Genomic DNA, 230,686 nt, shown 5'->3' on the forward strand with positions numbered 1-230,686 from the left:
ACTGCGTCGGTAAAGACCTTGGGCGATGCGAGTTGCATCTCGCGGCTGTCCATGTCGACGGCGACTTGAATGGACACGGCGCGGGTCAGGCGTTCGCCGGTGTCCAGGTCGCTGATCAGGTAGTTGATCTTCAGGCGGTTTTCCCATTCCACCAGATTGGCCCGCACGTTCAGCTTCTGGCCGAACACGGCACCACGTACGTAACGCAGTTGCAGGTCGATCACCGGCCAGGCATAGCCCGACTCGACCATGGCGGTGTAGTTGTGGCCGATCTTGTCCAGCAACGCGCAACGGGCGACTTCGAGGTATTTGACGTAATGGCCGTGCCAGACGACGTGCATGGTGTCGACGTCGAAAAATGGCACCTGGATTTCCGTATCGGTGTGAAGCACGCCCTTGCTACGCATGAAGCCTCCAGTGTTGTTCGGCAATTTGCTTGAGGCACAGACGCAATTCGCCTTCCAGAGCCCGGTCTTCGATGACCGGCGGGAAGTCTTTGCCCAGGGCTTCGTGCATGGCCGCCAGGGCCGGTGGCAGAGGACGCGCGTCCTCGGCTTTGCTGCGCAACCAGACGCCTTGGTTGGCGGCCAATAGCGTAGCGGCAGCGACCTGTTCGGTCAGTTCAAGCACGCGAATGGCGTCGCGCGCCGCGATGGTGCCCATGCTCACCTTGTCCTGGTTGTGACACTCGGTGGAGCGCGAAAACACGCTGGCGGGCATGGTGTTTTTCAGCGCTTCGGCGGTCCAGGCGCTGGTGCCGATCTGCACAGCCTTGAAGCCGTGGTTGAGCATCGCGCGATCAGCGCTGGCGCCGGACAGATTGCTCGGCAGGCCGTGGTTGTAACGCTCGTCCACCAGAAGTGCCAGTTGGCGATCCAGCAGATCGGCGACGTTGGCGACCAGGTTCTTCAGGCTGTCCATCGCGAAGGCAATGTGACCGCCGTAAAAGTGCCCGCCGTGCAGTACACGCTCAGCTTCGGCGTCGATGATCGGGTTGTCATTGGCGCTGTTGAGCTCGATCTCGATGAACGAGCGCAGCCAGTTCAGGCTGTCGGCCAGCACGCCGAGAACGTGCGGCGCACAACGCAGGGAATAGCGGTCCTGAAGGCGATGCAACGGTGCAGTCGGCGCGTCGATTGCCAGGTCCTTGCGCAGCCAGGCGGCCACTTGCATCTGGCCGGGATGAGGCTTGGCGGCGAACAGGCGCTCGTCGAAGTGCTCCGGATTGCCTTGCAGCGCAACCACGTTCAGCGCCGTGATGCGCGTGGCGAGTTGCAACAGGTAATCGGCGCGAGCATAGGCCAGGCAAGCGAGGCCGGTCATGACGGCGGTGCCGTTCATCAACGCCAGCGCTTCCTTGGGACGCAGCACCAACGGCGCCCAGCCGAGTTCGTTATGCACATCAGCGGCCTGTCGACGTTCGCCACGGAACATCACTTCGCGCTCACCCGACAACGTCGCGGCAACATACGACAACGGCGTCAGATCCCCGCTGGCGCCCACCGAACCTTCCTCGGGAATCAGCGGCAGGATGTCGTGTTCGATGAACGCCTGGAGGCGTTCGAGCAGTTCCACGCGAACCCCGGACACTCCTTGGCACAGCGACTGCAAACGCGCCGCGAGTACCGCCCGAGTCGCCTGGGCGTCGAGCAATTTGCCCAGGCCGCAGCCGTGGAACGTGTACAGATGACGGGGCAGCGCCTCGACGTGATGCAGCGGCACCGCCACCACGCAAGAGTCGCCATAACCGGTGGTGACACCGTAGATCACGCCTTCCTTGTCCAGCAGGGAATCCAGGAACTGCGCGCCCTTGGCGATACGCCGACGGAACTCGGGGTCGCCTTGCAATTGCGTCGGCGCCTGACGGTTGGCGAGGGCCAGCACGTCTTCGATGGACAAAGGGAGTTCGCCGAAAGTTACCGGCTCAAGCGTTGGCGTCGTCATCGGTCTTCCAGAAAGGGTAAAAGTTGAACCACTGTTGAGGGGCTTCGAGGCAATAGTGACCCAAGCGTTCGGCGTAGCGGGTCGCCCACTGATGAATGACCTGCTCGCGCTCGCTTCGTTTCCATACCACGGCGTCGGTGAACGGTTCGAGGGTCAGTCGATAGTCGCCTGTGGGTTTCTTGAGGCACAGCAACAGATTGACCGGGCACTTGAGCAGTCCGGCCAGCAGCCACGGTCCTTGCGGGAACGCCGCTTGATGCCCGAGAAAGTCCACCGTGACGCTTCGCCCGCCGTGCAGCGGCACGCGGTCGCCGGCAATCGCCAGCCATTCGCCGCGCTCCAGGCGCTCATGCAGTTGCAGCATGATCACCGGGTTCAGCTCGCTGACCTGGATCAGGCGCAGGTTGGTCGCCCCGGCTTCGCCCAGCAAACGGTTGAATTGTTCGGCGTGCTTGGTGTGTACCAGCACGTTCATGGTGACCTTTTCGCCGATCTCGGCAAGCGCACGGCAGACTTCGAGGTTGCCCAAATGTGCGCCCACCAGCATCTGCCCGCGAGTACCGCGCAGCTGATTGCGCAGCAGCGCCGGGTCGATTATTTCGATCTGCTCGATGCTCAGTTTGCCGTTCCATACGTCGAGCTTGTCGAGCATGGAATCGGCAAACGCCATGAACTGACCGAACACCCGCCAATGGGTCGGGCGCAGTTCGCTGCGGCCACTCCAGTCGGCGAGGCGCTGCTGGTATTGCCAGGCGCTTTTACGAGCGCTGCGGCCGAACAGGAAAAAGTACAGGACGATGCCGTACAGCAGCGGGCTGAGCAGCCGCCGGCCCAGCACTTTTGCACAGACGGCGGTGAATTTCATCAGCCAGAAACTGCCGCGTTCCTCGCGGTCGGCCCAGTGTTCGTTGTCGACGCTCATGCTCGCCACCGCCGCCAGAGAATCACCGGCGCCCGCAGCAACATGCCGAAGAACAGTCGTGTGTGCATGCTCGAAATCAGCACGTTGTCGTGGAACAGGCGGAAATGCGAAACGCCGTCCAGCGGGTAATGAACCTTGGTGGGCAGCCAGTGCATGGGCTGGTTGCGCCAGGCCAGTCGCACCAGAATGTCCGAGTCGAAATCCATGCGTTTGCCAATTTTTGCCGAATTGATCAGCGCCAGGGTCGGTGGCACGGGATACACGCGAAAGCCGCACATGGAGTCGCGTATCTGCAACGACAGCGTGTTGATCCAGACCATGACGTGAGTCAGGTAGCGGGCATACAAGCGACCCTTTGGCACGCTGGCGTCGTATTGCGGATAACCGCAGATGACTGCCTCGGGATGCGCACGCGATTGCTCGATGAATAGGCTCACGTCCAGCAGGTCGTGTTGACCATCGGCGTCCACTTGCAAGGCGTGACTGAAACCCAGGCGTGAAGCCTCGCGCAGACCGGTCATGACCGCGCCGCCCTTGCCCTGGTTAGCGGTGAGGCGGATCAGGTAGACGTTCTCGCGCTGGGCCAGTTGGTCGAGTACTTTTGCACAGGCTGGATCGCTGGCATCGTCAACCAGAATGCATGGCAGGCGACTGCCGAGCACCGCATCGACCACGGTGGTGATGGCGGTTTCGTGGTTGTACACGGGGATGATGGCGCAGGGGTTATGCATGAAGATTCACACCTCGCCCCTGTAGCAGCTGGCGAAGCCTGCGTCCGGCCGCGAAGCGGTCGTTGAGGGTTTTTTGGAGTGAATGGGCAGGCCAAGGCGAGTGCTTCGCACTCGGACGCAGCCTTCGGCAGCTGCTACAGAGGATCGCAATTTACCCACCATTGGCCTCCAGCAAAATCCGCCCGCTTGAACAGGTCGCGGTCTCATTGCGATAGGCGAAATACAACTTGCTGCGTATTGGGTCGAAGCGCAGATGCAGTTGCACTTCATCCCCAGGACGCACCAGTTGCTGAAATTTCAGAACTTCCATGCCGGCAAATGTGTTCGGCAGGTTCATCAGTCGCTGGCCAAGGCTTAACGCCCAATCCACCTGCACCACGCCTGGCAGCACCGGCGTCTGCGGGAAATGACCACTGAAGAAGGCGAGGTCCGGTGGCACCGCCAATTGCAGGCTCCACTCACCCTCGACCTCAACCTGTTCGAGCACCTCCGGTGTTTTTGGACGCGGTGCCAACAGCAATGCTTCGACCTGTGCTTGCGGCAGTTTGCCCTGCGCGTTCATCGGCAGTTGTCGCAAAAGACGCCAGCGTCGCGGCAGCGCCAGGGTTTCGCAGTGCTGGCTCAGGTGCTGGCGCAGTGCTTCGGTGAGTGTGCGCCGGCCTTGATTGCGCAAGGCATGCATGCCGGACTCGCTTAGCACCAGCAGCGCGCCCAATGAGGCGCGGTTTTCCTGCACCACGCCGAGGCGCGCTTCAGCCACCCAGTCGTGGGCTATCAGGGCGTGTTCGAGCATCGGTAGCGAGATACGTTTTTCTTCGAGTTTGACGATTCGGTCCAGCCGTCCCAGCAATTCGAATCGGCCGTCGGCAGCGATTCGCGCAGCATCCGCAGTGTGCTCGGTATGACCGGGTGGCAGATAAGGTGAAGCGATAAGCAGTGCGCCGTCGCTGTCCTGGCTCAACTTGACGCCGGTAAAGGGTTGCCACAGATCGTCTGCCTGACGCCAGGCAATACCCCCCGTTTCCGAGCTGCCGAGGATTTCGGTCGGCCATTGTTGCAAGCGCTGCTGCAAACGTTGCGCGGCCTCGGCCGGCAAGGCGCCGCCGGATGAGAAAACCCGACGCACCGCGCTCAAGGCTGGCCAGTCGAGGTTGTCGCCCATGCGCTTGAGCAGCGCCGGGCTGGCGACCCAGGCGAAGGTATCCTGTTCGCGGCTGGCGCGCTGCAGGTCCTCCGGGAAGGCCAGTTGCTTGCGTACGAACGGGCGTCCGGCGCACAGCGGCCACAGCACCCTGAACAGCAATCCATAAATATGCTGGGTGGCGACGCTTGAGATGATGCAAGCCTCGCCCAGGTCCGCGCCCCAGAGCGCTTCCAGTGCTTGGACTTCATTGGCCAGTTGACGAAGGGTTTTCTCGATCCGCTTGGGTTCACCGCTGGAACCGGACGTGCACACGCTCAACCGACAAAGGTCCAGATCCAGCTCGGCAGGGGGCATTGGCGGATGTTGATAATCGGCCAGGTGCCCATCGTCTGCCAGATCGGTCAGCCACAGGTCGACGTCGCTCGACCAGCGCTGGCGCGTCTGGAGTTGCAGATCGGCAGGCAGCAGCACGCTGACACCGGCGCGCCAGGCACCGAGCAGGGCAATGGCCAGATCCGCTGCGTCGTCGAAATGCACAGCGACACGCTGCACGCCTTGCTCTTTCAGGCCGGCGGCCAGACGCAATGCCTGTTCGCACAGGTGCGCGTGATTCAGTACCGGCTCGGCCGTCACGGCGCGCTCCGGCTGAGCCTTGAGCAGCAGGTGCTCAAGTTTTATCCAATTCATGGGTGGCCTCGTACCCGTTGGCGTATCAGCCATTCAATGGCAAACAGCAGCCCCATCAACCCGTAGGAGATCAGGCCGGTGTACAACATCCACCAACTCAGCGGAGCCCAGAGGGTCAGGGCTGCGGCCAGCAAACCGTTACACAGAAAAAAAACGCTCCAGGCGATGGTCACCTGGCGGGTATAAACAATGGCCTTGGCCGGCAGATGCGGCTCACGCAGGCGAGCCAGGCGTTCGACCATCGGCGGACCGAATTTCAGGCTCAGACCAAACAGGCCGAGCATGAATGCGCTGATCAGCACCGGGTACCAGCGCAGCAAGAGCGGGCTGTCGAACACGGCCAGTAACAGGCAAAACGTTATCGCGGTGATCGCCATCCACATGCTGCCTGGCTTGCGTGACCCCAATAGCGCCCGCGCCAGCCACAAGCTGCCCAGTAGCAAACCAAATTGCCACGGGGCGAAATGCTCCATGCCGAAATACACCGCGAAAGGGTACAGCAGGCCCGCCAGCAGCAGGCCCAGGCCGATCAATCGGCTCATGCGGCGGGTTCAACCAGACGGTAAACCGCCTCTACCACGTCGCTGACGGTACGCACCGATTTGAATTCCTCGGCGGCGATTTTCTTGCCGGTTTGACGCTTGATGTGATCGATCAGGTCGACGGCATCGATACTGTCGATTTCCAGGTCCTGGTACAGATTGGATTCCAGGCTTACGCGCTCGGGGTCCAGCTCGAAGAGTTCGACCAAGGCATCGCGCAAGGTGTTGAATATGTCGTCACGAGTTTGCATGGTCCGGTCTCAAGCTGCCTGTTTTGCGGTGACGAACGCCGCAAGGCTCGCCACGTTACTGAAGTGATTGCGCGTGTCCTTCGCATCGGCATCGATTTTGATGCCGTACTTTTTCTGGATCGCCAGGCCGAGTTCAAGCGCATCTACCGAGTCCAGGCCCAGGCCTTCGCCGAACAGCGTCTGGTCGTCGCCGATGTCCTGTGCGCTGATGTCTTCGAGGCCCAGGGCGTCAATGATCAGTTGTTTGATTTCACGGTGTAGATCGCTCATCTTCGGCGAGCTCCTTAATGTAGTAAGAATGCAAAAAATCGTTGAGCTTGCGTGAGGCCTGGGGCGCCGGGCCACACGCGGCGAAGGCTTGTGGGTCTATATCGGCCCCGACGTGGAAACTGAAGTGCACGCGACGTTTCGGGATCCGATACCAGGGCTCTGCCTTGGTGAGCGTCGTGGGGCTGACTTTAATGGTCACCGGGGTGAGGATTTTCGCACCGCGCAGCGCGATTGCCGCTGCCCCCCGATGAAAGGCCGGTGGTTCACCGGGCTGGGTGCGAGTGCCTTCGGGAAAGATGATCAGGGTCTGGCCGCTTTTCAGTGCATCGGCGGCGGCATCGAGCATGTCCATGCTGCCGTCGTTACTGATGTAGTCGGTGCTGCGCAGGGGGCCACGGGTGAAGGGATTTTCCCACAGGCTTTTTTTGACCACGCAGTTAGCATGGGGCACAAGGCCAATCAGAAACACTACGTCGATCAGCGACGGGTGATTGGCCACGATCATCTGCCCTGGCCGGCCGAGCTTTTCGGCGCCCTGAATGTCGTAGGTCAGCACGCCGGAGCGGGCCATGAACCGCACAAAAAACCAGAAGCAGCGACTAACGGTTTTCCTTGCCCGCAGCCTGTGGGTCCGGGTATCACCAGGCAGGCAGTTCAGGATCGGGAAAACCAACAGGCGCAGGCACAGCCCGCCCAACCCGAAGAGGGTGAAACTCGCGGCAGTCGCCAGCAAACGCCAGTAATAGGCGTCGCGGGCTTTTCCGGTTACAGGTTGCGTTGCCAGGTCCATACACGATTTTTCCAGGCATGTTGGCAGGTGGTCTGCTGGCCGAGCAGGGTACGCAAGAGATTCAATGCGTGAGGCCAGTGGGGTTTGGACAATGCTTGTGAAGTGCTGTTCAGGGACAGCTGCCAATCTTTACCGGGTGTGAGCATCAGACCCAGCGCATAGGGGAACGGCACATCGTCAATCCAGGTCGAGTAGGCTTCGGGCGGTTGCTCTTCGGTGACCACCACCAGCACCGCAGGCGCGCCTTCTTCAAGCAGTGCCGCAGCCTCTAGCATGCCGTGTTCCAGACCGTCGCCGGCCGCCGCGAGCGCAGTCATTTCACTGGTTTCGCCCCGCATGATCGACCAGAGACCGATGATTGCGTTGTGAACCGAGAGGCTGAACTGAGTGGGTGAAAGTGGCTGATCAGCAGCCAGTTCACTAAGGATATCGAAGGTACGCGGTGTTTCACCGTGTCGGGATATAAAGACCAGCGGTAAGTCCTTCAGACCATCGGCCAACGGCCAGCCAACACTGAAGGCCATCCGCGCCAGACGGCTGAGCCGGCGACGCTGCATCGCGGGCAGAAAAGAGACGTCGGGGGCTGCATCGCTGCTCGGCAGTACGACCGGATCGCGGCTCCAGGCCTGCCAATCGTCCACACTTTCGAGCCCAGGGGCCCAAGCGCGCCATTGGGCGATGTTGAAATTGATCACAGACATTCATCCCGCCCCTGGGGCTTTTTTGACGCAGTGAGTCACAAACCAGCGACATGCCTTGCGTGGCGCCAGGCGCCGAGTGGCGCGCATTATCCCGGTGCGGCGGGCGTGTAGCAAATGCTGGTTACATTTTGCACAACGAAATGTACCGGTTGGTCCGTGGAAAGATGTCGCTTGGCCAGCATTCATATTGCAACGGAGGAGGTAGCTAAGCGGCGTGGTAGACCACTACACTCGGTCATTCTTTGATACACGGAGGTTTTGACATGCGTCGCGTGGTGTTTAATCAAAAAGGTGGCGTAGGCAAATCCAGCATTGCCTGCAATCTGGCAGCGGTCAGCGCCAGCGAAGGCTATCGCACCCTATTGGTGGATCTCGATGCCCAGGCAAACTCCACCCAGTACCTGACGGGCCTTACCGGTAATGACATACCGATGGGCATTGCCGATTTCTTCAAGCAGACACTGTCTTCCGGGCCGTTCTCGAAGAAAAACAGGGTCGATATCTACGAAACCCCTTTCGACAACCTCCATGTCATCACCGCCACTGCCGAGCTGGCCGATTTGCAGCCCAAGCTTGAGGCGAAACACAAAATCAACAAGCTGCGTAAGCTGCTCGACGAATTGTCCGAAGATTACGACCGAATTTATCTCGATACGCCGCCAGCATTGAATTTCTATGCGGTTTCGGCATTGATCGCAGCAGATCGCGTGTTAATACCGTTCGATTGCGACAGTTTTTCGCGCCAGGCACTGTACGGTTTGCTGGCTGAAATCGAAGAACTGAAGGAAGACCATAACGAAGGCCTGGAAGTAGAAGGCATCGTCGTTAACCAGTTTCAGGCCCGGGCCAGCCTGCCTCAGCAAATTCTCGACGAGTTGATTGCGGAAGGATTGCCGGTGCTGCCTGTTTACCTGAGTACGTCGGTGCGCATGCGCGAATCCCATCAGGCCAATACGCCGCTGATCCATCTCGATCCTCGACACAAGCTGACGCAGCAATTCGTGGAGCTGCATAGCCTTCTCGAAAACGCCTGATTTTCCGACAACACAGAACCCATGTGGGAGCGAGCCTGCTCGCGATTGAGGTGTAACAGTCAACAACGATGTTGGTTGTTACGGCCCTATCGCGAGCAGGCTCGCTCCCACATTTGGATCTGCCGTGACTTTAAATCCCCTGGCTACGTAACCAGCTCATCAACTGTGGCAGCGGAAACGCTCCGCTCTGGCGGGCCACTTCCCGGCCGTTCTTGAACAAAATCAGGCTCGGAATCGAGCGAACCCCCAACTGCGCCGACAACGCCTGGTTAGCTTCGCTGTCCAGCTTGGCCAGTCGACATTTGCCCGCCAGTTGCACAGCCGCCTGCTCGAACACCGGCGCAAATGACTTGCACGGCCCGCACCAGTCCGCCCACACGTCCACCAGCAGCGGCAGATCGCCTTTGATCTGACTGGCGTAAGCGCTTTGTTTCAATTCGAAGGGCTTGTTCAACAGCACCTCGGCTTTGCAGCGGCCGCATTTAGGGTGGTCGTTGATGCGTTCGGCAGGGATGCGGTTCAGTCCGTCGCAGTGGGGGCAGGGGATGAGGAGTGGGTCGGTCATTTCGGGCTCCAAAATATCGGGCAATCAATGACGGTGAGTTGGAGTCGACAGCTGGGTTTATCAAGTGTAGCCGTCTCATCACAGGCTCGAAGGCAGTTGCAACTGCTCACAGTTTCCAGGCATTCAGTTCTGAAACGGCAACTACGCTGGGGAGCAATTCAGGCCTTCAATCGTTTTCGAGGTGTTCGCTTTGCCATCAATCACGTGCTACTTTTGTTGCACTTATCGACCAATCGATATCTCACTTTCTTCGGATAGGAGTTACCCCATGTCCGTGACTTCCAAAATACGCCGTCAAGGCGGCGCTGCGGTGATTACGCTCCCGCCTACTTTACTCAAGCTCTTGCACCTGGAAGTGGGAGCCCAATTGGAGCTGAATGTAGTCGATGGCGAGTTGATAGCCCGCCCGGTTTCTCCGACGACTCGCAAGCGCTTCAGCCTCGCAGAACTGCTCGAGGGCTCTGAAGAAATGTCTGAGCTGAACGCATTGACCGCGTCTGCACGCGAAGGTGATCCAGTCGGCCGGGAGCTGGGTTGATGGTTCGCCGGCAAGCTCCCCAGCGGGGCGATGTCTACTGGATTGACCCTAATCCCGTGGCGGGGCGCGAGATGATGAACCGACATCGCTTCGTCGTCATAACACCAAGAGAAATAAATGCACTGGGTGTCAGCATGACCGTGCCAGTGACCAGCGTCGGAAGTTTCAGTCGAAACAGCGGGTTGGCAGTCATCATCTCCGGTCATGAAACAAACGGTGTGGCCGTATGTAATCAGGTGCGCAGTTTCGATATTGAGCAGCGTGTCCGAGATGGGTCTGCCAAATTCATCGAGCGTCTCGACGAGGTGACGATGGCGGATATCGTTAGCCGAGTCGTCAGCGCCATCGATCCATTAGATTGAGCACGATTAAGACGAACAACTGATCTCCAGATGCTTGCCCCACTCCGGCGGCCGTTCGGCGTAACGTTCCATCCCCGGTTGTTCCTCGAACGGCTTGCTCAGCACCGCATGCAAACGGCGAACCTCTGAGTAATCGCCGCCCTCTGCCGCATCGATGGCTTTTTGCGCCAGGTAGTTGCGCAGGATGTAGAGCGGGTTCACAGCGTGCATCCGTTCGCGGCGCTGCGGCTGGTCAATCTCTCCTTCACGCGCCACCCGGGCGATGTAGTGTTCGGCCCAGACATCGAAACCTTTGATGTCGACGAAGTCATCGCGCAGTCGGGCGACGGCCAGTTGCGGTGCTTCGTCGCCCAGGCGACGGAAGAACAGGCTGTAGTCGACGCCGCTGTTCTGCATCAGCTGCAGCAGCTGTTCGAGCAGTTTCTGGTCATCGTCTTCGGCGGTGGTGAGGCCGAGGCGGTGGCGCATCAGGTCCAGGTAATGGGCCTGATACAGCGGCAGGTATAACCCCAATGTTTCGCGCAGGGCCTCGACGCTGATGAAAGGCGTCAGCGCCTGGGCGAGGGCGCTGAGGTTCCACTGGCCGATTGGCACCTGGTTGCTGAAGGAATAGCGGCCCTGATCATCAGAATGGTTGCAGATGAAGTTGGCGTCGAAGTCATCGAGGAATGCGAACGGACCGAAGTCGAAGGTGATGCCCAGTATCGACATGTTGTCGGTGTTCATCACGCCGTGGCAGAAACCATAGGCTTGCCATTTGGCGATCAGCTCGGCATTGCGCTCGACGATTTCCCGGAACATCGCCAGATAAGGCTCCGGTTGTTCGAGACACTCCGCAAAGTGCATGGCCAGGACGTGCTGGCCCAGTTCGTTCTGCTGCTCGGGGCGTTTGGTGTAGTAGAAATACTCGAAATGCCCGAAACGGATATGGCTCGGCGCCAGGCGCAGGACCATGGCCGCGCGTTCCTGTTTCTCGCGCCAGACCGGGGTATCTGAACCGATCACGCACAGCGCCCGGGTGGTCGGAATGTTCAGGGCGTTCAGCGCTTCAGACGCCAGAAACTCGCGGATCGACGAGCGCAATACCGCCCGTCCATCGCCCATGCGCGAGAAGGGCGTCTGACCGGCGCCTTTCAGGTGCAAATCCCAGTGTTCCCCGGCTTCGTTGTAGACCTCACCCAGCAGCAACCCGCGACCATCGCCCAATTGGGGGTTGTAGGAGCCAAACTGGTGACCGGAATAGACCATCGCCCTCGGCACCGCGTCCGCCCAGAGCTTGTGGCCACTGAACAGCTCGGCGAACTCCGGGGTGTCGGCCACGGCCGGATCCAGATCAAGCAGCGCCATGGCGGCGGGGCTGGCCACCACCAGTCGAGGGTTGTCGATGGGTTCAGGCAGCACATGGGCGCTAAAGGCATCGCCCAGGCGGGCGAAGCGGTTATCGAAGGTCAGTTCGTCGAGGGCTTTCACCGGCCATCTCCAGCAGAATGTCCGAGCATTCTGCTAGGGATAAGCGGGTTAGTCGAGCTTGGCGGCAGGAGGCTCTTGCGGCGGTTTGCCATCGACCAGCGGCACGATGGTTTTGGTTTCCGGCTCGATCGGCACCATTTTGTATTCCTGGCCATGAAGGTTCTTGAGGTAAACCTCCATCTGCCGGAACGAGATGTTGATGTGCTGCTTCTTGAACTCGCGATTGATGAAGCGGTTGACCTCGTCGAGTACCGGGTTTCGGTCACCGAGGTCGCGCACGTGCATGCGCAGCTCGTGGTCGAGCGTGCTTTCGCCGAAGTTCAGGAAATACACGTGGGGCTCCGGATCTTTCAGGACGCGCGGGTTTTCTCTGGCGGCCTTGAGCAACAGCTCTTTGACCAGGTCCAGGTCCGAGCCGTAGTCGACGCCGAGCTTGAGCGTTACACGGGTGATGGTGTCGGTCAGGGACCAGTTGATCAATTGCCCGGTGATGAACGTCTTGTTCGGGACAATGATGTCCTTGCGGTCGAAGTCGGTAATGGTCGTGGCGCGAATACGTATCTTGCTCACGGTGCCCGACAGGTTGCCGATGGTGATCGTGTCGCCGATCCGTACCGGGCGTTCGAACAGGATCATGATCCCGGAGATGAAGTTCGCAAAGATCTCCTGCATCCCGAAACCAAGCCCCACCGACAGCGCCGCCACCAGCCATTGCAGCTTGTCCCAGCTCACGCCGAGGGTCGACAGGGTGGAAACGAAGCCTATGCCGGCGATCACATAGGACAGCAAGGTGGTCGTGGCGTAAGCACTGCCCTGAGCCAGGTTCAGCTTGGACAGCACCAGGACTTCCAGCAGCCCCGGCAAGTTGCGCGCGAGGGCGAAGGTGATGCCAATGATGATCAGCGCGCCGAGCATGTCGCCGATGCTGATCGGCACCATGCTCATGTTGGCGCCGGTGCCGCTGGTGTATTCGTAGAGGGTGATGTTGTCCAGGTACGAGAACACCGAGATCAGGTCCGACCAGACCCAATACAGCGCGGCCATGAACCCACCGAGCAGCGCCAGGCGGATCAGGCGCAAGGACTGTTCGTTGACCTTTTCGATGTCCAGCGTTGGCTCTTCGATCACCGCTTCGCCGTCGCCAGCCTCTTTGGCGGCCTGGCGTTTGGCCAGGGCACGCTGATAGGCCAGGCGTCGGGCTGCAACGCTGAGGCCGCGGACGAAGGTGGCTTCGATCACCAGCCAGAACATCAGCAGGTAAAGGGTGTTGATCAGCCGATCGCTGAGTTTCAGCGCGGTGTAGTAGTAGCCGAAGCACACGGCCACAAACAACGCGATCGGTAGCGCCGTGAACATGATCCCCACGGCCTTGCGGAACAGTGAGGCGTTCTGGTGAGTCGGGCTGCTGATCAGCAGGCGGCTGAGCAGCCAGGCCATTAATGCATAACAGGTAAGTACCACCGGCATGCCGAGTACGTCATCTGCCAGCGCCGCCGGTTGCAGCTCGGCAACTGCCACCACGGCAACCAGCGCCATCACTACCAGCCCGAGTCGGCGGACCCAGCCTTGCAGGAATTCGACCTGGGGTTTTTCCCAGCGGAAGTGCAGCTCTGCCACGCCACCCGGCGCGAGAATGCGGTAGGCGGTGTAGAACACCAGCCAGGCCTGCGCCATTTGCAACAGTGCCGCGCCCATGTTGGCGTTTTGCCCGCGAGCATCGATCTGCAAGGCCAGGCCACATAAGGCGAGGGCGAGGGAAACCGGCATCGCCAGCAGGATATTGATCAGGATCGCCTGCGGCGTGTGCAACTGACTGTCACGCTTGAAGTGACCGATGTCCTGGTGAACCTTGTTCAGGCGGGCATACAGGCTCTTGCGACGCCACAGCAGCGCGCCGATCAACAACGCCAGCGGCAGGAACAGCAGCGGTCGCTGGGTCAGACCGTCGTACAGCTCGCTCACGCTGGAGGCCCAGGGCAGGGTCGTGACCTGACGCTGCAGGCGCTCCGGCACGCCGTGCATCCACTCGAAATCCAGCGGTTTGTTGCTGGGGATCCAGAACATCTGCTCGTCGAGGGTCGCGCGCAAGCTCTGCGCGGTACTCAGCAGTTGTTTCTGATTGAGTTGCAGGGTGATGGATTCATTGAGCACTGCGCTCAATTCGCGGTTCAAACGCTCCAGCAAATCGGCGCGGGTGTTGGCCAGTTCCAGCAGGCTCTTGCGCAGTTGCGGGGTGACTTGCTCCGGCGGTTGGGTCGCCAGCAAATTGTCGACGTAAGTGGCCGGATTACTCAGCAGTTCGCGTTGCTGGCTGACATCGAACTGATACAGGCGAATGTCGGCGATCTGGTCGGCGAGGTCGCGGTCGAGTTTGAGGCGCGGCAGGGCCTGCTTCTGTTTGTAGAGAATCTTGGAGAGCAGCAAGCTGCCTTTGAGCACATTGATCTGCTCGTCCAGTGCCGAATCGCTCTGGGTGACGCTGTCCAGTTGCTGCTTGGTTTGCAGGTTTTGCTGGGTGACGATGTTGAGGCGGTCGGTACTTTTGAGCAGGTAGTCGGACAGCTTCAGGTTGATCGAGCTTTCAGTGGCCAGCAAGCTACTGCCACCGGATTTCTGGGCTTCGATGGACTGCTGGGTGACGGTCTCCTGGGACTGGGCCAGGCGCTTCTGGTTGATCAGGTTTTGCAGTTCCTGGATCTCTTGGTCCAGACGATCGGATTTCTCCGTGAGCAAGTCATGCTGGCTGTTACCCAAGTCTTGCAACTGGCTGTTACCGGCCAGTTCCTGGCGTCGCAGCGGGATCAGCGCATTGAGGGCGGCAAGCTCGGCATTAAGCTGGTCGCGCTGCTCACCGCTCAGGGCCTTACCATTGTCCCTGCCGGCCTTGAGGATGTTGTTGATCTGCTGGATGCGCGTCTGGCTGGCGGAGATTTCCGCCTGGGCGCGCTCGGGACGGGTTTGGGCAGTGATGACCAGGCTGTTGGCATCGGCCAATGCCTTTTGCAGATCGCTTTGCTGGGTTGAGCGCTCGGTGAGCATCTGCTCAAGTTGCTGAATCGACAGGTTGGCGAAGCGTTGCTCCACCGGCAGCACCTTGGTGCCCTTCAACCGCGTCAGTTCACGCTGATTCTCGATGTTCTGCTTGGGGGCGGTCGCCAGCTGCTGCTTGAGATCGATCAGCTTCTGCTCGTAATCACGCTTGTTGTTGAGCTGTGTCAGCGTGTTTTGCAGGATGCTTTGCAGGGCTTTCTGATCGGCTTCCGGCAGTTTGCGATCGGCGATCTTGTCCAGGCTTGCTTGCACGGCTTCGCTGGAAGGTGGTTCGGCGGCTTGCAATGTACCGACCGTGAGGCTCAAGCCCAGCAGGGCCATGAAGAAATAGGTGCGCAGGGTTGACATAGAGACCGATCGAAAGCTGGCGAAGTAGGGAGTTTAGAGGAAGAGTCCCGGACCCGGGCGACTTCCTTCGGGGAATCTGACGCCCACTTTACCAATCTTGTTCCCGTCCATGACCGCGACTGTCCAGATGGTGCTGTTCCACTCAACCTGGTCGCCCACTACTGGTGCACCACCCACTTTCTGCGCGATGAAGCGGCCGAGTGACATGTCCGGATCGATGCCTTCGACCTTCAGCCCGTACAGGGCAGCAACCGCGGCCAGCTGGGCATCTCCTTCGAGCACGAAGTCGCCGAAGAAGCGCAAATCCAGACCCCGTTGCGGCGCCTGGCTGAAGAGCTTTCCGAGGGCCGAAAGGTTGTGTTCATGGCCGATAACACACAGCAAATCATCGACTTCGAGCACGGTACTACCCGACGGATGGAGCAGTTGCTGACCACGAAACAGGGCTGCGATACGTGTGCCTTCGGGCATTTTCAAGTCGCGAAGGGGCGAACCTATGCACCATTTTTCGGCGCCGAGGCGATAAACGAACAGCTCCCACTCGCTGGTCACGTGGACTTCCAGAGCGGCGCGAGAGATAGGCGCAGGTTCTGGCGGCACGGTGACCTTCAGCAGCTTCGCCACCCATGGCAGGCTCGTGCCCTGGACCAGCAGCGACACCAGCACGATAAAGAACGCGAGGTTGAAGTAGAGCTGGGCATTGGGCAGCCCGGCCATCAGCGGGAACACCGCCAGAATGATCGGGACTGCGCCGCGCAGGCCCACCCAGGAAATAAAGGCTTTCTCGCGGCCATGGAACGCTTTGAACGGGAGCAACCCGACGACCACCGACAGCGGCCGCGCAAACAGAATCATCCACAGCGCCAACCCGAGGGCGGGCAGGGCGATGGGCAGCAAATCGTGGGGTGTGACCAACAGGCCGAGTACGAGGAACATCCCGATCTGCGCCAGCCAGGCCATGCCGTCGAGCATGTGCAAAATCCCGTGGCGACTGCGCACCGGGCGATTGCCGATCACCAGACCGCACAGGTACACCGCAAGGAAACCGCTGCCGTGCAGGGCGTTGGTCAGGGCGAAGACCACCAGGCCGCCGGCTATCACCAGAATCGGGTAGAGCCCGTTGGCCAGATTGATCCGGTTGACCAGTTGCAGCATGACCCAGCCGCCGCCAAGGCCGATGACGCCACCGATGCCGAACTCGCGCAGCAGGTGCGTCAGCAAGCTCCAATGCAAACCGGTCTGGCCGCTGGCGAGCATGTCGATCAGGGTCACGGTGAGGAACACCGCCATCGGGTCGTTGCTGCCTGACTCGATCTCGAGGCTGGCGGTGACCCGTTCGTTCAGGCCTTTACCGCCCAGTAGCGAGAAGACCGCTGCGGCATCGGTGGAACCGACGATGGCGCCGATCAGCAGCCCCTGAATCATGTTCAGGTTGAACAGCCAGGCGGCGGCCATGCCGGTCAGTCCGGTGGTAATCAACACCCCGACCGTGGCCAGCGAGAGCGCCGGCCATAACGCCACGCGGAAACTGGACACCCGGGTGCGCAACCCGCCATCGAGCAAAATGACCGCCAGTGCGAGGTTGCCGACCAGATAGGCCGTCGGGTAGTTATCGAAAATAATGCCGCCACCATCGACACCGGCGGCCATGCCGACGGCAAGAATGATGACCAGAATAGGGATGCCGAGGCGGGACGAAAGTGAGCTCACCAGAATGCTCGCACCTACCAGCAACGCGCCGATCAAGAACAGGCTGTTGATGGTCGTCGCATTCAAAGGCAGTACTCCAGAAAAGCTGAAAGGCGGGCACAAACTGACCATGCAGTCTGCGTGCCAGCGATTCTAACCTGTTGAAATGTGATGCTGTCAAAAAGGTTTTGGCCGCAACGACAACGTCACCGGTTTGAGCTCGATCCCTGTGGCGAGGGAGCTTGCTCCCGCTGGGTGGCGAAGCGACCCCAAACAGTCAGTGCGTTGAGCCAGATTCAGCGGGGGACGGATTTGCGACTGCTTCGCAGTCGAGCGGGAGCAAGCTCCCTCGCCACAGTAATCAATCGGTCCAAAAAAGTAGTGTTAGCGGTTAGAGGCTAAACCGCCCAACCATGTTGTTGAGGTCCAGCGCCAATCGCGACAGTTCGTTGCTCGCCGCGCTCGTCTGGTTCGCGCCCGTTGCCGACTGCACCGACAAATCCCGGATGTTCACCAGATTGCGATCCACTTCTCGTGCCACCTGCGCCTGTTCTTCTGCTGCGCTGGCGATCACCAGGTTGCGCTCGTTGATCTCTACGATGGCGGTGTTGATCGTGTCCAGCGACAGGCCGGCGCCCCGCGCGATGTTCAAGGTCGACTCTGCACGCTCGGTGCTGTTACGCATCGAATTCACCGCATGCTCGGTGCCACCCTGAATGCTGCCGATCATGCGTTCAATTTCGCTGGTCGACTGCTGGGTACGATGGGCCAACGCACGTACCTCATCCGCCACCACCGCAAAACCACGGCCGGCTTCACCGGCACGAGCGGCTTCAATCGCTGCGTTCAAGGCCAGGAGGTTGGTCTGGTCGGCCAGGCCACGAATAACATCGAGCACCTTGCCGATGTCCCGGGACTCGTTAGCCAGGTCGCCAATCAACGTGGCGGTGCTCTGTACGTCGGCACTCATGCGTTCGATGGCGCTGACGGTTTCCTGCACCAGGTCACGGCCATCGCCGGCGGAGGTGGTGGCGTTCTTCGAGGCTTCGGACGTGCTGACGGCGTTGCGGGCGACTTCTTCCACGGCGCTGGTCATTTCGTTGACCGCCGTAGCGGCCTGTTCGATTTCATTGTTTTGCTGAGTCAGGCCACGGGCGCTTTCGTCGGTGACGCTGTTGAGCTCTTCGGCGGCGGAGGCCAGTTGCGTGGCAGAACCGGAAATCCGCTGCAGCGTGTCGCGCAGCTTGTCCTGCATTTTCGACATGGCCAGCAGCAAGCGGCCAGCTTCATCCTCGCCATCAACGGTGATCGGGCGAGTCAGGTTGCCCTCGGCAATGGCTTCGGCGGCGCTCAAGGCATTGGCGATGGGCTTGGTAATGCTGTTGGTCAGCAACCAGGCGAACAGCAAGGTCAGGCCTGTGGCGAGGATCAGCAGCGCGACGACCAGGTTGAAGGCCGATGAATACTGGTCGGCGGCCTCTTGATTGGTTTCTTCGATTTGCTGAGTGTTGATCTCAAGCAACTTCGCGAGTGAGGCGTTAACGGCTTCAGAGTTGGTGAGCAATTCGGTATTCAGCATCTTGCGCAAGTCTTCGACCTGATTGTTGCGCGACAGGCTCTTCATCTGGTCTTCAAGCTGGCGATATTGCGCCAGCAATTGCAGGTATTGATCATAGGCTGCACGTTCGCGCGGACCATCGATCAGCGGCTCGTAGACTTTTTGTGCGTCGCGAATCTGTTGATTGCGCATTTCGAACAGCTCAAAGGTCTTTTGCTGTACGTCGGGTTCGCGGTTGATCAGCAGGCGATAGGACAGCACCCGCAGGCGCAGGGTCAGTTGAGTGAATTCGTCGAGGCTTTTCACGCTCGGCACGCTTGCAGACGCAATGTCTTCAGTTGCCGCGCGGATCTTGCCCATCTGGTTCAAGGCAAATACCCCCAAAACCAGCATCAATCCGCCAATCAAGGCAAAGCCGAGGAAGGCCCTCGGAGCGATATTCATATTACGAAGGGACATGGTATTCACCGGAAGAAGCGCATCCGAGAGGCGCTGTTATTAACGTATGAAAGACTTATCGGTCATACGACTAATGTCTTGAGTGCCTGCGAGGTTTTGTTACACAACATGCTCGGCGACGAAGTGCAGGAACCAGATTGGTCAATCACAGTCTTTAAAACTCGCGAGGAAGGCCGCCCGCCAGGAAAATCAAGGCTTTGCGCCTGAATAACCCTGGCATCCGTGGTGACTTTTCTTTATCGTACGCGCCCCTTGAAATGCTTGGAAAATCAAAATGTTGGAAGCATCCCTTAGCCAATTGGAACAGCTGGTCAGCGATCTGGTGCAACAGAACCAGGCCCTGCTCGCCACCAACCAGTCCCTGAGCGCCGAATTGGCCCAGACCAAGGACGAAAACGAAAGCCTGCAATTGAGCCTGATGGAACAGGAAGAAAAACAAGGCGCCACCGCTGCCCGCATCCAGGCCCTGGTTGAGCGCGTCAGCGCCGGCCCAGTCAGCGCATGAATCAGGGCGCCGCAGGGGTAAAAGTCGTCTCGATCCTGGGGGAGGACTATTCGATCAGGGCGCCGGCCGGGGAAGAGCAAACCCTGCTGGACGCCGCGTTAATGTTGAAGGCTGCACTGGCCGACACCAAAAAGAAGTACCCGACGCTGATCGGTGACCGGCTGCTCGTACTGGCCGCGATGAATCTGTGCTCCCAGCAGATCGACATGAAAAAACAACACAAGCTCGAACTCGACCGTTACCAAGAGCAAGTCAGCGCCACGGTTGAAGTGATCTCCAAGACCATCAATCAGGCCTGATAGGCTTTGCGCACAACCAAAGAATAAATTGTCGATTTTGTTGTATACAATCGGCACGGCTGTTGCAGTGTTTCAGCCTCTTATTCTTTGGGGGTGTTCCATGCAGTTCTGGCGACGCAGTATTCAATGGCAACTGATCCTGAGCATGGGCACCGCCCTGCTGGTCAGTGTGCTGATCGTGGTTGGCATTTATACCCTGGTGGTCAATCGCCTCGCCCAGAGCTATCTGGTTGAACAGGCGCTGCCGTCGAGCATCGAAGCGATGCGCAACGACATCGAGCGCATCCTCGTTCAACCCCTCACCGCCGCCAAGGATATTGCCAGCAACAGCATGGTGCGAGACTGGCTGGCCGAAGGTGAAAACAGCGCCCAGGCGGCAAGCTTCGTCACCTATCTGGAAGGGATCCGCGCCGAACACGACGCTTTCACCGCATTGATAGTCGGCACAGCGTCCAGTCATTACTACAATGAAAAGGGCCTTGATCGGACCCTCAGTCGTTCGAACCCCAAGGACGCCTGGTTCTACGCGTTCCTCGACAGCCCTCAGTCACGCACCCTCAATATCGACAATGACGCCGCGACCGGTGAGTTGGCGCTGTTTATCGACCTCAAGGTCGAACAGGCCGGCAAAGTCGTGGGCGTTGCCGGGCTTGGCCTGAGCATGAAAGAGCTGTCTGGGTTGATCCACAATTTCAGCTTTGGCCAGCGGGGCAAGGTCTATCTCGTGCGCTCCGACGGGTTGATCCAGGTCCATCCTGACGCGCAATTGAGCGGAAAACGCACGTTAGTGGAGCAAATTGGCGCGGCAGGCGCCCAAGCGGTGATGGGGCAGCGTGCTTCCTCCAATGCGTCCGCCAGGCACAGCAGCTTTGTGCGCGACGGTGAAGATTATCTGGCGCTGAGCCTGCCGTTGCGGGATCTGGGTTGGACGTTGGTGGCCGAAGTGCCGCAGGCGCAGATCTATGCCGAAGCCCGTCAAGCCATGTGGATGAGTGCCGGCATCGGTCTCGCCGTGGCGCTGGTGTGCTTGCTGTTGGTCGTGTTGCTGGCCCGTGGGCTGGTGCGGCCTATCCGACAGGTAACAGCGGCGCTGGTAGCCATCGGTAGCGGTGGTGGAGATTTGACTCACCGACTCGATTCCGGCCGTGCCGATGAGCTGGGTGATCTGGCGCGCGGCTTCAATCGGTTCCTGGACAGTCAGCGCGAGATGATCGGCGACGTGCTGACCACCAGCGAGCGTTTGCGCACAGCGGTTAACCAGGTGGCGCGCGTGGTGGACAACACGGCCGAACGCTCCGGGCGTCAGCAGGAAATGACCGACATGGTCGCGACTGCCGTTCACGAAATGGGCCTGACGGTGCAGGACATTGCCCAGAGCGCCGGCAACGCTGCCGTGGCTTCACAACATGCCCGGGATGAGGCGATGCAAGCCCGGGAAGTGGTCGGTGGCTCGATTCGCCACATCGAAAGCATGTCCGAGGAAATCGGTCTCGCGGCCAGTGCGGTGGGGGCATTGGCCCATCAGGTCGCGTCTATCGATCAAGTGCTGGCGGTGATCCGCGGGATTTCCGAACAGACCAATCTGCTGGCGCTCAATGCCGCCATCGAGGCCGCTCGAGCGGGTGAAATGGGCCGAGGATTTGCCGTGGTAGCGGATGAGGTACGGACACTGGCACGGCGTACGCAATCGTCTACGGATGAGATTCAGCAGATGATCGGCAGCCTCAAGCAAGGTGCACAGAATGCTGTTTCGTCGATGCATTCCGGGCAGGCGGCGACTGGTACGGGGGTCGAGTCCAGTCAGCGTACCGGGGCGTCGTTGACCGCGATCACCGGGCAGGTCGAACGTATCAGCGACATGAACCATCAAGTCGCGACGGCGACGGAAGAGCAGTCGGCGGTGACGGAAGAGATCAACCGGAACGTGCAGGGGATTTCGGATCTGGCCCGAGCGACAGCGGGGGAGGTCAGGGCTTGTCGTGAAGACTGTCAGACGCTGCAGCGCCTGGCAGATGATCTGGCGCGGCAGATGGGTGGTTTTCGGTTGAGTTAAAAGATCAAAAGATCGCAGCCTGCGGCAGCTCCTACAGTGGAGTGCGTTCCCCTGTAGGAGCTGCCGCAGGCTGCGATCTTTTATGTGGCCGTTACACCAATCTACATCTGATCAAAACCACTCATCCTGCATCGTCAGGCAAACATCATCCCGAGCCTCAAGAATGGCCAGCTCATGGTGGCAACCCGGCACTTCCCACGTCAGGAAGTACCGCGCCGCCTGCAGCTTGCCTCTATAGAAGCTCACATCCGCTGCATTGCCCTTGACCAGTCCTTCCTCGGCACGTATCGCCTGTTCCAGCCAGCGCCAGCCAATGACTATGTGGCCGAACACCTTCAGGTACAGCGCCGAGTTCGCCAGGCTGCTGTTGACTTTGCCCTGGCCAAGATCGGTCAGCAGGCCAATGGTCACGGCTTGCAGGCGCGCCACCAGTTTCTCCAGCGGCTCGCGCAGGGTAGTCAGCGATTCGTAGGCTTGTGCGCGCTCCGCTGTGTTGGCGATCAGGCGGATCAGTTGCTTGAGTCCGGCCCCCCCGTTCTGCGCCAGCTTGCGCCCCAACAAGTCCAGCGACTGTATGCCATGAGTCCCTTCATGAATCGGGTTCAGTCGGTTGTCGCGGTAGTACTGCTCCACCGGGTACTCACGGGTGTAACCGTGGCCGCCAAGAATCTGGATCGCCAGCTCATTGGCCTTCAGGCAAAACTCGGACGGCCAGGATTTGACAATTGGGGTCAGCAAATCGAGCAGTTCATGTGCTTGTTTACGCTGGGATTCGGTTTCCAGCGTGGTGGTGTCATCGAACAGTCGCGCGGCGTACAACCCAAGGTCAAACGAGCCTTCGACGTAGGCTTTTTGCGTCAGCAGCATGCGTTTGACGTCCGCGTGCTGGATGATCGCCACCGGCGCCGTGTTCGGGTCTTTACTGTCCGGCACCCGACCCTGTGGTCGCTCGCGGGCGTATTCCAGCGAGTACAGATAACCGGCGTAACCCAGCATGACCGCGCCCATACCGACGCCGATCCGTGCTTCGTTCATCATCTGGAACATGTAGCTCAAACCGTGGTGCGGCTTGCCCACGAGGTAGCCGACACACTCACCGTTATCACCAAAGTTCAGCGCGGTGGAGGTGGTGCCGCGCCAGCCCATCTTGTGAAACAGCCCAGCCAGCAGCACGTCATTGCGCTTGCCCAGGCTGCCATCGTCGTTGACCAGAAATTTCGGCACGATAAACAGCGAGATGCCCTTAACACCGGCCGGCGCATCCGGCAGTTTTGCCAGCACCATGTGCACGATATTTTCCGACAGCGAGTGATCGCCACCGGAAATGAAGATTTTGTTGCCCTTGAGTCGATAGGTGCCGTCGGACGCCGGTTCTGCGCGCGTACGAATATCCGACAGCGACGAGCCCGCGTGAGGTTCGGTCAGGGCCATGGTGCCGAAGAAGCGACCGTCGATCATGGGTTGCAGGAAGCGCTGCTTTTGCTCGTCGGTGCCAAAGCTTTCGATCAGGTTCGCCGCACCCATGGTCAGGAACGGGTACGAGGTCGATGCCGCGTTGGCCGACTGAAAGTGAGCGAAGCAGGCTTGGGACAACAACGTTGGCAATTGCATGCCGCCCGCGTCGAAACTGCGCGCGGCGTTGAGGAATCCGGCTTCGAGGAAGGCATCCACCGCCGGTTTGACCTCTGGAATCAGAATCGCCTGACCGTCCTCATAGCGCGGCTCGTTCTCGTCGCCCTTGCGGTTGTGCGGCGCGAAGAATTTTTCAGCGATGTTGCGAGCGGTACCCAGGGCGGCGTCGAACGTTTCGCGATTGTGCTCGGCGAACCGCTCACGCTGGGTCAGGCCCTCGGCATCGAGGACTTCGTACAGCTCGAAAGCCAGATTGCGGGAACTGAGCAACGTCTCGGACATGGCGGCCTACCTTTTTTTGGGATGGGCCGAGTCTAGGCGTGGGAGTTAAGGCTGAACAGGATGATTGATGAGCGTGATGGTGGAGTCCGGGCACCGCTAATCAAATGTGGGAGTGAGCCTGCTCGCGATGACGGCAGCACATCCAATACAGATGTGACTGACAGACCGCTATCGCGAGCAGGCTCACTCCTACAGGGATATTGCGGACCGGGCGTCCATTGCGGGCGCCCGGCCTTGTTGCGGTTTAGCCGATAGTCATCAAGCTCGCATTACCACCCGCCGCAGCGGTGTTAACGCTCAACGCGCGCTCGATCACCAGACGTTCCAGCGCAATGTTGGTTTCGCCCTGGGACAGGCCATGGACCCCGACAATTGCCCCGGCACGCTTGGCCACTTGCTGGCAGACCGCACGCAGCTGATCGGAGTGGCCGTGATGTAGAACGGCGTCAAACACCACTTCATCCTTGTTCCAGTCGGAAACCAGTTTGATACGTGCCTGAACGTCCTTCGGCAAGCGTGCGAACAATGCCTTGGTCAATTCCGCTTCCGGCCAGACTGCCGAACCGCCGACCGCCAATACCGCCGCCAGTTGAGTCAGCAGATCGCCCTCGACTTCCGCCAGGCACAGCACGTGTTCACGTGGCAGGATCGCGTAGCTGTTGCGCTCGCCGGTCGGGCCGGCCAGCAAACGTGTAATCCCGCTTTGCGATTGCGCGGCGAACTGCACGCACAGGGTGCTCAGGTCAGCGAACGAGTTGCTGTCGGCCCAGGCTTTCAGCGCGGTCAGCGGTTTGCTCATGGCTTCACGCAGACGCACATCCGGCGCAGCGATTGCGTCACCGCGAGCGAAGGATTGTTCGATAGCGTCGGTAGGACGTGTCGACAGCAGGCGGTACAGGTACAACGGACCACCGGCTTTCGGGCCGGTGCCCGACAGGCCTTCGCCGCCGAAAGGTTGCACACCGACTACAGCGCCCACGATGTTGCGGTTCACGTAGACGTTACCGGCGTTGACGTTGTCGATCACCTTGGCAATGGTCTCGTCGATGCGCGTGTGCACGCCCAGCGTCAGGCCGTAACCGGAAGCATTGATCTGACCGATCAGTTGATCGATGTCTTTGCGCTTGTAGCGAACCACGTGCAGTACCGGACCGAAGATTTCCCGCTGAAGCTCGTCAAAGCTCTCCAGTTCAATCAGGGTCGGCATCACGAAGGTGCCGCGTTTGATTTCTTCGCTGTTGGCAATTGCCACCTGGTACACGTTGCGACCTTTGTCGCGCATTCCCTGGATGTGCTTCTCGATGCCAGCCTTGGCCTCGGCGTCGATCACTGGGCCGATGTCCACGGACAGGCGCTCCGGGTTGCCGAGACGGCATTCAGCCATCGCGCCTTTGAGCATTTCGATGACACGGTCTGCGGAATCTTCCTGCAAGCACAGGACGCGCAGAGCGGAGCAACGCTGACCGGCGCTGTCGAAAGCCGACGACACCACGTCGATCACGACTTGTTCGGTCAGTGCCGAGGAGTCGACGATCATCGCGTTCTGGCCGCCGGTTTCGGCGATCAGCGGAATCGGACGACCCTGTGCATCCAGGCGACCGGCAATGTTGCGTTGCAGCAAGCGAGCGACTTCGGTTGAACCGGTGAACATCACGCCTTTGACGCGATCATCGCCGACCAGGCCAGCACCGACGGTTTCACCACGGCCCGGCAGCAGTTGCAGCACGCCTTCCGGGATACCGGCTTCGAGCAGCAGGCGCACGGCTTGAGCGGCCACCAGCGGGGTTTGTTCCGCAGGTTTGGCCAATACCGGGTTGCCGGCAGCCAATGCCGCAGCGACCTGGCCGCTGAAGATTGCCAGCGGGAAGTTCCACGGGCTGATGCAGACCACGGGGCCCAACGGGCGGTGGGCGTCGTTGGTGAAATCGTTGCGAGCCTGCACCGCGTAATAACGCAGGAAGTCCACGGCTTCACGCACTTCAGCGATGGCGTTGGCAAAGGTCTTGCCGGCTTCGCGAGCCAGCAGGCCCATCAGCGGCTGAATCTCGCCTTCCATCAAATCGGCGGCACGCTCCAGAATCGCAGCACGCTCGGCTGGCGGGGTGGCCTGCCAGATCGGTGCCGCGTTCAGGGCGCACTGGATAGCGTTGTCGACGTCTTCGACGGTCGCTTCTTGCACATGGCCTACCACGTCTCGCAGGTCGGACGGGTTCAGCACAGGTGCCGGGGTTTCAGTGCTGGACGCGCAACCGAGCATCGGCGCGGCTTTCCAGTCGTTGTGAGCGGTAGCCAGCAGGGCGCAGGACAGGGAAGCCAGACGATGTTCGTTGGCCATGTCGATGCCGCTGGAGTTGGCGCGCTCGGCACCATAAAGATCACGCGGCAGCGGGATACGCGGGTGCGGCAGGCCGAAGCCGCCTTCCAGCGTCGCCATCTGCTCGATGCTGGCCACTGGATCCGCTACCAACGCCTGAATCGAGATCGACTGATCGGCAATCTGGTTGACGAACGAGGTGTTCGCGCCGTTTTCCAGCAGACGACGTACCAGGTACGCCAACAGTGTCTCGTGGGTGCCAACCGGTGCGTACACGCGGCACGGACGGTTCAGCTTGCCCTCGGAAACTTTGCCTACAACCTGTTCGTACAGTGGTTCGCCCATGCCGTGCAGGCACTGGAACTCGTACTGGCCGGGGTAATAGTTCTGACCGGCAATATGGTAAATGGCCGACAGGGTGTGGGCGTTGTGCGTGGCGAACTGCGGGTAGATGACTTCCGGTACCGACAGCAGTTTGCGTGCGCAAGCGATGTAGGAAACGTCGGTGTACACCTTGCGGGTGTAGACCGGATAGCCTTCCAGGCCTTCGACCTGGGCGCGCTTGATCTCGCTGTCCCAGTACGCGCCTTTTACCAGACGGATCATCAGGCGATGACGGCTGCGGCGTGCCAGGTCGATCACGTAGTCGATCACGTACGGGCAACGCTTCTGGTAAGCCTGGATCACGAAGCCGATGCCGTTCCAGCCTGTCAGTTGCGGCTCGAAGCACAGGCGTTCCAGCAGATCCAGCGACAGCTCGAGGCGGTCGGCTTCTTCGGCATCGATGTTCAGACCGATGTCGTATTGCTTGGCCAGCAGGGTCAACGACAGCAGGCGCGGGTACAGCTCGTCCATCACACGCTCGTACTGGGCGCGGCTGTAGCGCGGGTGAAGTGCCGACAGCTTGATGGAGATGCCCGGGCCTTCATAAATCCCACGACCGTGGGACGCTTTGCCGATCGAGTGGATGGCTTGTTCGTACGAGGCCAGGTACTTCTGGGCGTCGTGTTCGGTGAGTGCAGCTTCACCGAGCATGTCGTAGGAATAGCGGAAGCCTTTGGATTCGAACTTGCTGGCGTTCGCCAAGGCTTCGGCGATGGTTTCGCCGGTGACGAACTGTTCGCCCATCAGGCGCATGGCCATGTCGACGCCCTTGCGGATCATCGGCTCGCCGCTCTTGCCGATGATGCGGCTCAGGGACGAAGTCAGGCCGGCTTCATTGTGGGTGGCGACCAGTTTGCCGGTCAGCAGCAGACCCCAAGTAGCGGCGTTGACGAACAGCGACGGGCTGTTGCCCAAATGCGGGTGCCAGTTGCCGGTGCTGATCTTGTCGCGAATCAGCGCATCACGGGTGCCTTTGTCCGGAATGCGCAGCAGCGCCTCGGCCAGGCACATCAGTGCAACGCCTTCCTGGGAGGACAGGGAGAATTCCTGCAGCAGGCCCTGAACAATGCCTGCACGGCCGCCAGCGCTTTTTTGATTGCGCAATTTTTCGGCAATCGAGGCGGCGAGCTTGTTGGTGGCTTCTGCCATGGCAACCGGCAGGCGAGCCTGCTCGATCAGCATCGGCACGACTTCCGGCTCCGGGCGACGGTAAGCGGCCGTGATCGAAGCGCGCAGTACCGATTGCGGCAGGATGCTTTCGGCGAATTCGAGGAAGCACTGATGGGCGTGATCCAGCGGCGCGTCGACGGTGTCGTCGGAATCCTTGGTCAAACCGTTCAGCTCGGTCAGGGTTGCACCACCCTCGAGTTTTTCCAGGTAATTGAAAATCGCCTGTTTGATCAGCCAGTGCGGCGTGCGATCAATCGAGGTCGCGGCAGCCTTGAGGCGCTCGCGGGTAGGGTCGTCAAGTTTGACCCCAAGGGTGGTGGTAGCCATATTTTTATCCTCATGTTTGCCACGACTGCGTGGCATCAGCTGGCGGCAAGATTAGCCGCGCACTGATCGAGGTGCAACCGGGTGCAACCCTTTTTTTGTAGGAAAAATAGGCAGCTCGTCAGGAAATGGATTCTGGAAGCCTTTCCTGCCTTTGCTTGGTGCTTTTACTTCTAGCAACATCAAGTTACTGCCCTAAAAGGGAGCAAAAACATATCTTTGCCGCTTATTTCCGACTAGGTGCAACTTATTCTCCAGAAACAGGTTGCACCTTATTTACTTTGTTGAATAGCATTCGCGCCCAAGGTGCAACCGACTAGAAAGCTCGGTGCTCCGGCTGATGGCTTTCCTGGGGAAACATCAGTCATAAATGCGCGGTATCCGGAATCGTCTGTCAAACGTCGTCGTTTGCGAGCGGTTAACCAAGACCGCCGCTACATAAAAACAAAGCCAGGGCGTAACTCAATGAGCGTAAGCAATCCAACCCTGATCACGTTCGTGATCTACATCGCAGCAATGGTGCTGATAGGCTTCATGGCCTATCGCTCCACCAATAACCTTTCTGACTACATTCTGGGCGGTCGTAGCCTGGGTAGCGTCGTGACCGCACTGTCCGCCGGTGCTTCCGACATGAGCGGCTGGTTGTTGATGGGCCTGCCGGGCGCCATCTATATGTCTGGGCTTTCCGAAAGCTGGATCGCCATCGGCCTGATCGTGGGTGCCTACCTGAACTGGCTGTTCGTCGCTGGCCGTCTGCGTGTGCAGACTGAGCACAACGGTGATGCGCTGACCCTCCCGGATTACTTCTCCAGCCGTTTCGAAGACAAAAGCGGCCTGCTGCGGATCATCTCTGCGGTCGTGATTCTGGTGTTCTTCACCATCTACTGCGCTTCCGGCATTGTGGCCGGTGCCCGTCTGTTCGAAAGCACCTTCGGCATGTCCTACGAGACCGCGCTGTGGGCCGGTGCTGCGGCAACAATTGCCTACACCTTCGTCGGTGGCTTCCTGGCCGTGAGCTGGACTGACACCGTACAAGCCACGCTGATGATCTTCGCGTTGATCCTGACGCCAATCATCGTGCTGCTGGCCACCGGCGGCGTCGACACCACGTTCCTGGCCATCGAAGCGCAAGACCCAAGCAACTTCGACATGCTGAAAAACACCACGTTCATCGGCATCATCTCGCTGATGGGCTGGGGCCTGGGCTACTTCGGCCAGCCGCACATCCTGGCGCGTTTCATGGCGGCGGATTCGGTGAAGTCGATTGCCAAGGCGCGTCGCATCTCCATGGCCTGGATGATCCTGTGCCTGGGCGGCACCGTAGCGGTCGGTTTCTTCGGTATCGCCTACTTCTCGGCGCACCCGGATCTGGCCGGTCCTGTGACTGAAAACCCTGAGCGTGTGTTCATCGAGCTGGCAAAAATCCTGTTCAACCCTTGGATCGCCGGTGTTCTGTTGTCGGCCATTCTGGCGGCGGTGATGAGTACGTTGAGCTGCCAGTTGCTGGTCTGCTCGAGCGCCCTGACCGAAGACTTCTACAAGACTTTCCTGCGCAAGAGCGCTTCCCAGGTTGAACTGGTCTGGGTCGGTCGCGCCATGGTCCTGCTGGTTGCCCTGATCGCCATCGCGATGGCCGCTAACCCGGAAAACCGTGTACTGGGTCTGGTCAGCTACGCCTGGGCCGGTTTCGGTGCTGCGTTCGGTCCCGTTGTCCTGATCTCCGTGATCTGGAAAGACATGACCCGTAATGGCGCACTGGCCGGTATCCTGGTCGGCGCGATCACTGTGATTGTCTGGAAACACTTCGAGTTGCTGGGTCTGTACGAAATCATCCCTGGTTTCATCTTCGCCAGCCTGGCGATCTACATCGTCAGCAAGCTGGGCGCACCGACTCAAGGCATGCTTCAGCGTTTCGAAGCTGCCGAGGCAGATTTCCGCCTGAACAAGTAATGGGGATGAGCTGAAGCTCCGACCTGTTGCCTAACACTAAAACGGCCCGCTTCTTTTTGGAGGCGGGCCGTTTTTTATTGCCTGTAGCACTCGCTCTATTCAAGATGGGTGTCTGTAGCCCAAAGCCTGTTTTCGGTCGGCAAAAGCGCCAGGCGCGGTAAGAAAAGTCTGTTTTTCCTGTCCCCCCGTCAGTACCCGTTGTCGCTCATACAGAATCGCCCACCTTCGTTCTGCAGAGACACATCGGATGTTCGCTCCTGCCAATCAGCCGCGTTTCACGTTGACCCTCGATGGCGATTCAAAAAGTGACTTCAAGGTGCTTGAGTTCACCGGTAAGGAGGCCATCAGCCAACCCTATCGTTTTGATGTAGAACTGGTCAGCGACCGGCCGGACATGGACCTTGAAACGCTCCTGCACCGCGAGGCGTTTCTAAGCTTTGATTCGGGCGATGGCGGCATTCACGGCCAGATCTTTCGGGTAGGCCAGGGACACTCCGATCATCGGCGAACGCACTATCAGATCAGCCTTGTGCCGCGCCTGGCGTCACTCGGCCAGCGCATCAATCAACGTATTTTCCAGCATCAAAGCGTGCAGGCCATCATCACCCTGCTCCTCAAGGAGCATGGCATCCTGGGTGATGCCTTCAGCTTCCAGCTCGACCATCAATACCCGGAACGCGAGTACTGCGTGCAATACGCGGAAAGCGATTTAGCGTTCATTCAGCGCCTGTGTGCGGAGATCGGCTTTCACTACCATTTTCGGCACAGCCTGGACGGGCATTTGCTGGTGTTCGCCGATCACCAGACGGGTTTTACGCTGCTGCCCGAACCGACTGTTTACCGACCTCGCAGCACTACAGTGGCGGATCAACCCGTTATCAAGCGCTTCGACGTACGCTTTGAAACCCGCACGACAAAAGTCTCTCGTCGCGATTACGACTTCCTGAAGCCGCATCTGGCGCTTGAAAGCCGCGTCGGCCAGAAGCAGTCGGTGCATGAGGACTATCACTTTCCGGGGCAATTCGCCGAGCCGGAGCATGGCAAGCGTCTGGCGCAGCGGGTGCTGGAGCGACATGGCGCCGACTATCAACAGGCCGAAGGGCTCAGCGATCAGCCTGCGTTAATCAGCGGGACATTCCTGCGGTTAGCCGAACACCCGCAAGAGAAATGGAACGACCTGTGGCTGATTACCCAAACCGAGCATCGCGGTCGGCAGCCGCAGGTGCTCGAAGAGTCAACGCCTGACGACAGCCCGAATGATTTTAAAGGCTATCAAAACTCCTTTTTGGCGACGCCGTGGGACGTGCTGTTTCGCCCGCCATTGGGGCCAGAGAAGCCGCGCATGCTTGGTTACCAGTCCGCCGTGGTGACAGGTCCGAAAGACAGCGAAATCCACTGTGATGCGTTTGGCCGGGTCAAGGTGCAGCTCGCCTGGGACCGTGAAGGTGAACTGGATGAACATTCCAGCTGCTGGCTGCGCGTGGCCTCAGGCTGGGCGCACGACCGATATGGCAGCGTGATGATCCCGCGGGTAGGCATGGAAGTGCTGGTGGGGTTCATTGATGCCGACGCCGACAAACCACTGGTAATGGGCTGCGTGCCGAATGCGGCCAATCCGATGCCGTTGAATCTGCCGGCAGACAAGACCCGCAGTGTTTTTCGTAGCCAGACCAGTCCGGGCGGCGGTGGCTACAACGAAGTGCGGATCGAGGACCGCAAGGGCGCTGAGGAGATCTATCTGCGGGCCCAGCGAAACTGGAATCAACACGTGCTCAACGATCAGCATGTGCAGGTGGGCAATCAGCGCCACGTCGTGATTGGTGGCGCTGAGTCGCAGGGCGCGAGTGACCATCTAAAGGTTCACGGTGACCAGTCGGTTCATGCCAGTAACCAGAACATGGAGGCGAGCGGGCACTTCCATGTCCGGGCCGGTCAGCAGGTTGTGATCGACGGCGGTGCCAGCTTGTCGATCCAGGCGGGCGGGCATTGGATCAATATTGGTCCTGACGGGATCTTCTGTAGTACGGACATTGAGGAGGGTGGTGGGCTGATGCCGGTAATGGGCGCTGCTGTCCCTGAAGTGATGCCCGCAGCACTCAGTGCCGCCCAAATACGCAGCCTGAAAAGCCCCGCGCCGTTTTGCGAAGAATGTGAGCGTTGCAAGGATGGCCTCTGCTTTTCTCCGAACTCGTTACTGGACACTTCCAGCGCCGCCGTCCGCGTGGCTGCTGAATTCTTCTGATGGATAAATTAATGACCGGCGAACATCCAGGCATCTGGCTCAACAACAACCCACTCAAGGGCACCGAACAAGCTTTTGCCATTTTCAGCAGCGCGAGCGCTGCAGAACCGTTCAAGATCTGGCGGGTTTCAAGGGGTGGTAAGGCCCCCAGCCCTGTTTGGGCCGAAACTATTTACGCCGAGTGGAAAGAGGTGATGCCTTATGTAGGAATTGTCGCAGCTGACAGCGAGTTTTTGCAGTGGGTTGCTTCGACTGACTCGAAAGATTGGGGGTGGTTGGCGATTTCGGCGGCGCCGCTAAAGGTCGTGGTCGAGCACATGCGCAGCCTTACTCAGGTGATGTTGCCCAACGGTAAAGCGGTGTTTTTCCGGTTTTGGGATGGACGATATCTGCTGCCGATTTTGCAATCCGGGCAAGTGAACGCGGCTGAGTTGATGCCGGTTTTTGACCGTTGTCTGATCAATGGGCGACCGGTTGATATTGGCGGTAATGCGTTGAAGTCGGAGAAGGTTTTTCCATGGTGGGTGGTGCCGGATTCTCTGCTTCAGCAGTTGGGTGCCGAGGATGTTTCGACCCAGCTCAACAATTTGATGCAGTGGTTGAGTGAGGAGCATCAGTCGTTGTTCGAGGCCTGTTCGGAAAGCGTGTTGCGCAGGAAGGTTGAGACGTTTCTTGCGCAGCCTGGGCTGCCTTCTGTTCCGAAAGTCGAGTTGCTCGAACACTTGATGATGGAGCTGGGTTGATTTGATGGGTAAGTCCGAGGAAATTTCTGGGCAAAGTCTTCGCAGGTTTCCTTCGGGTTTTGGCGGTTTGCGTGAACTCCCTCGCCACAAATCCTGTTGATGGAGTGGATTTTTTTGTGCGATTGCCCGCTCGGCTGCGAAGCCCTGACGTTCGGCTCGGTACAAGGTAAACTTCCCGGCCTTCGCAGGAGCAATCATGAATTATCGTCACGCCTTCCATGCCGGCAATCACGCCGATGTGTTCAAACACCTGACCTTGACCCGCCTCATCGCCCTGATGTCGCGCAAGGAGCAGCCGTTTGCCTATCTCGACACTCACGCCGGCATTGGTCTGTATGACCTGCAGGGTGATCAGGCCAACCGTACCGGTGAGTACCTGGAAGGGATTGCTCGGTTGTGGGATCAGCCGGATTTGCCGGCGTTGACCGCCGATTACATGAAGGTGCTACACGACATGAACCCGGATGGCCAATTGCGCTATTACCCGGGCTCGCCGGAGCTGGCGCGTCGTCTGACACGACCACAGGATCGGTTGATGCTGAACGAGAAACACCCCGAAGACGGCGTGTTGCTCAAGGACAACATGGCAGGTGATCGCCGGGTCAAGGTGCATCTGGGCGAGGGCTGGCACGTGCCGCGTGCCATGTTGCCGGTGCAGGAGAAGCGGGCGGTGATGTTGATTGATCCGCCGTTCGAGCAACTGGATGAGATGCAGCGTTGTGCGGCGTCGCTGAAAGAGGCTATTGGGCGGATGCGTCAAACCGTGGCCGCGATCTGGTACCCGGTGAAGGACCAGCGCATGTTGCGTCGTTTCTATCAAGACCTGGCCGGCACGGGCGCGCCGAAGTTGTTGCGGGTGGAGTTGCTGGTGCATCCGCTGGACACGCCGAACACCCTGAACGGTTCCGGGCTGGCGATTGCCAATCCGCCGTGGGGGCTGGAGGAAGAATTGCGTGAGCTGCTGCCGTGGTTGTCCAAGAAGCTCGGACAGACCCAGGGCGGGTGGCAGATGGATTGGTTGATTGCCGAATAGGTTTAATCGACAAGCAAGATCAAAAGATCGCAGCCTCGTTTCACTCGACAGCTCCTACAGGGGGAACGCGGAAGGCGTAATCCCTGTAGGAGCTGTCGAGTGAAACGAGGCTGCGATCTTTTGCTTTACGGCATCAGATCGGGCAAGTCACGCCCGTACCGCCAATCCCGCAATACCCTTCCGGGTTTTTCGCCAGGTATTGCTGGTGATAGGCCTCGGCAAAGTAGACCGTCGGGGCTTCATCGATTTCGGTCGTGATAGTGCCTTTGCCAGCCTTGGTCAGTTCAGCCTGGAAGATCTTCGCGCTGGCCTTGGCCGCGTCCAGCTGTGTCGGGTTGGTGGCATAGATGACCGAGCGATACTGCGTGCCGATGTCGTTGCCCTGGCGCATGCCTTGAGTCGGGTTGTGCAGCTCCCAGAACATCTTCAGCAGTTCGTCGTAGCTGACTTTCGCCGGCTCGTAGACCACCAGTACCACTTCAGTGTGGCCGGTCAGGCCCGAGCACACTTCTTCATAGGTCGGGTTTGGCGTGAAACCGCCGGCGTAACCGACCACGGTACTGACCACGCCCTCACGTTGCCAGAAGCGACGTTCCGCACCCCAGAAACAACCCAGACCGAAGATGGCGAAATCCACATCCGTGACGAACGGGCCCAGCAGCGGCGAGTCGTGCACGAAGTGTTTTTCCGGCAAGTTCATTGGGGTTTCGCGGCCAGGCAGGGCTTGTTCTTTAGTTGGAAGCACGTTTTTGTTCACCAGAATTTCCGAGCGCAGAACCATCATCAGTCCTCTCAGTCAGGTTGAATGTATAGAGACAGACCACCAGTGTGCCGAATTATTCCTGTGGGAGCGAGCTTGCTCGCGATAGCGGTGTGTCAGTCGGAATTCGCGTTGCTGATACATCGCCATCGCGAGCAAGCTCGCTCCCACAGTGGGCTGCGGTTCGCTTTCAGGCAATTGGGCCGCGCGGATAGCGCTTGAGCTTTTCAATCAGCTCGGTGCCCGGAATCGGCCGGTCGAACAGGTAGCCCTGGCCGACGTCACAACGGTGGCGCCGCAAAAACGCGAGCTGTTCTGCCGTCTCGATGCCTTCAGCCACCACCTTGAGTTTCAGGTTGTGGGCCATGGCGATCACGGCGGAGGTGATCTCCATGTCGTCCTGGTTATCCGGGATTTCGTGAATGAAGCTTCGATCGATCTTGATGATATCGATCGGGAATTTTTTCAGGTAACTGAGCGACGAATAACCCGTACCGAAATCGTCCATGGCCAGGGTCAGGCCCAGGCGCTTGAGCTGGTCGAGCTGCAAGTGAGTGTCTTCGGTGGCCTCCAGCAGCAGGCCTTCCGTTAACTCAAGTTCGAGCAAATTGGCGGGCAGCGCTTCTTCCTTGAGGATATTGGCGATGGACGCCACCAGGTCCGGGTCGGAGAACTGCTTGGGCGACAGGTTGATCGCCACCTGAAGATTGCCCAGGCCGGCCGCCGTCAGGTCTTTGCTCATGCGGCAGGCCTGGCGTGCTATCCATTTGCCAATGGGAATGATCAGGCCGGTCTCTTCCGCCACGCTGATGAATTGATCCGGGCGGATCATGCCTTTTTCCGGATGGTTCCAGCGCAGCAGCGCTTCCATGCCCAGCAGGCGACCGCTACGCAGGCAAAGCTTGGGCTGGTAGAACACGTCCAGCTCATTCTGGGTCAAGGCGCGGCGCAGGTTGTTCTCGACGAACAGCTTGTAGCTGGCCTCGGCGTTCAGCGCTTCGGTGAACACCTGAACCTGATGTTTGCCGTTGGCCTTGGCCTTGTGCAGCGCGAGGCCGGCGTTACGCATCAGGGTTTGCGGGTCGCGTCCATGCAGGGGCGCGCAGGCCAGGCCGACGGAGCCCGTGACGCTGATCAACTGGTTGTCGACGAACATGGGCTTGTCGAGGGTCGCCAGCAATTGATTGGCGACCTTCTGGCCGCTGCAGAGGTCGGTGTTGTCCAGCAACACCGCGAACTCGTTACTGGCAAAGCGCGCCAGGCTGCCGCTCGGGCTCAGGCTGTTGCGCAGGCGTCGGGCCAGGCTGATCAGTAGCTTGTCGCCGGTCTGGTGGCCGAGGCTGTCGTTGATGCGTTTGAAGTTATCAATGTCCACCAGCAGCAGGCTGATGGGCGTATCGGTGTCGCGAGCGAAGCGTTCATCGAGGTTACGGATGAACGCCGGACGATTACCCAGATTGGTCAGGTTGTCGGTGTAAGCCAGGCGCTCGATGCGCTGCTGGGCGAGTTTGGTCTGGGTGATGTCTTCGTAAATGCCGATGTAATGCGTCAGCTCGCGGTTGTCGCCGTACACCTTGGAGATCGACAACTGCCCCCAATAGGGTTCGAGGTTTTTACGGCGGCTTTTGAACTCGCCTTGCCAGCTGTTGCTTTTGACCAGCGCCGAGGTTGCGTCGAACAGCAGCTCGCTCAGGTTCTCCAGTGCCGGCAGTTCCGACAGCCGCTGGCCGTGGACTTCATCAGTGCTGTATTGAGTGATCGCTGTGAAACTCGGATTGACGTACTCGACGACCCCGTCGCAATTGACCAGCAAAAAGGCGTTGGCACTCTGTTCCACGGCGCGTTGGAACAAGTGCAAAGCGCTGGTGGCGGCGCGGCGGTTGTGGTTGTTGATCACTTGGGCGAACTGGTCTGCCAGCTCACCGGCGAAGGCAATTTCGTCCGATTGCCAGGCGCGAGTGGTACCGATCTGTTCCAGGCAGAGCACGCCCACGACGTTGCCATCAACCCGAATGCTGGCATCGAGCATCGCAATGATGTCCCGCGGTCGCAGGCTGTCCACCAGTTCCCGGGTACGCGGGTCGTGCATCACGTTGTGGGCGTCGATGGCGCGGCCGGTGTTCAAGGCTTCCAGGTAATTCGGGAAACCACTGACGTCGATCGGTTCCGGCAGCTGATGGTTCCGGGTGGCGCGATGATAGGCCGAGATCGGCACGAGCAACGAGCCCTCAAGGTTCCACAAACTGGCACAGTCGATTTCGTAGATGTCACACGCGCTGCGGGTGATCAGCTCAGCGGCTTCCTGCAGGGAGTTGTTGCTGCTGTAACGCTGGCGAGTCAGCAACAGGATCAGGTCTTGTTGTGCGCGAACCCGATCCAGGTGCAGCAGTTGTTCCTGCTGTGCGCGCTGATTGAGTTCCAGTGCGATTTGCAGGCGCGAGTTCTGAGTTTCCAGGTCCAGCGCTGACAGCTGCGGATTGCCCTCGAACAGGCCGTCTACAACCATCAAGTAGCCACGCAGCAATTGCCGATTGTGCTGTTTGAAGGCTTCACCCAGCTCCAGCAGGTTCAAGGCGCCGGAGGGGGTGTGCAAGGTGTAGCGGATCAGGTAATTGGGGCTTTCAGTCAGTTGCTGCTGGATCGCGTCATGCAACTGATGGCGCGCTTGCGGCTCCATCAGGCTGGCGTAGGGCGAACTGATCAGGGAGCAGAGCTCCGTAGCCGCCAGGCCGAACTGTCGTTCGCAGTTCGGATCGAGAAACAACAGCGCCCAGCTCGCCTCATTCAGCCGTTCGAAACGCAGCATGCCGAGCCGCGAGGGCACAGGCAACTGCGTCACTACCTCGGCCACCATACGGCTGGCGGCATCGGGTTGGCTTTTCATGGAGGGAACTCGCTTCGAAAGTGCTGATCGCGCCGGGCTTTCGCCCTCTTTACTCTTGCGTGCGGCAAGGTTGCATCATTGCAACACTGACTGACAAGAGACATGAAGGCCAAGTGCTATAAGAATATGTCGGCAGAGAAGAAGATTTCTTCAGTGATTGCGCCAAAGTAAGTGCCAGACACTACAAACCGCGACCTGCGGCAGAGCCTTTATCAAGTTGGTAAAACCGTAGGGGCTGCCGCAGGCTGCCATTTTTTGATCGTTAGCGTAACGGGATATCGGTCTGTTGCAGTAACTGGCCCTCACGATCGTGATAACTGACACGAATCTGCCCGGCATCAACCACCAGATGCGCAAAGTTGTCCTGACTGATCACTGCGCCGGTCAATGCGTGCCGATACTCCCCCTCGGCCGTGCGGGCCAGCGGTTGATCGAGGATAAAGCTCGCGGCGGTGGCGTAAGGCAGCAATTTGCTGTTGCTCAGGGGCGATGACACCACGGTGTGCACTTCAAAATCCGGGTCTTCGCTGTGCGTCAGCCGGCTGGTCAGGGAGCCGTGGACATCGCCGGAGACGAAGATGACGTTCTTGATGCGCTGCTGGCGGATGGTCTCCAGAAGCCGCAGTCGCTGTTCGGGAAACGCTTTCCAGGCATCGTCGCCCTGAATTTTCTTATCGGGGTAGAACATGACGCTGGTGACGACGAACTTCACCCGGGCCGAACTGTTGATCAGCCATTCACATAAGGCGATTTCTTGCGCCTGATCAAGAATGCGCCGGTCAGCGGTGGATAGATTTCGCCGTGTTCGGCTGTCGGTCACAAACCATTCGATATCGCCTTCGGTAAACTGATACCAATATCTGTCGAGTGTCGAACTTACCCGGCCATTATCGAGTAACTCGGGAATGGGGCTGTGGCTGGCCTGGTATATCTCATAAGCGGTCATCGCGTTCTTATATAAGTAGTCGTCTTTATTGCTTTTGTTGGCGGGCCAGTTGTCTTCTATTTCATGATCGTCAAGGATCATGTAAGTCGGGACGTTGGACATTAGTTGACTGATATTGGGTTGAGAAAAAGCGGCGCGGTATTTACTGAAGATATCGTTAAGTTCACGATCGGGCGCCACGATGTTCAAGTCGTCTACATAGACTTGATCGCCGGTCATCAACATAGCGCTGACAGGTGGTTCGGCGTGGCGTACCCGTTTCATGATCGACGCGAAGATCCGGTCACTCCTGTGCGGCATTATCGGCATGCCGCCGGTCATCCGCAGGTATCGGCATGAGCCGACAATATAGGCACGTGGTTTGGTCGTCGTGTTGGATGGCGTGCGAAAGCGGTAGAGGTCTTGCGGCCATTGCAGAGGCAGTTGTTGCACGGTCGCCACTGTGTGCATTGGGCCTGCAGGGCTAAACCAGCCAGCCTGGTACTCGTACTCGGTGTCGGCATTCAACCCGTTGAGGACTATAACTTCGCACCCGTCACGGACAGGTTCCAGTTTCGTAAAAACACTGTTCAGCCAGCACACCTCTCCCACTCGTCGATAACGAATACCGGCGAATACCGAAGTGTTTTTTTGTGGCGTGCCGCGCAAGAAGATGCGTGTGTGATGAGTTGTCGTGTGGCCAACAATAGGGCCGACAGTAGGTTTGAACATAGTTGAGTCCATTCAGTATTGCGCCAGTCAGACAATTAACAATGTCGGCGCGTTTATTAAGGAGTCGCGTCACCAAGACTAGTGAGTGGACCCTGAAAAATACGGAGCGGAAATGGACTCGAGTTGTGGGCGATATCAGCTACAAATGTAGGAAGGGATACTTTTAAATTAAAAACCTCAGGCAAAAAAAAGCCCCGCCAAATTGGCGGGGTTGAGGTACGAGCGTGGCGCTCGGAAAACGTGGAGCGCGGCAGGCCCTCCGGTGGAGGAGGGCCGCCAGGTGTTACAACAGAATGGTACGGATGTCCGCCAGCAGGTCGCTCAGGCGATTGGTGAAGCGTGCTGCAGCGGCGCCGTTGATCACGCGGTGATCGTAGGACAGCGACAGCGGCAGCATCAGTTTCGGCTGGAAGGCTTTGCCGTCCCAGACTGGCTGGATGGTTGCCTTGGAAACACCGAGGATCGCCACTTCCGGCGCGTTGACGATCGGCGTGAAGCCGGTGCCGCCAATGTGGCCGAGGCTGGAAATGGTGAAGCAGGCGCCTTGCATGTCGTCAGCGGTGAGCTTTTTGTCGCGGGCTTTGGCGGCCAGCGCGGCAGCTTCAGCGGCCAGTTGCAACAGGCTCTTCTGGTCGACGTTCTTGATGACCGGTACCAACAGGCCTTCAGGAGTGTCGACGGCGAAGCCGATGTTCACGTATTTCTTGCGGATGATCGCTTTGCCGCTTGGTGCCAGCGAACTGTTGAAGTCCGGCAGTTCCTTGAGCAGGTGCGCGCAGGACTTGAGCAGCAGCGGCAGGATGGTCAGCTTGACGCCGGCCTTCTCTGCAACAGCCTTCTGAGCGATGCGGAACGCTTCCAGGTCGGTGATATCAGCCGAATCGAACTGAGTCACGTGCGGAATGTTCAACCAGCTGCGGTGCAGGCTCGACGCGCCGATTTGCATCAGGCGAGTCATCGGCACTTCTTCGGTTTCGCCGAAACGGCTGAAGTCGACAACCGGAATCGGCGGAATGCCCGCGCCACCCGTTGCGCCAGCAGCAGCGGCCGGTGCTTCTTTGGCCTTCTGCATCATGGCTTTGACGTAAACCTGCACGTCTTCTTTCAGGATGCGTCCGTGCGGGCCACTGGCGCCGACGGCGCTCAGCTCGACACCGAACTCACGGGCCAGTTGGCGCACGGCCGGGCCGGCGTGAACTTTGGCACCCGGCTTGGCTGGAGCAGCAACAGGAGCGGCAGCCGCAGGTGCAGCGGCAGCCGGAGCAGCAGCGGCTGGAGCACTTGGCGCAGCCGCGGCAGCTGGAGTCGGGGCAGCAGCAGGCGCAGCGCCTTTGACCTTCAGCTTGAGGATCAGGTCGCCGGTACCGACTTCGTCATCCAGCTTGATGGAAACACTTTCCACCACGCCAGCGGCAGGCGATGGGATTTCCATGCTCGCCTTGTCGGATTCCAGGGTGATCAGCGACTGGTCGGCTTCAACGGTGTCGCCAGCCTTGACCAGGACTTCGATGATCTTGGCCTTGCCCGACGAGCCGATGTCCGGAACGTGGATGTCCTGAACGCTATCGGCAACCGGTGCCGCCGGAGCTGCCGCTGCAGCAGGCGCAGCGGCCGGTGCAGGTGCAGCGGCCTGAGCTGGAGCGGCAGCAGCAGGCGCCGCAGCACCTGCCACTTCCAGGTCCAGGATCAGGTCGCCGGTGCCGACTTCGTCGTTGAGCTTGACGCTGATGGCCTTGACCACGCCAGCGGCAGGCGACGGGATTTCCATGCTGGCCTTGTCGGATTCCAGGGTGATCAGCGATTGATCAGCCTCGACGGTGTCGCCGACCTTGACCTGGATCTCGATGATCTGGGCCTTGCCCGACGAGCCGATGTCCGGCACGTGTACTTGCTGAACCGAAGCGGCAGCAGGTGCAGCGGCTGGCGCGGCAGCAGCAGGTGCGGCAGCCGGTTTCTCTTCAGCCTTGGCTGCCGGTGCCGCGGCCGCAGCAGGGGCTGGCGCGGCGTCACCTTCGACTTCCAGCTCCAGCAGTTCGTCGCCTTCTTTCAGGCGATCGCCCAGCTTCACTTTCAGGCTTTTGACGATACCGGCCTTCGGCGCAGGTACTTCCATGCTCGCCTTGTCCGATTCCAGCGTCAGAATGCTCTGCTCGGCTTCGATACGGTCGCCGACCTTCACAAACAGTTCAATTACTTCACCTTCACCGCTGCCGATGTCAGGTACGCGAATGAGTTCGCTCACAGAGTGTCTCCTCAGCAGTCCAGTGGGTTGCGTTTTTCCGGGTTGATACCGAACTTGGCGATGGCTTCAGCCACGACCTTAGGTTCGATGTCACCACGGTCAGCCAATGCTTCCAGGGCTGCCAACACCACGAATTGACGATCGACTTCGAAGAAGTGACGCAGCTTCTTACGGCTGTCACTGCGGCCGAAACCGTCGGTGCCCAGGACTTTGAATTCCTTGGACGGGACCCACTGACGAATTTGCTCAGCGAACAGCTTCATGTAGTCGGTGGAGGCGATGACCGGACCTTTACGGCCGTTCAGGCACTCTTCGACGTAGCTCAGTTTAGGCTTCTGGCCCGGGTGCAGACGGTTGGTGCGCTCAACGGCCAGGCCGTCGCGACGCAGTTCGTTGAAGCTGGTAACGCTCCAGACGTCAGCACCGATGTTGAACTCTTCACGCAGAATCTTCGCCGCTTCACGTACTTCACGCAGGATGGTGCCGGAGCCCATCAGTTGTACGTGGTGCGCCGCTTCGCGGGTGTCTTCTTCGAGCAGGTACATGCCCTTGATGATGCCTTCCTCGGCACCGGCCGGCATGGCAGGTTGCTGATAGGACTCGTTCATCACGGTGATGTAGTAGAAAACGTCCTGCTGCTCTTCGGTCATCTTCTTCATGCCGTCCTGGATGATCACCGCCAGCTCGTAGCCGTAGGTTGGATCAAAGGTGCGGCAGTTCGGGATGGTAGCGGCCAGGATATGGCTGTGACCGTCTTCGTGTTGCAGGCCTTCGCCGTTCAGCGTGGTCCGGCCGGCGGTGCCGCCGATCAGGAAGCCACGGGTACGGCTGTCGCCAGCGGCCCAGGCCAGGTCGCCAATACGCTGGAAGCCGAACATCGAGTAGAAGATGTAGAACGGCAGCATTGGCTGGTTGTGGCTTGAGTACGAAGTACCGGCGGCGATGAAGGAGCTCATGGCGCCTGCTTCGTTGATGCCTTCTTCGAGAATCTGGCCTTTCTTGTCTTCCTTGTAGAACATCACCTGGTCTTTATCGACTGGCTCGTAAAGCTGGCCGACGGACGAGTAGATGCCCAACTGACGGAACATGCCTTCCATACCGAAGGTACGGGCTTCGTCCGGGATGATTGGAACGATGCGTGGGCCGATTTCCTTGTCCTTGACCAACTGCGCGAGGATCCGCACAAAAGCCATGGTGGTGGAAATTTCACGGTCGCCCGAACCGTCAAGGATGGCCTTGAGGGTATCGAGTGCCGGGGTCGGCACGCTGAAGCTCTGTGCGCGACGTTGCGGCACGAAACCGCCCAATGCAGTGCGGCGCTCGCTCAGGTAGCGGGCCTCGGCGCTGTTTGGCTCCGGCTTGAAGAACGGCAGGTTCTCCAGCTCTTCGTCCTTGACCGGGATGTCGAAACGATCACGGAACAACTTCAGGCTGTCGACATCGACTTTCTTGGTGTTGTGCGCCGTGTTTTTCGCTTCGCCGGCACCGGTGCCATAACCTTTGATGGTCTTGGCCAGGATGACAGTCGGTTGTTCTTTGTGGTTGACCGCTTCGTGGTACGCCGCGTAGACCTTGTACGGGTCGTGGCCGCCACGGTTGAGTTTCCAGATCTCGTCGTCGGACAGATCAGCAACCATCGCCTTGAGTTCTGGCGAGTTGAAGAAGTGTTCACGCACGAACGCGCCGTCTTTGGCTTTGTAGTTCTGGTACTCGCCGTCGATGACTTCGTCCATGCGACGTTGCAGGATGCCGTCGACGTCCTTGGCCAGCAGTGGGTCCCAGAAACGGCCCCAGATGACTTTGGTCACGTTCCACTGAGCACCGCGGAACACGCCTTCGAGTTCCTGGATGATCTTGCCGTTGCCGCGAACCGGGCCGTCGAGGCGCTGCAGGTTGCAGTTGATGACGAAGATCAGGTTGTCGAGCTTCTCGCGGCCAGCCAGCGAGATCGCGCCCAGGGATTCCGGCTCGTCGCACTCGCCGTCGCCCAGGAAGCACCAGACTTTCTGCTTGCCTTCAGGGATGAAGCCACGGGCTTCCAGGTACTTCATGAAGCGTGCCTGGTAGATCGCCTGGATCGGGCCCAGACCCATGGATACGGTCGGGAACTGCCAGAAGTCCGGCATCAGCCAAGGGTGCGGATAGGACGACAAGCCCTGGCCGTCGACTTCCTGGCGGAAGTTGTTCATCTGGTCTTCGGTGATGCGGCCTTCCATGAACGCGCGGGCGTAGACGCCTGGCGAGGTGTGGCCCTGGAAGTAGATCAGGTCGCCGCCGTGTTCTTCGGTCGGGGCCTGGAAGAAGTAGTTGAAGCCGATGTCATACAGGGTCGCACTGGAGGCGAAGCTGGAGATGTGACCGCCGAGGTCAGAATCTTTCAGGTTCGTACGCATTACCATGGCCATCGCGTTCCAGCGAACCAACGAGCGAATGCGGCGTTCCATGAACAGGTCGCCAGGCATGCGTGCTTCGTGGGTCACAGGAATCGTGTTGCGGTAAGGCGTGGTGATGGCGTATGGCAGCTGCGAGCCACTACGGGTCGCCAGTTCGCCCATACGGGTCATCAGATAGTGAGCGCGGTCTTCGCCTTCTTTGTCGAGAACCGATTCCAGGGCGTCCAGCCATTCCTGGGTTTCGACGGGATCGAGGTCTTGCATGGCTTGCTCCAGGGCGGAAAGGCTTCCAGAATCGGTTGCCTGAGTTTGCGACTGGCCTTGTGGGCAGACGATATAAATTCTTGGATTGCCGAGAGGTTGTTCCGGCGGCGTGTAGTTTTACTACAAATCTTCGGGCATTTCAGCCTTTCGAATGTATAGACGAGTAGTAAAACTACAGATGAGCGGCTTGTGGCCTCCAGCTGCGTTGTGAGAATAATCGTTAAGGTTGGTCTTTTGCCAACCGAAAAAGGTGAAAGCTTGATGACCGCTGCCAACATTAAAAGAATTTCAGCTATTTCTAACCTTTGTTCGACAGTCGATCAGGTAGTGGGTTTTCGAAAATCACTACATGCAGCCCGTTACACGCCGATCAAGGATAGACCATGAGCCTCCCTACGCTTGCCGAACTGCCCGCCATACTCCTGCCGTTTGTCACCCGTGCCGAGCAGTCGTTCCGTGAGGCCGTCGCTGCACTCGATGGCGACTCGGGCCTGTCCGGCTGGACGTCTGAACGTTGGGCCCAATTCGCCCGCATTACTGCCGCCAGCGACTTTGTCGCCGAACAGAGTGTGCGTGACCCTTTAATGTTGCTTGAGCTGGTGCAGTCCGGCGAACTCGACCGTGGTTTTGCCCCCGGTGAACTGTGCGAACAGATCGCGGCGGCAGTAGGGCTGGCTGAAACCGAGGACGAATTGGGGCGTGTCTTGCGTCGGCAGCGCACCCGCCATCAAGTGCGGATCATCTGGCGCGATCTGACCCGGCAGGCCGATCTGGTCCAGACTTGCCGCGATCTTTCAGACATGGCCGATGCCAGCATCGATCAGGCCTATCAATGGTTGTACGCGCGCCATTGCCAGCAGTTCGGCGTACCCACGGGGCGGCGCAGCGGCGAGCCGCAGCAAATGGTCATCCTGGGCATGGGCAAGCTTGGCGCGGTCGAGCTGAACCTGTCGTCGGACATCGACCTGATCTTCGCTTACCCCGAGGGCGGCGAAACCATCGGTGTGAAGCGCTCGCTGGATAACCAGGAATTTTTCATTCGCCTCGGTCAGCGCCTGATCAAAGCGCTGGACCCCATGACCGTCGACGGCTTCGTGTTCCGCGTTGACATGCGCCTGCGGCCCTACGGTTCGGCAGGTGCCTTGGTGCTGAGTTTCAATGCGCTGGAGCAGTATTACCAGGATCAGGGGCGCGACTGGGAACGCTACGCGATGATCAAGTCGCGGGTGGTGGCCGGCGATCAAGTGGCCGGCGCGCAATTGCAGGAAATGCTGCGTCCTTTCGTTTACCGGCGGTATCTGGACTTTTCGGCTATCGAAGCGCTGCGCACCATGAAGCAGCTGATCCAGCAGGAAGTCCGCCGCAAGGGCATGGCTGACAACATCAAGCTCGGCTCTGGTGGCATCCGCGAAGTCGAATTTATCGCTCAGGCTTTCCAGCTGATTCACGGCGGTCGCGACCTGAGCTTGCAACAACGCCCTCTATTAAAAGTACTGAGCACACTGGAAGGTCAGGGGTACCTGCCACCCGCGGTGATCAGCGAGTTGCGCGAAGGCTACGAATTCCTGCGTTACACCGAACATGCGATCCAAGCGATCGCCGACCGCCAGACCCAGATGTTGCCGGACGGCGCGCAGGATCAGGCGCGCATTGCTTTTATGATGGGTTTTGCCGATTGGCCTGCCTTCCACGAGCAATTAATGTACTGGCGCGATCGTGTGGCCTGGCACTTCGGTCAGGTGATCGCCGATCCCGACGAAGAGGAAGGCGCCGAGAGTGAAGTGGTGGTCGGGGGTGAATGGTTGCCGCTGTGGGAAGAGGCTCAGGATGAAGAGGCCGCTTGCCGCCAGTTGGAGGATGGAGGTTTTGCGGACGCTTCAAAAGCCTTGAAAGCCTTGGCCAGTCTGCGTGGCAGCCCGCAATTGCGCGCCATGCAGCGTCTCGGTCGCGAACGGCTCGACGCCTTTATTCCGCGGCTGCTCGCTCAGGCCGTAGAACACGCCAACCCGGACCTGGTGCTGGAGCGGGTATTGCCATTGGTGGAGGCCGTCGCCCGTCGTTCCGCGTACCTGGTGTTGCTGACCGAAAACCCGGGTGCGCTGCGTCGCCTGCTAACCCTGTGTGCCGCGAGCCCGTGGATTGCCGAGCAGATCACCCGCTTCCCGTTGTTGCTCGACGAACTGCTTAACGAAGGGCGGTTGTTCAAGCCGCCCCTGGCGCCGGAATTGGCCGCCGAGCTACGTGAGCGCCTGACGCGAATTCCGGAAGACGACCTCGAGCAACAAATGGAAGCGCTGCGCCATTTCAAACTGGCGCACCGCTTGCGTGTTGCCGCCTCGGAAATCGCCGGCAGCCTGCCGCTGATGAAAGTCAGTGATTACCTGACCTGGCTGGCGGAAGCGATCCTGGAGCAAGTGCTGGCACTGGCCTGGCGCCAAACGGTGGCCAAATATGGCACGCCCCTGCGCACTGACGGCACGTTGTGCGATCCCGGCTTTGTCATTGTCGGTTATGGGAAAGTCGGTGGGCTGGAACTCGGGCATGGTTCCGACCTGGACCTGGTGTTTATCCACGACGGTGACCCGCAGGCAGAAACGGACGGGGCTAAACCGATTGATGGGGCCCAGTTCTTTACCCGGCTCGGGCAGCGGATCATTCACTTGCTCACGACCCAAACCAACTCGGGCCAGTTGTATGAAGTGGATATGCGCCTTCGACCGTCCGGTGCATCGGGGTTGTTGGTGAGTTCGCTGGGCGCGTTTGCGCGGTATCAGGAAAACGAAGCCTGGACCTGGGAGCATCAGGCGCTAGTGCGGGCGCGAGTGCTGGTGGGCAGTCAGGATGTCGGCCAGGCATTCGAGAAAGTCCGTGCGGCGATTTTGGGTAAACCCAGGGACTTGCCGACCTTGCGCCAGGAGGTCAGCGAGATGCGCGCCAAGATGCGCGATAACCTCGGCAGCAAGAGCACTGCGGCCGGCACCGGGGCAAATGCTTTCGAAGCCACGGCGCCGTTCGATCTCAAGCAGGATGCCGGAGGTATCGTCGATATTGAATTTATGGTGCAATACGCGGCCCTGGCGTGGTCCGAAACGCACCCGTCATTGCTGCGCTGGACCGACAATATCCGCATTCTGGAAGGGTTGGAGGAGGAAGGGCTGATGCCCGCCGAAGACGCCGGTTTGTTGCGCGAGGCCTATAAAGCCTATCGTTCCGCCGCTCACCGACAGGCCTTGCAGAAGGATGCTGGCGTGATACCTGGCGATCAGTTCGTGGACGAACGACGGCAGGTGCTGCGAATCTGGCGCGAGTTGGGGCTAAGCTGAAGCAAGCATGAATGTGCCGGGCTTGTGTGGCGAGGGAGCTTGCTCCCGCTGGAGTGCGAAGCGCTCCCGAATAAGCTTGTGCGGTCTGTCAGATGAGAATGCGGTGGCAGGTTTTGGGGCTGCTTTGCAGTCCAGCGGGACGGTGCGACGATTCGACAAGCTCCCTCGCCACAAAGATTTGCGTTGAATTGACAAGACATGGAGGCGGGTCAGTCAAACTGTCCGACTGGGCCCTGAACATTTTGCTTAAATTGACAGACGTGCATAAATTGATCTGACGAGCCCTTCCAGGCTCGTCCAAATGACCTGCCGGCCAAGGCTGCAGGTGCTGGATTCTCGAGGCGGGGAGGCGTAAGCCTCCCCGGTTCGTTTTTGGAAACCACATGAATATTCTGATCGTTGGGCCCAGCTGGGTCGGTGACATGGTGATGGCGCAGACACTCTTTCAGTGTCTTAAACAGCGCCACCCGCAATGCGAAATCGACGTATTGGCCCCCGAGTGGAGCCGTCCGATTCTGGAACGCATGCCCGAAGTCCGTCAGGCCTTGAGCTTTCCGCTCGGCCACGGGGCTTTGGAGCTGGCGACCCGCCGGCGCATCGGCAAATCCCTGGCCGGGAAGTACGACCAGGCGATCCTGTTGCCCAATTCCCTCAAGTCGGCGCTGGTGCCGTTCTTCGCAGGCATTCCCAAGCGCACAGGCTGGCGTGGCGAATTTCGCTACGGCCTGCTCAATGACGTGCGCACGCTGGATAAAGAACGCTATCCGCTGATGATCGAGCGTTTCATGGCGCTGGCTTACGAGCCCGGCGCCGAGCTGCCGAAACCATATCCCCGGCCAACCCTGCAGATCGATCCGGTCACCCGCGAGGCGGCTCTGGCCAAATTCGGCCTGACCCTCGACCGGCCGGTATTGGCGCTGTGCCCAGGCGCCGAGTTCGGTGAATCCAAACGCTGGCCGTCCGAGCATTACGCCAAGGTCGCCGAAGCGAAGATTCGTGAAGGCTGGCAGGTCTGGTTGTTCGGCTCTAAAAACGATCACGCGGTGGGCGAAGACATCCGCGCCCGGCTGATCCCCGGGCTACGCGAGGAGTCGGTGAACCTCAGCGGCGGAACGTCCCTGGCTGAAGCCATTGATCTGCTGTCCTGCGCCGACTCGGTGGTGTCTAACGACTCGGGTTTGATGCACGTCGCCGCAGCACTAAACCGTCCTCTGGTTGCGGTCTACGGCTCGACGTCGCCAGGCTTCACGCCACCCTTGGCCGAGCACGTCGAAATCGTTCGTCTGGGCATCGAATGCAGCCCTTGCTTCGATCGTACGTGCCGCTTCGGTCATTACAACTGCTTGCGCCAGCTCATGCCGCAAGCGGTGAACGAAGCCTTGCAGCGGTTGCAGGGCACTGTGGTCGAGGTCAATTAGTTTGCGGGTACTGTTGATCAAGACTTCATCGCTGGGTGACGTGATTCACGCGTTGCCGGCGTTGACTGACGCGGCACGGGCGATTCCTGGCATCCAGTTCGACTGGGTCGTGGAAGAAGGTTTCGCCGAGATTCCGACCTGGCATCCCGCCGTGGGCAAGGTGATTCCGGTGGCGATCCGTCGCTGGCGCAAGAACATCTGGCAGACCCTAAAGAGCGGCGAGTGGAAGCGCTTCAAGCAAAGCGTTCGCGCCACGAAATACGATCTGGTCATCGATGCCCAGGGCTTGCTGAAAAGCGCGCTACTGACCCGTTACGTCAAAGCGCCGGTGGCCGGGCTGGACAAAAATTCCGCCCGTGAACCGATCGCTGCGCGCTTCTATTCCCGGCGCCTTGCCGTCGCCCGTGGACAGCACGCGGTCGAGCGTGTGCGTCAGTTGTTCGCCGTGGCCTTGGGTTATGACTTGCCCAAGGGCCTGGGCGACTATGGCCTGAACGTTGAACGACTGGTGGAGCTGCCACGCAAGAATCCTTACGTGCTGTTCCTGCACGGAACCACCTGGGACACCAAGCACTGGCCGGAGGCGTACTGGCGCGAGCTGGCCGAGCGCGTAGGCTATCTGGGCGTCGGGGTGAAACTGGCGTGGGGCAACCCGGCAGAGAAAGCCAGGGCCGAGCGCATCGCCAAAGACATGCGACACGTCGAAGTGCTGCCCAAGTTGAACCTGGCGGGTGTCGGCAAAGTGCTTGCCGGGGCGCAAGCCTGTGTGGCGGTGGACACCGGTCTGGGCCACCTGGCGGCCGCGCTGGACGTGCCGACGCTTTCATTGTTCGGCCCGACCAACCCCGGTCTGACTGGCGCCTACGGCAAGTCGCAGATTCACATGGCGAGCGATTTCCCCTGTGCGCCGTGCCTGCAAAAGAAATGCACTTATCAACCGACGGCTGAAGATGCTCGTCGGTTCGACCTGAAACGCGAGTGGCCCCTGTGCTTCACGCGTTTGAATCCCGAGCGTGTCGCGACCCGACTGAGCACGTTGTTACTGGCTGAGGAGCTGCGCTGATGCAATTGGCATTCGTCTTGTATAAGTACTTTCCATTCGGGGGCTTGCAGCGTGACTTCATGCGCATCGCTCTGGAATGTCAGCAACGTGGTCATCAGATCCGCGTCTATACGCTCATCTGGGAAGGCGACATTCCACCGGGTTTCGAAGTGCTGGTGGCACCGGTCAAAGCGTTCTTCAACCATCGCCGCAACGAAAAGCTCAGCGAGTGGATGGAGGCGGACCTGGCCAAGCGCCCGGTGGACCGATTGATCGGTTTCAACAAGATGCCGGGTCTGGACGTTTACTACGCGGCCGACGGTTGCTTCGAGGACAAGGCGCAAAACCTGCGCAACTCCCTTTACCGTCGCTGGGGCCGCTACCGGCATTTTGCCGAGTATGAGCGTGCGGTGTTCGCCAAGGACGCCAAGACCGAAGTCCTGATGATTTCCGAAGTTCAGCAACCGCTGTTCATCAAGCATTACGACACGCCGCTGGAGCGTTTCCATTTGCTGCCGCCGGGCATCTCCCAGGACCGTCGCGCGCCGCCGAATGCGGCCGAGATTCGCGCTGAATTTCGTCGCGAATTCAACCTGAAAGACGACGAACTGCTGTTGGTGCAAATCGGCTCCGGCTTCAAGACCAAGGGCGTCGATCGCAGCCTGAAAGCCCTGGCCGCATTGCCCGCTGATCTGAAGAAACGCACCCGGCTGTTTGTAATTGGCCAGGACGACCCCAAATTATTCCAGATGCAGAGTGCGACGCTGGGGCTTGGCGATAACGTGACGTTCCTCAAGGGACGCAGCGATATTCCGCGTTTTCTACTGGGCGCCGACCTGTTGATCCACCCGGCCTACAACGAAAACACCGGAACCGTGTTGCTCGAAGCCGTGGTGGCCGGGTTGCCGGTCCTGGTGAGCGCGGTCTGTGGTTATGCCCATTACATCGCCGAGGCCGACGCTGGCCTGGTGCTGGATGAGCCTTTCGATCAGGCCCAACTGAACCGTTACCTGACCGATATGTTGAAAGACCCTCAAGCCCGCGCGGCCTGGAGCCGCAACGGTCTGGCCTTCGCTGAGACGGCCGACCTCTATAGCATGCCGCAGCACGCGGCCGATGTGATTCTGGCGGAGCACGCTTAATGAAGTTGATGCTGGCTGAACCGTTCAAGAGCCTGTGGGCTGGACGCGATCCGTTTACCGAAGTCGAACGCCTTGAGGGCGAGGTGTATCGCGAACTCGAAGCGCGCCGGACCCTGCGTACCGTCGTTGATGGCAATGGGTTCTTCGTGAAGATTCACCGTGGCATCGGTTGGGGCGAGATCTTCAAGAACCTGCTCACTGCCAAGCTGCCGGTGCTCGGCGCCGGGCAGGAATGGAAGGCCATTGAGCGCCTCAAAGAAGTTGGCGTGCCGACCATGACGGCTGTCGCCTATGGCGAAAAGGGCAGCAATCCCGCAGATCAGCATTCGTTTATCGTCACCGAAGAGCTGGCACCGACCGTCAGCCTCGAAGACTTCAGCATCAACTGGCTCAAGCAGCCGCCGGAACCCGCACTCAAGCGCGCATTGATTGCCGAAGTGGCGCGCATGACCGGCATGATGCACCGCGGCGGGGTCAACCACCGCGACTGCTACATCTGCCACTTCCTGCTGCACATCGACAAACCCGTGACGGCGGGAGACTTCAAGCTCTCGATCATCGATCTGCATCGCGCCCAGACTCGCCCGGCGATCACTCAACGCTGGCGCAACAAAGACCTGGCCGCGTTGTATTTTTCGGCCCTCGATATCGGCCTGACCCGGCGCGACAAATTGCGCTTTCTCAAAGGCTACTTCCAGCAGCCGCTGCGCCAGATCCTGGCGGAAGAAGCGGCGTTGCTGGCCTGGCTCGAACGCAAGGCCAACAAGCTTTACGATCGTAAGCAGCGATACGGGGACGCGCTCTGATGTCGGGTTGGAAACTTGAACCGGCTTACAGCGACCTGGCAGAAGATTTCGGCAGTCTCGAAGCAGTGTTTGCGCTTCAGGGCGAGCGCCTGACGCGCGACCCGTTGTCCGAAGTCATCCGGGTCGAGCGCAACGGCGTCAACTATTACGTCAAGCGCTACGTCGGTGCCGGTAAAGGGTTGCGTCGGTACCTGGGCAAGCCTCGGGTCAAAGCCGAGTGGCAGAACCTCAAACGCTTCGCCAAGTGGGGTATCCCGACGGCCGAAGTCGTGGCCTGGGGTCTGGAGCGTCGCGGTGCGGCCTATGATCGCGGGGCGATGATCACCCGTGAATTGCCGCATACGGAAGATTTGTCGGTACTGGCGGAGCGGCACGATCCGAAGCTGCGAGATCGTGCATGGGTCGATACCGTGAGCCGGCAACTGGCTGGCTATACCAGGATCATGCACGACCACCGGTTCACCCATAACGATCTGAAATGGCGCAACCTGTTGATCGATGATCAGGCCCGACTGTTCCTGATCGATTGCCCCAACGGGGATTTCTGGCGCGGTTTCTGGCTCAAGTACCGTATTACCAAGGATCTGGCGTGCCTCGACAAAGTCGCCAAGTATCAACTGTCGGCCACTCAGCGCCTGCGCTTTTACCTGCAGTATCGCCAACGTGATCGTCTGAATGACGCGGACAAAAAGCGCATTCGGCACGTTGTAAGATTTTTCGAGGGACGCGAATGACTGATTTTCTGGCGGCTGAAGACCGTGCGCTGCTGGAGCGTCACGGGCTCGGCAACTTTGATGCGCTCTGGGCCAAGCAACTCGAGGCGGTGGATGAACCCAACACCGCGCGCGGTGGCTGGAGCAGCGTGTTTCGCCTGGATCTTGAAGGTCATGGCTACTACCTCAAGCGCCAGAGCAACTATCAGATGCGCACGCTACATGCACCCTTTGGCGAGCCGAGTTTCTCTCGTGAGTTTCGCAATATCAGTCGTTACGAAAACCTTGGAATTCCCGCACTGAAAGCAGCGTTCTACGGTGAACGCAAGGTCGAGGGTGAAGTCCGGGCGATTCTGCTGACCCGTGCGCTGGATGGTTGGGACGATCTGGACTCGCTGTTGCAGCGCTGGTCGGAGCTCAGCGAGGCGCAGCACTCGGCGATCATGAGCGCTTGTGGGCAATTGGCTCAGCGCCTGCACGGCGCTCGTCAGGTTCACGGCTGCTTTTACCCCAAACACATTTTTCTTCAGGCGACCGGCGACGGTTATCAAGCCCAGCTCATCGATCTGGAAAAGACTCGGCCATTGCTGTTCGGCCTGCGCGATCGGGTCAAGGACCTGGAGCCGTTACTGCGCCGGGCGCCACAGTGGAACGAAGCCCAGTTGCGCGAGTTGCTGGCGGCCTACCTGGTTCAATCGCCGGACAGCTCGCTGATCGACACCTGGCTGGTGCGACTGACCGCGCGGCGCAGTTACAAGGGAGTGCGTTGATGCGTTTATCCGAACTGAAAAACGCGGGGCGCAATCCGAGCCTGCCACTGAGCATTTCACTGGCGGACGCCGCCGGGCCTGCCGACTTGCAGTTGCTGACCTTGTTGCGAGTGTTGCCAGGTCAGCGCTACGTCGGTGCCGGTGTGTGGCGTGGTCGGCCGGTGCTGGCCAAGTTGCTGGTCGGTAGCAAAGCATCGCGACACTTTCAGCGTGAGCTCAACGGCGTGCGTTTGCTGGCTGACCAAGGACTGACAACACCTTTGCTGCTCGCCGATGGATTGAAAGAGGGTGAGGGCGGTTGGCTGCTGTTCGATTTTCTCGAAGGTGCCCACAGCCTGGGGGATGCCTGGCAACAGGTCGAATCCCTGCCAATGCTCGCTGACGAGCAATCGGCGGTGTTGGCCGATGCCCTGGGCGCGATTGGCCAATTGCATCGAAAAGGCTTGTGGCAGGAAGACCTGCATCTGGACAATCTGCTGCGTCAGCGTGGTCGGTTGTACCTGATCGATGGTGCCGGTATCTGCGCAGAAACACCGGGACAGCCGCTTTCACGACAGAAAGTGCTGGAAAACCTCGGTGTGTTTTTTGCCCAGCTACCTAAATCCCTGGAACCGTTCACCGAAGAGCTGCTGGTGTATTACCTGCTGAGCAATGGCGAACATGCGTTACCGATGGAGGCGTTGCAAAAGCAGATCAACAAGGTGCGCAGTTGGCGGCTCAAAGACTTCCTGAACAAAGTGGGCCGCGAGTGCACGCTGTTCAGCGTCCAGCGCGGCGCATTTGGATTGCGGGCGATACGGCGAGAGGAAGAGGCGGCGATGTTGCCAGTGCTGGATCAAGCGGACGCCCTGCTTGATCAGGGACATCTGTACAAAACCGGTGGCGCTGCGAGCGTAGGAAAAGTCCAGATTGATGGTCGGACGCTGGTGATCAAGCGCTACAACATCAAAGGTTTCGCTCACTGGCTCAAGCGCTTCTGGCGCCCAAGTCGTGCCTGGCACTCCTGGCGCGAAGGCAATCGCCTGGCGTTCCTTGGCATTGCGACGCCCAAGCCACTGGCGCTGCTGGAGAAGCGTTTTTTCTGGCTGCGGAGTCGGGCTTACCTGGTGACTGAGTTTTTGCCGGGGCCGGACATTATCGAGCGCTTTGCTCCCTACGTTGAAAGCGGCGATGCGCCTGAGGCTGAGTTGCTGGCGCTGGATCATCTGTTCGCCGAGCTGATTGGCGAGCGGATCAGTCATGGTGATTTCAAGGGGCACAATCTGTTCTGGCAGCAGGACCGTTGGGCGCTGATCGATCTTGACTCGATGTGTCAGCACGGCTCCGTGGGCAGCTTTGCCCCGGCGTACGCGCGGGATCGGGCAAGGTTCATGCGTAACTGGCCAGAGGGCAGTGCGCTGTATCAAGTCATAGATCAGCGTCTGCCCAGAGACATCTCCAGCGTTGCCTGAGTCGCCTTCGCGAGCAATCTCCCTAGATCTGGCGGACAAGTTTTTATGAATTGTCCTACGTGATCTCCGGAGGTCATGAGCTGTGCCCTGAATTTCACTGATGCTAGCTTGCCTGACGTTTTCGGAGGGCAGCTTGTGACTATAAAAATGAGTTTTGTGATCGTTGCTGTCTCGCTGACTTTATCCGGCTGCGGAACAGCGCTTACTGTGTTGCAGGATGAGTCGGATGCGGCGCGAAGTCTTAGACAACAAAAGACCTACTGTCAGTCCATCCCTCGGGTTTACAGCGGCCTGGCTTACGATTTTTGCGTCCTGAACGCCGCTCCTGACCCTACCGGCGTTCTATTGCCGTTTGTCTTGCTGGATATACCCCTTTCCGGCGTGCTCGATACCGTTGCCCTGCCTTATACGATCTATCGCCAGGTGACGGGCGGGAACATCAGTATTTACTGGCGAACAGGCTCAAAATGAACAGCGTTGCCAGCTTTCCAGAGGCTCACATTCACAGGCTGATAAGCGCTGGGTCATTCCCAGCCTGTTTACGCTATAATCCCGCCCTTTAGCTGTCACTCGCCGCTTGCGAGGGCACATCAATTTTTTGAGGCGCCTTGCGCCTGCAAGCAGACTAAAGAGGCTAGACCCCTGTGGCATTGACGATTCTTGGCCTGTCCGGCGCCCTTAGCCATGATCCTTCCGCTGCTTTGTACATCGACGGCAAGCTGGTCGCGGCGGCTGAGGAAGAGCGCTTTGTGCGCGATAAACATGCAAAGAACCGCATGCCTTACGAATCGGCGAAGTTCTGTCTCGAGCAGGCGGGTATCAAACCGTCCGACGTTGACGTAGTAGCGATCCCGTTCGCGCCGATCAGCCTGTTCGGCAAGGCCCGCTGGCACTACGCCAAGCGTTATTGGTATGCCCCGGACCGCGCTCTTGACGCGATCCTGATGGGTAACCGTCGCTACAAACGCTATCGCAACAAGATTGTCTGGTGCCTCGAGCAACTGGGCTTCGATCCGAAGAAAATCAAGATCGAGCCGGTCGAGCATCACCTGGCCCACGCCTCCAGCGCTTACCACTGCTCCGGTTTCAAAGAGAAAACCGCGATCCTCGGGATCGACGGCAAGGGTGAGTACGCCACGACGTTCTTCGGTTACGGTGAAAACGGCAAGATCCACAAGATCAAGGAATTCTTCGATCCAGACTCCCTCGGCGGACTGTACGGCGCGATCACCGAGTTCCTCGGTTTCGAGATGCTCGACGGCGAGTTCAAGGTCATGGGCATGGCGCCGTACGGCGATGCCAGCAAGTACGATTTCTCCCGATTGGCCTCTTTCGAGAACGGCGAATTGGTGATCAACACCGAATACGCGAACGTCATCGGCCTGCGTCGTTACAAAGAAAAGGGCAAAGGCTTCTACTTCTCGCCAAAGCTGATCGAGTGGCTGGGTCCGAAGCGCGAAGGCGACATTGCCGACGAGCCTTACATCCACTACGCCGCGAGCATGCAGGCGCTGTTCGAAAAGCTCTCGCTGCAGATGATCGACCACTACCTGGGCGATGTGCTCAAGGAAACCGGCAAGCTGGCCTTCGCCGGTGGCTGTGCGCTGAACGTCAAGCTCAACCAGAAGATCATTGCCCGCGATGACGTCAAGGAGCTGTTCGTACAGCCTGCATCCGGCGACGCCGGTACTGCGGTGGGTGCGGCGGCTTATGTGTCCCACGCCCGTGGCGTGCCGGTCGAGAAGATGGAACACGTCTACCTCGGTCCGTCGTACACCAACGAAGACGTGCTTGCCGCGTGTGCTCGCCACCCAAGCAAGCCTGTTTGGCGCAAGCTCGACAACATGCCGGAAAACATCGCCAGAATCATGGTCGATGGCAACCCGGTGGCCTGGTTCCAGGGCCGGATGGAATTTGGTCCGCGTGCGCTGGGCGGTCGTTCGATCATTGGTTGCCCAAGTGCCACCGGCGTGGCTGACCGAATCAACCACCAGATCAAGTTCCGCGAGCGCTGGAGGCCTTTCTGCCCGTCGATGCTCGACACCGTCGCGCCGCAGATGATCAAGATCGATCACCCGGCCCCGTTCATGACGTTCACTTTTGAAGTGGCGGAAGAATGGAAGACCCGCGTACCGGAAGTCGTCCACGAAGACGGCACGTCCCGCGCCCAGGTGCTCAAGCGCGAATACAATCCGCGCTACTACGACATGATGAAGGCGCTTGAAGTACTCACCGGTAACGGCGTGTCTCTGAACACGTCCCTGAACCGTCGTGGCGAACCCATGATCTGCTCACCGACCGACGCCCTGAACATGTTCTTCGGGTCCGATCTACAGTATCTGATCATGGAAGACATTCTGGTCGTCAAAGAGGGCGCGGACGCATATGACTCGCTCGGCTGAACGCCATGTGCTGCAGTTCTGTCACGGCTATGACGGGCCGTTTCTGGACTGCGCCCGGCAGTATGCCAGTCTGTTCGCGGGTACCGGCTATCGAGTGACTACGGTGTTCCTGACCGGGGTCGCCGATGCGGAAGTGGCCGCGGGCTGTGCCAGCGATGAAGTGTTGTTCATGGAATACAGCTCCAAGGCCATTCGTGGCCTGAAGCTGGGCGCCATCGGCGATCTGCGCAAGATTGCCGCTTCGCGCAATTTCAGTTTCTGCATTGCTCACCGTTTCAAACCCATCTACATCGCCTTGCTCGGTACTTCGTTGCCGGTCATTGGCGTGCATCACGCGTTTGGTGATTACAAGCGCGGCACACGCAAACTCTTTGCCCATATTTTCCGTAAACGCCTGAGCCTGCTCGGCGTTTCCGATGCTGTGCGCGACGACATGCGCGATTGCTTGCCGAAATGGCCGGCCGACCGTATTCAGACGCTCTACAACCGCATCGACGTGCAGGCGTTGCAAGACGGCCAGGTATCGATTCAGGAAGCCCGGGAAACGCTCGGTCTTTCGATGGATGCCTGGATCGTGGGTAACGTCGGTCGGCTGCATCCAGACAAGGACCAGGCTACGCTGCTGCATGGTTTTGCTGCGGCATTGCCGGGTTTGCCGAGCCACAGTCAGTTGGTCATTCTGGGCACCGGTCGGCTGGAGCAGGACCTCAAAAGCCTGGCGCGTGAACTGGGTATCGGCGATCGCGTGCTGTTTCTCGGACAGGTGCCTGAGGCTCGACGTTACTTTCGTGCCTTCGATGTGTTTGCCTTGAGCTCCGATCACGAACCCTTCGGCATGGTGCTGCTGGAGGCCATGGTCGCCGGTGTGCCATTAATCGCTACGGCGGCGGGCGGTGCCAGGGAAGTGGTCGAGGGTGTCGGTATTCTGTTTCCGCTGGGCGATGCCGAGCGTTTGGCTCAAGGAATACAACATTTGGCAGCGATGGATGAGCAACAGCGTCGTCAGTGTGCCGAGCTGATGCTCGACCGCTTGCATGAACGCTTCAGCGATCAAGCCGTGCGTGATGCTTTCTGGCGTTTGCCGCGTGTTCGCGAACTGGCACCGAGGGCCTGATGCTCAACAGATTTCAAAGCTGGCGTGAACGTGGCTGGTCGGTCATCGATGCCTCGACTTATGCCGACGCCTGGCAGCGTTTTGGCGGGAGCGTCGCCACTCATCCCATGGTGGTCGAACGGCTGGCACAATTGGCCGCAATCCCGGTGCGCTATCTGGCGTGGGAACAAGGTGGGGAACTCAAAGCCGCAATTCCGACCTGGGGCCGTGACCTTGCTTTGTCCAAGGATGTGCTTAAGCGCAGCGGTAAAAAGGGTTTGTTCGACCTGGGCAATGCCGAACTCATCCTGCCGGCTGTTGCCGATGCCCAGGCGCCGTTGCGTCATCGCGCGCGTTATCTGTCGGCGCTGAACGAAGGCCGCTTTATCGGTCTCAAGGCGCAGACCGAACAACTGGCCATGGCCCGTACCCCTGAAGAGCTGTCGAAGAAATTTCGTTATAACCAGCGCCGTGAATTACGTTTGCTGGAAGAGGCGGGCGGCGTGGTGCGGCCGGTCGCCGACTTTTCCAGCAGCGAGCTGGCGGTGATCTATTGCGATCTGTTCCAGCGTCGCTGGGGTTTTCCAGCGACGGGGGCCGAGCGCATGGCTGAGGTCATCGAGTTGTTGCGAGACCTGCTGATCGGCTCGGTGATTTTCCTCAACGATGCGCCGATTGCGATTCAGCTGGTTTACCGCGTTGAAGCACCGCAATGGATCAGCGTCGAGTACATCAACGGTGGCGTTGATCCCGAAACCCGTGAGTTCAGTCCTGGCAGCGTGTTGAGCTTTCTCAATACCCAAAGTGCCTGGGAGCATGCTCGGGCGCTGGACAAGCCGTTGCGTTTTTCCTTTGGTCGCGCCGACCGTGAATACAAGGATCGCTGGTGCAATCCTGTGCCGGTATTCACCGTATGAGACAGCCCATGAGCCGCAAACAACAACTGCTCAAGCGCCATCGGCGCAATAAACGTTTTGGTCTCATCATTGCGCTTTTGTTGCTGATCGTCATAGGGGTGTTGGTGGCCTGGTGGCTGCCGGTGGTACTTGCGGTGCTGGGCTGGATTGCCCACGAAGCCTGGTTCGCTGACCATTTGTTTTATTCCCCCGCAGACGATTACCAATACAGTTTCCCGCCCTACACCCAGCAGCCGAAGGTCCATCTGGACGGTGAGCGCTTGAGGCTGGATGACGGTGTCATGCTGGTCGACGACGCCACACTGATACTGGCGCTGCGAATTAAAAGCAACTGGCTGGGACGCTTCATTGACCCGGTTGTCGAGTTGTCGGGCGGTAGCAACCCCGACCGGCAAACCTTTGAGCGCGGCGTCGATGGCCTGCGTTACCTCAATCTCAGTGGTCAATCGTCGGCGCTATCCCAAGGCGAATTGCGTCTTCGTGGTCGATTCTGCCGATTACTCGGCGAGCCGGTGCTTTGGGCGTTCGAGTACCCGGACTACCGCAACAAACGGGTGATGGTCATCGCCCCCCACGCCGACGACGCCGAACTGGCCGCGTTCGGGCTGTATAGCAGCGCCGAGCAAAGCTGGATCGTGACGTTGACTGCCGGTGAAATCGAGGCCGGGCACTATCAGCAGATGGGGCTCGATCGCGTTGAAGCGTCGCGGCTGAAAGGCTCGCTTCGTGCCTGGGACAGTGTCAGCGTGCCATTATGGGGCGGTGTTCCGCAGGCGCGCTGCATCCAGTTGGGTTATTTCTGCCTTCAGTTGCCCGCCATGCAACGTGCGCCCGCTGAGCCGGTGGCATCGAATGAAGCGCAACTGGGCGATACCCGATACTTCCGACGATACAATCCGTTTTCCCTGCACAGCGATGCTGATGGCGTGCCGTCCTGGAACAATCTGCTTGGGGACCTGCACGAGCTGATCGAGCGCATCCAGCCTCAAGTCATTGTCTTGCCGCACCCTCGCTTCGACCCTCACCCAGATCACCTCTGCTCGCAGCAGGCTGTCATGCAGGCGCTTGCCGCGACAGCCTGGCAGCCTGAAACCTTGCTGTACTACGCCAACCATTTGCACGACAACGATCGCTGGCCGATGGGCGACGCTGGCACGGGAGTGGCGCTTCCGCCGCAGATCACGGCGGATGAGCCGTTGCGGCCATGGACGCTGGGCCTGTCGACCGAGAAACAATGGCACAAGGCAATGTCGCTGGGCATGATGCATGACCTTCAGCCGCGACTTCCCCTCAAACGACTTCTTCGGCGTGTGATACAGCGATGCCTGGCTGCCCGACGCTGGCCGGTTTATGGCGAGAATGAGTTTTTCCGAAAAACGGTGCGGCGCCACGAATTGTTCTGGGTCCAAGAGCTGTCTGGAAAGAGAGAAAACAATTGAAAGTTCTGTTTCTGGTGCAGAAGGAGCAGAGGGCGATCCTGGATCGACTCTATGACGGCATCGCCGAGCATTGCGATTGCGACAAGCGTGAGCTGACCAGTGAGGAACAGGGCGACTTGCGCGGGTACTTTCGCAAGCACGTCGACGTGACGCGCTACGATCGCATTGTGTTTTTCCTGCGATTCAAAAAAGAAATGAGGCAGGTAAGGTTCATCCAGACCGTGCCCAACCTGGTCTTTCTGGAACACGATGCTTACCAGAATTACATCCCGTGCAAGTACACCGGCAAATTCAGCGCCCATTACCGCAAGCTGCCATGGGTGCGGGTGATCAGCTCGGGGTATGTGGTCACCGAGCGTCTGCGTGGGGAAGGCTTCGACGCGGTGTTTGTTCCCAAGGGATACGACCAGACACTGCTGCAGGACCGAGGCCGCGAGCGGGATATCGAGCTGGCATTCGTCGGCAGTACCAACAGCGTCGCCTATAGCGGTCGTAAAGCCCTGCTTGATGAGTTGGGGCGCGTAGAGTCGCTGGTGGTCACCCGGACCAAGTCAGGCGAAGAGTATTGCGAAACCCTCAACCGTATTCGCTTTTTCGTCAGCGCCGATGTCGGTATGGGCGAGTTCATGATCAAGAACTTCGAAGCGATGGCGTGCGGGTGTGTGTTACTGGCGTATGACCAGGGCGAGGCGGAAAGCCGCGCGCTGGGGTTGCAGGACATGCACAACGTGGTTTTCTACCAGACCATCGCGCAACTTCAGGAAAAACTTGTGCAGTTGAGGGCCGACCCGGAGCTGGCGCAACGTATCGCTCGCAATGGCCGCGAACTGGTCGTTGGTCAACTCAGTTTTGCGCGTATCGGCCAGCGTATCGTCGAAGAACTCAAGCCGCCATTACGCCCTCGTGCACCGTTGAGTTTGTTGGAAAAATTGCGCTTGAAACTGGGCGTTTGACAAGGGGTAGCCAGCAATCGATATTGCTGGCACTTTGGCTTGATTGGAGGTCTGGTGCAGTTTTCAAAAGAAAGTGACATCACATTAGTGGTTACCAGCTGTGGCCGTCTTGACCTGCTCAAGGCGACCCTTGAAAGCTTTGACCGATTCAATACCGCTGACATTCGCGAAGTCTTCATCACCGAAGATGCTGGCGACGATGCCGTACATTCCGTCATCCCGGCTGGCTGGAAAGGTCATTGCACCGTTTTCGTCAATCGACCCAAGCTTGGACAGTTAGCCTCCATCGACCTGGCCTACGAACACGTCACCACGCCTTACATTTTCCATTGCGAGGATGATTGGGAGTTCTATCGTCCAGGTTTCGTTGAAGACTCTTTGGCGGTTCTTGAAGTGCGACCGGAAATCCTCCAGGTCTGGATGCGCAGCTATATTTATGATCTGAGCGTTCATAGTCCTTACATCCGTTTGGGCGAGCGGGAATTCATCGCAGGCGTGGCCTGTTATCCGCTGATTTCCGACAAGCCCGAGTGGCAAAGTTTTTCTCTGAACCCAGGGTTGCGCCGGATCAAGGAATATCGGCTGTGTGCTCCGTATTCCGCGCACGACGGTGAGAAGGCGTTGTCCAAACGTTACGCGCAGCTAAATTTGACGGCTGTGACGCTGGAAGGCGATGCTGTTCGGCACACCGGATTTGGGCTCCACGTCCAGACATCGGAAGAGCGCGAACGTAAGGCGCGCCGCAGTCGGCGCGAACAGATCAAGTTTGCATTGTCTCTACTGTCGGGAGTCTGCATTGGCTGGTTCATCAATTAAGTGCACCAGGACATATCTACCCAAGGCCCTGCATGGGCTTGCGGCGCTATGAGCATTCTCAACGTCATGTGGTCCGGCGGTGCGCCATTCGCGTCGATTCACAAAGTTCATCAGCAGATATTGTCGCAGGCCGGTCCCTCCACACCGGTACAGACCTGGTTGCTTCAGGGCGGTGTTTCCGATTGCGGCGTAAATGTTGATGATGCCAGGGAATGGAAGTTGTCCTCTGCTCGCTTGAAAGGACGGCATTTCTGGCGGCTGACTAAGCCCTGGATGCGGGCTGGCTTTGAAAAGGCACTCGTGCAGAGCGGGGCGAAACTGCTGCTGCTTGATGGCCTTGGGGTTGCGCGCACACTTTTGCCTCTGCTCAAAAAACTGCCTCATACCCGCGCTGTGGTGATTTTCCATGGCTCAACGCGGATACGTGCCGAGGATCGAATCCTCTTTCAACACTTCAAACCGTCTCAGCTGACATTGGTTGCCGTGTCGGACACCCTGGCGACCAAGCTGGGGCAGGATCTTCAACTACCCATCATTACGCTACGCAGTGCCTTCGATCCTGTTGCCTTTCGCTCGCAAGTATTGGCGCGCGACGATGCTCGTGTGCGTCTGGGTTTGCCGGTGGACGGAACACCGGTACTTGGGGCGGTGGGGCGATTGGAAGACAAGAAAGGCTTCGGATGCCTGCTTGAGGCATTTGCTGGCGCTTTGAGGCAACGGGCCGATTTGCGCCTGGTCATTATCGGTGAAGGGTCGAACCGGGCAGCCATGCAATCGCGCATCGAACACCTCGGATTAGGTTCCAGTATCTCGTTGCCAGGTCATTTGACTGAGGCGGCGCAGCTTTACCGCGCTTTCGACTGGGTCGCGATACCTTCGCTGAGCGAGGGCCTTGGGTTGATCATGCAAGAAGCTGTGATGGCGGGTGTGCCGGTGGTGTCCAGCGACTTGCCAGTGTTCCGCGAACAGCTCGCTGACAAGGGGTTGTACGCAGCTCCCGCTGATGTCGATGCCTGGAGCGATGTCATCGTTCGCGCATTCAACAACTCTGCAACAACGGTCGCTGCCGAGCAGCACCAGGAGCTGGCGCCCGAGCAGGCCTGGCTGAACTTCAGTCAGGCTGCCCGCGCATTGCTTTCATGACGACAGAACAGCCTGCTCGAGTGCTTGCATTGGAAAGCTCCCGTTCAGGTTCTCGCGCGCAATATAGCGCGCGAAGTGTCGCAGGTTGCGCTTGACCAAATGCTTGGGCAGTGGCGCACGCAAAAAACGCATGTCAGCGACATCGATCAGGCCCATCCGGTTGTCTGGCGTGACCACGATGTTGCCCAGGTGCAGTGAGCGAAAATAGATCCCCGACGAATGAAGACTGCGTATCAATCCGGCCAGTGCGGGCAAGGTTTGTTGCCAGGTGAAACCTTCCTTGCCAGCGATCTGACGCAAGGTTTCTCCGGGCAAAGGTTCATACAGCACGGCTGTCATTCCAGGCGCTTGCAGGCGATAGAACTGCAGTACCTGAAGGGTGGGTACGCCAAGCTTTTGCAGCCCCGCGACATTGTCGATGAAGCGTTTCGAGTACGGACGGAACATCGCAGAAGAAAATATGCGTTTACGTCTAAACAGTTTGAGGATATTCCCATCCTGCAACAGGTAGACTTTCGGGCCGTAGCTGTCAGCCTCCAGTACTCTGGCGCCTTCAATCATGCGATTTAAAGCGTCTTGCGGAAGTCGGGAACATTGCATCGTATAAAGCCTTGTCGGAATAGCGGGGCACTGTGGCGGGCAATGATGCCGAAAAGTTTCAGTTTTAACCATGCCGGGTTGGGCAGGGTGAACTATCCAAGGAGCAAATCGATGCAGGAAACACGCTGGGCGCAACTATGGATGTCGATGGGATTGCTGTGGTTTTTGCTGGCTATTGCCGTTGCGCCGTCCAATAAGGTCTACCAACAGGGCCTTATTGCCCTGATCTGGCTGCCGGCATTGGTGTTTGCCTGGCCAGCGCGGGCTCGCTTCAGGGAACTGTTCTATGAGCAGCGTTGGGTCTACCTGCCTATGCTCGGATTGCTGGTCTGGTCAGTGATCAGCCTGTCCTGGACCAATGTCGAAGAACCGAGTCGCGAAGCGAAGCGCTTGCTGTATATCGTCGTTTTCCTGCTGTTCTTTCCGGCTTTCGCCAATTCCCGGCCCGAGCGCGTGATTCGCATCATGCAATGGGGCGGTATAGGTCTCGCGCTGACGGCGCTGGCCGCTATCGTTAAGTTTTATGGACTCCATGCCAATAGCTGGGTCGCGCGTCTTGAGGGGTTGGGTGAGCTATCGCATCCAATTCTGGGTGGCTATGTCATTGGTCTCGCAGCGGTGTGGCTTGTTCTTTGGGTGCCGAGCAATCGGTGGTTGCAAGCCGTCTGGGTGGTCGCGCTGAGCCTGCTGGGCTTGTTTGTGGTGCTCAGCCAGAGTCGAGGTGCTGGTCTGGCGTTGTTCTTCACATTACTCGCCATGCCACTCTGGTGCCGCAATCGACGCAGTTGTGTCGTTGCGATCGGTGCGTTGATCGTTGCGATGGCGGCATTCTGGCTTTTCGAGCCGTTGGTGCTGGCTCGCGGCGCTTCTTTCCGCCCGCAAATCCTGATGGCAAGTATGAATATGGTCGCGGAGCACCCATGGCTCGGCCTCGGCCTGGGTGGAAACTACAAAGTGTTCGCCGAAGGCATTTACTTTGATCATGCTCACAATTTGTTCAGCCATGTGGCGATCGAACTGGGTTTGCCGGGACTACTATTGTGGTGCGCAGTGTGGTTCGCGGTCTTGCGTGAAGCCTGGAAAGCGCGGGAAACCCTTTATGGCCAGGGCATTGTCGGTATTTGGCTCTTCTCGACACTTGCCATGCAATTTGACGCGGCCAGCCTGACCGGAACCCCAAGAGCCGAATGGTTCATCAGTTGGTTGCCCATTGGCTTGGCCAGTGTTTTGGTATGGGCACGGGTCAACTCCAGTGGCTGTGATAAAATTTCGCGTTCTTCCTAACAAGTGAGCTCTACGATGAGTGACGCACCGCCCAAAGCGGGACAGGATTCCAGCCTGAAAATCTATCTTCGGCTGTTGGGGTATGTAAAACCCTATGTGGGCCTTTTCCTGCTGAGTATCGTGGGCTTCGTGATCTTTGCCTCTACCCAGCCGATGCTGGCGGGGATTCTCAAATATTTCGTCGATGGCCTGAGCAACCCCGAAGCGGTGCTCTTTCCTAACGTCCCTTACCTGAAAGACTTGCAGCTGTTGATGGCCGTGCCGTTGCTGATCATCCTGATCGCCGCGTGGCAGGGGCTGGGTTCGTTTCTGGGGAACTACTATCTGGCGAAAGTCTCGCTGGGACTGGTACATGACCTGCGCGTCGAGTTGTTCAACAAGCTGCTGGTGCTGCCGAACCGCTATTTCGACACCCACAACTCCGGTCATCTGATCTCGCGCATCACTTTCAACGTGACCATGGTCACCGGTGCAGCCACGGATGCCATCAAGGTAGTCATCCGTGAAGGCCTGACGGTGGTCTTCCTGTTCGCGTATTTGTTGTGGATGAACTGGAAACTGACGATCGTGATGCTGGCAATCCTGCCGGTGATCGCGTTCATGGTCGGCAATACCAGCAAGAAATTTCGCAAGCAGAGCAAGAAGATCCAGGTGGCAATGGGGGACGTGACTCATGTGGCGTCCGAAACCATCCAGGGCTATCGCGTAGTGCGCAGCTTCGGCGGCGAGAGCTACGAGGAGCGTCGCTTCGCCGAAGCCAGTCAGGGCAACACCGACAAGCAATTGCGCATGACCAAGACCGGTGCGGTCTACACGCCGATGTTGCAGTTGGTGATTTATACCGCCATGGCCGTGTTGATGTTCCTGGTCCTGTTCCTGCGCGGCGATGCGACAGCGGGCGACCTGGTGGCCTACATCACCGCGGCGGGACTTTTGCCCAAGCCGATTCGTCAGCTGTCAGAAGTCAGTTCGACCATCCAGAAGGGCGTCGCCGGTGCCGAGAGCATTTTCGAGCAGCTGGACGTCGAGCCCGAGGTGGATCACGGTACGGTCGAACGCGATCGCGTTGATGGTTACCTGGATGTGCGCAACCTGAGCTTCACCTACCCGGATACCGAACGTGAAGTGCTGAAGAACATCAGTTTCACTGCGGCGCCAGGGCAGATGATTGCGCTGGTCGGTCGCTCAGGCAGTGGCAAGTCGACCCTGGCCAGCCTGATTCCGCGTTTCTATCATCACGAAACCGGCGAGATCCTGCTGGATGGCGTAGAGATTGAAGATTACCGCCTGCGCAATCTGCGCCGGCACGTGGCGCAGGTCACGCAGCATGTCACCTTGTTCAATGACACCATCGCCAACAACATTGCCTACGGCGACCTGGCGGGCGCCCCGCGTGCCGACATTGAAAAGGCGGCCACCGATGCCTACGCAATGGACTTCATCTCGCAAATGCCGGAAGGCCTGGACACCCAGGTTGGCGAAAACGGCGTGTTGCTGTCCGGCGGTCAGCGTCAGCGTCTGGCGATTGCCCGGGCACTGTTGAAGAATGCCCCGTTGTTGATTCTCGATGAGGCAACCTCGGCGCTCGATACAGAGTCCGAGCGCCATATTCAGGCGGCACTGGATCAGGTCATGAAAGGTCGGACCACGCTGGTGATCGCTCATCGCTTGTCGACCATCGAAAAAGCTGACCTGATCCTGGTCATGGATCACGGTGAAATCGTCGAGCGTGGCACCCACGCGCAACTGTTGGCGCAGAATGGTTACTACTCGCGTCTGCACGCCATGGGGCTCGATGCTCCGGTGGAAAACATAGCCTGACGTGACGAGAGGGTGGGTCCACGCTCACCCTCTTGTATCATCGGCGTGCAATGCGTCCGGTGTCAGAAAATACCTTTATTTCTGCTCAATTTTTGAACAAATAATCGCCCGAATTCATCCTCTTGCAGCCGTCGCGCAAGCCTGTGCCAACCCTGTGTTAATATCGCGACCCTGTTCATTTTGTATGTGGGTTGCACCATGAAGTTGTCCATGCCGCGATTCGATCAAGCCCCTGTCTTGGTGGTCGGCGATGTCATGCTCGACCGTTACTGGCATGGTGGTACCTCACGGATTTCTCCCGAGGCGCCAGTACCGGTAGTCAAGGTCGAGCAAATCGAGGACCGTCCGGGCGGTGCCGCCAACGTTGCGTTGAACATTGCTGCCCTCGGCGCGCCAGCCTCACTGGTCGGCGTCACCGGTGACGATGAAGCCGCCGACAGCCTGGTCAATAGCCTCAAGGGCGCGGGCGTGCGGGCGTTGTTCCAGCGCATCGCGCACCAGCCGACCATCGTCAAGTTGCGAGTCATGAGCCGTCACCAGCAATTGCTGCGTATCGACTTCGAAGAACCGTTCGCCACCGACGCTCTGGCATTGGGTGAACAGGTCGACGAGCTGCTCGACGGCATCAAGGTATTGGTGTTGTCCGATTACGGTAAGGGCGCGCTGAAAAACCATCAGGTTCTGATCCAGGCTGCGCGGGCCCGAGGCATTCCGGTGCTGGCCGATCCCAAAGGCAAGGATTTCTCCATCTACCGTGGTGCGAGCCTGATCACCCCGAACCTCAGCGAATTCGAAACCATCGTCGGCAAGTGCGCTGATGAGCACGAGTTGGTGAGCAAGGGCGCAACCTTGATGCACGAGCTCGATCTCGGCGCCTTGCTGGTAACCCGTGGTGAACACGGCATGACCTTGCTTCGTCCGGATCATCCCGCGCTGCACTTGCCGGCGCGAGCGCGTGAAGTGTTCGACGTGACAGGTGCTGGTGACACGGTTATTTCTACCTTGGCCGCAGCGATTGCTGCGGGCGAAGAACTGCCCCACGCAGTGGCGCTGGCCAACCTGGCCGCAGGCATCGTGGTTGGCAAGCTGGGTACCGCTGCGATCAGTGCTCCGGAGCTGCGTCGCGCGATTCAGCGTGAGGAAGGCTCCGAGCGCGGCGTGCTGGGACTTGAGCAATTGCTGCTGGCGGTCGACGATGCGCGTGCGCACAAAGAGACGATCGTCTTCACCAATGGCTGCTTTGACATTCTGCATGCGGGTCACGTGACCTACCTCGAGCAGGCGCGAGCCCAGGGTGATCGTCTGATCGTTGCGGTCAACGACGATGCTTCTGTGAGCCGCTTGAAAGGACCGGGTCGTCCGATCAATAGCGTCGACCGTCGCATGGCTGTTCTTGCCGGTCTGGGCGCTGTGGACTGGGTGATCAGCTTCGCCGAAGGCACTCCGGAAAACCTGCTGCGCGAGGTCAAGCCGGACGTGCTGGTCAAGGGCGGGGACTACGGAATCGAGCAGGTGGTGGGTGCTGACATCGTGACGGCTTATGGCGGTACGGTGAAAGTGCTGGGGCTGGTGGAAAACAGCTCGACCACCGCGATTGTCGAGAAGATCCGCCAGTCCGAGTGAAGCCATAAAAGATCGAAGCCTCGTGTCACTCTGTAGGAGCTGTCGAGTGAGACGAGGCTGCGATCTTTTGATCTTGTGCTTTAAGAACTGACCTTTTTACGCGGCACGATCTTCTTCAACAACTGCTTCGCCTTCCCGCGCAATCGCGCCAGACCTGAATCTTTCCCCTGGGGGCTCAAGCCCTGCTGACGTACCCAATCCTTCCACTTGATCCGCTCATCCCGCACCAGCCAGCCTTCCTGCAGTGCAAAGCTCTCCGCCAGGTACAACCCTCGCGTACTCGCCGGATACAGCTGATCCTTTTTAAGGGTATAGAGCTCAGCCATCGGTTGGCCGTCCTGCAAGGGCATCAAATACAAATCGGGCCGTTTGCGATCGAGTCGCGCGACCAGTTGATCGCCCTCCAATCGTTCATCGACATGAAACAGGCTCAAGGATTTGGCTTCCTTGGGCACGTCCAGTCGCAAGTCATAGATCAGTTGCAGGGACGCCGTCGGCAAATGCACATAGGCCCGCGGCCGTTCGATCAACTGCATGTTGGCGCAACGCACCGGTCGCGCCGAGCCGGACAACGGCGTCAGGCGAAACGGCAGGGCTTCGCGATAATGCAGGGCGGAGGAGTAGGGGGCCGGTAGCCAGGTGTCATTGAAACGCCCTCCCAGCCAGCCTTCCGGTGTTTCCAGCAGGCACTCTTCAGCAATCTCCTGGATGGCCGTGTGCAACGGCAGGTTAAGCTCATGGGCGGGCACGTAACCTGAAATCAGCTTCAGCACCACATCGCCACGGTCTTGCCGGCGTTGACGGACCAGCACCCAGTAATCACGATTCTGCCAATGCAGGGTCAATCGTACAGACACGCCAAGGTTGGCCAGCTCGACCGCAAAACGCTCACTGTCAGGCACTGTCACCGGACGGCGACGTTGCAGGGTCTGGGAAAAGTTGAGCGGCATCCCGACGCTCTGATAGCTCAAGCCTTCGGGAGTCGCTTCGACGAATAACGGCAGGGTCTTGAAGTTGCTCGGGTTCTTTCTTATGAGCGTACGCGGCATGTCGGCTCCTGCTTAAGGCCGCATGGGCGGCGTCAGTGACTACGTAGTACCTTGGCAACGGTCGCGACGTTGTGGGCGAGGTGCAGCGGATTGATGGTCCCGACAATAGCACTGGCAACACCCGGATGCTCAAACAACAATTCGAAGCTGGCACGCACCGGATCAACACCCGGACTCAGGCAGACGTGGCCGCTGGCGAGTGCTTTTTTCACCAGAATGGCTTTCCCGTGAGCAGCAGCATAGTCAATGACGGCTTTCTCGCTCAATTCGTTCAGATTGTAAGTGACCATCGCGCAATCACCCTGTTCCAGAGCCTTCAATCCACCTTCGACGGTTTTCCCGGAAAAACCGAATCCGCGGATTTTCCCTTCAGCCTTGAGGGCGGCGAGCGTTGCGTATACCTCGCTGTCGTTGAGGATGGCCAGGTCGTTACCGTCGGAATGCACCAGCACCAGGTCGATAAAATCCGTTTCCAGACGTTGCAAGCTCCGCTCCACCGACAGGCGGGTATGGGCGGCGCTGAAGTCGTGACTCGATAGACCGTCGGCAAACTCTTCGCCGACCTTGCTGACAATCACCCAGTCCAGACGCTGGCCGCGCAGCAACGGGCCGAGCCGCTCTTCACTGCGGCCGTATGCCGGCGCGGTGTCGATCAGGTTGATGCCCATGTTCTGCGCCATTTTGAGCAACATGCGTGCTTCGTCGTCGCCCGGGATCTGGAAGCCGTTCGGGTACTTCACACCTTGATCACGGCCCAGTTTGACGGTACCCAGGCCCAGCGGTGAAACCATCAGGCCGGTGCTGCCCAGAGGTCGATGCAGATCGTGCAGGGTCGGTTGGGTCATGGCAGCAGTTGCTCCCAGGCAGGAACGCCCATCGGTGGTTTGGGTAGCTCGGGCAGTGGCGCGCAGTGGCTGGGTTCAATGCCGTCGCGCTGCAGAGAGGCGATGACACGGTCAGCGAAGTCCGGCGCCAGCGCCAGTTTGGTAGGCCAGCCGACCAGCAGTCGGCCTTCCTCGGCGAGAAATGCGTTGTCCGGTCGCGTCAGTCCCGATTGCAGCGGCTCGGCGCGATCTACCCGCAACGTCGCCCATTGCGTGGTGCTCAAATCGATCCATGGCAGCAGTTGGCCGATTTCTTTCTGCGCCGTCGCAATCTGCTCGGCGGGCTCACGGGCAACACCTTCGGATTCAGCGATGTCACCGCCCATGTACCAAACCCATTGGCCATCGGCGGCCGGATGAGTGGTGACGGTGATGCGAGGTTTGGTGCCGCCCCCCAGGCAGTGGGCATACAGCGGTTTAAGGCCTGGACCTTTGGCGATGATCATGTGCAGCGGTCGACGTTGCATGGCCGGCCGGCTCAGCGCCAAGGCTTCGAGCAACGCTGCCGTGCCTGCACCGGCGCTGAGAACGATGCGTTGGGCGCGAATGTCGCGCCCATCGACTTTCAATCCCACCAGAAGGCCACCTTCCAGCAACGGTTCGATCTGCTGCCCGGCCAATAAACCGTCACCCGCCAGGTCGGCAAGGCGCTGAATCAGGCTCGGGACATCCACCACCAACTCGGCCAGGCGATAGACCTTGCCCTTGAAGCGTTTGTCTTGCAGGGCCGGTGGCAGTTGATCGCCTTTGACCTGATCAACCCGGCCGCGCACGGCTTTGCTGGCGAAGAAACTGGTGAGGTTTCCAGCGAGTGTGCCGGGTGACCACAGGTAATGGGCTTCGGACAGCAGGCGCACGCCTGACAGGTCGAGTTCGCCATTGCCGGCCAGCGCTTCACGCCAGCGCCGTGGCATGTCGGCAATAGCTTCTGAAGCACCAGTCAGGGCGCCGTGCAGTGCGTACTTGGCGCCGCCATGGATGATGCCCTGGGACTTCAGACTCTGACCGCCGCCGAGGCTGGCGCTTTCCACCAATACCGTCGAAAAACCCTGACGGCGCAGGCGCGCATTCAGCCAGAGGCCGGCGACACCAGCGCCGACAATCAAAACGTCGGTGGAAATAACGGATGGCATGCAGCGACCTCAGTGTTCAAGACGAGGGCGCAGTATACAGACTCGACGGAAAGGGGATTTGATGGATCAATCAGGACGTACGCACGACCTGTGGCGAGGGAGCTTGCTCCCGCTGGGCCGGGCTGGCGCTCCAGCGCAAAGCGGCCCTTAAAACCATACACCGCGGTTTTTCTGACTGGCCGCGTCTAATCGTCCTGCGACTGCTGCGCAGTCGAGCGGGAGCAAGCTCCCTCGCCACAGGTTACTGTTTGTCTCCAGGGTTCGGTCAATGCCCCGCCGTTTTGGAGAAGAGCTGGATGACCACAACCCCCAGCACAATCAGCCCCATCCCCAGCATCGCCGGCACATCAAGCTTTTGCCCATAGATGAACAACGCTGCAACGCTGACCATCACGATCCCCATCCCGGCCCATACCGCATAGGCCACGCCGACCGGAACGCTGCGCACCACCAGCGTCAACATCCAGAACGCAATGCCATAACCGACGATGACCAGCACCAGGGGCAGGGGCGTGCTGAATCCTTTGACGGCTTTCATCGAAACGGTCGCGATCACTTCGGCGCAGATGGCAATGGCCAGGTAGTAGTAAGCGGTCATAGGTGCATCCTCAAGTGAACTGTTGCTTTCTTGGCTGGGCATTCTAGAGCTTTGCCAGATGCGGTAAAGTCATTACCTATCTGCTTTGAAGATGGGTTGGCCATGAACACGCAATGGAATCTGGAACAGCTGCGACTATTTGTCAGCGTAGCGGAGCAGCGATCGTTTTCGGCCGTTGCGCGGGATCAACGCAAGGCGCAGTCGGCTGTCAGCAGTTCGATTGCGATGCTTGAGGAGGACCTCGGCGTCAGCCTGTTCGATCGTAGCAGTGGCCGTCAGCCGACACTGACCGAAGCCGGTAGTGCGCTGCTGGAAGAGGCGCGGGAAGTACTGCGTCAATGCGAGCGCCTCAACGGTCGGGCATGGGCGATGATGCGCGGTCAGGAGGCGCGGCTGCGGTTAGCCCAGGACGAAGCAATGCCTTATCAGGCTGTGGTGGATAGTTTTGAGGCCCTGGCGGAACGATTTCCCAGCCTTGAAGTGCAGCTCACCAGTGCCGCCCAAGGCGAAGTGGCTCGCAAGCTGGTGGAGCGCCAGGCTGATCTGGGATTGCTGTTTTACCACGATCAGATTCCCGAAGCGCTTGAACGACAAGTGCTGGGCAGCGTTGAAATGGTCACCGTGTGCGGTGCCGGTCATCCGTTGGCGGGGAAAGCGGAGGTGGACTGTCAGCAATTGGCGCAGCATCGGCAACTGCTGATGTCGACTCAGTCCAGCGTCTACCCCGGCAGCGAGCCTGCCAGCCCGCAAGTCTGGCGCGCCGACAGTTTCTACGTCATGGCGGAGTGGCTGGTTCGCGGTCTCGGCTGGGCCTGGTTGCCGCGTCATGTGGTGCAATACCCCGCCTACCAGGGGCAGATGGTCGAACTGGCCAGCGAATGGACCCCGCCTGCGTTGGTCGTGGAGTTGGTCTGGCGCCGCGATGAGCCGCTAGGGCCGGCAGCGCGATGGCTGGCGGAACGTTTTGCTGTGCACTTGCGGGCGATCGGCGATAAAAGCCGATAAACTCCGCCGCCATGAATAGAACTCTCTACACCGCGCTGTTTTACCTGGGGCTGCCACTGGTAGCGATTCGGTTATGGTTGCGAGCGCGTAAAGCGCCAGCCTATGCCAAACGTATCGGCGAGCGTTTTTCCTACGGGATACCGGCGATGAAACCAGGGGGCATCTGGGTGCACGCGGTGTCGGTGGGTGAGAGCATCGCCGCAGCGCCGATGATTCGTGCCTTGCTGCAACGTCATCCACAGTTGCCGATCACCGTGACCTGCATGACCCCAACCGGCTCGGAGCGCATCCAGGCCTTGTTCGCCAATGAACCGCGCATCCAGCACTGCTACTTGCCGTATGACTTGCCCTGCGCAGCCAAGCGATTTCTTGATCGGGTTCAGCCGAAACTGGCAGTGATCATGGAGACCGAACTCTGGCCTAACCACATTCACCAGTGCGCCAGGCGCGGGATCCCGGTGGCGCTGGCCAATGCGCGGCTGTCCGAGCGATCGGCCAAAGGCTACGGTCGTTTTCGAAAGCTGACCCAGCCGATGCTTGCCGAAATGAGCCTGTTCGCGGTGCAGACCGAAGCAGAAGCCCTGCGCTTTCTTGATCTGGGCGCGCGCCCGGAGACTGTCGAAGTGACCGGCTCGATCAAGTTCGACCTGACCATCGACCCGCAGTTGCTACACCGTGCCACCGAGTTGCGCGCGCAATGGCAAGCACAGGAGCGCCCGGTATGGATTGCCGCCAGCACTCACGACGGTGAAGACGAAGTGGTGCTGGCGGCCCATCGTCAGCTGTTGGCCAGTCATCCCGATGCGTTGTTGATCCTGGTACCCCGTCATCCAGAACGATTCAACGCCGTGTTCGAGCTGTGTCAGCAGCATGGTTTCGCCACTGTTCGACGTTCCTCCGGTGAGTCAGTCAACAACGATACGGCTGTGCTGATGGGCGACACCATGGGTGAGTTGCTGTTTCTCTACGCCTTGGCCGATACCGCGTTCGTCGGCGGCAGCCTGGTGCCCAATGGTGGACATAACCTGCTGGAGCCGGCCGCATTGGCCAAACCGGTCTTGAGCGGTCCGCACCTGTTCAACTTCCTCGAAATCGCCGCGCAATTACGCAATGCCGGCGCATTGCAGGAAGTAGAGGATGCCGAAGGATTGGCTGTCGCAGTGCAGCGTCTGTTTGAGCTGCCGCGGGATGCGCAGCGGATGGCGGATGCCGGGTTGAACGTGATGCGCGCCAATCAGGGGGCGTTACAGCGATTGCTGGATGGGCTGGGGCGGTTGATCAATCGTTGATTTAGCTCATCCTGTGCTCGATCAAAATTGAAATCAGATAGTGCGCCGTACCTGTGGGAGGGAGTTTGCTCCCTCGCCACAGATCGTTTCTCAGTCGCTTATGGTCGTGCTTTCAACTGTTCCGCCGCAGCCTTCGCCAGATCTGGCGGCAGGAAGTCCTTGTCCGGGTTGTAGTCAGGCTTGAGGAAACGCTTGAGGTCCTCCAGATCGCCCGGGTTCAGCGTGCCGGCAGCCTGCTTCAAGCGCAGGTTATCGAGAATGTAGTCGTAGCGGGTGTTGTTGTAGTTGCGCACCGAGGTGTACAGCTGACGCTGGGCATCCAGGACATCGACGATGTTCCGTGTCCCCACCTGATAGCCGATTTCAGTCGCTTCCACTGCACTCTGGTTAGAGATGATCGATTGTTTGCGTGCTTGAACCTGCTCCACGTCGGTGTTCACCGCGCGGTGCAGGTTACGGGTGCTTTCCACGATTTGTCGGCGCAAGCCTTCACGCTGTTGCTCCGTCTGATCCAGGCGCGAGTAGGACTCTCGAACCTGTGAGCTGGTCAGACCGCCGCTGTAGATCGGAATGTTCAGTTGCAAGGCCAGAGTGGTCTGCTCGACGGGGCCCTTGTAAGCCTGACCAAATGCGTTCGGGTTGCTGAAGCCAAAAGCGTCGTTATCACCTTTCTCGTATTTCGCCACCGCATCAACGGTGGGTGCATGGCCGGCCTTGCGCTGCTTGAGGGTTTCCTCGGCGGCGCTGACCGCGTAGTTGCTGGCCAGCAGATTGAGGTTCTGGCGGGCGGCGGTGTCGACCCAGGCCTTGGCGTCGTTCGGTACCGGCGGCAGGATCGGCAAGGTGTGAACGATGCCCTGAATCGAATTGTATTGCCGATTGGTCAGGGTGATCAGCGCTTCAAACGCATCATCCACCTGACGCTGGGCCAGGATCCGGTTAGCGCGTGCCGTGTCGTAGCTGGCCTGGGATTGCAGCACGTCGGTCTTGTCCGACAGGCCCACGTCAAAGCGTTCGTTGGACTGGTCGAGCTGGCGTTTGAACGCGGCTTCTTCGGCCTTGGTCGAGGCCAGGTTGTCCTGGGTGCGCAGCACGTTGAAATAGTTTTCGGCGGTCTGCAGGATCAGGTTTTGCTCGGTGGCCGAGAGTTGCAGTGCCGCCTGTTCGTTGACGTCCTTGGCGGCCTGAAACTGGAACCAGCGATCGGCACGGAACAGTGGCTGAGCCAACGTCGCCTGGTAGGAGTTGGCGCTGCGATTGGCGACGGCGGCCGGTTGATTGATATCGGTACGCGCACTGGCCACCTCAGCGCCACCGGAGATATTCGGCAACAGCCCGGCGCGTGCCTGGGGTACCACTTCTTTCTGGGCGCCGTACTGGGCGCGGGCGGCGGCCAGGTCAGCGTTATTGTCTACCGCTTCCTGGTAGACGCTCACCAGATCGGTTTTGGTCGATAAGGGCGCTTCTGCTGCCCAGGCCAATCCATTGGAAGCACAAGACACGGCAAGGGCCAGTGAAAGTTTGCGCAGCATGCGGCCATCCCTAAAAATTACGCTGATAATTTGCGCCAAAGGTACGGCGCGGCGTTGTACATCGTCAATGCGCAGCTTGAGGCGCGGCAAGGCGTAGCGAGTGTAGTTGGGCACACGTTCGGCAACAATCCTGTAATTCCGCCATTCATCATGGTGTTTACCGGGGTGTTGGCATTCTTTGCCCGTTGTGTCTAGACTGGCCTGGTTCTTGTCGGGGTGCCTTGCTATGAGGCTGAGATCGAATAATTTCGGATCCCGTTGAACCTGATCAGGTTAACGCCTGCGTAGGGAACAAGATTTCTCGTCACCCGGCGAGTCCTCTTGTGCTTCGTCCGGGATGTTGTTCGACAATCGAACACCCCTCGAGTACTGAGCACAGCACCAACAGCGCCACAGCTGATTGGTCGCGTCCATTCGTTACAGGTTCGCTCCGACAAAATTCCACCGCCTGGATGCTGTCTGGAGAGCCCGTGATGACGATAAAACTAAAAAACGTAACGAACCTGAGTGACTCGGCCCAAGTCGATCAACAGTCCGTTCAGCCCTTTACCCGCTCGCAAAAAATCTATGTTCAGGGTTCACGCCCGGACATTCTCGTGCCGATGCGCGAAATCAGCCTCGATGTCACCCCTACCGACCTCGGCGGCGAGATCAATGCACCGGTGGTGGTCTACGACACCTCGGGCCCTTATACCGATCCCAATGTCATTATCGACGTGCGCAAAGGCTTGGCCGATGTGCGTTCGCCGTGGATCGAAGCCCGTGGTGACACCGAGCGTCTGCCTGGCCTGAGCTCGAATTTCGGTCGTGAACGCCTCGCCGACGCCGAACTGACCAAGCTGCGATTTGCCCACGTGAACAACCCGCGTCGCGCGAAGGCCGGCGGCAATGTCACCCAGATGCACTACGCCCGCAAAGGCATCATCACGCCCGAGATGGAATTCGTTGCCATCCGCGAAAACATGAAGCTTGAAGTGGCCCGCGCCGCCGGCCTGCTGGACCAGCAACACGCTGGCTACAGCTTCGGTGCCAGCGTGCCGAAAATCATCACCCCCGAATTTGTCCGCGAAGAAATCGCCCGCGGTCGCGCGATCATTCCGGCCAACATCAACCACACTGAACTGGAACCGATGATCATCGGCCGTAACTTCCTGGTGAAGATCAACGGCAACATCGGCAACAGTGCCTTGGGTTCGTCCATCGAAGAAGAAGTGGCGAAACTGACCTGGGGCATTCGCTGGGGCGCGGACAACATCATGGATTTGTCCACCGGCAAGCACATTCACGAAACCCGCGAGTGGATCATCCGTAATTCGCCAGTGCCGATTGGTACCGTGCCGATCTATCAGGCGTTGGAAAAAGTCGGTGGTGCGGCCGAAGACCTGACCTGGGAGCTGTTCCGCGACACGCTGATCGAGCAGGCCGAGCAGGGCGTCGACTACTTCACCATCCACGCGGGCGTGCTGTTGCGTTACGTACCGCTGACCGCCAAACGCGTGACCGGCATCGTCTCCCGGGGTGGTTCGATCATGGCCAAGTGGTGCCTGGCGCACCACAAGGAAAACTTCGCCTATACGCATTTCGAAGAGATCTGCGAAATCATGAAGGCCTACGACGTCAGCTTCTCGCTGGGCGATGGCTTGCGTCCGGGTTCGATTGCCGACGCCAACGACGCCGCGCAATTCGGCGAGCTGGAAACCCTCGGCGAGCTGACCAAGATCGCCTGGAAGCATGATGTGCAAACCATGATCGAAGGCCCGGGCCACGTGCCGATGCAGTTGATCAAGGAGAACATGGACAAGCAGCTCGAGTGCTGCGACGAGGCGCCTTTCTACACCCTCGGCCCTCTGACCACCGACATTGCGCCGGGCTACGACCACATCACCTCCGGTATAGGTGCGGCGATGATCGGCTGGTTCGGTTGCGCGATGCTCTGCTACGTGACGCCGAAGGAGCACTTGGGCCTGCCGAACAAGGATGACGTGAAAACCGGGATCATCACCTACAAGATTGCCGCCCATGCGGCCGACCTTGCGAAGGGGCATCCGGGTGCGCAGATTCGTGACGACGCCTTGAGCAAGGCGCGTTTTGAATTCCGCTGGGAAGACCAGTTCAACCTGGGGCTGGATCCGGATACTGCTCGCTCGTATCACGATGAAACGTTGCCGAAGGACTCGGCCAAGGTCGCGCATTTCTGCTCGATGTGCGGGCCGAAATTCTGCTCGATGAAAATCACTCAGGAAGTCCGCGAATACGCGGCCAACCAGCAGCTTGAAACCATTGACGCCGAAGTCGCCCAGGGATTGGCGGAACAGGCGGAGCGGTTCAAGCAGGAAGGCAGTCAGCTGTACAAGAAGGTTTGATCTGACTTGAATGGGTGGGGCCTGCACAGGCCCCATCGAGAGCAGGCTGGCTCCCACATTGGATCTGTGGCGTTCACAAGTCCCCTGTGGGAGCCAGCCTGCTGACGATAGCGATCAATACAACAACAAAAGTCCCTCTGAGATAACACCCTTGAGCATTCAACCCAGCACTTATTCCCCAGACATCGCGGTGCCCACTGACAAACGTGTCTTCGGCGGCCGCGATCTCTTCTCCCTGTGGTTTTCCCTCGGCATCGGCCTGATGGTTCTGCAGACCGGCGCATTGCTGGCGCCAGGTCTGGGCCTGTCCGGCTCGCTGCTGGCGATCTTCCTCGGCACGCTGGTAGGTGTTCTGCTGCTGGCCGCCGTCGGCGTGATTGGCAGCGACACCGGCCTGTCGTCGATGGCCGCGCTCAAACTCAGCCTCGGCAAACACGGCGCGAGCCTGCCTGCGGTGCTGAACCTGCTGCAACTGATCGGTTGGGGCTCATTCGAAATCATCGTCATGCGTGACGCGGCCAGCCTGTTGGGTGCCCGTGCATTCAGCGAAGGCAGCGTATTGTCCAGTCCACTGCTCTGGACCCTGTTCTTCGGCGGTCTGGCGACCTTGCTGGCGGTCAGCGGCCCATTGACCTTTGTGCGACAGATCTTGCGTAAATGGGGGATCTGGTTGCTCTTGGCCGCCTGTATCTGGCTGACCTGGAACCTCTTCGCCAAAGCCGATCTGGCTGCCCTGTGGGCCCAGGCAGGTGATGGTTCGATGCCGTTTGCCGTGGGCTTCGATATCGCCATTGCCATGCCGCTGTCATGGCTGCCGCTGATTGCCGACTACTCGCGTTTCGGCAAGCGAGCCAGGAACGTCTTTGGCGGCACCGCAGTGGGTTTCTTTGTCGGCAACTTCTGGCTGATGAGCCTGGGCGTGGCCTACACCCTGGCGTTCGCGCCGAGCGGTGAAGTGAACGCATTGCTGTTGGCGCTGGCCGGTGCTGGCCTGGGGATTCCGCTGTTATTGATTCTGCTGGATGAATCGGAAAACGCCTTCGCCGACATTCACTCGGCGGCCGTATCCAGCGGGTTTTTGCTGCGCTTGAAAGTCGAGCATCTGGCCCTGGCCATCGGCGTGATCTGCACATTGATCGCCTTGCTGGCGCCATTGGCCCAGTACCAGAACTTCCTGCTGTTGATCGGCTCGGTGTTTGCGCCGCTGTTTGGCGTGGTACTCGTGGATCACTTCATCCTGCGCAAGCGCAGTGCTCAAGTGGCGTCAGCCGCATTGCGCTGGCCGGCGCTGCTCGCCTGGTTGGGCGGGGTGAGCACGTATCACTTGCTGGCCAATCTCTACCCGGACATCGGCGCAACCCTGCCGTCGTTGATTCTGGCAGGGTTGCTACAGCTGGTGCTGGGTCGGGCCTTCAGTTGCGGCCAGGAAACAGCTCGGGCTTGAGAATGCCGTTCAGGCGAGGGTAGGGGATCTTCAGTTCGACGTGGCCCAGCGCGTAAGGCGCGATGGTGCTGGTTTCGTACTTGAGGATCACCCCACCGTAGGTCAGCGCCACGTTCTGGGTCTTCTGGAACGGCCAGCTCTTCACGAACTCTGCTTCCTGATCGAGCTTGGTGCTGATCAACCAGCTGTTATGCGCCACTTGCGCGGCTTTCCAGAATGCCTCTTCCTGCCCTGGCAACAACATGTCAGAGAGCGTCAGCACCTTGTGCTGCTGGCGCGAATAGTTGATGAAGCTGCGGCCTGGAGTGCCATGTGCGCCGCCGGTGTCCAGGTAGCTGGAAAACTCGACGATCACCAAGCCGTCATGCTGCTCACGTACCTTGGCCTGCAGGTAGCTGCTGTAACGCGGGCCGGCGGTGCGCAAAAACTCGTCACGATATGCCGCCAGCGATGGCGCTACCGGGGCGTCGGGGGATGTGCGGGTCATTTGCAGCAGGCGTTTTTCGATGATGCCGTCCAGCGCAGGTTCTGCAGGGAAACGCAGCGTGTCGATGTTGACCAGCGGGCAATCAGGTGTCGTGCAGCCAGGTTTCAGCTGTTCGGACGCATCGCGGGTCGTTTCCAGCGGCGCCCGATAGTTGGGCTGGAACAGGCTCTGGCAAGCGCCCAGAGTCAAAGCGATTGCGGCCACGGAGGCGATTTTAAAAAGCGACATGGGCGTCCTTGATAAAACTGGGAAAGGCGAAAAGTTATCCGCTTCGACTCTCAACGAAGCAGTCAGTTCGCCACTAAGCTAATTAGAGTTGGTTTCGCTCCCACCGTCTATCCCGATGACGGGAAAGGGGCTGCATCAAACGTCACGGGCGCGTTAGGATGGCGCGAAGTCGAGGCTGGAGCCTCGGTGTGTGTAGATACGAGGATTGTCATGACTGATTTTGCCAACGCCATTCCGACCGCCGTTGATATCGTTCGGCGCGAAAAGTGCTACGAGGGCTTTTACAAGCTTGATCGTGTGCACTTGCGCCACGAATTGTTCGCCGGGGGCATGAGCCGCGAAATCAATCGGGAAGTGTTCGTCCGCCACGACGCCGTCTGTGTGTTGCCCTACGACCCGCAGCGCGACGAAGTAGTGTTGATCGAACAGTTTCGCGTCGGCGCCATGGGCAAGACCGATAACCCCTGGCTGATCGAACTGGTCGCTGGTCTGATCGACAAGGATGAAGTACCGGAAGAAGTTGCTCACCGCGAAGCGCAGGAGGAAGCTGGGCTTGTGTTCGGGGCGCTCTGGCCGATGACCAAATATTTTCCATCGCCGGGCGGCAGTAACGAATTCGTGCATTTGTTCCTGGGGCGTTGCGACAGTGCCGGAGCTGGCGGCCTGCATGGGCTGGAGGAAGAAGCAGAAGATATTCGCGTCACGGTCTGGGCGTTCGAGGATGCCTTGCAAGCCGTACGCGACGGACGAATTGCCAACGCGGCCAGCATCATTGCCTTGCAATGGTTAGCTTTAAACCGCGCTGAAGTGAGGGGGTTATGGTCGTAAACAAACCGCGCGATCGCTATCGGGTTGACCTCGTGGGGCTGCAAGCCTCCTGCGAGGCCAACTACGCGCGCCTGATGCGACTGCTCCCGGACATGCGCAACGAGCCGGCAGCCCGGCGCATTGCCGTGACCCATGGCGATCAGATGCTCGGCGTATTGGCGCTGGAAGTCTTGCAGGTCTGTCCGTACACCACCACGTTGCAAGTGCGCCAGGAGCACAGCCTGCCGTGGCTGCCGGTGCCCCAGCTGGAAGTTCAGGTTTATCACGATGCCTGCATGGCGGAAGTCGTCAGCGCCGAACATGCACGACGCTTCCGTGGCATCTATCCTTATCCGAACGCGTCGATGCATCAACCGGACGAAAAAGCTCAGCTGAATATGTTCCTGGGGGAATGGTTGAGCCATTGTCTGGCGTTGGGGCATGAGTACGAAGCTGTGCGTTAAGTGCCAGATGTGAACTGTGTTCGGTTCACAGCGTTCCTCTTTTGATCGTCCCCCAGCATAATTGCGGCACTTACCCGAACCCGTGATTCAGCCTTGGGAGAACGCCTTGCCGAGCGTATCCACATTGACCACCGCCGATTCGGCGTTGCTGGTGCAACTGTCCGACAGTCATCTGTTTGCCGAAGCGGACGGGACGTTGTTGGGCATGAATACCCGCGACAGTCTGATGAAGGTCATCGAGCTGGTGCGCGCTCAGCAGCCGAAAATCGACCTGATCGTCGCCAGTGGTGATTTGTCTCAAGACGGAACGCTGGAGTCTTATCAGCTGTTTCGTGACCTGACTCGACAGCTCGACGCACCGGCGCGCTGGATCCCCGGAAATCACGATGAACCAAACATCATGGCCGAAGCCGCGGTGCAGAGCGCGCTGCTGGAGCCGGTGGTGGATCTCGGGAACTGGCGCGTCACCTTGCTGGATTCCGCCGTGCCGGGTTCGGTGCCGGGATATTTTCAGGACGAACAGTTGCAACTGCTGGCCCGTTCGTTGAGCGAGGCGCCGGAGCGGCATCATCTTGTGTGTTTTCACCATCATCCGGTGTCGATCGGCTGTGCATGGATGGAGCCCATCGGATTGCGAAATCCCGAAGCGCTGTTTGCGGTGCTGGATCGGTTTCCCCAGGTGCGCGCGGTTTTGTGGGGGCATGTTCACCAAGAGATCGATCGGGAGCGTAATGGCGTGCGGTTGATGGCCTCTCCCTCTACCTGTATTCAGTTCGAGCCTGGCAGTGAAGATTTCAAGGTAGGCGATCAGGCGCCAGGCTACCGGTGGATGCGGTTGTTGCCCGACGGGCAGATTGAAACCGGCGTGGAGCGCGTCACCGGCTTCGATAACACGGTCGATTACGGCTCCAACGGCTACTGACGCATCCCTTGTAGGAGCTGTCGAGTGAAACGAGGCTGCGATCTTTTGATCTTTTTTTAAGGACAAGATCAAAAGATCGCAGCCTCGTTTCACTCGACAGCTCCTACAAGGAATCGCATTCATCGGCATCCAGCGCGCCCGACTCCCTGTAAACTCCGCCTTCTTTACCCGACGCACAGGGAGCTCAAATGTCTGGTTCGATCCTTTATATCCATGGTTTCAACAGCGCGCCTGCTTCGAAAAAGGCCACTCAGTTGATGGACGTGATGGACCGCCTGGGCTTGAGCGATCAATTGCGCGTTCCGGCCTTGCATCACCACCCGCGTGAAGCCATCGGTCAGCTGGAGCAGGCGATTAGCGAGCTGGGGCGGCCTCTGCTGGTCGGCAGCTCACTCGGCGGCTACTATGCGACTCACTTGGCCGAGCGCCACGGCCTCAAGGCCCTGTTGATCAATCCTGCCGTGAGTCCGCACCGGATGTTCGACGGGTTTCTGGGGGCGCAAACAAACCTGTACACCGATGAGACCTGGGAAATGACCCACGACCACGTGACGGCCCTGGCCGAGCTGGAAGTGCCGGCACCTCAGGACCCACAGCGGTATCAGGTGTGGTTGCAGACCGGCGACGAAACGCTGGACTACCGCCTCGCCCAGCAGTACTACCGGGCCTGTGGCTTGCGCATCCAGGCCGGTGGCGACCATGGTTTCCAGGGTTTTGCCAGGCAATTGCCGGCCATGTTGAGTTTTGCCGGCATCGGCGCAGATGTGTATCAGTCGATCGATTTCGAAGCACTGTGACCGGCCTCTTTTTCACAGAACACTTTTTTCACTGAAGGACGACGAGACCCCATGGCCACTCCCAGCGCTAGCTCTTATAACGCAGACGCCATCGAAGTCCTCTCGGGCCTCGACCCGGTGCGCAAACGCCCCGGCATGTACACCGACACCAGTCGGCCGAACCACCTTGCCCAGGAAGTCATCGACAACAGCGTCGACGAAGCCTTGGCCGGGCATGCCTCCTCGGTGCAGGTCATCCTGCATGCCGATCACTCCCTGGAAGTCAGCGATGACGGTCGTGGCATGCCCGTGGACATCCACCCGGAAGAAGGTGTGTCGGGCGTTGAACTGATCCTCACCAAGCTCCATGCCGGCGGCAAGTTTTCCAACAAGAACTACCAGTTCTCCGGCGGTTTGCACGGGGTGGGTATTTCCGTGGTTAACGCCTTGTCGACCGAAGTCCGGGTGCGCGTAAAGCGTGACGGCAACGAATACCAGATGACTTTCGCAGACGGTTACAAGAAAACCGATCTGGAAGTGATCGGTACCGTCGGCAAGCGCAATACCGGCACCAGCGTGTTTTTTGCTCCGGACCCGAAGTACTTCGACTCTCCGAAATTTTCCATCAGCCGCCTCAAGCACGTGCTCAAGGCCAAGGCTGTACTGTGCCCGGGACTGCTGGTCAGTTTCGAAGACAAAGCCACAGGCGAAAAAGTCGAATGGCATTACGAAGACGGCCTGCGTTCCTACCTGGTCGATGCGGTCAGCGAGTTCGAGCGCCTGCCGGACGAGCCTTTCTGCGGCAGCCTGGCCGGCAATAAAGAAGCGGTCGATTGGGCGCTGCTGTGGTTGCCGGAAGGTGGCGACAGCGTTCAGGAAAGCTACGTCAACCTGATCCCGACGGCCCAGGGCGGTACACACGTCAACGGTTTGCGTCAGGGCCTGCTCGATGCCATGCGCGAGTTCTGCGAATTCCGCAGCCTGCTGCCCCGTGGCGTGAAGCTGGCGCCGGAAGACGTCTGGGAACGCATTGCCTTCGTCCTGTCGATGAAAATGCAGGAACCGCAATTCTCTGGCCAGACCAAGGAACGCCTGTCATCCCGTGAGGCGGCGGCGTTTGTTTCCGGTGTGGTCAAGGACGCGTTCAGCCTGTGGCTCAACGCCAACCCGGAAACGGGCATGATGCTGGCGGAGCTGGCAATCAATAACGCTGGCCGTCGCCTGAAGGCCAGCAAGAAGGTCGAGCGCAAGCGCATCACCGCGGGCCCGGCACTGCCCGGCAAACTCGCCGACTGCGCCGGGCAGGACCCGATGCGTTCCGAACTGTTTCTGGTGGAAGGTGATTCCGCTGGCGGTTCGGCCAAGCAGGCGCGAGACAAGGAGTTTCAAGCGATTCTGCCGTTGCGCGGCAAGATCCTGAACACCTGGGAAGTCGACGGCAGCGAAGTGCTGGCGAGCCAGGAAGTGCACAACATCGCCGTGGCCATCGGTGTCGATCCCGGCTCGGCGGACATCGCCCAGCTGCGCTACGGCAAGATCTGCATCCTCGCCGACGCCGACTCCGACGGTCTGCACATCGCCACATTGCTGTGCGCGCTGTTCGTCCAGCACTTCCGCCCGTTGGTGGATGCCGGTCACGTTTATGTCGCCATGCCGCCGCTGTACCGTATCGACCTCGGCAAAGAGATTTACTACGCCCTGGACGAAGCCGAGCGCGACGGCATTCTCGATCGCCTGGTGGCCGAGAAGAAACGCGGCAAGCCGCAGGTCACCCGATTCAAAGGTCTGGGTGAAATGAACCCGCCACAGCTGCGCGAAACCACCATGGACCCGAACACTCGGCGCCTCGTGCAGTTGACCCTTGAAGATTACGACGCAACCGCAGAAATGATGGACATGCTGCTGGCGAAAAAACGCGCCGGCGACCGCAAGTCCTGGCTGGAATCCAAAGGCAACCTGGCCGAGGTTCTTGGTTGATGCGGGTTGGCTTTGCCCTGTTGTCTGCGTTACTCCTGAGTTCGACGGCACTGGCCGAACCGACTCCGGAGCTGCGCCTGTTATCCGAGCATGCCGTCGAAGGCATGCACGGTGGCAACCTGTCGGGGCTGGCGCAGTGCGGCGAGGCACTGTGGACGATCTCCGATCGAGACGATAATCAGATCTACCGTCTCGATACCCGCCAAGACACCTGGCAAGCTGAAGCCGTGCCGATCGATGTCCCGATCGTGCCTGCCAGTGGTTTGCCGTGGGGGTTGAGTTCGCGCAGTTGGGCGGCCTCTTTCGTTCGCGGTGGCGACCTGGATTTTGAAGGCATCACCTGCGACAGCGCCGGCAATCGTTACATCGTCAGCGAGTCCCATGCCGCGGTGCTGCAAGTACCGCCATCGGGACCGGCATCCTGGCTGAAAATCTCGCCGATGCTGGTTCGCGAGGCACGGGCCAGTGGCATGCTGTTGCACTTCAATGCGCTGTTCGAAGGTCTCGCGATCAACCCGGAAGGTGACAAGTTGTGGCTGGCCGCCGAACGCGATCGTCGCGGTTTGCTGTTGATCAAGCGCAAACAAGTCGTCTGGGATTGCGATGGGGGTTGCGTGCTGCTGAGCGAGGCCGGGAAGGAAATGCAGCCTGCGCAGTTTCGCAAGGCCAAGGCGGTTTCCCGGGATTTTGCCGACCTTTCATTGTTCGACGGCAAGCTGTTTACCCTTGAGCGCAACGCCTACAAGATCTGCCGCCGCGATGCAGTAACGGCAAAGGTCGAGCGCTGCTGGTCATATGCCGCCGAGTTGTTGCAGGAAAGCCGGCAGTACCCACAAGGCTATGGCCTTGAAGAAGCATTGGTCGTGGACGCCAAAGGTGTCTGGATCGGTGTCGATAACAACGTGGGTGTCCGCGACGATGGCGAAGTTCGTCCGATCGTTTGGCGTTTCGCCGCACCTGAAGGCGGCTGGAGTGCCAAGCCGTGAGTCAGCAGACGCCGGGCAAACGCGCCGGTCGGGTGTTGATGGTGTTGGCCTGGTGCGCGGCATTGTTTCTGGCGACGCGGTTTTTTGGCCAGTGGGAAGCGCGGCAGGAAAATCCCAATGTCGTCGTCAACTCGGAGCAGGGCGAAGGTTTTATCGAGGTGAAACTGGTCAGTAACCGTCAGGGGCATTTCGTTGCCAGCGGCCAGATCAACGGCCAGCCAGTGGATTTCATGCTGGACACGGGGGCAACCGATGTTTCTATCCCGGCGGAAATGGCCAAGCAGCTGAAACTGGAAGAAGGCTTCGGCGTCACCCTGAGCACGGCCAACGGCTTGAGCCAGGGTTATAGAACCCGAATCGACCGTTTGCAGGTGGGCGATATTGTCTTGCGTGATGTACGTGCGCTGGTCGCGCCCGGCCTGGGCGGTAAACAGGTGCTGCTCGGTATGAGCGCGCTGAACAAACTTGAATTTATCCAGCGCGGTGGCACCATGCTGCTGCGCCAGACAACGAACCGATGAGGCCCGCATGAGCGACTCCCTTGATCTCAGCCTGGACGGTGTAGAACGCCGGTCGCTGGCTGACTTCACCGAAAATGCCTACCTCAACTACTCCATGTACGTGATCATGGACCGTGCCTTGCCGCATATCGGCGACGGCCTGAAGCCGGTACAGCGGCGCATCATCTATGCGATGAGCGAGTTGGGGCTGGACGCCGATTCCAAACACAAGAAATCGGCGCGTACCGTCGGTGACGTGCTCGGTAAATTCCACCCGCACGGCGACTCGGCCTGCTACGAAGCCATGGTGCTCATGGCTCAGCCGTTCAGCTACCGCTACACGCTGGTCGACGGGCAGGGCAACTGGGGTGCGCCGGATGATCCCAAGTCTTTTGCGGCCATGCGATACACCGAGGCGCGGCTCTCGCGTTACTCCGAAGTACTGCTCAGCGAGTTGGGCCAGGGCACTGCGGATTGGGGCCCGAACTTCGACGGCACCCTCGACGAACCCCTGGTTTTGCCGGCACGTTTGCCGAACATCCTGCTCAACGGTACCACCGGTATTGCGGTGGGTATGGCCACCGACGTTCCGCCGCACAACCTGCGCGAAGTCGCCACCGCCTGCGTGCGCTTGCTCGATGAGCCTAAAGCCACGGTCGAACAGCTTTGTGAACACATCCAGGGCCCGGACTACCCGACCGAAGCGGAGATCATCACGCCGCGTGCCGATCTGCTGAAAATGTACGAAACCGGCAAGGGCTCGGTGCGCATGCGCGCCGTTTACCACATCGAAGACGGCGACATCATCGTCACCGCGTTGCCGCATCAAGTGTCCGGCGCCAAGGTGCTGGAACAGATCGCTGCGATGATGCAGGCCAAACCGTCCAAAGCGCCGCAGATCGCTGATCTGCGAGATGAATCCGATCACGAGAACCCGTGCCGGATCGTGATCATTCCGGGCGCCCGGAAAAATTTCGACCACGATGCGCTGATGCAGCATCTGTTCGCCAGCACCGAGCTGGAGTCGAGCTACCGGGTCAACGTCAACATCATCGGCCTGGACGGCAAGCCGCAGCTGAAAAACCTGCGTGCGTTGCTGGTTGAATGGCTGGAATTCCGGGTGCAGACCGTGCGTCGTCGCCTGCAATTCCGTCTCGACAAAGTCGAGCGCCGCCTGCACCTGTTGGACGGTTTGTTGATTGCCTACCTCAACCTGGATGAAGTGATTCACATCATCCGCACTGAGGAACACCCGAAAGCCGCGCTGATCGCCCGTTTTGCGCTGAGCGAAATCCAGGCCGACTACATTCTCGACACCCGCTTGCGCCAGTTGGCGCGACTGGAAGAAATGAAGCTGCGTGCCGAGCAGGATGAACTGCTCAAGGAACAAGCCAAACTGCAAGCCCTGCTGGGCAGCGAAGCCAAGTTGAAGAAACTGGTACGCACCGAGCTGATCAAGGACGCCGAAACCTATGGCGATGATCGCCGTTCGCCAATCGTCGAGCGCACCGAAGCCAAGGCCCTGACTGAGCACGATCTGCTGCCGAACGAGAAAGTGACTGTCGTCTTGTCGGAAAAAGGCTGGGTGCGCTCCGCCAAAGGCCACGAGATCGATGCTACCGGGCTGTCTTACAAGGCCGGGGATGGTTTCAAGGCGCTGGCAGCGGGACGCTCGAACCAGTTCGCGGTGTTCATCGACTCCACTGGCCGTAGTTATTCGGTGGCCACGCACACGTTGCCATCGGCCCGAGGTCAGGGCGAACCACTGACCGGTCGTCTGACACCACCGCCAGGTGCGACGTTTGAATGCGTGCTGATGCCGGAAGACGATTCGCTGTACGTGATCGCGTCCGACGCCGGTTATGGCTTTGTAGTCAAAGGCGAAGACCTGCAAGCCAAGAACAAGGCGGGCAAGGCGCTGTTGAGCCTGCCGAACAACTCGAAGGTCATTCTTCCGCGGCCGGTGACGGATCGCGAGAACAACTGGCTGGCGTCGGTGACGACCGAAGGTCGCCTGCTCATCTTCAAGATCAGTGACCTGCCACAATTAGGTAAGGGCAAAGGCAACAAGATCATCGGCATCTCCGGTGAGCGCGTTGCCAACCGCGAAGAATATGTCACAGACATCGCCGTACTGCCGGAAGGTGCAACTCTGGTGCTCCAGGCCGGAAAACGTACCTTGTCACTGAAAGCAGACGACCTCGAACACTACAAAGGTGAACGTGGACGTCGTGGTAACAAATTGCCACGTGGCTTTCAGCGGGTCGATGCGCTGCTCGTCGAAAACCTCAATTAAGCGTCCTAGAGCGCTCGATCTACGATTTAACGCGTAGATCGACGCTTTGCCGCTGGAGTCGGAACGCATATTCACGGATGATATGGCCTTTCAAGCGCCGGCGTGGCCGAGCGTTCTTCATATTTATTGAGTATTTTCACAGTGGTTAGCCTTGTGGCAGCCACCTGGATGGGACGATGACTGCTCTGCGCCTTCCTTTTATTTTGATGCTCGCCGGGGTTCTTGGCCTGGCGGGTTGCAGCGTTCACCAGCCGGTGTCGCTGTATCAGCTGGACAGTGGAAGTCCGGCTGAGCCTGCACAAACTGCAGGCATGGCTGTATTGCTTGGCCCGGTAACGATTGCCGACTATCTGCAACGTGAAACCCTGTTGCAGCGTCAACCGGATGGCAGCCTCCAGGCGTCGACCGATGGTCGCTGGGCCGGGAGCTTGTCGTCGGATATCGATCAGTTGCTGTTGCGTCAGGTTGCCGGTCACCTGGACAGCCAGCGCGTTGTCCTCGCCCCCGCAACCGTGGGCTTCACGCCTGATGTACAGGTTTTGTTGACCATTACCCGTCTTGATTCGGGTGAGTCGCAACCGGCAATCCTTGACGCGCAATGGCGCCTGATCGATCGCCGTGGTCAGGTCCGCGATAACCGCATTGTGCATTTGCAGGAACAACATGCAGGTGGCACCGCGGCTCAGGTTCAGGCACAAGGTGTGTTGCTGCAGCGTCTGGCCGAACAGCTGTCGGTGGCACTCAAGCCACTGGCTAATCAGCCACCTATTGCTGAAGCCCCGAAAAAGCAGGCTGCCAAGCCTGTGGCACCTGCGGCTGAGAAGGATAAACAGCCGAAGATCCCGATGGCCTCGCCGATTCGGACAGATATGGAAGTATTCAGGTTCTAAGCCTGGATTGATTCAACACAAAGCCTGCAGAAATGCGGGCTTTGTTGTTTTTGCAGGTCAGAGAAGTGTCTAGCTAATGAACATAACGGATCCACACTTCCGCGCGTTGACCTCGGACTCTGCCCGCCGCACCACCGAGTCGGAGCAGAACCTCACCACCCCTGTAGGAGCTGTCGAGTGCAACGAGGCTGCGATCTTTTGATCTTTTAAAGGCAGGATCAAAAGATCGCAGCCTCGTTGCACTCGACAGCTCCTACAGGTGTGAGGTGATTCCGGGGTCGAATGGCAACAAAAAAGCCCGCAGACAATCACTCATCTGCGGGCTTCTTCACATCAGGGCTTCAGGCCCGGCGTTCATGCATCCGCGCCAGTTGCCGCTCCAGCATCGACGGATAAGGTTCCATCAACCGCTCCACACAGCAAGCGCCCTCGGGGCTGGCGATCGGCCGAATGCGCGCACGCTGACGGATCAGCACGTCATCGCTGATTTTGCGTTCCACCAGCAACAGGTTGCGGCTGTGTTGGGACAAGGCCAGGGCGTCCTGCGCGGACTCGGTCAGCAGCAGGTCGATCTGACTCAGGCCAAACAGACCATCGCCCAAGGTCAGGCCCAGTTGCAGTTGCAGGGTGATGCCGCTGTCAGCCACTTCTATCTGCAGTTGATGCCCCAGCGCGCGCAGCAACTCGCCGCAGCAGATGGCATTGGTCAGGTAGTCGTCGCCGCTGTCTTCGGTGTGGAACAGCATCAGCGTGCTGCCGTCGTTCAGGGTATGCAGTTCGCTCTGGTAGAGAGAAGCCGCCTGATCAAGGCAATCGCGGTAGCGTTTGAGCAATTCTTCCAGGCGTGTGCGCGGCAGGCGGCGCAGTTGATCCTGAGCGCCCAGTTGCACGGCCAGTACAGCACTGTGCTGAGGTACGTTGGACACCGGTGGTTTGACGACAGGTTTGGGTGCGCTCGCGAGCGTTTCTTCACGCAGATCTGCAAACGGATCCTCGTCGTCATCATCTTCGACCGTGCTGACAATATGCCGAGGCGCAGGCTTGAGGCCGGCGACAGGCTTGGTCTCATCGAAGCTTGGATCACGCAGGTTGCGGACTTCGAAGGCCGGCTCGTCGGCCTCTTCGTCTTCGGTTTCGTCGTACTCGGGCTCCGGTTCCGGCTCGGGCTCCACGGGTTCCGGGGCGAAGTTGGCGTGCAGTTGACGGGCCAGATCACCGATTTCATCCTGGCGCTCGGTGGCCGGGGTGTACTCGTCGATGTTGCGCAGCCAAACCCGCAATTGCAGCAGTGGCGTGGAAATGTGCCGACCCAGGCGCAGGCTCAGGGCCAGGGACAGCGCCAACAGAATCGCACTCAAAATGCCCATGCTTTGCAGGCTGATGGTCATCGGCTGCTGGAACTGATCCATGTCCAGGCTGATGCGCAGTTGCCCGGCGGTCACGTCCTGGAATGTGATCTTGCTCTGGTACATGCCCTCGGCTTCACCCAGCAAACTGTGCTTGGGACGCTGACCGGCTTCGGCGAGGATGCGGTTATCCACGCTATAGATGGCGGCGTGCGCCACCAGCTTGTTCTTGGTCAGGTTATTGAGCAGCACGTTGAGGCTGAGGATGTCGTTGGAGACCAACAACTCCGTAGCGGACGTGGCGGTTTGCGTGGTCAGGCTTTCACCCAGCGCATCCGCTTGCTCGTGCATGGCCTGCTTGAACTGCAAACCCATTACGCAGGCATAGATAACCAGGGCCAAAGCGACCAGGATCACGTTATGGCTGGCAATGCGTAATGCAATCGGTACACGGCGATGGCGCAGTGCCCGGAAGATCAGCAGAAAGAAGTTATCGGTTTTTACTGGCGTGGGCCGGTTCACTTGAGCTCGGCTCTTTTGTCCGTGAAGTTGACGCGCAGTATAGCGACAGGCCCTAGACCGGCAAAGCGCTGACGGTGCCCGATGGTCACTGAAAGTGGGTAGAATGCGGTTTTTTTCCACCTGCGGGGGTGCGCCTTGCGCGAAATCGTCCTGATAAACATCACGGGAGTCGACCGTCCGGGTCTGACTGCGGCCATTACCGGCGTTCTGGCACAGGGTGGTGTGAATATTCTCGACATCGGTCAGGCGGTCATCCACGACACCTTGTCGTTCGGGATCCTGGTTGAAATTCCTGACACCGAGCAAGGCAAGTCTGTCCTCAAGGACATTCTGTTCACCGCCTACAAGCTCGATCAGCAGGTGCGGTTCACGCCGGTGTCCGAGGAGGATTACCAGCAATGGGTCGGCAATCAGGGCAAGAAACGCCACATCGTCACCCTGTTGACCCGCAAAGTGACGGCCGAGCAGTTGCAGGCCGTGAGTTCGATTACCGCGAAATACGGCCTGAACATCGACCACATCGATCGTCTGTCCGGGCGTATGCCTCTGGACACTCCGGCCGACAAGGGCAAAGGGTGCATCGAGTTTTCCGTGCGCGGCGAAGCGGCCGATCCGCAAGCGCTTCGGGCTGAGTTCCTCAGCGTGGCGCAGGACCTGAATGTCGATATCGCTTTCCAGGAGGATTCATTGTTCCGCCGTAACCGTCGTCTGGCGGTGTTCGACATGGACTCCACGCTGATCGAAGCCGAAGTCATCGACGAATTGGCTAAAGCAGCCGGCGTAGGTGAGCAGGTCTCCGCGATTACCGAGCGGGCGATGGCCGGCGAGCTGGACTTCCGCGCCAGCTTCAAGGAGCGCCTGGCGTTGCTGCAAGGGCTTGACGTCAGCGTGCTGGACTCGATTGGTGCCTCCTTGCGCCTGACCGAAGGCGCAGAAACCCTGTTTGCCGAACTCAAACGCCTGGGTTACAAGACCGCGATTCTGTCGGGTGGCTTCACGTACTTCGCCAAGCAGTTGCAGGCCAAGCTGGGCATCGACTACGTGTTCGCCAATGAGCTGGAAGTGGTCGACGGCAAAGTCACCGGTGTGGCGGTCGAGCCTATTGTCGATGCGCAACGCAAAGCGGATTTGCTCAAAGAACTGGCGCACAAGGAAGGGTTGCGACTGGAGCAGACGATTGCCGTCGGCGACGGCGCCAACGACCTGCCGATGCTGGCGATTGCCGGTCTGGGCGTAGCGTTTCGCGCCAAGCCTTTGGTAAAGCAGTCGGCGAAGCAGGCGATTTCCACGCTTGGGCTGGATGGAGTGCTGTACCTGCTGGGCTTTCGGGATCGTGACGGGCAGCTCTGATTTTTGTATTGATTGAATGGGCCCCATCGCGAGCAGGCTCGCTCCCACAGTAGATCTCTGGCGCACACAAATGTGGTGTACGTCGAAGATCAGGAAATGTGGGAGTGAGCCTGCTCGCGATGGGCGCGCCTCGGTCTCACGGGCTCCCTCTCAAAGCGACTTCCACAACGAATCAAACTCCTCTTCAACGCCGCTCTCTGCGGCGTTTTCGTGTCTGGCAGTCTCCAGTGCACGGTAAGCAAACTGATTGAAGCTGTTGGTGCTCGCCACCCGCCGATCCAGGCCGGCGCGGCGTTCGTCGCCATTGGTGTTGATCATGACCTTATTGCCCTCCTGAAAAGGCAATCGGGGCGCCAGCAGTGTGGCGGGCAAGTCGGCCGCGCTGATGGCTGGCAATAAAAGGCCGCGCAAATAGTGGCTATGGTCATCACTCGAACGCATCAGTTGCAGGCCGCAAGGCTCGGCATAAGGCGCGACCTGTTCGATGCCCATTTGCGTTCCACCGCCACGGACCTGCCGAATCCAGCGTACCACTGCGATGCTCCAGCCTTGCCCTGCAACGTCCTCGATGCCGACCATCTCGCCCGCCTGAAGCTCGGTGGGTACCGCGCCAGGCCAGGCCAGGCAATAACCGCCGGGGCTGTGATTGATCACGGGCAGTGCATAGGTGGGAAAATGCCGGTTGCTGTCGGACGCTTCATTACTGTCATCGCTTTGCAGCTGCGGGTATTCAATCTCTTCGTAAGGCAGCATGGCATCTGTGTTGCCATGGGGCGCTGCATCAAAGGCGTGGCTCCATTGGTCATGCCCCTTCGCGGTCGGGGACGTCGCCGCAAATTTCGCGTGCCGGGAGCCCTGGTGTTTCAGCAGATCACTGAACGAGCGTTGTCCGCCCAGGTAATAGTGCAGGGCGCTCATGCCCACGCACAGGGTCAAGGTGCCCTGGCTGGCGGTACGCTGAAAACTGCGTTCGGCCGTCTGGCCCCAGGCTGCGATCAGGTGCTGCAACGTGTCGAGGTTCAACCCCGCAGGAACCAGCAAGGGGTTGGCACCTTCGGTTTTAAGCACATGGGCTTCGATAGCGGCGACTAACGGCTGCGGATCGATGGCCAGCAACTGCTCCTGCTGCTCGAGCCGGAATTTGGAGCGGTAACGTGGCCCGGTGTCGAGTTCCGGTGCGATGGCAAACAGCCCGTTGCCCGGTTTGCCGGGTTGCAGCTTGATCAAATGGCTCCAGGGTTCCAGCACTTCGGCGAGGCGAGCGATTTGGTTCTGGCGTAACTGATTGCAGCGCGCGGCGCCCAGCAGCAGCGCCGCGACATAGATTTGCTCGATGCTCAGGGTGTGTGTCTGGCTAGCCAGTTCGTCACGCAGGCTCAAATGTTGAAGTTGGTGCGAACAGGCGATCCGATACAGTTGATGCAATTCCAGCCATAGACCTTCCGGCACCGGACAGTAGAGCTGAGTGGCGCGAATCATGGGGCCGTTGAGGCAATGAATCGCTCGCTGCAACGCTTGGGTCAGCAGTGGCGCCCGGTCCTTGCTGTAGCGCGGGACGATGCGCACGACAATCTGTTTATAGCCAATCGCCAGATGGCTTTGCAGTGCCTGGCACAGGTTGGCGATTTTGCGTGAGCGTTCGTCGAGCACAATGGCCTGATGCAGGAAATGCCGCTCCAGGTGCTTGCAGACGTAGTACACCTCGGGTCGCAACAGTTCGAGCAGTTGCAGGCGGTTTTCACTGGGGGTGAGCAACTGGTTGAGTTCGCCCAGGCCCATATAGAGCTGGCGAGCGGTCTCGCCGATGTTGGCTTTGGGCAGATCGGCAATCCAGCGCTTAAGGTCGCGCGGGGTGGGCTCACAGAACGACAGTCGCAACTGTTCAGGGACGGGCGCACGGAGCAGCAGGAGGGGATTGGTCTCATTCATGCCGAAAACCATAGCAGGAATCACGCCCTGTAGGAGCTGCCGCAGGCTGCGATCTTTTGATCTTGAAAATCAAGATCAAAAGATCGCAGCCTGCGGCAGCTCCTACAGGGGGAGCGCCGCGCTAAGGTGCGGCGCATGAGGCTGGTATCAGGCTTTAGGCAATCCCAGCGCCTGGCCCATCTGCACCGGGGAAAGAGCACCCAGGCCTTCAGCCCACTTCACCTGGTCAGGCCCGAACAGCACGACCGCGGTCGATCCCAGCTTGAAGCGACCCAGTTCAGCACCTTTTTCCAAATGGATCGGCGCGCGAGCTGCTTCGTCGTAGCGGAAGGTTTTCAATTCGCGTTTTGGCGGTGTCACCAATCCGGCCCAGACGGTTTCGATCGACGCCACAATCATCGCGCCGACCAGCACTACAGCCATTGGCCCGCGCTCGGTGTCGAAAATGCACGCCACACGCTCGTTACGGGCGAACAGCTCTGGCACGTTTTCAGCCGTGGTCTGGTTGACCGAGAAGATGCGGCCCGGAATGTAGACCATTTCACGCAGGGTGCCGGCCAGTGGCATGTGCACGCGATGGTAGTCCTTCGGCGACAGGTAAATGGTCGCAAAGTCGCCGCCCATGAACGGCGCCGCGTTGGCCGAATCACCGCCCAGCAATTCCAGCACGCTGAAACTGTGGCCCTTGGCCTGGAACACGCGGCCGTGCTCGATCGGGCCGAGCTGGCTGACCGCGCCATCGGCCGGGCTGAGGATCGCGCCCGGCGTCTCATCCAGTGGGCGGGCACCGTCTTTCAGTGCGCGGGTGAAAAAGGCATTGAAGTGTTCATAGGCGGTCAGGTCTTCGACCAGTGCCTGAGACATATCCACCTGATAACGCTTGGCGAACCAGGCAGTGAACGCATTCTTGAACCAGCGCACGCGGCATTCGGCGATGCAGCCGGCCAGTCGCGAGAGCAAGTGGTGGGGCAGCAGGTATTGGCTGAGGATAAACAAACGCTTATTCATTAACTGTCCTTAAAAACCTTAATTCTCTATAGGGGTGTCGGGATGGTTGCCCCATTCGCCCCATGAGCCAGCGTAGCCCTTGACGCGCGGATAACCGAGCGCCTTGGCCACCAGATAAGTGAAGCCAGAGCGATGGTGAGTCTGGCAGTGAGTAATAACTTCTTTGTCCGGGGTGATCCCGAGTTGTTCCAGGATCTGCGGCATGTCTGTGCGGATGCGCAGGTTGCGCGCCTGATCCATGCCTGCGGTCCATTCAAAATTGACCGCGCCGGGAATGTGTCCGGCCCTCGCCGCCAGGACCTTCTCGCCGGAATACTCCAGCGGACCGCGTGCGTCCCAGATCGCCAGATCGGCGGCACCCAGGCGACTTTGCAGGTATTCGCGGGTGGCCGTAGGCTCGTCATGCAGGGTCAGGCTCACCGGACCGCCAACCGTGGCAGGGACCTCGGTCGACACCGGCAGGTCCTGCGCCAGCCAGGACAGCAGGCCGCCATCCACGTAGTGATAGTTTTTGTGGCCGATGACATCGAGCAACCAGATGAACCGTCCGGCCCAGCCGCCGCCTTCGTCGTCATACACCACGTAGACCGCGTCTTTATTATGGCCGAGTTCGCCGAACAGTGTTTCGAGTGCGGCGTGCGGCGGCATCAGGCCTGGAGCGGGTAGTTGGCCGAGTTGCGTGCGTTTGGGGTCGACAAAACGCGCGCCAGGAATATGCCCTTCGGCATAGCGGGCGCTGCTGGTCAGGTCCACCAGAATCAGATTGCGAGCGTCAAGACGGGCGAGCAGGTCGCCGGGCTCTATCACCAGCGCCAAGCCAGAGAAGTCAGACATGTGAGGTCTCCAGAGCACAAAAAGGAGGGATTGTAACGCAGCCTTATTGGCCGCGGTGGCTAAAGCTGTGCAGGGCCTTCTCGATGCACTGGGCGGTTTTCCCGAAGGCTTGCACGGTGATTTCCGAGAACGGTCCGCCACCCTGGTCGGCCACGACCAGCATGATCACCCGACCATTGTTGACCAATGACCTTAGCAGCAGATGTTCGCCACCAAAAAGTGAGCGCAGGCTCGCCGGTAACAGCGCCGAAAACTGCGCGCTGTTTTCCGGCGTCAGGCGGACCTGAGCCTGTTGCGCGAGCAATCGTTGCAGCACGGTGCTCTGACTCACCTGCAAATTCAGGCTCGATGCGTCCTTTGGCAAACCGGCGCACTGGTGCACGCGAAGATTGGCGTGAGTGCGATCGGCCATCAGGATCATCACACGTCGCATGCCGCAGGCGAGCAACGCGTCCCGGGCAGACGTGGTCAAATGCATCGCATTGGCGAAGCGACTCGGTTCCGCCAGCAGCTCGGCACATTGTTTACGCCATTTGGCCAAATCTTGCGCAGTGGGCGCCGGGGCCGCAAGCGAACCTGCCGCCACCCGGTTCATGCCCCACGGCCAGATCAGCGAGACGGCCGGGTGCCAAAGGTCGGGCATCGCGTGGTAACGGGCGCTATTGGCGGCCTGTTGGTGCAACTGCTGCTGCACGTGTTCCATCGGCACCTGGAGGTAAAGGCTGGTCAGGTACTGCCAGCGTTCACTGTGCGGACTGTCCCAGGCGTGTTGCGCCGACAGCGCCAGACCATTGGCCAGCAGTACCGTATTGGCCGGTTGATTGAGCCAGCGGCGCAGGGTCGGGTCGTCATCGAGGCGATTTTGCTGGCGCAATGGATGATCGCTGTCACGGGCAATGCGCAGGACCTGGACCAGTTCGCGCTGCTCGCTCATCAACAGTCGATAACCCTGCTGCACCCAGATCGGCAGGCGCCAGATATCGGCCAGGGCCTGGCAGATGTCCAGCAGGCGTACGCCGAACAACTGCTGTTCAACCTTGCGCGCGGATTCGCCTTTGTGAATCACCCGCAGTTCCCACTCCTGGAGCAGTTGCGGATGAGTCAAAGCCATCGGCCAAAGTGGCGAGAGGAACAACAGGCTGCCCCAGTGGATGTCCTGCCACAGCCGCGCCAGGCGATGGGCGAAAAAACCGTTGGCCTGTTGTGTGGCGTGCTGGCTGATCATTTGCAGCTGGCGCAAGGCGACAGGAATGTCCGATTGCGGGAGCGCAGGCAGGCGAGCGAGCATTTCTTCGGTACGCTTCAGACCCAGGCGATTGATCGCCACTTCAAGGTTCTCCGCCGGCTCACTCAAGCCGCCGTGTAGCTGCCGGTTGGCTTCGCGAATCACACTCAAGGCCAGGGCCGGACTGCCCTGCATCAATTCGGCAATGTCTCGCAACGAACTGCGGTTGTTGCGAATGGCGCTGCAAACGCGGTCATGACTGGCTTGCGGAACTGGCAGGCGAACGCCGTCGAGAAGCTTGATCCAGCCTTCGAGCGTGGAGGGTGTTGGTGTTGGAACGTTCGTTTCGTTAGCCATGGTTGGACGCGATCATCGTCTGCATTACCTACGCCCTGAGTGGGTCAAAGTGGCTTTTCGCCTGAACGGCCTATAGTCTGGCGCAGTTTTGCCGATAAGTAGAAGAAGAGATTTTTTAACTTCCGAATATGACCTTGAACCCGACTCAGTAAGTGCTCTCCTACCTATGGCTAAAATAATCGGCATCATCGTCGTATTCGCGAGCGTGCTCGGCGGATACGTACTTTCCCACGGCAAAATTGCCGCCCTGATCCAGCCTTTCGAGGTATTGATCATTGGCGGTGCGGCCCTCGGCGCATTCCTGCAAGCCAACCCCGGCTACATGACAATGCACGTGCTCAAGAAATCCTTGAGCATGTTCGGGTCGCGCTTCACTCACGCCTTCTATCTTGAAGTGCTGGGCCTGATCTACGAGATCCTCAACAAGAGCCGCCGCGAAGGCATGATGGCGATTGAAGGCGACATCGAAGATGCCGCCGCGAGCCCGATTTTTGCCAAGTACCCGACGGTGCTCAAAGACGAGCGCATGACCGCTTTCATCTGCGACTACTTGCGCATCATGTCGTCCGGCAACATGGCACCCCACGAGCTGGAGGGTCTGTTCGACATGGAGCTCTACAGCCTCAAGGAAGACCTTGAACATCCCTCCCATGCGGTCAACGGGATTGCCGACGCCATGCCTGGCTTCGGTATCGTCGCAGCGGTATTGGGGATCGTGGTCACCATGGCGTCCTTGGGCGAGGGTGACCAGAAAGCCATCGGCATGCACGTGGGCGCAGCATTGGTCGGTACCTTCTTCGGTATTCTCGCGGCGTACGGTTTCTTTGGTCCGCTGGCGCACTCCCTGGCTCACGATGCCAAGGAAGAGCTGAACGTTTACGAAGCCATCAAGGCCTCGCTGGTTGCCTCCGCATCGGGCATGCCGCCATCGCTGGCGGTGGAGTTCGGTCGCAAGGTTCTGTACCCGGCGCACCGTCCCAGTTTCTCCGAGCTGGAACAAGCGGTTCGCGGTCGCTAAGCTATGGAAAATAACCAGCCAATCATCATCAAGCGCGTCAAGCGCATCGCTGCCGGGCATCACGGGGGCGCCTGGAAAATCGCCTTCGCCGACTTCGCGACGGCGATGATGGCGTTCTTCCTGGTGTTGTGGCTGCTGTCCACTGCGACGCCTGAACAGAAGATTGCCATCGCGGGCTACTTCAAGGACCCGATCGGTTTTTCCGAGAGCGGCACGCCCTACATTATTGATCTGGGTGGCACGCCTACCCTGGCGCCGGAAAACACCCTCAACCCGGAAGTGAAATCCCAGCCGCAGCCGGACAAGGTGACCATCGATACCGAACAAGTCGAAGGCATGGCCGAGCAGGTCGAGAAAGAACGCCTGGAACTGTTGCTGCAGGAGCTGCAGAACAAGGTCGATGAAAACCCGCAGTTGCAGAAATTCAAGGATCAGATCCTGTTCGAGATCACGCCGAACGGCTTGCGCATCCAGATCATGGACGCGGAAAACCGGCCGATGTTCGACTCTGGCAGCGCCCGTCTGAAGCCGTACTTTGAAGACATCCTGCTGGCCATGGCCGATACCATCAAAGCGGTGCCCAACAAGATCAGCATCAGCGGTCATACCGACGCCACGCCGTACACCGGAACAGGCGAGTTCGGTAACTGGGAACTGTCGGCCAATCGCGCCAACGCCGCTCGCCGTGCGCTGGTCGCCGGGAGCTATCCGGAGTCCCAGGTAGCGCGCGTTGTCGGGTATGCCTCCTCGGCGTTGTTCGATCGGGAAAAACCGTTCAATCCGGTCAACCGTCGAATCGACATTGTCGTGCTGACTAAAAAGGCTCAGGCAGCGATTGAAGGGGCACAGGGGGCCGATCCTTCCGGTCAGCTGCCCCAAGGCCAGGGCGCTCCGGGTGAAGTGCCGGCAGAGCCGGTCGATCCGAATGCCCTGCCGGCGGACAAGCAGCCAGTGCCGGCGCATGAGCTTCGAGAACGGTTGAATCTGTTCGAGGATGCCGCACCGAAACCCGGTGAGGCGCCGAAGCAGTAATCCACAAAAAAGCCGACAGTGAATGTCGGCTTTTTTGTGGGCGCGGGGTAGTGCCTCAGGCACCACGGAGGATTCGGTTTTTGAGATCAGTGTGGAAGCGGTCAGCATTGGTCTTGTTGTAGCTGCGCGTGGACTCGCTGCCGGTGATCGACTCCAGGGATGCGGAGCGCTTGAGGGTCACTTCGTTCTTGTAGGCCTCGATGAAAAAATCGAGGTCCTTTGCGCTGCTCAGTTTCGGCCACTTGTCCAGGTACAGCGGCAACTCCGTCGGCCCGGTCCTGAAGGAGCAGATGCGGCGATTACTGATTGTCGCTTCACCAATTTCGAACGGCACCCACCACGACAGTGCGGTCCTCTCCGAGACGACTGCGAGCAAGTGGGTGCATTCGCTGATGTTGCGAGTGATGACCTCGGTGATGTCATCGGTGGTCTGGGATTCCGGATCCAGCACGTCCAGGTAGGTTTTTATATTGGCCTGCATCAGACGACTGTTGATCTGCATCGCATGGGCGCGATCCATGTGGCGATAGCTGATAAACACTGGCATCAGAAATGTCCCTTGATCGCGAGTTCACGGTAATAGGCGCCAAGCGCGGTGAGGCGGCAGCCAGTGGAGTTGAGCGCGGCGTAGTACATATGTTCGGCATCCACCGGCTCAATCAGGCTGTGGCGGTTGCACTTTTGCAGTTGGGCGAAGACTTCGCCGTGAGCCGGTTCAAACCGGGCTTCGGTGGGTTCGTAGCTCGGGTCCAGCGCGAACACCGACTCGGCTTCGGGAAACCAGTCAGGCAGCTTGCGTAATATTTCTTTGGGGATTAACGGTGAGACTTCCCGTAACGAAATGAACTGCGAGACGTTGGTCTTGAACACCGGGCGCTGTTCCCAGGCGTCGAGCGCATTGTCGACAAACGAATAGAGGCTGCCGGGAGTGATTTTCCCAAGGATGTTCGCAGCACCACCGTGCAATGCCTGAAGCAGCAGTCCGGTGAAGACGCCATGGTTGGCGCCTTCCATGGCCGGTTCCTCTTTTTTGCAGGCCGTGAGAATGGTCATGCCTTCGCCAACCATGCTGCTTTCGCTACGCAAAGCACGCACTTCGCCTGCCGAACCGCCCTGGCAGCAGTCGAGAATGATGATCTTATTCTTGATTTTTACGGCTTTGGACGCCCAATTAAGGATGTCGCTGATTCGGATCCCGTCCTTGCTGGACTTGTAATCCTGAGGCAATAGCATCCCTTCATCCGTATCAGCGTCGAAAGCGCCGTGGCCGGCGAAGTACAGCAGGGCGACATTGCAGTCGCCTGAAAACAGTTCGCGAATTTGATCCTCGATTTTTTCGCGGCTCAAATAATCTTCGGCGGAGGTCAGCACGATGTTCTTGAAATTCGGGTCGCCATTGGCATCAGTCTTGAGCACCGAAGCCATGGCCATCGCATCGTTGTTGCAGCCGTTCAGCTGGGAGAGATGGCGGTAGTTATTGATTCCGATAAACAGGCCTCTGCGCATGATTCAGTCCGCCGCGTGAGTGCGAATGGCACTGATGATGCTAAGGGAGTTCCAGGCGCATTCCACATGCGCGGCCCGGCGCACCACGGTGGAAATCCGCTCGGCACCGAACGGCTTGATCGCGATGATAACTTTGCCCATGCGCTTGGCGATTGCGATCTCCTTGTTGATCCACTTGCTGTAGGTGGAATACATCCCGGCCATGATCAGCACGGCGGAACAGGGACGAATCTTGTTTTCGATGGCGATTTCAAGTTGCTGGTCGGTCAGGGCGCCGATAATCGGATTGTGCGGCGGCACTGAAAAGTTCTTGAAAGTGAACGTCGAGTGCGCAGCAAGCATTTCGACCAGCCTGTCGTGTTTGTCGGCGTAGTTCCACGAATGGCTGATGAACAGGTGGTAGGTTTGCATGGGGTATCCCTCGATATCGCAACGTGCGAAGAGGGCTTGAATGTAGGTAACAGGCGGGCGCTAACAAGTGCCGAAAGGTAAAAGAGAAAAGTCCTACAAGCAGGCGTGCAGAAGCCCTTCAGAAATGTCTGACGTTTAAAAATGTGGATTTTGTGTAAGCAGACAACAGCAGCCCGCGACTCCTCGGGGTCGAGGAGGGCGGGCAAAGCTGTTTAGTAGGTGCTTTCGGGCAAACTGGCGATGATCGAGCGGTAGCTGTTCATCCGTTGCTGTTGCACGCGACCTTCTTCCAGGGCTTTGAGCAGCGCGCAGCCGGGTTCACGGTCATGCTTGCAGTCGCGGAAGCGGCAGGTGCCGATCAAGTCATTGAACTCGATGAAGCCTGCTTCGACGTCGGCACGGCTGACATGGCCGAGGCCGAATTCGCGGATACCCGGGGAGTCGATCAATTCACCGCCACCGGGGAAGTGGAACAAGCGTGCGGTGGTGGTGGTGTGAGTGCCCTGGCCAGACAGCTCGGACAGCGGTCCGACACGGGTTTCGACTTCTGGCAACAAGCTGTTGACCAGCGAGGACTTACCCACGCCGGATTGGCCGACGAACACGCTGATGCGCCCGTCCAGCTGCTCTTGCAACTGCTCCATGCCATTACCGTGGTGCGCCGATACTTCCAGCACCGGGTAGCCCAGCGTGCGGTAGACCGCCAGCAAGGCGTTGAGCGCCGGGGCGTTCTGCTCGTCGATCAGGTCGAATTTGTTGAGCAGCAGCAGCGGCCGGATACCGGCGTGCTCGGCGGCAACCAGGTAGCGGTCGATCAGGTTGGCGTGGGGCTCGGGCAGCGGTGCGAAGACAATGACGATCATGTCGACGTTGGCGGCTACAGGCTTGAGCTGGCCACGGCTGTCCGGACGGCAGAGTTCGGTTTTACGTGGCAGTTGCGCCACGATCACACCGATCCCCTGGTTGCCGGCGCGCCAGACGACCTGATCGCCGGTCACCAGCGCAGGCAGGTTGGCGCGCAAATGGCAGCGGAACACTTGGCCGGCCAAATCGCCATCGAGGGCTTCGACTTCGACCTGCACACCAAAGTGAGCAATCACCAGGCCGGTTTGTTCCGGGCCCAGGTCGCCACCTTCGAGGGCCTCGACAGCTGAGGACTCGCGTTTGGCGGCGCGGGCAGCGCGTTCGCCCTGAATCTTTTCGATGCGCCAGTTTTGACGACGATTGAGTTGGCGTTTGGCCATGGGTGTTCCGTATCAAGAATGCAGCGATTAGGTAAAACGGCCGCGAGTTTAGCACGCCCGGCCGCCTCCCTAGGCTAAACTGCGCAGCATTGCCTAGGAGTCGACACATGCAAAACCCGCAGAATCTGATCTGGATCGACCTGGAAATGACCGGTCTGAACCCTGATACCGATGTCATCATCGAAATGGCCACCATCGTCACCGACAGTGATCTGAACACCCTGGCTGAAGGGCCGGTGATCGCGATCCACCACAGCGATGAAATCCTGGCCGGCATGGACGAGTGGAATACCCGTCAACACGGCGGTTCCGGGCTGACCCAACGGGTCCGTGACAGCCGCATCAGCATGGCCGAAGCCGAAGCCGAGACCATCGCCTTCCTGGAAAAATGGGTGCCGAAGGGCAAGTCGCCGATCTGCGGCAACAGCATTTGCCAGGACCGTCGCTTTCTTTATACCCACATGAAATCCCTGGAAAGCTATTTCCACTACCGCAACCTCGACGTGTCGACGCTCAAAGAGCTGGCCGCACGCTGGGCGCCGGACGTGCGCGACAGCTTCAAGAAGGGCAGCACGCATTTGGCGCTGGATGACATCCGCGAATCCATCGCCGAGCTGCAGCACTACCGCAAGCATTTCATCAAGTTCTGACGGTGGCACCAGGGCCTTTGTGGTGAGGGGATTTATCCCCGTTGGATCGCGTAGCGGTCCCAAACCGGCAACCGCGGTGTATCAGTCGTATCGCGGGCAATGGTTTTTACGACTGCTACGCAGCCGAACGGGGCGGTGCGACGTTTCGCTAAATCCCCTCGCCACAGGTTGCGTGTGATGCTTTCTCTTGCGCTCTTTTGGTGCCGCAACTAAATGGCTAGACTGCGCGCCTTCTTGCAAGGACTGCCAACATGTTGCTGATGCTCTACCTGATCGCCATTACCGCCGAAGCCATGACCGGTGCCCTTTCTGCCGGCCGGCGTGGCATGGACTGGTTTGGCGTGGTGCTGATCGCTTGCGTGACAGCCCTGGGCGGTGGATCAGTGCGCGACGTGTTGCTCGGGCATTACCCGCTCACATGGGTCAAACATCCGGAATACCTGGTGTTGACGTCCATTGCCGCGATGTTCACCGTTTTCGCGGCACGCTGGATGCGCCACCTGCGCTCACTGTTTCTGGTGCTCGATGCCGTGGGTCTGGTCGCATTCACCCTGATCGGCTGCATGACGGCACTGGAAATGGGCCACGGCATGTTGGTGGCGTCGGTCAGTGGCGTGATCACCGGGGTATTTGGCGGCATCCTTCGAGACATCTTCTGCAACGACATCCCGCTGATCTTCCGCCGCGAGCTCTATGCCAGCGTTTCATTTGCTGCGGCCTGGTGCTACATGCTCTGCATCTATCTGCAGATGCCCGGCGAACAGGCGATTCTGGTGACGCTGTTCGGCGGATTCCTGCTGCGCTTGCTGGCTATTCGTTTCCACTGGGAAATGCCCAAGTTCGTTTACAACGACGAAGCGTGACGCTCGGCCTTCAGACTCTATGTATGACCCCTGTAGGAGCTGTCGAGTGAAACGAGGCTGCGATCTTTTGATCTGGATCTTTAAAAACAAGATCAAAAGATCGCAGCCTCGTTTCACTCGACAGCTCCTACAGGTCATTATGTCATTAGGTCATCAGTCCGGCAGTCCATCAGTCCATCAGTCCATCAGTCCATCAGTCCATCAGTCCATCAGCCCGGCAGTCCAAGGACGAACAGTCCTATGCCAGACCGTGCTGTTTCAACGCCCACTCGACGTGTTCTTGCACCAACTCTGACGGATAGTCCCGGCGCGCTTTCAACGCCTCCATCACCGGAATGCTCGACGGCGCATTTCCCAACCCTACCGCCAGATTACGCAGCCAGCGCTCGTAACCCGCGCGACGCAACGGTGATCCCTCGGTGTTGCTCAGAAACTTAGCCTCATCCCACATGAACAACTCCGCCAGTTCGGCATTGTCCAGATTGTGCCGCGGCTTGAAGTCGCTTTCCCCGGACGGACGGGCGAAACGATTCCACGGGCAGACCATCTGGCAATCGTCGCAGCCGAACACACGGTTGCCGATCAGCGGTCGCAAATCTTCCGGTATCGCGGTTTTCAGTTCGATGGTCAGGTAGGAAATGCAGCGCCGGGCGTCCAGTACGTATGGGCCTACGAAGGCGTTGGTGGGGCAGATGTCCAGGCAGGCGGTGCAGCGACCGCAATGTTCGGTCGCGTGGGGCGGATCTTCCGGCAGGGGCAGGTCGACGAACAATTCGCTGAGGAAGAAGTAACTGCCCGCCTTGCGATTCAATACCAGGGTGTTTTTGCCGATCCAGCCGAGCCCGGCTTTTTCGGCGATGGCCTTTTCCAGCACCGGGGCGCTGTCGACGAAGGCGCGATAACCGAACGGGCCGATAACCGCCTGAATTTTTTCTGCCAGTTGCTGCACACGTTTACGGATCAATTTGTGGTAATCGCGGCCCAAGGCATAACGCGAAACGTAAGCTTTTTCCGGTTGGGCCAGGCGTTTGGCCATTTCGGTGTCGCCTGGCAGGTAGTCCATGCGCAGGGAAACCACTCGAAGCGTGCCGGGCACCAGTTCTTCCGGGTGCGAGCGTTTGCTGCCGTGGGCGCCCATGTATTCCATTTCGCCGTGGTAGCCGGCTTCGAGCCAGCGTTCCAGGTGCTGCTCATGCTCAGCCAGGTCCAGACCGCTGATGCCGACTTGCTGGAAGCCCAGCTCGCGGCCCCAGTCCTTGATGGATTGGGCGAGGGCGGGCAGGTCTGTAGTAATAGCGGGCATGAGGCGAGAGAAACCGGAGCTGAGATGCGTATAATTCTGCCAGACATCGGAGCCTGAAGACGCATGCCGCACACTAAAGATGATTTACCCGACGCGCTGTACAGTGCCGCTCAAGTGCGAGGGCTCGATGCGAGCCTGATAGCGGCAGGCACACCGGGCTTCGAATTGATGCACCGGGCGGCGCGGGCGACCTGGCGTGCGCTGGTCCGCCAATGGCCGACGGCGGACACGTTAAGCGTGCTGGCCGGGCATGGCAACAATGCGGGCGATGGTTATCTGGTCGCGGTACTTGCCCGGCGCGCCGGCTGGACAGTGCGGGTGTTGGCCGTCGGTGAACCCCCGCGTTTGCAGGGCGATGCGGCGTTGGCTCATGCCGAAGCCGTGTCCGATAAAATGACCATCGAAGCCTGGAATCCACATTCGCCCTTGCGCGGTATTGTGCTGGATGCCTTGCTGGGCACCGGTCTGACAGGTGATGTGCGCGAGCCCTACGCCAGCGCGATTGCCTCGATCAATGCCTGCGGTCTGCCGGTGGCGGCAGTGGATATCCCTTCGGGCCTGTGCGCCGATACCGGGCGCATTCTCGGTGATGCGGTGCGAGCCGACCTGACGGTGACGTTCATCGGTTTGAAACTGGGGTTGTTCACCGGTGACGCGGCGGATTGCGTCGGTGAGTTAGTGTTCAACGATCTGCAGGCTGATCCGCAGTTGGTTAAACAGGCAGATGCCAGTGCTCGACGACTGACGATGGGCAATCTCCCGCGTCTGGCGGCCAGAGCGCCCACTTCGCACAAAGGTAAGTTCGGTCATGTACTGCTGATCGGCGGTGATCATGGCTTCGGCGGGGCAATCCTGTTGAGCGCGCAAAGTGCGTTGCGCAGCGGTGCGGGCATGGTCTCCGTGGCCACTCGCAGCGAGCACGTGCCAGCAGCGCTCGCCAGAATTCCAGAGGCGATGGTGCTGGGGACTTCCTCCGCCAATCAGCTGATGGGGTTGCTTCAGAAGGTTTCTGTGTTGGTCGTCGGGCCTGGTTTAGGGCAGGCTTCCTGGGGGCGCAGTCTTTTGTCAGCGGCGGCCAATGCGCCGCTGCCGCAGGTCTGGGACGCTGATGCGCTGAATATGCTGGCAGAAGCACAAGTGAATTTGCCCAAGGGGTGTGTGATCACGCCGCATCCGGGGGAAGCGGCGCGGTTGCTGGGCATCTCGACTGCGCAGGTTCAGGCGGACCGCCCTGCGGCGGCCCATGCGTTGAGCAAAAAATACACAGCGGTAGTGGTGCTCAAGGGGGCCGGCAGCCTGATTGCCAGTCCCGATGGGCGATTGGCGCTATGTCATCAGGGTCATCCGGCCATGGCCACTGCTGGACTGGGCGACGTGCTGGCGGGGCTGGTTGGCGCATTGCTTGCGCAAGGCATGGAGGCGTTCGATGCTGCCTGCCTGGGGGTGTGGCTACACGCCAATGCCGGCGCGCAAGAAGGGAAATTTGGCCGTGGGCTGGCGGCCAGTGATCTGATTCCAGCCATTCGTCAGTTGTTGGAGGAGCAAGCACCGTGTCTGAAGTAACCCTGTACCTGGCTGATGAAGACGCAATGACCGCGTTTGGGGCGCGTATCGCAAAAACCACTGAAGGGCATGGTCTGATTTTTCTCGAAGGCGATCTCGGCGCGGGCAAGACCACGCTGTCCCGGGGCATCATTCGGGGGCTGGGGCATGTGGGGGCGGTAAAAAGTCCGACGTTCACTCTGGTCGAGCCCTACGAGATCGGCAACATCCGCGCCTTCCATTTCGACCTGTATAGACTGGTCGATCCCGAAGAGCTGGAGTACCTCGGCATTCGTGACTACTTCGAAGATGATGCGTTGTGTCTGATTGAATGGCCCCGTAAAGGTGCAGGCTTTTTGCCAAAGCCCGACCTGACCATTACCATTAGCCCGCAAGACAGCGGGCGTTCGCTGCAAATAGTGTCCCAGAGCTCGCGTGGCGAGTTGTGGTGTGCCGCTTTGGCATTGGAATCCAATTAAATGATGGGGTCAGGTATGCGCTTTCGCGCGATGGTAGCTGCCGTAGGATTGTTGCTTTTGGCGGTAACCGTCAACGCTGTGGCCGAATCGAAGGTCAGTAGCGTGCGCCTGTGGCGGGCGCCGGATAACACACGGTTGGTCTTTGACCTGACCGGGCCTGTCCAGCACAGCGTCTTCACCCTGACGGCCCCTGATCGACTGGTCATTGATATCAATGGCGCATCGCTCGGCGCGCCGCTCAACGTCAATACTTCGAACACACCCATTACCGCCATGCGCTCGGCACAACGCACGCCGACGGACCTGCGGGTGGTCATCGACCTGAAAAAAGCCGTCACACCGAAAAGCTTTACGCTGGCGCCGAACGCTCAGTACGGCAATCGCCTGGTGGTCGACTTGTTCGATGACGCCGCCGCCGCCGCGCCGATCCCTGCACCCACCAACGTTGCTACCGTGGCTCCGGTCCCGGTGACACCGATCGATCCGCCGGTGAAATTGCCGCCTGCGCCTGCGGGCAAGCGCGACATCATTGTGGTGATCGATGCCGGTCACGGTGGCGAAGACCCGGGTGCGTCGGGTTCTCGCGGTCAGCGTGAAAAGGACGTCGTACTCGCCATCGCACGTGAACTGCAGCGTCAGGTGAACGGCATGAAAGGTTTCCGCGCCGAACTGACCCGTACGGGCGACTACTTCATCCCGCTGCGTGGCCGTACCGAGATTGCGCGCAAGAAAGGCGCCGACCTGTTCGTGTCTATCCACGCCGATGCCGCACCTTCTACAGCGGCTTTCGGTGCTTCGGTGTTTGCCTTGTCTGATCGCGGCGCCACGTCCGAGACAGCCCGCTGGCTGGCCGACAGCGAAAACCGTTCCGACCTGATCGGTGGTGCCGGCAACGTCAGCCTCGACGACAAGGACCGCATGCTGGCGGGCGTGTTGCTTGACCTGTCGATGACCGCGTCGCTGACCTCCAGCCTGAACGTTGGCCAAAAGGTCCTGACCAACATTGGGCGCGTCACGCCGTTGCACAAGCAGCGCGTGGAACAAGCCGGGTTCATGGTATTGAAATCTCCGGACATCCCATCGATCCTCGTGGAAACCGGGTTCATCTCCAACGCCAACGAAGCCTCGAAACTCGCGGCAGCGAACCATCAGCAAGCGCTCGCGCGTTCCATCAGCAGCGGCGTGCGCCAGTTCTTTCAGCAGAATCCACCACCGGGCACCTATATAGCCTGGCTGCGCGATTCCGGCGGGATCGCCCAAGGTCCTCGGGATCATCGGGTCAACCCTGGCGAGACGCTGGCGATGATTGCGGTGCGATACCAAGTGTCCCCGGCGACCTTGCGCAGCGCCAACAATCTGAAGAGCGATGACTTGAAAGCAGGTCAGCACCTGACCATTCCTGGCACTGAGCTGGCGGCCAAAGAATGAATCAGTTGGTGACGAACGGCGCCCGCATCGAGCTGCTCAGCCCACGGCTGGCGAACCAGATTGCCGCAGGCGAGGTGGTCGAGCGTCCGGCGTCGGTGATCAAGGAGCTGCTGGAAAACAGCCTCGATTCAGGTGCCAAACGCATTGATGTCGATGTCGAGCTGGGTGGCGTCAAGCTGCTGCGGGTGCGCGACGATGGCAGCGGCATTTCGGCAGATGATCTGCCCTTGGCCCTTGCCCGTCACGCCACCAGCAAGATCCGCAACCTGGAAGATCTCGAGCAGGTCATGAGCCTTGGGTTTCGCGGTGAGGCCCTCGCGTCCATCAGTTCCGTGGCGCGCCTGACCCTCACGTCCCGCACCAAGGAAGCCGATCAGGCCTGGCAAGTCGAGACCGAAGGCCGGGATATGGCGCCTCGCGTGCAGCCGGCGGCTCACCCGGTGGGTACCTCGGTTGAAGTGCGTGACCTGTTTTTCAACACGCCAGCGCGTCGCAAGTTTCTCAAGACTGAAAAAACCGAATTCGATCACCTGCAAGAAGTGATCAAGCGTTTGGCGCTTGCGCGCTTCGACGTAGCGTTCCATCTGCGCCATAACGGCAAGACCATCCTCAGCTTGCACGAGGCTCACGATGACGCGGCCCGTGCCCGGCGCGTGGCCGCGATCTGCGGTTCGGGTTTTCTCGAGCAGGCGCTGCCGATCGAAATCGAACGCAATGGCCTGCATTTGTGGGGTTGGGTCGGGTTGCCGACGTTCAATCGCAGCCAGGCAGACTTGCAGTATTTCTTCGTGAACGGGCGCGCGGTGCGCGACAAGCTGGTGGCGCATGCCGTGCGCCAGGCCTATCGCGATGTGCTGTTCAATGGTCGGCACCCGACATTCGTGCTTTTTTTCGAAGTCGATCCGGCGGGTGTCGACGTCAACGTGCACCCGACCAAGCATGAAGTGCGCTTCCGTGACGGGCGCATGGTCCACGATTTCCTTTACGGCACCTTGCACCGCGCCCTGGGCGATGTGCGTCCGGAAGATCATCTGGCGGCTCCCGTTGCCACGGCCATTGTTCGACCGACCGGCATCGATGCCGGGGAATTCGGTCCTCAGGGCGAAATGCGCCTGGCAGCCAATGCGTTGCTGGAGCAACCCCAGGCACAGCCTTCGTTCAATGCGCCTGCGGGCTCGGGCGCTGGAGCCGGTTACCAATATCAATACACGCCGCGGACTCAGTCCGCTGGCGTGCCCGTGGCTGAGGCCCAAGCGGCGTATCGTGAGTTTTTCGCGCCGCTGCCAGAAGCCAATGCCGCCGCGTTGCAGGCCGGGCAGGACGATATTCCACCGCTGGGTTATGCGCTGGCGCAGCTCAAAGGCATCTACATCCTTTCCGAGAATGCCCAAGGGCTGGTACTGGTGGACATGCACGCCGCTCACGAGCGGATCATGTACGAGCGTCTGAAAATTGCCATGGCCAGTGAAGGCTTGAGTGGTCAGCCGCTGTTAGTGCCGGAGTCACTGGCTGTCAGTCAGCGTGAAGCCGATTGCGCCGAAGAACATGTCGACTGGTTCAAGCGCCTGGGTTTCGAACTGCAGCGCCTTGGTCCGGAAACACTGGCCATTCGGCAGATTCCAGCCTTGCTCAAGCAGGCCGAAGCCAACCGTTTGGTCAGCGTTGTACTGGCGGACCTGATGGATTACGGGACCAGTGACCGGATTCAGGCGCATTTGAACGAGTTGCTCGGGACGATGGCCTGTCACGGCGCAATTCGGGCGAATCGGCGTCTGGCCGTGCCGGAAATGAACGGTCTGTTGCGCGATATGGAAAACACCGAGCGCAGTGGTCAATGCAACCATGGCCGACCGACCTGGACCCAACTGGGACTGGACGATCTGGACAAACTGTTTTTGCGCGGTCGTTGATGAATCCGCTCCCTCCTGCGATTTTCCTGATGGGCCCGACCGCAGCGGGAAAGACCGATTTGGCCATCGAACTGACCAAAGTCCTGCCATGCGAGCTGATCAGTGTCGATTCGGCATTGGTTTATCGCGGTATGGATATTGGTACAGCCAAGCCTTCAAAAGAGACTCTGGCCGAATTTCCACATCGCCTGATCGATATTCTCGACCCGGCCGAAAGCTATTCTGCCGCGGATTTCCGTCGAGATGCCCTTGAAGCCATGGCCGATATCACCGCGCGCGGGAAAATTCCGCTGCTGGTGGGCGGTACGATGCTTTATTACAAGGCGTTGGTCGAAGGTCTGGCGGACATGCCAGCGGCCGATCCTGACGTTCGCGCGCAGATCGAAGAAGAGGCGGCACGCCTCGGCTGGCAGGCCTTGCACGATCAGTTAGCGGTAATCGACCCGGTATCGGCAGCGCGTATTCATCCGAACGATCCGCAGCGCCTCAGTCGCGCGCTGGAAGTTTACCGGGTGAGCGGTCAGAGCATGACTGCGCTACGCTTGCAACAATCTGCGCAAAGTACTGAAGCAGCCGCTTCGGGGCGTCAACAATTGCCCTATACTGTCGCGAACTTGGCTATTGCTCCGGCAAACCGCCAAGTACTGCACGAGCGAATTAAACAAAGATTCACGTTAATGTTGGAACAGGGATTCATTGATGAGGTCGTAGCCCTGCGTAAGCGAAGTGACCTGCATTCCGGGTTACCGTCTATACGTGCAGTAGGCTATCGACAAGTCTGGGACTACCTGGATGGCAAGCTGACGCAAGCCGAGATGCAGGAGCGTGGAATCATTGCCACGCGCCAGTTGGCAAAGCGTCAGTTCACCTGGCTGCGCAGTTGGGCTGATCTACATTGGTTGGACAGCCTGGATTGCGACAATCTGCCGCGCGCCTTGAAATACCTGGGGACCATCTCCATATTGAGCTGAGTCCTTGCAATTGCCGTCTATCCTTGGGGGTGTGACGGCCACAAGCCATCTGTTTACCTATTTTTTATATTGAATCCTTAAAGGAGTGCGGCACATGTCAAAAGGGCATTCGCTACAAGACCCTTACCTGAATACTTTACGTAAAGAGAAAGTTGGGGTTTCTATCTACCTGGTCAACGGTATCAAACTGCAAGGCACGATCGAGTCTTTCGACCAGTTCGTCATCCTGCTGAAAAACACCGTTAGCCAGATGGTTTACAAACACGCTATCTCTACAGTGGTACCTGTTCGTCCAATTCGTCTGCCTAGCGCAACCGAATCCGAAGCAGGTGATGCTGAGCCAGGTAACGCCTGATAGGAGTCTCCTTTGTTCTTTGAGCGCCACGGTGGTGGTGAGCGAGTAATACTCGTTCACTTGGATGGACAGGACCCTGAGGCGCGCGAAGATCCGCAGGAGTTTCAGGAATTGGCTAATTCGGCCGGCGCCGAGACCGTTGCGTTTTTTAACGTGCCGCGTCATCGGCCAACCGCCAAATTCCTCATCGGTAGCGGCAAGGTCGAGGAACTGCGCGACCTGGTTCACGCTAAAGAAGCCGATCTGGTGATCTTCAATCACACGCTTACGCCCAGTCAGGAACGTAACCTCGAACGTGTTTTCGAGTGTCGCGTGATTGACCGCACCGGTCTGATTCTCGATATTTTCGCCCAGCGCGCCCGTACCCATGAAGGCAAGCTCCAGGTTGAACTGGCTCAGCTTGACCACATGAGCACCCGACTGGTTCGTGGCTGGACTCACCTTGAGCGTCAAGGTGGCGGTATCGGCATGCGTGGTCCGGGTGAAACCCAGTTGGAAACCGACCGTCGCTTGCTGCGGGTTCGTCTGCGACAAATCAAAGGCCGGCTGGAAAAAGTGCGCAGCCAGCGAGAGCAGTCGCGACGTGGCCGTTCTCGTGCGGATATCCCTACCGTGTCTTTGGTGGGGTATACCAACGCCGGCAAGTCCACGCTCTTCAATAACGTGACGAAATCCGACGTGTACGCGGCCGACCAGTTGTTTGCCACGCTGGACCCGACCTTGCGCCGTCTGGAACTGGACGACCTGGGGCCGATTGTCCTGGCCGACACCGTGGGTTTCATTCGCCACTTGCCCCACAAGCTCGTTGAGGCATTTCGGTCTACCCTCGAAGAGTCGAGCAATTCCGATCTGCTGTTGCACGTTATCGATGCGGCTGAACCGGATCGCATGTTGCAGATCGAGCAGGTGATGGTGGTGCTGGGTGAGATTGGTGCCCAGGACTTGCCGATCCTCGAGGTCTATAACAAACTCGATTTGCTTGAAGGCGTTGAGCCACAAATCCAGCGCGACGAAAACGGCAAGCCTCAACGGGTCTGGCTTTCGGCGCGTGATGGCAGTGGTCTGGAATTGCTTGAACAAGCTATTGCCGAGTTGCTGGGCAGTGAGTTATTCATCGGTACCTTGCGCTTGCCGCAACGATTCGCTCGACTGCGTGCGCAGTTCTTCGAACTCGGAGCGGTGCAGAAAGAAGAACACGACGAAGAAGGTGTCAGCTTGCTGGCCGTTCGATTGCCGCGCTCGGAGCTCAACCGGCTGGTTAGCCGTGAAGGCGTTGTACCGACAGAGTTCATCGAGGAACACACTTTGCAATAAAAGCCTGAGAAAGCGGTTGTGCCGCAGTGACAGGCATTCTGTAGCATTGGTCGGCGCGCCGTGGGTGCGTCTTTGCTTTATCAGATGGAGAGCGCTATGGCTTGGAATGAGCCGGGTGGCAACTCGAATAATCAGGATCCTTGGGGTGGCAAGCGTCGTAATAACGGCGACCGCAAGGGACCACCAGATCTCGACGAGGCCTTCCGAAAGCTGCAGGAAAGCCTGAATGGGTTGTTCGGTGGTGGTAAGAAACGCGGTGATGACGGCGGTGGTTCGGGCAAGGGTGGCGGCTTCGGCGGCATTCTTGGTGTCGTTCTCGTTGTGCTGGCGGCCGTGTGGCTGTACAGCGCGGTCTATGTCGTAGACGAGCAGGAGCAAGCCGTGGTGCTGCGCTTCGGCAAGTACTACGAGACCGTCGGCCCGGGTCTGAACATTTATTTCCCGCCGATCGATCGCAAGTATCTTGAAAACGTCACGCGTGAGCGTGCGTACACCAAGCAAGGTCAAATGCTGACTGAAGACGAGAACATCGTCGAAGTGCCGCTGACCGTGCAGTACAAGATCAGCAACCTGCAGGACTTCGTGCTGAGCGTTGATCAGCCGGAAATCAGCCTGCAACACGCGACTGAAAGTGCCTTGCGCCACGTGGTGGGTTCCACCGCAATGGACCAGGTGCTGACTGAAGGTCGTGAATTGATGGCCAGCGAAATCAAGGAGCGTCTGCAACGCTTCATGGATACCTATCGCACCGGTATCACCGTCACTCAGGTCAACGTACAGAGCGCAGCGGCACCGCGTGAAGTGCAGGAAGCCTTCGATGACGTGATTCGTGCCCGTGAAGACGAGCAGCGTTCGCGCAACCAGGCTGAAACCTACGCCAACGGCGTCGTGCCGGAAGCCCGTGGTCAGGCCCAGCGCATCCTCGAGGATGCCAATGGTTACCGTGACGAAACCGTCTCGCGCGCCAAGGGTGAGGCCGATCGCTTCACCAAACTGGTGAGTGAGTACCGCAAGGCACCTGAAGTCACCCGCGAGCGTCTGTACCTGGACACCATGCAGGAAGTCTTCAGCAATACCAGCAAGGTTCTCGTGACCGGCAACAAGAATGGCCAGAGCAATCTGCTGTACTTGCCGCTGGACAAGATGATCGACAGTGGCCGCAGCACTACCAGCGCCCCGGTAACGGGTGCGGCAGCCACCAGCAATGAAGCGAATGCGCGTGCGGCAGCTGACCTGCAGCAACAGCAAGCACGTACCAGGGAGAGTCGCTGATGAGCAATAAATCGCTGATCGCCCTTATTGTCGGCGTCGTCGTGGTGATCGCTGCCTGGAACTGCTTCTACATCGTGGCTCAGACCGAGCGTGCGGTGTTGCTGCAGTTCGGTCGCGTGGTCCAGGCTGATGTTCAGCCGGGCCTGCATGTGAAAGTGCCTTACGTTAACCAGGTGCGTAAATTCGACGCACGCCTGATGACGCTGGACGCACCGACGCAGCGCTTCCTGACGCTGGAAAAGAAGGCCGTTATGGTCGATGCCTACGCCAAGTGGCGCGTCAAAGATGCCGAGCGCTTCTACACCGCAACTTCCGGCCTCAAGCAAATCGCCGACGAACGTCTGTCCCGTCGTCTGGAATCGGGTCTTCGTGACCAGTTCGGTAAGCGTACGCTGCACGAGGTTGTTTCCGGTGAGCGTGATGCACTGATGTCCGACATCACCGCTTCGCTGAACAAGATGGCTGAAAAAGAGCTGGGCATCGAAGTTGTCGATGTTCGGGTCAAGGCTATCGATCTGCCGAAAGAAGTGAACCGCAGCGTTTTCGAACGTATGAGTTCCGAGCGTGAGCGTGAAGCTCGCGAGCACCGCGCCAAGGGTAACGAGCTGGCAGAAGGCATTCGTGCCGACGCCGATCGTCAACGCCGCGTGTTGCTGGCTGAAGCCTATCGTGAATCTGAAGAGGTTCGCGGTGACGGTGATGCCCAGGCTGCTGCGATCTACTCCAAGGCCTACGGTCAGGATCAGGAGTTCTACGGTTTCTATCGTAGCCTGCGAGCCTACCGTGAAAGCTTCGCGAACAAATCCGACGTCATGGTCCTCGACCCAAGCAGCGACTTCTTCCGTTACCTGGAAAAAGCCAAACCTTGATGCACCGTTGACCTGATTCATCCCGCCGGGCGGCTAAAGCCTCTGGCGGGGTGATCCTTTGGGAAAACGTGTGTATGATGCGGCAGCCGGGAAATTCCCGGCTTTTTTGCGTCTGCATGTTTGATTGCTGTTTTTATGCAGGCGACCGAGTTGAATGACTCGAAAGATTTTTCGAGGAAAGTGATTGGCGAAGCCGGTTCAAGGCTTTTTGCCACGTCGTTCATGCGCGAAGTTTGTGTGCATGGGCCAGGCATTTTCTGCTTCACTCAAGGCTCGCCCCAAGGCTAGCCGCCCGGATCATAGGGGAATGGCGTAATGGCAACGGTAGACCGCTGGCTGCTGCCAGATGGCATCGAAGAAGTACTGCCACCAGAAGCGGCGCGCATTGAAGTAGCGCGCCGCCAGGTGTTGGATCTGTTCCAGAGCTGGGGTTACGAGTTTGTCGTGACTCCCCATATCGAGTACCTGGAATCCCTGCTGACCGGCGCGGGCTCGGACCTTGATCTGCGTACCTTCAAGGTTATCGACCCGCAATCGGGTCGGCAGATGGGGTTTCGGGCGGACATCACGCCGCAGGTAGCGCGCATCGATGCGCACACCCTGCGACGCGAAGGCCCAAGCCGCCTGTGCTATGCGGGCAGCGTGCTGCATGCGCAGCCGCGCGCCTTGTCGTCCTCGCGCAGCCCGATTCAGCTGGGTGCCGAGTTGTACGGCGATGGCAGCCCGAGCAGCGACGTGGAGGTCATCAGCCTGATGCTGGCTATGCTGCAACTGGCCGACGTGCCGGATGTGCACATGGACCTCGGTCATGTCGGTATCTACCGTGGCCTGGCCCGCGCTGCCGGTCTGTCCGGTGAAGTGGAACAGCAGCTGTTCGACGCCTTGCAACGCAAGGCCATCGATGAGGTCATTACCTTGACCGAAGGCTTGCCTGCCGATCTGTCGGGCATGCTGCGAGCGCTGGTCGACCTGTGTGGCGGTCGTGAAGTGCTGGATGCTGCCCGTGAACGCCTGGCCAATGCGCCAGCGCCTGTTCTGGCGGCACTGGATGATTTGCTGGCCATTGCCGAGCGACTGTCCACGCGCTTCCCGGAATTACCGCTGTACTTCGACCTGGGCGAGTTGCGCGGCTATCACTACCACACCGGTGTGGTGTTCGCGGTGTTCGTTCCGGGTGTTGGACAGTCCATTGCCCAGGGCGGTCGTTACGACGACATCGGCGCCGACTTCGGTCGCGCTCGTCCGGCAACCGGCTTCTCCACCGATTTGAAAACCCTGGTGACCCTGGGGCGTGCTGAGATCAAGTTACCGTCTGGCGGTATCTGGATGCCTGACAGTACGGATGCGGCACTCTGGCAGCAGGTTTGCCAGTTGCGCAGTGAGGGTCAGCGTGTCGTTCAGGCGTTGCCTGGGCAACCTTTGGCCGCCGCCCGTGAAGCGGACTGCGACCGGCAATTGATTCAGCAGAACGGGCTTTGGCAAATATCGCCACTGGCTTCTTGAGTTTTCCTGCCGGCCGCCGCCGGCACCAAGTTTGCGCGAATGAGGACAAGTGTTATGGGTAAGAATGTCGTAGTCCTGGGCACCCAATGGGGTGATGAGGGCAAAGGCAAGATCGTTGATCTGCTGACCGAACATGCTGCCGCCGTAGTGCGCTACCAAGGTGGCCACAACGCTGGTCACACCCTGGTGATCGACGGCGAGAAAACCGTTTTGCACCTGATCCCGTCGGGTGTGCTGCGCGAAGGCGTGCAGTGCCTGATCGGCAACGGCGTGGTGGTTGCACCTGATGCCCTGCTGCGCGAGATCACCAAGCTGGAAGAGAAAGGCGTACCGGTGCGCGAGCGCCTGCGTATCAGCCCGTCCTGTCCGCTGATCCTGTCGTTCCACGTTGCGCTGGACCAGGCGCGTGAAAAGGCCCGTGGCGAGCTGAAGATCGGTACTACCGGTCGCGGTATCGGCCCGGCATACGAAGACAAGGTTGCGCGTCGTGGCCTGCGTGTTGGCGATCTGCTCAACATGCCGCGCTTTGAAGACAAGCTGCGTGAACTGGTGGATTACCACAACTTCATGCTGGTGGGTTACTACAAAGAGCCAGCCATCGAATTCGACAAGACCCTGGCCGAGTGTAAGGAATACGCTGAGCTGCTCAAGCCGCTGATGCTCGACGTGACTGCCGAGCTGCACGACCTGCGTCGCGCTGGCAAAGACATCATGTTCGAAGGCGCCCAGGGCTCGTTGCTGGACATCGACCACGGTACTTACCCGTACGTGACCAGCTCTAACACCACTGCTGGCGGCGTTGCTACCGGTTCGGGTGTGGGTCCTATGTTCCTGGACTACATTCTGGGCATCACCAAGGCTTACACCACGCGTGTAGGTTCGGGGCCGTTCCCGACTGAGCTGTTCGACGCGGTCGGTGCGCATCTGGCCAAGCAAGGTCACGAGTTCGGTGCGACTACCGGTCGTGCTCGTCGTTGTGGCTGGTTCGACGCGGTTATCCTGCGTCGCGCTATCGATGTGAACAGCATCTCGGGCATCTGCCTGACCAAGCTGGACGTACTCGACGGTCTGGAAACCATCAACATCTGCGTTGGCTACAAAGATGCAGAAGGTAAAGACATTGCGCCAACTGACGCTGACAGCTATGTAGGCCTGCAGCCTGTGTACGAAGAAGTGCCAGGCTGGACCGAGTCGACCGTGGGTGCCAAAACCCTGGAAGAGCTGCCAGCCAACGCCCGTGCTTACATCAAACGCGTTGAAGAACTGATCGGCGCGCCGATCGACATTATTTCGACGGGCCCGGACCGCAACGAAACCATCGTTCTGCGTCATCCGTTCGCTTAATAAGTTATTGATGTAAAACACAAAGGCCCCTTAATTGGGGCCTTTGTCGTTTCTGCCCCCCCGGGCGGCATGACCTTTGCTGTGAATACCTTTTCTGGCGTGCCATCAATTTAATGGCGTCAATACAGAGGGCTTTCCTGTGTCAGCCGTTCTCTCACTGTTACAAAGCCGTTTGTTGCGGCCTGTGTTCGTTACCCTCGGTATCGCCCTTTTGGTGCAAGTGCTGGTTGCTGTTGCTCTGACGCGAAGCACGGTGACTGCGCTGGAAGCTGACCTGGGGGTACGCCTTGGTGCCGACAGTCAAAAACTGTCCGGCGAACTTGAGCAGGCCGGGCGTGAAGTCACGTCGAGTCTCGAAAGTTTGTCGACCAGTACGCGTCAGCGTCTGACGGCCGGATTGTCTTCGAAACTGGAGGAAGAGCAGGCCCAACTGCGTGCAACGCTAGAAAAGGATCTGAAAGATTCGGCGAACGACATGGCGCAGTTGCTGGCCTCGGTAGCGCCTCGTGCCATGTGGGACAGCGACGTTCCAACGCTCTCCGAATTTGCCCGTCGGGCTCAGCGTAATCCCAACGTCTTGTTCGTGGTCTACGACGACGCGACGGGGCAGCATCTGACGCGTTATCTGAACCGGGAAAATCCGATCAACAAGGCCCTTCTGGAAAAAGGTCAGGGCGAGCGGGCGCTGGACAAAGTGCTGGATGCGGCAAAGAACGACCCGTCGGTCTACTACCTCGAAGCCTCGATCAGCCCTAACGGCGTGGAGATCGGCAAAGTCTTGATGGGTGTCTCGACCGCCTCGGTGGAAACCGATCTGGCGGCCCTGGACAAGCGCTTCTCGGCCCTGATCGCCAGTAGCGATCAACTGGTCGCCGACAGTCTCAAGGGCGCAGCCGCTGACAGCGCAACGGCAATGCGTGCGCGTCTGCAATCTGCGCAATCCACTGCATCAGACATGAAAGCCAACACCACCAGCACGGTGCAAGAGGCAGCGTCGACATTGCGCTGGCGCATCGGCATGAGCCTGGCTGTGGTTGGTTTTGGCGTGCTGCTGTTGCTTGCGGTCGTTCTGGGGCGTCGCGTGGTCAATCGCTTGAAGCTGCTGATCGCTGCCATGGATGACCTCGCGGCAGGTGAGGGTGATCTGACTAAACGTGTGCAGATCAACAGCAAGGACGAGATCGGCGACATGGCTTCGGCGGTCAATCGCTTTGTGGATAAGTTGCAGCCGATTGTGCGCGAAGCAGGCGATGTGGCGCAGCGTACCGGTGTGGAGATCGGCGCGATGACCTTGCGCAACGCCGGTGCGGATGCAGCGGCGGGCATGCAGCGTGATGAGGTGGCCGAGAGCCTGCGCGCGCTGTCGCAAATGGCCGACGATGCCCAGTCTGAAAGTCATGCCATGCAGGCAGCCTTGCAGCAGGTGGTGGACATTCGTTCAGCGACGGATGAAAACACCCGGACTTCGGCGAGAGTCGGGGGCCTGATCGAGGCGTTGGCGGGGCAGGTCGATACCGGCGCGAAAGTCATCGAGCGACTGGCGCAACAGAGCGAACAGATTGAAGTGGTGCTCACGGTCATTCATGGGATCGCCGAACAAACCAATCTGCTGGCGTTGAACGCGGCCATCGAGGCGGCGCGTGCGGGTGAAACCGGTCGCGGGTTTGCGGTGGTGGCTGACGAGGTGCGCGCACTGGCGAGCAAGACGCAGAGTTCCACGGGGGATATCCAGGCGCACATCGTAGCCCTGCAGCAAGGTGCGCGTGAGGCGGTCGCAGCGATCGGCCAGGCCGGGCGTCAGGCCAATGAAGGGTTGCTGGTGCTGCGAGACAGTGCGCGCCTGCAGCAATCGGTGCAGACGTCGGTCGAGCAAGTGCATGCGGCGATTGGCCTGGCGACACAAGCTGCAGCGCATCAGGCGCAAGGTGCGCAGGCTGTGCGCGGACGTGTCGAGACCATTCATGCGCAGGCTGAGAAGGCTGCTCAGGCGGTGGTGGAAACCACGGCCAGCGGCAAGGTTCTGGATGGGTTGGCGGCGCAGCTGAAGGCGAGCCTGGGGCAGTTCAGGGCTTAAGATCAAAAGATCGCAGCCTGCGGCAGCTCCTACATGGGATTGATGCTCACCCTGTAGGAGCTGCCGCAGGCTGCGATCTTTTAGCGGCTCAAATACATCCGCGTCGTCAGCAGGTAAACCGGTAATCCCGACACTAATATCAACAACGCCGCATAAGGCGCCGCCGCCGCGAACTCCACGTTGGCCGTATGCGCCCAGACCTCCGTCGCCAGCGTATTAAGGCCGGTTGGACTCAACAGCAGCGTCGCCGTCAGTTCCTTCATCGCATCCAGAAAAACCAAGGCAAACGCCGCGCCCAGTGCCGGAAAAATAATGGGCAAGGTCACCCGGCAGAATGCACTGAAAGATGACGCCCCCAGCGTGCGGGCAGCCTCCTCCAGTTGCGGTGCAGCCTTGTTCAGTGCCGTGCGAATCGGAGCCTGCGCCAGAGGCAGGAACAGCAGCGCATAGGCGATCAGCAACAGCGCCGACGTTTGGTACAGAACTGGCACGTAGTGCAGGGCGAAATACACCAGCGTCAGGGCAATCACCAGGCCAGGCAGGGCATGCAGCAAGTACGGCAGCCGTTCGGCCCAAATCGCCAGTTGGCCTTTATAGCGCACCACCAGTAGGCCCACAGGCACAGCGAGTGCCAGGCACAACGCTGCACCGCCCAATGAGAGTGCCAGTGACGACAGCAATGCTTCACTGATCGCTGCCGCCGGGAAGGCCGCTGAAGAACCTACCGCCAGCCAATATGCAAGCATTCCCAATGGAATGCCGCTGCCAATGATTGCCAGTGCCAGACAATAGGCCTGGCCTCCCAGCGCCCAGGGGCCGAGGTGTACCTGCTCCGCACGTCGTGCGGCGCCTTGGCCAGTGCGCACATGCCGGCCTTTGCCGCGTACCCGAAGTTCCAGCCACAGCAGGATCAGGCATAGCGCCAGCAGCACTGCAGAGAGCATGGCGGCATTGGCGTTGCTGAATTCCAGTTCGAATTGCTGGTAGATCGCGGTAGTGAACGTTTGCAGGCCGATGATCGACAGGGCGCCGAACTCGACCAGCATATGCAGTGCGATCAGCAGCGATCCGGCCAGCAACGACGGCCAAAGCAAGGGCAGGGTCACCCGGAAAAATACGCCCCAGCGGTTCTGGCCCAGCGTGCGTGCGGACTCTTCCAGTGAAGGGTCCAGATTTCGCAGCGTTGCAGCGACCGGCAGAAATATCAGCGGGTACTTGGACAGCGTCATCACCAGGATTGCCCCGCCCAACCCTTCGAAGTTGGCGCTCAGGGATACCCAGGTAAAACTGCTGACAAACGCCGGTACGGCGAACGGCAAACACAGGATGACTCCCCAGACTCGCCGTCCACGAAGATCACTGCGTTCCAGCAGCCATGCCAATGACAGGCCGATGACGCCGCAGGCGAAAGTAACGCCGATCATCAGCGCCAGCGTATTGCGCAGCAAGCCAAACACATAGGGCCGCCACAGCAGATGCAGTGCTTCTGCCCAGCCCGCCTGCCAGGTCTTGAGTGCGACATAGGCAAGCGGCAGCAGGCTGAGAATCACCAGTAGTAAAACCGGCAGCAACAGCCAGATCGACGGACGCTTGCGTCGCGGCACGTAACCCCCGCGCGGGGCGGGGGCGGATAACGATGCGCTCATCAGTTCAAGCCAACGTCACGTTCCAGATCCAGAGCTTCTTCAGCGTTGCCGAGGTCGGCGGGGGTGACTTTAGGTGCCTCCAGTTCACTGAACGGCTTGAGGCCGCGATCCGATTCCATGCCTTTGTGCAACGGATACTCGGCGGTTGTTTGGGTAATCACGCGCTGCCCTTCTTCGCTGGCCATGTAGGCAAGCAATTGCTGGGCTTCTTTTGGATGTTTGCTGGACTTCAATACCGCGGCACTCGAAACAGTGATCAAGCCGCCGACATCGCCACCGGTAAAGTAATGCAGTTTCGAGTCGAGCTGACCTTTTTCGCGCTGCAGGGCGAACCAGTAGTAGTTGTTCACCAATACCGTGGCCACCTCGCCATTCTCTACGGCCTTGAGTGCGACCATGTTGTTGCTGTAGGTCTTGCCGAACGCACGCAGCCCCGTCAGCCATTCTTCGGCCGCATCCATGCCGTGCACTTTGATGATTGCTACCGCTTGTTCCTGGAACGCGCCGCTGGTGGGCACGAAACCGACCTTGCCTTGCCATTTCGGATCGGAAAACTCCATGACCGATTTCGGCAGGTCTTTTTCATCGATCAGCTTGGGGTTGTACGCGACGACGCGGACACGGGCGGTAATACCAATCCAGGTGCCATTGGCCGCAACATAATCTTTGGGCAGGACCGCGAGGGTAGCGGCATCGGTCTGGGCCAATACGCCTTGTTCGCCAAGTTTATTCAGGGGTGGGGATTCTTCGGTGTAGATCACGTCGGCAGGGGAGCGATCACCTTCCTCGACAACCTGGCTGGCGAGCTGGTTGCTGCTGCCCTTGCGCACGTTGACGTGAATGCCGGTCTTGGCTTCAAAGGCTTTGGCGACGGCGTCACCAACTTCCTTGTGTTGTCCGTTGTAGAGCGTCAGGGAAACCGGATCAGCTGCCTGGGTGAGGGGAGTGGCGATTGCCAGGCCGAGCAGGGTGATGGTCAAGCCGCGGCGCAGGGTATTTCGAAACATCATTCGCAGGGTTCCTCACTGTCGCATTGCAAAAACTTGAAACAATGATAAACGATATTGTTTCTCAAGTGCGCCTTGCGGGGCCGGGAAGTCTTTGCTAAAGCACCCGGCACAGCACCTGTAGCAGCTGGCGAAGCCTGCGTCCGGCTGCGAAGCAGGCGTAAATCCTGAATGCACGGATTTCCTGAAGCACCGCATCGCCTGATTTCACGACTGCTTCGCAGTCGGACGCAGGCTTCGCCAGCTGCTACAGGTCGTGTGTTTGTTAAGAGGGGGATTGATTTTTGAAAGCCAGAAACGCAAAAACCCGCTTTCGCGGGTTTCTGTGAAATCCAAGGCCGTAACCTTGAATTTGAATTGGTGCCCAGAAGAAGACTCGAACTTCCACGACCTTGCGGTCACCAGCACCTGAAGCTGGCGTGTCTACCAATTTCACCATCTGGGCATAATCTTCAGCGTTGCCGCTGTTGATGTGGCGCACTATACGGAGAGCTTTTTGATCTGTAAACCCCTGATTTAGTTTTAATAAATCAGGGACTTTGAATGCAAAAAACCCGCTTTCGCGGGTTTTTGTGCGAGCCTTGAAATTGATCTAATCTCAAGCTCGAAATTGGTGCCCAGAAGAAGACTCGAACTTCCACGACCTTGCGGTCACCAGCACCTGAAGCTGGCGTGTCTACCAATTTCACCATCTGGGCAGTATCGGCAACGTCTCCGTCGTCGATGGCGCGCACTATACGGAGCGTCTTTTTAACTGTAAACCCCTGGCAGCAAAAAAACCTGCAAAATATTACCAGCGGCATTCAAATCAGTTTTGGAGTGTCGATATAGGGCTTTAGGAAGGCTGTCATAGCCTGAAATTTCCCGTTTCATTACGCCTATGCCAAACTAACCCGTATATAGACAAGGTGAAAACTCTCTAATGGCCGATTGGCAGTCCCTCGATCCCGAGGCCGCTCGTGAAGCGGAAAAATACGAAAACCCTATTCCTAGCCGCGAACTGATCCTTCAGCACCTTGCTGATCGGGGTTCGCCTGCTAACCGCGAGCAACTGGTCGAAGAGTTTGGTCTGACCACAGAAGACCAGATCGAAGCCCTGCGCCGCCGCCTGCGCGCCATGGAGCGCGACGCTCAACTCATCTATACCCGTCGCGGCACGTATGCGCCTGTGGATAAGCTCGACCTGATCCTGGGCCGCATCAGCGGTCACCGTGATGGTTTCGGTTTCCTGGTTCCGGACGACGGCAGTGACGACCTGTTCATGAGCCCGGCGCAGATGCGTCTGGTATTCGACGGTGATCGCGCGCTGGCCCGTGTTTCCGGTCTCGACCGTCGCGGTCGTCGCGAAGGCATGATCGTCGAAGTGGTGTCCCGTGCTCACGAAACCATCGTGGGTCGTTACTTCGAAGAGGGCGGTATCGGCTTTGTGGTTGCGGACAATCCGAAGATCCAGCAGGAAGTGCTGGTAACGCCGGGTCGCAACGCCAATGCCAATATTGGTCAATTCGTCGAAGTGAAGATCACTCACTGGCCGACGCCGCGCTTCCAGCCGCAAGGCGACGTGGTCGAAGTCGTGGGCAACTACATGGCGCCGGGCATGGAAATCGATGTCGCCCTGCGCGCGTACGATATCCCGCACGTCTGGCCTGAAGCGGTGTTGAAAGAAGCCGCCAAGCTCAAGCCTGAAGTCGAAGAGAAAGACAAAGAGAAGCGCGTAGACCTGCGCCATCTGCCGTTCGTGACCATCGATGGTGAAGATGCTCGCGACTTCGATGACGCGGTGTATTGCGAAGCCAAGCCAGGCAAATTGCGCCTGTTCTCCGGTGGCTGGAAGTTGTACGTGGCGATTGCCGACGTCTCCAGCTACGTGAAAATCGGTTCGGCATTGGACAACGAATCCCAGGTTCGCGGCAACTCGGTGTACTTCCCCGAGCGCGTAGTGCCTATGCTGCCTGAGCAACTGTCCAACGGCCTGTGCTCGCTGAATCCGCACGTTGATCGGTTGGCCATGGTTTGCGAGATGACCATCTCCAAATCCGGCGAAATGACCGACTACTGCTTCTACGAAGCCGTGATCCATTCCCATGCCCGCCTGACCTACAACAAGGTCAGCGCGATGCTGGAAACGCCGAAAATTACCGAAGCGCGTCAGCTTCGTGGCGAATACAACGACGTTCTGCCACACCTAAAACAGCTGTACTCGTTGTACAAGGTATTGCTGGCTGCTCGTCACGTGCGTGGCGCGATCGATTTCGAAACGCAGGAAACCCGGATCATCTTCGGCACCGAGCGCAAGATTGCCGAAATTCGTCCGACCGTGCGTAACGATGCGCACAAACTGATCGAGGAATGCATGCTGGCGGCCAACGTGGCCACTGCCGAATTCCTGAAGAAGCACGAAATCCCTGCGCTGTATCGCGTGCACAACGGTCCGCCACCGGAGCGTCTGGAAAAGTTGCGTGCCTTCCTGGGTGAGCTCGGCCTGTCCCTGCACAAAGGCAAGGATGGTCCGTCGCCGAAGGATTACCAGGCACTGCTGGCGAGCATCAAGGACCGTCCGGATTTCCATCTGATCCAGACCGTCATGCTGCGCTCGTTGAGTCAGGCGGTGTACAGCGCTGATAACCAGGGCCACTTCGGCCTGAATTACGAAGCCTATACCCACTTCACTTCGCCGATCCGCCGCTACCCGGACTTGCTCACGCATCGGGCGATTCGCAGCGTCATACATTCGAAAATGGACACCCCGCACGTTCGTCGTGCTGGCGCCATGACCATTCCGAAGGCGCGCATCTATCCGTACGACGAGGCGACGCTGGAGCAGCTCGGCGAGCAGTGCTCGATGAGCGAGCGCCGTGCCGACGAAGCCACTCGTGACGTGGTGAACTGGCTCAAGTGCGAGTTCATGAAAGACCGTGTGGGCGAGTCGTTCCCTGGTGTGATTACCGCAGTGACCGGTTTTGGCCTGTTCGTCGAGCTGACCGACATTTACGTCGAAGGCCTGGTACACGTCACGGCGCTGCCGGGTGATTACTACCACTTCGACCCTGTGCATCACCGCCTGGCCGGTGAGCGTACCGGTCGCAGCTTCCGCCTTGGCGACACCGTTGAAGTGCGCGTCATGCGCGTTGACCTCGACGAGCGCAAGATCGACTTCGAGATGGCTGAAAAAACCATCAGCGCGCCGATTGGCCGCAAGAAGCGCGGGACCGAAACCACTGCACCTGCGGCTAAAACCGCTGCTGCAGCAGAGCCGGCGCCGGCCAAATCCGGTCGTCGTCCTGCCAAGGAAAAAGCTGTCGAAGCCTATCGTCCGAGCGACGCAGCGGCGAAAAACGCTGAGCTGCGCAAGAGCCGGGAAATGAAGCAGGCATTGCTGTCTGAAGCGAAAAGCGGCGGTAAAGCGGCGTCTGGGGGAAAGACCGGACGGTCGGCGCCTGACAAGGCTCCCGGCGGCAAGCCAGCGAAACCGAGCAAACACCGTAAGGGCCCGCCAAAAGCGGGTTCCGCTCCAGCAGCCAAAAGCGGCGGGGCGCGTAAACCTAAGGCCAAGTCATGAGTAATCTGGAAAAAATCTACGGCGTGCATGCCGTAGAAGCGTTGCTGCGTCACCACCCGAAACGCGTCAAGCAGATCTGGCTGGCAGAAGGCCGCAGTGATCCGCGCGTTCAGACGCTGATCGAACTGGCGAACGAAAATCGTGTGGCAGTCGGCAATGCCGAACGTCGCGAGCTGGATGCCTGGGTTGAAGGCGTTCACCAGGGTGTGGTGGCGGATGTGAGTCCGAGCCAGGTCTGGGGCGAAGCGATGCTCGACGAGCTGCTCGATCGTACCGAAGGCGCACCGTTGCTGTTGGTGCTTGATGGCGTGACCGACCCGCACAACCTTGGCGCTTGCCTGCGTTCGGCCGATGCGGCCGGTGCACTGGCGGTGATTGTTCCGAAGGACAAGTCGGCCACGCTGACCCCGACGGTACGAAAAGTCGCCTGTGGCGCGGCGGAAGTGATTCCGTTGGTTGCTGTGACCAACCTGGCGCGCACCCTTGAAAAACTCAAGCAGCGCGGCTTGTGGGTTGTCGGAACGGCGGGCGAAGCTGAGCAGAGCCTGTACCAGCACGACATGACCGGTCCAACCATCCTGATCATGGGTGCCGAGGGCAGCGGCATGCGTCGCCTGACCCGCGATCTCTGTGATTATTTGGTGCACCTGCCGATGGCTGGCAGTGTCAGCAGTCTGAACGTGTCCGTGGCGACTGGCGTGTGCCTGTTCGAAGCTCAGCGCCAGCGTAGCGTCAAAGCTGTCACCAAAAAGTCCTGACACGCTCGTCGGATTTGTAGGGTTGGTAGGAGCTGTCGAGTGAAACGAGGCTGCGATCTTTTGACTTTGGTTTTTCAAGAACAAAAGATCGCGGCCTTCGGCAGCTCCTGCAGGTATCCAGCGTAGAACCCGGTGATTGTTCAAATAATCACCAATTGCCTTGCACCTCTCCTGTCCCTTCTCTACAATTGCGCCCCTTGCTGTGACGGCAGGCACGCATGTGTCTACTGCAAGCAAGTCCATAAGTGTCATTCACTCCTTGTCTGACCGCTTTTGAGCGGCAGGCTACAACCCGTAAGGAGCATTCATGCGTCATTACGAAATCATCTTTTTGGTCCACCCGGATCAAAGCGAGCAAGTCGGCGGCATGGTAGAGCGTTACACCAAGCTGATCGAAGAAGACGGCGGCAAAATCCACCGTCTGGAAGATTGGGGCCGTCGTCAACTGGCCTACGCAATCAACAATGTTCACAAGGCTCACTACGTGATGCTGAACGTTGAATGCACTGGCAAGGCCCTGGCCGAGCTGGAAGACAACTTCCGCTACAACGATGCAGTGATCCGTAACCTGGTCATCCGTCGCGAAGAAGCCGTTACCGGCCAATCCGAGATGCTCAAGGCTGAAGAAAACCGCAGTGAGCGCCGTGAGCGTCGCGACCGTCCTGAGCACGAAGGCGCTGAAAGCGCTGATAGTGATGACAGCGACAACAGCGATAACGCTGACGAGTAATCCACGGACCTTTTGAGGAGCCTATTACATGGCACGTTTCTTCCGTCGTCGTAAATTCTGCCGCTTCACCGCTGAAGACGTGAAAGAGATCGATTACAAAGATCTCAACACTCTGAAAGCCTACGTATCCGAGACCGGCAAAATCGTTCCAAGCCGTATCACCGGTACCAAAGCACGTTATCAGCGTCAGCTGGCCACCGCTATCAAGCGCGCCCGCTTCCTGGCCCTGCTGGCCTACACCGACAGCCACGGCCGCTGAGACCGGGCAGTCGACACGTAGCAAAGGATTGAATGCATGCGTGCCATAGCTGAGTTCATCATGCGCGGCCGTATGCAGGCCACTCTCGTAGTGGCCGGATGCGCGGCATTGCCGTTGTTGTATTGGTTGGGTGCTGCCGCGGGATGCTTCGTGCTCCTGCGGCGCGGATTGAAGGATGCGTCAAGCGTCCTTGCTCTAGGATTGCTACCGGCATTGATCTGGTGGCTTTACGCCGATGACCCACGCTCACTTCTGGTGTTGCTGGGGTCTTGGAGCCTTGCGTTGGTTTTGCGCGCAAGTGAGTCCTGGAACCGCGTGCTGCTGGTCAGCATAGCGATGGGAGTGGTGTTTTCAGTGGTGCTGGGGATAGCTTTCGGTCCCCAGATCGAGATGCTGGCGCAGGCTTTGATAAAAGTCATGCCGTCGCTACTCGGTGATGTCTACCAGAAGTTGTCGGTAGACGAGCAAGCGCATTTTGCGTCCCTGATTTCACCGGTCCTGACCGGCCTGATTGCGGCCTTGTTGCAAATCGTCAGTGTGCTGAGCCTGATTGTCGGGCGCTACTGGCAGGCGTTGTTGTACAACCCGGGTGGTTTTGGTCGCGAGTTTCGCACCATCCGATTCCCGCTTCTACCAGCGATGTTGTTGCTGGCGTGCATGCTTCTGGGGCCGAATATCGGTCCACAGATGGCCATGTTGACGCCGTTGTGCAGCGTACCGTTGGTGTTCGCCGGGCTGGCCCTGATTCACGGGCTGGTGGCGCAAAAGCGACTGGCCAGGTTCTGGCTGGTGGGGTTGTACGTCACGCTGTTGCTGTTTATGCAGCTGATCTATCCGTTGCTGGTGGTCTTGGCCATCGTCGACAGCCTGATTGATTTTCGCGGTCGTCTGGCGCCGAAAGACGCCGATAACGCGAACGGTGAAGGTTAAAAGTTAAGAGGATTTTCACATGCAACTGATCCTTCTGGAAAAAGTCACCAACCTGGGCAACCTGGGTGACAAAGTGAACGTTAAGGCTGGTTACGGTCGTAACTACCTGCTGCCTTACGGCAAAGCTACCGCTGCGACCGCTGCCAATCTGGCTGCGTTCGAAGAGCGTCGCGCTGAGCTGGAAAAAGCCGCAGCAGACCGTAAAACTTCGGCTGAAAGCCGTGCCGCCCAACTGGCTGAGCTGGAAGTGACTATCACTGCCACCGCCGGTGACGAAGGCAAGCTGTTCGGTTCGATCGGCACCCACGACATCGCTGATGCACTGACCGCCTCTGGCGTTGAAGTTGCAAAAAGCGAAGTTCGTCTGCCGAACGGCACCATCCGCAACGTAGGCGAATTCGACGTAGCCGTGCACCTGCACGCCGAAGTTGAAGCCACCGTACGCGTTGTCGTGGTAGCAGCTTAAGCAGCACTTGATCGGCTGGCACCCTCGGGTGCTTGTCGGTAACATCGGGCACGATCCTGTTTACAGGTCGTGCCCTTTGTCTTTCTGCAGTTCCTGAATTTCACACTAATCATTCAAGTGGCCATGAACGATATCTCCGCTCCCGAGCAATATGATCTGCAAACCGCTTCCCTGAAGGTGCCTCCGCATTCCATCGAGGCCGAACAAGCCGTGCTCGGTGGTCTGATGCTGGATAACAACGCTTGGGAACGCGTGCTTGATCAAGTCTCCGACGGCGATTTCTATCGGCATGACCACCGCCTTATCTTCCGCGCGATCGCCAAGCTCGCCGACCAGAACTCACCGATCGACGTCGTGACCCTTGCCGAGCAATTGGACAAGGAAGGTCAGACGTCGCAAGTCGGTGGCCTTGGTTATCTGGGGGAGCTGGCAAAAAACACGCCGTCCGTCGCCAACATCAAGGCGTATGCGCAGATCGTCCGTGCACGGGCGACGTTGCGCCAGCTGATCGGCATTGCCAGTGAAATTGCCGACAGTGCGTTCAACCCTGAAGGGCGCACCGCTGAAGAGATTCTGGACGAAGCCGAACGACAGATCTTCCAGATCGCCGAAGCCCGTCCAAAAACGGGCGGCCCGGTCAGCGTCAACGACTTGCTGACCAAGGCCATCGACCGTATCGACACCCTGTTCAACACCGACAACGCCATCACCGGCCTGTCGACTGGTTACACCGACCTCGACGAGATGACCAGCGGCCTGCAACCGTCCGACCTGATCATCGTCGCTGGCCGTCCGTCCATGGGTAAAACCACCTTTGCGATGAACCTGGTGGAAAACGCCGTGTTGCGCAGTGACAAGTGCGTCCTCGTTTATTCGCTGGAGATGCCAGGCGAATCGCTGATCATGCGTATGTTGTCGTCCCTCGGCCGTATCGACCAGACCAAGGTCCGTGCCGGTCGCCTTGACGACGACGATTGGCCGCGCCTGACTTCTGCGGTCAATCTGCTCAACGACCGCAAGTTGTTTATCGATGATACGGCCGGCATCAGCCCGTCAGAGATGCGCGCGCGGACCCGGCGTCTGGTCCGTGAACACGGCGATGTCGCCTTGATCATGATCGACTACCTGCAGCTGATGCAGATTCCAGGTTCCGGCGGCGACAACCGGACCAACGAGATTTCCGAAATCTCCCGTTCCTTGAAAGCCCTCGCCAAGGAATTCAACTGTCCGGTAGTGGCGTTGTCCCAGCTCAACCGCTCCCTTGAACAACGACCAAACAAGCGCCCGATCAACTCCGACCTCCGGGAATCCGGAGCGATCGAGCAGGATGCTGACGTGATCATGTTCGTGTACCGGGACGAGGTTTACCACCCGGAAACCGAGCACAAAGGCATCGCCGAGATCATCATCGGCAAGCAGCGGAACGGGCCGATCGGCACGTCCCGCCTTGCGTTCATTGGCAAGTACACCCGTTTCGAAAACCTGGCGCCGGGCAGTTACAACTTCGACGACGAATAATTCCGCCGTCTGGTCGGGCCTCATCGCGAGCAGGCTCACTCCGACATTGGAATGCATTCCCCAGTGGAAGATTCCATGGTGTTCAGGCAACCCTGTCTTCTGCAGGTGTACCCCGATCAAACTGTGGGAGTGAGCCTGCTCGCGATGGCGTCGCCGCTAATTTCCGACCATAGCCGTCGGAATTGGTTAATTTTTGTGCTATATTCCGCGCCCGCGATTTTTCATCTCAACACCGGTCATCGTCATGCAAACAGCCAAGCCGTTATTTGACTATCCCAAGTACTGGGCCGAATGCTTCGGTCCAGCGCCATTCCTGCCGATGAGCAGGGAGGAGATGGATCAGCTTGGCTGGGATTCATGCGACATCATCATCGTCACCGGTGATGCCTACGTTGACCATCCGTCTTTCGGCATGGCAATTATCGGCCGGCTGCTGGAGTCCCAGGGCTTCCGCGTCGGGATCATTGCCCAGCCAAACTGGCAGTCCAAAGACGACTTCATGAAGCTCGGCGAGCCGAACCTGTTTTTCGGTGTCGCGGCCGGGAACATGGACTCGATGATCAACCGCTACACCGCCGACAAGAAAATCCGTTCCGACGACGCCTACACCCCCGGTGGCCTGGCGGGCAAACGTCCGGACCGCGCGAGCCTGGTCTACAGCCAGCGCTGCAAGGAAGCCTACAATCATGTGCCGATCGTGCTGGGTGGCATCGAAGCCTCCCTGCGCCGCATCGCCCACTACGATTACTGGCAGGACCGGGTGCGTAACTCGATCCTGATCGACGCCTGCGCCGACATTCTGCTTTACGGCAACGCCGAACGTGCGATCGTCGAAGTCGCCCAGCGTCTGTCCTACGGTCACAAGATCGAAGACATCACCGACGTGCGCGGCACCGCGTTCATCCGTCGCGATACGCCGAAAGACTGGTACGAAGTCGATTCCACGCGCATCGACCGTCCTGGCAAGGTCGACAAGATCATCAACCCGTACGTGAACACCCAGGACACCCAAGCCTGCGCCATCGAGCAGGAAAAAGGTCCGGTTGAAGACCCGAGCGAAGCCAAGGTCGTGCAGATCCTGGCCAGCCCGCGCATGACCCGCGACAAGACCGTGATCCGTCTGCCGTCGGTAGAGAAAGTCCGTGGCGACGCGGTGCTCTACGCTCACGCCAACCGCGTGCTTCACCTGGAAACCAACCCGGGCAACGCCCGCGCGCTGGTGCAGAAGCATGGTGAAGTCGATGTCTGGTTCAACCCGCCGCCGATTCCGATGACCACCGAAGAAATGGACTACGTGTTCGGCATGCCCTATGCGCGTATTCCGCATCCGGCGTACGGCAAGGAAAAGATCCCGGCCTACGACATGATCCGCTTCTCGGTGAACATCATGCGTGGCTGCTTCGGCGGCTGCACCTTCTGCTCGATCACCGAGCACGAAGGCCGGATCATCCAGAACCGTTCCGAAGAGTCGATCATTCGCGAAATCGAAGAGATCCGCGACAAGGTGCCAGGCTTCACCGGCGTCATTTCCGACCTCGGCGGCCCGACCGCGAACATGTACCGCATCGCGTGCAAGAGCCCGGAAATCGAATCCGCGTGCCGCAAGCCTTCTTGCGTGTTCCCGGGCATCTGCCCGAACCTGAACACCGACCACTCGTCGTTGATCCAGCTGTATCGCAGTGCCCGTGCGTTGCCGGGTGTGAAGAAGATCCTGATTGCTTCCGGCCTGCGCTACGACCTCGCCGTCGAGTCACCTGAATACGTCAAGGAACTGGTGACCCACCACGTTGGTGGTTACCTGAAGATCGCCCCGGAACACACCGAGGAAGGTCCGCTCAACCAGATGATGAAACCGGGCATTGGCAGCTATGACAAGTTCAAGCGCATGTTCGAGAAGTACTCCAAGGAAGCCGGGAAAGAGCAGTACCTGATTCCGTACTTCATCGCCGCTCACCCGGGCACCACCGACGAAGACATGATGAACCTGGCCCTGTGGCTCAAGGGCAACGGCTTCCGTGCCGACCAGGTGCAGGCGTTCTATCCGTCGCCGATGGCCACCGCCACTGCGATGTACCACTCGGGCAAGAACCCGCTGCGCAAGGTCACTTACAAGAGCGACGCAGTGACCATCGTCAAGAGCGAAGAGCAGCGTCGTCTGCACAAGGCATTCTTGCGTTATCACGATCCGAAAGGTTGGCCGATGCTGCGTGAGGCGTTGACCCGCATGGGCCGCGCCGACCTGATCGGGCCGGGTAAAAACCAGCTGATCCCGCTGCACCAGCCGGCGACCGACAGCTACCAGAGCGCCCGTCGCAAGAATTCGACGCCAGCAGGCAGCCATAAAGTCGCGGGTGAAAAAACCACCAAGATCCTGACCCAGCACACAGGCCTGCCACCGCGCGCCAGTGACGGTGGTAATCCGTGGGACAAGCGTGAACAGGCCAAAGCTGCGGCGTTTGCCCGCAACCAGCAAGCAGCCAAGGATCGCAAGGATGCCGCGAAAGGCAAGGGCCCTAAACCTGCCCGCAAGCCAGTTGTGCCACGCTAAGCCGCACATGAGCTGAACAAAACGCCAACCTCGGGTTGGCGTTTTGCATTTGCGGGTCGATCAAAAATCGTGGCGAGGGGATTTAGCGAAACGTCGCACCGCCCCGTTCGGTTGCGAAGCGACCCCAAGGCCAGCAGCCACGGTGTTCAGGTACACCGCATCTACCGTTTCTGCGTCTGCTTCGCAGCCGAACGGGGCGGTGCGACGTTTCGATAAATCCCCTCGCCACTGGTTTTGTGTTCGCTGTCCCCTCCATTTACTGACTGTTGTCATAGCTCGCCACATTTGCGTGCAACTCTCTCAAACCAATTTCCCGCATTGCCCGATTTTGGTGCTGTACTGCCTCAAGCAAACGCAGAAAGCGCCGACGCCGCTGCATGGCATAAGTCTTGCGCGCTTTCCAATACGCTTAGGGCTCGCAGGAGGCACGCCGTGTCGATACATGTCGCATTGCATCACGTAACGCATTACCGCTACGACCGCGCTGTCGAACTCGGGCCGCAGATTGTTCGCCTGCGCCCGGCCGCCCACAGTCGCACGCGGATACTGTCCTATGCGCTGAAAGTCTCGCCCGAGCAGCACTTCATAAACTGGCAGCAAGACCCCCAGGGCAATTACCTGGCGCGGTTAGTGTTTCCCGAAAAAACCGATGAACTGCGGATCGAAGTGGATCTGCTCGCCGAGATGGCGGTGTTCAATCCGTTCGATTTTTTCCTGGAACCGTACGCGGAGAAAATCCCGTTCGCTTACGCCGCCGATGAGCGCAAGGAACTGGCGCCCTACCTGGAAACCCTGCCGCTGACGCCGAAGTTCAAGGCCTACCTGGACGGTATCGACCGCAGCCCGTTGCCTGCCGTGGATTTCCTCGTAGCGCTCAATCAGCGTTTGAGTGAAGACATCGGCTACCTGATTCGCATGGAACCCGGTGTACAAACCCCCGAACACACGCTGGAGCACGCTTCGGGATCCTGCCGCGATTCTGCGTGGCTGCTCGTGCAATTACTGCGCAACCTCGGTCTGGCCGCGCGGTTTGTCTCCGGTTACCTGATTCAGCTGACGGCCGATGTCAAAAGCCTCGACGGTCCCTCGGGCACCGACGTGGATTTCACCGACCTGCATGCCTGGTGCGAAGTGTATTTGCCCGGCGCCGGCTGGATCGGCCTGGACGCGACGTCAGGACTGTTTGCCGGTGAAGGACACATTCCGTTGGCCTGTAGTCCCGATCCGGGCTCTGCGGCACCGATCAGCGGCTTGGTGGAGCCATGCGAGTGTGAGTTCACCCACGAAATGTCGGTGGAGCGGATCTGGGAAGCACCGCGAGTCACCAAGCCCTACACCGAAGATCAATGGCTGGCGATTCAAGCGTTGGGCCGGCAGATCGATGCGGACCTCCTTGAAGGTGACGTGCGCCTGACTATGGGCGGTGAGCCGACTTTCGTGTCCATCGATGACCCTGACGGTGCGGAGTGGAACACCGCAGCGCTCGGACCGGACAAGCGTCGTCTTTCTGCCGAACTGTTCCAGCGCATGCGCAAGCGCTATGCCCCCAATGGCCTGGTGCATTTTGGCCAGGGCAAGTGGTACCCGGGCGAACAGCTGCCGCGATGGTCCCTGAACTGCTACTGGCGCCGCGACGGTGTGCCGATCTGGCGCAACAACGCGCTGATCGCCGACGAGCAAGAGGACTACGGCGCTAACGGCGAACTGGCCGGGCGGTTTTTGGCGAGTGTCGCCGAACGCCTGAAAATTCCGACACGCTTTGTGTTTCCGGCCTACGAAGACAACTTCTACTACCTCTGGCGTGAAGGCACGTTGCCACAGAATGTCAGCGCCGAAGACTCACGTCTTGAAGAGCCCCTTGAGCGTGCCCGCCTGCGCAAAGTCTTCAGCCAGGGTCTGGACACGGTGATTGGCCAGGTGTTGCCACTGGCGCGTACCGCCAAGGGTGACCAGTGGCAAAGTGGCCGCTGGTACCTGCGTGATGAGCATTGCCGCCTGGTGCCGGGTGATTCCGCGCTGGGTTATCGCTTGCCGCTCGGCTCACAACCTTGGGTCAAAGCAGCGGAGTATCCGTTTATCCATCCAAGGGATCCGAATCAGGATTTCCCGCCGCTGCCCGACCTTGCGCAGTTGCAAAACCAGAGCGAGCCTGCGGTGGCGCAAGACCGTGCGCCGAAGATCGACGAGTCCGCGGACTGGCTGACCCGGACCGCCTTCTGCGCTGAGGCGAGGGAAGGCCGGCTCTACCTGTTCATGCCGCCACTGGAGCAGGTCGAGGATTACCTGGAACTGGTCGCCGCCATCGAAGCCACCGCTGAAGAACTGCATTGCCCGGTGTTGCTGGAGGGCTATGAACCCCCGAGTGACCCGCGTTTAAGCAACTTTCGCGTCACCCCTGATCCGGGCGTGATCGAAGTCAATGTGCAGCCGTCGGCGACCTGGGATGAGCTGGTCGATCGCACCGAATTCTTATACGAGGAAGCCCGCCAGACCCGCCTGACCACCGAGAAATTCATGATCGACGGCCGCCACACCGGCACCGGTGGCGGCAACCATTTCGTCCTGGGCGGCGCTACGCCGGCGGACTCTCCGTTTCTGCGTCGTCCCGACCTGCTGCGCAGCCTCATCAGCTACTGGCATAACCATCCCTCCTTGTCGTATCTGTTTTCCGGATTGTTCATCGGCCCGACGTCCCAGGCGCCCCGTGTCGATGAGGCGCGCAATGACTCGCTGTATGAGCTGGAAATCGCTTTTTCACAGATGCCTGAACCTGGCGAAGAATGCGCGCCGTGGCTGGTGGATCGACTGCTGCGAAACCTGCTGATCGACGTCACCGGCAACACGCACCGGGCCGAGTTCTGCATCGACAAACTGTATTCACCGGATGGCGCTACAGGGCGTCTCGGGTTACTGGAACTGCGGGCCTTTGAAATGCCACCCCATGCGCGCATGAGCCTGGCTCAACAACTGTTGCTGCGGGCGCTGGTCGCGCGGTTCTGGCGCGAGCCTTATGCGCCGCCAAAACTGGCGCGCTGGGGCACCGAATTGCATGACCGATTCATGTTGCCGCACTTTATCGAACAGGATTTCGCCGACGTCATCGTCGACCTCAATGCGGCGGGTTATCCCGTGCGCGCCGAGTGGTTTGCCGCGCACCTGGAGTTCCGTTTTCCCAAGGTAGGTGATTACGCGGTCAGTGGCATCGAGCTGGAGGTGCGCCAGGCGCTGGAGCCCTGGCACGTTTTGGGCGAGGAGGGTGCGCCCGGCGGAACGGTGCGTTATGTGGATTCGTCGCTTGAGCGCCTGCAGGTCAAACTCACTGGCCTGCCGCCCCAGCGTTATTTGCTGACGTGCAATGGCGTTCCGGTGCCATTGCAGCCCACCGGGCGCGTCGGCGAGTTCGTCGCTGGCGTGCGTTTCCGCGCCTGGCAACCGTCCAATTGCCTGCAGCCGACCATCCCGGTGCATGCACCTTTGGTCTTCGATGTGCTCGACACCTGGATGCAGCGCTCGCTGGGTGGCTGTCAGTACCACGTCGCCCATCCGGGCGGTCGTAACTACGACAGTCTGCCGGTCAACGCCAATGAGGCGGAGAGTCGGCGGATGGCGCGGTTTTTCCGGATCGGACACAGTCCCGGAAAACTGCCCGTCCCGAGTGTCGACATTAACGACGAGTTGCCGATGACACTCGATTTACGACGCTTTTGAACCGTACGCGACGCCCGGATTTTTCGTCTATCCGGGTGTCATGAGCCTGCGTTAGTCTGACCGAACCTTGCTGTCTGCCGAGCTTTCCATGCCTGACCTGCTTGACCGCTACCCGCTCACGGCGGGCACTTACCACGAACTGCTCGACGACAGTGGTGCCGTTCGCCCGCACTGGCGTCGGCTGCTCGACCAATTGCAACGCAGCACGCCAGCGCAATTGGTGCAGCGTCAGGCACTGCTGACCCGGCAAATCCAGGAAAACGGCGTGACCTATAACGTCTACGCCGATCCCAAGGGCGCCGACAGGCCGTGGGAGCTTGACCTGCTGCCCCATGTTATTACTGCTGATGAATGGCAGCACTTATCCGCCGGCATCGCTCAACGAGCACGGTTGCTCAATGCGGTGCTGGAAGACCTCTACGGCCCGCAGCGTCTCATCGCTGAAGGCTTGTTGCCTGCAGAACTGGTCTTCGGTCACAACAACTTCCTCTGGCCCTGTCAGGGCATCAAGCCGCCAGACGGAGCATTTCTACATCTGTACGCCGTGGACCTGGCGCGCACGCCTGATGGCCGCTGGTGGGTGACGGCCGATCGAACACAAGCGCCGTCCGGCGCCGGTTATGCGCTGGAAAACCGCACCATCGTTTCCCGCGCCTTTCCGGAGCTTTACCGCGACCTCAAGGTGCAGCACCTGGCCGGGTTCTTCCGCACGCTTCAGGAAACCCTGGCCCGTCAGGCACCGAGCGACGACGAAGCGCCCCTGATCGTGTTGCTGACGCCGGGACGGTTTAACGAAAGCTATTTCGAACATCTTTATCTGGCGCGCCAGCTGGGTTATCCGCTGGTGGAGGGCGGCGACCTGACAGTGCGCGACGCCACCGTATACCTGAAAACCCTGAGCGGCCTGCGCCGGGTACACGCGATCATGCGTCGGCTCGACGACGACTTCTGCGACCCGCTGGAATTGCGCACCGACTCAGCCCTTGGCGTGCCAGGGTTGCTGGAGGCGGTGCGGCAGGGCCGGGTGCTGGTAGCCAATGCTCTGGGCAGTGGGGTGTTGGAGTCTCCTGGGTTGTTAGGTTTTCTGCCGAAGATCAACCAGTTCTTGTTTGGCGAAGAGCTGCTCCTGCCGTCCATCGCGACCTGGTGGTGCGGGGAAGCGCCGGTGTTGGCCCAAGCGTTGGAGAAACTGCCTGAACTGCTCATTAAGCCTGCGTTTCCGTCACAGAGCTTTGCGCCGGTATTCGGCCGTGATTTGAGTGAAAAACAGCGCGAAAGCCTGGCCGAGCGCATGCAGGCACGACCTTACGCCTATGTGGCGCAAGAGTTGGCACAGCTTTCTCAAGCCCCGGTCTGGCAAGCTGAAGATGGGCAGTTGCAACCCCGCGCCATCGGTTTGCGCGTGTATGCAGTGGCCAGCCGCGACGGGTACCGGGTCCTGCCGGGCGGTTTGACCCGAGTGGCCGCCGAGGCAGACGCCGAAGTGGTGTCGATGCAACGTGGTGGGGCGAGCAAGGACACTTGGGTTTTAGGCGACCGTCCTCCCAGCGGCGAACAATGGAAAACCCAGCGCACCATTGGTGTACATGATCTGGTGCGGCGCGATCCGTACCTGCCGTCGCGTGTGGTGGAAAACCTGTTCTGGTTTGGCCGTTACTGCGAGCGCTGCGATGACAGCGCTCGGTTGCTGCGGATCATGCTGGCGCGCTATGTCGATGGCGACGATCCCCAGGCCTTGCAAGCGGCGGTCGATCTCGGTGAGCGGCTGATGTTATTGCCCGATGAGGGCGAATTGCCGGAGCGCCTGCTCGCCGCGTTGCTCGGGGATGATTGGTCGTTCAGCCTGCGCTCCAACCTGCAACGCTTGCAGTGGGCCGCCTCGCAGGTACGCGGAAAACTCTCTCGGGAAAACTGGCAAGCGCTGGTGGAACTGCAGCGCGAAGCCTTGGAGCTTGAATCCGAAGAGCCGGATTTTGGCGAGTTGCTGGACTTCCTCAACCGGTTGGTGATGTCCCTGGCGGCACTGTCGGGTTTTGCCCTCGACGACATGACCCGGGATGAAGGCTGGCGTTTCCTGATGATTGGACGGCGGATCGAACGACTGCAGTTTCTCAGCGCCAGCCTCGCGGCTTTTTTGCGTGGCGCCGATGCGTTCGAGCAGGCAGGACTGGAGTGGTTGCTGGAGCTGGGTAACAGCAGCATCACCTACCGTTCACGGTATCTGGCGGTCGCGCAATTGATTCCGGTATTGGACCTGTTACTGCTCGACGAGCAGAACCCTCACGCCGTGTTGTTCCAGTTGAAACTGGTGACGCGCACCCTCAAACGCCTCAACGACGACTTTGGCGCACCGCGTGAAACAGGTTTGCCGCAACTGGTCGAACGACTGGCCCGGTTTGATTTGGGTTGTCTGGAAAACTCGCTGTTCGGTGAAACCAGCGTGCGCGCCGCCATCGACGGCCTGGCCGATCTGCTGCAAGAGATCGCCGAAGCCAGCGGGCAGGTGTCGGATCGCCTTGCGCTGCGTCATTTCGCCCATGTCGACGATGTCAGCCAGCGCACGGTGTCCGTCTGATGAACGCCCATTACCAGATCTTTCACGACACCCATTATCACTACGACAGCCCGGTGTCCCTCGCCCAACAGCTGGCCCATTTGTGGCCTCGGCCCTGTGCCTGGCAGCGATGCACCGATCAGCAATTGCTAATCAGTCCTGACCCGACTTCGCGTCGCGATGAGCTGGATGTTTTTGGCAACCCGCTGACGCGCCTGGCGTTCGAGCGGCCCCACGACGAATTGTTGGTCAACGCCAGCCTGACGATTGAAGTGTTGCCCCGGCCTGCACTGGACTTTACCCGGTCTCCTGCGTGGGAAGACACTCGCAACGCGTTGACGTACAGCAGCCAGCCGCTGTCAGCCCAAGTGCTCGAGGCCTGTCGTTACCGGTTCGAATCGCCCTACGTTCATCTGAAACGCAACTTCGTCGAATTTTCGCAAAGCTGTTTCCCCGCAGGTCGACCGTTGCTGCTCGGGGTTCAGGCGCTGATGGAGAAGATCTTCAGCGAATTCACCTTCGATGCCGAAGCGACCCAGGTGGCGACGCCTCTGGTGGAAGTGCTGGAACGTCGGCGTGGGGTTTGCCAGGATTTCGCTCACCTGATGCTGGCCTGCGTGCGTTCCCGTGGGCTGGCCGCGCGCTACATCAGCGGCTACTTGTTAACCCAGCCACCACCGGGACAGCCACGCCTGATCGGCGCCGATGCGTCACACGCCTGGGTCTCCGTGTTTTGCCCGGTGCTGGGATGGGTTGATTTTGATCCGACCAACAACGTGCAACCGGCGCTGGAGCACATAACCCTGGCCTGGGGCCGGGATTTCTCCGATGTATCGCCGTTGCGTGGGGTGATTCTGGGGGGAGGCAATCATGACCCGGAAGTCCGGGTGACCGTGATGCCACTTGACTGACGCAGACCCTTGTAGGAGCTGCCGGAGGCTGCGATCTTTTGATCTTGAGCTTTTCCAAGACATCGAAGAGCAAGATCAAAAGATCGCAACCTACGGCAGCTCCTACAGGGGATCGTGTTTTTTCGGGAGGGTGGGGCAGATTGGTCGGTGAGGGTCAGCAGCGGCGCTGCCAACCCTGGACACAGATCCGGTGGGCCTGATCAGATCATCGGGCCCTGAGGGTCTCAGGCGTCGGGCGCCTGATCTTTCGGTGCTTCAACATCACTTTCTGCGGCCACTTCACCCTCTGTTTCCGGGTTCAGTGCGGCGGCTTCTTCTTCAGCTGTAGCTTTCTTGCGCTGAAGCTTTTCCTCTTTCTTCTGCTCCTTGGCCAAGTCTCTCTGACGTTTGGCGAAGGAATAATTAGGTTTAGCCATGGGCGATCCTCTGGGGTCGAAGGTGAGGTTGAGCGGCGCATATTCTGCCCTGTATCGGTGCCGAGCCGTTAGCTGGGTTTTTGCTCGGCCCATTTTGGCGTGACCACCGGTTGCCAGGCGTCCAGTGCGTCGAGCAGGATTTGCGGCGATTCGCTCGTTTGCAGCATGTCACGGTGTGCTTCGCGAACGAAGCCTTCGCCGACGATATGATCAAGAAAACCGGTCAATTTGCTGTAGAACCCGTTCACTTCCAGCAATCCAAGTGGTTTGCCGTGATAGCCGAGTTGGCCCCAGGTCCAGACTTCGAACAATTCTTCCAGCGTGCCCAGGCCGCCGGGCAGGGCGATGAAAGCGTCGCTGAGTTCTGCCATCCGCGCCTTGCGGGCATGCATGCCGTCGACCACTTCCAGCCGCGTCAGGCCACTGTGGCCGATTTCCTTGTCCTTGAGACTTTGCGGGATGATCCCGATGACTTCTCCGCCAGCGGCCAGCGCGGCATCCGCCACGATTCCCATCAAACCGACGGCGCCACCACCATACACCAGGGTCAATTTACGCTCGGCGAGCGCACGCCCGAGGGCGACTGCCGCTTCACGATAAGCCGGGTTGGTGCCGGTACTGGCACCGCAAAATACACAGACGGATGCTAAAGACATGCCTTACTCCAGGGTCGGGATGGCCACAGAGTAAAGGCAGGGCAGCAGCACTCCAAGGGTTAAACGTCGCGTTCAGGCGTTTCATAGGAGCCGCTGGCGCCACAGGCGTAGGCGGCAAGCAGACTGCACAAAAGACTATTCAGGGACATGTGACGAGCTCCGGCTATTGGCGATGGCTCGATAATAAGGCCGCGCCAGACGCCTGGCTGGTAGATTGTTTCGATGAGTGTCATAGCCCGAAAGTTGTATACAATTTTTGATTCAGGTCATAGGAACTTGCGAAGTTTTCAGGCAGTCTTCTGTCCATTCGCACTTTCGTTAACCCTGCCTTGGAGATTCACCATGTTTGCCAAACTTGTTGCGGTATCCCTGCTGACACTGGCCAGCAGCCAATTGATGGCTGCTGAATGCAAGGTCACTGTCGACTCCACTGACCAGATGTCGTTCGATACCAAGGACATCAGCATCGACAAAAGCTGCAAGACCTTCACCGTTGAGCTGAAACACTCCGGCAGCCTGCCAAAAAACGTCATGGGCCATAACTGGGTATTGAGCAAAACGGCTGATATGCAGCCAATCGCTACCGACGGCCTGGCGGCTGGCATCGACAAGAACTACCTGAAAGACGGTGATACACGCATCATCGCGCACACCAAGATTATCGGTGCTGGCGAGACAGATTCCGTGACCTTCGACGTGTCGAAGCTGGCGGCTGGCGAGAGCTACGGCTTCTTCTGCTCGTTCCCGGGCCACATCTCGATGATGAAAGGTACGGTTACTCTGAAGTAATCGAATCGCGTTCATAAAAAAAGCGTCCACTTGGGACGCTTTTTTTGTTCACCCATTACTCAACGGCAACCCCCCTGTAGGAGCTGTCGAGTAAAACGAGGCTGCGATCTTTTGATCTTGATTTAACAAATTTAAGATCAAAAGATCGCAGCCTCGTTTCACTCGACAGCTCCTACAGGCTCCTACAGGCTCCCTCAGGCTTTAAAGAAGCGAAGTCAAGGCGCGAACGGCATCACACGCTTGTGATGAGTCTTCCTGTACGTGTCGCAGATGATCCTGAACGCTTCCTCACGCACCGGCTCGCCATGCAGAAACGCGTCAATCTCGGCGTAGGTCACGCCATGGGACGCTTCGTCCGGTTTGCCGGGCGACAGGTCTTCCAGATCCGCTGTCGGAACCTTCTCAACCAATGACTCCGGGGCTCCGAAGCTTCGGGCGATGTTGCGTACCTGGTTTTTCACCAGACCGCTCAGCGGTGCCAGGTCGCACGCGCCGTCACCGAACTTGGTGAAGAACCCCATCACGGCTTCCGCCGCATGATCTGTCCCGATGACCAGTCCCTGGGCTGCACCGGCGATGGTGTACTGGGCAACCATGCGCATCCGCGCCTTGGTGTTGCCGAGTACGAAATCGACCGACACGGCGTGTTTGCCTTCGAACGCCGCGACTTCATTGGCCAGGGATTTAACCGCTGGGCCAATGTTTACCGTGTGGCGCTCATCCGGCTTGATGAAATCCACCGACGCCTGGGCGTCGTGTTCGTCGAACTGGGTTTCGTAGGGCAGGCGCACAGCGATGAACTTGTAGTTGTCATCACCGGTGCGAGTGCGCAATTCGCGCATGGCACGCTGGGCCAGCAGGCCGGCCGTCAGCGAGTCAACACCACCGCTGATGCCAAGCACGAGGGTCTTGAGCCCGGAGTTGACCAGGCAATCCTGAATGAACGTGATCCGTCGGGCGACTTCCGCCTCAAGGGCGGCATTGTCGGCGAACGGCGGTTGAACCTTGAGCTGCTCAGCAATCTCACGCTGTACGGCTTGCATGAATTCACTCCTTGCTAGATGTGCTGGTTGGGGCGGCAGGAACTTTGAAAACGTGTCGCAAATAGGCGACGAAATTCGGGTCTTTGCAGTGAGTCTTGCCGGGCTCATCGGAAATCTTGGCCACCGGCTGACCGTTGCAGGCGGCCATTTTAAGCACGATGCTCATGGGTTCGACACCCGGAATATCACACGTCAGGTTGGTGCCGATGCCGAAGCTCACATTGATCCGACCGCGCAGTGCCCGGAATATTTTCAGGGACTTGGGCAGCGTCAGGCTGTCGGAGAACACCAGCGTCTTGCTCATCGGGTCGATGCCGAGCTTGTGGTAGTGGGCGATGGCCTTTTCTGCCCAGATCACCGGGTCCCCGGAATCATGGCGCAGGCCGTCGAAGAGCTTGGCAAAGTACAGGTCGAAATCGTTGAGGAAGGCATCGGTCGTGATGCAGTCGGTCAGGGCGATCCCCAGCAGCCCACGATACTCGCGGACCCAGCAGTCGAGGGCGGCGATCTGGCTGTCGATCAGTCGTGGACCCAGTTGCTGGTGCGCCATGATCCATTCGTGGGCCATGGTGCCCAACGGTTTCATGTCCAGTTCTCGGGACAGGTGGACGTTGCTGGTGCCGACGAAACGCCCTGGGAAATCGTGCTTGAGCACGTTGACCACTTCTTCCTGCACACGGTACGAGAAGCGACGGCGAGTGCCGAAATCGGCGACCTGCAACTCGGATAATTCCTCGCTGCTGGCATGGGCGGTGAGCCAATCGAACTTGCGATAGAGCTGCTCGCGAGCCTGTTCCAGCACGACTTCCCGGTAGCGATAGCGGTTGCGCACTTCGCTGACGATCGACAGCAGCGGCACTTCAAACAGGATCACATGCAACCACGGTCCGCGTAGACGAATGAACAACTCGCCGTTTTCTATGCCGGTGTGAACGTAGCGCAGATTGAAGCGGAACAACCCGAGAAAGCGCAGGAAGTCAGGCTTCATGAAGCTGATGCGTTCCATGAAGCCCAACTGATCGGCTGTCAGGCTCAATTCGGCCAGGCGCTCGATCTGAAAGCGGATCTCCGCCAGATAAGGCCGCAAGTCTTCGCTATTACGGCAACGAAACTCCCATTCCACTTCTACGTTGGGGTAGTTGTGCAGCACCGCCTGCATCATCGTCAGTTTGTAGAAGTCGGTGTCGAGCAGGTTCTGCACGATGCGATCGGCAAACACGCTCTCGCTCATAACGGGGTTCTCCAGGCTGGCCGCGGCTCATGTCACGACGTTGCAGCTGTTTCATTGATGGGGGCTAGTGGCGCATAACCGTGATGAGTTTTGCCAGCGAATTTTGCACCGGCAAATCTTACTGTAGGAGCTGTCGAGTGAAACGAGGCTGCGATCCTTTGATCTTGCTCTTGAAAAAACAACATCAAAAGATCGCAGCCTCGTTTCACTCGACAGCTCCTACAGGTTGCTAGTCGTTAGGTAGTGGGTTGTCTATTTGCTCAAGCATCCACTTCACAAAGTCACGCACTTTCGGCACTTCCGCCGAATGCTCCGGATACGCCAGGTAATAGGCGTCGGAGCTGGGCATCGCGTGCTGCCAGGGTATGACCAGTTTGCCGTCGGCCAATTCCTCTTCAACCAGAAACTTCGGCAAGAGCGCCACGCCACAGCCAACCTGAGCGGCGCGGATGCACATATAAAAGGTTTCGAAACGCGGGCCGTGGTAGCTGTGTTCGGTGTGGTAACCCTGACTGTCGAACCAGTCGTGCCACGCCTGTGGGCGAGAAGCGTTTTGCAGCAGGACGAGGTCGGTGAGTTGCGTAGGATCGGTGAACGGCGTGGCGGGCAGGCTGCCGGGGGCGCACACCGGGACCAGCTCTTCGCTGAACAGCTTCAGGCATTCGGTGCCGGGTCGCGAGCCTTGGCCAAAGTAGAACGCCAGGTCGCTGCGACCCTGCAGCAAATCGTCCGCTTCCTGCTCGCTGCACAGGTCCAGGTGGATCGACGGATGACGCAAGCGCCAACCTTTCAAGCGCGGCACCAGCCAGCGCGCACCGAAGGTGGGAGGCGTGGAGACGCGCAGGACTTCGGTCTCTCCACCGTAGGAACGCAGGTAATGGGTCGACATCTCCACCTGTGTGAGGATCTTTCGCACCTCCACAAGATACAAATCGCCGGCCGGCGTCATTTGCAGGCGTCGACGTACCCGCCGGAACAGCAAGTGCTGCAGCAACTCTTCGAGTTGCGCGACCTGTTTACTGACGGCGCTCTGCGTCAGGTTCAGCTCTTCGGCGGCCCGGGTGAAGCTCAAGTGCCGGGTGACAGCCTCGAAACACTGCAACGCGGTAATCGACGGCAGATAGCGTTTGTTCAGCATGAGCGATCCTTTCTTCTTGTTTCTTTATTGCCAGCAATGCACAGCATGAATAAACGGAATGATATCTCTCTTAAAGGTCGTTTGTTGAGTAACCTCCAGAGCGCTAAAACTACAGGTCTGATCAGCCGAGATTTTCCGGCTGCACACGTTCTGTCTTTTGCTTGAGGAGTAACCCATGGTTGCCGCATTGCTTGATCGTCTAGGTGTAAACCCGGCCCTGTACCAGAACGGCAAAGTGCCGGTGCATTCGCCGATCGATGGCAGCCAGATCGCTTCGGTGAACTGGGAAGGTGCCGCTGAAGTCGAGCAGCACATCAGTCGTGCAGATCATGCGTTTGAATTGTGGCGCAAGGTCCCGGCTCCGCGCCGTGGCGAACTGGTGCGTCAACTGGGCGACATCCTGCGTGAATACAAGGCTGACCTTGGCGAGCTGGTGTCCTGGGAAGCGGGCAAGATCACTCAGGAAGGCCTGGGTGAAGTTCAGGAAATGATCGACATCTGCGATTTCGCCGTCGGTTTGTCCCGTCAGCTTTACGGTCTGACCATCGCTTCCGAGCGTCCTGGCCACCACATGCGCGAAACCTGGCACCCGCTGGGCATCGTCGGTGTGATCAGCGCGTTCAACTTCCCGGTCGCGGTCTGGGCCTGGAACACCACGCTGGCGCTGGTTTGCGGTAACCCGGTGATCTGGAAACCGTCCGAGAAAACCCCGCTCACAGCACTGGCTTGTCAGGCACTGTTTGACCGCGTCCTGAAGAATTTCAGCGATGCGCCACCGCACTTGAGCCAAGTGATCATTGGCGGTCGCGATGCTGGCGAAGCATTGGTCGATGACCCGCGTGTGGCGCTGATCAGCGCCACTGGCAGCACCCGCATGGGCCGCGAAGTGGCGCCGAAAATTGCCGCGCGTTTCGCTCGCAGCATTCTGGAGCTGGGCGGCAACAACGCCATGATCCTCGGTCCAAGCGCCGACCTGGACATGGCTGTTCGCGCGATCCTGTTCAGCGCCGTCGGTACTGCCGGCCAGCGCTGCACCACCTTGCGCCGTCTGATCGCCCACGAGTCGGTTAAAGAAGAAATCGTCACCCGCTTGAAGGCCGCTTACTCAAAGGTCCGCATCGGCAATCCGCTGGAAGGCAACCTGATCGGTCCACTGATCGACAAACACAGTTTCGAAAACATGCAGGACGCGCTTGAGCAAGCCTTGAGCGAAGGCGGCCGGGTGTTTGGTGGCAAGCGCCAACTGGAAGACAAATTCCCGAACGCTTACTACGTTGCGCCCGCCATCGTTGAGATGCCGGAGCAGAGTGACGTGGTCTGCCACGAAACCTTCGCGCCGATTCTTTACGTGGTCGGCTACAAGGACTTCGACGAGGCGCTACGCCTGAACAACGCAGTGCCGCAAGGCCTGTCGTCCTGCATCTTTACCACCGACGTGCGTGAAGCCGAGCAGTTCATGTCGGCGGTGGGCAGCGATTGCGGTATCGCCAACGTCAACATCGGGCCGAGCGGCGCGGAAATCGGCGGCGCATTTGGTGGTGAAAAAGAAACCGGTGGTGGTCGTGAATCCGGTTCCGACGCATGGCGCGGCTACATGCGCCGTCAGACCAACACCGTGAACTATTCGCTGGAGTTGCCGTTGGCTCAAGGCATCACGTTCGACTAACCGGTCATCCCTGAGCGAGCTTTTGTGGCGAGGGGATTTATCCCCGTTGGCTGCGCAGCGGCCCCGAATATGGGACTGCTACGCAGCCCAACGGGGCGGTGCGACGTTTCGCTGAATCCCCTCACCACATAGCTCATCCAAAATGAACTGTGTTTTGGTTAGGTTTCTGTTGGAGTCTGGCAATGCCGTTACGCGAAGAGTGTCTGTGGGAAAAACTGACGCCGCAAAGGCCTGACAACGCCGCCCTCAAGGGCGAAGTGACGGCAGACGTTTGCGTCATCGGTGCAGGTTTTACCGGGCTGTCGGCGGCGGTGCATCTACTGGAACAAGGCAAGACAGTTTGTGTGCTGGAAGCTCATCGCGCCGGTCAGGGCGGGTCAGGGCGCAACGTCGGACTGGTCAACGCCGGGATGTGGATTCCTCCGGACGAGATCGAAGCCGGGTTCGGCGAGGCGGTGGGCAGTCAGCTCAATCGCATGCTCGGGGCGGCGCCATCGCTGGTGTTCAGCCTGGTCGACAAATACCACATCGATTGCCAGTTGCGCCGCGAAGGCACGTTGCACATGGCGCACAACGCCCGTGGCGAAGCGGATCTGCGCAGTCGTGAGGAACAATGGAAACGTCGCGGCGCCCCCGTCGAATTGTTGACCGGCCAGGCCTGCGAGCAAGCGACAGGCACCAAAAAGATCGCCGCCGCACTGCTTGATCGGCGTGCCGGCACGCTTAATCCGATGGCTTATACCACCGGGCTGGCCAAAGCGGCCATCGGCCTGGGCGGTCATCTGTTCGATCACTCTGCAGTCACGCGACTCGAGCGTCAGGGCCAGAAGTGGTCGGTGCAGACCGCGCAGGGTTCGGTACTCGCTGAACAGGTGGTCATCGCTTCCAACGCTTACACCGAAGGCGACTGGACCGAGCTGCGACGCAATTTTTTCCCCGGTTACTACTATCAAGTGGCGTCGGTCCCGCTGACGGACGAGGCTGCACAGCAAATCCTGCCTGGTGGCCAGGGCTCATGGGACACCCGTCAGGTGCTGAGCAGTATTCGTCGAGACAAGGACGGTCGACTGTTACTGGGCAGTCTGGGAAACGGCAATCAGAAACCGACCTGGTTTCTCAAAGCGTGGGCGGATCGAGTCCAGCAGCACTATTTCCCGTACCTCAAACCTGTTGAGTGGGAGTGCACCTGGACCGGTTGCATCGCCTTCACCCCAGACCACCTGATGCGCCTTTTTGAACCGGCTCCGGGAATAGTGGCAGTCACTGGCTACAACGGTCGGGGCGTTACAACAGGGACCGTGGTCGGCAAAGCCTTCGCCGATTATTTGTGTAACGGAATTCCTCAAGCTTTGCCTATTCCGTTCGCGCCCATGCAGCCCCTGGCGGGAGTGGGTTTGAGAAGCTGTTTGTATGAGGCGGGATTCTCGCTGTATCACGCAGGCCAGTGCTTGCGCATCGTCATTTGATTGTTGAAATTTGTGTCCGAAACACGGCGCTTTTTCGAGCAGCGACTAGCCTGTAATGGTGCGGGTTGTAGCAGTACCGCACCAGCGGTGTGCACTTCGGTGACGCACGATGTTACAGGCTGGTTGCACGTCGTTTGGCGCCGCGGTTGCAATGATGGCGCGCTCGGGTTGCGCCTTTAAAAATAAACGGTTTCACCTTCCGCGGTTTAGACGGTTGCACGCCCAATGAAAATGGGCTCGAAACAGTCGAAATAACAATAAAGCAGCGACTTTTTTCAGAATAAAAAACCGATGGCACGGCCCTTGCTCTGAGCATTCAGTGAAGTCGCAGTGCCAACTAAAAAAACCTTGGAGCACCACCTCATGTCCCAGACGTTTTACAAGAAAGGCTTTCTGGCCCTCGCAGTGGCAACTGCGTTGGGTGTTTCTGCGTTTGCACAAGCTGATGTGAAAATCGGTGTGGCAGGTCCAATGACTGGCGCCAACGCAGCATTTGGCGAGCAGTACATGAAGGGTGCACAGGCAGCAGCCGACGCAATCAACGCGACGGGTGGCGTCAACGGGGAAAAAATCGTACTGGTGAAGGGCGATGACGCCTGCGAACCTAAACAGGCTGTGACGGTCGCCAAGGACCTGACCAACCAGAAAGTGGCGGGCGTGGTAGGTCACTTCTGCTCCTCGTCGACCATCCCGGCTTCCGAGATCTACGACGAAGCGGGCATCATCGCAATTACGCCTGGTTCGACCAATCCACAGGTGACCGAACGCGGCCTGAGCGCGATGTTCCGTATGTGCGGGCGTGACGACCAGCAAGGCATCGTTGCCGGCGACTACATCGTCGACGTGCTCAAAGGCAAGAAAGTGGCCGTGCTCCACGACAAAGACACCTACGGCCAAGGCCTGGCAGATGCCACCAAGGCTCAGTTGGTCAAGCGCGGTGTAACGCCGGTGCTGTATGAAGGCCTGACTCGCGGCGAGAAAGATTTCAGTGCCGTCGTGACCAAGATTCGCGCGGCAGGTGCCGACGTTGTCTACTTCGGTGGCCTGCACCCGGAAGCCGGTCCACTGGTTAAACAACTGCGTACCGAAGGCCTGAAAGACGTGAAATTCATGTCCGACGACGGCATCGTGACCGACGAACTGGTGACCACCGCTGGCGGCCCGCAATACGTCGACGGCGTGCTGATGACCTTCGGCGCCGACCCACGCATGCTGCCAGACAGCAAAACCGTGGTAGACGAGTTCCGCAAGAAAGGCACCGAGCCTGAAGGCTACACCCTGTACGCCTACGCTTCGGTCCAGACCCTGGCAGCGGCCTTTAACGGTGCCAAGTCCAACAAAGGCGAAGAAGCCGCCAAGTGGCTGAAAGCCAACACCGTCAAAACCGTGATGGGCGACAAGTCCTGGGACTCCAAGGGCGACCTCAAGGTTTCCGACTACGTGGTGTACCAGTGGGACAAGGACGGCAAATACCACCAGCTGGAAAAACAGAAGTAAGGGCTGACTCGGTCACCTGAACCCCCACAGATCCCTTGTGGGAGCGGGCTTGCCCGCGATGGCGGACTTGCATGAGACAACCATGTCGAATGTTCAACCGCTATCGCTGGCAAGCCAGCTCCCACAGGGTACGGTGTGGGCCAGCCTGATCGTGGCTGACATTACTCCGACGTAAATCTGTATTTTCCTTAGAAGAACCGCACACCCACAGGTGTGCAGGTTCTCATTGCGTGAGATTGCGTTATGGATGGTATTTTCCTGCAGCAACTGGTCAATGGCCTGACCCTCGGGTCGGTCTATGGCCTGATCGCCATCGGCTACACAATGGTCTATGGCATCATCGGCATGATCAACTTCGCCCACGGCGAGGTTTACATGATTTCCGCTTACCTCGCGGCAATCAGTCTGGCTCTGCTGGCATACTTCGGTATCGAATCCTTCCCTCTGCTGATGCTCGGCACACTGATCTTCACCATCGTCGTCACGGCGGTCTATGGCTGGGTCATCGAGCGCGTCGCCTACAAGCCACTGCGAAACTCTACCCGACTGGCACCGCTGATCAGCGCCATCGGTATCTCCCTGATCCTGCAAAACTATGCACAGATCGCCCAGGGCGCCCGTCAACAGGGGGTTCCTACATTGCTGACAGGTGCATGGCGAGTTGAAGTCGGGACCGGCTTCGTCCAGCTCACCTACACCAAAATCTTCATTCTGGTCGCAGCGTTTGCCGGGATGGCCCTGCTGACCTACGTCATCAAGTACACCAAGCTCGGCCGCATGTGCCGCGCGACACAGCAAGACCGCAAGATGGCTTCGATCCTCGGGATCAACACCGATCGGGTGATCTCCTACGTGTTCATCATTGGTGCTGCAATGGCGGCCCTGGCCGGCGTGCTGATTACCATGAACTACGGCACGTTCGACTTCTACGCAGGCTTCGTCATCGGTATCAAGGCGTTCACCGCGGCGGTACTCGGCGGGATCGGCTCGCTGCCTGGCGCGATGCTCGGCGGGATCATCCTCGGGATCTCCGAGTCGCTGTTCTCGGGTTTGGTCAACTCGGATTACAAAGACGTTTTCAGCTTCTCGCTGCTCGTTCTCGTTCTGGTCTTTCGGCCCCAAGGCCTGCTCGGCCGTCCTCTTGTGTCGAAGGTGTAAGCGATGTCTTCAACCACTAAAAAAACCATTGATCTCAAAAGAAGCCTGGTTGACGCGATTCTTGCCGGCCTTGTGGCCCTGATTGTGTTCGGTCCGATTGTCGGCGTGGTCCTCGACGGCTACGGCTTCAACCTGCAACCAACACGCGTGGCGTGGATTGTCGCGATCGTCATGGCCGGCCGTTTTGCCCTTAGCCTGTTCCTGCAAACTCCCAAGGGCCTGAAAATTCTCGAAGGCTTTGAAAGCACCGGCTCCGGGGTCCATGTATTGCCGCCTGATTACAAATCACGGTTACGCTGGATCATCCCGCTGATGATCGTCATCGCCGTGGTCTTCCCGTTCTTCTCCAACTCCTACCTGCTAGGGGTGGTCATCCTCGGGCTGATCTACGTTTTGCTCGGCCTTGGCCTTAACATCGTGGTAGGCCTGGCGGGTCTGCTCGACCTGGGTTACGTGGCGTTCTACGCCATCGGTGCATACGGGCTGGCGCTGGGTTATCAATACCTCGGGCTCGGCTTCTGGACGGTGCTGCCATTGGCGGCGATCACGGCGGGGCTGGCGGGTTGCATTCTCGGCTTCCCGGTCTTGCGATTGCACGGTGACTACCTGGCGATCGTGACCCTGGGCTTCGGCGAAATCATCCGTTTGATCCTCAATAACTGGCTCTCGCTGACCGGCGGCCCGAACGGCATGCCCGCACCGCTGCCAACGTTCTTCGGCCTCGAGTTCGGCAAACGGGCGAAGGATGGCGGTGTTCCTTTTCATGAGTTTTTCGGCATCGCCTATAACCCGGACGTGAAGTACTACTTCATCTACGCGGTGTTGTTCCTGGTAGTACTGGCCGTGCTGTACATCAAGCATCGTCTGGTCAAGATGCCGGTCGGTCGCGCCTGGGAAGCCCTGCGTGAAGATGAAATCGCCTGCCGTTCCATGGGCCTGAACCACGTATTGGTCAAGCTCTCCGCGTTCACCATCGGTGCATCGACTGCGGGCCTGGCCGGGGTGTTCTTCGCCACGTACCAAGGTTTCGTTAACCCGACCTCCTTTACCTTCTTCGAGTCGGCACTGATCCTCGCCATCGTGGTGCTGGGCGGCATGGGCTCGACCATCGGCGTGGTGATCGCCGCATTCGTGCTCACCGTGGCACCGGAGCTTCTGCGTGGCTTCGCCGAGTATCGCGTGCTGCTGTTCGGCGTGTTGATGGTGTTGATGATGATCTGGCGACCGCGCGGCCTGATAAGGATCAGCCGTACCGGTGTGACCCCGCGTAAAGGAGTAGCGCCATGAGCGAAGTCGTACTCTCGGTCGAGAAGCTGATGATGCACTTCGGCGGCATCAAGGCGTTGAGCGATGTGAGCCTGAAGGTTCATCGCAATTCGATCTTCGCCCTGATCGGTCCCAATGGCGCAGGCAAGACCACGGTGTTCAACTGCCTGACCGGCTTCTACAAGGCCTCGGGTGGCAAGATCGAACTCAGCGTGCGTGGCGAGCGAACCAACGTCATCCAGCTGCTGGGCGAATCGTTCAAGGCGACCGATTTCGTCTCGCCGAAATCTTTCCTCAGTCGGCTGTACTACAAGATGTTCGGCGGCACTCACCTGGTGAACCGCGCGGGTCTGGCGCGGACTTTCCAGAACATTCGCCTGTTCAAGGAAATGTCGGTACTGGAAAACCTGCTGGTAGCCCAGCACATGTGGGTCAATCGCAACATGCTGGCCGGCATCCTCAACACCAAGGGCTATCGCAAGGCCGAAAGCGATGCGCTGGACCACGCCTTCTACTGGCTGGAAGTCGTCGATCTGGTGGACTGCGCCAACCGCCTGGCCGGTGAGCTGTCCTATGGTCAGCAACGCCGTCTGGAAATCGCCCGGGCCATGTGTACCCGGCCGCAGATCATCTGTCTCGACGAACCGGCCGCTGGCCTCAACCCTCAGGAAACCGAAGCGCTGAGTGCGATGATCCGTCTGCTGCGTGACGAGCATGATCTGACCGTGGTGCTGATCGAACACGACATGGGCATGGTAATGAGCATTTCCGACCACATCGTGGTGCTGGACCACGGCATCGTGATCGCCGAGGGCGGGCCTGATGCCATTCGTAACGATCCGAAAGTGATTGCGGCCTACCTGGGCGCTGATGAAGAGGAGCTCGTATGACTAACGGCGCTATCCTCGAACTCAAGGAACTGGATGTGTTTTACGGGCCGATTCAAGCCCTGAAGAAAGTTTCGCTGCACATCAATGAAGGTGAAACCGTAAGCCTTATCGGCTCCAACGGTGCGGGCAAGTCGACGCTGCTGATGTCGATCTTCGGTCAGCCACGCGCAGCGGATGGCCAGATCATTTATCAGGGCGTGGATATTACCCACAAGTCATCCCACTACATCGCCTCCAACGGCATCGCCCAGTCGCCGGAAGGACGCCGTGTCTTCCCTGACATGACGGTCGAGGAAAACCTGTTGATGGGCACCATCCCAATCGGTGACAAGTACGCCACCGAGGACATGCAGCGCATGTTCGAGCTGTTTCCACGGCTCAAGGAACGGCGCACCCAGCGGGCGATGACCATGTCGGGTGGTGAACAGCAGATGCTGGCCATCGCTCGCGCACTGATGAGCCGGCCCAAGTTGCTGCTGCTCGATGAGCCAAGCCTGGGATTGGCGCCGATCGTGGTAAAGCAGATCTTCTCGACACTGCGGGAACTGGCGAGTACCGGCATGACCATCTTCCTGGTCGAGCAGAACGCCAACCACGCCCTCAAGTTATCGGACCGCGCGTATGTCATGGTCAACGGCGAGATTCGCCTCACAGGTACCGGCAAGGAGTTGCTGGTGAACGAGGAGGTGCGTAACGCCTATCTTGGCGGGCATTAAGTCCTGCTGAGGCAAAAATAGCCCCGACGAGCAATCGCCGGGGCTTTTTTACATCCCCGATTGGCCACAACCCCTGTGGGAGCGAGCCTGCTCGCGATTGGGGCGTAACATTCATCATTGATGCCGACTGTCCCACCGCAATCGCAAGCGGCTCACTCCCACAAGGTATCTCTGTGTGCTTTCGGGAAATTGTGGAAAACAATATTCACAAGCTCTCAAACCGCGACATAAAGCCGCTGCAAATAGTTGTTTTATCAACGTTTTGACTTGTCCCCGTTTACTGTGGAGCTGGCTGTGAATAACGTGGGTGTAGCTGCCTGAGAGCCTTTGGATACGTGGCTTGTAGAGGTGTGGTTATTTATTGATCAGCGGTTTTTGCTCGACCGGTGAGTGCCGTTGTCAACCTTTTTATTGGCATCGTATGCGGGTTGAAAATGCACCCGCCAGCCTGTGGATAAGTCTGTGACTAAACTCTGGAAAGAGTCTGCTGAAGGCCGTAGTTGCTGGCTTGGCGCCATCGTCGGTTTAGGTGTTCAATCATGCAAAATGCCCTGGGCTACACAGCGAGCGCTTCAGGGTCAAGCGAAAAACTTTTAAATCTGCCCGCAAAGCCTTATACACAGCGGCTTCCAGCTTTTTGACTTGCCCCCGGAAACTGTGGACCGGCCTGTGGATAACATGCGCGCACTTAGCTGCAAGCCACGGCTGATATAGTGTGTGGCCGCCTGGTTAATTTTTGTACAACGATACGGTCCTTGTAGCAGCTGCCGAAGGCTGCGTTCGACTGCGAAGCAGTCGCAAAACCCGAGCAAGCTGTTTGCAGTTGAAGCGCAATCGACCGGGATGGCGACTGCTATCAGTCGAACGCAGCCTTCGGCAGCTGCTACAGGGGGGCGTTATTGAGTTCAAGATGCGGAGCTCTGGTTGCTCGTAACAGCCCAGCCGGGCATGCTTCCCGCTGATTATCTATTCCAATGGCTGTTCACCAGTCGAAGCAAGGAGAACACGATGTCCAACACCCTGTTTATTACCGGCGCAACCTCCGGTTTTGGCGAAGCCTGTGCCCGCCGTTTTGCTGAGGCTGGCTGGAAGCTGGTGCTGACAGGTCGTCGTGAAGAGCGCCTTAATGCCCTGTGCGCCGAGTTGTCGAAACAGACTGAGGTTCTTGGTCTGGTGCTCGATGTGCGTGATCGCAAAGCCATGGAGGAGGCGATTGGCAACCTGCCGCCGTCCTTCGCCAAATTGCGCGGCCTGATCAACAACGCGGGTCTGGCCCTGGGCGTTGATCCTGCACCCAAGTGCGACCTCGACGATTGGGACACCATGGTCGACACCAACGTCAAAGGCCTGATGTACAGCACCCGTCTGCTGTTGCCACGCCTGATCGCTCACGGTCGTGGTGCCAGCATCGTCAACGTCGGCTCCGTCGCCGGTAGTTATCCGTATCCGGGCAGTCACGTGTATGGCGCGACCAAAGCGTTCGTCAAACAGTTCTCCCTGAGCCTGCGCTGCGATCTGCAAGGCACCGGCGTGCGTGTCAGCAACATCGAACCGGGCATGTGCGAAAGCGAGTTTTCGCTGGTGCGCTTCGCTGGTGACCAGGAGCGTTACAACGCGACCTATGCCGGTGTAGACCCGATCCAGCCGCACGACATTGCCGAGACCATTTTCTGGGTGCTCAACGCGCCAGCGCACATCAATATCAACAGCCTCGAGCTGATGCCGGTGAGCCAGACCTGGGCCGGCTTTGCCATTGATCGTAATGGTGGCAAGGCGTAATTGAAGACGAGGGAGCTTGCTCCCTCACCACAAAGCCGGCCGGCACCTGACATAAGCTAAACTCCTCGCCCAACACCCCGCCGCACCCTGCGGCGTCAAGGTGCAAGAGGAGGCTACGTGAGTAACAAAGGTGAGCAGTCACTGCTCAAGCAATCGACCATTCTCATGTTGGCCGTGGCGATCGCCGGGATCGTGACTGGTTTTATTTCAGGTGCCCAATCCATCCTGTTCGATGGTTTTTTTTCGTTGATCGCGACCTTCATCAAGGTCTTGATGCTCATCACCGCCAAACTGATCGCCAAGGAAAGTAACGACCGCTTTCAGTTCGGCTTCTGGCACCTGGAACCCATGGTGCTGTTGATCGAGGGCAGCTTTTTGTTCTTGATTGCCATCTACGCCTTTCTCAATGGTGTGTTCGGCATCATCAATGGTGGCCGAGAGATCGAGCTCGGGCTGGTGATCATCTACGCAGCGGTATTTACCGTCGTCGAGTTTGCGTATTTCTTCTACGTCCGGCATCGCAATCGAAAACTGCGGTCAACGCTCATCCAGTTCGACAATATCAGTTGGCTGGTGGATGCGATGCTCTCGGTGGGCTTGCTGGTCAGTTTCCTGATTGCACTGCTGCTCAAGACCCAGGGGTATGACGAGTGGGCGATGTACGTCGACCCGTTGATCCTGATCGTGCTGGCGTTGAGCATGCTCCCTCCGGCCTTCAAGATCCTCGCCCCAGCGCTGCGTGATGTGCTGGGGATTGCGCCGGATCAACTGGATGACAGGGTGCGTCAGGTCATGGAAGCAGCCAAGGACGAACACGGTTTCGACGACTACATTTCCTACGTGCAGAAGCACGGGCGGGCGTGTTTTATCGAGATTCATGTGGTGTTGCCGGCGGATTACCCGTTGCAGAACGTAGGGCAACTGGATGCGTTGCGGGAGGAGATTTCCTCGAAGCTCGGCAAGGCTGATGCGGCGCGATGGCTGACTATCAGCTTTACCGGGGACAAAAAGTGGATTGCGTAATTAGCTGATGGTCCCATCGCGGGCAAGCAACGCTCCCACAGGGCCTGCGTTGTTGCGCAATAGTGCGTGCACCGCGAAACATGTGGGAGCTTGGCTTGCCCGCGAAGGCGTTCGATCACTTAGCGCAGATAGTCAGCCAACCCGCGATAACAGGTCGCCAGGTGATAAGGCGTCGTCGAAGGCATGTCCTTGCGGCTCACCTCACCCTGCTCATCCCGACACTCATACCAGCCGCCCGCATGCAGAAAGTGCTGCTGCAATGCCACAAGTTGACGTTGCACAGAGGCTTCTGCATCCGGGCGCAAGGTCAGCGCCCGCAGATACTCAGCCTGGGCCCAGATTCGTTGGGTGGCATCCTTGATGTGGCCATCCAGCTCAAGCATCGCCTGCACGGCACCCGACTGTTGGTTCACACCCCATTGCTCGGTCAGCGAAAACGCCCGGTCGAGTGATGTGTGCAATTCAGAACCGCGCAGAAGGGCTGATGATTCGAGCAGGAAATACCACTCGAATTGATGCCCCGGTTCAAACCAGTTATCCACAGCGCCCAGCGGCTTCTCCATCAACACACCGTGTTGCGGATCGATGAACTGTTGCTGCATGGCTGTGCATAACTCAACGAGTGCGCCTTGCACGACGGCGTCTTCGCGCGCCGAAAGCGTCGCGAGAAACGCTTCCGCCAAGTGCATCAGGGGATTCTGCAGGGGGCCGCTGTTCAGGGATGACCAGTCACGATCGAGGCTGGCTTCGTACAGGCCGTCGCCCGTAGCGAAACGTTGCGTGATCACGTCCAGTGCGCTGTCGAGTACCGATTCCACCGACGGGTCGCGAACCTTGTCCCAATAGTGGGCGCAGGCGAACAGGATGAAGGCATGGGTGTAGAGATCCTTGCGTTGATCCAGCGGCGCTCCTTGCGGGTCGATGCTGTAAAACCAGCCGCCGTGTTCAGCGTCGTGGAAGTGCTGCTGCAAGGAATGAAACAGTGCCTCGGCCCGCTCTTCAGCAGCCGGCACCTGGCCGATCAGGCTGGAGAACAGATACAGCTGCCGTGCGCACGCCATCGCCCGGTAGCGCTGCGGTGGCAGCGGCTGATGGTTTGCATCCAGTGCCTCATAGGGCAGCGCCAGCTTGGCATTCCAGCCGGGGCCTTGCCACAGGGGCACGATCACATCCTGGAAATGCTGTTGCACCGAGTTGAACAGAGCGGTCAATTCAGGCTGGGAGGCGGAGCGGGGAACATGAGGCATTGGCTGGCGTCGTCACGGCAGAGGCGAATGCGCGACATGGTAGCAGGCCTTGGAGATGGGGTGTCTGTCTGGCCTCATCGCGAGCTTGGTCCGGGCGGCGTTCCGACGATGAGGCCAGACAAGACGATCGAGAACTCAGCCCGCCAGCAACCACACCCCAGTCGCCGCTGAAGCCGCCCCCGCCACTCGAACCAACGGTGCTGCCGCTTGTGGCAACACCCGCACAACCGCATAGCCTGCGGCATGCAGCGCCGCTGTCGCCGCCACGAATCCTGCGGCATACGCCCAAGGGTTCGACATGTCCGGCAATTCCAAACCATGCGCCACGCCGTGGAACAGCGCAAACAACGCCGTCGCCGCCACTGCCATGCTCAACGGCGGACGCACCGCCAGCGCTACCGCCAGGCCCAACGCCAACACCGATGCCGCGATCCCGCTTTCCAGCGCGGGCAACTTCAAGCCTTCAAACCCCAACATACCGCCCACCAGCATGGTGCCGACGAACGTGCAGGGCAGTAGCCAGCGAGCCGCGCCATTCTGCTGCGCTGCCCACAATCCGACCGCAACCATTGCCAGTAAGTGATCGAGGCCACCAATCGGGTGGCTGATGCCGGCCATCAATCCATTGTCGCCATGGCCCGGGTGAGCAAAGGCGAGCGCCGGAGTCAGCAACAGGGTCATGGCGCCCAGCATGCGTTTAAGTGTCATGGATAAGCTTCCTTGTTGAAAAAAATGGTGTGATCAGGCTGCAGTCAGCAAACCCTGGCGTTCGATGAAGGCAATGATTTCTTCCAGTCCCTGGCCGGTTTTCTGGTTGCTGAACACGAACGGCTTGCCGTTGCGCATGCGGGTCGTGTCGCTGTCCATCAGGGTCAGGGACGCGCCCACCAGCGGTGCAAGGTCGATCTTGTTGATCACCAGCAAGTCGGACTTGCAGATGCCCGGCCCGCCCTTGCGCGGCAGCTTGTCGCCGGCCGAGACATCGATCACGTAGATGGTCAGGTCGGACAGTTCCGGGCTGAACGTCGCCGACAGGTTGTCGCCACCGGACTCCACGAGAATCAGGTCCAGCCCCGGAAAGCGCCGGTTCAATTGATCCACCGCTTCGAGATTGATCGAGGCGTCTTCGCGAATGGCGGTGTGCGGGCAGCCGCCGGTTTCCACGCCAATAATGCGCTCAGGTGCGAGGGCTTCGTTGCGCACCAGGAAGTCAGCGTCTTCGCGGGTGTAGATATCGTTGGTCACGACGGCCAGGTTGTAACGGTCGCGCAGGGCCAGGCACAGGGCCAGCGTCAGGGCGGTTTTACCCGAACCAACCGGGCCGCCGATGCCGACGCGCAGGGGTTGTGTGTTCATGTGATTCTCCAAGTGAAAAGGCCCTAGGAACGGAACAGTCGGCTGTACTGGCGCTCATGCGCCATGCACGCCAGGGACAGGCCGAAAGCGGCGCTGCCATAGTGTTCGGGGTTGATTTGAGTGGCGTTCTGCTGGGCTTCCTGCAACAGCGGGAGCAGCTGGCTGGTCAGGCGCTGCGCCGCTTGCTGGCCGAGGGGCAGGGTTTTCATCAGCACCGCTAATTGATTCTCCAACCAGCTCCAGAGCCAGGCAGCCAGCGCATCTTGCGCACTGATGTGCCAGGCGCGTGCGGCCAGCGCCCAACAGAGAGCCAAATGCGGTTCTGGACGCTGTTCGAGAAAGGCGCGCGCGGCGGCATCCAGTTCCGGCAAACCATTGAGCAATTGCTGGAGGGAATATCCCATCTGCCGACTTTCCTGATACAGCTCGCGTGTTTCCCGGCTTGCGCGGTGTTCCTCGCAGTGCTGTAACAAGCTGCCCCAGTTTTCTTGCGCGGCCGCCTCGCAGTGAGCCAGCAACAATGGCGCTTCGAAGCGTGCCAGGTTGAGCAGCAACTGGCCGCTGATCCAGCGTCGTGCACTGTCCGGATCATCGACCCGGCCGTTATCCACAGCCATTTCCAGGCCTTGGGAATAGCTGTAGCCACCAATCGGCAGCTGCGGACTGGCCAGACGCAACAGCGCCCACGCCGGATTCATAGCCGAACGCCGAACTGGTGCAGTTTCGGGGGGTAATTGAAATCTTCGTCGCCATGGCGCGAGTGATGATGGCCGCCGCCGTAAGCGCCGTGTTCGGGTTGGAATGGTGCTTCGATGGGGTCGACCTTGGCATCGAGCTGCTCGAGCATGGCCTTGAGTACGTAGTCGTCCAGCAGGCGCAACCAACCGTCGCCGACTTGCAGGGCAACGTGGCGATTTCCCAGGTGGTAAGCGGCCCGCGTCAGTTCGAATGCGTTGGCGCACGTGACATGCAGCAGTTGTTCAGGGCGGGCGCAGACGCGAACGGTACGCCCGTCTTCAGCTTGCAGGCATTCGCCGTCATACAGGGGCGGCTGACCGCGCTCCAAAAACAACCCGACGTCTTCGCCATCGGCACTGAAACAGCGCAAACGGCTCTTGCTACGGGCGTCGAAGGTCAGGTGCAACTCGGCGGCCCAGACGGGTTGAGGGTCGATTCTACGATGAATCACCAGCATCGGTAGGCTTCCAGCAATGAGCGATAGTCAGGCTAGAGCAAGGGGCTTGCCAATCGGACGATGCGTAGGAAATGCCTGACAGATCTTGGCTGGTGACTCGGTCTGTGGCGAAAATGTGACTGAAATTGGTGCATATCAAAAGCGCATGCACCAATTTGCAACGCTCAAAAAAAGGTCACTCGGTGCTGCCGAGTCCTTGCCAATGTTTGAGCCCGATAAAGATGAAGCGCAGCTGCTGGGTGATCTTCGCCTGTGGCGTAAGGTGCTCCGGCAACGCTTCGGCCGGTGGATCGATGATGTCTGGCAGGGTTGCAAAAACACTTTTCACGATCAGATCCGCCACGACGCTCAGTCCGGCAATGTCCAGGTGTTGCAGTTTGGGCATTAAGGACAGATCGGACGCCAGGTCGGAGCTGATGTCTTCGCGCAAACGACCGATGGCCTGGCGCACTTGCAGTGAACCACCGTACTGCTCGCGGGCGAGAAAAAGAAATTGCGATCGATTGGCCGCGACGACATCGAGAAAGATCCGCACAGAGGCGTCAATGATGCCGCCCATGACGAACTCGTTGTGCCGCACAAGGCGAATGGTTTCGCGGAAGGTCTGGCCGACTTCACTCACCAGCACCAGGCCGAGCTCATCCATATCAGCGAAATGCCGGTAGAAACCGGTGGGGACGATCCCGGCGGTTTTCGTCACTTCACGCAGGCTCAGGCTGCCGAATCCTCGGCCGCTTTCCATCAAATGGCGGGCAGCGTCCATCAAGGCGTTGCGGGTCTGTTGTTTCTGTTCGGCGCGGGGCAGCATCGCAAGGAGATTTCTGGATAAGGGCAGCGACGCACTCTAGCAAATAGGCTTTGCCGGCGTCGAACGACTATCGGGATTATGCGCGCAGGGGTAGCGTCTATAAGGTCAAAGGCTGAAAAGTCAAAAGCCCAATCCGGGGATTGGGCTTTTTTTCAAGGCCGCCATGGGCTTAGCTCAAGGCACTGTTGCGTTCGATTACACGGTCACCACCACCTTCAGCCAGGGTTTGGCCTTGTGGAGTGCGATCGGAGCCGTCAGCAGCCAGGGTCTGACCTTGTGGGGTGCGATCGGAGCCGTCAGCAGCCAGGGTTTGGCCTTGTGGAGTGCGATCGGAACCGTCAGCCGCCAGGGTTTGGCCTTGTGGGGTGCGGTCGGAACCGTCAGCCGCCAGGGTTTGGCCTTGTGGGGTGCGATCGGAGCCGTCAGCAGCCAGGGTCTGACCTTGTGGAGTGCGGTCCGAGCCATCCTGGGTGATCAGGCCTTTTTCTTTCAGGCGATCGTTACCGCCTTCGGCGAGTGTCTGGCCCTGTGGAGTGCGGTCGGAACCATCAGCAGCGACGGTTTGGCTGAACACCGAGCGGCTGTCTTTGACTTGCGGAGTGGCTTGGTCAGCAGCTGGCAGAGCGAAAGCGGTGCTGGCCAGCATGGAAAGGGTAAGGCTAAGCAGTAATTGGCGTTTCATGATGGGTTGCTCCTTGGGAGGGCGATAAAGTGGGTACGAGGTCAATGCTACTCTCGATAAGTCGATATAAAAGTTCATAAACGCAATGGTAATAATCAACGGAATTGATTGTTCCCTGCGATGGCTCTAAACCGGGCGTTTCCGGCGGACGTTTTTGCACTGGTGTGGGTATTTTCGACTCACTCGTGCCACGCAAAAGTGCGGGGGCGGTAACGCCTATCGAGGGGGGCAGTGTGTGGAGGGACGATTATTTGAGTATTAATCGGCATTTCGGTTAAACCTGAGCGCCGTTTCCCAGTCCTAGATGTCATGGTCGGCCCGTTCTGGCCTACCGTATTCATATGTGCGTCGCAGTCAGGGCGCTCAGTCGTATAAAGGAGCCCTGTGCAATGACGCGCACTCGTAAAGTAATGGCCTGGACCTTCGCCAGCCTCGTTCTTCTGCTGGCAGTGCTGGTGTTGATCATCGTGTTCTTCGATTGGAACCGGATCAAACCGCCGCTCAATGCCAAAGTCTCCGAAGAGCTGCACCGTCCCTTTGCCATCAACGGCAACCTGGCCGTGGTCTGGCAACGCGAACCCGAGGAGGGAGGATGGCGCGCCTGGGTACCTTGGCCGCACGTGGTTGCGGAAGATCTGAGCCTGGGCAATCCCGAGTGGTCGAAAAAGCCACAAATGGTCACCCTCAAACGGGTCGAGCTGCGCATCTCGCCGTTGGCCCTGCTGGCGCAGCGTGTTGTGATTCCACGCATTGACCTCACCGAACCGAATGCCGATCTGCAACGACTGGCCGATGGCCGCGCCAACTGGACGTTCAAGTTCGACCCCAAGGATCCAGACGCTGAGCCGTCGAGCTGGGTGGTGGATATTGGCGCGATTGGCTTCGATAAAGGCCACGTGACCCTCGACGACCAAACCCTGAAAACGCAGCTTGATGTGTTGATCGATCCGTTGGGCAAGCCGATTCCATTCAGCGATATCGTCGGCGACAAAGCCGCGAAAAACGCGCAGGAGAAGGGCGCCTCGCCACAGGATTACGCCTTCGCGATCAAGACCAAAGGCCAGTATCACGGTCAGAAGCTCACCGGCGAAGGCAAGATTGGCGGTTTGCTGGCGTTACAGGACGCGAATCGACCTTTCCCGCTTCAGGCCCAAGTGCAGATTGCCGACACCCGTGTCGAGTTGGCGGGCACCCTGACCGATCCGCTAAACCTGGGTGCGCTGGACCTGCGCCTGAAACTGGCCGGTGCCAGTCTGGGTAACCTGTATCCGCTGACAGGCGTGACCCTGCCGGACACCCCGCCCTATGCCACCGACGGTCATTTGATCGCCAAGCTGCATGAGCCGGGTGGCGCAGTATTCCGCTATGAAAAATTCAACGGCAAGATCGGCGAGAGCGACATTCATGGGAGCCTGGCCTACGTCGCCAGTCAGCCGCGGCCAAAACTCAGCGGTGCTCTGGTGTCCAACCAGTTGCTGTTTGCCGACCTGGCGCCGCTGATTGGCGCTGACTCCAATACAAAGCAAAAGGCCCGGGGTGGCGAAAGCAAGCAGCCGGCGGACAAGGTGTTGCCGGTCGAGGAGTTCAAGACCGAGCGCTGGCGCGACATGGACGCCGATGTTGAATTCACCGGCAAGCGCATCGTCCACAGTGAGAAGCTGCCGTTCAATGACCTTTATACCCACCTCGTGCTGACCGATGGAGTTCTGAGCCTTGAACCTCTGCGTTTCGGCGTAGCCGGCGGCACGCTCGATGCGCAGATCCGCCTGAATGGTCACACCGAACCGCTGGAAGGCCGGGCTAAATTGACCGCGCGTGGCTTCAAGCTCAAGCAGCTGTTCCCGACTTTCGAACCGATGAAAACCAGCTTCGGTGAGCTCAACGGCGATGCCGACATCACCGGACGTGGCAACTCGGTGGCGAAGTTGCTGGCCACCTCCAATGGCAACCTTAAGATGCTGATCAATGACGGCGCCATCAGCCGCGAGTTGATGGAATTGGCCGGGCTTAATGTGGGCAACTATGTGGTCGGCAAGATATTTGGCGACAAGGAAGTGAAGATAAATTGCGCGGCCGCTGATTTCGATATCAAGACTGGCCTGGCAACCACCCGCCTGTTCGTTTTCGATACCGAGAACGCGATTATCTACATCGATGGAACGGCGAACATGGCAACCGAGCAACTGGACCTGACCATCACACCGGAATCAAAAGGCTGGCGCCTGATTTCGTTGCGCTCGCCGCTGTACGTCCGGGGCAAGTTCATCAAGCCGGATGCGGGGGTGAAGGCTGTACCGTTGCTGTTGCGCGGGGCTGGAATGGTTGCGTTGGGTGTCATCGCTGCGCCGGCGGCCGGGTTGCTGGCGTTGGTGGCGCCTAGCGGAGGTGAGCCGAATCAGTGCGCGCCATTGCTGGAGCAGATGAAGGCGGGCAAGGCGCCAAAGACGGTGAAAGGGTAGTCACTGGCGGGACAGTCGACTGACAGCTCTCGAATGGAGCATCCGAGAGCTGTTGTTCGCAGATAAAAAATTTCAGTTTGGGGCTGTCGTGGCTTATACATGAAGTAACTGTGTCTCGATTTTGCTACCCAGTTTTTTAATGATGCCCTCTCTAAGCTCGCTGTATTTTGGTTCCGACAATTGACAGGTGAGCAGTCTTACGTTGGCTTTGTCGTCCTTGATAGGGTGTATGACCGACGAGGTCAGAATTCGCATATCCATGGCACAGGTGGATTCGAACGACACTTGCACCGTTAACATGCTTTTGTTCAGGCGGACGATTGTGAGTAGAGTCGACGTTGAATGGTGCGTTGGAAGGGTTTGTTTACTAGTAGCTAAGCTATTCGAATTGAGTCTGTCTAGAATGGCTTTGATAGCCGGTGAACCGTCAGAAGCGCTTTTCAGCTTTCGAAACGCTGTCGCGAGTGCTTGTTGTTCAAGTGTTAATAAGGAGTTCTCGGTGCTTTGCTTTAAAAGTTCTAAGAGGTTGGTTGTCTCGAACTCTGATCGGAGAACTTCCCGGCTTTTAATGGTCCATTTTAATCCGCTCAAGGTGTTTGTATAGTGCGACCACAATAATTCGCGGTCATTGCTTTTCAGTTGGGCGAACAGTTTGCTGTAGAGGTCAGAGTGTAGAATGTCATTTATTATTTCGGGGGCGTGCGTGCCAAGGATGATTGTTATGTTTCCACCTGAAATGTAAATGTCGAACGGTAGGGGTTCATAAGGAAGCTCCAGATCTATTAAGTATGAAGATCGCAGTTGAAATCGGCAATGACCTTGCCGATTTCAATGTGTCTTTAATGGCTATCAAAAATCCAGGTCTGGAAGTTGATCAATGTATTTTTTAGAGTTGGCGGCGTATTTTCTGTAAAGGCTGTCACTGATGAGCGAAAAAGTTTTAAGGTTCAAATAGGCACGTGCTGCGCCTGTTTTTATGGTGGTCGACTGTTTTGTGGATTTCCAGAAAAGAATGCCGCGGCTGCTCTCTCGGGCATCCAGGGAGATGCAGTTGAGTATCATATTGGGTGAGCCGGCCTGATCTAGCCAGACTGGAGCGATATCGAACTTGGCTTGCTTGCCAAGTTTTCTTTGGGTGTCGAAAATTTCAATCGATTGCGGTCTTTTTTGTATGGCCTCTACCGCTGTTTTTGCTACATGTGCTAGCACCGGAGCAGCGGTTGCGCCTACCAGTTCTCGTGTCACCATCAGGGAGACCATGTCCATGGTAAGTCCAACTTGTTTAATGGTCGTTTCTTGCATGTTTTTGTTCTGAAAGACCCAGCCAAGATTGAACAAGCCGTCGACATAGAATTTGTACCACTCAAATAATTGATCATCTTCAGGGAATTTTTTCGTGGCAGCATTTTGCATGATCAGTTTGCATAAATCGACGTCGTCAATGACGTTTTGCGGCACGCCGGGTAAGTACGCATCTATTGTGCTGGGCATCACGGTTGCGGTTGGTTTGTTTGCGTCATGTTGGATTGCAGGGCTATCTGCGGACATGAACGGGCGTAGCGTTTCTGCCGGGAGAGTTGGCAGCGTGTCGATAAATTCTAGTCGTTGTTCTAAAAACATATGGATTTCCTCTTTGCAATTTTAATTTATACAGCCACTGGGGTGTGGTTCTATAGTTAAGTATGCTTGGGGGGAAATCTATAGTGTATGTGTGACGCCAAGTGTGATTGTTAGTGTTCGGTGAAAAGCCTTATCGCGCAGCCGGCGCGATAAGGCAGTCAACGTGCTTATAAGTCTTTCAATATGTCGGCCATATCATCAGCATGCTCCTCTTCCTGAGCCAATATATCTTCGAAGATGCGCCGCGTCGTCGGGTCTTTTTCGCCAATGTATTGAATGATCTCGCGATAACTGTCGATGGCAATACGCTCGGCCACCAGGTCTTCATAAACCATTTCTTTTAATGAGTTACCCGCCACATATTGAGCATGGGAGTTTTTCGACAGCGTGTCAGGGTTGAACTCCGGCTCTCCGCCCAATTGCACGATGCGTTCGGCGAGTCTGTCGGCGTGTTGTCCTTCCTGCTTGGCGTGTTCAAGGAACTCTTCAGCCGCCACATGGGCTTTGAGGCCGTTGGCCATGAAGTAGTGGCGCTTGTAGCGCAACACGCAGACCAGTTCTGTGGCCAGCGATTCGTTGAGCAAGCGCAGCACTTCCTCAATATCGGCGCTGTAGCTTTCGGTCACTGCGCCATTCTCGACGTTTTGACGGGCCCGTGCTCGAAGGGTGGTTACATCAGACAAATGCATGTCACTCATCTCGTTCTCCTGGAGGCTAATCCGGTTGGCGTCACGCCTCTGAGGACGCGATCGCTACTTAAGGTGTGAGTGATGGGGGCTGCGAAAAGTTTTATGTAATTTGCCGTTCTTCGTCGCGAGCTGACGAAGCCTGCGATCTTGGTACCAAACCGGACAGACGTGCCTCCTCCTGCAGCCATGCAAAAAACGCCCGAACCGGGGGATGACGCTCGCGACCCGGTACGCACAGGGCGCTATAACCTGCGCCCTCGACCTGAATGTCGCTCCGATACCCCACCAGTAATCCGCTGGCCACGCTTTGCGACACGAGAATATTGCTTGCCAGCACCAGACCTTGACCGGCAATGGCGGCTTGCAAGGCGTAATGCTCCTCGTCGTACTCGCGCACCGCTGGTTGCCCCTTTAACCAGGATTCCCCGGACTGCGCACACCAGGCCTCCCAGCCATGGGCATAAAGTTTTGAGTTATGCCATCGCACGCTGATCAGCGTTGGCACTCGACCGCGGGCTAACGCGACTTGCTCGGGCGAGCCATAAACGCCGAAGGCCTCATCAAAAAGGCACAGGCCAAACAGATTGGGATAGTCATCGAGGCTATAGCGCAACACCAGATCGACGCTCGCGTCCTGATGCAAGTCGATCACCTCGCAATGGGTATCGAGTCGCACGCTGATGTCGGGATGGCGCGCATAGAAGCGGCCCAGACGCGGCACCAGCCACAAGGCGGCGAAGGCTGCAGTGGTGGAAATCGTCAGGCTCGCGCCACTGCGTTGCGGGCGCAATGTGTCGACGCTTTGCGCCACGTCCAGAAACGCGTCGTGCAGGGTGCGGAACAATCGTTCACCTCCTTCGGTCAGGCGAACCTGTCGCGGCAATCGCTCGAACAACGACACGCCAAGCCAGCTTTCCAGGGCGCGGATCTGATGGGAAATCGCCGTTGGTGTGACGGCCAGTTCTTCTGCCGCTGCCTTGAAGCTCAGCAGGCGGGAAGCCGATTCAAAGGCGCGCAGGGCGGTGAGTGGCAGTGAGGCAAACATTCAATACTCCATGGATGAAATGAATTCATCCAGAGTGACTTTTACTCATTTGATGAGGATGGCCCAGCGCTACACGCTATTAGCCACAGACAATATGAGTTTAGTCATAAAGGAGATTCAGATGAGTGAAATTCTTGTGGTGCATGCGAGTCCACGTGGCGAGCGGTCACATTCCCGGCGCTTGGCCGAGGTGTTTGTAACGGCTTGGCAAGCAGCCAATCCTGGGGCGCGTCTGACACGACGCGAAGTCGGCCGGGCACTTATCCCGCCGGTAAACGAGGCGTTTGTGGCTGCCGCGTTTTACCCCGAGCCGGATGCTCGTCCATTAGCGATGCAAGCTGACCTCGCGTTCAGTGACGAACTGGTTCGCGAATTGCTCGGCCATGACGTGCTGCTGATTTCCACGCCCATGCATAACTTCAGCGTGCCGAGTGGGCTCAAGGCCTGGATCGACCAGATTGTCAGGCTCGGGCTGACGTTCAATCACACCCTTGATAATGGCGTGGCGCAATACGAGCCGCTGGTACGGGGCAAGAAAGCCCTGATTGTGACCACGCGCGGTGGTTTTGGATTCGGGCCGGGGGGCGAACTGGAAGCCTTGAATCATGCCGATACTCTGCTGCGCACTGCACTGGGCTTTATCGGCATCAATGATGTCACCGTGGTCGACGCTGAGGGGGAAGAGTCTGCCGAACGCACCTTCCAGATCTCTGCTGCCGTGGCCGAACAGCGTTTGCTGGCGCTGGTCAGGGAGTTCTAGATGGCCTGGCTGTATTTGCTGATCGCTGCCGGGTTCGAAGTCACTTTTGCCATGGGCATGAAGTACGCTGACGGCTTCACCCGGCTTTGGCCCTCACTCATCACCGTGATCGCCGCGGTGGCCGGGATTTACTTCCTGACATTGGCCATGCGTGAGCTGCCGGTCAGCATCGCCTATCCGATCTGGACTGCCATCGGTTCGCTGGGCACGGTATTTCTAGGATTTGCGCTGCTCGGCGAGAGTCTTACGGCAATCAAGTTGGTCTCGGTCGCACTGATCGTTGCGGGTGTGGTGGGGTTGAAGTAGGCGGATGTCATAGACTCGTCGTCGAGTTGTCATGTTCCGGGGCAATGCTTGGCTGATGTCTTGCATCCCGCCTTGTTACCCCTCACCGCCCACAAGGAAGTTCGCCCATGTCGCAAGGTTCCGCCACGCGCTATCCGCTGGTGCTGGTCCCGGGAATGCTCGGATTTGTCCGTTTGCTGCTTTATCCGTACTGGTACGGGATCATTTCGGCATTGCGCCGGGGTGGTGCAACGGTGTTTGCGGTGCAGGTTTCACCCCTCAATTCCAGCGAGGTGCGCGGTGAGCAGTTGCTCGCGCGGATAGAGGAAATCCTGCGCGAAACCGGGGCCGGGAAAGTCAATCTGATCGGCCACAGCCAAGGTTCGCTGACGGCCCGGTATGCTGCCGCCATGCGTCCGGATCGGGTAGCTTCGGTGACCTCTGTGGCCGGGCCGAATCACGGTTCGGAACTGGCGGATTACCTGGAAAAACACTACCCGGCGGACAGCGCCAAGGGACGCCTTCTCAGCGTTTTGCTGCGCTTGATCGGCGCGTTGATGAGCTTGCTGGAAACCGGTTATCGCGGGCCCAGGTTGCCAGTGGATATCCCGGCCTCGCATCAATCCCTCACCACGCAAGGGGTGGCGCTTTTTAATCAACGTTATCCACAGGGATTGCCGGCCACCTGGGGCGGGCAGGGGCCGGAAGAAGTGAATGGGGTGCGCTATTACTCGTGGTCCGGGACCTTGCAGCCGGGCAAGACTGATCGTGGACGAAACCTGTTTGACGGGACAAATCGCAGCTGCCGGTTATTTGCCAGGACCTTTGTTCGGGAAGTCGGGCATTGCGACGGGATGGTCGGGCGCTACAGTTCGCATTTGGGGACGGTGATCGGCGATGAGTATCCGCTGGATCACTTCGACATCGTCAATCAGTCGCTGGGGCTGGTGGGGAAGGGGGCTGAGCCGATTCGTTTGTTTATGGAGCATGCGGCGCGGTTGAAAGCGGCCGGGGTTTAGTGTCAGACCGCGACATCGTTCATCGCGAGCAGGCTCACTCCTACAGGTATTCACCCATTTAATGCCAGGCAAAATCCATTGTGGGAGTGAGCCTGGTCTGGGCGGCATTCCGACGATGGCGTCAGGTCAGGCAATGCTTTGTTTACGGCCCAAAACAGTGGTCCAGCGCTCCGACAGAATCACCCCACCCAGCGTCAACACCCCGCCCACCAAGTGATACATCGCCAGCTGCTCATGCAACACCACCGCCGCAATCAACGCGGTGATCAACGGCAGCAGATTGAAAAACAGCGTGGTCCGGCTCGGGCCGAGACGCACAATTGCCTGCATCCACGCCAGGGGTGCCACCATCGAAGCGAGCAGGCAGGCATACAGCACCAGCGGGATGTTTTGCAGGGTCGGGCCGACCTTTGGCGAAGCGATGAACAGCGGAAACAACACGATCACCGCCACCAGTACCTGCAAGTACAACAACACCAGCGGCGGCAGGCGCAGCTGCCATTTTTTCAGCAGCGTGCTGTAGATCGCATAGGCCAGGGTGGCGATCAACATCATCGCATCGCCCAGGTTCACGCCGTGTTCCAGCAATGCCGCCAGGCTACCGGACGACACCACCACCAGCACGCCGGCAAATGACAGCACGGCGCCGGTCAATGCACCCGCCGTCAGGCGCTGGCCGAGGCTGGCAATTGCCATGGCGAGAGACATCAAGGGCATCAGCGACAGGATGATGCCCATGTTGGTGGCCGAGGTCAGGGTCGCGGCGAAGTACGCCAGGCTCTGATAAACCGCCATGCCGAGCACACCGAGGATAAAAATCTTGCCCAGATTGGGACGGATCAGCGGCCAATGGGCGATCACCGGTTTGAGCATAAAGGGCGTGAAGAGCAAGCCCGCCAGCAGCCAGCGATAGAAACCGATCTCCGCAGGAAAGATCGCGCCAACGGCGAGCTTGTTGATCACGGTGTTGCCGGCCCAGATAAAAATGGCAAGCAGGGGATAAGCGTATTGCATCAGGAACAACCAGAACGTTAATGAGGGACAATTATCGTCTGTCTGGATGAAAGCTTATACTTCGATCCAGACAACCTGCCCTTGATGACGGACAGCATGACCAGTAAACACATCGACTTGCTGGATTTCAGCGAACTGCCGTCCCCGGTCTACTTCCGGTATGCCGACTTCGACACGCACGAATATGCCGCGCCTCATCGTCATCCGTGGGGCACGCTCGAGTATTCGGCCAATGGCGTGTTGCACATGGAAATCGGCAGCAGCCGATTCATGTCACCCCCGCAGTATGCGGTGTGGGTGCCGCCGCACATCGAACACAGCTTCTACAGCAATCAACCGGTCAACTACCGTGCGGTCTGCCTTGCGCCTTCGTTGTGCCTCGACCTGCCCCAGCAGGCTTGCACGCTGGCGATCAGCGACATTCTCAAGGCGATCCTCAAGGACTTCGCCGAGAGGGACGTGAAGATTCCCGAAAACGCGGCGGACCAGCGCCTGGCCCAGGTGCTGGTCGATCAACTGCAACTGGCGCCGATTCATGAGTGCTATTTGCCCTACGCCAGCAGTGCCGGGCTGCTCGCGATTCTTGAAGCGTTGCAGGCCGAGCCTGGGGATAATCGCCCGCTGTCAGCCTGGGCTGCGCTAATCCATGTCAGCGAGCGCACGTTGGCGCGGCAGTTCGTGCGTGAGTTGGGCATGAGTTTCGGGGAGTGGCGGCAGCGCCTGCGCTTCCTCTCGGCGATCGAAGCACTGGACAGCCATCGCAGCATCCAGGACGTCGCGTTCGATATGGGTTACAGCACCGGTTCTGCGTTTATCGCGATGTTTCAACGGCAGGCGGGGTGCACGCCGGAGCAGTATCGGCGTAGCCATCTTGATAGCAGGAAGGTGTAACAGGCGTTGTCTACACTCCTGAACAAGGCCGTGTCCCTCGGTGCGGCGACCAGGAGAAAACTCCATGAAGATGTTGCGTGTCCCTTTGCTGATGATCGGTTTGCTGCTCTGCTCTCAAGGCTTCGCGGCCACGGCCCAACAGAACAAGATGACCACCTGTAACGCCGACGCAACGGCAAAAAGCCTCAAGGGCGATGAGCGCAAGACATTCATGAGCACCTGCCTGAAGGCGGCGCCGGCGGCAAACGATGACGCGAAGGCACTGACCCCGCAGCAAGAGAAAATGAAAACCTGTAATGCGACAGCCGCCACCCAGGCGCTCAAGGGCGATGCGCGTAAAGCGTTCATGAGTGATTGCTTGAAGAAAAAATAAAGATCTGGCTGGAGGGTGTGGGGGCTTTAAAGGCCTCATCGTCGGAACGCCGCCCGGAGCAGGCTCGCTCCCACATTTGATCGGTGTTTGCAGGACTATCTGTGGGAGCGGGCTTGCCCGCGAAGGGGCCGACAAGGGCACTACAAATCTTTCGGGCCCCCCGACCAAGGTCGCCCCACACATTCCCTAGTGCTGCCATCCGAACGCTGGCAGACTGCCCATCCTTTTACGCCGTTCGTTTTGAGGCTGTATGCCAACGTTTTCTCAACGCCATGTCTTGCTGCTTATCAGTTGGGTCATCATTTTTGGTGGTTTGCTGTTGGTGATTCCTCTGCGGTTGCTGCCGAGCCTGCTGGCCGGATTGCTGGTGTTCGAACTGGTCAACATGCTCACCCCGCAGCTGCAACGTCTGATCGAAGGCCGGCGAGCGCGCTGGCTGGCGGTAGCCTTGCTGGGCACCTTGGTGGTGAGCGTGCTGGCGCTGATTTTCGCCGGGGCGATCAGTTTCCTGCTGCACGAAGCGGAGAATCCCGGCGCCTCCCTCGACAAATTCATGCATGTGGTCGACCGGGCGCGTGGGCAATTGCCGCCGTTCATCGACGCCTACCTGCCGGCCAGTGCCGCCGAATTCCGGGTCGCCATTGGCGAGTGGATGAGCAAGCACCTTAGCGACCTGCAGCTCGTCGGCAAAGACGCGGCGCACATGTTCGTGACGTTGCTCATCGGCATGGTGCTGGGCGCGATCATCGCGTTGCAGCGTGTGCCGGACGTGACCAAACGCAAACCACTGGCCGCCGCACTGTTCGATCGTCTGCACCTGCTGGTCCAGGCATTTCGCAACATCGTGTTTGCCCAGATCAAGATTTCCCTGCTCAACACGTTCTTTACCGGGATTTTCCTGGCGGTGATCCTGCCGATGTTTGGCATCAAGTTACCGCTGACCAAGACCCTGATCGTGCTGACCTTCCTGCTTGGCTTGTTGCCGGTGATCGGCAACCTGATGTCGAACACGCTGATCACCATCGTCGGCTTGTCGCTGTCGATCTGGGTCGCCGTGGCGGCGCTGGGTTATTTGATTTTTATCCACAAGCTCGAATACTTCCTGAATGCGCGCATCGTCGGCGGGCAGATCAGTGCCAAGTCGTGGGAGTTGCTGCTGGCAATGCTGGTGTTCGAGGCCGCGTTCGGCCTGCCGGGGGTGGTGGCGGGGCCGATTTACTACGCGTATCTGAAGAGCGAGTTGAAGCAGGTTGGGATGGTTTGATCGGGCAGATGTGTTGCCTGATCTGACGCCATCGCTAGCAGGCTAGCTCCCACACTGGTTTGTGAACTCCCCAGATCCAATGTGGGAGCTAGCCTGCTAGCGATGGGGGCACCCTGGTTTCAGATCAGTCCATCGTGCCGTAGCGCTTGCTGGCCTCAATTGCCAGCCCGCTACCGATGCTGCCAAAGATATTCCCTTCCACATGCCGTGCATTCGGCAACATGTCGGAAACGCTGTTACGCAATGCCGGAATCCCGCTCGAACCACCGGTAAAGAACACCGTGTCCACCTGATCAACCCGCACGTTCGCGTCGTTCAGCATCTTGGTCACGCTGTTGCGCACACGCTCCAGCAACGCCTCGATGGCGGACTCGAACAGCGCCCGACTCAACTCCACGCTCAACCCCGGCTCGATACGGTCCAGCGGAACATGGCGGCTGTCGGCGTGGGTGAGCTGGATCTTGGTTTCTTCCACTTCCATGGCCAGCCAGTGACCGGCGCGCTGATCGATCAGCTTGAACAGACGGTCGATGCCACCGGTGTCCTCGATGTCGTAACGCATGCTGCCCAGGGCCAGGGTCGACTTCTGCGAGTACACCGAGTTGATGGTGTGCCAGGTCGCCAGGTTCATGTGGTGGCTGGTGGGCATGTACGCACCACTCTTCATGCGGCTGCCGTAGCCGAACAGCGGCATCAGGCCTTGCAGGCTCAGCTGCTTGTCGAAATCAGTACCGCCGATGTGCACGCCGCCGGTGGCGAGGATGTCATCGTGACGGTTGTCATTGGCCCGGCGATCCGGCGACAGGCGCACCAGCGAGAAGTCGGACGTACCACCGCCAATGTCGACGATCAGTACCAGCTCTTCCTTTTCGATGGTCGACTCATAGTCGAACGCCGCGGCAATCGGTTCGTACTGGAACGACACATCCTTGAAGCCGATGGCGCGGGCCACGTCCACCAGGGTGTTTTCCGCTTCCTGGTCAGCCATTTCATCGTCATCGACGAAGAACACCGGACGACCCAGCACCACTTCTTCGAACTCACGACCGGCGGCAGCTTCGGCGCGTTTCTTCAACTGGCCGATAAACAGCCCGAGCAGGTCCTTGAAAGGCATCGCGGTGCCGAGGACACTGGTGTCGTGCTTGATCAGCTTGGAGCCCAGCAGGCTCTTGAGCGAGCGCATCAGGCGGCCTTCGTAGCCTTCCAGGTACTCGTGCAGCGCCAGGCGGCCGTATACCGGGCGGCGCTCTTCCATATTGAAGAACACCACCGACGGCAGGGTGATCTTGTCATCCTCCAGCGCGATCAGCGTTTCCATGCCGGGGCGAATCCAGCCGACGGTGGAGTTGGACGTGCCAAAGTCGATACCACAGGCACGAGCTGGAGATGCGTTTTTCATGTCTTTCGAGTTCCGGTTAAAAAACGGCCGCGCAGTGTATGCCAGTGCAGCACAGATTCGAAGGCCGACTATCCGCTAAATCTCGGCTAATAGCGTCTTGAAAGACTATCCTTCGCCCCAAACTTGTCTGCATTGGGCCTGGCAGCGCATGCTGCAGGTGGCTGAACGATTTGATAACGGATGGTGATCCTTAGATGGACTTCAAAGACTATTACAAGATTCTCGGTGTGGAGCCGACGGCGGACGATAAGGCGATCAAAGCCGCCTATCGCAAGCTGGCGCGCAAATACCACCCGGACGTCAGCAAGGAAAAGGACGCCGAGGAAAAGTTCAAGGACGCCTCGGAAGCCTATGAAGCGCTGAAAAGTGCCGACAAGCGCGCCGAATACGACGACTTGCGCAAATACGGCCAGCACGGCCAACCGTTCCAGGGCCCGCCAGGTTGGCAGGGGCGTGGTGCGGGCGGTTTCGGTGGTGGTCAGGACACGGGCGATTTTTCGGACTTTTTCAGTTCGATCTTCGGCAACCGTGGTCCTGGTTTTGGGGGTGGACAGTCGGGCCGCAGCGCCGGACGTCGAGGGCAAGACGTGGAAATGGAATTACCGGTTTTTCTGGAAGAAACCCTCTCGAACGAATCGAAGAAGGTCACCTTCCAGGTGCCGCAGTACAACGCTGCCGGCCAGCATGTCAGCAATACCAGTAAAAGCCTGAACGTGAAAATCCCGGCCGGCGTGACCGACGGCGAGCGCATCCGCCTCAAGGGCCAAGGAGCTCCGGGTGTGGGTGGCGGCGCCAATGGCGACCTGTACCTGATCATTCGTTTTGCACCGCACCCGAAATACGATGTTGAAGGCGAGAACCTGATCATCACGTTGCCATTGGCACCGTGGGAGCTGGCGCTGGGTACTGAAGTGGCGGTACCGACCCTGACCGGCAAGATCAATCTCAAGGTCCCGGCCGGCAGCCAGAACGGCCAGCGCATGCGCGCCAAGGGTCATGGCCTGATGAACAAGGCCGGCGAGCGCGGCTACCTGTTCGTGCAGCTCAAGGCCGTGATGCCGAAAACGGCAAGCGATGAGGTCAAGGCGTTGTGGCAGGAACTGGCAGAGAAAGCCGCGTTCAACCCTAGAGAAAACTTCTGAATCCAGAATCGGAGTAGCCCGTCATGAGCACACCCCTGATCGTTCACCTGGACCTGGCCGAATTCTGTGAGGCGACCGATTTGTCGGACGTCTACGTGATCGAAATCGTCGAACACGGCATCCTCGAACCTCAGGGCAAGCAGCCCAAGGACTGGCGTTTCAATGATTACGAGCTCGCGCTGGCCAAGCGTGCCGCCAAGCTGCGGCACGACCTGGAACTGGAATGGGAAGGTGTGGCCCTGGCGCTGGACCTGCTTGAAGAGGTCCAGCAGCTAAGGGCGGAGAACCGGATGTTGAAGCAGCGGTTGGGGCGGTTGGTGGTGGAGTAATCGCTCATTGGCACTCTGATCTGTTTCTACGGTTTTTTTACCGGGGTAGCTAAATCTTGTTGTCTTCCCAGAATGATTTGTTACCTGCCGTCCTGTCCAATTACAGCTGTTGGTTGGGGGATCAAGATGACTCGTTCCACCTATACGCATTCAATCCGCCGCCCCCAATTGGACTCCAACTGTAGTCATAGGAGCGCATCAGTGCGCCCAGATTAGCGCCGCTGGTAAAAGGGGGGACTATCAGATCTGTAAGTCCTGGCGGATTTTGCAGGTTCCCAGGAACCCTCATTCATGTCGGTATATATGTATTTTCAGTATCTGAATTTCGAATGGTTGGCATTGAGTTCAGTCTTTTAATTGCCCGCTATTTGAGCTTTTGTTTTTCAACTGCATGAATAGTCTAAGAGGTTCTCAATACTGATTTTAAGGTTGTTGAACATGTCTGATTCGCAAGGAAGCATGTCGCCTGAGTTTTCCAGTCTGGAAGGAAAGGGTGTTCATTATCATCGAGTGCTCAGCGTCATTCCGGAGGCGATGCGTAACGCGTCGTCAATGCAACTTAAATCACTTCTTGACGACACTTCAGAACTGCCTGAATGGTATATGCGCGCAAGCGTTACCGACCGAGAACATTTGAAGGAATTGCTGGAGGAACGTTGGCGTTTGCAGAAGGAAGTGGGTTTGCAGATCAGTGATCTGCAGAGCGATATCGATGCCTTCGCAGAACCTCTGCTTAAGGCATCGTTGAAAAAAAACTTCCATGTCGATGTAGATCTCAAAAAACTGTCACTGCAACTGACGGTACCCAGCAAGATTGTTTTTGGCATCGATACCGGCGCCAGTGGTGTGCGCAGTTCCTCGTTACTCGCAGCCGCGCTGCACAATTTTGAGGAAGAAGAAACGCAGGATGGCGCTTTTCGAGACGGTTCCGGTGTTTACCGAAAAGACGCACAGGACACTCTGGTTCGCGACAAAACTATCACCGTGCAAAAGTTTGCCTCGCTCTGCCGCACCCTGGATATCGGAGCGCAGTACCAGACCCATATCAACGCGCAGTTAAAGCCGCTGGACGTCAATACCCGGCGCACACTTGAGCGGCGATCGATCGCCAGTGAAAAAGCCGCTTTCAGGTACTCCGCGCTGGTTTCCCGGCTGGAGGGGGATGTGAGCACTAACGCCTATGACAGCCTTCGAGCCATTGTTGAAGGCAAGCGTGATGCCAAACTGCAGGGTCGCGCGTTGCTCAATCATCGCCTGTCGATCATGGGGTTCAAGCTGACGGGCATCGTCTTGTTCAGCGCCGTCAGTGAGCCCTCGGAAATAAAAAAAGCGATCGACGGACTGACGCCACAAGGTGTGAAGTTTTGGAGCGACTGGTCTCGCCGCCTGCCGGCGTTATCGGGAAATGTGTATGAGCAATACAAGTTACTGCAGAACTTCTTTGCCAATGGTCCCCAAGGCGTTATCGCAGAAACCCTGCGCAACGAAGATATTTATAACCAGAGCCGGATGACCGGGCCGCTGATTGCTTACATCCCAGACGATCCAGAACATCCGCTAAAAGAATACGCCTCCCTGGCGGACTTCATGGCCACCCTGATATTCCAGCTGCGCACTTCGGACTATCAAGAGTTTTTCAGCCGGTTTGTGGACCAGAAGGACAAGGGGCGGTTTTTCACTCGAGTCAATGAACGTCTCAAGACCATCAGCTGGCAGCAACGTGAACCCTTGGATATGGGCCCGTGGTGGCGGGAAACTGCAATCGAAAACCCCAACGCAGAACCCATCACCAATACCATTGCTGATGAACTGTGGGGCACCCTGTTCCGACACCGTCGGGACAAGGCCATCGCAGACGCCCGGAAAATTGCCGTGCCTACCGGCGATGAAGATGCAGCATCCCGTTGGAAGCGATTGACCAGTGCGCTGGAGATCGGCTGGAATATATTCAACTTCGGCGCGATGCTGGTGCCTGGTCTCGGTGAGGCGATGTTGGGCATCATGGTGGGGCAAATGCTTGCTGACCTGGCCGAAGGTATCGAGGACTGGAGTAAGGGTGACAAGGAGGAGGCGTCGGCCTACATCAATGGCGCGCTGATCAACTTTGCGCAGCTGGCGCTCATGGCGGCGGGTCATGTATTGCCGGAAAAGAGCGTTGTACCGATTAAAACTTCGCCTTTTGTCGACCAACTCAAACAGGTGCAAATAAATGGCAAGGAAAAGCTCTGGAATCCTGATTTAGCGCCTTACGAACACGCGGTGGCGTTGCCTGAAACAGCCCAGGCTAATGATTTGGGTATCTATCAACATGGCGGTCAACGTTTGCTGCCATTGGATGGCAAACATTATTCCGTTGCACAGGACGCTGAAACCGGACAACACCGCCTGCAGCATTCGACCCGACCCGAGGCCTATCAACCTGTCATCGAGCATAACGGCGCGGGGGTGTGGAAAACCGAAACTGACCAACCACTGGCCTGGGACACGGCGCGTTTGTTGCGGCGTCTGGGCGCTTCAGCAGAGGAGTGGCCGGATGAAAAGCTTGAGCAAATCCGGACGGTGGCGGGTATTTCGGATGACGGGTTGCGGCGCATGCATGTCGAACTCGACCCGCCGCCGATCATGCTCAGCGATACGTTCGAGCGTTTCAGTCTGTATGCCGAAGCAGGCGAAGCGGGCCCGCAAATACTTGCCAATCAGGTGTCCGAGCAGTTGGTGGACGAAGTAACGGGGCTCATGACCGACTTGCCCCGCTGGCCGGAAGGCAGGGCCGTGGAAATTTTTGAGGGCCAGGAGTTGAAGGGGCCGTCGAACATCATCGGCAACATCGACGCCGCCAGTTCGCGCCGGATCAAATTGACCCGTGCCGAAGTCCGTGCCGGTCAGTTGCCACAGCGTACCCTCGAAACCCTGAGTGAACAGGAAGTCCACGAGCTGCTTGGACACGCAATTTCCAGCAAAAAAGAGGTGCGCATCCAGGCCCTCAAGGAAAGGCTGGCGAGCGAGGCTGCAAAAAAACGCAGTCAACTGTTCGAGTCTCTTTACAAGCAGCACGATGTCACCGACGGCGCGCAGATACACCTGTTAACCAGCGAGTATCCAGAATTGCCGAGCGAGGTTGCCGAACGTCTGTTGCAGGATGCTACCCCGGCCGACCTCAAACATCTGGCAGAAAAAAAGACCCTTCCCTTGCGTTTGCGCGAGCAGGCGCGTCAGGCGCAACAACGCGTACGAGTCAGCCGTGCCTATGAAGGGCTCTATCTTGAGGGGCTGGAGAACAACGACACGCGAAGGCTGGAGCTGGCATCTCTGGCCAATTTGCCAGGCTGGTCCAACGATGTGCGCATCGAAATTCGTGAGTTTTCCTTCACCGGCAAGCTTCACGCCAGTGTCGGTCCCGAGACCGCGCCCATTCGCAAAGTGTTGATTCTCGAAGAAGAGGGCGGGTATCAGGCTCGTGATGACAGGGATCAGCATTTGCACGGCACCGACAATTTCTTTGCTTCGCTGTTGCGTGCCTTGCCGGACAACGAGCGCAGGGCGCTGGGGTATGACATTTTCGAGGGGGAACGGCTGAAGTCCGACCTGCAACGTTCGCCGCTGGATCGCGATCAACTCGAATCGATTTTAAGTGATCACCCTGTGCGCAAACCGGCATATGACCCTGAAGCCACGCGTCTTCGTGGCGGCATGCGAGGGTATCGCTCGATTGCCGATGAGCCGTTGCTGGGAAGGCGGGCGAGCACGCTTTATCCAACATTTTCAGAAGAACAGATCGGGCAGTTGCTGGGGCCGGTGGCCGACGCGGCCGAGGCGCGTGTCATTGCCCTGGAGAACGAGTTCAATCAGCTGAACAGCACGCTGCAACGCTGGATCAACTCCCCGACCATGTCTTTTCGCTTCGGCCCCGCAGGCGTGGCGGAATGGGAAGCGCGAAACAGGATCTACAAGGTGATCAGGCAATGTTGGCAAAGGACAGGGCCGGAGGGAGTCCATGCCCCTGGCATCGTCCGTGCGCAGCACCTCAATCTGGACGGTTTTGCGATGAACCGGCATCTTTCGAGCTTGCCCGAGCTGACTGCCAATTTCGATCACGTAACGAGCCTGAGCATGCGTAACGCCAGCATGCTCAGTAGCCAAGGACGGTTTCTCGAGTATTTCCCCGGACTTCGCGCCCTGGACCTGGGGGATAACGCGTTGAACCGATTACCTCCGGTCATCGGCGACCTGCGGCATTTGACCAGTTTGTGGCTGTACAACAATCAAATCGCGCTGACCGAGCAAGCGGTCACACGCCTGAGGGGTTTGACTCGTTTGGAGCTGCTGTCATTGGCAAATAATCCATTGGGGAGGGTGCCGGATATCAGTCAGATGCCAAGGCTGGCAGTGCTCAGTCTTCAGGAAACGGGCATTGACCGATGGCCCATCGGGCTGTTCGGAAAACCGCGACCGCGCCATATACATCTGAACCTTAAATACAACCTGCTGACAGAAATTCCAGAAGTTGCACCCGGCTCCTCCCGTGCTGAGCTATTGGGTCGCACCATTGTCAGTCGCGAACCCGAGTGGATGCCGACCGATGTTCTGGAAAAGCTCAAACGATATACGGAATCGGTTGGCATGGACCCGGACCGTCCCTATCCGCCTAGGGGGTTGGTGGACAGTCTCAAATGGGCGCAGGGCATGCCGGATACGGTGTTCAAGAACAGGTTGATCGTCTGGGACGAAATCGAAGATGAATTCTATTCAGAACATTTTTTTGATGTCATACGCCGATTGACCGAGTCAGCTGATTTCAATACGCCGGGAACGTCGTATCGTGCCGAACTTACAGCCAAGCTCTGGCGAATGCTTGAGGCGATGTACGACGATGCGGCGTTGCGCGAGACGGCATTCGCCGAATCGGCTGTCGTCACCGAATGCTCCGATGGTGCCAGCCAGCTGTTCAATGCGCTGGGCGTCAAGGTGCTGATCAAGGAGGCTTACGCGCTGCAGAACCGGGCCCTCGTCGAGGCCGAACTGGTGGAGTTGGCCAGAGGCAAGACTCGACTGGATGAAATAGGCGCTATTGCGCGTCGTCGCATTGCCGAACTTTTGGCGGAAGGAAAGACATTCAGGCGACTGGCTCCCGATGGCACTGTTACCGGGACAATCGATGAAGTGGAAGTTCAATTGGCCTACATGACTGAGCTGGCGGAAAGCCTCGATCTGCCGTGGCAATCGCGTGGGATGTTGTTCAGGCAAATGGCAGGCGTTGAGCCGGAGATGATCGCGGCTGCTCGTCTTCACGTGCTGGGCCTGGAGCAGGGTGATTTGCTTGCGGAGGGCATGCTTGAGCAGCCTTTCTGGAAGTCGTATCTGGAAACGACGTATCGCAGTGATTTCGATGCGTTGAAACTCGCTATGCAGGATGCAGATGAGATGGACGTATTTACTGCTCTCAAGAACCTGGAAAGGACCTTGACCGAGCAAGCCATCGAGCGTGCAAAGCTGCGAAGGACAGAGATGCCGTTTAAGGTGCAGTCTGACAGTTGATTGATGGTTTGACGGGCCCCGAATGCAATGCCGTATTCGGGGCCTTTTTTTGTTCAGCTTTCGTTAGAACAGGAAGTAACGCTGTGCCATGGGCAAGGTTTCAGCCGGCTCGCACCACAACAAAACCCCATCGGCTTTGACTTGATAGGTCTGCGGATCGACGTCTATGTTCGGCAGGTAATCATTGTGGATCAGGTCGGTTTTCTGCACGTCGCGACAGCCTTTGACCACGGCGATTTTCTTCTTCAAACCCAAGGCTTCCGGCAACCCGGCCTCCTGCGCTGCCTGGCTGATAAAGGTCAGACTCGTGGCGTGCAGCGAGCCGCCGTAACTGGCGAACATCGGACGGTAGTGCACCGGTTGCGGCGTCGGTATCGACGCGTTGGCATCGCCCATCAGGCTGGCCGCGATGGCACCGCCCTTGAGAATCAGCGAGGGTTTTACACCGAAAAAAGCCGGGCGCCACAGCACCAGGTCCGCCCATTTTCCGACCTCGATCGAGCCCACTTCGTGGCTGATGCCATGGGTGATCGCGGGGTTGATGGTGTACTTGGCGATGTAGCGTTTGGCGCGGAAGTTGTCATTGCCTTCACCGTCGCCCGGCAGTGAGCCGCGCTGTTTTTTCATCTTGTCGGCAGTCTGCCAGGTGCGCGTGATGACTTCGCCGACGCGGCCCATGGCCTGGCTGTCAGAGCTGATCATCGAGAACGCGCCGAGGTCGTGGAGGATGTCTTCGGCGGCAATGGTTTCCCGACGGATGCGGCTTTCGGCGAAGGCCACGTCTTCGGCAATGCTCGGGTCCAGGTGATGACAGACCATCAGCATGTCCAGATGTTCATCGATGGTGTTTCGGGTGAAAGGCCGGGTCGGGTTGGTCGAGCTCGGTAGCACGTTGGCAAAGCCGCAGGCCTTGATGATGTCCGGCGCATGGCCGCCACCGGCGCCTTCGGTGTGATAGGTGTGGATGGTGCGGCCCTTGAACGCGGCGAGGGTGGTTTCGACGAAGCCCGACTCGTTAAGCGTGTCGGTGTGGATCGCCACTTGTACGTCGTACTGGTCGGCGACATTGAGGCAGTTGTCGATACTCGCCGGCGTGGTGCCCCAGTCTTCGTGCAACTTCAGGCCAATGGCGCCGGCCTTGACCTGCTCGATCAACGGCTCCGGCAGGCTCGCGTTGCCTTTGCCGGTGAGGCCGATGTTCATCGGGAAGGCATCGGCGGCCTGAAGCATGCGTGCCAGGTGCCAAGGGCCGGACGTGCAGGTGGTGGCGTTGGTGCCGGTCGCGGGACCGGTTCCGCCGCCGATCATGGTCGTGACGCCGCTCATCAATGCCTCTTCGATCTGCTGTGGGCAGATGAAGTGGATGTGGGTGTCGATGCCGCCGGCGGTGAGGATCATGCCTTCGCCGGCAATCACTTCGGTACTGGCGCCGATCGCGATGGTGACGTTCGGCTGCACGTCCGGGTTGCCAGCCTTGCCGATCCCGGCAATGCGCCCGTCTTTGAGACCGACGTCAGCTTTGACCACACCCCAATGGTCGATGATCAGCGCGTTGGTGATCACAGTGTCGACCACTTCGGCGGCGAGCAATTGGCTTTGACCCTGGCCGTCACGGATGACTTTGCCGCCACCGAATTTCACTTCTTCGCCGTAGGTGGTGAAGTCTTTTTCCACTTCGATCCACAGTTCGGTATCGGCCAGGCGGACCTTGTCGCCGACGGTGGGGCCGAACATGTCGGCGTAGGCTTGACGGGAAATCTTCATTCGTTCGCCTTGAGATTCAATTGAATTTGAGACCGCTCGCATTACTCGCTATCGCAGCCTCGCTGCGCTCGACAGCTCCTACAGGTGTTCACGCGCTATCCGGTTGCACGCGGTTTCCGGTTGCGCTCGCCCCTGTAGGAGCTGTCGAGTGAAACGAGGCTGCGATCTTTTGCGAGCACTGCAGGTATCAGTCGAGGTCACCCATGATCCGCCCGGCAAACCCGAACACCCGGCGATGCCCGGCCAGGTCCACCAACTCAACCTCGCGGCTTTGCCCCGGCTCGAAGCGCACGGCGGTGCCGGCGGGAATATTCAGACGCATGCCGCGGCTGGCGGCGCGGTCAAATGTCAGGGCATCGTTGGTTTCGAAAAAGTGATAGTGCGAACCGACCTGGATCGGCCGGTCGCCGCTGTTGGCCACTTTCAGGCTGACCGTACGACGGCCGACATTGAGTTCGATGTCGCCGGGCTGGATCTGGTATTCACCGGGAATCATCAATGGGCTCCTTGCAGGATCTTGTAGTAGAGGGCGGTCGGTTTGTACTGGCCGCTGGGGTCGCAAGCGAAGTCGGGGATCTGGCCGGCGCGGGTGTAACCCAGGGCCTTGTAGAAATCCTCTGCGGGTGAGCCGGCCTCGGTGTCGAGGTACAGCATGCCGCGCTTGTGCTGAAGGGCGGCGGTTTCCAGAGCGCTCATCAATTGCTGGCCCAGGCCCCGTCGACGCGCGTGTTCACGCACCAGCAGCTTTTGCACTTCCGCACGGTTCAGCCCATTGGCTTTCTGACACAACGTCAGCTGTACGCTGGCTTGAACCTGTTCATCCTTGACCACCACCCAGAGCAGCACGTTGCCTTTGTTGAGGTCCTCCTGGACATCATCGAAATAGGCGCGAGCCTGGGTAGCGTTCAGGTCAGCCATGAAACCGACACTCGCGCCATAACCCACCGCGTCGAGCAGCAGGTCAATCAGCCCCTGACGGTAGTGCGCAAAACTGTCGACATTGACGCGACGCAGTTGGGCGGCATTCATCGGGTATCACTCCTGTGTGGCGAGCGGTGGTTGCGCGCCAGGATTGAGGGTCAGTTGCATGAAGGTCAGGTCCAGCCAGCGACCGAACTTGGTGCCGACCTGGGGCATCTGTCCGGTCGTGATAAATCCGGCTCGTTCATGCAAACGAATAGAGGCGGCGTTACCACTCTCGATAGCGGCAACCATGATGTGCTTGTCACAGCCTTTGGCGCGTTCGATCAGCACCGTCATCAGTTGTGGTCCGAGGCCATTGCCACGCTGATCGCTGCGCACGTAGACCGAGTGTTCGACCGTGTGGCGAAAGCCATCGAATGGCCGCCAGTCGCCGAATGAAGCGTAGCCCAGTACGGTGTTTTCACCGTCGACGATCACCAGGATGGGATAACCCTGGGCCTGTCGCGCACTGAACCAGGCCTGGCGGTTGCCCAGGTCGACGGCCTGCTCGTTCCAGATGGCCGTGGTATTGAGTACGGCATCGTTGTAGATATCGCGAATGGCCGGCAGGTCGGCGTGCAAGGCATCGCGGATGCGGTAAGTCATGGCGCTTCCTCAGGCGATGGGTTGATGGACGGTGACCAGTTTGGTGCCGTCGGGAAACGTCGCTTCGACCTGGATCTCCGGAATCATTTCCGGGATGCCTTCCATCACTTGTTCACGGGTGAGCAGGGTGGTGCCGAAGTGCATCAGCTCGGCCACGGTCCGACCGTCACGGGCGCCTTCAAGCAACGCTGCGGAGATGTAGGCCATGGCCTCGGGGTAATTAAGTTTCACGCCGCGAGCCAAACGCCGCTCGGCCACGAGGCCGGCGGTGAAGATCAGCAGCTTGTCTTTTTCACGTGGGGTCAGGTCCATCGCTTGGAATCCATTATTGGCAGAATGAAAATTTCGCTTCTTACGCTCTGTAGGAGCTGTCGAGTGAAACGAGGCTGCGATCTTTTGATCTCGATTCTGTATCTTTTTTGGCCCTGCTGAAGATCAAGATCAAAAGATCGCAGCCTGCGGCAGCTCCTACAGGGGATCGTGTTTCAGGTGCTCCATATTCTGGGTGGGACGGCTTCTCGGCCGAGCAACGCAGCCCGAAGCAATCGCCATAAATCGATCAACCAACCGCGTGCCAACAGCGCTTCACTGGCCAGGCATCGCGCAACCAGCAGCCCCGGCAATTGCGTCAGATCGCCGCGCACGTCATGGGGCAGCGAGCGGCATTGCTCCAGCAAGTCGCTATCGATTTCGCCCGTCATCAGCAACGTGGCAAACACCGGTTGCCCGTCCAGGCCTATCGGCGAATCAAGCAAACCATCTCCCCCGACAATGCGCTGGCGTTCGTGCCAGAGCAACTGGCCATCGCGGCGGATGTCGAGCCTGGACTGAAAATGCCCCCGGTCGAAGCGCTCGCCGCTAGCCGGGCGACCCAGTGCCACCACGTCCCAGTAGAACAACCGGGCATCACCTTCAAGGTCGATGGCGGTGCTGAGTTCGGCCTGCGCTGCACTGAAAATGATCGTCTCCTGGGGCAACCATTCCAGGGTCGCACCGGCGGCTACTTTCAGTTGCAGCTGCTGGTAGGCGGGTCCGGCGGCGCGGTACCACTTGGCCGCGCCGGGGCTGGTGATCTGCGCCCAGGCATCGCGGCCGACGCTGGCGGAGATGTCCAGGCGATCGCCCCCGGCAATTCCGCCCGGCGGGTGCACGATGATGTGCTGGCACACTTCCGGGCCTTCGGCGTACAGGTGTTTCTGCACCCGTAACGGGCCTTTGTGTCGGCGCTGAACCGGGCGCGTACTGTCGCCGAAACGGGCGTAGCCCAGTTCCAGCTCGGCGTGCCAGCTGGGGGTAAACAAGGCGCCGGAAGCAGGAAGAGTCATGGTCAGTGCTTAGTAAGAAGTCATGAAGGCATGTGCAAAGGCTGTGCCGTCAGTTTCTCAAGCAGAAGGCGGTTGTTGGCTGGTCGATGCGCACCAATATGGCGCGCCCCGCGGGTCGGTGTGCGGCAAATTGGTGCCGTGTGTGAGAGGAATGACTTAGATCGTGACCAGGCCGCGGACACCCTCGGCTTCCATGTTTTCGCCTCGACCCTGTTGCACGATTTCGCCCCGGGACATCACCAGGTAGTGATCAGCCAGTTCGGCGGCGAAATCATAGAATTGCTCCACCAGTAGAATCGCCATGTCGCCACGGGCCGCGAGCTTCTTGATCACCGCGCCGATTTCCTTGATCACCGACGGCTGGATGCCTTCGGTGGGTTCATCAAGAATCAGCAGGCGCGGACGGCTGGCCAGCGCCCGGCCAATGGCAAGCTGTTGCTGCTGCCCACCGGACAAGTCGCCGCCGCGCCGCTGTTTCATTTGCAGCAACACCGGGAACAGTTCGTAAATGAAGGGCGGTACTTCCTTGGCCTCGGACCCCGGGAAGCGTGAGAGGCCCATCAGCAGGTTTTCTTCCACGGTCAGGCGTCCAAAAATCTCGCGCCCCTGTGGCACATACGCGATGCCTGCATGCACCCGTTGGTGCGGCTTGAACGTAGTGATCGGCTTGCCTTCCCAATTTACCGCGCCTTCTTTGGCGGGCAGCAAACCCATCAGGCATTTGAGCAGGGTGGTCTTGCCGACACCGTTGCGTCCGAGCAGGCAGGTGACCTCGCCCACCTTCACGTCGAACGTCAGGCCGCGCAGGATGTGGCTACCGCCGTAGTACTGGTGCAGCTTGTCGACTTGCAGCATTTCAAACTCCTTCTGTTCCAAAAACGCCCGCATGCCCCACTTGAATATTCTGTAGGAGCTGTCGAGTGAAACGAGGCTGCGATCTTTTGATCTTCAACCGGGACACCATACAAAGATCAAAAGATCGCAGCCTCGTTTCACTCGACAGCTCCTACCAGCTCCTACCAGCTCCTACCAGCTCCTACACAGCTCCTACACAGCTCCTACAAGGGGAGGGCGCTGGTCATAATTCTTTGGCTAGCGACCGAGGTACACCTCGATCACCCGCTCGTTGTCCTGCACCTGCTCCAGCGACCCTTCGGCCAGCACGCTGCCTTGGTGCAACACCGTTACGTGGTCGGCAATCGAGCCGACAAAACCCATGTCGTGCTCCACGACCATCAGCGAGTGTTTGCCGGCCAGGCGCTTGAACAGTTCGGCGGTGAACTCGGTTTCGGCGTCGGTCATACCCGCCACCGGCTCATCGAGCAGCAACAGTTGCGGGTCCTGCATCAGCAACATGCCGATCTCCAGGAACTGTTTCTGACCGTGGGACAGCAAGCCTGCCGGGCGATTGACCGAGCTTGTCAGGCGAATGGTGTCCAGCACCTCGCCGATGCGATCCTTCTGTTCGCCACTCAATCTCGCTCGAAGGCTGGCCCATACCGATTTGTCGGTTTTCTGCGCCAGCTCCAGGTTTTCAAACACGCTCAAGGCTTCGAATACCGTCGGTTTCTGGAACTTGCGACCAATGCCCGCCTGAGCGATTTGCACTTCGCTCATCTGTGTCAGGTCAAGGGTCTCGCCGAACCAGGCCTTGCCATGACTGGGGCGCGTCTTGCCGGTAATCACGTCCATCAGGGTGGTCTTGCCCGCGCCGTTGGGGCCGATGATGCAGCGCAGTTCACCGACGCCGATGTACAGGTTGAGATTGTTCAACGCCTTGAAACCATCAAAGCTGACGCTGATGTCCTCCAGGGTCAGGATGGTGCCGTGGCGAGTGTCCAGGCCAGGGCCGGCACGTTGGCCGAGACCGATGGCATCGCGGCTGCTGCCGGCATCCTTGTTGGGCTCCACGGGAAAGAAGGCCGGTTCGAGCATGAATTCAGCCGTCGCAGTCACTCTCATTGTTCACCCCTTTTTTTCAGCAGACCGATCACGCCTTTGGGCAGGTACAGGGTCACGACGATGAACAGCGCGCCGAGGAAGAACAGCCAGTATTCCGGGAACGCTACGGTGAACCAGCTCTTCATGCCGTTGACCACACCGGCGCCCAACAGGGGGCCGATCAACGTTCCGCGACCGCCCAGGGCTACCCAGACGGCGGCCTCGATGGAGTTGGTTGGCGACATTTCACTCGGGTTGATGATGCCGACTTGCGGTACGTACAACGCGCCGGCCAAGCCGCACAACACCGCGCTCAACACCCAGACAAACAGCTTGAAACCACGCGGATCGTAGCCACAGAACATCAGGCGATTTTCGGCATCGCGCAACGCAGTCAACACTCGGCCAAACTTGCTTTGCGCCAGCCTCCACCCGATAAACAGGCTGGCTACCAGCAACACCACGGTGGCAAAAAACAGCGCGGCGCGAGTCCCCGGCTCGGTGATGCCGAAACCCAGAATGGTGCGAAAATTGGTGAAACCGTTGTTGCCGCCAAACCCGGTTTCATTGCGGAAAAACAGCAGCATGCCGGCGAAGGTCAGGGCCTGGGTCATGATCGAAAAATACACGCCCTTGATTCGCGAGCGGAACGCGAAGAAACCGAACACCAGCGCCAACAGTCCCGGCGCCAGCACCACCAGGCACATCGACCAGAGGAAGCTGCTGGTGCCCGTCCAGTACCACGGCAATTCGGTCCAGGACAGGAACGTCATGAACGCGGGCAGGCCATCCCCCGAGGCCTGGCGCATCAGGTACATGCCCATGGCGTAGCCGCCGAGGGCGAAGAACAGACCGTGCCCCAGGGACAGCAGGCCGGCGTAACCCCAAACCAGGTCCAGCGCCAAAGCGACGATGGCATAGCAAAGAATCTTGCCCACCAGTGTCAGCGTGTAGGCGGAGACGTGCAGCGTGCTGTCAGGTGGCAACAGTGAGAGCAATGGCAGCGCCAGCAGCAGAACGAGAATCACCGCGCCAACTGCGATCGTTACTTTCGGACCGGCCTTTTGCGTGGCCGTGAGCATTAGGGGCTGGTTCATCGGGGCGTGCTCACGTCCAGTGACGCACCGCGGTGCTGGCTGTCGGCGTGCCAGGCAAGGCGCGGGTCGCAGGTGATGGTTGTTCCCTCGGCAAGACCTGCAACGCAGCATGGCGCGTCGACAGTCGCAACCCGAAGGGCCGCTGCCTTGTTGGCGGCGGGGCCTGTCTCGATGTGATTGATAGAAAACATATACCTTCCTTCTCGGTGTCGCCGCCAACGAGGCAGCGGCGCGGTCGTCAATGGACGTGAGCATGCCCCGCTTAGTCGATCACCCGTCCTTTCAGTGCGAAGAGGCCTTGCGGACGTTTCTGGATGAACAGAATGATCAGCGCGAGGATCAGGATCTTGCCGAGCACCGCACCGATCTGCGGTTCGAGAATCTTGTTGGCGATACCCAGCCCGAAAGCGGCCAGCACACTGCCGGCCAACTGACCGACACCCCCGAGCACCACCACCAGGAACGAGTCGATGATGTAGCTCTGGCCGAGGTCGGGACCGACGTTGCCGATTTGGCTCAGGGCTACGCCACCGAGTCCGGCGATGCCTGAACCGAGGCCGAATGCGAGCATGTCGACGCGTCCGGTGGGCACGCCGCAGCACGCGGCCATGTTGCGGTTCTGAGTGACGGCACGCACGTTCAGGCCCAGGCGTGTTTTGTTCAGCAGCAGCCAGGTCAGCACCACCACGAACAGCGCGAATGCAATGATCACGATGCGGTTGTACGGCAGCACCAGGTTGGGCAGTACTTGAATGCCGCCGGAGAGCCACTGCGGGTTGGCGACTTCAACGTTCTGCGCACCGAACAGTAATCGCACGAGTTGAATCAACATCAGGCTGATGCCCCAGGTGGCGAGCAGGGTTTCCAGCGGGCGGCCATACAAGTGACGGATGACCGTGCGTTCGAGCGCCATGCCGATGGCCGCCGTGACGAAGAACGCCACCGGCAATGCGATCAAGGGATAAAACTCGATGGCCTGTGGTGCGAAGCGCTGGAACATCATCTGCACGACGTAGGTCGAGTAAGCCCCCAGCATCAGCATCTCGCCGTGGGCCATATTGATCACCCCGAGCAGGCCGAAGGTGATCGCCAGACCGAGTGCTGCCAGCAGCAGAATTGAACCGAGGGACATGCCGCTGAAGGCTTGCCCCAGGATCTCGCCGATCAGCAATTTGCGTTTGACCTGGGCCAGGCTGGTTTCCGCTGCCGTGCGTACCGTGGCATCGGTTTCGACGCCGGGCTCCAGCAGACTTTCAAGGCGGGTACGGGCCAGTGGATCGCCCGTTTCGCCGAGCAGACGTACGGCGGCGAGACGCACCGCCGGGTCATTGTCCACCAGTTGCAGGTTGGCCAGTGCGAGACTCAAGGCTGCGTGAACGCCCTCGTCCTGTTCGGCGGCGAGTTGCAGGTCGAGAAATTTCAGCTGCGCCGGTTTGGCACTTTTCTGCAATTGCTGCGCGGCAACGAGGCGGATTTTCGCGTCGGCCGCGAGCAGTTGGTGGCTGGCCAGCGCGGTGTCGATCAGCCCCCGCAGACGGTTGTTCAGGCGCAGGGTTTTGACTTGTCCGTCGACGGTCAGCTCGCCTTGTTGCAGGGCGTTGATCAGTTCGACACGGGCAGGGTCGGGCTGCGCAGCCCAGGATTCGAGCAGCTTTGCCTGCTGCACGGGATTGGCGGCGACGAAGTCTTCGGTGTCGCTGGCGTGGGTGGCCATCGGCACCAACAGTGCGAGGGCGAGGATGAAACGGTAAAGGGCGGTGGGCATATGTAAGGCCTTGCGCGGACTAAATGTAGGAGTGAGCCTGCTCGCGATAGCGGTCTATCAATCAACAACTCTGTTGACTGTCCCACCGCGATCGCGAGCAGGCTCACTCCTACAGGGATTTTTGTCGGTCCCGGACGAAGCGTCCGGGCCCGACGTCCAGTGGCTTAGTTGCTCTTCACCGCGTAATCCGGCTTCTTGTCGTTGCCGGCAATGAACGGGCTCCACGGTTCGGCACGGATCGGGCCTTCGGTCTGCCACACCACGTTGAACTGACCATCAGCCTGAATCTCGCCGATCATCACGGGCTTGTGCAGGTGGTGGTTGGTTTTGTCCATGGTCAGGGTGTAGCCGGACGGTGCGGCGAAGGTCTGGCCGGCGAGCGCTTCGCGAACCTTGTCGACGTCGGTGGATTTGGCTTTTTCTACCGCTTGCGCCCACATGTGGATGCCGACGTAGGTGGCTTCCATCGGGTCGTTGGTCACCGCTTTATCCGCGCCCGGCAAGTTGTGTTTCTTGGCGTAGGCTTTCCAGTCGGCGACGAACTGGGTGTTCGCCGGGTTCTGGACCGACTCGAAGTAGTTCCACGCCGCCAGGTTGCCCACCAGCGGTTTGGTGTCGATGCCGCGCAGTTCTTCTTCGCCGACGGAGAACGCTACAACCGGTACATCGGTGGCTTTCAAACCCTGGTTGGCGAGTTCTTTATAGAACGGCACGTTCGAGTCGCCGTTGACGGTGGAAATGACGGCTGTCTTGCCACCGGCCGAGAATTTTTTGATGTTGGCCACGATGGTCTGGTAGTCGCTGTGGCCGAACGGGGTGTAGACCTCTTCGATGTCTTTGTCTGCCACGCCTTTGGAATGAAGGAACGAGCGCAGGATTTTATTGGTGGTACGTGGATAGACGTAGTCGGTGCCGAGCAGGAAGTAGCGCTTGGCACTGCCGCCTTCTTCGCTCATCAGGTATTCCACTGCCGGTATCGCCTGCTGGTTCGGTGCGGCGCCGGTGTAGAACACGTTCGGTGACATCTCTTCGCCCTCGTATTGCACGGGATAGAAGAGCAGGCCATTGAGCTCTTCGAACACTGGCAATACCGATTTGCGCGACACCGACGTCCAGCATCCGAAGACCACGGCAACCTTGTCCTGAGTCAGCAGCTGTCGGCCTTTTTCAGCGAACAGCGGCCAGTTCGACGCGGGGTCGACCACCACAGGCTCCAGCATCTTGCCGTTCACGCCGCCCTTGGCGTTGATTTCGTCGATGGTCATCAACGCCATGTCTTTGAGGGAGGTTTCAGAGATCGCCATGGTGCCGGACAACGAGTGCAGGATACCGACCTTGATGGTTTCGGCGGCCTGGACAGTCCAGGTCATGCCCATCGCGGCAATCGATGCCGATAGTGTGAAAGCCTTGATCAAGCTGCGACGCTTCATTGTGCGATCTCCATGAACGTTAGAAATTTTTCTTGGTTGGCAGATGCGGACTTCTGAATGGTCTTTAGCAAGGGCTGTGCCTGGTCGGCAAAAGGCGCAGAAATGACGTACTAGAGGGGTTGCGCTGCTTGGCGGCGCACTATGAAGGATCGCGTCTGGCGCGCTGGTGCGAAGTGGTGCGCCAGATTGGGGCGCAGATGTTGCGGACAACGATGCAATTATTCTTAGGTGCTATGTAGGAGCCATGTAGGAGCCATGTAGGAGCTGTCGAGTGAAACGAGGCTGCGATCTTTTGATCTTGTCTTTAAAAAAAACAACGTCAAAAGATCGCAGCCTCGTTTCACTCGACAGCTCCTACAGGGGCCTCTGCATAATCAGCGGCGGCCCTCTGAAGCAGTCATCTCGTGCGTTTCATGACGATGAAGATGATGCCGATTCGGTCTGCCGATTGAATCGCGACAACACCACCCGATCCAGCACCCACACCACCACCAGCGACGCACCTACCAGCGGGAACGCCACCGCCAGTGCAAACATGATGACCATCGCGGTTTTCCATTTCGGCAGGTCGTGACGCAGTGGCGGCACACCGAATTTGCCCTGCGGACGACGCTTCCACCAGATCACCACGCCACTGACGGCACTGAGCAGAATCATCAGGCAGATCAGCAACACGACGATCTGGTTGAACGCGCCGAACATCTTGCCCTCGTGCAACATCACGCCCACTTCCGTAGCGCGGGCGACATTGCCGTAGTGTTCCCAACGCACGTCAGCGAGGACGTTGCCGGTGTATTGATCGACATGCAGGGTGGCGTCGTTTCGCGGGTCGTCGGCGAACACTGCGATGGTGAACACGCCCGTCGCGGTGGTCGGAAACGTGATGCTGTAGCCCGGCTCGACCTTGCGCTGCTCAGCGATGTTTTGCACCGCTTGCAAGCTGATGGTCGGTGCCGCAGGACCGGCTGTCGCATCGTCGTGGTTCATGTGTTCGGCGTGGTCGCCGGACATCGGCATCGGCGTGTTTTCCATCGCCCAAGGCACGGTCTGGCGCGTGGCGGTATTGAGGCTGCGAGCCTCGACGTCGGACTTGGGCATGTCATTCCACATCGCATCCGGGAAGACATTCCACACGCCCGCGTATTGTTTGCCCCAGAAGCCGGTCCAGGTCATGCCACTGAGCAACATCACCAACAGAAACGCGGCGCCCCAGAAGCCGGTGACGGCATGCAGGTCGCGCCACAGCACTCGGCCCCGGCTGCTCAAGCGCGGCCATAGAATGCCGGCTGCCTGCCCGCGCGGCCACCATAGAAAGACGCCGGAGACCACCAGCACAATACCCCAGCCGGCGGCCAGTTCGACCAGTCGATCACCCACGGTGCCGATCATCAGCTCGCCGTGAATCGACCGCGCGATGGCCTGCAGATTCATCTTGGCGTCTTGCTCACCCAGGATGTCGCCGTGATAGGGGTCGACGAACACGTTGAGCTCGGTGCCTTCGTTAACGACGACAAATTGCGCGCTGCGTTCTGCACTGATTGGCGGCAGGTATTGCTTGATCGTTGCTTGTGGATACGCCTCTTTGACCCGCTTGAGCAGGTCGTCGGCCGCCACCGTGTGGTGGCCGGCTGGAACGTTCAGCAGGCTGCCGTACATCAACGGATCGAGTTGCGGTTTGAACAGGTAAATAACGCCCGTCAACGCCAGCATCACCATGAATGGCGCGACGAACAGACCGGCATAGAAATGCCAACGCCAGGCCAGGTTGTAGAAATTCACTTTGGGCTGTTTCATTGGTTGTGCTCCGCTTTGGCGAATTAATTGTCTTGAAAAGATCGCAGCCTCGTTTCACTCGACAGCTCCTACACAGCTCCTACACAGCGGCTACGGGAGATGCGGTTCATGCAGGAGCGGCCGCTGGCTGCGATCTTTTGACTTTTCTTGTTAGAAGCTCATGTCCACTTTGGTCCAGAGCGTGCGCCCCGGTTCTTTAATGGCTTGCGGGTCATTGGCCGGGTAGCCGAAACCCGCGTTCCCCGCCAGGTTCAAATGCTCGGCGTAAGCCTTGCCGAACAGGTTGTCCACACCAGAACTGACCTTCCAGTTTTTGTTGATACGGTAGGCACCGTTGAGCGAGAACACGCCGAAGCCCGCCGTTTTGTCGAAGTCCTTGCCGACCACGTTGCCCTTGTTCTGGTCGATACGGTTTTGCGCGGCGACCACTCTCCACAGTGCGCCGGCGCTCCAGTTGTCTTCGCTGTAGGTCAAGCCGAAACGCGCATCCAGCGGTGGCATTTGTGGCAATGCGCTGCCGTCGCTGCTGTTCTTGCCCCAAGCGTAGGCCAGGGTTGCATCAGCCTTCCAGTGGCTGGTCAGCTTGTAGGCCGCACCGAGTTCGCCACCCATGATCCGCGCGTCGATGTTCTCGGCCTGGGAGGTCATGCCCATCATTCCGGGCGTGTAGTTGAACAGGATGTAGTCGCGCACCTGCCCGACATAACCCGAGGCCCAGGCGTCGAGTTCTTCGGTTTTGTATTGCAGGCCGAAATCGAGCTGGGTGGTTTTTTCGGGTTTGATCGAATCGAAGGCGTTCACCGATCCGACAGGCCCGGAGTTGGGCGAGAACAGCTCCCAGTAATCCGGGAAACGCTGGGTGTGACCGAGTCCGGCGTAGAGCGTGGCCGGGCTGTCCGCCAGGTCATGCTCGTAGCGGACGAAGCCGCTGGGCAGGGTGTTGGCGCGGGTGTCGTCGGCGGTCGGATTGGGGCGCGTCATCATCCCCGAGCCGGTGGTCTGACGGAAATCCTTGGCCGAGGCGCGGTCCAGTCGCGCGCCTGTGATCAGCCGGTCGTTGTCGGTGGCGTACCAGGTCAGCTCGCTGAACACGCCGTAGTTATGGAAGTCGGCGTCCTTGGTGTACGGCAGGTCCTTATAGGTATCGATGCCCATGGCGCTGCGCTGGCGGTGTTCGTTGGTCTGCGCGTCGATGCCGCTGATCAACTGCACATCGGCCCAGCGCCAGGTCGCTTTGATCCGTGCACCGAGGGTCCGGCGGTCGACGTTCGAGGCCATGGGGCCGGCCATCATCCCGGTGCCGGAAGGCGTGCGCAGGGTGTAGTTGTCCATCACGTGGTCGGCGTAGTTGTAGTAGACCTGCGCTTCGACCTTGTCCAGCACCTCACCCATGTTCGACTTCTCGAAACGCAAGCCGAGGCTTTCACGCTTGAACTGTGAGCCGTCCATGCCGCGTCCAGCGTAACGCGCTTCGCCATCGCCCTTGCCGGCGGTCAATTCCAGCAGGGTGTCGGCGTCCGGCGTCCAGCCCACTGCAACGTCGCCATTCCACTTGTCGTAGCGTGACGGCACGGTGTCGTTGTTACCGTCCTTGTAATCGTCGGCATGCGCGGTGTTGCCGATCACCCGAACGTAACCCAGCGGACCACCGGCAGCGGCATCCACCACCTTGTCGAAACGACCATTGGAGCCGGCCAGCACGCTGGCGTTCACCCGTGTGCCAAGCTCGCCGAAGCTTTCAGGCTCGCGGTCGAACAGGATGGTGCCGGCCGACGCTCCGGGTCCCCATAACACGGTTTGCGGGCCTTTGATGACGGTGAGTTTGTCGTAGGTTTCCGGCGAGATGTAAGAGGTTGGCGCGTCCATCCGGCCAGGGCAGGCGCCCAGCATCATGCCGCCGTTGGTGAGGATGTTGAGCCGCGAACCGAACATGCCGCGCAACACGGGATCACCGTTGGTGCCGCCGTTGCGCACCAGGGCGAAGCCGGGAATGGTCTTCAGGTAATCGCCGCCGTCGCTGGCCGGCACCGGCTGGCGCGGGTCCTTGGGGTTGGTGACGATGGTCAGCGGGGAGCTGGGTGCGATGGCTGTGATCACCGTAGGGCTCAGTTCTTCGCCATGACCTGCGTGTTCATCGGCCAACACCATGGGTGTCAGCAAAGCGCCACAAAGAAGGGCGGTGGCGTGCCTGAAACGAACACGGGATTCATTCAGGGCGAAAGTAGCTTGGGCAGCGCTCAAGCGTGTGTCAGCAGAAAACCTGGACATGACAATTTCCATCGAACAGTCGTAAACGACACGGCCGGCAGCCTTGGGCTGTCTTCGAGACCGTGTGAGAGCTTATGCAGGTGTTTACGCGACGATGGGCGGGGCTCGGGTGCGAGCACCGGGAAAGAAGGTTTGCCGGGCGTGGCCCAAGCGTGGAGAGGGAGTACTGAAGGTTGTGGCTGTGGGTGTATCGAATGCGACGAAAGACTGGCCGCCCGTCAGTGCCGGGCAGTTAAACAACAGGCTGCAGTAGCCGCATTTCTCCCAGAGGGCATGGTGATCGGGTTTAGGCGGGCAATGCTCGGCGGCGGGCTGGGCGCCGTGGTCCATGGCCGACATCTCCATGGGCATGTCCATCGACATGTTCATGGAGCCGGACAGGCTCGCGCGTTGACCCATCGGCATCGACTGAGAAATCAGTGGGCCGATAAAGATCATCAACATGGCGAACAGGCTGATCCAGCTGCCGCGGGTCAGGCTCAAAGGCTGACGACGGGAGGCGGATGACCTGGCGCTAAGCGGGCGCATGGGCGGGCTCGGTGCTGTCAGTTACTGGGTATGCACGTGCGCTTGCATGCCGTCCGGCGCCTTCTTCTGCACCGTGACTTCAACGGTCACGTCTCCGGACTTCTCGAAGTGCATCGTCAGCGGGAAGCGTTTGCCATCGGCCAGCAGACTGCGGTCTTTCAGCTCCAGCAGCATCACGTGATACGCCATCGGCGCGAAAGTGACTTCGCCACCGGCAGGGATTTCGACGCTCGGCACCTGCTGCATTTTCATCAGGTCGTTCTGCTTGATGTGTTCGTGCAACTGAGCATCGCCGGCAATAGGCGAGTCGACACTGAGCAGCCGGTCAGCGGTTTTGCCTTTGTTGTGAATCACGAAATACGCCGCGATGGTCGGCGCATTGGGTGGCAGTTCCTGAGACCAGGGGTGAGCGATTTCCAGCTCGCCGGCCTTGTATTCATTGGCGTTGGCAAAGCAGGCAGGCAGCAGCAACGCAGCCAGAACGATGAGTTTGTTCAACATGGCAGTACTCCGGATGGATTCAAGACGCAGTCAATTGCGAGAAGAAATCACACCAGAGGGGACGCGCGGGGGTTCAGGCTCGGCCATTGCTGGCGCGGAGTGCGTGTGTCGAGTGCGGCGGGGGGCTGGCTTCGGTTGGCCTCGAAGCGGGCGAAAAACGGTTGTGGTTCATGGCCGGGCAATGCCACAAGAGGCGAGGAACCAGAGCAACACCAGCAGTGCTGCATGTTGGAATGATCGTCGTTTTGCGGGGCTTTCTGCTCGATGTCGCCGATGGAAATCGCCACCATCTTCGTGCCGCCGGAGGTGCAGAAGCTGCCCCATAACAATTGTTCGGCAGGCGACTTTGCCGACTGCGCCATCGCACCGGTCATCGGCATGGCGAGCATATTGAACAGCACTGCGAAGCAGGCGATCCAGGCAATTGCGAGCCGTTGTCGGGACATGGGGCAAATCCGGTGGGTGGGCGATCAGGCGCGGCTATTTAGCCTGATCAAGGCCGATAAGTAAAAACGTGGCATGCGGTGTGGTGTCGCAGCACGTTTAGACGGCGATGGCATGCAAGCGCATGCCCAAGGCTTTCATAACCTTCATGATAGTCGCGAATTCAGGATTGCCAGAGCTGCTCAACGCTTTGTACAGACTCTCACGACCCAAGCCCGCTTCACGGGCAATCCGGGTCATGCCTTGTGCTCTGGCGATATCGTTAAGTGCTGCACGTATCAGAACACCGTCGCCTGCGTCCTCTTCAAAGCAGGCATCGAGGTAAGCCGCCATTTCTTCCGGCGTCTTAAGAAAATCTGCGGCATCGAAACGGACGAATTGTTCGGTCATGATTTACTCCTCACTGCCGATGTTTTGCGCCATTTGGATAGCGCGTTTGATATCTCGTTTTTGAGTCGACTTGTCACCTCCTATCAGGAGCAGATAAACAATTTCGCCTCGGCGGGTGAAGTACATTCTGTAGCCTGGACCGTAATGAACACGCATTTCATAAACGGCTTGGCCTACGGATTCACAATCGCCGAAGTTCCCATGTTCGGCAGCCCGGAGTCTGGCGATGATTCGAGCTTTTCCGACGGTATCTTTCAATGAGTCGAGCCAGAGGGCGAACGCTTCGGAACGCTCAAAGTTGAACATGATTGATCGTATTCCTTGGGATACACACAGGCAAGCAGCATTTCTTCAGGGCGAGCCCGATGTCCCGCAGTTACGGGTTGATGTGCTGGCACAGGCAAAGAACACGTACGATAAAAGTGAAGCCGCTGATCGTATAGCCGGCGCCTTCCGAGAATGTTGCCGGCAAAGTCGTGATGTTTTGCAGACTTCAGGAATCGTCTGACACGGACAGCACTTTTAGTAGCTCACCTACCGACGCAAACTCTCGATCGACCTCCGGCAACACCGGCCGCTTTAACACCAACACCGGCACCCCTCGCTCGCGCGCCACTTCCAGTTTCGGCTCGGTGGCCGTACTGCCGCTGTTCTTGCTGATCAGCACATCGATCTGCCGACGTTCGAACAGTTCGCGCTCATCGTCGATCAGGAAAGGGCCGCGGGCGCCGATGACTTCGCAGCGTTCGTTTCCCGGATAAGCGTCCAGCGCGCGCAGCGTCCAGAATTGCTCTGGCGGGATTTCATCCAGGTGTTGCAAGGGTTCGCGGCCGAGGGTGAACAACGGGCGCTTGAAGGGTTTCAGCGCTTCAATCAACTCGCGCCAGTCACTGACTTCGCGCCAGTCATCGTCGGCCTGTGGCTGCCAGGCCGGACGTCGCAATGCCCAGCAGGGAATCGCGCTCAAGCGAGCCGCGGCGGCAGCGTTCTGACTGATTTGCGCGGCGTAGGGATGGGTCGCATCCAGCAACAGTTCGATTCCTTCATCGAGAATGAATTGCGCCAATCCTTCGGCGCCACCGTAACCGCCGACACGTACCTGACAGTGCAAATCGGTGGGTACACGACCGATTCCTGCCAGGCTATAGATGTGTTCCGGCCCAAGGGTGCGAGCGATGGCCAGGGCTTCAGTGACGCCGCCGAGCAACAAGATGCGTTTCAATGGAAAGCTCCCGCGTGGCCGACAATGCCGCCCTGACGATCAATGGCAAAGACTTCGACCTGAACCTGCGCCGGCACCACGCTGCGAGCGAAGTCCAGGGCGTGCTGGCACACCGCATCGCCCAGCGCGATACCGGCGGCGCTGGCCATGGCCAGGGCTTGCTGACTGGTATTGGCATCACGGATCGCTTGTTGCAGATGTTTATCAGCACCTATTGCGGCGGCCCATTGCGCGAGTTGCGGCAAATCGATACTCGAATGTCGACTGTGCAGGTCCATGTGGCCGGCAGCCAGCTTGCTGATCTTGCCGAAACCTCCGCACAGGCTGAGTTTATCCACGGGCACTTTGCGCAGGTGCTTGAGCACTGCGCCGACGAAGTCGCCCATTTCGATCAGGGCGATTTCCGGCAGGTCATAGACCCGGCGCATGGTGTCTTCGCTGGCATTGCCGGTACAGGCGGCGATGTGCAGATAGCCGTTGGTCTTCGCGACATCGATGCCTTGATGGATCGACGCAATGTAGGCCGCGCAGGAGAATGGCCGGACGATGCCGCTAGTACCGAGAATCGACAGCCCGCCGAGGATTCCCAGACGCGGGTTCATGGTTTTCAGTGCCAGCGCCTCGCCACCTTCGACGTTGACCGTGACCTCGAAACCGCCGCGGTAGCCGAGTTCGTCTGCCAGCAGGGTCAGATGGTCGGTGATCATCCTGCGCGGGACCGGGTTGATCGCCGGTTCACCGACGCCCAGTACCAGACCTGGACGGGTCACGGTGCCGACGCCATGGCCGGCATTGAAACGTATGCCCGGTTGGGGGTTCAGGTGTACCTGGGAATAGAGCAGGGCGCCATGAGTGACGTCCGGATCGTCACCCGCATCTTTGATTGTTCCCGCTTCGGCACCGTTGACTGTCAGCCGGCAGAACTCCAGGCGCATCTGTACGTGCTTGCCCTTGGGCAGGGTGATGTCCACCGCATCCGAACTCACGCCACCGAGCAGCAATCGAGCGGCCGCGAGGCTGGTGGCGGTAGCGCAGCTGCCTGTGGTCAGGCCGCTGCGCAGGGGGGCGGGGTGTTCGGCGGTTTCGTCACGCATCGAAAGGTTTGACCACGTCCAGCAGCGTAATGGGCAGCGCCTGACGCCAGGTATCGAAGTCGCCCAAGGGTTGCGCCTGCGCTATATGGATGCGCGTGAGCTCGCCGCCGTGCTGCTCGCGCCAACCCATGAGGGTCATTTCACTTTGCAATGTCACGGCGTTGGCGATCAACCGACCACCTGGTTTCAGTGCAGTCCAGCAGGCATCCAGCACGCCCTCGCGGGTGACACCGCCGCCGATGAAGATCGCATCCGGCCGCTCAAGACCCTCCAGGGCTTGCGGCGCACTGCCGCGAATCAGCTGCAGACCCGGTACGCCCAGTACGTCGCGGTTGTGCTCGATCAAACGCTGTCGGCCTTCGTCGGCTTCGATGGCCAGCGCGCGGCAACTCGGGTGGGTGCGCATCCATTCAATGCCGATCGAGCCGCTGCCTGCGCCCACGTCCCACATGAGTTCACCCGGTGTCGGTGCCAGTCGCGCGAGGGTGATGGCGCGAACGTCGCGTTTGGTCAGCTGACCGTCATGCTTGAAGGCGCAGTCGGGCAGGCCTGCCAGACGTGACAGGCGCGGAGTGTCGGGCGCGGCAATGCAATCGATGGCGATCAGATTGAGGTCGGCGATCACCGGATCGCTCCAGTCATCGGCGACGCCATCGATGCGGCGCTCGGCTGCGCCGCCCAAATGTTCCAGCACGCTCAGCCGACTCGGACCGAAACCGCGCTCGCGTAATTGCCCAGCGATCGCGGCAGGGCTTTGGCCGTCGTTGCTCAGTACCAGTAGGCGAACGCCGCTGGCCCAATGCGCATTCAGCGCGGCAATGGGACGGGCGACCACCGACAGCGTCAGCGTGTCCTGCAATGCCCAACCCATCCGCGCGGCGGCCAGGGAGCAGGAAGACGGCGCGGGAAGGATCAGCATTTCATCAGCGGGCAATTGCCGAGCGAGGCTGGCGCCGACACCGAAGAACATCGGGTCTGCGCTGGCCAGTACGCAGACGGGTTCACCGCGACTTGCCAATACGGGTGTCAGCGAGAAAGGGCTGGGCCACAATTGCCGTTCGCCACGGATGCAGGCAGGCAACAAATCGAGTTGGCGCTGGCCACCGATAATTCGCGAAGCGCTTAGCAACGCGTGTCGGGCCGTTTTGCCCAGCCCCTTGAAGCCTTCCTCACCGATACCTACCACCGTCAGCCAGGGGGTCATGCTGTTCCTCATTTATCAAACGAAGCCGAATCATTGCATTGCTCAGGCCCAGGTTGTCCTGTGCGGTTGCGCATCATAGCGCGGTGTTAAGGGTATTCGCGTGTCGATAGCGGCTCAATGGAGAGTGGCACTGATGGAGTTTGCCAAAGCGTCGGCGGCGGGGCTGGTCTTATTGTTGGTTTTTTCGCAGATCAAACTTCTTCATTTTGAGCTCCCGCACTTTCCTCTCGCAGGGATGGCCTGAAAGCGCAGTCCCATCAGACTTTGTTCGTCGAGAGAGAACAGCGCGAGTTCGTTGTATTTAAGCGCGTCGATCATGGCGTTCCCTTGTCGGAAAGGAATTAATACTTGCAGTTAAGTGTGTGAAACGACAGGGCACCAAGAGTGTTTGAGACTTAAAGCCCTGGGGCGACGCGTTTCGTCGTCTATGTGCTTGAGCTTTTCATCCGGCCGGGCAAAGCAGGCATAATGCCGCCCTTGATCCCGTTAACGGCCTTCCCGTGAAATCACGTCCGACCTCCAGTCCCTTGCGCCCTTCGGCATGTCCCGGATTGTTGCGTGTCGTCCAGGCGCTGGACGGCGGGATCTGCCGGATCAAACTCGACGGTGGCTCTATTCGCACGGATCAAGCCATCGCCGTGGCTGATGCCGCCGAGCGATTTGCCGGTGGCGTGATAGAGGCCACCAATCGGGCCAACCTGCAAATTCGCGGTATTGGTGAGCAGGCAACAGCGCTGATCGATCATTTGCTGGCCGCCGAATTGGGCCCCACAACCGTTGCAGGCGACGACGTACGCAATCTGATGCTGAGCCCCGCTGCCGGCATTGACCCCCATAGGCTGATCGACAGTCGTCCCCTGGCCCGACAGGTTCTGGACAGCCTGCAAACCCATCCGCGCTTCCATGAGTTATCGGCCAAGTTTGCCGTGCAACTGGATGGTGGCGAAGCGCTGGCAATGCTCGAACATCCGCACGATCTCTGGCTGAGCGCAACGCAGCGAAACGGCGAGCTGCTGCTGGCTTTCGGATTCGCGGGATGCCCCACCGACTCGCCAATTGCGGCCGTACGTCTAAAGGACGGACATGCTTTGGTGGTGGCCGTTCTGGAGGTGTTTCTTGAGCTCGCGCGCCCGGACCAGACCCGCATGCGGCACCTGTTGGCAGAGCGTTCAGCCGATTCATTGCTACCCCTGTTGGCCGGTCGCGTGCCACTGATCGCCCTTGATCAGTGGCGTCGAACGGTGACAGGGCCGGGCTTGCCGATTGGCACCTACCCGCAGCTTCAGGAAGGCCTCGTGTATGTGGGCGTCATGCCGCCGCTGGGGCGTATGGATCCTTCGATGCTCAGGGGGGCGGCCCATCTGGCTGAAGAATTCGCAGATGCCAGCCTGCGCTTGACCCCTTGGCAGAGCTTGCTGCTGCCCAACATTCGCCAGAAGGATGCATCGCTGGTGCGCCAGCGTTTGCAGGCGTTGGGGTATCTGGTCGACACCCATCAGCCGCTGACTCATCTTGTCGCTTGCACCGGTTCTGCCGGTTGCGGCAAAGGTCTCTCCGACACCAAAGGCGATGCGCAACGGATGTCCGTATTGCGACAAGGTCGACACGCACAGGAGCAGGTCCACTTGTCAGGCTGCCCGCGATCCTGTGCTTGCGCACACACCGCCCCCGTCACATTGCTGGCGACCGGTCAGGGTCACTACGACCTCTATTTTCGCGATGCAGCGCTGCCGGGTTTCGGCGCGCTGCAAGCACGCAATCTCACTATTGAAGCGGCGGGCGCATTGCTTGATGCCCGCCCACGGAGCCCCCTTGATGCTTGATTACATCCGCGACGGTCAGGAGATCTATCGCAACTCCTTCGCGATCATTCGTGCCGAGGCCAACCTTGAGCGAATCCCGACCGATCTGGAAAAACTCGCGGTGCGAGTGATCCACGCCTGCGGCATGGTCGATGCCATTGACGGTCTGCAGTTTTCCGAAGGGGCCGGCAAGGCCGGCCGCGATGCACTCGCCGCCGGAGCGCCGATCCTGTGTGATGCACGAATGGTGTCCGAGGGCGTTACCCGCACAAGGCTACCGGCCAACAACTCGGTTATCTGCACGCTGCGTGACGAAGGCGTGCCAGACCTCGCGCGCGAACTGGGCAACACCCGGTCCGCCGCGGCGCTGGAGTTGTGGCGCCCGCACCTGGAAGGCAGCGTGGTGGTCATCGGTAACGCACCGACGGCATTGTTTTATTTGCTGGAAATGCTCGATGCCGGCGCCCCGAAACCGGCGCTGATTCTCGGTTTCCCCGTGGGCTTCGTGGGTGCTGCCGAATCCAAGGCAGCGCTCGCGGCTGACAGTCGCGGCGTGCCGTTTGTGATCATGCAAGGCCGCCTCGGCGGAAGCGCCATGGCCGCTGCCGCTGTCAATGCCCTCGCCACGGAGATCGAATGATGCAGCAACGTGGACGTTTGATCGGCCTGGGTGTCGGGCCCGGTGATCCGGAACTGATTACCGTCAAGGCACTGCGCCTGTTGCGCGAGTCGCCGGTGGTGGCGTACTTCGTCGCCAAAGGCAAAAAGGGCAATGCGTTCGGCATCATCGAAGCTCATTTACAGGATGCACAGACGTTGTTGCCGCTGGTGTATCCGGTGACTACCGAGGCGTTGCCGGCGCCGCTGTCCTATGAACAAGTGATCAGCGACTTCTACGACGCGGCGGGCGAAGAGCTTGCCGCGCATCTGGATGCCGGCCGCGATGTGGCGGTGATCTGCGAAGGCGATCCGTTCTTCTATGGCTCCTACATGTACCTGCACGATCGTCTGGCCGAGCGCTATGAAGCGCAGGTCGTACCGGGTGTCTGTTCGATGCTTGGAGGGGCTTCGGTACTGGGCGCGCCGCTGGTTTATCGCAATCAGAGCCTGTCGGTGTTATCGGGTGTCTTGCCCCATGAGGATCTCAAGCGCCGCCTTGCCGACGCCGATGCAGCAGTGATCATGAAACTGGGGCGCAACTTCCCCAAGGTTCGACAGGTACTGGAAGAACTCGGTTTGGCGCAGCGTGCGCTGTACGTCGAGCGCGCGACCATGGCTAATCAGAAAATCGTACCGCTGGATCAGGTTGAGCCGATGTCTTCGCCGTATTTCTCGTTGATCATCGTTCCAGGTGAAAGGTGGCAGGGCTGATGACTCATCCAGTTCCGGCGATCGTCATTCTCGGCGATGGCAGCCTCGCGACCGCGCGTGACATTCAACGACTGCTGCCAGGCGCGCTGATCCACGGCTTGTCTGGACGGGTCGAGGGCGTGGACGTCATTTATCACGAATTCGGCTCCACTCTGCGCGAGCTCTATCAACAAAACACACCCATCATTGCGCTGTGTGCCGCCGGAATCGTGATCCGCACGCTGGCGCCACTGCTCCTGGAAAAAGGTGCGGAGCCGCCGGTACTGGCCGTTGCAGAAGACGGCAGCGCGGTGGTGCCGTTGTTGGGTGGGCTGGGCGGTGTGAACGTGTTGGCCCGCGACATTGCTCAAGGACTGGGCGTGGCAGCGGCCATTACCACCAGTGGTGAGCTGCGGTTTGGCACCTGTTTGCTGAATCCGCCGAAGGGTTATGCACTGGGCGACCTTGAACTCGGCAAGCGATTCGTTTCCGATTTGCTCGGTGGCGAGCCTGTTCGTATCGAGGGTGATGCGCCCTGGCTGGCGCAAGCGCAGTTGCTGCAGGATCAACAGGCGCATCTGGCGATTCATATTGGTAGCGCCGAGCGTGAGCCCGTAGCGAATGAGCTACTGATTTACCCGAAAAGTGTGCTGGCGTTGGTAAACGCCGAGGTCGCAGATTTGCCCAATGCGATTCGCCAGGCCCTGCAGCAGGCAAAAATTGCCGTGCAATCGTTGGCCTGTCTGGTGGCCAGTGATCAGCAGATGGCCAGTCAGGCGCTGCGTGATGCGGCTGATGAACTCGGTGTGCCGTTGCGGTTTTCTGCGGCTGGCAGTGTCAGCGATACGATCAATGGGGCGATTGGGTCGTCGGCGACAGTTCACAGCCATAACGGCATCACTGTCGCGGTCGCCGAGCATCCGCTGGATCCGTTGCTGATCGGTCGTCCTCGCGGGCGCCTGGCCGTTATCGGTCTGGGTCCGGGCGCTGCCGATTTGATGGTACCGGCGGTCAAAGCGGAATTGGCTCGCGCCAACGATGTGCTCGGTTACGAAACCTACGTGCGCATGGCCGGGCCTTTTCGAGCTGATCAGGTCCTGCATTGCACGGACAACCGCGAAGAGATGCAGCGTGCGCGTCATGCTTTCGAACTGGCGGCGCAAGGCCGTTCCGTTGTCGTGGTTTCCTCCGGAGACCCGGGCGTATTCGCCATGGCGGCGGCGGTGCTGGAAGCGCTGCATGAATCCCCCAACCCGGCATGGCACAACGTCGACCTGGAGATTTTGCCTGGCGTCTCGGCATCGCTTGCGACCGCTGCCCAGGCAGGCGCACCGTTGGGGCATGACTTTTGTGTGTTGTCGCTATCGGATAACCTCAAGCCTTGGGCAATCATAGAGAAGCGTCTGGATCTGGCAGCCCAAGCTGATCTGGCGCTGGCTTTTTACAATCCGATTTCGCGTTCACGTCCTTGGCAGTTGGGTCAGGCTTTAGACATCGTCGCCCGGCACCGCACACCGCAAACACCCGTGGTGTTAGGCAGGGACATTGGCCGGCCTGGCCAGACCCTGCGGGTGACCACCTTGGGGCAATTGACCCCGGATCAGGTCGATATGCGAACTATGGTGTTGATCGGTTCATCCATGACCTGCGTATTTCCACGGGGTGATGGAGGTCAGTGGGTGTACACCCCGCGTTGGTATGAGACCAAGCCGGTTGCCTGAATGACAGCGGCCTCGTTCTGAGGTCGCGCTTCTTCTTGTTTCAGTTTGACTATATATAACTCGTACATTTCAGCGTTAACAATGCTGCAATTATTGGTATCTGATTTGTTTTATCGAAAATTGACGCGTGGAGTTGCGTGTTTTAAGTTTGGTTGTGCCGCATGAGGCGGTTATTTTTATAAGGAGATTTTATGAGTAACCCTATCAATAATAAAGCTTCGGAACTTCCATTTGATGAGGTGATGCAGGATACCTACTTTGAGCGAATCGAAGCTCAATTAACCCATGTGTCCTCTCGTCGCGTCAGAAAGTTCTCGTCGGGCGACAGCCTGACTACAAACCGAGCAGCAGGGGATAGTGACGCCTCGGTGGTGGGTCAATCTCTTGTAGTGTTTGACGAACACCTCGGTCAGGAAGATAGGCAAGATGGATTGGACAGCCAGGCTTTTGCCGAAGCGGTAGTCCGTCAGTTACCTGCAGGCACAACACAAGAAGAAAAATACGCAGAATACAATAGAGCCTTATCGGCCATCGGCTGGGTGACGGAAAGTTACACTCGCAAAAGGTATGATTCCAAAACATTGACGCTGACAATGAATGAAGCCGTTTTTCAGGTGCTTGAAACGGTTCTCAGCGCGGGCTCAGGTAATGTATTGAGTCTAGTGGCTGCCGGTGTTGAAAAACTGAAAGGTGATAAGCCTGCGTTGAAGTTAATAGATACGGCAAGTAAAAGCAGTGATCTTATTAGCTTCAAGGCAGTGCCGTGTATCGTTGCTCCGGGTGGCGGTATGGCAATGGTTATGGGCGGGATGGATGTGTATAGCAAGAACTTTGATGGCGACTTCCTGTTTTTTACTTTCAATACGCAAGGGGTGCACATCTTTCAAGCAGCAGGCATTCGTAAGTTCAACAAGCGCGCTTTCGATCGCAAGCGTCAGAAGGTGTATGACTTTCTTGATCTGCATGATGATGGTCTATTCAAGAAGATAACCGGAAAGTGAAGTTAGCCGTTGGTTTGTTTAATTGACCTGTCTAGTGTTTGGTTGTAAGTGAGCAATGGAGGTGTTATGTCAGTGCTGAGTAGTGCCGTTGTAGTAGGTGGCTGTCTGTTGTCCTTCGCTCAATCAGTCTTTGCACAGGATCAGCAGGATATACAGGACTGTTTGCTCTACGCAGAGCTTGCAGCGAATGACAAATATCCAGGACAGGCCTCAAGAAAAGTCTGGTTTGATTATTATCAGGGCCGGCTATTGAAAGCGGGCTTTAAACTGAAAGTTATAGTCCCGTCTGAGCCGCTCAGCGTGTCGAATGTTCATCAACTGATGAACCTCAATCATACGGTTATTGGCGAATTGGGGTTTGAGCGATTGGGGCAGCTGTTCGAGGAGACTTACCGCGCGTTAAAAATGGACGAGTTTGCCTGGAACTTCTTCCGCGGGAATGTCGCGCGCACAGGTGCGGGCATTCTCAAGTGTGCTCCCTGCGAGCGCCTTGATTCTGGTGAAACGATTGCCTGTCTTTACGGCTTGCGCTACAGCACAGCAGTGGTTGAACAAGATTTCTTTTTCTGGAGCGAATTCGAAAAGGAGGTGGTCATTATTCCGGATGGTGGGGTATTCGCGTTTGATCGGGAGCTGTTCATGAAATACCGCGCCCGTGTGCACGAAAAAATTGATGCTTATTCGGACAAGGTTCTCGTGCGTAAACTGAAGCTCTAAGTGACTGTATTGAAGGGCAAGGCAGGGTTTTTCAGAACGAAAGCCCTGTCTTGTTTGCCATGCAGATCAGGGCACTAGATACCCTTTCACCCCGGTAAAGATTATTTGCGCCGCCAGCGCGCACACAAACAATCCCATCAACCGGCTGACAATCTGCAAACCCTGATCACCCAGAATTCGTTCGATGCGGCTGGACAGATAAAGCACCACGCCAACGGTGAAGCTGGCCAGGGCGATGCTGAGGATGGCGGTCAGTTTGTCGTCCCAATGCGGCTGGCTCACGCCCATCACCAGCAAGGCGCCGATAGTGCCGGGGCCCACCGTCAAGGGAATAGTCAGCGGGACGATGGTCACGTCCTGCTGCACGTTGTCGGTTTGCACCACCGATTTGCCTTGAGCCATGCCGAGTGCGGAGATAAACAATACGCTGCCGGCGCCGATGCGGAACGCGTCCACCGTGATGCCGAAGACATCGAATATCACTCGGCCGAACAGGTACAACAGGACGCTGGAGACCAAGGTGGCGGTTGCCACTTTCCAGGCCAGTCGACGTTGTTCCTTGCGCGAGTAGCCGCGGGTCAGGCTGATAAAGCAGGACAGGACGAAGAAGGGGCTGTAGAGCACCAGCATCTTCAAGTAAACGCTGAACAACACGTGGAGCATGGGGCGGGCTCACTGGCGATGGAAGTCGAGGGGAGAGTCTATCAGGCGCTGTCGAGGCTGTCGGCTCAGGACGTTTGCGTCGCCGTCTGGTTCAGCAGATCGCGCTGGGCAACCCAATGTTCAATCAACTCGCGCAACTGCGAAAGCTCCACCGGTTTGGCCATGTGCCCATCCATGCCAGCCTGCCGCGCGCGTTCCTTATGCTCGGCGAGGATGTGCGCGGTCAACGCTACCACGGGGGTACGGGTCCGCTGGTTGCCAACTTCCCAGGCACGCAGTTGCTGGGTCGCGGAAAAACCGTCAAGTATTGGCATTTCGCAGTCCATCAGGACCAGGTCATAACGCTGCGCTTTCATGGCTTGCAGGGCTTCTTCGCCGTTGCTGGCGGTGTCCGGTTGCAGATTGAGCTTGCCCAACATGCCGCGAATGACTTTGGTGGAGATGCTGTTGTCTTCCGCCACCAGGATGCGGAAATCGCCGGGGACCTTGATCGGTAGCGTCGGTCCGGTGGGCGGGCGGTGTGGCACGGCCACTCCTTTGTTACGCTGATTCAGTTCATCGGCCAGGGTGGTCTTGAGTGTGTAACCGGCCACCGGTTTGGCCAGGATGCGCTTGACCCCTGAATTGCGCGCGATGATCTTGCTCGGCGCGTTGCTGATGCCCGTCAGCATGATCAGCAAAATGTCATGGTTGAGGCTCGGGTCTTCCTTGATCTTGGCCGCCAGTTGCATGCCGGTCATACCAGGCATGTTCTGGTCCAGCAGGACCACATCGAAATAATCACGCAGGTGCGCTTTGGTGCGCAGCAGCGCCAGTGCTTCCTTGCCCGAAGGGGCGGCGCTGACATTCAAGCCCCAGGCCGTGCATTGTTGCACCAGCACTTTGCGACAGGTGTCGTTGTCATCGACCACCAGTACCCGCGCACCTTGAAGGGGACCATCCAGATCGGATGTCGGGTGCTCGAGACGGTCTGGGTCAAGCGGTAAGGTCAGCCACAACGTGCTGCCCTGGTTGGCGCCGCTCTTGATCCCGAATTCCCCCTGCATCAGGCGAATCAGTTGACGGGCGATGACCAGCCCGAGATTCCCGCCCAGACGGCTGGCCGAAAGGAAATTTTTACTGTGGAGTTCGGCATGCATCAGCGCGTCGCGCTCTTCGGCGTCCATCGGCTCGCCGCTGTCCTGGACGGCGATGCGCAACCGCGGCTTGGCGCTGCGCTCGTCGAGGGCAACGACGATCAGGATTTCGCCTTCGTCGGTTTTCTTCAGGGCGTTTTCCAGCAAGCTCAGCAGGGTTTGACGCAGGCGTGTCGGATCGCCGCTGATGACCCGTGGTACTTGCGGCTGGATAAAGCTGATCAGCTCGACGTTCTGTTGTTCCGCTTTGGCGCGGAAGATGCTGAGGCAGTCTTCGATCAGCGCATTGAGATCGAACTGCACATCGTCCAGTTCGATCTGCCCGGACTCGAGCTTGGAGATGTCGAGAATCTCGTTGATCAGTGTAAGTAGTTCATTTCCGGCGCTGTGGATGGTCTGTACGTAGTCGCGCTGCTTGACCGAAAGCGGTGTGCCCAACAGCAGCTCGGTCATACCGAGGACACCATTCATCGGGGTGCGAATTTCATGGCTGATCTTGGCCAGAAACTCGGCTTTGGCGTTGATTTCGGCGTTGCTGGCGGCCAGGTCTCGGCTGACGCTGAAGCGGTCTTCGGTGATGCTGCGCTGGCGTTCGCTCAGGGCGATGCTCATCAGCAGCCCGCTGACGCAGATGAATGCCAGGAGTGTCGTGATCAAGCCCTGGGGTTCCACCAGGGTCAGCCCCAGCAAGGCGGGCAGGATAATCAATGTGCCGAGATTGAACACCACCATGGCGGCCACGAACAGGCGCGCCGGACGATAGCCTTTTTGCCAGTGCCAGGCGCCCACGAACAGCATGCTGAGACCGGCGAGGGCAACCATTGCGTAGGTAATGATATTCAGCGGCAGCGTGTTGACGAATAGCAGTAGCAGGCCGCAAGCAATGATGAACAGGATGTCGCCCACCAGCAGCTTGTTCAGCGGGTGAGGGCCGAGCGGGGCGAAGAAGCGGTATGCAAACATGAGCCCGCACGGAGCGGTCATCAGCAAGGCGACGTAAGCGCCTGGCGTCTGTAACGCCTGCCAATTGGGCAGCCAGGGCCCTGCGAGATTCAGCAGCATCGCCAGGCTGAGCATCAACAAGGCCTCGCAACCCGCCAGCCATAAACTGCTGCGGGATCGGGTATAGGCATAGCGGATGAGGTTGTGCAGGATCAGCATCCCGATGCAGCCGAATAGCAGGCCATAGATCAGGGTCTGGGTCTGATTGGCAGCGGTGGTAACCGCCGATTGCAACGTGATGTAAGGCCGCATCTGGTGTTCAGACACCAGGCGCAAGTACACGTCGAGAGGCTTGTCGCTTTGGGGCAGTGGCAGCATGAAATCGCTGCTGGGCAATGGGCGCTCGGCCTTTGGCTCATCCGTCCCGGAATTGGTTTGCTCGATGAGCTTGTCGCCTTCAAGCACATAGAGGTTGAGGTGTGACAGGTCCGGTGCGAACACCTTCAACACTTGCTCATGCTTGCCAGGCGCAAGCCTGAAACGCAACCATAACGCGCCCTCGGGCTCGGCCGCGGTGAGGCGTTCAAGTTCGATGGGACTGAATTGATTGGTGTAACGAACGGAACGGATGTCGCTCAATTGCAGGTTGCCCTGTTCGTCGAGCAATACACTCCAGCCACTGCCTTGCGCGGCGTGGGCCGCAGGCATGCAGAGCAAGGTCAACAGAGTGACAGTGAGGCTTATGGCAATCCTGAGCCAGCGCACGGCGAAATCCCTTCGTAGGTTGATGCCAGATTATAACTATGCGCGGCGCCGGAATAGTCCGGCAAGAGCCTGTGGCCCTTGCCCGACCGAATGAATCGTTTATTCCTGATTTTCGCCACGCTCGCGAGCAATGGCGCGGTAGCCAATATCCTTGCGATAGAAACAGCCTTCCCAGTCTATTTTGGCCGCCAGCTTGTAAGCCTGCTGCTGAGCCGCATCGACGCTGACGCCCATTGCGGTTGCGCACAGTACGCGACCACCGGCCGTTACTACCTGACCGTCTTTCAGCGCAGTACCGGCGTGGAAGACTTTACCTTCCAGCGCCGCCGCCGCATCCAGACCGTTAATGGCAACGCCTTTGGCGTAATCGCCCGGGTAGCCACCGGCGGCCAGCACAATGCCGACGCTCGGACGCGGGTCCCACTGTGCTTCGACTTTATCCAGTGCTTGCGCGAGTGCGGCTTCGACCAGCAATACCAGGCTCGACTGCAAACGCAGCATGACCGGTTGGGTCTCAGGGTCACCGAAACGGCAGTTGAACTCGATGACTTTTGGGTTACCAGCTTTGTCGATCATCAGACCGGCATAGAGAAAACCGGTGTAGACATTGCCTTCCTCGGCCATGCCGCGAACGGTCGGCCAGATCACCAGGTCCATCACGCGTTTGTGCACTTCGCTGGTGACCACCGGGGCAGGAGAGTAAGCACCCATGCCGCCCGTGTTCGGGCCGGTGTCGCCGTCGCCGACGCGTTTGTGATCCTGGCTGGTGGCCATCGGCAGTACATTCTTGCCGTCGACCATGACAATGAAACTGGCTTCTTCGCCGTCCAGAAACTCTTCGATGACTACGCGGGAACCGGCCTCACCGAAGGCATTACCGGCCAGCATGTCGCGTACGGCGTCTTCGGCCTCAATCAGTGTCATGGCAACGATCACGCCTTTGCCGGCGGCCAGGCCGTCGGCCTTGATCACGATCGGTGCGCCTTTTTCACGCAGATAGGCCAGGGCTGGCTCGATCTCGGTGAAGTTCTGGTAGTCGGCGGTCGGAATCTTGTGGCGAGCCAGGAAATCCTTGGTGAAGGCTTTCGAGCCTTCCAGCTGGGCGGCGCCAGCCGTCGGACCGAAGCAATCCAGGCCACGGGCGCGGAACAGATCAACAACGCCCGCTACCAGCGGTACTTCCGGACCGACGATGGTCAGCGCTACGTTTTTTTCGGCGAAATCAGCCAGCTGCTCAAGCGCCAGCACGTCGATGGCGACGTTTTCGCACTTGGCTTCAATGGCGGTGCCGGCGTTGCCTGGCGCGACGAAAACCTTCTGCACGCGCGGATCCTGAGCCACTTTCCAGGCCAGTGCGTGTTCACGGCCACCGCTGCCAATGATCAAAACATTCATTTCAAAAACCTCAAAAATCAGTGGGGGCGCTGCAAACCCCTGTAGGAGCTGTCGAGTGAAACGAGGCTGCGATCTTTTGATTTTGTTTTTTTAAAATCAAGATCAAAAGATCGCAGCCTGCGGCAGCTCCTACAGGGGGAGCGGTGTATCAGTGACGGAAGTGGCGCATGCCGGTGAAGACCATGGCGATGCCGGCCTCATCAGCCGCTGCAATCACTTCCGCATCACGCATCGAGCCACCTGGCTGGATCACTGCGGTGATACCCACCTTGGCCGCGTTGTCCAGGCCGTCGCGGAACGGGAAGAACGCGTCGGAGGCCATTACCGAGCCTGCTACCTGCAAGCCAGCGTGTTCCGCCTTGATCGCGGCAATGCGTGCCGAGTTCACACGGCTCATCTGGCCAGCGCCGACACCGATGGTCTGACGGTTCTTGGCGTAGACGATGGCGTTGGATTTGACGTACTTGGCGACTTTCCAGGCGAAGATCAGGTCGTTGATTTCCTGTTCCGTCGGTGCGCGTTTGGTCACGACTTTCAGGTCTTCGCTGCCGATCATGCCGATGTCACGGCTCTGTACCAGCAGACCACCGTTGACGCGCTTGTAGTCCCACGCCGCAGCGCGATCAGCCGACCACTCGCCGCAAGCCAGCAGGCGCACATTGGCTTTCGCCGCCACGATGGCGCGGGCCTCTTCACTGACGCTCGGGGCGATGATCACTTCGACGAACTGACGCTCGACGATGGCCTTGGCGGTCTCGGCATCCAGTTCGCGGTTGAAAGCGATGATGCCGCCGAACGCCGATTCGGTATCAGTGGCGTAAGCCAGCTCGTAGGCCTGACGGATACCGCCTTCGGCGTCCGGGCTCACGGCGACGCCGCATGGGTTGGCGTGCTTGACGATCACGCAGGCGGGCTTGACGAAGCTCTTCACGCATTCCAGCGCGGCGTCGGTGTCGGCCACGTTGTTATACGACAGCTCTTTGCCTTGCAGCTGGGTTGCGGTGGCGATGCCGACTTCGGCCGGCTTGGCTTCCACGTAGAACGCCGCGCTCTGGTGCGGGTTCTCGCCATAGCGCATTTCCTGAGCCTTGACGAACTGGCTGTTGAAGGTGCGCGGGAATTCGCTGCGACCTTCAGTGCTGAGAGTGTCAGCGGCCTGGTTCACGGTGCCCATGTAGTTGGCGATCATGCCGTCGTAGGCAGCGGTGTGTTCGAAGGCCTTGAGCATCAGGTCGAAACGCTGAGCGTAGGTCAGGCCGCCGGCCTTGAGGCCTTCCAGTACGTTGGCGTAGTCGCTGGCGTTCACCACGATGGCCACGTCTTTGTGGTTCTTGGCTGCAGAGCGAACCATGGTCGGGCCGCCGATATCGATGTTTTCGATAGCGGTCGGCAGGTCGCAGCCTGGCTTGTTGATGGTCGCTTCGAACGGGTACAGGTTGACCGCTACCAGGTCGATCGGCTTGATGCCGTGCTCGTTCATGATGGCATCGTCGATACCGCGACGACCGAGGATCCCACCGTGGATTTTCGGGTGCAGGGTCTTGACCCGACCGTCCATCATTTCTGCAAAACCGGTGTAATCCGCGACTTCCACTGCGGCAACGCCATTGTCGCGCAGCAGCTTGAACGTTCCGCCGGTGGAGAGGATCTCGACGCCCAGAGCTTCAAGCTCCTTGGCGAATTCGAGGATCCCGGTCTTGTCGGAAACGCTGATCAAGGCGCGGCGGATCGGCAGGCGGGTAGTCTGGTCGGTCATTTCAATTTCCATCAAAAGCAAAGGAGTCAGCAAAAAAGGCGACCGTTTTTACGCGGGCGCCTTTCTGGTTTGATTGAATGCTTACAGCAAATCGTACTGCTTGAGTTTCTTGCGCAGCGTGCCTCGGTTGAGTCCGAGCAGCTCGCTGGCCTTGGTCTGGTTGCCCTTGACGTAGTTCATCACGCACTCGAGCAGGGGAGCCTCGACTTCGGAGAGCACCAGGTTGTACACATCCGTGACGGCAGCGCCCTCAAGGTGGGCGAAATAATTGTGCAGCGCCTTCTCGACACTCCCGCGAAGGGTCTGACCTTCTTCGCTTGGCGTATTGAGGTGCTGTTTCAAATTCACGTTGTCGCTCACGGGTGTTGTTCCACTCACTAAAGTCTCGGTCATCATCGTCATGCGGCCACCCCTTCTCCGTCCCCTGTCAGGCTCTTATAACGTTCGGCGAAGAAGCCCTGAACGTTGGCGCATTGTGCTTCCGTATCTTCCAAACGATTGAAGTGGGCGCGAAATTCCCTGGCGCCCGGCAAGGTTGCGAGATACCAGCCCACATGCTTGCGAGCAATGCGCACACCCATGACATCTCCATAGAAGACGTGCAGCGCGGCCAAATGCTCTAGCAGTATGCGTTCCACCTCGATCAGTTCCAGCGCCGGAAGTTTTTCACCGGTACGCAGGTAATGATCGATCTCGCGAAAAATCCATGGCCGCCCCTGGGCAGCACGGCCAACCAGCAGGCCATCGGCACCGGTCGCGTCAAGCACGTACCGGGCCTTTTCCGGCGAATCGATATCGCCGTTGGCAAAGACCGGAATCGACACCGCCTGCTTGATCGCGGCAATGGTGTCGTACTCGGCTTCACCGGTGTACAGATCGGCACGGGTGCGGCCATGGACCGCCAGCGCCGTTATGCCTGCCTGTTCGGCGATCTTCGCCACCGTCAGGCCGTTCTTGTTGTCCCGGTCCCAACCGGTCCGGATCTTCAGGGTGACCGGCACATCGACTGCGGCCACGACGGCCTGCAGGATCTCGGTTACCAATGCTTCGTCCTTCAACAGCGCAGATCCGGCGGCCTTGTTGCAGACCTTCTTCGCCGGGCAACCCATGTTGATGTCAATAATCTGTGCGCCCAGCTCGACGTTGGCCCGAGCCGCATCCGCCAGCATCTGTGCATCCCCACCGGCGATCTGTACCGAGCGTGGCTCGGGATCACCTTCGTGGATCATGCGCATGCGCGATTTGCGGGTGTTCCACAGACTCATGTCGCTGGTCACCATTTCCGAGACTACAAGTCCTGCGCCCAATCGCTTGCACAGCTGACGAAAGGGCTGGTCGGTGACGCCCGCCATGGGGGCGAGAATCAAGCCGTTGTGCAATGTATATGGACCGATGCGTACCGCCGACATAGGACTTCCCTGTTGTGGGGCCGGATCATGAGAGTTCGAAAAAGGGTTGGCATGATACCCGCTCTCGATGACTGGATAAAGGCTGAATTGAACAAAATCTGAACAACTATTCTGTTATCGCCAGCGGTTTGGTTCACGCAGGCAAAGTCAGAAATCCGTCGCCAATCCGGGATCAGTGAACCGATTCACTCGGGAGAGTGGAAACTCAGGCTGTAGTTCACCGCTTTGGAGCCTGGATCCAGAATGTCCAGCGCAATATGGATCGGTGTTTGTGGTGGCATTTCTGCCATGCCTTCGAGGTCGCCGCTCAGGTACTCGCCAGGTTTGAATCGACGGCTGGCGATCAGGTGACCGTTGAGGTCGGCAAAGCGCAACTCCAGCAACGGAAACGGCTGGGAGAATGCGGCCCGGTTATAGATGATCGCATCGACCACCAGTGCGCCGCTGAAGTCCGGATGGCTGCGGACCACCAGGTTGCTGCTCTTGATTTTGGCAATATCGACTTTGGATGGCACGGTGCAACCAATTTGCGGGCACAGTTGCTGGAACCATGGACGGTACTGGTCCTGACGCGCGAGTTCTTCAAAATGGTAAGCCACGTACTGGCCGGCGAGGGCGCCTGCGGCGAGCACGATCAACAGCAACCAGAAAAACCGTCTACCCCAGGGGGAGCGACGTTTTTGCCAGTCCAGTTGCAGCGGATCGTCGGTCAGATCCTGCAGGGCTTCGGCGCGGCCGTTCGGTTCGCTGCGTTTCTTGCGCAAGGGCTCTATCGAGGGGAGGTCGTCGTCAATGTCATCGACGTCGGCGGTCGCGGACAAGCGTTCGCGCGGTGGCGGCGAGTCGAGCACCAGGTCCTGACGCACCAAGGGCGGACGAGGTTCATCGTCGAGTTCCACCAGCTCCAGCGTCAACGACGGTTCGGTGCGTGCCGGTTTGAGCAGGACAGTCGGCGGTTTCGTGTCTTCTTCAATGTCGTCGGCCTGAGCGCGATCGGCTGCTGACTCACTGAACAGGCTGTCGGCCCACGGCGCTTCATCGTGCTCGGTACTGTCGCGACGAGCGCTCAACGTGTCTTCGCGATGGCGGCCAAATTCGGTGGTCGGCTGTATTTCCCGTTGCTCAAGTCGGGCGAGTTCTTCGTCCAGGTCCAGGCTGTCGAGATCCAGCTCGGCGGCGGTCCACTGCTTCAGGCTGATCGCCCGTTGCTCTGGCGGCTCGACGGTGGCAGGAACCGCAGACGCCGCTTCCTGGCCAAGACTCTGCTCCAGCAGCTGCTTGGCGGCATTGAATACTTGCAAGCACGAGCCGCAACGAACCACACCACGGGCCACGCTCAACTGAGCATGGCTGACGCGGAAGCTGGTTTGGCAATGCGGGCACTGAGTGACGAAGCTGTCGGTCATGCGGCGATCCGGATTATGCAGGCGCTCATTCTAGCGCCGACGGCCAGTGATGCGCACCCAGCCATCGCGATTGGCGATCGGGTCCAGATCGAAGTCCTGGGCGTAGGCTTTGGCGACATCTTCACCTTGTTCGGCGAGGATGCCCGACAGTGCCAGGCGGCCACCTGGCTTGACCAGGCAGGACAGCTGCGGCGCCAGGGACACCAGCGGGCCTGCGAGAATGTTGGCAACCAGCACGTCGGCCTGAACCTGTGGCAGGTCTTCTGGCAGGTAAAGCGGGAAGAGCGCTTCAGCGATGTTGTTGCGCCCGGCGTTGTCGCGCGAGGCTTCCAGCGCCTGCACGTCGATGTCGGTACCGACCGCTTCCTTGGCACCCAGCAACAGGGCGGCAATTGCCAGAATCCCCGAGCCACAACCGAAGTCCAGCACGTTGCAGTCTTTCAGGTCCTGGCCGTCCAGCCATTCCAGGCACAGTGCGGTGGTCGGGTGAGTGCCGGTGCCAAATGCCAGGCCGGGGTCCAGCAGAATGTTCACGGCGTCGGGTTCAGGCGCGGCGTGCCAGCTTGGAACGATCCACAGGCGTAGACCGAAGCGCATTGGCTGGAAATCGTCCATCCAGCTGCGTTCCCAATCCTGGTCTTCAATGATTTCGCTGTGATGCTCGGGCAGCGGGCTGCCGGTCAACAGTTCAAGGTGGGCCAGCACGCTGGCTGCTTCGGTGCCATCTTCGAACAGGGCCAGCAGGTGCGTGTGCGACCAGAGAGGCGTGGTGTTGAGTTCCGGCTCGAAGATCGGCTGATCTTCGGCGTCCATGAACGTTACCGACACGGCGCCCACTTCAAGGAAAGCGTCTTCGTAGGTTTCGGCTTGTTCTGGGCTGATGGCGAGACGGACTTGCAGCCAAGGCATGGCGGGCACCTTTGAAAAATATTGATTGCAGCCTAGCGGGCTGCGAGAAGCGCGCAAGTTTACGCGAGCGCGGGGTAGAAAACGACCGGGTAGGCAGGGTTCGCAAGTAAACGAATGCCCTGTGGCGAGGAGCTTGCTCCCGCTGGAGCGCGGAGCGGTCCCGAAAATGGCAGAGCAGGCTCTATCTGATACATCGCGGTTAATGGTCTTGCGGTTGCTGCGCAACCGAGCGGGAGCAAGCTCTCTCGCCACAGCGGTTCTGTGTGCTGCAATGTCCAGAAACAACAAAGCCGCCCGAAGGCGGCTTTGTTGATCAGGCTAAAGCTTAGTGCTTGTCGCCAGCCAGCTTGTGTTCCAGGTAGTGGATGTTGATACCACCTTTGCAGAAGCCTTCATCGCGGACCAGGTCGCGGTGCAGCGGGATGTTGGTTTTGATCCCGTCGACAACGATTTCGTCCAGCGCATTGCGCATGCGCGCCAACGCTTCGTCACGGGTTGCGCCGTAGGTGATCAGCTTGCCGATCAACGAATCGTAGTTCGGCGGAACGGCATAGCCACTGTACAGGTGCGAATCGACGCGAACGCCGTTGCCGCCTGGAGCGTGGAAATGCTTGACCGTGCCCGGGCTTGGCATGAAGGTTTTCGGGTCTTCAGCGTTGATCCGGCATTCCAGCGCGTGACCGCGGATGACCACGTCATCCTGGGTGTACGACAGCTTGTTGCCAGCGGCGATGCTGAGCATCTCCTTGACGATGTCGATGCCGGTGACCATTTCAGTGACCGGGTGCTCAACTTGAACGCGGGTGTTCATTTCGATGAAATAGAACGCCCCGTTCTCGTACAGGAACTCGAAAGTGCCCGCGCCGCGGTAATTGATGTCGATGCACGCCTTGACGCAGCGAGCGAGCACTTCCTGGCGAGCCTTCTCGTCGATGCCCGGTGCCGGCGCTTCTTCGAGAACCTTCTGGTGACGACGTTGCAGCGAGCAATCGCGGTCGCCCAGATGGATGGCGTGGCCCTGGCCGTCGGAAAGAACCTGGACTTCCACGTGGCGTGGGTTGGTCAGGAACTTTTCCAGATAGACCATCGGGTTGCCGAACGCCGCGCCAGCTTCGGAGCGGGTCAGTTTTGCCGAGGAGATCAGGTCTTCTTCTTTATGCACAACGCGCATGCCGCGACCACCACCGCCGCCAGCGGCTTTGATGATCACCGGATAACCGACTTCGCGACCAATGCGCAGAGCGGTTTCTTCGTCTTCAGGCAGCGGGCCGTCGGAACCCGGAACGGTTGGAACGCCAGCAGCGATCATGGCGTGCTTGGCCGATACCTTGTCGCCCATCAGGCGGATGGTGTCGGCTTTCGGGCCAATGAACGCGAAGCCGGAGTTCTCGACCTGTTCAGCAAAATCAGCGTTTTCCGCAAGGAAACCGTAGCCTGGGTGAATGGCGGTAGCGCCGGTCACTTCAGCAGCGGCGATGATTGCCGGAATGTGCAGGTAAGAGTGCGCGGCCGATGCCGGGCCGATGCAGACGGATTCGTCTGCCAGACCCAGGTGCATCAGCTCTTTGTCAGCTTTGGAGTAAACAGCGACAGTCTTGATGCCCATCTCTTTGCAGGCACGCAGAATCCGCAGGGCAATCTCACCGCGGTTGGCGATCAGAACTTTTTCCAACTTCGCAGTCATCAAAGTTTCTCCGCGGTTCAAACGATGGTGAACAGCGGTTGGTCGTACTCAACCGGCTGGCCGTCTTCGACGAGAATGGATTCGATCACACCGCTGGTTTCAGCTTCGATGTGGTTCATCATCTTCATCGCTTCAACGATGCACAGGGTGTCGCCTTTCTTCACGGTCTGGCCAACTTCAACGAAGGACGGCGAGCTTGGCGAAGATTTGCGATAGAAGGTGCCGACCATAGGCGAACGGGCAACAGTGCCGTTCAGAACTGGCGCGGCCGGAGCAGCAGGCGCGGCAGCGGCAACCGGAGCAGCGGCAACTGGCGCAGGCGCCGGAGCATGCATGGGAGCGGGTGCGTAGTACTGCTGAGCTGGAGTCTTGCTGTGGCGGCTGATACGTACGGACTCTTCGCCTTCTTTGATCTCGAGCTCGTCGATGCCGGACTCTTCCAGCAATTCGATCAGTTTCTTAACTTTACGGATATCCATGAATCATCAACTCCCAAGGGTCGGTCAGGGGCGTATAGCTTGTTGTTCAAGCTGCTCTAGGGCGGCCTCCAGGGCCAGTCGATAACCGCTGGCGCCAAGGCCGCAGATCACTCCCACCGCTACGTCAGAGAAGTAAGAGTGATGGCGGAAAGGTTCGCGTTTGTGCACGTTGGACAAATGCACTTCGATGAATGGGATGCTCACCGCCAGCAGCGCGTCACGTAATGCGACGCTTGTGTGTGTAAAAGCTGCTGGGTTGATCAAAATGAAGTCCACACCTTCGCCTTTCGCGGCGTGGATGCGGTCGATCAATTCGTACTCGGCGTTGCTTTGCAGGTAGAGCAGATGGTGACCGGCTTCACGGGCACGGCGTTCCAGGTCCTGGTTGATCTGCGCCAGCGTCGTCGCGCCATAGGTGCCCGGTTCGCGGGTGCCGAGCAAGTTCAGGTTGGGTCCGTGCAGAACCAGTAAGGTTGCCATCTGCTGTTCCTTGTTATCTGTGAGCAATTGTCAGAACTCGGCGACTATGCCGCAAAGCCTTTGTGACTGTCCAGTTCTATGCAATAGCCAGCACGATGGCCGATGTTTGCGCGAAATATATGACCGAGCGATTAAATCCGGTCATTCGCCTTCTGAACACGTTCGGCGAAGTCTCGCGCGGCGACCTCGCCGATGACTCGCAGATCGGCGCGCCAACAGTGGAATACTGGAAGATCTGGCTCCGGCGAGAACCCGGTCCAGGTAATTCGGAGCATCCCGGCGGCACGGGCCGGCAGGGCGAGCACAAAAAACAGCAGGCAGAGAGAACGGCGCATGACGAACAAGCGTATCGAAGGTGAGGGCATGATAGCGGCCTATCAGACGCGGAAAGCCTGAACGGCCGTGTGCAACCGTCCGCCGAGCACCAGCAAATGCTCGCCTTGTTCGCGTCCCTCGCCAATCCGCAGCAGGTTATCCCCACCCAATTGATGAATTCGCTCACTGTGATCGCGGATCTCACTGACAGCGCCGCTTTGCTGAGCGGTGACATCGGCGATGCGCACTGCCGTGTCGGAGATGGTTTGAATTGCGCCGACGATTTTATCCAGCGCACCGTCGGCTGCCTGGGCCTGGTGAGCGGTGGCTTCGGCGTGTTCGACCTGTGCGCGCATGCCTTCAACCGATTGACGCGCCGCCGTTTGCAGGCCGGCAATCAGCGTCTGAATTTCCGCCGTAGCCCCCGCCGTGCGTTGCGCCAACGAGCGGACTTCCTCGGCCACCACCGCAAACCCCCGACCCATTTCCCCTGCGCGGGCGGCTTCGATGGCGGCATTCAGGGCCAGGAGATTGGTCTGGTCGGCAATCGAGCGGATCACCGTCAGGACACCGCCGATGGTGGCGGACTCCTCGGCCAGGTGTTCGATCATCTGCGCGTTGCCTTGCACTTCTCCGACAAGCGAATGCAGCCCGGTGAGGCTCAAGCCGATGACTTTCTGCCCGTGCGCCACCGCCAATCCGGCATGGCGGCTGGCGTCGGCAGCCTGGCTGGCATCGCCGGCGACCTGTTGGATGGTCGCTTCCAGTTCCCCAAGGGAATCGCGGATCAGCGCCGTGTCACCGGCCTGGTGTTCAGCGCCGCTGTGCAGATCGTTACTTAATTCGGCCAAGGTCCGACTGCTGCCGGCGACTTGTTCGGCGTTGAGGCGGATGGTTCCCACCAGGTCAACCAGGTAGGCGCGCAAGCGGTTGAGCGACAATTGAATGTCATGCAATTCGCGGTTGGTGTTGCCCAGCTCGATGTCCCGGCTGAAGTCGCCTTCGGCCCAGGTCGACAGGGCCGGTGCCAGGTTGGTCAGCGTACGCGCCAGACGGCGCTGCAGCGTATCGATGAGCAAGGCAATCAACAGGATCAGCCCGATCATCACCCCTTGTATCAGTCGCACTTCACTCTGGATTTGCCCATGTTGTGCGCGCACCACGGGTTCCAGGCCGGCAATGACGTGTTGTACGTCAGTGATCTTCTGGTGCGTGGCCGCGCCGAGTTCGCTGCGTTTGTGAATCTGTTCGCGGGTGCGTTCAAGTTCTGACGGATACCGGCTCAGCAAGCTGTTGAGTTCGCGTTTGAGCCCGACACCCGCATCTTCAGCCACGGCTTTCTCGTTGTTTTCCAGCCCCATCAATGCGGCGAAATCATCGGTGTTCGACTCGCTGCTGCTGGTCACGCCCAACAGTGGCAAGGCATCCAGCCGTTCAGCCTGAGTGCGGATGTTGGCGACTTCGCGTTCGACGTCGGCGGCCAGTTCACTGCGACCGCTGCTCACCAGTTTTTCCCGTGCCAGCGACAGCTTGCTCAGGTGTTGAGAGGCGGCGAGCAGCGGCGTCAGGTAAGCCGCGTTAGTGCTGGCGTACTGGCTGAGCTGGTCAAGACTGGCCCCCAGCTCTCGTTCGGCTTGCAACAGCAAGGCCTGTGGGTCGCCCGCGAGTTTGCCGGCGGCGAGCAAGTCGGTTTTGCTGAATGCTTCGAGGTTAGACAGGCTTGGACGCAAGGTGTCGGCCAACGCCTGGGGTAACTCGCCGAGTTCTTTGTTCAGGTCGTCGATTGCCTGGCTGGCGCTGCTGAGGCGCAGGGCATCGCCGCTGGTGAGGTAATCCTCGACGTTACGCGCCACGCCATTCTGAAATTGCTGGGACAGCCCCAGGTAACGCTCCATTAATAGATAAGGGCGTTCGAGGGCTTTTTGCGACCACCACAGCGTGGCGCCAAGGGCCAGGCACACGGCGACTAAAAGGAGGGTGTTGAGATTGGTCAGCAGCTTCAGGCGCATCGCGGGACTACCAACGGCAGAATGGTAAGCGCCTGAAGTTATTGCGTTTCTGTTACAGGGTTATGACCAGATCGCTGGATTCCGATGAAAAGATGGCACTTTGCTTTGATGCGCGCGCGGACTGCACCCGGTTGCGCCCGGCATGCTTGGCCCGGTACAGCGCCTCGTCTGCCTGGCTCGCCATCATCAGGCTGTCACAGTCTTCATTAAGGTCCACAACACCGGCGCTGAACGTGCACCAAAGATCCTGCGGCTGGGCTGGATAGTGAATCTCGGCAAAACGCTGGCGAATTTCATCGAGCACTTTATGGGCCGACTCAAGATCGGTGTCCGGCATCACGATAGCGAACTCTTCACCACCGTAGCGGCCAATGAAGTCGGTCTTGCGCAAGCGCTGCTTCAAGAACAACGCCAGGCTTTTGATGACCCGGTCGCCCATGGGGTGGCCATGGCTGTCGTTGACCCGTTTGAAATGGTCGATGTCGAGCATCGCAAAGCTCAATGGCTTGCTCTCGCGGCGGGCGCGGAAGCTGCAGTCTTCGAGCAGTTGCAGGATGTGCGTGTGGTTATACAGACCGGTCAGGCTGTCGCGGACCATCCGTGCTTTCAAATTGCGCGCCCGTGCTGCGCGGTTGCGCACGGTGGTGATCAGATGGCGCGGTTTGATAGGTTTGGTCAGGAAGTCGTCGCCGCCTTCGCTCATGGCGTCGAGTTGCTTGTCCAGATCGTCTTCGGCCGAAAGATAGATGATGGGTACGCTGACATAACGGTCGTTGTGGCGAATCACTTTGGCCAGTTCGGTGCCGGTGCACGCGGGCATGTACATATCGAGGATGATGAGGTCTGGCTGGAAATCCGCCAGCTCGGCCATGGCCTGAATCGGTTCGATCAGGGTTCGCGTGACGATCCCGGCGCTGTTGAGCAGGCGCTCGGTGTGCAATGCCTGGGCGCGTGAATCGTCAATGATCAGCACTTTGAACGGTTCGTACTGGGCGACGCAGGTCAGGACTTCGATCTTCTCCAGCAGGCTCGAGGCTTCGAGGGTGCCGGTCAGGAACTCCTGGCCGCCGGCACGCACGGCGGCGAGGCGGGTAGGGGTGTCGGTTTCGTTCAAACTGAAGAACAACAATGGCAATTGATGATCCAGCCCTTCCTGGGCCTCGGCCGCCAGTTTCAACCCGACACCGGCTCCGCTGAAATCCACATCCATGACAATCGCCGCAGGCAATCGCTCGACCATCGAAGAGCGGAACGCCGCCACACTGTCGAGGGATTGGGCGCTGAGCCCGAAGAATTCAAGCTGTTTGGCCAGGCGTTCGGCGCGTTCATGATCCTGAAGCAGCACATAGATCGGTTTGCGCAACGGGGGCAGGAACGTTTGGTCGAGTTGATCGCCATGCCGCAAGCCGGTACGCGACAGGCGCTGCATCAAGCGATTGAGGTCGGTGATCAAGCCGCTGCTCAGGCGCCCACGGTTGGCGTCGACAGCTTCCAGCGCCTGACCGATATGGCGCGCCAGGTGAGTGTGCTCCGGTTGTTCGAAACGCTCGGCGAACCGCAGAAGGCGCAAGTTGGCTTCGCTCAATTCCGACAGGTCGGTCGTGGACCACTCGCTGCGTTGCAGGCGCTGCCATATCTCAAGAATTTGACGTGCCTGATGAATTACCCGCTGGGCAAAGTGGTGCTTGAGGCGCTCACGGCTGGGGTCTTCTGGCTCGGTCATATCCTGACTACTAGTTAGGGTGCATGCTGAGATCGACTGGTGGCTCTATGCTAGCACCTCTTTTCGTCAGGATGAGTGTCGTGCATCAATAATCTGGAAAGAGGCTCCATTCAGTTTGTGACTGGTCAGTCGGGTGCATTCGGGGCGGGCGTAAAACCTGTAGCAGCTGGCAAAGCCTGCGTCCGGCTGCGAAGCAGTCGTAGGAACAAGCGCCTCGGTGTTGCAGTGAAATCTCGCGCGCAGGTTTTACGACTGCTTCGCAGCCGGACGCAGGCTTCGCCAGCTGCTACAGGGTGCTTTGTTCTGGATGAGAGTGTACGAGGCGTATGCTTCGCTTGCTCCAACAAGGAGTGCGCTTCATTTATAGTGGCGGCTCGATCAGATTCTGCGCGGCAAACGAGGCACGATGGCGTAGGGTTGTGGTCGAACCGATGAACTCAAGTGATTGAAAGGATATCGCCATGCTGGACTGGAAGAACCGCGCGGGCAGTGCGCCTGAACGTGCCGCTGAACCTAAATCGGCTGCCCGCAGCTATATCGGTGGCCTGCTGTTCAGCCGGGCGCTGGCCACTCTGATCGCCATCTACCTGATTGTGACGATTGCCCTTGGCTGGTACTGGAGCCAGGAGCCTGCACTGTTTCCGGTTCAACAGAATGCCCAGGTCGCTGCCGAGAAAGAAGGCAAGCAGATGGTGATCGGCTACACCACGGTTGAAACCCTCAAAACCGTTGCCGGGACCCTACTGAACAAGCCGGGCGGCTATATTTCCAACGACCGTTTCCCGCCGGGCCTGTGGATGGACAACACGCCAAGCTGGGAATATGGCGTGCTGGTTCAGGTCCGCGATCTGACGCGCGCCTTGCGTAAAGACTTTGCCCGTTCGCAATCGCAGTCGGCGGAAGACTCTGATTTGGCCAAGGCCGAGCCGCGCTTCAACTTTGACAATAAGAGCTGGGTGCTGCCCTCCAGTGAGTCCGAGTATCAGGAAGGCATCAATTCCCTGAGCCGTTACCAGGCTCGCCTGTCCGATCCTTCGCAGAAAAACGCGCTGTTTTATGCCCGTGCCGACAACCTGAACAACTGGTTGGGCGATGTGGGCACCCGTCTGGGCTCGCTGTCGCAACGCCTGTCGGCCAGTGTCGGTCGGGTCAAGCTGAACACGGCTTTGAAAACTGAAGTCGTGGCGCCGGGTCAGGTACCACAGGTCGACGAAGAAATCGTCGAAACTCCGTGGATGCAGATCGACAACGTGTTCTACGAAGCTCGCGGCCAGGCCTGGGCCTTGTCTCACCTGTTGCGCGCTATCGAAGTCGACTTCGCCGATGTACTGGCCAAGAAGAACGCCACCGTGAGCGTGCGTCAGATCATTCGTGAGCTGGAAGCGTCGCAAGAACCGGTCTGGAGCCCGATGATTCTCAACGGTAGTGGCTTCGGTGTGCTGGCCAACCACTCGCTGGTCATGGCCAACTACATCTCCCGGGCCAATGCTGCGGTGATCGATTTGCGTCAATTGCTCAATCAGGGCTGAGTCATGTCCGACAGCGACAAAGAGGTCGCCCACCGTGCGGCCTCGGATGCCGAACAGATCGCCTGGGTCGACGAGCAGGATAATCTGCTCGGCGCCCTGGTCCGTTCCGATTTGCGCGAACGCGAGCTGATCGGGCGCGGCACCTACATCATGCTGTTCAACTCCGCCGGTGAACTCTGCGTGCACCGGCGCACCCTGAGCAAAGCGATCTACCCGGGTTACTGGGACGTCGCGGCGGGGGGCATGGTGCTCGCGACTGAAACCTACGCCGAGTCGGCTGCCCGTGAGCTGGAAGAAGAGCTGGGCGTGAGCGGCGTGGAGCTGGTCGCTCACGATCACTTTTTCTTCGAAGACACGGGGAATCGCCTCTGGTGTTCGGCGTTTTCGGCGGTGTGGGATGGCCCATTGATCCTGCAACCGGAGGAAGTGCTCGAAGCGCGCTTTCTCCCTGTTGATCAGGTCATGCTCGAAATACAGCAAAAGCCTT

Annotated in this window: 192 protein-coding genes, 2 tRNA genes, 2 pseudogenes and 1 riboswitch (2 of these 197 running past the window's edge); of the genes and pseudogenes, 100 read left to right on the plus strand and 96 right to left on the minus strand. The window is 59.0% G+C overall.

Features of this window, described 5'->3' with window-relative positions; all coding sequences use genetic code 11:
* From ACA063_RS02010 to ACA063_RS02055, 10 genes are all read right to left on the minus strand, one after another.
* Positions 1-407: the 5' portion of an acyl-CoA thioesterase gene (locus ACA063_RS02010; RefSeq protein ID WP_497664588.1), read on the minus strand. 19 nt of this gene lie to the left of the window's left edge; the window shows 407 of its 426 coding nt (coding positions 1-407); its start codon is at positions 405-407; the stop codon falls past the left edge of the window.
* The gene (locus ACA063_RS02015; protein ID WP_497664589.1) at positions 400-1,944 is read right to left on the minus strand and encodes an HAL/PAL/TAL family ammonia-lyase; all 1,545 of its coding nucleotides are present in this window, start codon (positions 1,942-1,944) and stop codon (positions 400-402) included. The genes ACA063_RS02010 and ACA063_RS02015 overlap by 8 nt, the downstream gene beginning before the upstream one ends.
* Positions 1,925-2,866 carry a lysophospholipid acyltransferase family protein gene (locus tag ACA063_RS02020; RefSeq protein ID WP_497664590.1) on the minus strand — a complete coding sequence of 314 codons (942 nt, stop codon included), beginning with the start codon at positions 2,864-2,866 and terminating at the stop codon, positions 1,925-1,927. The genes ACA063_RS02015 and ACA063_RS02020 overlap by 20 nt, the downstream gene beginning before the upstream one ends.
* Complete coding sequence (locus ACA063_RS02025; protein WP_497664591.1) at positions 2,863-3,597, minus strand: glycosyltransferase family 2 protein; 735 nt, start codon at positions 3,595-3,597, stop codon at positions 2,863-2,865. The genes ACA063_RS02020 and ACA063_RS02025 overlap by 4 nt, the downstream gene beginning before the upstream one ends.
* A 151-nt stretch (positions 3,598-3,748) precedes the next feature.
* Positions 3,749-5,428 carry an ApeI family dehydratase gene (locus ACA063_RS02030; protein WP_497664592.1) on the minus strand — a complete coding sequence of 560 codons (1,680 nt, stop codon included), beginning with the start codon at positions 5,426-5,428 and terminating at the stop codon, positions 3,749-3,751.
* Entirely contained in the window at positions 5,425-5,970 is a 546-nt protein-coding gene (locus ACA063_RS02035) for a COG4648 family protein (protein WP_497664593.1), read from the minus strand. Before ACA063_RS02035 ends, ACA063_RS02030 begins: the two co-directional genes overlap by 4 nt.
* Positions 5,967-6,221: an acyl carrier protein gene (locus ACA063_RS02040; protein ID WP_059408122.1), complete on the minus strand. Its 255-nt coding sequence runs from the start codon at positions 6,219-6,221 to the stop codon at positions 5,967-5,969. Before ACA063_RS02040 ends, ACA063_RS02035 begins: the two co-directional genes overlap by 4 nt.
* A 9-nt stretch (positions 6,222-6,230) precedes the next feature.
* Positions 6,231-6,491 carry a phosphopantetheine-binding protein gene (locus ACA063_RS02045; protein WP_122841506.1) on the minus strand — a complete coding sequence of 87 codons (261 nt, stop codon included), beginning with the start codon at positions 6,489-6,491 and terminating at the stop codon, positions 6,231-6,233.
* Positions 6,472-7,281, minus strand: a complete 810-nt coding sequence (locus ACA063_RS02050) for a lysophospholipid acyltransferase family protein (RefSeq protein ID WP_497664594.1) — start codon at positions 7,279-7,281, stop codon at positions 6,472-6,474. Before ACA063_RS02050 ends, ACA063_RS02045 begins: the two co-directional genes overlap by 20 nt.
* Positions 7,257-7,982: a beta-ketoacyl synthase chain length factor gene (locus ACA063_RS02055; protein WP_497664595.1), complete on the minus strand. Its 726-nt coding sequence runs from the start codon at positions 7,980-7,982 to the stop codon at positions 7,257-7,259. The genes ACA063_RS02050 and ACA063_RS02055 overlap by 25 nt, the downstream gene beginning before the upstream one ends.
* A 263-nt stretch (positions 7,983-8,245) precedes the next feature.
* Between ACA063_RS02055 and ACA063_RS02060 the strand changes: the two genes are divergently transcribed.
* The gene (locus ACA063_RS02060) at positions 8,246-9,016 is read left to right on the plus strand and encodes a ParA family protein (RefSeq protein WP_497664596.1); all 771 of its coding nucleotides are present in this window, start codon (positions 8,246-8,248) and stop codon (positions 9,014-9,016) included.
* 130 nt (positions 9,017-9,146) lie between these two features.
* Here ACA063_RS02060 and trxC read toward each other — a convergent pair whose 3' ends face one another.
* The gene (gene trxC, locus ACA063_RS02065; RefSeq protein ID WP_497664597.1) at positions 9,147-9,581 is read right to left on the minus strand and encodes a thioredoxin TrxC; all 435 of its coding nucleotides are present in this window, start codon (positions 9,579-9,581) and stop codon (positions 9,147-9,149) included.
* A 268-nt stretch (positions 9,582-9,849) separates the two neighbouring features.
* Here trxC and mazE point away from each other — a divergent pair, with 268 nt between their 5' ends.
* A complete protein-coding gene (gene mazE / locus ACA063_RS02070) occupies positions 9,850-10,119 on the plus strand; it encodes a type II toxin-antitoxin system antitoxin MazE (protein WP_497664598.1) in 270 nt (89 codons plus the stop codon).
* Positions 10,119-10,481 carry a type II toxin-antitoxin system toxin MazF gene (mazF, locus tag ACA063_RS02075; protein WP_497664599.1) on the plus strand — a complete coding sequence of 121 codons (363 nt, stop codon included), beginning with the start codon at positions 10,119-10,121 and terminating at the stop codon, positions 10,479-10,481. The genes mazE and mazF overlap by 1 nt, the downstream gene beginning before the upstream one ends.
* 6 nt (positions 10,482-10,487) lie before the next feature.
* On the opposite strand, the gene selO is transcribed toward mazF, so the two are convergent.
* The 5 genes and pseudogenes from selO to ACA063_RS02100 form a co-directional block, all read right to left on the minus strand.
* The gene (gene selO / locus ACA063_RS02080) at positions 10,488-11,951 is read right to left on the minus strand and encodes a protein adenylyltransferase SelO (RefSeq protein WP_497664600.1); all 1,464 of its coding nucleotides are present in this window, start codon (positions 11,949-11,951) and stop codon (positions 10,488-10,490) included.
* A gap of 48 nt (positions 11,952-11,999) precedes the next feature.
* Complete coding sequence (mscK, locus tag ACA063_RS02085) at positions 12,000-15,350, minus strand: mechanosensitive channel MscK (RefSeq protein ID WP_497664601.1); 3,351 nt, start codon at positions 15,348-15,350, stop codon at positions 12,000-12,002.
* A gap of 33 nt (positions 15,351-15,383) precedes the next feature.
* Positions 15,384-17,126, minus strand: a complete 1,743-nt coding sequence (locus ACA063_RS02090) for a potassium/proton antiporter (protein WP_497664602.1) — start codon at positions 17,124-17,126, stop codon at positions 15,384-15,386.
* Positions 17,127-17,430: 304 nt separating this feature from the next.
* Positions 17,431-18,303 (minus strand): methyl-accepting chemotaxis protein, encoded by an 873-nt coding sequence (locus tag ACA063_RS02095; RefSeq protein WP_490146241.1) that lies wholly within the window; start codon positions 18,301-18,303, stop codon positions 17,431-17,433.
* Positions 18,286-19,056: pseudogene (locus ACA063_RS02100) on the minus strand (MCP four helix bundle domain-containing protein); the annotation flags it as partial. The gene ACA063_RS02095 and the pseudogene ACA063_RS02100, both read right to left, overlap by 18 nt.
* A 274-nt stretch (positions 19,057-19,330) precedes the next feature.
* On the opposite strand from ACA063_RS02100, the gene ACA063_RS02105 reads away from it, so the two are divergent.
* The 4 genes and pseudogenes from ACA063_RS02105 (at position 19,331) to ACA063_RS02120 (ending at position 21,913) form a co-directional block, all read left to right on the plus strand.
* Positions 19,331-19,561, plus strand: coding sequence for a hypothetical protein (locus ACA063_RS02105; RefSeq protein WP_497664603.1), 231 nt, complete (start codon positions 19,331-19,333; stop codon positions 19,559-19,561).
* On the plus strand, positions 19,558-19,860 hold the full coding sequence (locus ACA063_RS02110) for a cell division protein ZapA (protein ID WP_497664604.1): 303 nt from the start codon (positions 19,558-19,560) through the stop codon (positions 19,858-19,860). Before ACA063_RS02105 ends, ACA063_RS02110 begins: the two co-directional genes overlap by 4 nt.
* Positions 19,861-20,005: 145 nt before the next feature.
* Positions 20,006-21,049: pseudogene (locus ACA063_RS02115) on the plus strand (HAMP domain-containing protein); the annotation flags it as partial.
* Between the two features lie 132 nt (positions 21,050-21,181).
* On the plus strand, positions 21,182-21,913 hold the full coding sequence (locus ACA063_RS02120) for a methyl-accepting chemotaxis protein (RefSeq protein WP_497666460.1): 732 nt from the start codon (positions 21,182-21,184) through the stop codon (positions 21,911-21,913).
* Positions 21,914-22,024: 111 nt separating this feature from the next.
* On the opposite strand, the gene ACA063_RS02125 is transcribed toward ACA063_RS02120, so the two are convergent.
* Positions 22,025-23,827, minus strand: coding sequence for an acyl-CoA dehydrogenase (locus ACA063_RS02125; RefSeq protein WP_497664605.1), 1,803 nt, complete (start codon positions 23,825-23,827; stop codon positions 22,025-22,027).
* A gap of 244 nt (positions 23,828-24,071) precedes the next feature.
* Positions 24,072-28,022, minus strand: a complete 3,951-nt coding sequence (gene putA, locus ACA063_RS02130) for a trifunctional transcriptional regulator/proline dehydrogenase/L-glutamate gamma-semialdehyde dehydrogenase (RefSeq protein WP_497664606.1) — start codon at positions 28,020-28,022, stop codon at positions 24,072-24,074.
* A 462-nt stretch (positions 28,023-28,484) separates the two neighbouring features.
* Between putA and putP the strand changes: the two genes are divergently transcribed.
* From putP to ACA063_RS02150, 4 genes are all read left to right on the plus strand, one after another.
* A complete protein-coding gene (gene putP / locus ACA063_RS02135; RefSeq protein ID WP_497664607.1) occupies positions 28,485-29,969 on the plus strand; it encodes a sodium/proline symporter PutP in 1,485 nt (494 codons plus the stop codon).
* A 247-nt stretch (positions 29,970-30,216) separates the two neighbouring features.
* The gene (locus ACA063_RS02140; protein WP_497664608.1) at positions 30,217-32,211 is read left to right on the plus strand and encodes a type VI secretion system Vgr family protein; all 1,995 of its coding nucleotides are present in this window, start codon (positions 30,217-30,219) and stop codon (positions 32,209-32,211) included.
* 11 nt (positions 32,212-32,222) lie between these two features.
* Complete coding sequence (locus ACA063_RS02145) at positions 32,223-32,954, plus strand: DUF4123 domain-containing protein (RefSeq protein ID WP_497664609.1); 732 nt, start codon at positions 32,223-32,225, stop codon at positions 32,952-32,954.
* Between the two features lie 196 nt (positions 32,955-33,150).
* Complete coding sequence (locus tag ACA063_RS02150) at positions 33,151-33,987, plus strand: 23S rRNA (adenine(2030)-N(6))-methyltransferase RlmJ (protein WP_162440196.1); 837 nt, start codon at positions 33,151-33,153, stop codon at positions 33,985-33,987.
* Positions 33,988-34,120: 133 nt separating this feature from the next.
* Here the strand turns inward: ACA063_RS02150 and msrA are convergent, their stop codons facing one another.
* The 5 genes from msrA to aceE all read right to left on the minus strand — a co-directional run bounded on the left by msrA (position 34,121) and on the right by aceE (position 44,187).
* On the minus strand, positions 34,121-34,768 hold the full coding sequence (msrA, locus tag ACA063_RS02155) for a peptide-methionine (S)-S-oxide reductase MsrA (protein WP_497666461.1): 648 nt from the start codon (positions 34,766-34,768) through the stop codon (positions 34,121-34,123).
* A 169-nt stretch (positions 34,769-34,937) separates the two neighbouring features.
* Positions 34,938-37,631: a sensor domain-containing phosphodiesterase gene (locus tag ACA063_RS02160; protein WP_497664610.1), complete on the minus strand. Its 2,694-nt coding sequence runs from the start codon at positions 37,629-37,631 to the stop codon at positions 34,938-34,940.
* Between the two features lie 262 nt (positions 37,632-37,893).
* Positions 37,894-39,288: an alkaline phosphatase D family protein gene (locus tag ACA063_RS02165; protein ID WP_497664611.1), complete on the minus strand. Its 1,395-nt coding sequence runs from the start codon at positions 39,286-39,288 to the stop codon at positions 37,894-37,896.
* A 283-nt stretch (positions 39,289-39,571) separates the two neighbouring features.
* Complete coding sequence (aceF, locus tag ACA063_RS02170) at positions 39,572-41,530, minus strand: dihydrolipoyllysine-residue acetyltransferase (RefSeq protein ID WP_497664612.1); 1,959 nt, start codon at positions 41,528-41,530, stop codon at positions 39,572-39,574.
* 11 nt (positions 41,531-41,541) lie between these two features.
* Positions 41,542-44,187, minus strand: a complete 2,646-nt coding sequence (gene aceE / locus ACA063_RS02175; protein ID WP_497664613.1) for a pyruvate dehydrogenase (acetyl-transferring), homodimeric type — start codon at positions 44,185-44,187, stop codon at positions 41,542-41,544.
* 383 nt (positions 44,188-44,570) lie between these two features.
* On the opposite strand from aceE, the gene glnE reads away from it, so the two are divergent.
* The 16 genes from glnE (at position 44,571) to ACA063_RS02255 (ending at position 63,615) form a co-directional block, all read left to right on the plus strand.
* Positions 44,571-47,510: a bifunctional [glutamate--ammonia ligase]-adenylyl-L-tyrosine phosphorylase/[glutamate--ammonia-ligase] adenylyltransferase gene (gene glnE / locus ACA063_RS02180; RefSeq protein WP_497664614.1), complete on the plus strand. Its 2,940-nt coding sequence runs from the start codon at positions 44,571-44,573 to the stop codon at positions 47,508-47,510.
* A gap of 383 nt (positions 47,511-47,893) precedes the next feature.
* A complete protein-coding gene (gene waaF / locus ACA063_RS02185; RefSeq protein WP_497664615.1) occupies positions 47,894-48,928 on the plus strand; it encodes a lipopolysaccharide heptosyltransferase II in 1,035 nt (344 codons plus the stop codon).
* Between the two features lies 1 nt (position 48,929).
* Entirely contained in the window at positions 48,930-49,991 is a 1,062-nt protein-coding gene (gene waaC, locus ACA063_RS02190) for a lipopolysaccharide heptosyltransferase I (protein ID WP_162437166.1), read from the plus strand.
* Positions 49,991-51,112 (plus strand): glycosyltransferase family 4 protein, encoded by a 1,122-nt coding sequence (locus ACA063_RS02195; RefSeq protein ID WP_497664616.1) that lies wholly within the window; start codon positions 49,991-49,993, stop codon positions 51,110-51,112. The genes waaC and ACA063_RS02195 overlap by 1 nt, the downstream gene beginning before the upstream one ends.
* Positions 51,112-51,918 carry a lipopolysaccharide core heptose(I) kinase RfaP gene (gene rfaP, locus ACA063_RS02200; RefSeq protein WP_497664617.1) on the plus strand — a complete coding sequence of 269 codons (807 nt, stop codon included), beginning with the start codon at positions 51,112-51,114 and terminating at the stop codon, positions 51,916-51,918. The genes ACA063_RS02195 and rfaP overlap by 1 nt, the downstream gene beginning before the upstream one ends.
* Complete coding sequence (locus ACA063_RS02205) at positions 51,918-52,652, plus strand: lipopolysaccharide kinase InaA family protein (protein WP_497664618.1); 735 nt, start codon at positions 51,918-51,920, stop codon at positions 52,650-52,652. Before rfaP ends, ACA063_RS02205 begins: the two co-directional genes overlap by 1 nt.
* On the plus strand, positions 52,649-53,401 hold the full coding sequence (locus tag ACA063_RS02210; protein ID WP_497664619.1) for a lipopolysaccharide kinase InaA family protein: 753 nt from the start codon (positions 52,649-52,651) through the stop codon (positions 53,399-53,401). Before ACA063_RS02205 ends, ACA063_RS02210 begins: the two co-directional genes overlap by 4 nt.
* Positions 53,401-54,852 (plus strand): lipopolysaccharide kinase InaA family protein, encoded by a 1,452-nt coding sequence (locus ACA063_RS02215; protein ID WP_497664620.1) that lies wholly within the window; start codon positions 53,401-53,403, stop codon positions 54,850-54,852. The genes ACA063_RS02210 and ACA063_RS02215 overlap by 1 nt, the downstream gene beginning before the upstream one ends.
* Positions 54,853-54,987: 135 nt before the next feature.
* The gene (locus ACA063_RS02220) at positions 54,988-55,323 is read left to right on the plus strand and encodes a YceK/YidQ family lipoprotein (protein WP_497664621.1); all 336 of its coding nucleotides are present in this window, start codon (positions 54,988-54,990) and stop codon (positions 55,321-55,323) included.
* Positions 55,324-55,496: 173 nt separating this feature from the next.
* Positions 55,497-57,254 (plus strand): carbamoyltransferase family protein, encoded by a 1,758-nt coding sequence (locus ACA063_RS02225; RefSeq protein WP_162437159.1) that lies wholly within the window; start codon positions 55,497-55,499, stop codon positions 57,252-57,254.
* Positions 57,238-58,368: a glycosyltransferase gene (locus ACA063_RS02230; RefSeq protein ID WP_497664622.1), complete on the plus strand. Its 1,131-nt coding sequence runs from the start codon at positions 57,238-57,240 to the stop codon at positions 58,366-58,368. The genes ACA063_RS02225 and ACA063_RS02230 overlap by 17 nt, the downstream gene beginning before the upstream one ends.
* The gene (locus ACA063_RS02235) at positions 58,368-59,264 is read left to right on the plus strand and encodes an antimicrobial resistance protein Mig-14 (RefSeq protein ID WP_497664623.1); all 897 of its coding nucleotides are present in this window, start codon (positions 58,368-58,370) and stop codon (positions 59,262-59,264) included. Before ACA063_RS02230 ends, ACA063_RS02235 begins: the two co-directional genes overlap by 1 nt.
* Before the next feature lie 8 nt (positions 59,265-59,272).
* Positions 59,273-60,703: a PIG-L deacetylase family protein gene (locus ACA063_RS02240; protein WP_497664624.1), complete on the plus strand. Its 1,431-nt coding sequence runs from the start codon at positions 59,273-59,275 to the stop codon at positions 60,701-60,703.
* Positions 60,700-61,656: a glycosyltransferase family protein gene (locus ACA063_RS02245; protein ID WP_497664625.1), complete on the plus strand. Its 957-nt coding sequence runs from the start codon at positions 60,700-60,702 to the stop codon at positions 61,654-61,656. The genes ACA063_RS02240 and ACA063_RS02245 overlap by 4 nt, the downstream gene beginning before the upstream one ends.
* A 54-nt stretch (positions 61,657-61,710) precedes the next feature.
* Entirely contained in the window at positions 61,711-62,472 is a 762-nt protein-coding gene (locus ACA063_RS02250) for a glycosyltransferase family 2 protein (RefSeq protein WP_497664626.1), read from the plus strand.
* A 48-nt stretch (positions 62,473-62,520) separates the two neighbouring features.
* Positions 62,521-63,615: a glycosyltransferase family 4 protein gene (locus ACA063_RS02255; protein ID WP_497664627.1), complete on the plus strand. Its 1,095-nt coding sequence runs from the start codon at positions 62,521-62,523 to the stop codon at positions 63,613-63,615.
* On the opposite strand, the gene ACA063_RS02260 is transcribed toward ACA063_RS02255, so the two are convergent.
* Positions 63,610-64,176: a BUD32 family EKC/KEOPS complex subunit gene (locus tag ACA063_RS02260; protein WP_497664628.1), complete on the minus strand. Its 567-nt coding sequence runs from the start codon at positions 64,174-64,176 to the stop codon at positions 63,610-63,612. The genes ACA063_RS02255 and ACA063_RS02260 overlap by 6 nt on opposite strands.
* A gap of 150 nt (positions 64,177-64,326) precedes the next feature.
* Here ACA063_RS02260 and ACA063_RS02265 point away from each other — a divergent pair, with 150 nt between their 5' ends.
* The 3 genes from ACA063_RS02265 (at position 64,327) to hldE (ending at position 68,943) form a co-directional block, all read left to right on the plus strand.
* A complete protein-coding gene (locus ACA063_RS02265) occupies positions 64,327-65,499 on the plus strand; it encodes an O-antigen ligase family protein (protein ID WP_497664629.1) in 1,173 nt (390 codons plus the stop codon).
* A gap of 15 nt (positions 65,500-65,514) precedes the next feature.
* Complete coding sequence (gene msbA, locus ACA063_RS02270; protein ID WP_162437150.1) at positions 65,515-67,320, plus strand: lipid A export permease/ATP-binding protein MsbA; 1,806 nt, start codon at positions 65,515-65,517, stop codon at positions 67,318-67,320.
* Positions 67,321-67,518: 198 nt separating this feature from the next.
* Positions 67,519-68,943, plus strand: coding sequence for a bifunctional D-glycero-beta-D-manno-heptose-7-phosphate kinase/D-glycero-beta-D-manno-heptose 1-phosphate adenylyltransferase HldE (gene hldE / locus ACA063_RS02275; protein WP_497664630.1), 1,425 nt, complete (start codon positions 67,519-67,521; stop codon positions 68,941-68,943).
* An 80-nt stretch (positions 68,944-69,023) separates the two neighbouring features.
* On the opposite strand, the gene ACA063_RS02280 is transcribed toward hldE, so the two are convergent.
* From ACA063_RS02280 to ACA063_RS02295, 4 genes are all read right to left on the minus strand, one after another.
* The gene (locus ACA063_RS02280) at positions 69,024-69,992 is read right to left on the minus strand and encodes a metal ABC transporter ATPase (protein WP_497664631.1); all 969 of its coding nucleotides are present in this window, start codon (positions 69,990-69,992) and stop codon (positions 69,024-69,026) included.
* A 32-nt stretch (positions 69,993-70,024) separates the two neighbouring features.
* Positions 70,025-70,837: an aldo/keto reductase gene (locus ACA063_RS02285; protein ID WP_497664632.1), complete on the minus strand. Its 813-nt coding sequence runs from the start codon at positions 70,835-70,837 to the stop codon at positions 70,025-70,027.
* Complete coding sequence (locus tag ACA063_RS02290) at positions 70,834-72,009, minus strand: FAD-dependent oxidoreductase (RefSeq protein ID WP_497664633.1); 1,176 nt, start codon at positions 72,007-72,009, stop codon at positions 70,834-70,836. The genes ACA063_RS02285 and ACA063_RS02290 overlap by 4 nt, the downstream gene beginning before the upstream one ends.
* 265 nt (positions 72,010-72,274) lie before the next feature.
* The gene (locus tag ACA063_RS02295) at positions 72,275-72,607 is read right to left on the minus strand and encodes a DMT family transporter (protein ID WP_162437145.1); all 333 of its coding nucleotides are present in this window, start codon (positions 72,605-72,607) and stop codon (positions 72,275-72,277) included.
* A 102-nt stretch (positions 72,608-72,709) separates the two neighbouring features.
* On the opposite strand from ACA063_RS02295, the gene ACA063_RS02300 reads away from it, so the two are divergent.
* A complete protein-coding gene (locus ACA063_RS02300) occupies positions 72,710-73,612 on the plus strand; it encodes a LysR family transcriptional regulator (RefSeq protein WP_497664634.1) in 903 nt (300 codons plus the stop codon).
* An 11-nt stretch (positions 73,613-73,623) separates the two neighbouring features.
* Positions 73,624-74,901 (plus strand): lipid IV(A) 3-deoxy-D-manno-octulosonic acid transferase, encoded by a 1,278-nt coding sequence (gene waaA / locus ACA063_RS02305; RefSeq protein WP_497664635.1) that lies wholly within the window; start codon positions 73,624-73,626, stop codon positions 74,899-74,901.
* A gap of 98 nt (positions 74,902-74,999) precedes the next feature.
* On the opposite strand, the gene ACA063_RS02310 is transcribed toward waaA, so the two are convergent.
* Positions 75,000-76,433 (minus strand): TolC family outer membrane protein, encoded by a 1,434-nt coding sequence (locus tag ACA063_RS02310; protein ID WP_497664636.1) that lies wholly within the window; start codon positions 76,431-76,433, stop codon positions 75,000-75,002.
* Between the two features lie 202 nt (positions 76,434-76,635).
* Positions 76,636-76,741, plus strand: a riboswitch (TPP riboswitch).
* Positions 76,742-76,906: 165 nt separating this feature from the next.
* Between ACA063_RS02310 and thiC the strand changes: the two genes are divergently transcribed.
* Together thiC and cytX are read left to right on the plus strand one after the other, a co-directional pair.
* Positions 76,907-78,796, plus strand: coding sequence for a phosphomethylpyrimidine synthase ThiC (gene thiC / locus ACA063_RS02315; protein ID WP_497664637.1), 1,890 nt, complete (start codon positions 76,907-76,909; stop codon positions 78,794-78,796).
* A gap of 151 nt (positions 78,797-78,947) precedes the next feature.
* Positions 78,948-80,240 (plus strand): putative hydroxymethylpyrimidine transporter CytX, encoded by a 1,293-nt coding sequence (cytX, locus tag ACA063_RS02320; RefSeq protein ID WP_497664638.1) that lies wholly within the window; start codon positions 78,948-78,950, stop codon positions 80,238-80,240.
* On the opposite strand, the gene ACA063_RS02325 is transcribed toward cytX, so the two are convergent.
* Positions 80,209-80,955 (minus strand): RsiV family protein, encoded by a 747-nt coding sequence (locus tag ACA063_RS02325; protein ID WP_497664639.1) that lies wholly within the window; start codon positions 80,953-80,955, stop codon positions 80,209-80,211. The two genes, cytX and ACA063_RS02325, sit on opposite strands and share 32 nt — an antisense overlap.
* 210 nt (positions 80,956-81,165) lie before the next feature.
* Between ACA063_RS02325 and ACA063_RS02330 the strand changes: the two genes are divergently transcribed.
* The 9 genes from ACA063_RS02330 (at position 81,166) to ACA063_RS02370 (ending at position 90,573) form a co-directional block, all read left to right on the plus strand.
* Positions 81,166-81,783 carry an NUDIX domain-containing protein gene (locus ACA063_RS02330; RefSeq protein ID WP_497664640.1) on the plus strand — a complete coding sequence of 206 codons (618 nt, stop codon included), beginning with the start codon at positions 81,166-81,168 and terminating at the stop codon, positions 81,781-81,783.
* Positions 81,774-82,226, plus strand: coding sequence for a DUF1249 domain-containing protein (locus tag ACA063_RS02335; RefSeq protein WP_497664641.1), 453 nt, complete (start codon positions 81,774-81,776; stop codon positions 82,224-82,226). Before ACA063_RS02330 ends, ACA063_RS02335 begins: the two co-directional genes overlap by 10 nt.
* A gap of 106 nt (positions 82,227-82,332) precedes the next feature.
* Complete coding sequence (cpdA, locus tag ACA063_RS02340; RefSeq protein WP_497664642.1) at positions 82,333-83,148, plus strand: 3',5'-cyclic-AMP phosphodiesterase; 816 nt, start codon at positions 82,333-82,335, stop codon at positions 83,146-83,148.
* 188 nt (positions 83,149-83,336) lie between these two features.
* Positions 83,337-83,945: a YqiA/YcfP family alpha/beta fold hydrolase gene (locus ACA063_RS02345; protein ID WP_497664643.1), complete on the plus strand. Its 609-nt coding sequence runs from the start codon at positions 83,337-83,339 to the stop codon at positions 83,943-83,945.
* Positions 83,946-83,996: 51 nt separating this feature from the next.
* A complete protein-coding gene (gene parE / locus ACA063_RS02350) occupies positions 83,997-85,901 on the plus strand; it encodes a DNA topoisomerase IV subunit B (protein WP_194691596.1) in 1,905 nt (634 codons plus the stop codon).
* Positions 85,901-86,887 carry an esterase-like activity of phytase family protein gene (locus tag ACA063_RS02355; RefSeq protein ID WP_497664644.1) on the plus strand — a complete coding sequence of 329 codons (987 nt, stop codon included), beginning with the start codon at positions 85,901-85,903 and terminating at the stop codon, positions 86,885-86,887. Before parE ends, ACA063_RS02355 begins: the two co-directional genes overlap by 1 nt.
* The gene (locus tag ACA063_RS02360; RefSeq protein WP_497664645.1) at positions 86,884-87,408 is read left to right on the plus strand and encodes a retropepsin-like aspartic protease family protein; all 525 of its coding nucleotides are present in this window, start codon (positions 86,884-86,886) and stop codon (positions 87,406-87,408) included. Before ACA063_RS02355 ends, ACA063_RS02360 begins: the two co-directional genes overlap by 4 nt.
* A 7-nt stretch (positions 87,409-87,415) precedes the next feature.
* Positions 87,416-89,683, plus strand: coding sequence for a DNA topoisomerase IV subunit A (gene parC / locus ACA063_RS02365; protein WP_162437131.1), 2,268 nt, complete (start codon positions 87,416-87,418; stop codon positions 89,681-89,683).
* A gap of 176 nt (positions 89,684-89,859) precedes the next feature.
* Positions 89,860-90,573, plus strand: a complete 714-nt coding sequence (locus ACA063_RS02370; RefSeq protein WP_194691593.1) for a PqiC family protein — start codon at positions 89,860-89,862, stop codon at positions 90,571-90,573.
* A gap of 341 nt (positions 90,574-90,914) precedes the next feature.
* Here the strand turns inward: ACA063_RS02370 and ACA063_RS02375 are convergent, their stop codons facing one another.
* Positions 90,915-92,441, minus strand: a complete 1,527-nt coding sequence (locus ACA063_RS02375; protein ID WP_497664646.1) for an AhpA/YtjB family protein — start codon at positions 92,439-92,441, stop codon at positions 90,915-90,917.
* A gap of 135 nt (positions 92,442-92,576) precedes the next feature.
* On the opposite strand from ACA063_RS02375, the gene serB reads away from it, so the two are divergent.
* Complete coding sequence (gene serB / locus ACA063_RS02380) at positions 92,577-93,791, plus strand: phosphoserine phosphatase SerB (protein ID WP_162437128.1); 1,215 nt, start codon at positions 92,577-92,579, stop codon at positions 93,789-93,791.
* 150 nt (positions 93,792-93,941) lie between these two features.
* Here serB and ACA063_RS02385 read toward each other — a convergent pair whose 3' ends face one another.
* The 4 genes from ACA063_RS02385 to ACA063_RS02400 form a co-directional block, all read right to left on the minus strand.
* Entirely contained in the window at positions 93,942-95,720 is a 1,779-nt protein-coding gene (locus ACA063_RS02385; protein ID WP_497664647.1) for a cyclic-di-GMP receptor FimW-related protein, read from the minus strand.
* 147 nt (positions 95,721-95,867) lie between these two features.
* Positions 95,868-96,728 carry an archaetidylserine decarboxylase gene (asd, locus tag ACA063_RS02390; protein WP_497664648.1) on the minus strand — a complete coding sequence of 287 codons (861 nt, stop codon included), beginning with the start codon at positions 96,726-96,728 and terminating at the stop codon, positions 95,868-95,870.
* 18 nt (positions 96,729-96,746) lie between these two features.
* Positions 96,747-97,562: a rhodanese-like domain-containing protein gene (locus ACA063_RS02395; protein WP_497664649.1), complete on the minus strand. Its 816-nt coding sequence runs from the start codon at positions 97,560-97,562 to the stop codon at positions 96,747-96,749.
* A 43-nt stretch (positions 97,563-97,605) separates the two neighbouring features.
* On the minus strand, positions 97,606-99,144 hold the full coding sequence (locus ACA063_RS02400) for an HDOD domain-containing protein (protein ID WP_497664650.1): 1,539 nt from the start codon (positions 99,142-99,144) through the stop codon (positions 97,606-97,608).
* Between the two features lie 166 nt (positions 99,145-99,310).
* Between ACA063_RS02400 and motA the strand changes: the two genes are divergently transcribed.
* Together motA and motB are read left to right on the plus strand one after the other, a co-directional pair.
* Entirely contained in the window at positions 99,311-100,162 is an 852-nt protein-coding gene (gene motA, locus ACA063_RS02405; protein ID WP_162437123.1) for a flagellar motor stator protein MotA, read from the plus strand.
* Positions 100,163-100,165: 3 nt separating this feature from the next.
* Positions 100,166-101,194, plus strand: a complete 1,029-nt coding sequence (motB, locus tag ACA063_RS02410; RefSeq protein ID WP_497664651.1) for a flagellar motor protein MotB — start codon at positions 100,166-100,168, stop codon at positions 101,192-101,194.
* A gap of 55 nt (positions 101,195-101,249) precedes the next feature.
* On the opposite strand, the gene ACA063_RS02415 is transcribed toward motB, so the two are convergent.
* From ACA063_RS02415 to rsgA, 4 genes are all read right to left on the minus strand, one after another.
* Positions 101,250-101,741 carry a toll/interleukin-1 receptor domain-containing protein gene (locus ACA063_RS02415; RefSeq protein ID WP_497664652.1) on the minus strand — a complete coding sequence of 164 codons (492 nt, stop codon included), beginning with the start codon at positions 101,739-101,741 and terminating at the stop codon, positions 101,250-101,252.
* On the minus strand, positions 101,741-102,700 hold the full coding sequence (locus ACA063_RS02420; protein WP_497664653.1) for a caspase family protein: 960 nt from the start codon (positions 102,698-102,700) through the stop codon (positions 101,741-101,743). The genes ACA063_RS02415 and ACA063_RS02420 overlap by 1 nt, the downstream gene beginning before the upstream one ends.
* A gap of 3 nt (positions 102,701-102,703) precedes the next feature.
* Positions 102,704-103,111: a TIR domain-containing protein gene (locus tag ACA063_RS02425; RefSeq protein WP_497664654.1), complete on the minus strand. Its 408-nt coding sequence runs from the start codon at positions 103,109-103,111 to the stop codon at positions 102,704-102,706.
* A 212-nt stretch (positions 103,112-103,323) separates the two neighbouring features.
* Complete coding sequence (rsgA, locus tag ACA063_RS02430) at positions 103,324-104,355, minus strand: small ribosomal subunit biogenesis GTPase RsgA (RefSeq protein ID WP_162437118.1); 1,032 nt, start codon at positions 104,353-104,355, stop codon at positions 103,324-103,326.
* 107 nt (positions 104,356-104,462) lie between these two features.
* On the opposite strand from rsgA, the gene orn reads away from it, so the two are divergent.
* Together orn and ACA063_RS02440 are read left to right on the plus strand one after the other, a co-directional pair.
* Positions 104,463-105,005: an oligoribonuclease gene (orn, locus tag ACA063_RS02435; RefSeq protein WP_007995036.1), complete on the plus strand. Its 543-nt coding sequence runs from the start codon at positions 104,463-104,465 to the stop codon at positions 105,003-105,005.
* A 251-nt stretch (positions 105,006-105,256) separates the two neighbouring features.
* Positions 105,257-105,868, plus strand: coding sequence for a trimeric intracellular cation channel family protein (locus tag ACA063_RS02440; RefSeq protein WP_162437117.1), 612 nt, complete (start codon positions 105,257-105,259; stop codon positions 105,866-105,868).
* A gap of 238 nt (positions 105,869-106,106) precedes the next feature.
* On the opposite strand, the gene queG is transcribed toward ACA063_RS02440, so the two are convergent.
* Positions 106,107-107,171 (minus strand): tRNA epoxyqueuosine(34) reductase QueG, encoded by a 1,065-nt coding sequence (queG, locus tag ACA063_RS02445; RefSeq protein ID WP_497664655.1) that lies wholly within the window; start codon positions 107,169-107,171, stop codon positions 106,107-106,109.
* A gap of 63 nt (positions 107,172-107,234) precedes the next feature.
* On the opposite strand from queG, the gene ACA063_RS02450 reads away from it, so the two are divergent.
* The 12 genes from ACA063_RS02450 to ACA063_RS02505 all read left to right on the plus strand — a co-directional run bounded on the left by ACA063_RS02450 (position 107,235) and on the right by ACA063_RS02505 (position 122,232).
* Positions 107,235-108,734 carry an NAD(P)H-hydrate dehydratase gene (locus ACA063_RS02450; RefSeq protein WP_497664656.1) on the plus strand — a complete coding sequence of 500 codons (1,500 nt, stop codon included), beginning with the start codon at positions 107,235-107,237 and terminating at the stop codon, positions 108,732-108,734.
* On the plus strand, positions 108,722-109,192 hold the full coding sequence (gene tsaE / locus ACA063_RS02455; protein ID WP_497664657.1) for a tRNA (adenosine(37)-N6)-threonylcarbamoyltransferase complex ATPase subunit type 1 TsaE: 471 nt from the start codon (positions 108,722-108,724) through the stop codon (positions 109,190-109,192). The genes ACA063_RS02450 and tsaE overlap by 13 nt, the downstream gene beginning before the upstream one ends.
* Positions 109,193-110,620, plus strand: coding sequence for an N-acetylmuramoyl-L-alanine amidase (locus tag ACA063_RS02460; RefSeq protein ID WP_497664658.1), 1,428 nt, complete (start codon positions 109,193-109,195; stop codon positions 110,618-110,620).
* Positions 110,617-112,530, plus strand: coding sequence for a DNA mismatch repair endonuclease MutL (gene mutL / locus ACA063_RS02465; RefSeq protein WP_497664659.1), 1,914 nt, complete (start codon positions 110,617-110,619; stop codon positions 112,528-112,530). Before ACA063_RS02460 ends, mutL begins: the two co-directional genes overlap by 4 nt.
* Positions 112,530-113,501, plus strand: a complete 972-nt coding sequence (gene miaA, locus ACA063_RS02470) for a tRNA (adenosine(37)-N6)-dimethylallyltransferase MiaA (RefSeq protein ID WP_497664660.1) — start codon at positions 112,530-112,532, stop codon at positions 113,499-113,501. Before mutL ends, miaA begins: the two co-directional genes overlap by 1 nt.
* A 94-nt stretch (positions 113,502-113,595) precedes the next feature.
* The gene (gene hfq / locus ACA063_RS02475) at positions 113,596-113,856 is read left to right on the plus strand and encodes an RNA chaperone Hfq (RefSeq protein ID WP_007902656.1); all 261 of its coding nucleotides are present in this window, start codon (positions 113,596-113,598) and stop codon (positions 113,854-113,856) included.
* 12 nt (positions 113,857-113,868) lie between these two features.
* Positions 113,869-115,170 carry a ribosome rescue GTPase HflX gene (gene hflX / locus ACA063_RS02480; RefSeq protein ID WP_162437111.1) on the plus strand — a complete coding sequence of 434 codons (1,302 nt, stop codon included), beginning with the start codon at positions 113,869-113,871 and terminating at the stop codon, positions 115,168-115,170.
* 96 nt (positions 115,171-115,266) lie between these two features.
* Complete coding sequence (hflK, locus tag ACA063_RS02485; protein WP_194691585.1) at positions 115,267-116,442, plus strand: FtsH protease activity modulator HflK; 1,176 nt, start codon at positions 115,267-115,269, stop codon at positions 116,440-116,442.
* Positions 116,442-117,311, plus strand: a complete 870-nt coding sequence (gene hflC / locus ACA063_RS02490; RefSeq protein ID WP_497664661.1) for a protease modulator HflC — start codon at positions 116,442-116,444, stop codon at positions 117,309-117,311. Before hflK ends, hflC begins: the two co-directional genes overlap by 1 nt.
* Before the next feature lie 315 nt (positions 117,312-117,626).
* Positions 117,627-118,814: an ATP phosphoribosyltransferase regulatory subunit gene (locus tag ACA063_RS02495; protein WP_497664662.1), complete on the plus strand. Its 1,188-nt coding sequence runs from the start codon at positions 117,627-117,629 to the stop codon at positions 118,812-118,814.
* Between the two features lie 54 nt (positions 118,815-118,868).
* Positions 118,869-120,158, plus strand: a complete 1,290-nt coding sequence (locus ACA063_RS02500; RefSeq protein ID WP_162437107.1) for an adenylosuccinate synthase — start codon at positions 118,869-118,871, stop codon at positions 120,156-120,158.
* 139 nt (positions 120,159-120,297) lie between these two features.
* Entirely contained in the window at positions 120,298-122,232 is a 1,935-nt protein-coding gene (locus tag ACA063_RS02505) for a methyl-accepting chemotaxis protein (protein WP_497664663.1), read from the plus strand.
* A gap of 80 nt (positions 122,233-122,312) precedes the next feature.
* Here ACA063_RS02505 and ACA063_RS02510 read toward each other — a convergent pair whose 3' ends face one another.
* The 4 genes from ACA063_RS02510 to ACA063_RS02525 all read right to left on the minus strand — a co-directional run bounded on the left by ACA063_RS02510 (position 122,313) and on the right by ACA063_RS02525 (position 125,583).
* A complete protein-coding gene (locus ACA063_RS02510; RefSeq protein WP_497664664.1) occupies positions 122,313-123,878 on the minus strand; it encodes an ABC transporter permease in 1,566 nt (521 codons plus the stop codon).
* Positions 123,878-124,888 (minus strand): extracellular solute-binding protein, encoded by a 1,011-nt coding sequence (locus tag ACA063_RS02515; protein WP_497664665.1) that lies wholly within the window; start codon positions 124,886-124,888, stop codon positions 123,878-123,880. Before ACA063_RS02515 ends, ACA063_RS02510 begins: the two co-directional genes overlap by 1 nt.
* 355 nt (positions 124,889-125,243) lie before the next feature.
* A tRNA-Leu gene (locus ACA063_RS02520) sits at positions 125,244-125,330 on the minus strand.
* A 166-nt stretch (positions 125,331-125,496) separates the two neighbouring features.
* A tRNA-Leu gene (locus ACA063_RS02525) sits at positions 125,497-125,583 on the minus strand.
* Between the two features lie 224 nt (positions 125,584-125,807).
* Here ACA063_RS02525 and rnr point away from each other — a divergent pair.
* The 11 genes from rnr to ACA063_RS02580 all read left to right on the plus strand — a co-directional run bounded on the left by rnr (position 125,808) and on the right by ACA063_RS02580 (position 142,826).
* Positions 125,808-128,444, plus strand: coding sequence for a ribonuclease R (gene rnr, locus ACA063_RS02530; protein ID WP_497664666.1), 2,637 nt, complete (start codon positions 125,808-125,810; stop codon positions 128,442-128,444).
* Positions 128,441-129,202 (plus strand): 23S rRNA (guanosine(2251)-2'-O)-methyltransferase RlmB, encoded by a 762-nt coding sequence (gene rlmB, locus ACA063_RS02535; protein WP_497664667.1) that lies wholly within the window; start codon positions 128,441-128,443, stop codon positions 129,200-129,202. The genes rnr and rlmB overlap by 4 nt, the downstream gene beginning before the upstream one ends.
* Before the next feature lie 307 nt (positions 129,203-129,509).
* Positions 129,510-129,932 (plus strand): 30S ribosomal protein S6, encoded by a 423-nt coding sequence (rpsF, locus tag ACA063_RS02540; protein WP_003217491.1) that lies wholly within the window; start codon positions 129,510-129,512, stop codon positions 129,930-129,932.
* A 28-nt stretch (positions 129,933-129,960) separates the two neighbouring features.
* Positions 129,961-130,191 carry a 30S ribosomal protein S18 gene (rpsR, locus tag ACA063_RS02545; protein WP_002551829.1) on the plus strand — a complete coding sequence of 77 codons (231 nt, stop codon included), beginning with the start codon at positions 129,961-129,963 and terminating at the stop codon, positions 130,189-130,191.
* 36 nt (positions 130,192-130,227) lie between these two features.
* A complete protein-coding gene (locus ACA063_RS02550) occupies positions 130,228-131,121 on the plus strand; it encodes a hypothetical protein (protein WP_497664668.1) in 894 nt (297 codons plus the stop codon).
* Positions 131,122-131,140: 19 nt separating this feature from the next.
* Positions 131,141-131,587 carry a 50S ribosomal protein L9 gene (gene rplI / locus ACA063_RS02555; RefSeq protein WP_003197251.1) on the plus strand — a complete coding sequence of 149 codons (447 nt, stop codon included), beginning with the start codon at positions 131,141-131,143 and terminating at the stop codon, positions 131,585-131,587.
* A gap of 123 nt (positions 131,588-131,710) precedes the next feature.
* Positions 131,711-133,105 (plus strand): replicative DNA helicase, encoded by a 1,395-nt coding sequence (gene dnaB, locus ACA063_RS02560; protein WP_427637306.1) that lies wholly within the window; start codon positions 131,711-131,713, stop codon positions 133,103-133,105.
* Between the two features lie 244 nt (positions 133,106-133,349).
* Positions 133,350-135,653, plus strand: coding sequence for a YgiQ family radical SAM protein (locus ACA063_RS02565; protein WP_497664669.1), 2,304 nt, complete (start codon positions 133,350-133,352; stop codon positions 135,651-135,653).
* 432 nt (positions 135,654-136,085) lie between these two features.
* Positions 136,086-139,361, plus strand: coding sequence for a transglutaminase family protein (locus ACA063_RS02570; protein WP_497664670.1), 3,276 nt, complete (start codon positions 136,086-136,088; stop codon positions 139,359-139,361).
* 88 nt (positions 139,362-139,449) lie between these two features.
* Complete coding sequence (locus tag ACA063_RS02575; protein ID WP_497664671.1) at positions 139,450-141,936, plus strand: circularly permuted type 2 ATP-grasp protein; 2,487 nt, start codon at positions 139,450-139,452, stop codon at positions 141,934-141,936.
* On the plus strand, positions 141,936-142,826 hold the full coding sequence (locus ACA063_RS02580) for a transglutaminase family protein (RefSeq protein ID WP_497664672.1): 891 nt from the start codon (positions 141,936-141,938) through the stop codon (positions 142,824-142,826). The genes ACA063_RS02575 and ACA063_RS02580 overlap by 1 nt, the downstream gene beginning before the upstream one ends.
* 224 nt (positions 142,827-143,050) lie before the next feature.
* Here the strand turns inward: ACA063_RS02580 and ACA063_RS02585 are convergent, their stop codons facing one another.
* Together ACA063_RS02585 and ACA063_RS02590 are read right to left on the minus strand one after the other, a co-directional pair.
* Complete coding sequence (locus ACA063_RS02585; RefSeq protein WP_194691575.1) at positions 143,051-143,242, minus strand: hypothetical protein; 192 nt, start codon at positions 143,240-143,242, stop codon at positions 143,051-143,053.
* A 68-nt stretch (positions 143,243-143,310) separates the two neighbouring features.
* Entirely contained in the window at positions 143,311-143,898 is a 588-nt protein-coding gene (locus ACA063_RS02590; protein WP_162437095.1) for a cytokinin riboside 5'-monophosphate phosphoribohydrolase, read from the minus strand.
* Positions 143,899-144,240: 342 nt separating this feature from the next.
* Between ACA063_RS02590 and azu the strand changes: the two genes are divergently transcribed.
* Positions 144,241-144,687 carry an azurin gene (azu, locus tag ACA063_RS02595; RefSeq protein ID WP_497664673.1) on the plus strand — a complete coding sequence of 149 codons (447 nt, stop codon included), beginning with the start codon at positions 144,241-144,243 and terminating at the stop codon, positions 144,685-144,687.
* A gap of 215 nt (positions 144,688-144,902) precedes the next feature.
* Here the strand turns inward: azu and nadE are convergent, their stop codons facing one another.
* From nadE to ACA063_RS02610, 3 genes are all read right to left on the minus strand, one after another.
* Complete coding sequence (gene nadE, locus ACA063_RS02600) at positions 144,903-145,730, minus strand: NAD(+) synthase (protein ID WP_497664674.1); 828 nt, start codon at positions 145,728-145,730, stop codon at positions 144,903-144,905.
* Between the two features lie 4 nt (positions 145,731-145,734).
* Positions 145,735-146,961, minus strand: a complete 1,227-nt coding sequence (pncB, locus tag ACA063_RS02605; RefSeq protein WP_497664675.1) for a nicotinate phosphoribosyltransferase — start codon at positions 146,959-146,961, stop codon at positions 145,735-145,737.
* A 229-nt stretch (positions 146,962-147,190) separates the two neighbouring features.
* Positions 147,191-148,099, minus strand: a complete 909-nt coding sequence (locus ACA063_RS02610) for a LysR family transcriptional regulator (protein WP_497664676.1) — start codon at positions 148,097-148,099, stop codon at positions 147,191-147,193.
* Between the two features lie 175 nt (positions 148,100-148,274).
* Between ACA063_RS02610 and amaB the strand changes: the two genes are divergently transcribed.
* From amaB to ACA063_RS02655, 9 genes are all read left to right on the plus strand, one after another.
* A complete protein-coding gene (amaB, locus tag ACA063_RS02615) occupies positions 148,275-149,765 on the plus strand; it encodes an L-piperidine-6-carboxylate dehydrogenase (RefSeq protein ID WP_497664677.1) in 1,491 nt (496 codons plus the stop codon).
* A gap of 182 nt (positions 149,766-149,947) precedes the next feature.
* A complete protein-coding gene (gene amaA, locus ACA063_RS02620) occupies positions 149,948-151,231 on the plus strand; it encodes an L-pipecolate oxidase (RefSeq protein ID WP_497664678.1) in 1,284 nt (427 codons plus the stop codon).
* Between the two features lie 363 nt (positions 151,232-151,594).
* Positions 151,595-152,728, plus strand: coding sequence for an ABC transporter substrate-binding protein (locus ACA063_RS02625; RefSeq protein WP_162437088.1), 1,134 nt, complete (start codon positions 151,595-151,597; stop codon positions 152,726-152,728).
* A 243-nt stretch (positions 152,729-152,971) separates the two neighbouring features.
* Positions 152,972-153,886, plus strand: a complete 915-nt coding sequence (locus ACA063_RS02630) for an ABC transporter permease subunit (RefSeq protein ID WP_497664679.1) — start codon at positions 152,972-152,974, stop codon at positions 153,884-153,886.
* A 3-nt stretch (positions 153,887-153,889) separates the two neighbouring features.
* Positions 153,890-155,173 (plus strand): high-affinity branched-chain amino acid ABC transporter permease LivM, encoded by a 1,284-nt coding sequence (gene livM / locus ACA063_RS02635; protein ID WP_497664680.1) that lies wholly within the window; start codon positions 153,890-153,892, stop codon positions 155,171-155,173.
* Complete coding sequence (locus tag ACA063_RS02640) at positions 155,170-156,042, plus strand: ABC transporter ATP-binding protein (protein ID WP_497664681.1); 873 nt, start codon at positions 155,170-155,172, stop codon at positions 156,040-156,042. Before livM ends, ACA063_RS02640 begins: the two co-directional genes overlap by 4 nt.
* The gene (locus ACA063_RS02645; RefSeq protein ID WP_497664682.1) at positions 156,039-156,758 is read left to right on the plus strand and encodes an ABC transporter ATP-binding protein; all 720 of its coding nucleotides are present in this window, start codon (positions 156,039-156,041) and stop codon (positions 156,756-156,758) included. The genes ACA063_RS02640 and ACA063_RS02645 overlap by 4 nt, the downstream gene beginning before the upstream one ends.
* A 1,008-nt stretch (positions 156,759-157,766) precedes the next feature.
* Positions 157,767-158,537: an SDR family oxidoreductase gene (locus ACA063_RS02650; RefSeq protein WP_194691570.1), complete on the plus strand. Its 771-nt coding sequence runs from the start codon at positions 157,767-157,769 to the stop codon at positions 158,535-158,537.
* Positions 158,538-158,654: 117 nt separating this feature from the next.
* A complete protein-coding gene (locus ACA063_RS02655) occupies positions 158,655-159,560 on the plus strand; it encodes a cation diffusion facilitator family transporter (protein WP_497664683.1) in 906 nt (301 codons plus the stop codon).
* A gap of 119 nt (positions 159,561-159,679) precedes the next feature.
* Here the strand turns inward: ACA063_RS02655 and ACA063_RS02660 are convergent, their stop codons facing one another.
* The 7 genes from ACA063_RS02660 to ACA063_RS02690 all read right to left on the minus strand — a co-directional run bounded on the left by ACA063_RS02660 (position 159,680) and on the right by ACA063_RS02690 (position 164,848).
* Positions 159,680-160,807: an AGE family epimerase/isomerase gene (locus ACA063_RS02660; RefSeq protein WP_497664684.1), complete on the minus strand. Its 1,128-nt coding sequence runs from the start codon at positions 160,805-160,807 to the stop codon at positions 159,680-159,682.
* A gap of 135 nt (positions 160,808-160,942) precedes the next feature.
* A complete protein-coding gene (locus ACA063_RS02665) occupies positions 160,943-161,515 on the minus strand; it encodes a HupE/UreJ family protein (protein ID WP_497664685.1) in 573 nt (190 codons plus the stop codon).
* A 33-nt stretch (positions 161,516-161,548) separates the two neighbouring features.
* Positions 161,549-162,163: an urease accessory protein UreG gene (gene ureG, locus ACA063_RS02670; protein ID WP_047536839.1), complete on the minus strand. Its 615-nt coding sequence runs from the start codon at positions 162,161-162,163 to the stop codon at positions 161,549-161,551.
* Positions 162,164-162,186: 23 nt separating this feature from the next.
* A complete protein-coding gene (locus ACA063_RS02675; protein WP_497664686.1) occupies positions 162,187-162,861 on the minus strand; it encodes an urease accessory protein UreF in 675 nt (224 codons plus the stop codon).
* A complete protein-coding gene (gene ureE / locus ACA063_RS02680; protein ID WP_497664687.1) occupies positions 162,858-163,358 on the minus strand; it encodes an urease accessory protein UreE in 501 nt (166 codons plus the stop codon). The genes ACA063_RS02675 and ureE overlap by 4 nt, the downstream gene beginning before the upstream one ends.
* A gap of 175 nt (positions 163,359-163,533) precedes the next feature.
* On the minus strand, positions 163,534-164,166 hold the full coding sequence (locus ACA063_RS02685) for a TetR family transcriptional regulator (protein ID WP_497664688.1): 633 nt from the start codon (positions 164,164-164,166) through the stop codon (positions 163,534-163,536).
* A gap of 169 nt (positions 164,167-164,335) precedes the next feature.
* Positions 164,336-164,848, minus strand: coding sequence for a hypothetical protein (locus ACA063_RS02690; protein WP_162437075.1), 513 nt, complete (start codon positions 164,846-164,848; stop codon positions 164,336-164,338).
* A 389-nt stretch (positions 164,849-165,237) separates the two neighbouring features.
* Between ACA063_RS02690 and ACA063_RS02695 the strand changes: the two genes are divergently transcribed.
* A complete protein-coding gene (locus ACA063_RS02695) occupies positions 165,238-167,307 on the plus strand; it encodes an AsmA family protein (protein ID WP_497664689.1) in 2,070 nt (689 codons plus the stop codon).
* Positions 167,308-168,156: 849 nt separating this feature from the next.
* Here the strand turns inward: ACA063_RS02695 and ACA063_RS02700 are convergent.
* From ACA063_RS02700 to ACA063_RS02710, 3 genes are all read right to left on the minus strand, one after another.
* Positions 168,157-168,927 carry a hypothetical protein gene (locus ACA063_RS02700; RefSeq protein WP_497664690.1) on the minus strand — a complete coding sequence of 257 codons (771 nt, stop codon included), beginning with the start codon at positions 168,925-168,927 and terminating at the stop codon, positions 168,157-168,159.
* Positions 168,928-169,094: 167 nt separating this feature from the next.
* Positions 169,095-169,625, minus strand: a complete 531-nt coding sequence (locus ACA063_RS02705) for a ferritin-like domain-containing protein (protein WP_497664691.1) — start codon at positions 169,623-169,625, stop codon at positions 169,095-169,097.
* A 91-nt stretch (positions 169,626-169,716) separates the two neighbouring features.
* A complete protein-coding gene (locus tag ACA063_RS02710; RefSeq protein WP_497664692.1) occupies positions 169,717-170,661 on the minus strand; it encodes a LysR substrate-binding domain-containing protein in 945 nt (314 codons plus the stop codon).
* Between the two features lie 121 nt (positions 170,662-170,782).
* On the opposite strand from ACA063_RS02710, the gene ACA063_RS02715 reads away from it, so the two are divergent.
* From ACA063_RS02715 to ACA063_RS02725, 3 genes are all read left to right on the plus strand, one after another.
* Positions 170,783-171,421, plus strand: coding sequence for an FMN-dependent NADH-azoreductase (locus tag ACA063_RS02715; RefSeq protein WP_497664693.1), 639 nt, complete (start codon positions 170,783-170,785; stop codon positions 171,419-171,421).
* Positions 171,422-171,727 carry a DMT family transporter gene (locus ACA063_RS02720; protein WP_497664694.1) on the plus strand — a complete coding sequence of 102 codons (306 nt, stop codon included), beginning with the start codon at positions 171,422-171,424 and terminating at the stop codon, positions 171,725-171,727.
* Between the two features lie 107 nt (positions 171,728-171,834).
* Positions 171,835-172,725, plus strand: a complete 891-nt coding sequence (locus ACA063_RS02725; protein ID WP_497664695.1) for an esterase/lipase family protein — start codon at positions 171,835-171,837, stop codon at positions 172,723-172,725.
* Between the two features lie 126 nt (positions 172,726-172,851).
* On the opposite strand, the gene ACA063_RS02730 is transcribed toward ACA063_RS02725, so the two are convergent.
* A complete protein-coding gene (locus tag ACA063_RS02730; protein ID WP_497664696.1) occupies positions 172,852-173,739 on the minus strand; it encodes a DMT family transporter in 888 nt (295 codons plus the stop codon).
* 96 nt (positions 173,740-173,835) lie between these two features.
* Here ACA063_RS02730 and ACA063_RS02735 point away from each other — a divergent pair, with 96 nt between their 5' ends.
* From ACA063_RS02735 to ACA063_RS02745, 3 genes are all read left to right on the plus strand, one after another.
* Entirely contained in the window at positions 173,836-174,630 is a 795-nt protein-coding gene (locus ACA063_RS02735; protein ID WP_497664697.1) for an AraC family transcriptional regulator, read from the plus strand.
* Positions 174,631-174,694: 64 nt separating this feature from the next.
* A complete protein-coding gene (locus ACA063_RS02740; protein WP_497664698.1) occupies positions 174,695-175,003 on the plus strand; it encodes a PsiF family protein in 309 nt (102 codons plus the stop codon).
* 250 nt (positions 175,004-175,253) lie between these two features.
* Complete coding sequence (locus ACA063_RS02745) at positions 175,254-176,267, plus strand: AI-2E family transporter (protein ID WP_497664699.1); 1,014 nt, start codon at positions 175,254-175,256, stop codon at positions 176,265-176,267.
* A gap of 124 nt (positions 176,268-176,391) precedes the next feature.
* Here the strand turns inward: ACA063_RS02745 and ACA063_RS02750 are convergent, their stop codons facing one another.
* Positions 176,392-177,666, minus strand: a complete 1,275-nt coding sequence (locus tag ACA063_RS02750; protein ID WP_490146201.1) for an Hsp70 family protein — start codon at positions 177,664-177,666, stop codon at positions 176,392-176,394.
* A gap of 194 nt (positions 177,667-177,860) precedes the next feature.
* On the opposite strand from ACA063_RS02750, the gene ACA063_RS02755 reads away from it, so the two are divergent.
* The 3 genes from ACA063_RS02755 to ACA063_RS02765 all read left to right on the plus strand — a co-directional run bounded on the left by ACA063_RS02755 (position 177,861) and on the right by ACA063_RS02765 (position 184,672).
* Positions 177,861-178,808: a DnaJ C-terminal domain-containing protein gene (locus tag ACA063_RS02755; protein ID WP_497664700.1), complete on the plus strand. Its 948-nt coding sequence runs from the start codon at positions 177,861-177,863 to the stop codon at positions 178,806-178,808.
* Between the two features lie 23 nt (positions 178,809-178,831).
* On the plus strand, positions 178,832-179,137 hold the full coding sequence (locus tag ACA063_RS02760) for a chaperone modulator CbpM (RefSeq protein ID WP_477795656.1): 306 nt from the start codon (positions 178,832-178,834) through the stop codon (positions 179,135-179,137).
* Between the two features lie 438 nt (positions 179,138-179,575).
* Entirely contained in the window at positions 179,576-184,672 is a 5,097-nt protein-coding gene (locus ACA063_RS02765; RefSeq protein WP_497664701.1) for a dermonecrotic toxin domain-containing protein, read from the plus strand.
* 63 nt (positions 184,673-184,735) lie between these two features.
* Here ACA063_RS02765 and ureC read toward each other — a convergent pair whose 3' ends face one another.
* From ureC to cbiE, 22 genes are all read right to left on the minus strand, one after another.
* Positions 184,736-186,436, minus strand: coding sequence for an urease subunit alpha (ureC, locus tag ACA063_RS02770; protein WP_497664702.1), 1,701 nt, complete (start codon positions 186,434-186,436; stop codon positions 184,736-184,738).
* Between the two features lie 187 nt (positions 186,437-186,623).
* The gene (locus tag ACA063_RS02775; RefSeq protein WP_109627750.1) at positions 186,624-186,932 is read right to left on the minus strand and encodes an urease subunit beta; all 309 of its coding nucleotides are present in this window, start codon (positions 186,930-186,932) and stop codon (positions 186,624-186,626) included.
* Positions 186,932-187,465, minus strand: a complete 534-nt coding sequence (locus tag ACA063_RS02780) for a GNAT family N-acetyltransferase (protein WP_497664703.1) — start codon at positions 187,463-187,465, stop codon at positions 186,932-186,934. The genes ACA063_RS02775 and ACA063_RS02780 overlap by 1 nt, the downstream gene beginning before the upstream one ends.
* 6 nt (positions 187,466-187,471) lie before the next feature.
* Entirely contained in the window at positions 187,472-188,005 is a 534-nt protein-coding gene (locus ACA063_RS02785; protein ID WP_497664704.1) for a GNAT family N-acetyltransferase, read from the minus strand.
* Between the two features lie 9 nt (positions 188,006-188,014).
* Positions 188,015-188,317 carry an urease subunit gamma gene (gene ureA / locus ACA063_RS02790; protein ID WP_095056309.1) on the minus strand — a complete coding sequence of 101 codons (303 nt, stop codon included), beginning with the start codon at positions 188,315-188,317 and terminating at the stop codon, positions 188,015-188,017.
* Between the two features lie 173 nt (positions 188,318-188,490).
* Positions 188,491-189,330, minus strand: a complete 840-nt coding sequence (locus tag ACA063_RS02795) for an urease accessory protein UreD (RefSeq protein WP_497664705.1) — start codon at positions 189,328-189,330, stop codon at positions 188,491-188,493.
* Between the two features lie 156 nt (positions 189,331-189,486).
* The gene (gene urtE / locus ACA063_RS02800) at positions 189,487-190,185 is read right to left on the minus strand and encodes an urea ABC transporter ATP-binding subunit UrtE (protein WP_497664706.1); all 699 of its coding nucleotides are present in this window, start codon (positions 190,183-190,185) and stop codon (positions 189,487-189,489) included.
* A 237-nt stretch (positions 190,186-190,422) separates the two neighbouring features.
* Complete coding sequence (gene urtD / locus ACA063_RS02805) at positions 190,423-191,292, minus strand: urea ABC transporter ATP-binding protein UrtD (RefSeq protein WP_497664707.1); 870 nt, start codon at positions 191,290-191,292, stop codon at positions 190,423-190,425.
* Entirely contained in the window at positions 191,289-192,368 is a 1,080-nt protein-coding gene (urtC, locus tag ACA063_RS02810) for an urea ABC transporter permease subunit UrtC (RefSeq protein ID WP_497664708.1), read from the minus strand. Before urtC ends, urtD begins: the two co-directional genes overlap by 4 nt.
* The gene (locus ACA063_RS02815; RefSeq protein ID WP_497664709.1) at positions 192,365-192,559 is read right to left on the minus strand and encodes a hypothetical protein; all 195 of its coding nucleotides are present in this window, start codon (positions 192,557-192,559) and stop codon (positions 192,365-192,367) included. The genes urtC and ACA063_RS02815 overlap by 4 nt, the downstream gene beginning before the upstream one ends.
* A gap of 71 nt (positions 192,560-192,630) precedes the next feature.
* Positions 192,631-194,133, minus strand: a complete 1,503-nt coding sequence (urtB, locus tag ACA063_RS02820) for an urea ABC transporter permease subunit UrtB (protein ID WP_497664710.1) — start codon at positions 194,131-194,133, stop codon at positions 192,631-192,633.
* Between the two features lie 164 nt (positions 194,134-194,297).
* Positions 194,298-195,563, minus strand: a complete 1,266-nt coding sequence (gene urtA, locus ACA063_RS02825) for an urea ABC transporter substrate-binding protein (RefSeq protein ID WP_497664711.1) — start codon at positions 195,561-195,563, stop codon at positions 194,298-194,300.
* Between the two features lie 411 nt (positions 195,564-195,974).
* A complete protein-coding gene (locus ACA063_RS02830) occupies positions 195,975-197,357 on the minus strand; it encodes a PepSY-associated TM helix domain-containing protein (protein WP_497664712.1) in 1,383 nt (460 codons plus the stop codon).
* A 150-nt stretch (positions 197,358-197,507) separates the two neighbouring features.
* A complete protein-coding gene (locus ACA063_RS02835; RefSeq protein ID WP_497664713.1) occupies positions 197,508-199,625 on the minus strand; it encodes a TonB-dependent copper receptor in 2,118 nt (705 codons plus the stop codon).
* A gap of 84 nt (positions 199,626-199,709) precedes the next feature.
* A complete protein-coding gene (locus ACA063_RS02840) occupies positions 199,710-200,153 on the minus strand; it encodes a DUF2946 domain-containing protein (protein ID WP_497664714.1) in 444 nt (147 codons plus the stop codon).
* A gap of 21 nt (positions 200,154-200,174) precedes the next feature.
* Entirely contained in the window at positions 200,175-200,654 is a 480-nt protein-coding gene (locus ACA063_RS02845) for a copper chaperone PCu(A)C (protein WP_497664715.1), read from the minus strand.
* A 47-nt stretch (positions 200,655-200,701) separates the two neighbouring features.
* Positions 200,702-201,100, minus strand: a complete 399-nt coding sequence (locus ACA063_RS02850; protein ID WP_497664716.1) for a DUF2946 domain-containing protein — start codon at positions 201,098-201,100, stop codon at positions 200,702-200,704.
* 97 nt (positions 201,101-201,197) lie between these two features.
* Positions 201,198-201,488 carry an addiction module antidote protein gene (locus ACA063_RS02855; protein ID WP_497664717.1) on the minus strand — a complete coding sequence of 97 codons (291 nt, stop codon included), beginning with the start codon at positions 201,486-201,488 and terminating at the stop codon, positions 201,198-201,200.
* Between the two features lie 3 nt (positions 201,489-201,491).
* Complete coding sequence (locus ACA063_RS02860; protein ID WP_497664718.1) at positions 201,492-201,794, minus strand: type II toxin-antitoxin system RelE/ParE family toxin; 303 nt, start codon at positions 201,792-201,794, stop codon at positions 201,492-201,494.
* A 187-nt stretch (positions 201,795-201,981) separates the two neighbouring features.
* Entirely contained in the window at positions 201,982-202,710 is a 729-nt protein-coding gene (locus ACA063_RS02865; protein ID WP_497664719.1) for a cobalt-precorrin-6A reductase, read from the minus strand.
* The gene (locus ACA063_RS02870; protein WP_497664720.1) at positions 202,707-203,804 is read right to left on the minus strand and encodes a cobalt-precorrin-5B (C(1))-methyltransferase; all 1,098 of its coding nucleotides are present in this window, start codon (positions 203,802-203,804) and stop codon (positions 202,707-202,709) included. The genes ACA063_RS02865 and ACA063_RS02870 overlap by 4 nt, the downstream gene beginning before the upstream one ends.
* Complete coding sequence (cbiE, locus tag ACA063_RS02875) at positions 203,797-205,008, minus strand: precorrin-6y C5,15-methyltransferase (decarboxylating) subunit CbiE (protein WP_497664721.1); 1,212 nt, start codon at positions 205,006-205,008, stop codon at positions 203,797-203,799. Before cbiE ends, ACA063_RS02870 begins: the two co-directional genes overlap by 8 nt.
* Positions 205,009-205,508: 500 nt before the next feature.
* Between cbiE and cobG the strand changes: the two genes are divergently transcribed.
* The 6 genes from cobG to ACA063_RS02905 all read left to right on the plus strand — a co-directional run bounded on the left by cobG (position 205,509) and on the right by ACA063_RS02905 (position 211,599).
* Positions 205,509-206,831, plus strand: coding sequence for a precorrin-3B synthase (gene cobG / locus ACA063_RS02880; RefSeq protein WP_497664722.1), 1,323 nt, complete (start codon positions 205,509-205,511; stop codon positions 206,829-206,831).
* Complete coding sequence (locus tag ACA063_RS02885; RefSeq protein ID WP_497664723.1) at positions 206,824-207,450, plus strand: precorrin-8X methylmutase; 627 nt, start codon at positions 206,824-206,826, stop codon at positions 207,448-207,450. Before cobG ends, ACA063_RS02885 begins: the two co-directional genes overlap by 8 nt.
* Complete coding sequence (locus ACA063_RS02890) at positions 207,450-208,181, plus strand: precorrin-2 C(20)-methyltransferase (protein WP_497666462.1); 732 nt, start codon at positions 207,450-207,452, stop codon at positions 208,179-208,181. Before ACA063_RS02885 ends, ACA063_RS02890 begins: the two co-directional genes overlap by 1 nt.
* The gene (gene cobJ / locus ACA063_RS02895; protein WP_497664724.1) at positions 208,181-209,881 is read left to right on the plus strand and encodes a precorrin-3B C(17)-methyltransferase; all 1,701 of its coding nucleotides are present in this window, start codon (positions 208,181-208,183) and stop codon (positions 209,879-209,881) included. The genes ACA063_RS02890 and cobJ overlap by 1 nt, the downstream gene beginning before the upstream one ends.
* Before the next feature lie 191 nt (positions 209,882-210,072).
* Entirely contained in the window at positions 210,073-210,882 is an 810-nt protein-coding gene (locus ACA063_RS02900; protein WP_497664725.1) for a hypothetical protein, read from the plus strand.
* A 66-nt stretch (positions 210,883-210,948) separates the two neighbouring features.
* Complete coding sequence (locus ACA063_RS02905) at positions 210,949-211,599, plus strand: hypothetical protein (protein WP_497664726.1); 651 nt, start codon at positions 210,949-210,951, stop codon at positions 211,597-211,599.
* Positions 211,600-211,665: 66 nt separating this feature from the next.
* On the opposite strand, the gene ACA063_RS02910 is transcribed toward ACA063_RS02905, so the two are convergent.
* From ACA063_RS02910 to aroQ, 11 genes are all read right to left on the minus strand, one after another.
* A complete protein-coding gene (locus tag ACA063_RS02910; protein ID WP_497664727.1) occupies positions 211,666-212,262 on the minus strand; it encodes a MarC family protein in 597 nt (198 codons plus the stop codon).
* A 65-nt stretch (positions 212,263-212,327) separates the two neighbouring features.
* The gene (locus ACA063_RS02915; protein WP_497664728.1) at positions 212,328-215,105 is read right to left on the minus strand and encodes a hybrid sensor histidine kinase/response regulator; all 2,778 of its coding nucleotides are present in this window, start codon (positions 215,103-215,105) and stop codon (positions 212,328-212,330) included.
* Positions 215,106-215,204: 99 nt separating this feature from the next.
* On the minus strand, positions 215,205-216,500 hold the full coding sequence (purD, locus tag ACA063_RS02920) for a phosphoribosylamine--glycine ligase (protein WP_497664729.1): 1,296 nt from the start codon (positions 216,498-216,500) through the stop codon (positions 215,205-215,207).
* A gap of 148 nt (positions 216,501-216,648) precedes the next feature.
* On the minus strand, positions 216,649-218,256 hold the full coding sequence (purH, locus tag ACA063_RS02925; RefSeq protein ID WP_162439133.1) for a bifunctional phosphoribosylaminoimidazolecarboxamide formyltransferase/IMP cyclohydrolase: 1,608 nt from the start codon (positions 218,254-218,256) through the stop codon (positions 216,649-216,651).
* Between the two features lie 81 nt (positions 218,257-218,337).
* Positions 218,338-218,658 (minus strand): DNA-binding transcriptional regulator Fis, encoded by a 321-nt coding sequence (fis, locus tag ACA063_RS02930; RefSeq protein WP_007907419.1) that lies wholly within the window; start codon positions 218,656-218,658, stop codon positions 218,338-218,340.
* On the minus strand, positions 218,655-219,665 hold the full coding sequence (gene dusB / locus ACA063_RS02935) for a tRNA dihydrouridine synthase DusB (RefSeq protein ID WP_162439132.1): 1,011 nt from the start codon (positions 219,663-219,665) through the stop codon (positions 218,655-218,657). The genes fis and dusB overlap by 4 nt, the downstream gene beginning before the upstream one ends.
* 185 nt (positions 219,666-219,850) lie before the next feature.
* On the minus strand, positions 219,851-221,071 hold the full coding sequence (locus ACA063_RS02940; protein WP_497664730.1) for a DUF3426 domain-containing protein: 1,221 nt from the start codon (positions 221,069-221,071) through the stop codon (positions 219,851-219,853).
* 30 nt (positions 221,072-221,101) lie between these two features.
* On the minus strand, positions 221,102-221,980 hold the full coding sequence (prmA, locus tag ACA063_RS02945; RefSeq protein ID WP_497664731.1) for a 50S ribosomal protein L11 methyltransferase: 879 nt from the start codon (positions 221,978-221,980) through the stop codon (positions 221,102-221,104).
* Between the two features lie 325 nt (positions 221,981-222,305).
* The gene (accC, locus tag ACA063_RS02950; protein WP_162439129.1) at positions 222,306-223,664 is read right to left on the minus strand and encodes an acetyl-CoA carboxylase biotin carboxylase subunit; all 1,359 of its coding nucleotides are present in this window, start codon (positions 223,662-223,664) and stop codon (positions 222,306-222,308) included.
* A 17-nt stretch (positions 223,665-223,681) separates the two neighbouring features.
* Positions 223,682-224,143: an acetyl-CoA carboxylase biotin carboxyl carrier protein gene (accB, locus tag ACA063_RS02955; protein WP_054044024.1), complete on the minus strand. Its 462-nt coding sequence runs from the start codon at positions 224,141-224,143 to the stop codon at positions 223,682-223,684.
* Positions 224,144-224,167: 24 nt separating this feature from the next.
* A complete protein-coding gene (gene aroQ / locus ACA063_RS02960) occupies positions 224,168-224,623 on the minus strand; it encodes a type II 3-dehydroquinate dehydratase (RefSeq protein ID WP_010463880.1) in 456 nt (151 codons plus the stop codon).
* A gap of 62 nt (positions 224,624-224,685) precedes the next feature.
* Here aroQ and ACA063_RS02965 point away from each other — a divergent pair, with 62 nt between their 5' ends.
* The gene (locus ACA063_RS02965; protein WP_497666607.1) at positions 224,686-224,982 is read left to right on the plus strand and encodes a hypothetical protein; all 297 of its coding nucleotides are present in this window, start codon (positions 224,686-224,688) and stop codon (positions 224,980-224,982) included.
* Between the two features lie 18 nt (positions 224,983-225,000).
* On the opposite strand, the gene ACA063_RS02970 is transcribed toward ACA063_RS02965, so the two are convergent.
* Together ACA063_RS02970 and gcbA are read right to left on the minus strand one after the other, a co-directional pair.
* Positions 225,001-226,947 (minus strand): methyl-accepting chemotaxis protein, encoded by a 1,947-nt coding sequence (locus tag ACA063_RS02970; protein WP_497664732.1) that lies wholly within the window; start codon positions 226,945-226,947, stop codon positions 225,001-225,003.
* Between the two features lie 52 nt (positions 226,948-226,999).
* On the minus strand, positions 227,000-228,670 hold the full coding sequence (gene gcbA / locus ACA063_RS02975; RefSeq protein WP_497664733.1) for a diguanylate cyclase GcbA: 1,671 nt from the start codon (positions 228,668-228,670) through the stop codon (positions 227,000-227,002).
* A gap of 461 nt (positions 228,671-229,131) precedes the next feature.
* On the opposite strand from gcbA, the gene ACA063_RS02980 reads away from it, so the two are divergent.
* Both ACA063_RS02980 and ACA063_RS02985 read left to right on the plus strand, forming a co-directional pair.
* On the plus strand, positions 229,132-230,199 hold the full coding sequence (locus ACA063_RS02980; protein WP_162439125.1) for a DUF2333 family protein: 1,068 nt from the start codon (positions 229,132-229,134) through the stop codon (positions 230,197-230,199).
* Positions 230,200-230,202: 3 nt separating this feature from the next.
* On the plus strand, positions 230,203-230,686 hold the 5' portion of the coding sequence (locus ACA063_RS02985; protein WP_497664734.1) for an NUDIX hydrolase. Its footprint extends 65 nt past the window's final position; 484 of the gene's 549 nt are visible here — the first part of the coding sequence; the start codon lies at positions 230,203-230,205; the stop codon falls past the right edge of the window.

The sequence above is a fragment of the Pseudomonas sp. LBUM1643 genome (genome assembly GCF_059716215.1).

What these genes read in the sequence shown, in the direction of transcription:
- ACA063_RS02775 (WP_109627750.1), bottom strand. Translation starts at nt 186,932, where the DNA reads ATGATTCCCGGTGAATACCAGATCCAGCCCGGCGACATCGAACTCAAT.
- cbiE (WP_497664721.1), bottom strand. Translation starts at nt 205,008, where the DNA reads ATGACCCCCTGGCTGACGGTGGTAGGTATCGGTGAGGAAGGCTTCAAG.
- ACA063_RS02860 (WP_497664718.1), bottom strand. Translation starts at nt 201,794, where the DNA reads ATGTTCAACTTTGAGCGTTCCGAAGCGTTCGCCCTCTGGCTCGACTCA.
- hfq (WP_007902656.1), top strand. Translation starts at nt 113,596, where the DNA reads ATGTCAAAAGGGCATTCGCTACAAGACCCTTACCTGAATACTTTACGT.
- msrA (WP_497666461.1), bottom strand. Translation starts at nt 34,768, where the DNA reads ATGGTTCTGCGCTCGGAAATTCTGGTGAACAAAAACGTGCTTCCAACT.
- ACA063_RS02060 (WP_497664596.1), top strand. Translation starts at nt 8,246, where the DNA reads ATGCGTCGCGTGGTGTTTAATCAAAAAGGTGGCGTAGGCAAATCCAGC.
- rfaP (WP_497664617.1), top strand. Translation starts at nt 51,112, where the DNA reads ATGAAGTTGATGCTGGCTGAACCGTTCAAGAGCCTGTGGGCTGGACGC.
- ureA (WP_095056309.1), bottom strand. Translation starts at nt 188,317, where the DNA reads ATGGACCTGACCCCACGTGAAAAAGACAAGCTGCTGATCTTCACCGCC.
- ACA063_RS02440 (WP_162437117.1), top strand. Translation starts at nt 105,257, where the DNA reads ATGTTGCTGATGCTCTACCTGATCGCCATTACCGCCGAAGCCATGACC.
- ACA063_RS02095 (WP_490146241.1), bottom strand. Translation starts at nt 18,303, where the DNA reads ATGTCGAAAATGCAGGACAAGCTGCGCGACACGCTGCAGCGGATTTCC.
- pncB (WP_497664675.1), bottom strand. Translation starts at nt 146,961, where the DNA reads ATGAGCGAGAGCGTGTTTGCCGATCGCATCGTGCAGAACCTGCTCGAC.
- ACA063_RS02630 (WP_497664679.1), top strand. Translation starts at nt 152,972, where the DNA reads ATGGATGGTATTTTCCTGCAGCAACTGGTCAATGGCCTGACCCTCGGG.
- ACA063_RS02870 (WP_497664720.1), bottom strand. Translation starts at nt 203,804, where the DNA reads ATGCGTGACGAAACCGCCGAACACCCCGCCCCCCTGCGCAGCGGCCTG.
- ACA063_RS02910 (WP_497664727.1), bottom strand. Translation starts at nt 212,262, where the DNA reads ATGCTCCACGTGTTGTTCAGCGTTTACTTGAAGATGCTGGTGCTCTAC.
- queG (WP_497664655.1), bottom strand. Translation starts at nt 107,171, where the DNA reads ATGCCCGCTATTACTACAGACCTGCCCGCCCTCGCCCAATCCATCAAG.
- parE (WP_194691596.1), top strand. Translation starts at nt 83,997, where the DNA reads ATGGCCACTCCCAGCGCTAGCTCTTATAACGCAGACGCCATCGAAGTC.
- ACA063_RS02235 (WP_497664623.1), top strand. Translation starts at nt 58,368, where the DNA reads ATGCTCAACAGATTTCAAAGCTGGCGTGAACGTGGCTGGTCGGTCATC.
- ACA063_RS02395 (WP_497664649.1), bottom strand. Translation starts at nt 97,562, where the DNA reads ATGTCTGACTTCTCTGGCTTGGCGCTGGTGATAGAGCCCGGCGACCTG.
- ACA063_RS02980 (WP_162439125.1), top strand. Translation starts at nt 229,132, where the DNA reads ATGCTGGACTGGAAGAACCGCGCGGGCAGTGCGCCTGAACGTGCCGCT.
- ACA063_RS02780 (WP_497664703.1), bottom strand. Translation starts at nt 187,465, where the DNA reads ATGAATGCCGCCCAACTGCGTCGCGTCAATGTCGACAGTTTTGCGCAC.
- ACA063_RS02025 (WP_497664591.1), bottom strand. Translation starts at nt 3,597, where the DNA reads ATGCATAACCCCTGCGCCATCATCCCCGTGTACAACCACGAAACCGCC.
- mazF (WP_497664599.1), top strand. Translation starts at nt 10,119, where the DNA reads ATGGTTCGCCGGCAAGCTCCCCAGCGGGGCGATGTCTACTGGATTGAC.
- thiC (WP_497664637.1), top strand. Translation starts at nt 76,907, where the DNA reads ATGACGATAAAACTAAAAAACGTAACGAACCTGAGTGACTCGGCCCAA.
- ACA063_RS02415 (WP_497664652.1), bottom strand. Translation starts at nt 101,741, where the DNA reads ATGCCAGTGTTTATCAGCTATCGCCACATGGATCGCGCCCATGCGATG.
- ACA063_RS02300 (WP_497664634.1), top strand. Translation starts at nt 72,710, where the DNA reads ATGAACACGCAATGGAATCTGGAACAGCTGCGACTATTTGTCAGCGTA.
- fis (WP_007907419.1), bottom strand. Translation starts at nt 218,658, where the DNA reads ATGACGATGATGACCGAGACTTTAGTGAGTGGAACAACACCCGTGAGC.
- ACA063_RS02050 (WP_497664594.1), bottom strand. Translation starts at nt 7,281, where the DNA reads ATGGACCTGGCAACGCAACCTGTAACCGGAAAAGCCCGCGACGCCTAT.
- ACA063_RS02705 (WP_497664691.1), bottom strand. Translation starts at nt 169,625, where the DNA reads ATGAGTGACATGCATTTGTCTGATGTAACCACCCTTCGAGCACGGGCC.
- ACA063_RS02725 (WP_497664695.1), top strand. Translation starts at nt 171,835, where the DNA reads ATGTCGCAAGGTTCCGCCACGCGCTATCCGCTGGTGCTGGTCCCGGGA.
- ACA063_RS02420 (WP_497664653.1), bottom strand. Translation starts at nt 102,700, where the DNA reads ATGCGCAGAGGCCTGTTTATCGGAATCAATAACTACCGCCATCTCTCC.
- ACA063_RS02905 (WP_497664726.1), top strand. Translation starts at nt 210,949, where the DNA reads ATGTCAGTGCTGAGTAGTGCCGTTGTAGTAGGTGGCTGTCTGTTGTCC.
- ACA063_RS02450 (WP_497664656.1), top strand. Translation starts at nt 107,235, where the DNA reads ATGCCGCACACTAAAGATGATTTACCCGACGCGCTGTACAGTGCCGCT.
- motA (WP_162437123.1), top strand. Translation starts at nt 99,311, where the DNA reads ATGGCTAAAATAATCGGCATCATCGTCGTATTCGCGAGCGTGCTCGGC.
- ACA063_RS02205 (WP_497664618.1), top strand. Translation starts at nt 51,918, where the DNA reads ATGTCGGGTTGGAAACTTGAACCGGCTTACAGCGACCTGGCAGAAGAT.
- ACA063_RS02045 (WP_122841506.1), bottom strand. Translation starts at nt 6,491, where the DNA reads ATGAGCGATCTACACCGTGAAATCAAACAACTGATCATTGACGCCCTG.
- ACA063_RS02280 (WP_497664631.1), bottom strand. Translation starts at nt 69,992, where the DNA reads ATGCCGCGTACGCTCATAAGAAAGAACCCGAGCAACTTCAAGACCCTG.
- accC (WP_162439129.1), bottom strand. Translation starts at nt 223,664, where the DNA reads ATGACTGCGAAGTTGGAAAAAGTTCTGATCGCCAACCGCGGTGAGATT.
- ACA063_RS02030 (WP_497664592.1), bottom strand. Translation starts at nt 5,428, where the DNA reads ATGAATTGGATAAAACTTGAGCACCTGCTGCTCAAGGCTCAGCCGGAG.
- motB (WP_497664651.1), top strand. Translation starts at nt 100,166, where the DNA reads ATGGAAAATAACCAGCCAATCATCATCAAGCGCGTCAAGCGCATCGCT.
- miaA (WP_497664660.1), top strand. Translation starts at nt 112,530, where the DNA reads ATGAATCCGCTCCCTCCTGCGATTTTCCTGATGGGCCCGACCGCAGCG.
- ACA063_RS02255 (WP_497664627.1), top strand. Translation starts at nt 62,521, where the DNA reads ATGAGCATTCTCAACGTCATGTGGTCCGGCGGTGCGCCATTCGCGTCG.
- gcbA (WP_497664733.1), bottom strand. Translation starts at nt 228,670, where the DNA reads ATGACCGAGCCAGAAGACCCCAGCCGTGAGCGCCTCAAGCACCACTTT.
- accB (WP_054044024.1), bottom strand. Translation starts at nt 224,143, where the DNA reads ATGGATATCCGTAAAGTTAAGAAACTGATCGAATTGCTGGAAGAGTCC.
- ACA063_RS02840 (WP_497664714.1), bottom strand. Translation starts at nt 200,153, where the DNA reads ATGCGCCCGCTTAGCGCCAGGTCATCCGCCTCCCGTCGTCAGCCTTTG.
- mazE (WP_497664598.1), top strand. Translation starts at nt 9,850, where the DNA reads ATGTCCGTGACTTCCAAAATACGCCGTCAAGGCGGCGCTGCGGTGATT.
- ACA063_RS02355 (WP_497664644.1), top strand. Translation starts at nt 85,901, where the DNA reads ATGCGGGTTGGCTTTGCCCTGTTGTCTGCGTTACTCCTGAGTTCGACG.
- ACA063_RS02150 (WP_162440196.1), top strand. Translation starts at nt 33,151, where the DNA reads ATGAATTATCGTCACGCCTTCCATGCCGGCAATCACGCCGATGTGTTC.
- ACA063_RS02850 (WP_497664716.1), bottom strand. Translation starts at nt 201,100, where the DNA reads ATGTCCCGACAACGGCTCGCAATTGCCTGGATCGCCTGCTTCGCAGTG.
- ACA063_RS02290 (WP_497664633.1), bottom strand. Translation starts at nt 72,009, where the DNA reads ATGCCATCCGTTATTTCCACCGACGTTTTGATTGTCGGCGCTGGTGTC.
- glnE (WP_497664614.1), top strand. Translation starts at nt 44,571, where the DNA reads ATGAGCCTCCCTACGCTTGCCGAACTGCCCGCCATACTCCTGCCGTTT.
- ACA063_RS02690 (WP_162437075.1), bottom strand. Translation starts at nt 164,848, where the DNA reads ATGAAACGCCAATTACTGCTTAGCCTTACCCTTTCCATGCTGGCCAGC.
- ACA063_RS02515 (WP_497664665.1), bottom strand. Translation starts at nt 124,888, where the DNA reads ATGATGTTTCGAAATACCCTGCGCCGCGGCTTGACCATCACCCTGCTC.
- ACA063_RS02550 (WP_497664668.1), top strand. Translation starts at nt 130,228, where the DNA reads ATGCGTGCCATAGCTGAGTTCATCATGCGCGGCCGTATGCAGGCCACT.
- ACA063_RS02715 (WP_497664693.1), top strand. Translation starts at nt 170,783, where the DNA reads ATGAGTGAAATTCTTGTGGTGCATGCGAGTCCACGTGGCGAGCGGTCA.
- aceE (WP_497664613.1), bottom strand. Translation starts at nt 44,187, where the DNA reads ATGCAAGACCTCGATCCCGTCGAAACCCAGGAATGGCTGGACGCCCTG.
- ureE (WP_497664687.1), bottom strand. Translation starts at nt 163,358, where the DNA reads ATGCTGGTGATTCATCGTAGAATCGACCCTCAACCCGTCTGGGCCGCC.
- ACA063_RS02165 (WP_497664611.1), bottom strand. Translation starts at nt 39,288, where the DNA reads ATGTTCAAACCTACTGTCGGCCCTATTGTTGGCCACACGACAACTCAT.
- ACA063_RS02330 (WP_497664640.1), top strand. Translation starts at nt 81,166, where the DNA reads ATGACTGATTTTGCCAACGCCATTCCGACCGCCGTTGATATCGTTCGG.
- azu (WP_497664673.1), top strand. Translation starts at nt 144,241, where the DNA reads ATGTTTGCCAAACTTGTTGCGGTATCCCTGCTGACACTGGCCAGCAGC.
- cobJ (WP_497664724.1), top strand. Translation starts at nt 208,181, where the DNA reads ATGACTCATCCAGTTCCGGCGATCGTCATTCTCGGCGATGGCAGCCTC.
- ACA063_RS02495 (WP_497664662.1), top strand. Translation starts at nt 117,627, where the DNA reads ATGGCAACGGTAGACCGCTGGCTGCTGCCAGATGGCATCGAAGAAGTA.
- rpsR (WP_002551829.1), top strand. Translation starts at nt 129,961, where the DNA reads ATGGCACGTTTCTTCCGTCGTCGTAAATTCTGCCGCTTCACCGCTGAA.
- asd (WP_497664648.1), bottom strand. Translation starts at nt 96,728, where the DNA reads ATGAATAAGCGTTTGTTTATCCTCAGCCAATACCTGCTGCCCCACCAC.
- mutL (WP_497664659.1), top strand. Translation starts at nt 110,617, where the DNA reads ATGAATCAGTTGGTGACGAACGGCGCCCGCATCGAGCTGCTCAGCCCA.
- aroQ (WP_010463880.1), bottom strand. Translation starts at nt 224,623, where the DNA reads ATGGCAACCTTACTGGTTCTGCACGGACCCAACCTGAACTTGCTCGGC.
- livM (WP_497664680.1), top strand. Translation starts at nt 153,890, where the DNA reads ATGTCTTCAACCACTAAAAAAACCATTGATCTCAAAAGAAGCCTGGTT.
- parC (WP_162437131.1), top strand. Translation starts at nt 87,416, where the DNA reads ATGAGCGACTCCCTTGATCTCAGCCTGGACGGTGTAGAACGCCGGTCG.
- ACA063_RS02020 (WP_497664590.1), bottom strand. Translation starts at nt 2,866, where the DNA reads ATGAGCGTCGACAACGAACACTGGGCCGACCGCGAGGAACGCGGCAGT.
- ACA063_RS02055 (WP_497664595.1), bottom strand. Translation starts at nt 7,982, where the DNA reads ATGTCTGTGATCAATTTCAACATCGCCCAATGGCGCGCTTGGGCCCCT.
- ACA063_RS02855 (WP_497664717.1), bottom strand. Translation starts at nt 201,488, where the DNA reads ATGACCGAACAATTCGTCCGTTTCGATGCCGCAGATTTTCTTAAGACG.
- ACA063_RS02310 (WP_497664636.1), bottom strand. Translation starts at nt 76,433, where the DNA reads ATGCTGCGCAAACTTTCACTGGCCCTTGCCGTGTCTTGTGCTTCCAAT.
- ureC (WP_497664702.1), bottom strand. Translation starts at nt 186,436, where the DNA reads ATGAAGATTTCCCGTCAAGCCTACGCCGACATGTTCGGCCCCACCGTC.
- ACA063_RS02230 (WP_497664622.1), top strand. Translation starts at nt 57,238, where the DNA reads ATGACTCGCTCGGCTGAACGCCATGTGCTGCAGTTCTGTCACGGCTAT.
- nadE (WP_497664674.1), bottom strand. Translation starts at nt 145,730, where the DNA reads ATGCAAGCCGTACAGCGTGAGATTGCTGAGCAGCTCAAGGTTCAACCG.
- urtB (WP_497664710.1), bottom strand. Translation starts at nt 194,133, where the DNA reads ATGCCCACCGCCCTTTACCGTTTCATCCTCGCCCTCGCACTGTTGGTG.
- rnr (WP_497664666.1), top strand. Translation starts at nt 125,808, where the DNA reads ATGGCCGATTGGCAGTCCCTCGATCCCGAGGCCGCTCGTGAAGCGGAA.
- ACA063_RS02650 (WP_194691570.1), top strand. Translation starts at nt 157,767, where the DNA reads ATGTCCAACACCCTGTTTATTACCGGCGCAACCTCCGGTTTTGGCGAA.
- ACA063_RS02755 (WP_497664700.1), top strand. Translation starts at nt 177,861, where the DNA reads ATGGACTTCAAAGACTATTACAAGATTCTCGGTGTGGAGCCGACGGCG.
- rplI (WP_003197251.1), top strand. Translation starts at nt 131,141, where the DNA reads ATGCAACTGATCCTTCTGGAAAAAGTCACCAACCTGGGCAACCTGGGT.
- urtC (WP_497664708.1), bottom strand. Translation starts at nt 192,368, where the DNA reads ATGAACCAGCCCCTAATGCTCACGGCCACGCAAAAGGCCGGTCCGAAA.
- ACA063_RS02565 (WP_497664669.1), top strand. Translation starts at nt 133,350, where the DNA reads ATGCAAACAGCCAAGCCGTTATTTGACTATCCCAAGTACTGGGCCGAA.
- putP (WP_497664607.1), top strand. Translation starts at nt 28,485, where the DNA reads ATGAGCGTAAGCAATCCAACCCTGATCACGTTCGTGATCTACATCGCA.
- ACA063_RS02740 (WP_497664698.1), top strand. Translation starts at nt 174,695, where the DNA reads ATGAAGATGTTGCGTGTCCCTTTGCTGATGATCGGTTTGCTGCTCTGC.
- ACA063_RS02845 (WP_497664715.1), bottom strand. Translation starts at nt 200,654, where the DNA reads ATGTTGAACAAACTCATCGTTCTGGCTGCGTTGCTGCTGCCTGCCTGC.
- ACA063_RS02675 (WP_497664686.1), bottom strand. Translation starts at nt 162,861, where the DNA reads ATGAATCCGGCGTGGGCGCTGTTGCGTCTGGCCAGTCCGCAGCTGCCG.
- ACA063_RS02735 (WP_497664697.1), top strand. Translation starts at nt 173,836, where the DNA reads ATGACCAGTAAACACATCGACTTGCTGGATTTCAGCGAACTGCCGTCC.
- ACA063_RS02830 (WP_497664712.1), bottom strand. Translation starts at nt 197,357, where the DNA reads ATGAAACAGCCCAAAGTGAATTTCTACAACCTGGCCTGGCGTTGGCAT.
- ACA063_RS02970 (WP_497664732.1), bottom strand. Translation starts at nt 226,947, where the DNA reads ATGCGCCTGAAGCTGCTGACCAATCTCAACACCCTCCTTTTAGTCGCC.
- orn (WP_007995036.1), top strand. Translation starts at nt 104,463, where the DNA reads ATGCAAAACCCGCAGAATCTGATCTGGATCGACCTGGAAATGACCGGT.
- ACA063_RS02665 (WP_497664685.1), bottom strand. Translation starts at nt 161,515, where the DNA reads ATGACACTTAAACGCATGCTGGGCGCCATGACCCTGTTGCTGACTCCG.
- purD (WP_497664729.1), bottom strand. Translation starts at nt 216,500, where the DNA reads ATGAATGTTTTGATCATTGGCAGCGGTGGCCGTGAACACGCACTGGCC.
- ACA063_RS02885 (WP_497664723.1), top strand. Translation starts at nt 206,824, where the DNA reads ATGCTTGATTACATCCGCGACGGTCAGGAGATCTATCGCAACTCCTTC.
- hflK (WP_194691585.1), top strand. Translation starts at nt 115,267, where the DNA reads ATGGCTTGGAATGAGCCGGGTGGCAACTCGAATAATCAGGATCCTTGG.
- ACA063_RS02260 (WP_497664628.1), bottom strand. Translation starts at nt 64,176, where the DNA reads ATGATTGAAGGCGCCAGAGTACTGGAGGCTGACAGCTACGGCCCGAAA.
- ACA063_RS02385 (WP_497664647.1), bottom strand. Translation starts at nt 95,720, where the DNA reads ATGAATGAGACCAATCCCCTCCTGCTGCTCCGTGCGCCCGTCCCTGAA.
- ACA063_RS02145 (WP_497664609.1), top strand. Translation starts at nt 32,223, where the DNA reads ATGACCGGCGAACATCCAGGCATCTGGCTCAACAACAACCCACTCAAG.
- rpsF (WP_003217491.1), top strand. Translation starts at nt 129,510, where the DNA reads ATGCGTCATTACGAAATCATCTTTTTGGTCCACCCGGATCAAAGCGAG.
- ACA063_RS02015 (WP_497664589.1), bottom strand. Translation starts at nt 1,944, where the DNA reads ATGACGACGCCAACGCTTGAGCCGGTAACTTTCGGCGAACTCCCTTTG.
- ACA063_RS02590 (WP_162437095.1), bottom strand. Translation starts at nt 143,898, where the DNA reads ATGTCTTTAGCATCCGTCTGTGTATTTTGCGGTGCCAGTACCGGCACC.
- ACA063_RS02745 (WP_497664699.1), top strand. Translation starts at nt 175,254, where the DNA reads ATGCCAACGTTTTCTCAACGCCATGTCTTGCTGCTTATCAGTTGGGTC.
- ACA063_RS02640 (WP_497664681.1), top strand. Translation starts at nt 155,170, where the DNA reads ATGAGCGAAGTCGTACTCTCGGTCGAGAAGCTGATGATGCACTTCGGC.
- dnaB (WP_427637306.1), top strand. Translation starts at nt 131,711, where the DNA reads ATGAACGATATCTCCGCTCCCGAGCAATATGATCTGCAAACCGCTTCC.
- ACA063_RS02265 (WP_497664629.1), top strand. Translation starts at nt 64,327, where the DNA reads ATGCAGGAAACACGCTGGGCGCAACTATGGATGTCGATGGGATTGCTG.
- rlmB (WP_497664667.1), top strand. Translation starts at nt 128,441, where the DNA reads ATGAGTAATCTGGAAAAAATCTACGGCGTGCATGCCGTAGAAGCGTTG.
- hflC (WP_497664661.1), top strand. Translation starts at nt 116,442, where the DNA reads ATGAGCAATAAATCGCTGATCGCCCTTATTGTCGGCGTCGTCGTGGTG.
- ACA063_RS02345 (WP_497664643.1), top strand. Translation starts at nt 83,337, where the DNA reads ATGTCTGGTTCGATCCTTTATATCCATGGTTTCAACAGCGCGCCTGCT.
- ACA063_RS02660 (WP_497664684.1), bottom strand. Translation starts at nt 160,807, where the DNA reads ATGCCTCATGTTCCCCGCTCCGCCTCCCAGCCTGAATTGACCGCTCTG.
- ACA063_RS02730 (WP_497664696.1), bottom strand. Translation starts at nt 173,739, where the DNA reads ATGCAATACGCTTATCCCCTGCTTGCCATTTTTATCTGGGCCGGCAAC.
- ACA063_RS02215 (WP_497664620.1), top strand. Translation starts at nt 53,401, where the DNA reads ATGCGTTTATCCGAACTGAAAAACGCGGGGCGCAATCCGAGCCTGCCA.
- ACA063_RS02645 (WP_497664682.1), top strand. Translation starts at nt 156,039, where the DNA reads ATGACTAACGGCGCTATCCTCGAACTCAAGGAACTGGATGTGTTTTAC.
- prmA (WP_497664731.1), bottom strand. Translation starts at nt 221,980, where the DNA reads ATGCCTTGGCTGCAAGTCCGTCTCGCCATCAGCCCAGAACAAGCCGAA.
- ACA063_RS02035 (WP_497664593.1), bottom strand. Translation starts at nt 5,970, where the DNA reads ATGAGCCGATTGATCGGCCTGGGCCTGCTGCTGGCGGGCCTGCTGTAC.
- waaA (WP_497664635.1), top strand. Translation starts at nt 73,624, where the DNA reads ATGAATAGAACTCTCTACACCGCGCTGTTTTACCTGGGGCTGCCACTG.
- rsgA (WP_162437118.1), bottom strand. Translation starts at nt 104,355, where the DNA reads ATGGCCAAACGCCAACTCAATCGTCGTCAAAACTGGCGCATCGAAAAG.
- hldE (WP_497664630.1), top strand. Translation starts at nt 67,519, where the DNA reads ATGAAGTTGTCCATGCCGCGATTCGATCAAGCCCCTGTCTTGGTGGTC.
- ACA063_RS02295 (WP_162437145.1), bottom strand. Translation starts at nt 72,607, where the DNA reads ATGACCGCTTACTACTACCTGGCCATTGCCATCTGCGCCGAAGTGATC.
- dusB (WP_162439132.1), bottom strand. Translation starts at nt 219,665, where the DNA reads ATGTCGGCGGTACGCATCGGTCCATATACATTGCACAACGGCTTGATT.
- ACA063_RS02580 (WP_497664672.1), top strand. Translation starts at nt 141,936, where the DNA reads ATGAACGCCCATTACCAGATCTTTCACGACACCCATTATCACTACGAC.
- ACA063_RS02720 (WP_497664694.1), top strand. Translation starts at nt 171,422, where the DNA reads ATGGCCTGGCTGTATTTGCTGATCGCTGCCGGGTTCGAAGTCACTTTT.
- putA (WP_497664606.1), bottom strand. Translation starts at nt 28,022, where the DNA reads ATGGCTACCACCACCCTTGGGGTCAAACTTGACGACCCTACCCGCGAG.
- ACA063_RS02210 (WP_497664619.1), top strand. Translation starts at nt 52,649, where the DNA reads ATGACTGATTTTCTGGCGGCTGAAGACCGTGCGCTGCTGGAGCGTCAC.
- ACA063_RS02160 (WP_497664610.1), bottom strand. Translation starts at nt 37,631, where the DNA reads ATGAAAAGCCAACCCGATGCCGCCAGCCGTATGGTGGCCGAGGTAGTG.
- ACA063_RS02500 (WP_162437107.1), top strand. Translation starts at nt 118,869, where the DNA reads ATGGGTAAGAATGTCGTAGTCCTGGGCACCCAATGGGGTGATGAGGGC.
- waaF (WP_497664615.1), top strand. Translation starts at nt 47,894, where the DNA reads ATGAATATTCTGATCGTTGGGCCCAGCTGGGTCGGTGACATGGTGATG.
- ACA063_RS02335 (WP_497664641.1), top strand. Translation starts at nt 81,774, where the DNA reads ATGGTCGTAAACAAACCGCGCGATCGCTATCGGGTTGACCTCGTGGGG.
- ACA063_RS02285 (WP_497664632.1), bottom strand. Translation starts at nt 70,837, where the DNA reads ATGACCCAACCGACCCTGCACGATCTGCATCGACCTCTGGGCAGCACC.
- ACA063_RS02700 (WP_497664690.1), bottom strand. Translation starts at nt 168,927, where the DNA reads ATGTTTTTAGAACAACGACTAGAATTTATCGACACGCTGCCAACTCTC.
- trxC (WP_497664597.1), bottom strand. Translation starts at nt 9,581, where the DNA reads ATGACCGACCCACTCCTCATCCCCTGCCCCCACTGCGACGGACTGAAC.
- urtE (WP_497664706.1), bottom strand. Translation starts at nt 190,185, where the DNA reads ATGCTGCAAGTCGACAAGCTGCACCAGTACTACGGCGGTAGCCACATC.
- urtD (WP_497664707.1), bottom strand. Translation starts at nt 191,292, where the DNA reads ATGAGAGTGACTGCGACGGCTGAATTCATGCTCGAACCGGCCTTCTTT.
- ACA063_RS02900 (WP_497664725.1), top strand. Translation starts at nt 210,073, where the DNA reads ATGAGTAACCCTATCAATAATAAAGCTTCGGAACTTCCATTTGATGAG.
- ACA063_RS02815 (WP_497664709.1), bottom strand. Translation starts at nt 192,559, where the DNA reads ATGTTTTCTATCAATCACATCGAGACAGGCCCCGCCGCCAACAAGGCA.
- ACA063_RS02040 (WP_059408122.1), bottom strand. Translation starts at nt 6,221, where the DNA reads ATGCAAACTCGTGACGACATATTCAACACCTTGCGCGATGCCTTGGTC.
- ACA063_RS02105 (WP_497664603.1), top strand. Translation starts at nt 19,331, where the DNA reads ATGTTGGAAGCATCCCTTAGCCAATTGGAACAGCTGGTCAGCGATCTG.
- ACA063_RS02400 (WP_497664650.1), bottom strand. Translation starts at nt 99,144, where the DNA reads ATGGCTAACGAAACGAACGTTCCAACACCAACACCCTCCACGCTCGAA.
- ACA063_RS02890 (WP_497666462.1), top strand. Translation starts at nt 207,450, where the DNA reads ATGCAGCAACGTGGACGTTTGATCGGCCTGGGTGTCGGGCCCGGTGAT.
- ureG (WP_047536839.1), bottom strand. Translation starts at nt 162,163, where the DNA reads ATGAACACACAACCCCTGCGCGTCGGCATCGGCGGCCCGGTTGGTTCG.
- ACA063_RS02140 (WP_497664608.1), top strand. Translation starts at nt 30,217, where the DNA reads ATGTTCGCTCCTGCCAATCAGCCGCGTTTCACGTTGACCCTCGATGGC.
- mscK (WP_497664601.1), bottom strand. Translation starts at nt 15,350, where the DNA reads ATGTCAACCCTGCGCACCTATTTCTTCATGGCCCTGCTGGGCTTGAGC.
- ACA063_RS02120 (WP_497666460.1), top strand. Translation starts at nt 21,182, where the DNA reads ATGGTCGCGACTGCCGTTCACGAAATGGGCCTGACGGTGCAGGACATT.
- ACA063_RS02195 (WP_497664616.1), top strand. Translation starts at nt 49,991, where the DNA reads ATGCAATTGGCATTCGTCTTGTATAAGTACTTTCCATTCGGGGGCTTG.
- ACA063_RS02835 (WP_497664713.1), bottom strand. Translation starts at nt 199,625, where the DNA reads ATGTCCAGGTTTTCTGCTGACACACGCTTGAGCGCTGCCCAAGCTACT.
- ACA063_RS02510 (WP_497664664.1), bottom strand. Translation starts at nt 123,878, where the DNA reads ATGAGCGCATCGTTATCCGCCCCCGCCCCGCGCGGGGGTTACGTGCCG.
- ACA063_RS02685 (WP_497664688.1), bottom strand. Translation starts at nt 164,166, where the DNA reads ATGCTGCCCCGCGCCGAACAGAAACAACAGACCCGCAACGCCTTGATG.
- ACA063_RS02575 (WP_497664671.1), top strand. Translation starts at nt 139,450, where the DNA reads ATGCCTGACCTGCTTGACCGCTACCCGCTCACGGCGGGCACTTACCAC.
- urtA (WP_497664711.1), bottom strand. Translation starts at nt 195,563, where the DNA reads ATGAAGCGTCGCAGCTTGATCAAGGCTTTCACACTATCGGCATCGATT.
- ACA063_RS02460 (WP_497664658.1), top strand. Translation starts at nt 109,193, where the DNA reads ATGATGGGGTCAGGTATGCGCTTTCGCGCGATGGTAGCTGCCGTAGGA.
- ACA063_RS02240 (WP_497664624.1), top strand. Translation starts at nt 59,273, where the DNA reads ATGAGCCGCAAACAACAACTGCTCAAGCGCCATCGGCGCAATAAACGT.
- ACA063_RS02750 (WP_490146201.1), bottom strand. Translation starts at nt 177,666, where the DNA reads ATGAAAAACGCATCTCCAGCTCGTGCCTGTGGTATCGACTTTGGCACG.
- msbA (WP_162437150.1), top strand. Translation starts at nt 65,515, where the DNA reads ATGAGTGACGCACCGCCCAAAGCGGGACAGGATTCCAGCCTGAAAATC.
- ACA063_RS02610 (WP_497664676.1), bottom strand. Translation starts at nt 148,099, where the DNA reads ATGCTGAACAAACGCTATCTGCCGTCGATTACCGCGTTGCAGTGTTTC.
- ACA063_RS02940 (WP_497664730.1), bottom strand. Translation starts at nt 221,071, where the DNA reads ATGACCGACAGCTTCGTCACTCAGTGCCCGCATTGCCAAACCAGCTTC.
- ACA063_RS02625 (WP_162437088.1), top strand. Translation starts at nt 151,595, where the DNA reads ATGTCCCAGACGTTTTACAAGAAAGGCTTTCTGGCCCTCGCAGTGGCA.
- ACA063_RS02765 (WP_497664701.1), top strand. Translation starts at nt 179,576, where the DNA reads ATGTCTGATTCGCAAGGAAGCATGTCGCCTGAGTTTTCCAGTCTGGAA.
- ACA063_RS02785 (WP_497664704.1), bottom strand. Translation starts at nt 188,005, where the DNA reads ATGACTTACCGCATCCGCGATGCCTTGCACGCCGACCTGCCGGCCATT.
- ACA063_RS02710 (WP_497664692.1), bottom strand. Translation starts at nt 170,661, where the DNA reads ATGTTTGCCTCACTGCCACTCACCGCCCTGCGCGCCTTTGAATCGGCT.
- ACA063_RS02695 (WP_497664689.1), top strand. Translation starts at nt 165,238, where the DNA reads ATGACGCGCACTCGTAAAGTAATGGCCTGGACCTTCGCCAGCCTCGTT.
- ACA063_RS02795 (WP_497664705.1), bottom strand. Translation starts at nt 189,330, where the DNA reads ATGACTCTTCCTGCTTCCGGCGCCTTGTTTACCCCCAGCTGGCACGCC.
- ACA063_RS02585 (WP_194691575.1), bottom strand. Translation starts at nt 143,242, where the DNA reads ATGGCTAAACCTAATTATTCCTTCGCCAAACGTCAGAGAGACTTGGCC.
- purH (WP_162439133.1), bottom strand. Translation starts at nt 218,256, where the DNA reads ATGACCGACCAGACTACCCGCCTGCCGATCCGCCGCGCCTTGATCAGC.
- ACA063_RS02425 (WP_497664654.1), bottom strand. Translation starts at nt 103,111, where the DNA reads ATGCAAACCTACCACCTGTTCATCAGCCATTCGTGGAACTACGCCGAC.
- ACA063_RS02325 (WP_497664639.1), bottom strand. Translation starts at nt 80,955, where the DNA reads ATGTCGCTTTTTAAAATCGCCTCCGTGGCCGCAATCGCTTTGACTCTG.
- amaA (WP_497664678.1), top strand. Translation starts at nt 149,948, where the DNA reads ATGCCGTTACGCGAAGAGTGTCTGTGGGAAAAACTGACGCCGCAAAGG.
- ACA063_RS02125 (WP_497664605.1), bottom strand. Translation starts at nt 23,827, where the DNA reads ATGTCCGAGACGTTGCTCAGTTCCCGCAATCTGGCTTTCGAGCTGTAC.
- amaB (WP_497664677.1), top strand. Translation starts at nt 148,275, where the DNA reads ATGGTTGCCGCATTGCTTGATCGTCTAGGTGTAAACCCGGCCCTGTAC.
- ACA063_RS02760 (WP_477795656.1), top strand. Translation starts at nt 178,832, where the DNA reads ATGAGCACACCCCTGATCGTTCACCTGGACCTGGCCGAATTCTGTGAG.
- ACA063_RS02370 (WP_194691593.1), top strand. Translation starts at nt 89,860, where the DNA reads ATGACTGCTCTGCGCCTTCCTTTTATTTTGATGCTCGCCGGGGTTCTT.
- ACA063_RS02110 (WP_497664604.1), top strand. Translation starts at nt 19,558, where the DNA reads ATGAATCAGGGCGCCGCAGGGGTAAAAGTCGTCTCGATCCTGGGGGAG.